Source organism: Streptomyces sp. NPDC096205, assembly GCF_044763135.1.
Lineage (GTDB): Bacteria > Actinomycetota > Actinomycetes > Streptomycetales > Streptomycetaceae > Streptomyces.
This window is the reverse complement of record NZ_JBIWFS010000012.1, coordinates 1-226,912: the sequence shown is the minus strand read 5'-3', so window position 1 is coordinate 226,912 and position 226,912 is coordinate 1. Positions and strand designations below refer to the sequence as shown.

Annotated in this window: 204 protein-coding genes, 5 tRNA genes, 1 pseudogene and 2 riboswitches (1 of these 212 cut by a window edge); of the genes and pseudogenes, 70 read left to right on the top strand and 140 right to left on the bottom strand. The window is 71.2% G+C overall.

The features are described 5' to 3' along the window. The 7 genes from ACIQ6Y_RS36760 to ACIQ6Y_RS36730 form a co-directional block, all read left to right on the top strand. Positions 1-346 carry the 3' portion of an Lrp/AsnC family transcriptional regulator gene (locus ACIQ6Y_RS36760; protein WP_404046464.1) on the top strand. Its footprint begins 173 nt before the window's first position, so the window shows 346 of its 519 coding nt (coding positions 174-519); its start codon lies beyond the left edge, outside the window; its stop codon occupies positions 344-346. Between the two features lie 2 nt (positions 347-348). Further along, positions 349-1,713 carry an aspartate aminotransferase family protein gene (locus tag ACIQ6Y_RS36755; protein ID WP_404046461.1) on the top strand — a complete coding sequence of 455 codons (1,365 nt, stop codon included), beginning with the start codon at positions 349-351 and terminating at the stop codon, positions 1,711-1,713. A 192-nt stretch (positions 1,714-1,905) separates the two neighbouring features. Further along, positions 1,906-2,646: an ABC transporter ATP-binding protein gene (locus ACIQ6Y_RS36750; RefSeq protein WP_404046459.1), complete on the top strand. Its 741-nt coding sequence runs from the start codon at positions 1,906-1,908 to the stop codon at positions 2,644-2,646. After that, positions 2,628-4,226, top strand: coding sequence for a hypothetical protein (locus tag ACIQ6Y_RS36745; RefSeq protein ID WP_404046456.1), 1,599 nt, complete (start codon positions 2,628-2,630; stop codon positions 4,224-4,226). Before ACIQ6Y_RS36750 ends, ACIQ6Y_RS36745 begins: the two co-directional genes overlap by 19 nt. Before the next feature lie 124 nt (positions 4,227-4,350). Next, positions 4,351-4,791: a VOC family protein gene (locus ACIQ6Y_RS36740; RefSeq protein ID WP_404046453.1), complete on the top strand. Its 441-nt coding sequence runs from the start codon at positions 4,351-4,353 to the stop codon at positions 4,789-4,791. Positions 4,792-4,828: 37 nt separating this feature from the next. Continuing rightward, positions 4,829-5,953 carry an LOG family protein gene (locus ACIQ6Y_RS36735; RefSeq protein WP_404046450.1) on the top strand — a complete coding sequence of 375 codons (1,125 nt, stop codon included), beginning with the start codon at positions 4,829-4,831 and terminating at the stop codon, positions 5,951-5,953. 147 nt (positions 5,954-6,100) lie between these two features. Continuing rightward, the gene (locus ACIQ6Y_RS36730) at positions 6,101-6,802 is read left to right on the top strand and encodes an LAETG motif-containing sortase-dependent surface protein (protein WP_404046447.1); all 702 of its coding nucleotides are present in this window, start codon (positions 6,101-6,103) and stop codon (positions 6,800-6,802) included. A gap of 61 nt (positions 6,803-6,863) precedes the next feature. Here ACIQ6Y_RS36730 and ACIQ6Y_RS36725 read toward each other — a convergent pair whose 3' ends face one another. The 10 genes from ACIQ6Y_RS36725 to rpsB all read right to left on the bottom strand — a co-directional run bounded on the left by ACIQ6Y_RS36725 (position 6,864) and on the right by rpsB (position 17,386). Beyond that, positions 6,864-7,910 carry an ABC transporter ATP-binding protein gene (locus ACIQ6Y_RS36725; protein ID WP_404046444.1) on the bottom strand — a complete coding sequence of 349 codons (1,047 nt, stop codon included), beginning with the start codon at positions 7,908-7,910 and terminating at the stop codon, positions 6,864-6,866. After that, positions 7,910-9,580: an ABC transporter permease gene (locus tag ACIQ6Y_RS36720; protein WP_404046442.1), complete on the bottom strand. Its 1,671-nt coding sequence runs from the start codon at positions 9,578-9,580 to the stop codon at positions 7,910-7,912. The genes ACIQ6Y_RS36725 and ACIQ6Y_RS36720 overlap by 1 nt, the downstream gene beginning before the upstream one ends. Continuing rightward, positions 9,556-10,638 carry a thiamine ABC transporter substrate binding subunit gene (locus tag ACIQ6Y_RS36715; protein ID WP_404046439.1) on the bottom strand — a complete coding sequence of 361 codons (1,083 nt, stop codon included), beginning with the start codon at positions 10,636-10,638 and terminating at the stop codon, positions 9,556-9,558. The genes ACIQ6Y_RS36720 and ACIQ6Y_RS36715 overlap by 25 nt, the downstream gene beginning before the upstream one ends. 81 nt (positions 10,639-10,719) lie before the next feature. Beyond that, positions 10,720-10,827, bottom strand: a riboswitch (TPP riboswitch). A 57-nt stretch (positions 10,828-10,884) separates the two neighbouring features. Further along, the gene (gene rlmN / locus ACIQ6Y_RS36710) at positions 10,885-11,991 is read right to left on the bottom strand and encodes a 23S rRNA (adenine(2503)-C(2))-methyltransferase RlmN (protein WP_404046436.1); all 1,107 of its coding nucleotides are present in this window, start codon (positions 11,989-11,991) and stop codon (positions 10,885-10,887) included. Positions 11,992-12,040: 49 nt separating this feature from the next. Continuing rightward, entirely contained in the window at positions 12,041-12,490 is a 450-nt protein-coding gene (locus ACIQ6Y_RS36705; protein ID WP_404046434.1) for an SRPBCC family protein, read from the bottom strand. A 125-nt stretch (positions 12,491-12,615) separates the two neighbouring features. Next, positions 12,616-13,794 (bottom strand): phosphatidate cytidylyltransferase, encoded by a 1,179-nt coding sequence (locus tag ACIQ6Y_RS36700; RefSeq protein WP_404046432.1) that lies wholly within the window; start codon positions 13,792-13,794, stop codon positions 12,616-12,618. Further along, the gene (frr, locus tag ACIQ6Y_RS36695) at positions 13,794-14,351 is read right to left on the bottom strand and encodes a ribosome recycling factor (protein ID WP_404046430.1); all 558 of its coding nucleotides are present in this window, start codon (positions 14,349-14,351) and stop codon (positions 13,794-13,796) included. Before frr ends, ACIQ6Y_RS36700 begins: the two co-directional genes overlap by 1 nt. A 166-nt stretch (positions 14,352-14,517) precedes the next feature. Beyond that, positions 14,518-15,276 carry a UMP kinase gene (gene pyrH, locus ACIQ6Y_RS36690; RefSeq protein ID WP_404046427.1) on the bottom strand — a complete coding sequence of 253 codons (759 nt, stop codon included), beginning with the start codon at positions 15,274-15,276 and terminating at the stop codon, positions 14,518-14,520. Positions 15,277-15,472: 196 nt separating this feature from the next. Next, positions 15,473-16,309, bottom strand: coding sequence for a translation elongation factor Ts (tsf, locus tag ACIQ6Y_RS36685; RefSeq protein ID WP_404046425.1), 837 nt, complete (start codon positions 16,307-16,309; stop codon positions 15,473-15,475). Between the two features lie 171 nt (positions 16,310-16,480). Beyond that, complete coding sequence (gene rpsB / locus ACIQ6Y_RS36680) at positions 16,481-17,386, bottom strand: 30S ribosomal protein S2 (protein ID WP_404046423.1); 906 nt, start codon at positions 17,384-17,386, stop codon at positions 16,481-16,483. Between the two features lie 271 nt (positions 17,387-17,657). On the opposite strand from rpsB, the gene ACIQ6Y_RS36675 reads away from it, so the two are divergent. After that, the gene (locus ACIQ6Y_RS36675; RefSeq protein WP_404046421.1) at positions 17,658-18,299 is read left to right on the top strand and encodes a M23 family metallopeptidase; all 642 of its coding nucleotides are present in this window, start codon (positions 17,658-17,660) and stop codon (positions 18,297-18,299) included. 306 nt (positions 18,300-18,605) lie between these two features. Here ACIQ6Y_RS36675 and ACIQ6Y_RS36670 read toward each other — a convergent pair whose 3' ends face one another. From ACIQ6Y_RS36670 to ACIQ6Y_RS36590, 17 genes are all read right to left on the bottom strand, one after another. Further along, entirely contained in the window at positions 18,606-19,163 is a 558-nt protein-coding gene (locus ACIQ6Y_RS36670; RefSeq protein WP_404046657.1) for a TetR/AcrR family transcriptional regulator, read from the bottom strand. Between the two features lie 94 nt (positions 19,164-19,257). Continuing rightward, positions 19,258-20,103: an RNA polymerase sigma factor WhiG gene (gene whiG, locus ACIQ6Y_RS36665; protein WP_404046418.1), complete on the bottom strand. Its 846-nt coding sequence runs from the start codon at positions 20,101-20,103 to the stop codon at positions 19,258-19,260. 282 nt (positions 20,104-20,385) lie between these two features. Continuing rightward, positions 20,386-21,540, bottom strand: a complete 1,155-nt coding sequence (gene dprA / locus ACIQ6Y_RS36660) for a DNA-processing protein DprA (RefSeq protein ID WP_404046415.1) — start codon at positions 21,538-21,540, stop codon at positions 20,386-20,388. Then, positions 21,537-23,162, bottom strand: coding sequence for a YifB family Mg chelatase-like AAA ATPase (locus ACIQ6Y_RS36655; protein ID WP_404046413.1), 1,626 nt, complete (start codon positions 23,160-23,162; stop codon positions 21,537-21,539). The genes dprA and ACIQ6Y_RS36655 overlap by 4 nt, the downstream gene beginning before the upstream one ends. 1 nt (position 23,163) lies before the next feature. After that, positions 23,164-23,526, bottom strand: coding sequence for a YraN family protein (locus ACIQ6Y_RS36650; protein WP_404046410.1), 363 nt, complete (start codon positions 23,524-23,526; stop codon positions 23,164-23,166). Positions 23,527-23,674: 148 nt separating this feature from the next. After that, complete coding sequence (locus tag ACIQ6Y_RS36645) at positions 23,675-23,983, bottom strand: DUF2469 domain-containing protein (RefSeq protein ID WP_005311352.1); 309 nt, start codon at positions 23,981-23,983, stop codon at positions 23,675-23,677. Between the two features lie 56 nt (positions 23,984-24,039). Then, positions 24,040-24,531, bottom strand: a complete 492-nt coding sequence (locus tag ACIQ6Y_RS36640) for an NUDIX hydrolase (RefSeq protein ID WP_404046654.1) — start codon at positions 24,529-24,531, stop codon at positions 24,040-24,042. 151 nt (positions 24,532-24,682) lie between these two features. After that, positions 24,683-25,429, bottom strand: coding sequence for a signal peptidase I (gene lepB / locus ACIQ6Y_RS36635; protein WP_404046408.1), 747 nt, complete (start codon positions 25,427-25,429; stop codon positions 24,683-24,685). Positions 25,430-25,522: 93 nt separating this feature from the next. Beyond that, on the bottom strand, positions 25,523-26,479 hold the full coding sequence (lepB, locus tag ACIQ6Y_RS36630) for a signal peptidase I (RefSeq protein ID WP_404046405.1): 957 nt from the start codon (positions 26,477-26,479) through the stop codon (positions 25,523-25,525). Continuing rightward, positions 26,367-27,479: a signal peptidase I gene (gene lepB / locus ACIQ6Y_RS36625; protein WP_404046403.1), complete on the bottom strand. Its 1,113-nt coding sequence runs from the start codon at positions 27,477-27,479 to the stop codon at positions 26,367-26,369. The genes lepB (ACIQ6Y_RS36630) and lepB (ACIQ6Y_RS36625) overlap by 113 nt, the downstream gene beginning before the upstream one ends. Continuing rightward, a complete protein-coding gene (lepB, locus tag ACIQ6Y_RS36620) occupies positions 27,472-28,188 on the bottom strand; it encodes a signal peptidase I (protein WP_404046401.1) in 717 nt (238 codons plus the stop codon). Before lepB (ACIQ6Y_RS36620) ends, lepB (ACIQ6Y_RS36625) begins: the two co-directional genes overlap by 8 nt. A 45-nt stretch (positions 28,189-28,233) precedes the next feature. Continuing rightward, positions 28,234-28,584, bottom strand: coding sequence for a 50S ribosomal protein L19 (gene rplS, locus ACIQ6Y_RS36615; protein WP_103781700.1), 351 nt, complete (start codon positions 28,582-28,584; stop codon positions 28,234-28,236). 139 nt (positions 28,585-28,723) lie between these two features. After that, a complete protein-coding gene (gene trmD / locus ACIQ6Y_RS36610; protein WP_404046398.1) occupies positions 28,724-29,557 on the bottom strand; it encodes a tRNA (guanosine(37)-N1)-methyltransferase TrmD in 834 nt (277 codons plus the stop codon). Then, positions 29,557-30,111: a ribosome maturation factor RimM gene (gene rimM / locus ACIQ6Y_RS36605; RefSeq protein ID WP_404046396.1), complete on the bottom strand. Its 555-nt coding sequence runs from the start codon at positions 30,109-30,111 to the stop codon at positions 29,557-29,559. The genes trmD and rimM overlap by 1 nt, the downstream gene beginning before the upstream one ends. Positions 30,112-30,194: 83 nt before the next feature. After that, positions 30,195-30,434 carry an RNA-binding protein gene (locus tag ACIQ6Y_RS36600; protein WP_029385578.1) on the bottom strand — a complete coding sequence of 80 codons (240 nt, stop codon included), beginning with the start codon at positions 30,432-30,434 and terminating at the stop codon, positions 30,195-30,197. A gap of 2 nt (positions 30,435-30,436) precedes the next feature. Beyond that, positions 30,437-30,859 carry a 30S ribosomal protein S16 gene (rpsP, locus tag ACIQ6Y_RS36595; RefSeq protein ID WP_404046392.1) on the bottom strand — a complete coding sequence of 141 codons (423 nt, stop codon included), beginning with the start codon at positions 30,857-30,859 and terminating at the stop codon, positions 30,437-30,439. 286 nt (positions 30,860-31,145) lie between these two features. Next, on the bottom strand, positions 31,146-31,742 hold the full coding sequence (locus ACIQ6Y_RS36590) for a hypothetical protein (protein ID WP_404046390.1): 597 nt from the start codon (positions 31,740-31,742) through the stop codon (positions 31,146-31,148). Between the two features lie 492 nt (positions 31,743-32,234). Between ACIQ6Y_RS36590 and ACIQ6Y_RS36585 the strand changes: the two genes are divergently transcribed. Beyond that, positions 32,235-33,092, top strand: a complete 858-nt coding sequence (locus tag ACIQ6Y_RS36585) for an SAM-dependent methyltransferase (protein ID WP_404046387.1) — start codon at positions 32,235-32,237, stop codon at positions 33,090-33,092. A gap of 47 nt (positions 33,093-33,139) precedes the next feature. On the opposite strand, the gene ftsH is transcribed toward ACIQ6Y_RS36585, so the two are convergent. The 6 genes from ftsH to ACIQ6Y_RS36555 form a co-directional block, all read right to left on the bottom strand. Next, a complete protein-coding gene (gene ftsH, locus ACIQ6Y_RS36580; protein ID WP_404046384.1) occupies positions 33,140-35,086 on the bottom strand; it encodes an ATP-dependent zinc metalloprotease FtsH in 1,947 nt (648 codons plus the stop codon). Positions 35,087-35,230: 144 nt separating this feature from the next. Then, positions 35,231-36,781 carry a signal recognition particle protein gene (gene ffh / locus ACIQ6Y_RS36575; RefSeq protein WP_404046382.1) on the bottom strand — a complete coding sequence of 517 codons (1,551 nt, stop codon included), beginning with the start codon at positions 36,779-36,781 and terminating at the stop codon, positions 35,231-35,233. Between the two features lie 85 nt (positions 36,782-36,866). Then, positions 36,867-39,311 carry a [protein-PII] uridylyltransferase gene (locus ACIQ6Y_RS36570; RefSeq protein ID WP_404046380.1) on the bottom strand — a complete coding sequence of 815 codons (2,445 nt, stop codon included), beginning with the start codon at positions 39,309-39,311 and terminating at the stop codon, positions 36,867-36,869. A gap of 24 nt (positions 39,312-39,335) precedes the next feature. Then, complete coding sequence (locus ACIQ6Y_RS36565) at positions 39,336-39,674, bottom strand: P-II family nitrogen regulator (protein ID WP_133046785.1); 339 nt, start codon at positions 39,672-39,674, stop codon at positions 39,336-39,338. Then, positions 39,671-41,011, bottom strand: a complete 1,341-nt coding sequence (locus ACIQ6Y_RS36560; protein ID WP_404046377.1) for an ammonium transporter — start codon at positions 41,009-41,011, stop codon at positions 39,671-39,673. Before ACIQ6Y_RS36560 ends, ACIQ6Y_RS36565 begins: the two co-directional genes overlap by 4 nt. 329 nt (positions 41,012-41,340) lie before the next feature. Next, the gene (locus ACIQ6Y_RS36555; protein ID WP_404046374.1) at positions 41,341-42,819 is read right to left on the bottom strand and encodes a hypothetical protein; all 1,479 of its coding nucleotides are present in this window, start codon (positions 42,817-42,819) and stop codon (positions 41,341-41,343) included. Positions 42,820-43,241: 422 nt separating this feature from the next. Here ACIQ6Y_RS36555 and ACIQ6Y_RS36550 point away from each other — a divergent pair, with 422 nt between their 5' ends. Next, complete coding sequence (locus ACIQ6Y_RS36550; RefSeq protein WP_404046371.1) at positions 43,242-43,904, top strand: bifunctional DNA primase/polymerase; 663 nt, start codon at positions 43,242-43,244, stop codon at positions 43,902-43,904. A gap of 108 nt (positions 43,905-44,012) precedes the next feature. Here ACIQ6Y_RS36550 and ftsY read toward each other — a convergent pair whose 3' ends face one another. Further along, the gene (gene ftsY / locus ACIQ6Y_RS36545; protein ID WP_404046368.1) at positions 44,013-45,221 is read right to left on the bottom strand and encodes a signal recognition particle-docking protein FtsY; all 1,209 of its coding nucleotides are present in this window, start codon (positions 45,219-45,221) and stop codon (positions 44,013-44,015) included. Positions 45,222-45,362: 141 nt separating this feature from the next. On the opposite strand from ftsY, the gene ACIQ6Y_RS36540 reads away from it, so the two are divergent. Together ACIQ6Y_RS36540 and ACIQ6Y_RS36535 are read left to right on the top strand one after the other, a co-directional pair. After that, complete coding sequence (locus ACIQ6Y_RS36540) at positions 45,363-46,334, top strand: LLM class flavin-dependent oxidoreductase (RefSeq protein WP_404046365.1); 972 nt, start codon at positions 45,363-45,365, stop codon at positions 46,332-46,334. 38 nt (positions 46,335-46,372) lie between these two features. Further along, complete coding sequence (locus tag ACIQ6Y_RS36535) at positions 46,373-46,534, top strand: hypothetical protein (protein WP_404046362.1); 162 nt, start codon at positions 46,373-46,375, stop codon at positions 46,532-46,534. A gap of 110 nt (positions 46,535-46,644) precedes the next feature. On the opposite strand, the gene ACIQ6Y_RS36530 is transcribed toward ACIQ6Y_RS36535, so the two are convergent. The 4 genes from ACIQ6Y_RS36530 to ACIQ6Y_RS36515 all read right to left on the bottom strand — a co-directional run bounded on the left by ACIQ6Y_RS36530 (position 46,645) and on the right by ACIQ6Y_RS36515 (position 52,899). Beyond that, complete coding sequence (locus tag ACIQ6Y_RS36530; RefSeq protein WP_404046359.1) at positions 46,645-48,060, bottom strand: sugar porter family MFS transporter; 1,416 nt, start codon at positions 48,058-48,060, stop codon at positions 46,645-46,647. 148 nt (positions 48,061-48,208) lie between these two features. Further along, positions 48,209-51,799, bottom strand: a complete 3,591-nt coding sequence (gene smc / locus ACIQ6Y_RS36525; protein WP_404046356.1) for a chromosome segregation protein SMC — start codon at positions 51,797-51,799, stop codon at positions 48,209-48,211. 236 nt (positions 51,800-52,035) lie between these two features. Then, positions 52,036-52,239, bottom strand: a complete 204-nt coding sequence (locus ACIQ6Y_RS36520) for a hypothetical protein (RefSeq protein ID WP_351837238.1) — start codon at positions 52,237-52,239, stop codon at positions 52,036-52,038. A gap of 378 nt (positions 52,240-52,617) precedes the next feature. Further along, entirely contained in the window at positions 52,618-52,899 is a 282-nt protein-coding gene (locus ACIQ6Y_RS36515) for an acylphosphatase (RefSeq protein WP_404046351.1), read from the bottom strand. Between the two features lie 170 nt (positions 52,900-53,069). On the opposite strand from ACIQ6Y_RS36515, the gene ACIQ6Y_RS36510 reads away from it, so the two are divergent. Next, positions 53,070-54,251 (top strand): CAP domain-containing protein, encoded by a 1,182-nt coding sequence (locus ACIQ6Y_RS36510; RefSeq protein ID WP_404046348.1) that lies wholly within the window; start codon positions 53,070-53,072, stop codon positions 54,249-54,251. Between the two features lie 20 nt (positions 54,252-54,271). On the opposite strand, the gene ACIQ6Y_RS36505 is transcribed toward ACIQ6Y_RS36510, so the two are convergent. From ACIQ6Y_RS36505 to ACIQ6Y_RS36490, 4 genes are read right to left on the bottom strand one after another with little or no spacing between them, the layout of a single operon-like run. After that, entirely contained in the window at positions 54,272-55,510 is a 1,239-nt protein-coding gene (locus ACIQ6Y_RS36505; protein ID WP_404046345.1) for a tyrosine-type recombinase/integrase, read from the bottom strand. Beyond that, complete coding sequence (locus tag ACIQ6Y_RS36500) at positions 55,510-55,704, bottom strand: helix-turn-helix transcriptional regulator (RefSeq protein ID WP_404046342.1); 195 nt, start codon at positions 55,702-55,704, stop codon at positions 55,510-55,512. The genes ACIQ6Y_RS36505 and ACIQ6Y_RS36500 overlap by 1 nt, the downstream gene beginning before the upstream one ends. Further along, positions 55,701-57,077 carry a replication initiator protein RepSA gene (repSA, locus tag ACIQ6Y_RS36495; RefSeq protein WP_404046651.1) on the bottom strand — a complete coding sequence of 459 codons (1,377 nt, stop codon included), beginning with the start codon at positions 57,075-57,077 and terminating at the stop codon, positions 55,701-55,703. The genes ACIQ6Y_RS36500 and repSA overlap by 4 nt, the downstream gene beginning before the upstream one ends. Positions 57,078-57,124: 47 nt before the next feature. Next, a complete protein-coding gene (locus ACIQ6Y_RS36490) occupies positions 57,125-57,652 on the bottom strand; it encodes a hypothetical protein (protein ID WP_404046339.1) in 528 nt (175 codons plus the stop codon). Positions 57,653-57,856: 204 nt separating this feature from the next. Between ACIQ6Y_RS36490 and ACIQ6Y_RS36485 the strand changes: the two genes are divergently transcribed. The 3 genes from ACIQ6Y_RS36485 (at position 57,857) to ACIQ6Y_RS36475 (ending at position 59,780) form a co-directional block, all read left to right on the top strand. Then, positions 57,857-58,615: a GntR family transcriptional regulator gene (locus ACIQ6Y_RS36485; protein ID WP_404046336.1), complete on the top strand. Its 759-nt coding sequence runs from the start codon at positions 57,857-57,859 to the stop codon at positions 58,613-58,615. Further along, on the top strand, positions 58,585-59,157 hold the full coding sequence (locus ACIQ6Y_RS36480) for an AAA family ATPase (protein WP_404046333.1): 573 nt from the start codon (positions 58,585-58,587) through the stop codon (positions 59,155-59,157). The genes ACIQ6Y_RS36485 and ACIQ6Y_RS36480 overlap by 31 nt, the downstream gene beginning before the upstream one ends. Positions 59,158-59,618: 461 nt before the next feature. Continuing rightward, positions 59,619-59,780 carry a hypothetical protein gene (locus ACIQ6Y_RS36475; RefSeq protein WP_181925304.1) on the top strand — a complete coding sequence of 54 codons (162 nt, stop codon included), beginning with the start codon at positions 59,619-59,621 and terminating at the stop codon, positions 59,778-59,780. Between the two features lie 203 nt (positions 59,781-59,983). Here the strand turns inward: ACIQ6Y_RS36475 and ACIQ6Y_RS36470 are convergent, their stop codons facing one another. Further along, positions 59,984-60,205: a hypothetical protein gene (locus ACIQ6Y_RS36470; RefSeq protein ID WP_404046330.1), complete on the bottom strand. Its 222-nt coding sequence runs from the start codon at positions 60,203-60,205 to the stop codon at positions 59,984-59,986. 724 nt (positions 60,206-60,929) lie between these two features. Between ACIQ6Y_RS36470 and ACIQ6Y_RS36465 the strand changes: the two genes are divergently transcribed. After that, the gene (locus tag ACIQ6Y_RS36465; protein WP_404046328.1) at positions 60,930-61,316 is read left to right on the top strand and encodes a winged helix-turn-helix transcriptional regulator; all 387 of its coding nucleotides are present in this window, start codon (positions 60,930-60,932) and stop codon (positions 61,314-61,316) included. Here the strand turns inward: ACIQ6Y_RS36465 and mutM are convergent. The 8 genes from mutM to recG form a co-directional block, all read right to left on the bottom strand. Beyond that, the gene (mutM, locus tag ACIQ6Y_RS36460) at positions 61,289-62,149 is read right to left on the bottom strand and encodes a bifunctional DNA-formamidopyrimidine glycosylase/DNA-(apurinic or apyrimidinic site) lyase (RefSeq protein ID WP_404046326.1); all 861 of its coding nucleotides are present in this window, start codon (positions 62,147-62,149) and stop codon (positions 61,289-61,291) included. The two genes, ACIQ6Y_RS36465 and mutM, sit on opposite strands and share 28 nt — an antisense overlap. A 68-nt stretch (positions 62,150-62,217) precedes the next feature. Beyond that, a complete protein-coding gene (rnc, locus tag ACIQ6Y_RS36455) occupies positions 62,218-63,015 on the bottom strand; it encodes a ribonuclease III (RefSeq protein WP_404046324.1) in 798 nt (265 codons plus the stop codon). Positions 63,016-63,023: 8 nt separating this feature from the next. Further along, complete coding sequence (gene rpmF, locus ACIQ6Y_RS36450; protein WP_086575354.1) at positions 63,024-63,197, bottom strand: 50S ribosomal protein L32; 174 nt, start codon at positions 63,195-63,197, stop codon at positions 63,024-63,026. A 2-nt stretch (positions 63,198-63,199) separates the two neighbouring features. Continuing rightward, positions 63,200-63,862 carry a YceD family protein gene (locus tag ACIQ6Y_RS36445; protein WP_404046321.1) on the bottom strand — a complete coding sequence of 221 codons (663 nt, stop codon included), beginning with the start codon at positions 63,860-63,862 and terminating at the stop codon, positions 63,200-63,202. 134 nt (positions 63,863-63,996) lie between these two features. Next, the gene (locus ACIQ6Y_RS36440; protein ID WP_404046319.1) at positions 63,997-65,037 is read right to left on the bottom strand and encodes an ATP synthase F0 subunit B; all 1,041 of its coding nucleotides are present in this window, start codon (positions 65,035-65,037) and stop codon (positions 63,997-63,999) included. Between the two features lie 67 nt (positions 65,038-65,104). Further along, positions 65,105-65,584: a pantetheine-phosphate adenylyltransferase gene (coaD, locus tag ACIQ6Y_RS36435; protein ID WP_404046648.1), complete on the bottom strand. Its 480-nt coding sequence runs from the start codon at positions 65,582-65,584 to the stop codon at positions 65,105-65,107. Between the two features lie 26 nt (positions 65,585-65,610). Next, positions 65,611-66,195: a 16S rRNA (guanine(966)-N(2))-methyltransferase RsmD gene (gene rsmD, locus ACIQ6Y_RS36430; RefSeq protein ID WP_404046316.1), complete on the bottom strand. Its 585-nt coding sequence runs from the start codon at positions 66,193-66,195 to the stop codon at positions 65,611-65,613. A gap of 79 nt (positions 66,196-66,274) precedes the next feature. Beyond that, the gene (gene recG / locus ACIQ6Y_RS36425) at positions 66,275-68,476 is read right to left on the bottom strand and encodes an ATP-dependent DNA helicase RecG (protein ID WP_404046313.1); all 2,202 of its coding nucleotides are present in this window, start codon (positions 68,474-68,476) and stop codon (positions 66,275-66,277) included. Between the two features lie 165 nt (positions 68,477-68,641). On the opposite strand from recG, the gene ACIQ6Y_RS36420 reads away from it, so the two are divergent. Beyond that, entirely contained in the window at positions 68,642-70,468 is a 1,827-nt protein-coding gene (locus tag ACIQ6Y_RS36420) for an HSP90 family protein (RefSeq protein ID WP_404046311.1), read from the top strand. Further along, entirely contained in the window at positions 70,468-73,458 is a 2,991-nt protein-coding gene (locus ACIQ6Y_RS36415; protein ID WP_404046309.1) for a tetratricopeptide repeat protein, read from the top strand. Before ACIQ6Y_RS36420 ends, ACIQ6Y_RS36415 begins: the two co-directional genes overlap by 1 nt. A gap of 20 nt (positions 73,459-73,478) precedes the next feature. Here ACIQ6Y_RS36415 and ACIQ6Y_RS36410 read toward each other — a convergent pair whose 3' ends face one another. Next, entirely contained in the window at positions 73,479-75,182 is a 1,704-nt protein-coding gene (locus tag ACIQ6Y_RS36410; protein WP_404046306.1) for a DAK2 domain-containing protein, read from the bottom strand. Positions 75,183-75,432: 250 nt separating this feature from the next. Here ACIQ6Y_RS36410 and rpmB point away from each other — a divergent pair, with 250 nt between their 5' ends. Continuing rightward, positions 75,433-75,618, top strand: coding sequence for a 50S ribosomal protein L28 (gene rpmB, locus ACIQ6Y_RS36405; RefSeq protein WP_003993230.1), 186 nt, complete (start codon positions 75,433-75,435; stop codon positions 75,616-75,618). Positions 75,619-75,783: 165 nt separating this feature from the next. Here the strand turns inward: rpmB and thiD are convergent, their stop codons facing one another. Both thiD and ACIQ6Y_RS36395 read right to left on the bottom strand, forming a co-directional pair. Further along, positions 75,784-76,569, bottom strand: a complete 786-nt coding sequence (thiD, locus tag ACIQ6Y_RS36400; protein WP_404046304.1) for a bifunctional hydroxymethylpyrimidine kinase/phosphomethylpyrimidine kinase — start codon at positions 76,567-76,569, stop codon at positions 75,784-75,786. Then, complete coding sequence (locus tag ACIQ6Y_RS36395; RefSeq protein WP_404046301.1) at positions 76,566-77,531, bottom strand: thiamine-phosphate kinase; 966 nt, start codon at positions 77,529-77,531, stop codon at positions 76,566-76,568. Before ACIQ6Y_RS36395 ends, thiD begins: the two co-directional genes overlap by 4 nt. A 229-nt stretch (positions 77,532-77,760) precedes the next feature. Between ACIQ6Y_RS36395 and ACIQ6Y_RS36390 the strand changes: the two genes are divergently transcribed. Both ACIQ6Y_RS36390 and ACIQ6Y_RS36385 read left to right on the top strand, forming a co-directional pair. Further along, positions 77,761-77,994 carry an Lrp/AsnC family transcriptional regulator gene (locus tag ACIQ6Y_RS36390; RefSeq protein WP_003997603.1) on the top strand — a complete coding sequence of 78 codons (234 nt, stop codon included), beginning with the start codon at positions 77,761-77,763 and terminating at the stop codon, positions 77,992-77,994. Between the two features lie 20 nt (positions 77,995-78,014). Further along, positions 78,015-78,536, top strand: coding sequence for a DUF3515 domain-containing protein (locus ACIQ6Y_RS36385; protein ID WP_404046299.1), 522 nt, complete (start codon positions 78,015-78,017; stop codon positions 78,534-78,536). A gap of 70 nt (positions 78,537-78,606) precedes the next feature. On the opposite strand, the gene ACIQ6Y_RS36380 is transcribed toward ACIQ6Y_RS36385, so the two are convergent. Genes ACIQ6Y_RS36380 through ACIQ6Y_RS36370 form a run of 3 tightly spaced genes read right to left on the bottom strand, consistent with a single transcriptional unit; the run spans position 78,607 to position 81,610 of the window. Further along, complete coding sequence (locus tag ACIQ6Y_RS36380; protein ID WP_404046297.1) at positions 78,607-79,764, bottom strand: D-alanine--D-alanine ligase family protein; 1,158 nt, start codon at positions 79,762-79,764, stop codon at positions 78,607-78,609. A 59-nt stretch (positions 79,765-79,823) separates the two neighbouring features. Next, a complete protein-coding gene (locus ACIQ6Y_RS36375) occupies positions 79,824-80,843 on the bottom strand; it encodes an NAD(P)H-dependent glycerol-3-phosphate dehydrogenase (protein WP_404046294.1) in 1,020 nt (339 codons plus the stop codon). Next, positions 80,840-81,610: a lysophospholipid acyltransferase family protein gene (locus ACIQ6Y_RS36370; RefSeq protein WP_404046291.1), complete on the bottom strand. Its 771-nt coding sequence runs from the start codon at positions 81,608-81,610 to the stop codon at positions 80,840-80,842. Before ACIQ6Y_RS36370 ends, ACIQ6Y_RS36375 begins: the two co-directional genes overlap by 4 nt. 166 nt (positions 81,611-81,776) lie before the next feature. Between ACIQ6Y_RS36370 and cofC the strand changes: the two genes are divergently transcribed. Beyond that, positions 81,777-82,415 carry a 2-phospho-L-lactate guanylyltransferase gene (gene cofC / locus ACIQ6Y_RS36365; protein ID WP_404046288.1) on the top strand — a complete coding sequence of 213 codons (639 nt, stop codon included), beginning with the start codon at positions 81,777-81,779 and terminating at the stop codon, positions 82,413-82,415. Positions 82,416-82,424: 9 nt separating this feature from the next. Next, positions 82,425-82,628: a hypothetical protein gene (locus ACIQ6Y_RS36360; protein ID WP_404046286.1), complete on the top strand. Its 204-nt coding sequence runs from the start codon at positions 82,425-82,427 to the stop codon at positions 82,626-82,628. Positions 82,629-82,755: 127 nt separating this feature from the next. On the opposite strand, the gene ACIQ6Y_RS36355 is transcribed toward ACIQ6Y_RS36360, so the two are convergent. The 4 genes from ACIQ6Y_RS36355 to leuC form a co-directional block, all read right to left on the bottom strand. Continuing rightward, positions 82,756-83,397 (bottom strand): HU family DNA-binding protein, encoded by a 642-nt coding sequence (locus tag ACIQ6Y_RS36355; protein WP_404046283.1) that lies wholly within the window; start codon positions 83,395-83,397, stop codon positions 82,756-82,758. A gap of 137 nt (positions 83,398-83,534) precedes the next feature. Then, positions 83,535-83,765 (bottom strand): hypothetical protein, encoded by a 231-nt coding sequence (locus tag ACIQ6Y_RS36350; protein ID WP_404046280.1) that lies wholly within the window; start codon positions 83,763-83,765, stop codon positions 83,535-83,537. Between the two features lie 265 nt (positions 83,766-84,030). Beyond that, positions 84,031-84,624: a 3-isopropylmalate dehydratase small subunit gene (leuD, locus tag ACIQ6Y_RS36345; protein ID WP_404046278.1), complete on the bottom strand. Its 594-nt coding sequence runs from the start codon at positions 84,622-84,624 to the stop codon at positions 84,031-84,033. Positions 84,625-84,630: 6 nt separating this feature from the next. Then, positions 84,631-86,061 carry a 3-isopropylmalate dehydratase large subunit gene (leuC, locus tag ACIQ6Y_RS36340; protein ID WP_404046276.1) on the bottom strand — a complete coding sequence of 477 codons (1,431 nt, stop codon included), beginning with the start codon at positions 86,059-86,061 and terminating at the stop codon, positions 84,631-84,633. A gap of 188 nt (positions 86,062-86,249) precedes the next feature. Here leuC and ndgR point away from each other — a divergent pair, with 188 nt between their 5' ends. Then, a complete protein-coding gene (gene ndgR / locus ACIQ6Y_RS36335; RefSeq protein ID WP_015036427.1) occupies positions 86,250-86,966 on the top strand; it encodes an IclR family transcriptional regulator NdgR in 717 nt (238 codons plus the stop codon). 182 nt (positions 86,967-87,148) lie between these two features. Here the strand turns inward: ndgR and ACIQ6Y_RS36330 are convergent, their stop codons facing one another. After that, positions 87,149-87,643: a DUF4188 domain-containing protein gene (locus ACIQ6Y_RS36330; protein ID WP_404046645.1), complete on the bottom strand. Its 495-nt coding sequence runs from the start codon at positions 87,641-87,643 to the stop codon at positions 87,149-87,151. A gap of 71 nt (positions 87,644-87,714) precedes the next feature. Here ACIQ6Y_RS36330 and ACIQ6Y_RS36325 point away from each other — a divergent pair, with 71 nt between their 5' ends. Then, positions 87,715-88,359 (top strand): MerR family transcriptional regulator, encoded by a 645-nt coding sequence (locus ACIQ6Y_RS36325; protein WP_404046274.1) that lies wholly within the window; start codon positions 87,715-87,717, stop codon positions 88,357-88,359. Between the two features lie 44 nt (positions 88,360-88,403). Here the strand turns inward: ACIQ6Y_RS36325 and ACIQ6Y_RS36320 are convergent. From ACIQ6Y_RS36320 to ACIQ6Y_RS36295, 6 genes are all read right to left on the bottom strand, one after another. Further along, positions 88,404-88,476: transfer RNA gene (locus ACIQ6Y_RS36320), tRNA-Glu, on the bottom strand. A gap of 28 nt (positions 88,477-88,504) precedes the next feature. Continuing rightward, a tRNA-Gln gene (locus tag ACIQ6Y_RS36315) sits at positions 88,505-88,576 on the bottom strand. A 20-nt stretch (positions 88,577-88,596) separates the two neighbouring features. Next, positions 88,597-88,669 (bottom strand) — tRNA-Glu (locus tag ACIQ6Y_RS36310). A gap of 63 nt (positions 88,670-88,732) precedes the next feature. Beyond that, positions 88,733-88,805 (bottom strand) — tRNA-Glu (locus ACIQ6Y_RS36305). Positions 88,806-88,826: 21 nt separating this feature from the next. Then, positions 88,827-88,898: transfer RNA gene (locus ACIQ6Y_RS36300), tRNA-Gln, on the bottom strand. Positions 88,899-88,988: 90 nt separating this feature from the next. Then, positions 88,989-89,720: an HAD family hydrolase gene (locus ACIQ6Y_RS36295; protein WP_404046271.1), complete on the bottom strand. Its 732-nt coding sequence runs from the start codon at positions 89,718-89,720 to the stop codon at positions 88,989-88,991. 75 nt (positions 89,721-89,795) lie between these two features. On the opposite strand from ACIQ6Y_RS36295, the gene ACIQ6Y_RS36290 reads away from it, so the two are divergent. Further along, positions 89,796-90,071, top strand: coding sequence for a hypothetical protein (locus ACIQ6Y_RS36290; protein ID WP_404046268.1), 276 nt, complete (start codon positions 89,796-89,798; stop codon positions 90,069-90,071). Positions 90,072-90,135: 64 nt separating this feature from the next. On the opposite strand, the gene gltX is transcribed toward ACIQ6Y_RS36290, so the two are convergent. The 3 genes from gltX to ACIQ6Y_RS36275 form a co-directional block, all read right to left on the bottom strand. Then, positions 90,136-91,620 (bottom strand): glutamate--tRNA ligase, encoded by a 1,485-nt coding sequence (gltX, locus tag ACIQ6Y_RS36285; RefSeq protein WP_404046265.1) that lies wholly within the window; start codon positions 91,618-91,620, stop codon positions 90,136-90,138. Beyond that, entirely contained in the window at positions 91,604-92,380 is a 777-nt protein-coding gene (locus ACIQ6Y_RS36280) for a fumarylacetoacetate hydrolase family protein (RefSeq protein ID WP_404046262.1), read from the bottom strand. The genes gltX and ACIQ6Y_RS36280 overlap by 17 nt, the downstream gene beginning before the upstream one ends. Before the next feature lie 183 nt (positions 92,381-92,563). Beyond that, on the bottom strand, positions 92,564-92,752 hold the full coding sequence (locus tag ACIQ6Y_RS36275; RefSeq protein ID WP_404046260.1) for a hypothetical protein: 189 nt from the start codon (positions 92,750-92,752) through the stop codon (positions 92,564-92,566). 886 nt (positions 92,753-93,638) lie between these two features. Between ACIQ6Y_RS36275 and ACIQ6Y_RS36270 the strand changes: the two are divergent. The 8 genes and pseudogenes from ACIQ6Y_RS36270 to ACIQ6Y_RS36235 all read left to right on the top strand — a co-directional run. Further along, a pseudogene (locus tag ACIQ6Y_RS36270) lies at positions 93,639-95,384 on the top strand (nitrate- and nitrite sensing domain-containing protein); the annotation flags it as partial. Between the two features lie 1,728 nt (positions 95,385-97,112). Next, a complete protein-coding gene (locus ACIQ6Y_RS36265) occupies positions 97,113-97,526 on the top strand; it encodes a roadblock/LC7 domain-containing protein (protein ID WP_003973453.1) in 414 nt (137 codons plus the stop codon). Between the two features lie 114 nt (positions 97,527-97,640). After that, positions 97,641-98,039, top strand: a complete 399-nt coding sequence (locus tag ACIQ6Y_RS36260; protein ID WP_399652334.1) for a DUF742 domain-containing protein — start codon at positions 97,641-97,643, stop codon at positions 98,037-98,039. Continuing rightward, positions 98,020-98,610, top strand: a complete 591-nt coding sequence (locus ACIQ6Y_RS36255) for a GTP-binding protein (protein ID WP_399652336.1) — start codon at positions 98,020-98,022, stop codon at positions 98,608-98,610. The genes ACIQ6Y_RS36260 and ACIQ6Y_RS36255 overlap by 20 nt, the downstream gene beginning before the upstream one ends. Positions 98,611-98,998: 388 nt before the next feature. Next, the gene (locus tag ACIQ6Y_RS36250) at positions 98,999-102,241 is read left to right on the top strand and encodes a nitrate- and nitrite sensing domain-containing protein (RefSeq protein WP_404046257.1); all 3,243 of its coding nucleotides are present in this window, start codon (positions 98,999-99,001) and stop codon (positions 102,239-102,241) included. 10 nt (positions 102,242-102,251) lie between these two features. Continuing rightward, positions 102,252-102,665, top strand: coding sequence for a roadblock/LC7 domain-containing protein (locus tag ACIQ6Y_RS36245; protein WP_004983065.1), 414 nt, complete (start codon positions 102,252-102,254; stop codon positions 102,663-102,665). A gap of 94 nt (positions 102,666-102,759) precedes the next feature. Continuing rightward, a complete protein-coding gene (locus ACIQ6Y_RS36240) occupies positions 102,760-103,329 on the top strand; it encodes a DUF742 domain-containing protein (RefSeq protein ID WP_404046256.1) in 570 nt (189 codons plus the stop codon). After that, positions 103,310-103,891, top strand: coding sequence for a GTP-binding protein (locus tag ACIQ6Y_RS36235; RefSeq protein ID WP_404046253.1), 582 nt, complete (start codon positions 103,310-103,312; stop codon positions 103,889-103,891). Before ACIQ6Y_RS36240 ends, ACIQ6Y_RS36235 begins: the two co-directional genes overlap by 20 nt. A gap of 150 nt (positions 103,892-104,041) precedes the next feature. On the opposite strand, the gene ACIQ6Y_RS36230 is transcribed toward ACIQ6Y_RS36235, so the two are convergent. Continuing rightward, positions 104,042-104,233, bottom strand: coding sequence for an acyl-CoA carboxylase subunit epsilon (locus tag ACIQ6Y_RS36230; protein WP_404046250.1), 192 nt, complete (start codon positions 104,231-104,233; stop codon positions 104,042-104,044). A 57-nt stretch (positions 104,234-104,290) separates the two neighbouring features. Further along, positions 104,291-105,874, bottom strand: a complete 1,584-nt coding sequence (locus ACIQ6Y_RS36225; protein WP_404046247.1) for an acyl-CoA carboxylase subunit beta — start codon at positions 105,872-105,874, stop codon at positions 104,291-104,293. 309 nt (positions 105,875-106,183) lie between these two features. Between ACIQ6Y_RS36225 and ACIQ6Y_RS36220 the strand changes: the two genes are divergently transcribed. Beyond that, complete coding sequence (locus ACIQ6Y_RS36220) at positions 106,184-106,789, top strand: YceI family protein (protein WP_404046244.1); 606 nt, start codon at positions 106,184-106,186, stop codon at positions 106,787-106,789. 64 nt (positions 106,790-106,853) lie between these two features. Here ACIQ6Y_RS36220 and ACIQ6Y_RS36215 read toward each other — a convergent pair whose 3' ends face one another. After that, positions 106,854-108,224, bottom strand: a complete 1,371-nt coding sequence (locus tag ACIQ6Y_RS36215; RefSeq protein ID WP_404046242.1) for a hypothetical protein — start codon at positions 108,222-108,224, stop codon at positions 106,854-106,856. Between the two features lie 59 nt (positions 108,225-108,283). Then, a complete protein-coding gene (locus tag ACIQ6Y_RS36210; RefSeq protein ID WP_404046239.1) occupies positions 108,284-111,307 on the bottom strand; it encodes a glycoside hydrolase family 3 protein in 3,024 nt (1,007 codons plus the stop codon). A 230-nt stretch (positions 111,308-111,537) separates the two neighbouring features. Between ACIQ6Y_RS36210 and ACIQ6Y_RS36205 the strand changes: the two genes are divergently transcribed. After that, complete coding sequence (locus ACIQ6Y_RS36205; RefSeq protein ID WP_404046237.1) at positions 111,538-113,391, top strand: ricin-type beta-trefoil lectin domain protein; 1,854 nt, start codon at positions 111,538-111,540, stop codon at positions 113,389-113,391. Between the two features lie 16 nt (positions 113,392-113,407). Here the strand turns inward: ACIQ6Y_RS36205 and cimA are convergent, their stop codons facing one another. From cimA to ureA, 6 genes are all read right to left on the bottom strand, one after another. Then, positions 113,408-115,030, bottom strand: coding sequence for a citramalate synthase (gene cimA, locus ACIQ6Y_RS36200; RefSeq protein WP_404046235.1), 1,623 nt, complete (start codon positions 115,028-115,030; stop codon positions 113,408-113,410). 300 nt (positions 115,031-115,330) lie between these two features. After that, entirely contained in the window at positions 115,331-115,876 is a 546-nt protein-coding gene (locus ACIQ6Y_RS36195; protein WP_404046642.1) for a TetR/AcrR family transcriptional regulator, read from the bottom strand. A 53-nt stretch (positions 115,877-115,929) separates the two neighbouring features. Next, positions 115,930-116,109: a hypothetical protein gene (locus tag ACIQ6Y_RS36190; RefSeq protein WP_404046232.1), complete on the bottom strand. Its 180-nt coding sequence runs from the start codon at positions 116,107-116,109 to the stop codon at positions 115,930-115,932. 23 nt (positions 116,110-116,132) lie between these two features. Then, positions 116,133-117,161 (bottom strand): agmatine/peptidylarginine deiminase, encoded by a 1,029-nt coding sequence (locus ACIQ6Y_RS36185; RefSeq protein WP_404046229.1) that lies wholly within the window; start codon positions 117,159-117,161, stop codon positions 116,133-116,135. Positions 117,162-117,173: 12 nt separating this feature from the next. Beyond that, positions 117,174-118,886, bottom strand: a complete 1,713-nt coding sequence (locus ACIQ6Y_RS36180) for an urease subunit alpha (protein ID WP_404046227.1) — start codon at positions 118,884-118,886, stop codon at positions 117,174-117,176. Continuing rightward, a complete protein-coding gene (ureA, locus tag ACIQ6Y_RS36175; protein ID WP_404046224.1) occupies positions 118,883-119,578 on the bottom strand; it encodes an urease subunit gamma in 696 nt (231 codons plus the stop codon). The genes ACIQ6Y_RS36180 and ureA overlap by 4 nt, the downstream gene beginning before the upstream one ends. Before the next feature lie 148 nt (positions 119,579-119,726). On the opposite strand from ureA, the gene ACIQ6Y_RS36170 reads away from it, so the two are divergent. Then, positions 119,727-121,163: a cytosine permease gene (locus ACIQ6Y_RS36170; RefSeq protein ID WP_404046221.1), complete on the top strand. Its 1,437-nt coding sequence runs from the start codon at positions 119,727-119,729 to the stop codon at positions 121,161-121,163. 139 nt (positions 121,164-121,302) lie between these two features. Here the strand turns inward: ACIQ6Y_RS36170 and ACIQ6Y_RS36165 are convergent, their stop codons facing one another. Then, the gene (locus tag ACIQ6Y_RS36165; RefSeq protein WP_404046218.1) at positions 121,303-122,391 is read right to left on the bottom strand and encodes a branched-chain amino acid aminotransferase; all 1,089 of its coding nucleotides are present in this window, start codon (positions 122,389-122,391) and stop codon (positions 121,303-121,305) included. 289 nt (positions 122,392-122,680) lie between these two features. Next, positions 122,681-123,733 carry a 3-isopropylmalate dehydrogenase gene (locus ACIQ6Y_RS36160; protein ID WP_404046215.1) on the bottom strand — a complete coding sequence of 351 codons (1,053 nt, stop codon included), beginning with the start codon at positions 123,731-123,733 and terminating at the stop codon, positions 122,681-122,683. 154 nt (positions 123,734-123,887) lie between these two features. On the opposite strand from ACIQ6Y_RS36160, the gene ACIQ6Y_RS36155 reads away from it, so the two are divergent. Beyond that, positions 123,888-125,462: a purple acid phosphatase family protein gene (locus tag ACIQ6Y_RS36155; protein WP_404046212.1), complete on the top strand. Its 1,575-nt coding sequence runs from the start codon at positions 123,888-123,890 to the stop codon at positions 125,460-125,462. Between the two features lie 147 nt (positions 125,463-125,609). Here ACIQ6Y_RS36155 and ACIQ6Y_RS36150 read toward each other — a convergent pair whose 3' ends face one another. Both ACIQ6Y_RS36150 and ACIQ6Y_RS36145 read right to left on the bottom strand, forming a co-directional pair. Then, positions 125,610-125,741 (bottom strand): hypothetical protein, encoded by a 132-nt coding sequence (locus ACIQ6Y_RS36150; RefSeq protein WP_404046209.1) that lies wholly within the window; start codon positions 125,739-125,741, stop codon positions 125,610-125,612. A gap of 183 nt (positions 125,742-125,924) precedes the next feature. After that, entirely contained in the window at positions 125,925-126,860 is a 936-nt protein-coding gene (locus ACIQ6Y_RS36145; RefSeq protein WP_404046206.1) for a LysR family transcriptional regulator, read from the bottom strand. Positions 126,861-126,963: 103 nt separating this feature from the next. Between ACIQ6Y_RS36145 and ACIQ6Y_RS36140 the strand changes: the two genes are divergently transcribed. Continuing rightward, positions 126,964-127,956, top strand: a complete 993-nt coding sequence (locus tag ACIQ6Y_RS36140) for an NADP-dependent oxidoreductase (RefSeq protein WP_404046203.1) — start codon at positions 126,964-126,966, stop codon at positions 127,954-127,956. Positions 127,957-128,086: 130 nt separating this feature from the next. Here ACIQ6Y_RS36140 and ACIQ6Y_RS36135 read toward each other — a convergent pair whose 3' ends face one another. Further along, the gene (locus ACIQ6Y_RS36135) at positions 128,087-128,611 is read right to left on the bottom strand and encodes a GNAT family N-acetyltransferase (RefSeq protein WP_404046200.1); all 525 of its coding nucleotides are present in this window, start codon (positions 128,609-128,611) and stop codon (positions 128,087-128,089) included. Between the two features lie 10 nt (positions 128,612-128,621). Next, on the bottom strand, positions 128,622-129,359 hold the full coding sequence (locus tag ACIQ6Y_RS36130; RefSeq protein WP_404046197.1) for a GNAT family N-acetyltransferase: 738 nt from the start codon (positions 129,357-129,359) through the stop codon (positions 128,622-128,624). A gap of 84 nt (positions 129,360-129,443) precedes the next feature. Here ACIQ6Y_RS36130 and ACIQ6Y_RS36125 point away from each other — a divergent pair, with 84 nt between their 5' ends. The 3 genes from ACIQ6Y_RS36125 to ACIQ6Y_RS36115 are packed head-to-tail and all read left to right on the top strand — an operon-like array spanning position 129,444 to position 131,120. Beyond that, the gene (locus ACIQ6Y_RS36125) at positions 129,444-130,340 is read left to right on the top strand and encodes an alpha/beta fold hydrolase (RefSeq protein WP_404046195.1); all 897 of its coding nucleotides are present in this window, start codon (positions 129,444-129,446) and stop codon (positions 130,338-130,340) included. A gap of 52 nt (positions 130,341-130,392) precedes the next feature. Then, entirely contained in the window at positions 130,393-130,599 is a 207-nt protein-coding gene (locus ACIQ6Y_RS36120) for a DUF5988 family protein (RefSeq protein ID WP_404046193.1), read from the top strand. 35 nt (positions 130,600-130,634) lie between these two features. Then, positions 130,635-131,120: a DUF1877 family protein gene (locus ACIQ6Y_RS36115; protein ID WP_404046191.1), complete on the top strand. Its 486-nt coding sequence runs from the start codon at positions 130,635-130,637 to the stop codon at positions 131,118-131,120. 32 nt (positions 131,121-131,152) lie between these two features. Here the strand turns inward: ACIQ6Y_RS36115 and pruA are convergent, their stop codons facing one another. Next, entirely contained in the window at positions 131,153-132,784 is a 1,632-nt protein-coding gene (gene pruA / locus ACIQ6Y_RS36110) for an L-glutamate gamma-semialdehyde dehydrogenase (RefSeq protein ID WP_404046189.1), read from the bottom strand. A gap of 39 nt (positions 132,785-132,823) precedes the next feature. Continuing rightward, positions 132,824-133,750: a proline dehydrogenase family protein gene (locus tag ACIQ6Y_RS36105; protein ID WP_404046186.1), complete on the bottom strand. Its 927-nt coding sequence runs from the start codon at positions 133,748-133,750 to the stop codon at positions 132,824-132,826. A 163-nt stretch (positions 133,751-133,913) separates the two neighbouring features. On the opposite strand from ACIQ6Y_RS36105, the gene ACIQ6Y_RS36100 reads away from it, so the two are divergent. The 5 genes from ACIQ6Y_RS36100 (at position 133,914) to ACIQ6Y_RS36080 (ending at position 140,131) form a co-directional block, all read left to right on the top strand. Further along, positions 133,914-135,110, top strand: coding sequence for a PucR family transcriptional regulator (locus ACIQ6Y_RS36100; protein WP_404046182.1), 1,197 nt, complete (start codon positions 133,914-133,916; stop codon positions 135,108-135,110). Between the two features lie 108 nt (positions 135,111-135,218). Continuing rightward, positions 135,219-136,694: an ABC transporter substrate-binding protein gene (locus tag ACIQ6Y_RS36095; RefSeq protein ID WP_404046179.1), complete on the top strand. Its 1,476-nt coding sequence runs from the start codon at positions 135,219-135,221 to the stop codon at positions 136,692-136,694. After that, entirely contained in the window at positions 136,691-138,493 is a 1,803-nt protein-coding gene (locus tag ACIQ6Y_RS36090; RefSeq protein WP_404046177.1) for an ABC transporter permease subunit, read from the top strand. The genes ACIQ6Y_RS36095 and ACIQ6Y_RS36090 overlap by 4 nt, the downstream gene beginning before the upstream one ends. Then, positions 138,483-139,454 carry an ABC transporter ATP-binding protein gene (locus ACIQ6Y_RS36085; RefSeq protein WP_404046174.1) on the top strand — a complete coding sequence of 324 codons (972 nt, stop codon included), beginning with the start codon at positions 138,483-138,485 and terminating at the stop codon, positions 139,452-139,454. Before ACIQ6Y_RS36090 ends, ACIQ6Y_RS36085 begins: the two co-directional genes overlap by 11 nt. Next, positions 139,451-140,131 carry an ATP-binding cassette domain-containing protein gene (locus ACIQ6Y_RS36080; RefSeq protein ID WP_404046172.1) on the top strand — a complete coding sequence of 227 codons (681 nt, stop codon included), beginning with the start codon at positions 139,451-139,453 and terminating at the stop codon, positions 140,129-140,131. The genes ACIQ6Y_RS36085 and ACIQ6Y_RS36080 overlap by 4 nt, the downstream gene beginning before the upstream one ends. On the opposite strand, the gene ACIQ6Y_RS36075 is transcribed toward ACIQ6Y_RS36080, so the two are convergent. Continuing rightward, positions 140,118-140,699, bottom strand: a complete 582-nt coding sequence (locus ACIQ6Y_RS36075; protein WP_404046169.1) for a TetR/AcrR family transcriptional regulator — start codon at positions 140,697-140,699, stop codon at positions 140,118-140,120. The two genes, ACIQ6Y_RS36080 and ACIQ6Y_RS36075, sit on opposite strands and share 14 nt — an antisense overlap. Positions 140,700-140,797: 98 nt before the next feature. Here ACIQ6Y_RS36075 and ACIQ6Y_RS36070 point away from each other — a divergent pair, with 98 nt between their 5' ends. Beyond that, entirely contained in the window at positions 140,798-142,327 is a 1,530-nt protein-coding gene (locus ACIQ6Y_RS36070) for an MFS transporter (RefSeq protein WP_404046167.1), read from the top strand. Positions 142,328-142,442: 115 nt separating this feature from the next. Here ACIQ6Y_RS36070 and serA read toward each other — a convergent pair whose 3' ends face one another. The 6 genes from serA to ACIQ6Y_RS36040 form a co-directional block, all read right to left on the bottom strand. Then, positions 142,443-144,032 (bottom strand): phosphoglycerate dehydrogenase, encoded by a 1,590-nt coding sequence (gene serA, locus ACIQ6Y_RS36065; RefSeq protein ID WP_404046164.1) that lies wholly within the window; start codon positions 144,030-144,032, stop codon positions 142,443-142,445. 235 nt (positions 144,033-144,267) lie between these two features. Continuing rightward, entirely contained in the window at positions 144,268-145,266 is a 999-nt protein-coding gene (ilvC, locus tag ACIQ6Y_RS36060) for a ketol-acid reductoisomerase (RefSeq protein ID WP_404046162.1), read from the bottom strand. A gap of 119 nt (positions 145,267-145,385) precedes the next feature. After that, the gene (gene ilvN / locus ACIQ6Y_RS36055) at positions 145,386-145,910 is read right to left on the bottom strand and encodes an acetolactate synthase small subunit (RefSeq protein ID WP_404046160.1); all 525 of its coding nucleotides are present in this window, start codon (positions 145,908-145,910) and stop codon (positions 145,386-145,388) included. 21 nt (positions 145,911-145,931) lie between these two features. Continuing rightward, on the bottom strand, positions 145,932-147,779 hold the full coding sequence (locus ACIQ6Y_RS36050) for an acetolactate synthase large subunit (RefSeq protein WP_404046158.1): 1,848 nt from the start codon (positions 147,777-147,779) through the stop codon (positions 145,932-145,934). A 241-nt stretch (positions 147,780-148,020) separates the two neighbouring features. Then, complete coding sequence (locus tag ACIQ6Y_RS36045) at positions 148,021-151,023, bottom strand: putative bifunctional diguanylate cyclase/phosphodiesterase (protein ID WP_404046156.1); 3,003 nt, start codon at positions 151,021-151,023, stop codon at positions 148,021-148,023. A gap of 413 nt (positions 151,024-151,436) precedes the next feature. Further along, positions 151,437-152,399 carry a 2-hydroxyacid dehydrogenase gene (locus ACIQ6Y_RS36040; protein WP_404046154.1) on the bottom strand — a complete coding sequence of 321 codons (963 nt, stop codon included), beginning with the start codon at positions 152,397-152,399 and terminating at the stop codon, positions 151,437-151,439. Positions 152,400-152,475: 76 nt separating this feature from the next. On the opposite strand from ACIQ6Y_RS36040, the gene ACIQ6Y_RS36035 reads away from it, so the two are divergent. Next, positions 152,476-153,474, top strand: a complete 999-nt coding sequence (locus ACIQ6Y_RS36035) for an aldo/keto reductase (protein WP_404046151.1) — start codon at positions 152,476-152,478, stop codon at positions 153,472-153,474. A 351-nt stretch (positions 153,475-153,825) separates the two neighbouring features. After that, positions 153,826-155,031, top strand: a complete 1,206-nt coding sequence (locus ACIQ6Y_RS36030) for a PQQ-dependent sugar dehydrogenase (protein WP_404046148.1) — start codon at positions 153,826-153,828, stop codon at positions 155,029-155,031. Here the strand turns inward: ACIQ6Y_RS36030 and ACIQ6Y_RS36025 are convergent. The 13 genes from ACIQ6Y_RS36025 to ACIQ6Y_RS35965 form a co-directional block, all read right to left on the bottom strand. Beyond that, positions 155,028-155,252 carry a DUF6191 domain-containing protein gene (locus tag ACIQ6Y_RS36025; RefSeq protein WP_404046146.1) on the bottom strand — a complete coding sequence of 75 codons (225 nt, stop codon included), beginning with the start codon at positions 155,250-155,252 and terminating at the stop codon, positions 155,028-155,030. The genes ACIQ6Y_RS36030 and ACIQ6Y_RS36025 overlap by 4 nt on opposite strands. A gap of 48 nt (positions 155,253-155,300) precedes the next feature. Further along, positions 155,301-158,564, bottom strand: coding sequence for an AAA family ATPase (locus ACIQ6Y_RS36020; protein ID WP_404046143.1), 3,264 nt, complete (start codon positions 158,562-158,564; stop codon positions 155,301-155,303). An 89-nt stretch (positions 158,565-158,653) separates the two neighbouring features. After that, positions 158,654-158,869, bottom strand: a complete 216-nt coding sequence (locus ACIQ6Y_RS36015) for a hypothetical protein (protein ID WP_404046140.1) — start codon at positions 158,867-158,869, stop codon at positions 158,654-158,656. Between the two features lie 180 nt (positions 158,870-159,049). Beyond that, the gene (locus tag ACIQ6Y_RS36010) at positions 159,050-159,607 is read right to left on the bottom strand and encodes a hypothetical protein (RefSeq protein ID WP_404046137.1); all 558 of its coding nucleotides are present in this window, start codon (positions 159,605-159,607) and stop codon (positions 159,050-159,052) included. Between the two features lie 35 nt (positions 159,608-159,642). Beyond that, the gene (locus ACIQ6Y_RS36005) at positions 159,643-160,209 is read right to left on the bottom strand and encodes a GNAT family N-acetyltransferase (protein ID WP_404046135.1); all 567 of its coding nucleotides are present in this window, start codon (positions 160,207-160,209) and stop codon (positions 159,643-159,645) included. Beyond that, complete coding sequence (locus ACIQ6Y_RS36000; RefSeq protein WP_404046132.1) at positions 160,187-162,415, bottom strand: MMPL family transporter; 2,229 nt, start codon at positions 162,413-162,415, stop codon at positions 160,187-160,189. Before ACIQ6Y_RS36000 ends, ACIQ6Y_RS36005 begins: the two co-directional genes overlap by 23 nt. Before the next feature lie 171 nt (positions 162,416-162,586). Next, positions 162,587-163,024 carry a hypothetical protein gene (locus ACIQ6Y_RS35995; RefSeq protein WP_404046129.1) on the bottom strand — a complete coding sequence of 146 codons (438 nt, stop codon included), beginning with the start codon at positions 163,022-163,024 and terminating at the stop codon, positions 162,587-162,589. Positions 163,025-163,127: 103 nt separating this feature from the next. Beyond that, positions 163,128-164,642 (bottom strand): Asp-tRNA(Asn)/Glu-tRNA(Gln) amidotransferase subunit GatB, encoded by a 1,515-nt coding sequence (gatB, locus tag ACIQ6Y_RS35990; protein WP_404046126.1) that lies wholly within the window; start codon positions 164,640-164,642, stop codon positions 163,128-163,130. Positions 164,643-164,657: 15 nt separating this feature from the next. Beyond that, positions 164,658-164,897, bottom strand: a complete 240-nt coding sequence (locus ACIQ6Y_RS35985; protein WP_404046124.1) for a hypothetical protein — start codon at positions 164,895-164,897, stop codon at positions 164,658-164,660. Continuing rightward, positions 164,894-166,387, bottom strand: a complete 1,494-nt coding sequence (gene gatA / locus ACIQ6Y_RS35980; protein WP_404046122.1) for an Asp-tRNA(Asn)/Glu-tRNA(Gln) amidotransferase subunit GatA — start codon at positions 166,385-166,387, stop codon at positions 164,894-164,896. Before gatA ends, ACIQ6Y_RS35985 begins: the two co-directional genes overlap by 4 nt. 6 nt (positions 166,388-166,393) lie before the next feature. Beyond that, a complete protein-coding gene (gene gatC, locus ACIQ6Y_RS35975) occupies positions 166,394-166,690 on the bottom strand; it encodes an Asp-tRNA(Asn)/Glu-tRNA(Gln) amidotransferase subunit GatC (RefSeq protein ID WP_351335407.1) in 297 nt (98 codons plus the stop codon). 96 nt (positions 166,691-166,786) lie between these two features. Then, on the bottom strand, positions 166,787-167,278 hold the full coding sequence (locus ACIQ6Y_RS35970; RefSeq protein ID WP_404046119.1) for a cupin domain-containing protein: 492 nt from the start codon (positions 167,276-167,278) through the stop codon (positions 166,787-166,789). 54 nt (positions 167,279-167,332) lie between these two features. Then, a complete protein-coding gene (locus ACIQ6Y_RS35965; protein ID WP_404046116.1) occupies positions 167,333-167,704 on the bottom strand; it encodes a DUF4267 domain-containing protein in 372 nt (123 codons plus the stop codon). 86 nt (positions 167,705-167,790) lie between these two features. Between ACIQ6Y_RS35965 and ACIQ6Y_RS35960 the strand changes: the two genes are divergently transcribed. After that, on the top strand, positions 167,791-168,375 hold the full coding sequence (locus tag ACIQ6Y_RS35960; protein ID WP_404046114.1) for a TetR/AcrR family transcriptional regulator: 585 nt from the start codon (positions 167,791-167,793) through the stop codon (positions 168,373-168,375). Positions 168,376-168,588: 213 nt separating this feature from the next. On the opposite strand, the gene ACIQ6Y_RS35955 is transcribed toward ACIQ6Y_RS35960, so the two are convergent. From ACIQ6Y_RS35955 to mnmA, 7 genes are all read right to left on the bottom strand, one after another. Further along, positions 168,589-170,826: a putative bifunctional diguanylate cyclase/phosphodiesterase gene (locus ACIQ6Y_RS35955; protein ID WP_404046112.1), complete on the bottom strand. Its 2,238-nt coding sequence runs from the start codon at positions 170,824-170,826 to the stop codon at positions 168,589-168,591. 260 nt (positions 170,827-171,086) lie between these two features. Beyond that, entirely contained in the window at positions 171,087-173,279 is a 2,193-nt protein-coding gene (ligA, locus tag ACIQ6Y_RS35950; protein ID WP_404046108.1) for an NAD-dependent DNA ligase LigA, read from the bottom strand. Positions 173,280-173,294: 15 nt separating this feature from the next. Beyond that, on the bottom strand, positions 173,295-174,296 hold the full coding sequence (locus ACIQ6Y_RS35945) for a methionine synthase (RefSeq protein WP_404046105.1): 1,002 nt from the start codon (positions 174,294-174,296) through the stop codon (positions 173,295-173,297). A gap of 59 nt (positions 174,297-174,355) precedes the next feature. Continuing rightward, positions 174,356-175,054 carry an SDR family oxidoreductase gene (locus ACIQ6Y_RS35940; RefSeq protein WP_404046102.1) on the bottom strand — a complete coding sequence of 233 codons (699 nt, stop codon included), beginning with the start codon at positions 175,052-175,054 and terminating at the stop codon, positions 174,356-174,358. 7 nt (positions 175,055-175,061) lie between these two features. Then, positions 175,062-175,601, bottom strand: coding sequence for a TIGR00730 family Rossman fold protein (locus ACIQ6Y_RS35935; protein WP_404046099.1), 540 nt, complete (start codon positions 175,599-175,601; stop codon positions 175,062-175,064). Between the two features lie 48 nt (positions 175,602-175,649). Next, positions 175,650-176,468, bottom strand: coding sequence for a hypothetical protein (locus ACIQ6Y_RS35930; RefSeq protein ID WP_404046098.1), 819 nt, complete (start codon positions 176,466-176,468; stop codon positions 175,650-175,652). A 68-nt stretch (positions 176,469-176,536) separates the two neighbouring features. Next, positions 176,537-177,670 carry a tRNA 2-thiouridine(34) synthase MnmA gene (gene mnmA, locus ACIQ6Y_RS35925; RefSeq protein WP_404046095.1) on the bottom strand — a complete coding sequence of 378 codons (1,134 nt, stop codon included), beginning with the start codon at positions 177,668-177,670 and terminating at the stop codon, positions 176,537-176,539. A gap of 60 nt (positions 177,671-177,730) precedes the next feature. Here mnmA and ACIQ6Y_RS35920 point away from each other — a divergent pair, with 60 nt between their 5' ends. Further along, positions 177,731-178,432 (top strand): N-acetylmuramoyl-L-alanine amidase, encoded by a 702-nt coding sequence (locus ACIQ6Y_RS35920; protein WP_404046092.1) that lies wholly within the window; start codon positions 177,731-177,733, stop codon positions 178,430-178,432. Positions 178,433-178,500: 68 nt separating this feature from the next. Here the strand turns inward: ACIQ6Y_RS35920 and ACIQ6Y_RS35915 are convergent, their stop codons facing one another. The 3 genes from ACIQ6Y_RS35915 to ACIQ6Y_RS35905 all read right to left on the bottom strand — a co-directional run bounded on the left by ACIQ6Y_RS35915 (position 178,501) and on the right by ACIQ6Y_RS35905 (position 180,218). Then, positions 178,501-179,670 carry a cysteine desulfurase family protein gene (locus ACIQ6Y_RS35915; RefSeq protein WP_404046090.1) on the bottom strand — a complete coding sequence of 390 codons (1,170 nt, stop codon included), beginning with the start codon at positions 179,668-179,670 and terminating at the stop codon, positions 178,501-178,503. Between the two features lie 88 nt (positions 179,671-179,758). Next, positions 179,759-180,031: a DUF4190 domain-containing protein gene (locus ACIQ6Y_RS35910; protein WP_404046088.1), complete on the bottom strand. Its 273-nt coding sequence runs from the start codon at positions 180,029-180,031 to the stop codon at positions 179,759-179,761. Between the two features lie 19 nt (positions 180,032-180,050). Beyond that, positions 180,051-180,218, bottom strand: a complete 168-nt coding sequence (locus ACIQ6Y_RS35905; protein ID WP_404046086.1) for a hypothetical protein — start codon at positions 180,216-180,218, stop codon at positions 180,051-180,053. Positions 180,219-180,364: 146 nt separating this feature from the next. Here ACIQ6Y_RS35905 and ACIQ6Y_RS35900 point away from each other — a divergent pair, with 146 nt between their 5' ends. Continuing rightward, positions 180,365-180,991, top strand: a complete 627-nt coding sequence (locus ACIQ6Y_RS35900; RefSeq protein WP_404046084.1) for a TetR family transcriptional regulator — start codon at positions 180,365-180,367, stop codon at positions 180,989-180,991. On the opposite strand, the gene ACIQ6Y_RS35895 is transcribed toward ACIQ6Y_RS35900, so the two are convergent. The 11 genes from ACIQ6Y_RS35895 to ACIQ6Y_RS35845 form a co-directional block, all read right to left on the bottom strand. Continuing rightward, positions 180,957-181,955 (bottom strand): helix-turn-helix transcriptional regulator, encoded by a 999-nt coding sequence (locus tag ACIQ6Y_RS35895; protein WP_404046081.1) that lies wholly within the window; start codon positions 181,953-181,955, stop codon positions 180,957-180,959. The two genes, ACIQ6Y_RS35900 and ACIQ6Y_RS35895, sit on opposite strands and share 35 nt — an antisense overlap. A gap of 119 nt (positions 181,956-182,074) precedes the next feature. After that, entirely contained in the window at positions 182,075-182,920 is an 846-nt protein-coding gene (locus ACIQ6Y_RS35890; RefSeq protein ID WP_404046078.1) for a thioesterase family protein, read from the bottom strand. 40 nt (positions 182,921-182,960) lie between these two features. Continuing rightward, positions 182,961-183,635, bottom strand: a complete 675-nt coding sequence (locus tag ACIQ6Y_RS35885; RefSeq protein WP_404046076.1) for a trimeric intracellular cation channel family protein — start codon at positions 183,633-183,635, stop codon at positions 182,961-182,963. Positions 183,636-183,698: 63 nt separating this feature from the next. Continuing rightward, positions 183,699-184,826: an ABC transporter ATP-binding protein gene (locus ACIQ6Y_RS35880; protein WP_404046074.1), complete on the bottom strand. Its 1,128-nt coding sequence runs from the start codon at positions 184,824-184,826 to the stop codon at positions 183,699-183,701. Next, positions 184,823-185,917 (bottom strand): ABC transporter ATP-binding protein, encoded by a 1,095-nt coding sequence (locus ACIQ6Y_RS35875; RefSeq protein WP_404046071.1) that lies wholly within the window; start codon positions 185,915-185,917, stop codon positions 184,823-184,825. Before ACIQ6Y_RS35875 ends, ACIQ6Y_RS35880 begins: the two co-directional genes overlap by 4 nt. Next, positions 185,914-186,912, bottom strand: coding sequence for an ABC transporter permease (locus tag ACIQ6Y_RS35870; RefSeq protein ID WP_404046068.1), 999 nt, complete (start codon positions 186,910-186,912; stop codon positions 185,914-185,916). Before ACIQ6Y_RS35870 ends, ACIQ6Y_RS35875 begins: the two co-directional genes overlap by 4 nt. Before the next feature lie 109 nt (positions 186,913-187,021). After that, complete coding sequence (locus tag ACIQ6Y_RS35865) at positions 187,022-188,818, bottom strand: ABC transporter substrate-binding protein (protein WP_404046067.1); 1,797 nt, start codon at positions 188,816-188,818, stop codon at positions 187,022-187,024. 70 nt (positions 188,819-188,888) lie between these two features. Then, positions 188,889-189,896, bottom strand: a complete 1,008-nt coding sequence (locus ACIQ6Y_RS35860) for an ABC transporter permease (RefSeq protein ID WP_404046064.1) — start codon at positions 189,894-189,896, stop codon at positions 188,889-188,891. 325 nt (positions 189,897-190,221) lie between these two features. Further along, positions 190,222-191,022: an enhanced serine sensitivity protein SseB C-terminal domain-containing protein gene (locus ACIQ6Y_RS35855; RefSeq protein WP_404046061.1), complete on the bottom strand. Its 801-nt coding sequence runs from the start codon at positions 191,020-191,022 to the stop codon at positions 190,222-190,224. 141 nt (positions 191,023-191,163) lie between these two features. Beyond that, on the bottom strand, positions 191,164-191,925 hold the full coding sequence (locus ACIQ6Y_RS35850) for an enhanced serine sensitivity protein SseB (RefSeq protein WP_404046058.1): 762 nt from the start codon (positions 191,923-191,925) through the stop codon (positions 191,164-191,166). A 68-nt stretch (positions 191,926-191,993) separates the two neighbouring features. Further along, a complete protein-coding gene (locus tag ACIQ6Y_RS35845) occupies positions 191,994-192,662 on the bottom strand; it encodes an AAA family ATPase (RefSeq protein WP_404046639.1) in 669 nt (222 codons plus the stop codon). A gap of 172 nt (positions 192,663-192,834) precedes the next feature. After that, positions 192,835-192,928, top strand: a riboswitch (glycine riboswitch). A 168-nt stretch (positions 192,929-193,096) separates the two neighbouring features. Between ACIQ6Y_RS35845 and gcvT the strand changes: the two genes are divergently transcribed. The 5 genes from gcvT to ACIQ6Y_RS35820 all read left to right on the top strand — a co-directional run bounded on the left by gcvT (position 193,097) and on the right by ACIQ6Y_RS35820 (position 197,971). Further along, the gene (gcvT, locus tag ACIQ6Y_RS35840) at positions 193,097-194,215 is read left to right on the top strand and encodes a glycine cleavage system aminomethyltransferase GcvT (protein ID WP_404046055.1); all 1,119 of its coding nucleotides are present in this window, start codon (positions 193,097-193,099) and stop codon (positions 194,213-194,215) included. A gap of 108 nt (positions 194,216-194,323) precedes the next feature. After that, complete coding sequence (gene gcvH, locus ACIQ6Y_RS35835; protein ID WP_404046053.1) at positions 194,324-194,701, top strand: glycine cleavage system protein GcvH; 378 nt, start codon at positions 194,324-194,326, stop codon at positions 194,699-194,701. Between the two features lie 8 nt (positions 194,702-194,709). Further along, positions 194,710-195,972 carry a serine hydroxymethyltransferase gene (gene glyA / locus ACIQ6Y_RS35830; RefSeq protein WP_404046051.1) on the top strand — a complete coding sequence of 421 codons (1,263 nt, stop codon included), beginning with the start codon at positions 194,710-194,712 and terminating at the stop codon, positions 195,970-195,972. A gap of 63 nt (positions 195,973-196,035) precedes the next feature. Then, a complete protein-coding gene (locus tag ACIQ6Y_RS35825) occupies positions 196,036-197,403 on the top strand; it encodes an L-serine ammonia-lyase (protein ID WP_404046048.1) in 1,368 nt (455 codons plus the stop codon). A 25-nt stretch (positions 197,404-197,428) separates the two neighbouring features. Then, entirely contained in the window at positions 197,429-197,971 is a 543-nt protein-coding gene (locus tag ACIQ6Y_RS35820) for an MOSC domain-containing protein (protein WP_404046045.1), read from the top strand. Position 197,972: 1 nt separating this feature from the next. Here the strand turns inward: ACIQ6Y_RS35820 and ACIQ6Y_RS35815 are convergent, their stop codons facing one another. Together ACIQ6Y_RS35815 and ACIQ6Y_RS35810 are read right to left on the bottom strand one after the other, a co-directional pair. Then, on the bottom strand, positions 197,973-198,635 hold the full coding sequence (locus ACIQ6Y_RS35815; protein ID WP_404046042.1) for an NADPH-dependent F420 reductase: 663 nt from the start codon (positions 198,633-198,635) through the stop codon (positions 197,973-197,975). A gap of 103 nt (positions 198,636-198,738) precedes the next feature. After that, positions 198,739-199,731: a zinc-dependent alcohol dehydrogenase family protein gene (locus tag ACIQ6Y_RS35810; RefSeq protein WP_404046039.1), complete on the bottom strand. Its 993-nt coding sequence runs from the start codon at positions 199,729-199,731 to the stop codon at positions 198,739-198,741. A gap of 113 nt (positions 199,732-199,844) precedes the next feature. Between ACIQ6Y_RS35810 and ACIQ6Y_RS35805 the strand changes: the two genes are divergently transcribed. Beyond that, positions 199,845-200,768, top strand: a complete 924-nt coding sequence (locus ACIQ6Y_RS35805; RefSeq protein WP_404046036.1) for an AraC family transcriptional regulator — start codon at positions 199,845-199,847, stop codon at positions 200,766-200,768. Between the two features lie 72 nt (positions 200,769-200,840). Here the strand turns inward: ACIQ6Y_RS35805 and ACIQ6Y_RS35800 are convergent, their stop codons facing one another. Then, complete coding sequence (locus ACIQ6Y_RS35800; protein ID WP_404046033.1) at positions 200,841-201,053, bottom strand: EF-hand domain-containing protein; 213 nt, start codon at positions 201,051-201,053, stop codon at positions 200,841-200,843. A 129-nt stretch (positions 201,054-201,182) separates the two neighbouring features. Here ACIQ6Y_RS35800 and ACIQ6Y_RS35795 point away from each other — a divergent pair, with 129 nt between their 5' ends. Continuing rightward, positions 201,183-201,818: a GNAT family N-acetyltransferase gene (locus ACIQ6Y_RS35795; protein ID WP_404046031.1), complete on the top strand. Its 636-nt coding sequence runs from the start codon at positions 201,183-201,185 to the stop codon at positions 201,816-201,818. Positions 201,819-201,824: 6 nt separating this feature from the next. On the opposite strand, the gene ACIQ6Y_RS35790 is transcribed toward ACIQ6Y_RS35795, so the two are convergent. The 6 genes from ACIQ6Y_RS35790 to ACIQ6Y_RS35765 form a co-directional block, all read right to left on the bottom strand. After that, positions 201,825-203,015: a hypothetical protein gene (locus ACIQ6Y_RS35790; RefSeq protein ID WP_404046028.1), complete on the bottom strand. Its 1,191-nt coding sequence runs from the start codon at positions 203,013-203,015 to the stop codon at positions 201,825-201,827. Next, the gene (locus ACIQ6Y_RS35785; protein WP_404046026.1) at positions 203,015-203,746 is read right to left on the bottom strand and encodes a polysaccharide deacetylase family protein; all 732 of its coding nucleotides are present in this window, start codon (positions 203,744-203,746) and stop codon (positions 203,015-203,017) included. Before ACIQ6Y_RS35785 ends, ACIQ6Y_RS35790 begins: the two co-directional genes overlap by 1 nt. A 132-nt stretch (positions 203,747-203,878) precedes the next feature. Further along, positions 203,879-204,382, bottom strand: a complete 504-nt coding sequence (locus ACIQ6Y_RS35780; RefSeq protein ID WP_404046023.1) for an ATP-binding protein — start codon at positions 204,380-204,382, stop codon at positions 203,879-203,881. 284 nt (positions 204,383-204,666) lie between these two features. Then, positions 204,667-205,434 carry an enoyl-CoA hydratase/isomerase family protein gene (locus ACIQ6Y_RS35775; RefSeq protein WP_404046020.1) on the bottom strand — a complete coding sequence of 256 codons (768 nt, stop codon included), beginning with the start codon at positions 205,432-205,434 and terminating at the stop codon, positions 204,667-204,669. Between the two features lie 78 nt (positions 205,435-205,512). Further along, a complete protein-coding gene (locus tag ACIQ6Y_RS35770; RefSeq protein WP_404046017.1) occupies positions 205,513-206,751 on the bottom strand; it encodes an Ig-like domain-containing protein in 1,239 nt (412 codons plus the stop codon). A 140-nt stretch (positions 206,752-206,891) separates the two neighbouring features. Continuing rightward, on the bottom strand, positions 206,892-208,130 hold the full coding sequence (locus ACIQ6Y_RS35765) for an Ig-like domain-containing protein (protein WP_404046014.1): 1,239 nt from the start codon (positions 208,128-208,130) through the stop codon (positions 206,892-206,894). Positions 208,131-208,284: 154 nt separating this feature from the next. Here ACIQ6Y_RS35765 and glgX point away from each other — a divergent pair, with 154 nt between their 5' ends. From glgX to ACIQ6Y_RS35725, 8 genes are all read left to right on the top strand, one after another. Then, complete coding sequence (gene glgX / locus ACIQ6Y_RS35760) at positions 208,285-210,531, top strand: glycogen debranching protein GlgX (protein WP_404046011.1); 2,247 nt, start codon at positions 208,285-208,287, stop codon at positions 210,529-210,531. A gap of 86 nt (positions 210,532-210,617) precedes the next feature. Beyond that, positions 210,618-212,483 carry an ABC transporter ATP-binding protein gene (locus ACIQ6Y_RS35755; RefSeq protein ID WP_404046009.1) on the top strand — a complete coding sequence of 622 codons (1,866 nt, stop codon included), beginning with the start codon at positions 210,618-210,620 and terminating at the stop codon, positions 212,481-212,483. Further along, entirely contained in the window at positions 212,480-214,336 is a 1,857-nt protein-coding gene (locus ACIQ6Y_RS35750; protein ID WP_404046007.1) for an ABC transporter ATP-binding protein, read from the top strand. Before ACIQ6Y_RS35755 ends, ACIQ6Y_RS35750 begins: the two co-directional genes overlap by 4 nt. After that, positions 214,315-216,021, top strand: coding sequence for an ABC transporter transmembrane domain-containing protein (locus tag ACIQ6Y_RS35745; protein ID WP_404046004.1), 1,707 nt, complete (start codon positions 214,315-214,317; stop codon positions 216,019-216,021). The genes ACIQ6Y_RS35750 and ACIQ6Y_RS35745 overlap by 22 nt, the downstream gene beginning before the upstream one ends. Next, positions 216,011-217,876 (top strand): ABC transporter ATP-binding protein, encoded by a 1,866-nt coding sequence (locus ACIQ6Y_RS35740; protein WP_404046002.1) that lies wholly within the window; start codon positions 216,011-216,013, stop codon positions 217,874-217,876. Before ACIQ6Y_RS35745 ends, ACIQ6Y_RS35740 begins: the two co-directional genes overlap by 11 nt. A 264-nt stretch (positions 217,877-218,140) precedes the next feature. Next, positions 218,141-220,186 (top strand): M4 family metallopeptidase, encoded by a 2,046-nt coding sequence (locus tag ACIQ6Y_RS35735; protein ID WP_404045999.1) that lies wholly within the window; start codon positions 218,141-218,143, stop codon positions 220,184-220,186. A 201-nt stretch (positions 220,187-220,387) separates the two neighbouring features. Beyond that, on the top strand, positions 220,388-222,049 hold the full coding sequence (locus ACIQ6Y_RS35730) for a M4 family metallopeptidase (protein WP_404045996.1): 1,662 nt from the start codon (positions 220,388-220,390) through the stop codon (positions 222,047-222,049). 22 nt (positions 222,050-222,071) lie between these two features. Continuing rightward, positions 222,072-222,584: a DUF1990 family protein gene (locus tag ACIQ6Y_RS35725; RefSeq protein WP_404045993.1), complete on the top strand. Its 513-nt coding sequence runs from the start codon at positions 222,072-222,074 to the stop codon at positions 222,582-222,584. Here ACIQ6Y_RS35725 and ACIQ6Y_RS35720 read toward each other — a convergent pair. Beyond that, positions 222,573-225,194, bottom strand: a complete 2,622-nt coding sequence (locus ACIQ6Y_RS35720; protein ID WP_404045990.1) for a glycosyltransferase family 1 protein — start codon at positions 225,192-225,194, stop codon at positions 222,573-222,575. The genes ACIQ6Y_RS35725 and ACIQ6Y_RS35720 overlap by 12 nt on opposite strands. Before the next feature lie 582 nt (positions 225,195-225,776). Between ACIQ6Y_RS35720 and ACIQ6Y_RS35715 the strand changes: the two genes are divergently transcribed. After that, positions 225,777-226,912 (top strand): maltotransferase domain-containing protein (locus ACIQ6Y_RS35715; protein WP_404045987.1); only part of this gene is annotated, 1,136 nt, incomplete at its 3' end.

The following is a 226,912-nucleotide window of genomic DNA, read 5'->3' as shown; positions in this document are numbered from 1 at the left end:
GGCCGTGCGCCAGCGCGTCCAGAAGCTGCTCGACCAGGGCGTCATGCAGATCGTCGCCGTCACGGACCCGCTCACCGTGGGCTTCCGGCGGCAGGCGATGGTCGGCATCAACGTCGAGGGCGATGTCGAGGCGATAGCGGACGCGCTGACGGCCATGTCGGAAGTCGAGTACGTGGTGATGACCGCGGGCTCGTTCGACATCCTCGCGGAGATCGTCTGCGAGGACGACGACCACCTGCTGGACGTCATCAACAAACGCATCCGGGCCCTGTCCGGCGTGCGCTCCACCGAGAGCTTCGTCTACCTGAAGCTGAAGAAGCAGACCTACATGTGGGGAACCCGATAACCGTGAGCACAAAGGACCTCAGCAAGTCCGCGTACGACCACCTGTGGATGCACTTCACCCGCATGTCCTCGTACGAGAACTCCCCCGTCCCGACGATCGTCCGGGGCGAGGGCACCTACATCTACGACGACAAGGGCAAGCGCTACCTCGACGGTCTCGCCGGCCTGTTCGTGGTCCAGGCCGGTCACGGCCGCACGGAACTCGCCGAGACCGCCGCCAAGCAGGCCCAGGAGCTCGCCTTCTTCCCGGTGTGGTCCTACGCCCACCCCAAGGCCGTCGAGCTGGCCGAGCGCCTCGCGAACGAGGCCCCGGGCGACCTGAACAAGGTCTTCTTCACCACCGGTGGCGGCGAGGCCGTCGAGACCGCCTGGAAGCTCGCCAAGCAGTACTTCAAGCTGCAGGGCAAGCCGACCAAGTACAAGGTCATCTCCCGCGCGGTCGCCTACCACGGCACCCCGCAGGGCGCCCTGTCCATCACCGGCCTGCCGGCTCTGAAGGCCCCCTTCGAGCCGCTGGTGCCGGGCGCGCACAAGGTGCCCAACACCAACATCTACCGCGCCCCGCTCTTCGGCGACGACCCCGAGGCCTTCGGCCGCTGGGCCGCCGACCAGATCGAGCAGCAGATCCTCTTCGAGGGCCCCGAGACCGTCGCCGCGGTCTTCCTGGAGCCGGTGCAGAACGCCGGTGGCTGCTTCCCGCCGCCGCCCGGCTACTTCCAGCGCGTGCGCGAGATCTGCGACCAGTACGACGTGCTGCTCGTCTCCGACGAGGTCATCTGCGCCTTCGGCCGCCTGGGCACCACCTTCGCGTGCGACAAGTTCGGCTACGTGCCGGACATGATCACCTGCGCCAAGGGCATGACCTCGGGCTACTCCCCGATCGGCGCGTGCATCATCTCCGACCGCCTCGCCGAGCCGTTCTACAAGGGTGACAACACCTTCCTGCACGGCTACACCTTCGGCGGCCACCCGGTCTCCGCCGCTGTCGGCATCGCCAACCTCGACCTGTTCGAGAAGGAGAAGCTGAACCAGCACGTCCTCGACAACGAGGGCAACTTCCTCTCCACGCTGCAGAAGCTGCACGACCTGCCGATCGTCGGCGACGTCCGCGGCAACGGCTTCTTCTACGGCATCGAGCTGGTGAAGGACAAGAACACCAAGGAGTCCTTCAACGACGAGGAGACCGAGCGCGTCCTGTACGGCTTCCTGTCGAAGGCGCTCTTCGACAACGGCCTGTACTGCCGTGCCGACGACCGTGGCGACCCGGTCATCCAGCTCGCCCCGCCGCTGATCTCCAACCAGGAGACCTTCGACGAGATCGAGCAGATCCTGCGCGCGACCCTGACCGAGGCCTGGACGAAGCTCTAGGCCCCCGCGGTTAGACCGATTTCCGGCCCGGGGTGCACCCGTTCGAGTGAGAACGGTGCACCCCGGGCCGCGTGCTGTCCGGCGTTCCGGATCCCGGTCCCTAGCGTGCCTGGTAACCGATCGGCCCTGTCTTCGTTCCCCCGGACGGGGGACGAGGCACGGAACTACGGATCTGAACGAAGGTGTACGCCCATGGAGGCCCCGCCGGACAACGACGTGCTCTGGGCACGGTCCCTGCACTACCAGCACAGCGACGGCTCGCCCGCGCTCAACGGTGTCTCCCTCGGCGTGCGCGAGGGCGAGATCCTGGCCGTCGGCGGCCCGCGCGGCAGCGGCAAGACCGCCCTGCTGGCCTGTCTGTCCGGCCTGGTGCCCGCGCGTCGCGGCGAGGTCTGGTTCAACAGCGTCCCCGTCCACACCATGGGTGCACTGGCCCGCGAGCGGCTGCGCCGCGACCGCTTCTGCTGGATCGACCCGGCGCCGGTGCTGGTGCCCGAGCTGACCGTGTGGGAGAACGCCGCCCTGCCGCTGATGCTGCGCGGCACGAGCCGGCGCCGCGCCAAGACCGCCGCGCTGGAGTGGCTGGAACGCCTGGACGTGGGCGAGCGGTCGAGGAAACGCCCGCACGAGCTGACCCACGCCGAACGCCAGCGCGTCTGCATCGCCCGCGCCCTGGCCCCGGCGCCCTCGGTGCTCTTCGCCGACGAGCCGACGGCCCCGCTGCACCGCGCCGACCGCGCGCATGTGCTGCGCACCCTGACGACGGCCGCCCGCTCGCACGGCATCACGGTGGTGCTGGCCACGCACGACGCGGAGACCGCGGCCCTGGCCGACCGCACGGTGTCCCTGCTCGACGGCCGCCAGGTGAAGACCGTCCACCTGCCGCCCATGGCCGAGTCGGAAGGCCGGGCCGCGTGCTCGCTCTCCGTCTGACCCGCGGCGCCCGTCCGGCCGTCCAGCTGCGCCGCCTGCTGGTGGCCGCTGCCTCGGCGGGTACGGGCTTCCTGCTGCTGTGTGCCCTCGGTCACGCCCTGTCCCACCCCGACGCGACCGGGTCCTCCCTGCTGCGGCTCGCCTGGTGCATGGTGCCGCTGGCCGCGACGGTCCACTTCGCGGTGGCGGTCGCCCGCACGGACCCTGGCACCAAGCCCCGCCAGGGCCTGTCCGCGATCGGTCTGGGACCGGCCCGTCAGATGGCCGTCTCGGCGACGACGACGGCCCTGTCGACCCTGCTCGGCTCCATGCTGGCCCTGCTGTTCTTCCTCCACCTGCGCGGCGACCTCACCGGCCTCCCCTTCGACGGCGACGCCGCCGACACCCTGGCCGCGGACCAGCCCCTGCCGCTTCCCGCGGCCCTGACCCTGCTGTCCCTCCTCCCGGTGATCGCCTCGCTGTCGGTGGCCGTCACCCTGCGCCCCCGCGAGCCGCGCCGCCCGGACGCTCCCCGCTTCTTCGGACGCTTCGGCGCCTACGGCAAGAGCGCCGCGGCGAGGGAGACCTTCGGGGCGTACGGCCGCTTCGGCGCGAGGTGGCCCGGGTCGAGGAGGCCCACTCGGCCTGCGGAGGGCCGGGCCGGCGGGGCGACGGCTGCCGCGCGGGACGGCGACACCTTGTCGGCGCGGGCCGGAGACACCGCGTCGGCGCGGCTCGGTGACATCCCGTCGGTGCAGACCGACGGCACCTCGTCGGCGCGGGCCGGAGACACCGCGTCTGCGCGCCTGGGCGACAGCCCATCGGTGCAGACCGACGCCACCTTGTCGGCGCGGGTCGCCGACACCCCGCCGGCGCAGGACGACGGCACCTCGTCGGCGCGGGTCGCCACCACCGCGTCTGCGCAGGCCGCCGACACCCACCCCACCCCCACCCCGGCGCACAGCCCCGACGCAGCCCGCCCCCCGGCACCGGGCTCCGCCCCCGCCGCTCTCCCCTGGGGTGTCGCCACGCTCGCCGCGGGCCTGGCCGTGGAGGCCTACGCGACCCGTGCCACGGCGAGCCCCGGCCTCGCCCTGCCCGGCGGCCTCGTCGGCAACTCCCTGGGCGTCCTGGTCGGCTGGACCCTCACCGCCGTAGGACTCGCCCTGGCGGGCCCGGGTCTCACGTACCTGTGCGGCAGGCTGCTGCAGGCGGTCCGCCCCGGTGCGCTGCGTCTGCTGGCAGGCCGCATCCTCATGGAGGAAGCCGTCCGCATCGGCCGCCCGCTGGGCGTGGTCTGCGCGGTGACCTCCGCCGCGTACGCCATGGGCACGCTGTACGACCCGGACGGCGCCACCATCGGCCCGCTCACCACGCTCGGCTCGCTCCTCGTGGCCGGCTGCACGCTGGCGACCCTGCTCACCGCTGCGGTGGAGGCCAAGCACGCCCGCGCCGACACCACGGCCGCCCTGCTCCGCCTCGGCGCCCCGTCGACGACCCTGCGCGCGGCCGCGGCCCTTCGCGCGGGCGCCCTGCTGGCACTGTTCGGCCCGCTCACTTTGATCGTCGCGGAACTCGCGGCCCAGCCGCTGACGCGCTGAGCCCCGTACGCGAAAAGACAGGGCGGAAAGATCGGCGGGGAGCGATGAGTTCCCGGGCGCGTCCCGGTCTACCCCCACGAAACAGCGCGACACCGTCGCGGAAGCCCGATGGGAGAGAGACCGCATGTACCAGCAGATGATCTTCGTGAACCTGCCCGTGAACGACCTGGACGCCGCCAAGGCGTTCTTCACCGGGCTCGGCTACACGATCAACCCCCAGTTCAGCGACGAGAACGCGGCCTCGGTCGTGATCAGCGACACCATCGTGGCGATGCTGCTCACCAAGCCGTTCTACGCGACCTTCACCGACAAGGAGATCGCGGACGCGACGAAGTCCAGCGAGGTGCTGGTGTGTCTGAGCGCGGAGAGCCGCGAGAAGGTCGACGAGCTGGTCGACAAGGCGATCGCCCTCGGCGGCACCGCGACCGGCAAGACGCAGGACATGGGCTTCATGTACGGCCGCGCCTTCGACGACCTCGACGGTCACACCTGGGAGATCATGTGGATGGACCCGGCCGCGGTGCAGGGCGAGGCCTCCGCCGGCGAGAGCTCCGCCCAGGGCTGAGGCCCGCCATGTCGAACACGGTGCCTAGCATGGGCGCGTGCAGACGATGCCCGCCCATGCGGCCCACCACAACGACCGCGAGATCGAGACGCTCGAGGAGTTCGACGCGACCGTCGCCGCGCGCGGCACACTCGCCGGATTCCGTGTCCAGGCCGTCGACCTGACGGACCGCACCCGCGAGCTGCTCACCACCGACACCTCCGGCGCCGTCTTCCTCGGCTGCCCGATGCGCGAGGACGCGGCCACCAAGGTCCGCGCGGACGGCGCACTGGTCTTCCCGCCGGTCCCGGACCTGCCGTTCGACCCGTACCGCGGCCAGGTCTACTCGCCCGACGAGCTGTTCGCCTCCCTCGCCGACGGCGGCTACGAGGCCACGCCCGACGCCCGCGCCTACGCGTGGTTCCAGCGTACGAAGGCCGACGGCGACATCTTCGCGTCCATGCTGCGTGCCGTCCACGACGACTCCGTCTCGGACGCGCTCGACGAACTGCTGTCCGGCGACCGGGTGGTGGGCGTCATGGGCGGCCACGCGATGGGCCGCGGCACACAGCAGTACGCCGGTGCCGCGCGGCTCGGCCGCGAGCTGGCCCGTGCCGGTTTCACGGTCGCCACCGGCGGCGGCCCGGGCGCGATGGAGGCGGCGAACCTGGGCGCGTACGCCGCCCCGTACGACGACGCCATGCTGACCGAGTCCCTCGACATCCTGGCCGGGGCGCCGAAGTTCACGCCGTCGGTCACCGCGTGGGCGGCGGCCGCCTTCGAGGTGCGCGCCCGCTGGCCCAAGGGCGGCGGCTCGGTCGGTATCCCCACCTGGTTCTACGGCCATGAGCCGCCGAACCCCTTCGCCGCGCACATCGCCAAGTACTTCGCCAACGCCACCCGCGAGGACGGCCTGCTCGCCCGCTCCAACGCGGGCGTGGTGTTCCTGCCCGGCGCCGCCGGCACCGTACAGGAGATCTTCGACAACGCGACCCCGAACTACTACGAGTCGCGCGGTGAGCCGACGCCCATGGTGCTGGTGGACCGGGCGCACTGGACGGAGAAGCTGCCGGCCTGGCCGCTGCTGCGGTCCTTGGCCCGTGAGCGGTCGATGGACGCGCGGATCGCGCTGGTCGACCGGATCGAGGAGGCGCCGGAGGCGTTGAGGCGGCTGGGTGGCTGAAATGTCCCGGCGTTGAAACCTGTCGGCGATTAATAAGCAGGTAAAGCCAAGTCCCCTTGGTACGCAGGTGCATTGACACTTCTTATGGGCCGCTTATAAACCAGTGAGCCTCAACCCCCCTCAATTGCACCTCACTTAAGGACAAACGTGTCCATAACCCCCCGTAACGCACGCCGTTCCGTGCGTGCCCTCGGTGTCGCCGCCGCTTCCGCCGCGCTCGCTCTCGGTGTCGCGGGCAACGCGCTGGCCTGCGACATCAGCGAGTTCTCGGCTGCCGCGGCGTGCGACGGCAGCAAGGGCGTCATCACCGTGACCGACAAGGACCCGTCCGGCGTCCTCGCCACGGTCTCGGTCTACCTGGAGAACAAGGGAGCCGACGAACGCCTCGTCGGCACCCAGGAGGTGAAGGGCTCCCGCGAGGGCACCACGATCACCTTCACCGAGGACTGGAAGCCGAACGCGGAGTACCGCATCCACGTCCTGGCGCCGGGCTATGTCGACGAGGACATCGAGCCGAACCTCGTGACGCCGTCCACCCCCTGCAAGAAGGACGAGCCCCCGAAGCCCAGCCCGACCCCGACGCCGTCGGAGACTCCCTCGGAGAGCGCCCCCGCCCCCTCCGAGTCGGCCACGCCCACGCCCTCGGCGCCTGAGAGCGAGAGCGCTCCGCCCGCGGAGACCGCTCCGGGCAACGCCCCCTCGCCCGCGGCCGGTGACTCCAACCTCGCCGAGACCGGCGCGAACTCCAACACCGGTCTGATCGCCGGCGTCGCGGCCGCCCTGGTCGTGGTCGGCGGTGGCGCGGTCTTCTTCGGCCTGCGCCGACGCGGCTCGAACAGCAGCCGCTGACGTCTCGGAGCGGGACGCCCTCGTCAGCAGCCGCTGACGCCTCGGAGCGGGACGCCCTCGATCAGCCCTCGGCTCGGTCGAGGGCGGTCCGCTCCAGCACCACGACCTCCTCCGCCTCGAACTCCACCCCCACCGCGGCCCCGACCTCCGGCGCGTCCCGCAGTGCGCAGGCCGCCTCGAGGCGGGGCGCGTCCTCCGGCTGGAGGTGGACCGCGACATGGGTGCCCTTGAAGGTGCGGGCGGTCACCGTGCAGCGCAGCCCGTCCGCCACGGGCACCAGCCGCACCCCGGCGGGCCGTACGAGCACGGGACGAGCGCCCTGCGGGGAGCCCTCCGGCACCGGCAGCTTGCCCCAGGGCGTGTCCGCGGCCCCTGCGGTCACGGTCGCCGCGACCACGTTGTCGAAGCCGAGGAAGCGGGCGACGAACTCGTCGGCCGGCCGCTGCCACACCTCAAGGGGCGTTCCGGACTGGGCGATACGCCCCTCCCGCATGACCACGACCCGGTCGGCCAGCGCGAAGGCCTCACCCTGGTCGTGGGTGACGGCGAGCACGGTCGTGCCCAACCGGCCGAACAGCTCCCGCAGTTCGACCACGAGCCGCTCGCGCAGCGACCGGTCGAGCTGGCCGAGCGGCTCGTCCAGCATCAGCAGCCGCGGCCTGGGCGCCAGGGCCCGGGCGAGCGCCACCCGCTGCTGCTCGCCGCCGGACAGCGCGGCCACGGCCCGCCGCGCGGCACCCGGCAGACCGACGAGGTCGAGCAACTCACCGACCCGCTCCTGCTGTTGCCGCTTCGACGCGCCGTGCATGCGCAGCCCGAAGGCGACATTGCCGCCGACGTCCCGCTGCGGGAAGAGCTGGTGGTCCTGGAACATCAGGCCCACGCCCCGCCGGTGCGCGGGCACGCCCGCCTGGTCGCGCCCGTCGAGCAGCACCCGTCCGGCGTCCAGCGGCTGCAAGCCCGCCACGGCCCGCAGCAGGGTCGACTTGCCGCTGCCGCTCGGCCCGAGCACACACACGATCTCGTGCTCGGCGACAGCGAGGTCGACGCCGTCGAGCACGGCCCGCCCGCCGAACCGTACGGTCGCGTCCTCCAGGCCCAGCAGCATCAGAACTCCCCCGTCCGGTCGGTCCGCAGCCGCTCCAGGATCAGCAGGGCCACCGCGCACACCAGCATCAGAATCGTCGACAGGGCCATCGCCTGCCCGTAGTTGAGGTCGCCGGGCCGGCCCAGCAGCTTGGCCACCGCGACCGGCAGGGTCGGGTTGTCCGCCCGCGCGATGAACACGGTCGCCCCGAACTCGCCCAGCGACACGGCGAAGGCGAACCCGGCGGCGACCAGCAGCGCCCGCCGCACCATCGGCAGGTCCACCTCGCGCCACACCCGCCAGGGCGACGCCCCGAGCACGGCAGCGGCCTCCCGCAGCCGCGCGTCCACCGCCCGCAGCACCGGCAGCATCGTCCGTACCACGAAGGGCACGCCGACCAGCGCCTGCGCGAGCGGCACCAGCAGCCAGGAGGCCCGCAGATCCAGCGGCGGCTCGTCGAGGGCGATCAGGAAGCCGAAGCCGACGGTCACCGCGGACACCCCGAGCGGCAGCATCAGCAGCGCGTCGAACCCGCGCACCAGCCGCCCCGCGTCCCGCCGGGTCAGCGCGGCGGCGGCCAGCCCGCCGATCAGGACGGCGAAGGCGGTGGCCGCGGCCGCGTACTCCAGCGAGTTCCCGATCGCCTCGATCGGCGGGACGAGGAACGCGCCCCCGTCCTCACGGGTCAGCGCCTTGTAGTAGCCGAAGTCCGGCGCGTCCAGCGACCGCTGCACCAGCACCGCCAGCGGCAGCACCAGCAGGACCGCGACCGTGACCAGCACCCCGGCGAGCAGCGCCCACTGCCCCGCCCCGCGCGGCCGCGCCGCGGTCACCGACGCGTCCACCAGCTTCAGAGCCGTCTCCCGCCGCCGTACGGTCCACGCGTGCACCGCGAGGATCGCGCCCACCGCGGCGAACTGGACCACGGTGAGCACGGCGGCCGTGGTCAGGTCGAAGATCTCGGTGGTCTGCCGGTAGATCTCGACCTCCAGCGTCGAGAACGTCGGCCCGCCGAGGATCTGGACCACGCCGAAGGACGTGAAGGTGAACAGGAACACCATCAGGGCCGCGGCCGCGACGGCCGGACCCAGCGCGGGCAGCGTGACCGTGCGCCACGCGGCGAGGCGGGACGCGCCGAGCATCCGCGCGGCCTCCTCCTGCCGCGGGTCGAGCTGGCCCCACAGCCCGCCGACGGTCCGTACGACGACCGCGTAGTTGAAGAAGACGTGCGCGAGCAGGATCGCCCACACGGTGGTGTCCAGCCGTACGCCCCACAGCTCGTCCAGCAGCCCGCCACGGCCTACGACGGCCAGGAACGCGGTGCCGACCACCACGGTCGGCAGCACGAAGGGCACGGTCACCACCGCGCGCAGCACCTGCTTGCCGGGGAAGTCGAAGCGGGCGAAGACGTAGGCGCCGGGCAGCGCGATCGCCAGGGTGAGCGCGGTCGAGGCGAGCGCCTGCCAGGTGGTGAACCACAGCACGTGCCGGATGCCGGGGTCGGCGAGCACCTCGCCGAGCCGCCCCAGCTGCCAGACCCCGTCGGCGTGCAGACCGCGCTCGACGATCGCGGCGACGGGGTAGGCGAAGAACAGCCCGAAGAACGCGACGGGCAGGGCCATCAGCCCGAGCCGCGCCGCGCTCCCGGTACGCCGCTTGCGGGCGGTTACTTCAGTACGAGCGAGGTCCACGACGTGACCCACTCATCCCGGTGCTCGGCGATCTTCGCCGGGTCCATGGTCTCGGGCGCCTTCGCGGCGGGGCCGTACCGGGTGAACTCGGCGGGCACCTTCGCGCCCTTGGTCACGGGGTAGACGAACATGTTCAGCGGCATGTCCTCCTGGAAGCGCTGCGAGACGAGGAAGTCGATCAGCGCCTTGCCGCCCTCGGAGTTCTTCGCGTTGCCGAGCAGCCCCGCGAACTCGATCTGCCGGAAGCAGGTGCCCTGCGCGACACCGGTGGGCGCGGTCTTCGGCTTCGGGTCGGCGAAGATCACCTCGGCGGGCGGGGAGGAGGCGTACGACACCACCAGCGGCCGGTCGGCCTTGGCCTTCTTGCCGCCGGCCGAGCCGGAGAACTCCTCGTTGTAGGCCTGCTCCCAGCCGTCGACGACCTTCACGCCGTTGGCCTTGAGCTTCTTCCAGTAGTCCGGCCAGCCGTCGTCGCCGTACTTCGCGGCCGTACCGAGCAGGAAGCCGAGGCCGGGCGAGGAGGTGGAGGCGTTCTCGGTGACGAGGAGGTTCTTGTACGCGGGCTCGACCAGGTCGTCCAGGGAGGCCGGCGGGGTCAGCTTGTGGTCCGCGAAGTACTGCTTGTCGTAGTTGACGCAGATGTCGCCGAAGTCGACGGGCGTGACCCGGTGCTCGTCCTTGTCGAGCTGGTACTCGGCGCCGACCTGGTCGAGCCCCTTGGCCTCGTACGGCTGGAACAGTCCGTTGTCGAGGGCCCGGGACAGCAGGGTGTTGTCGACGCCGAAGAAGACGTCGCCCTGCGGGTTGTCCTTGGTGAGGATGGCCTTGTTGACGGCCTGGCCGGCGTCGCCGTCCTCCAGGACCTTGACCTTGTAGCCGGACTGCTTCTCGAAGGCGGCGAGGACGTCCTCGGACACCGCCCACGAGCTGTGACTGACGAGGGTGACGGTCTTGGACCCCGGCCCTTCGCTCTTGGTGTCGGAGTCGGACGATCCGCACGCGGACAGCGTGATCAGGCCGAGGCCGACGGCCGCGGCGACGAACGTCTTGGTGTGCACTTGGTTTTCCTCCTGGGGCGGTCCAGGAAGAGACGCGGCCCTGCCCGGGACACCGGGGGTGCCCCGAGCAGGGCGCAACAGCTCGAGTGATGACCGAACTTCCTACCCAGAATGACCTGGGCGAGGTTCAGAGGGTCTGCGGCCCGATTGCCGCACTCTCAGCGCTGTGGCGCTCCCCTGTCGGAATATGAAGATGTTCGGGATATAAAGTTGTACGAGATATGAAGTTGTACTGACGGGGTCAGACTACCGCTCGGTCGCCGCGAGCTGACCACAGGCTCCGTCGATCTCCTGACCTCGGGTGTCCCGGATGGTCACGGCCACACCATGGGCGGCGATGGCCTCGACGAACGCCTTCTCGTCCTCGGGCCGCGAGGCGGTCCACTTCGAGCCCGGAGTGGGGTTCAGCGGGATCAGGTTCACATGGACCGGCTTGCCCTTGAGCAGCCGCCCGAGGCGGTCGCCGCGCCACGCCTGGTCGTTGATGTCGCGGATCAGCGCGTACTCGATGGACAGCCGGCGCCCGGACTTCTCGGTGTACTCGAACCCGGCGTCCAGGACCTCGCGCACCTTCCACCGCGTGTTCACGGGGACGAGCGTGTCGCGCAGCTCGTCGTCCGGGGCGTGCAGGGAGATCGCCAGCCGGCACTTGAAGCCCTCGTCGGCGAACCGGTGGATGGCGGGCACGAGGCCGACGGTCGACACGGTGATGCCGCGCTGCGACAGCCCGAGCCCGTCCGGCGCCGGGTCGGTCAGGGCGCGGATGGCACCGACGACCCGCTTGTAGTTGGCGAGGGGCTCGCCCATGCCCATGAAGACGATGTTGGACAGCCGCGCGGGCCCACCGGGCACCTCGCCGTCCCGCAGCGCCCGCATACCGTCGACGATCTGGTGCACGATCTCGGCCGTCGACAGGTTCCGGTCCAGCCCTGCCTGCCCGGTCGCGCAGAACGGGCAGTTCATCCCGCATCCGGCCTGCGAGCTGATGCACATGGTCACCCGGTCCGGGTAGCGCATCAGCACCGACTCGACGAGCGTGCCGTCGAACAGCCGCCACAGCGTCTTGCGCGTGGTCCCCTCGTCCGTCGACAGATGCCGTACGACGGTCATCAGCTCCGGGAACAGCGCCTCCCGCAGCTTCTCCCGCGACCCGGCCGGAATGTCGGTCCACTCCTGCGGGTCGTGCGCGTACCGCGCGAAGTAGTGCTGCGACAGCTGCTTGGCGCGAAACGGCTTCTCGCCGGCCTCGGCCACCGCCTCCTTGCGCTCGGCGGGCGAGAGATCGGCGAGATGCCGCGGCGGCAGCTTGGCTCCGCGCGGCGCGACAAAGGTGAGTTCTCCGGGCTTGGGCATGGTCCTACCAGTGTCGCAGATCGTTATGAGTGACCCACGACCCTGCCGTTCAGGGGCCGGTCTGCTCCAGCCGCTGCTTCAGCAGTGCCTCGTCGCGCGGCAGTTCCTTGCGGATCTGGGGGCGGACGACGAGGGGCACCAGGGCCTTGCCGAGGCCGTGGCCCTCGAAGTCGATCTCGATGGTCACGCGGGAGCGGCGTCCGTCGTCGAGCGGCTCGATCCGGCCGTGCGTGCGAGGACGTACGGGCCCCTCGATGCCGTGCAGATCCCAGCTGTACGGCGGGTCGAGCGCGTCGAACTCCACGGTCATCGGAATCTCGCGGGTGCCGATACGGCGGGTGACCCGGACCTGGGAGCCGGGGTGGAGGGGACCCGCTTCGAGCGGCTCGGCCGAGACCGCGCTCAGCTGCCATTCCGGCAGGTGGGAGGGGTCGGTGAGATAGGCGTAGGCGTCTGCGGGCGTGCAGTCGATGTCGATGGATTCGCGGATGGCGGACATGGGTGGACCCCCTTCGCGGGCGTACACCGAAATCCTCCCACCGGGCGCGGCCCTCGGCCACCGCCGGAGAAAGCACCGAGCCCCCGCCCGGCGACGGGCAGGGGCTCGACGACACGAACAACCGGTCAGCCGGAGCCGACGAACAGCACCATCAGCAGCCACACCACCGGCGCCGTCGGCAGCAGCGAGTCCAGCCGGTCCATGATGCCGCCGTGCCCCGGCAGCAAGGTGCCCATGTCCTTGATGCCCAGGTCCCGCTTGATCATGGACTCGCCGAGGTCGCCCAGCGTGGCGCTGGCGGCGACCGCGAGGCCCAGCAGCAGGCCCTGCCACCAGCGGCCGTCGTCCACCAGGAAGTGCATGCACAGCGCGCCGGCGACCATGGCGAAGCTCACCGCGCCGAACAGGCCCTCACGGGTCTTGCCGGGGCTGATCCGCGGAGCGAGCTTGTGCTTGCCGAAGCGCCAGCCGACCGCGTACGCCCCGGTGTCGCTGACCACGGTCAGGAGGAGGAACGTCAGCACCCGCCAGGGACCGTCGTCGGCGGTGAGCATCAGCGCGACGAACGTGGCCAGGAACGGCACGTAGAACGCCGCGAAGACCCCGGCGGTGACGTCTTTGAGGTAGCCCTCGGGCGGCTCGGTCATCCGCCAGACGAGCACGGCCAGCGCGGTGAGGGCCATCGCCACCCACGCGCCCTCGGCGCCGCGGGCGTACCCGGCGACGACCATCGCCGCGCCGCCCAGCGCCAGCGGCACGAGCGGCGCCTTGATCTGCTTGCGCTCCTGGAGCCGGCTGGTCAGTTCCCACAGACCGACGACCACGGCCACCGCGATCACACCGACGAACACGGCCTTGACGACGAACAGCGACGCGACGATCACCGCACCGAGCCCGACCCCGACGCCTATGGCCGCGCCCAGGTCTCGGCCCGCACTCTTCTTCTGCGGCGCGGGGGCCGGCTGCGGGGCGTCGTGCATGGGCTCCGGATTCTGCGGCACCGCCCCATAGGGCTGCGCCCGCGGCATGTCGTACGGCTGTGCCGGCGACGCGTCGTCGCGGAACAAGGGGCCGCTCAGCCGAGCGGCCCCCCGGTCGTCATCCTGGTCGCCGCCGTACGGGGGTACGGCGGATCCGTCGGGCACGATGGGCATGGGGCGAGTGTGCTGCGCCTCAGGCGCATCGTACGCGGGACCCGCCGGGGCAGCCCCATGGACATACCCCTGGCCAGGCCCCTGGCCGGACGGCTCCCAGTAGCCGGCTTGCCCGGCCCCGGGCGGCGCCCCCCAGGAAGAGTCGTTCATCAGACTTCGAGCAGCTCCGATTCCTTGTGCTTCAGGAGCTCGTCCACCTGGGCGACGTACTTCGCGGTGGTGTCGTCGAGCTCCTTCTCCGCACGACGGCCCTCGTCCTCGCCGACCTCGCCGTCCTTGATCAGCTTGTCGATGGCGTCCTTGGCCTTGCGGCGCACGGAGCGGATGGACACCTTGGCGTCCTCGCCCTTGCCCTTGGCGACCTTGATGTAGTCGCGGCGGCGCTCCTCGGTGAGCTCGGGGAACACCACACGGATGATGTTGCCGTCGTTGCTCGGGTTGACGCCCAGGTCGGAGTCGCGGATGGCCTGCTCGATGTTGCGCAGCGCGCTCTTGTCGAACGGGGTCACGACGGCCATGCGCGGCTCCGGCACGGAGAACGAGGCCAGCTGGTTGATCGGCGTCGGCGCACCGTAGTAGTCGGCCACGATCTTGTTGAACATCGCCGGGTGCGCACGGCCGGTGCGGATCGCGGCGAAGTCCTCCTTGGCGACCACGACGGCCTTCTCCATCTTCTCCTCGGCCTCGAGGAGGGTCTCTTCGATCACCACTTGCTCCTGCGTGTCTTGAGTAAGGCCCGGCTGCGGTTCCTTGTCGGGGCGGCGGCCGGCTGCGTCGCGTCTTCTTCCTGCACGGTTCCCGACCGGCAGAACATTGTCCATCCCCCGGCCAGGCTCCGGAGGATTGCCCGGTCGGGCTCCGGGTGAATCCCGGTCAGGCCCGGTTGCCCTGGTCATCCACCAGGGTGCCGATCTTCTCACCCTTGACGGCACGAGCGATATTGCCTTCGGCCAGAAGCTCGAAGACGAGGATCGGAAGCTTGTTGTCGCGGCACAGCGTGACGGCCGTGGCGTCGGCGACCTTCAGGTCGCGCGTGATGACCTCGCCGTAGCCGAGCGCGTCGAACTTCACGGCGTCCGGGTTGGTCTTCGGGTCGGAGTCGTAGACCCCGTCCACGCCGTTCTTGCCCATGAGCAGCGCCTCGGCGTCGATCTCCAGGGCGCGCTGGGCGGCGGTGGTGTCGGTGGAGAAGTACGGCATGCCCATACCGGCGCCGAAGATGACCACGCGGCCCTTCTCCAGATGGCGCACGGCGCGCAGCGGGATGTACGGCTCGGCGACCTGGCCCATGGTGATGGCGGTCTGCACGCGGGAGTCGATGCCTTCCTTCTCCAGGAAGTCCTGGAGGGCGAGGCAGTTCATCACGGTGCCGAGCATGCCCATGTAGTCCGAGCGGGCGCGGTCCATGCCTCGCTGCTGGAGCTCGGCGCCGCGGAAGAAGTTGCCGCCGCCGATGACGACCGCGATCTCGGCGCCGTCACGCACGACGGCGGCGATCTCACGGGCGATCTTGTGTACCACGTCGGGGTCCACGCCCAGGCCCCCACCGCCGGAGAACGCCTCTCCGGACAGCTTCAGCAGATACCGGCCGCGCACTTTGCCGTCGTCGCTCTTCTGGGCCTTGGTGGTCATGGAGATCCCGCCTCTTTCACGTGTTGCACATACGAAGAAGGCCACTGCCGGTGGGGTGTGCTTCCCATGCTCGGCAATGGCCTCCTCGTCAGATCTGCTGTCGTCCGTCACACGCGCGTGCGACGGCGTACGCGGACGACTGCGGTCGACCTCGGCGGGGTTCCGCCATCGGTCGCGCGTCGGTCCCGGTACGGACTCAGATGCCGACCTTGATGCGCGAGAAGCGCTTCAGGGTGACACCGGCCTCGTCCAGAACCTTCTGGACCGACTTCTTGTTGTCGAGCGCGTACGGCTGACCGAGCAGCGTAGCGTCCTTGAAGAAGCCGTTGACCCGACCCTCGACGATCTTGGCGATCGCGGCCTCGGGCTTGCCCTCGGCGCGGGTGGTCTCCTCGGCGATACGGCGCTCGGACTCGACGACCTCGGCCGGGACGTCCTCCTTGGAGAGGTACTTCGGCGCGAAGGCGGCGATGTGCTGGGCGATGCCCTTGGCGACCTCGGCGTTCGGCTTGTCCAGCTCGACGAGGACACCGATCTGCGGGGGCAGGTCGGGCATCGTGCGGTGCATGTAGGCGAGCACGAAGCCGTCGGAGTACTGCGCGAAGCGGTCGAGGACGATCTTCTCGCCGAGGTTGGCGTTGGCCTCGTCCACGAACGCCTGGACGGTCTTGCCGGGCTCGATCTCGGAGGCGAGCAGGGCCTCCAGGTCGGCCGGGGAGGTCGCCGCGACGTGCTCGGCGATCTTGTTGGCGACGGCCTGGAACTTGTCGCCCTTGGCGACGAAGTCCGTCTCGCACTTCAGCTCGACCAGGACACCGGTGGAGTTGTCGTCGGCGATGATCGAGACCACGGCGCCGTTCTCGGCGGAGCGGCCCTCGCGCTTGGCGACGCCCTTCTGGCCCTTGATGCGCAGCGCCTCGACGGCCTTCTCGACGTTGCCCTCGGCCTCGTCCAGCGCCTTCTTGCAGTCCATCATGCCGGCGCCGGTGAGCTCACGGAGCTTCTTGACGTCAGCGGCGGTGTAGTTCGCCATGAGTCTGTGAGTCTTTCTCGAAGTCTGGTTTAGATCCGCTCGGTCGCGACCCACATGTAGTCGCGGACCGCGTACCTCGTGCTGACCTACGGGTGAACGACGGGGGCGGACTTCTCCGCGCCGGAGGCGCTGCTGGATGCAGTACAACCCCCGTCGTCAGCGCTGACGGTGTCAGGCCTGCTCGCCCTCGGCGGCCGGAGCCTCGGCAGCGGGGGCCTCCTCGGCGGCCGGGGCCTCGGCGGCGGGAGCCTCAGCAGCGGGAGCCTCGGCGGCCTCCGCGGCGGGAGCCTCCTCGGCCTTCTTCTCGCCACCCTCGAGCAGGTCGCGCTCCCACTCGGCGAGCGGCTCGCCCGCGGCCTTCTCGCCCTTGTCACCGGTGGCGACGCGCGAGCGGGAGATGAGGCCCTCGGCGACGGCGTCGGCGATCACGCGGGTGAGCAGGGTGACGGAGCGGATCGCGTCGTCGTTGCCCGGGATCTTGTAGTCGACCTCGTCGGGGTCGCAGTTGGTGTCGAGGATGGCGACGACCGGGATGTTGAGCTTCCGGGCCTCGCCGACCGCGATGTGCTCCTTCTTGGTGTCCACGATCCAGACGGCGCTGGGCACCTTCTGCATCTCGCGGATACCACCGAGGGTCTTCTCCAGCTTGGCCTTCTCGCGCGAGAGGACCAGGAGCTCCTTCTTGGTGAGGCCGGAGGCGGCCACGTCCTCGAAGTCGATCTGCTCGAGCTCCTTCAGGCGCTGCAGACGCTTGTAGACGGTCGAGAAGTTGGTGAGCATGCCGCCCAGCCAGCGCTGGTTGACGTAGGGCATGCCGACGCGGGTGGCCTGCTCGGCGATGGCCTCCTGCGCCTGCTTCTTCGTGCCGACGAACATGACCGTGCCGCCGTGGGCGACGGTCTCCTTGACGAACTCGTAGGCGCGGTCGATGTACGACAGCGACTGGAGCAGGTCGATGATGTAGATGCCGTTGCGCTCGGTGAAGATGAAGCGCTTCATCTTCGGGTTCCAGCGACGGGTCTGGTGACCGAAGTGGACGCCGCTCTCCAGCAGCTCCCGCATCGTGACGACGGCCATGGCCGTTCTCCTCGTGTTTCTCGGTTGTGCCGCGAGTGCCGGACGGCACCCGCGCCTGACGCTCCCGATGCGCCTGCCGCGAAGGACCGAGTGGCGCGTGACACCGGTGGTTGACCCACCGGCGCCGGGGCGTGCGAAGTCGACCCGGTGGCCCGGGTCGCCACCAGAAGTGTACGGGACCGGAGAGGCAGCGGGTGACGCCGCTGTCCACAACCGGCCGTCGGTCCACAGGTCCGGGCCGGGTCGGGCGGCCGTGCGGGACGGTCGTGCCATGCGAACGAACCGATACGCACGCCTGAGCCGGGCCGTGCTCCTGGCCTTGGTCCTGACCGTCCTCACAGCCGCGACCGTCCTCACGCCGGCCGCGCAGGCCGACGCGCCGCTACCGACACCCGCGCGGAGGGTGGATCCCGCGCCGTCGGTGCATCCCGCGCCGTCTGCGGATCCCGCGCCGTCGGCGGATCCCGTCCCGCCCCTGGCCCGCGCCTGGCCGGTGGGGTTACGGCCCCGGGTCCTGCGCGGCTGGCAGCCCCCGGCGACGCCCTACGGCCCCGGCCACCGAGGCGTCGACCTGGCGGCAGCGCCCGGCGCCCCGGTACGGGCGGTGGCGGCGGGCCGGGTGTCCTTCGCGGGGCGGGTGGCCGGAAAGGGGGTGGTCTCGGTGGCCCTGCCGGGCGGCCTGCGCACGACATACGAACCGGTACGGGCGACCCTCCGCAAGGGCGCCGAGGTGACGCCCGGCCAGATCATCGGCACGGTGGAACCGACGGGCTCCCACTGCACAGCGCCCTGCCTCCACTGGGGCCTGAGGCGAGGGGACACGTACCTGAACCCCCTCGGCCTGCTGCCTCCATGGCTGCTGCGCGCCGGCCCGTCGAGACTGCTGCCTGTGTGGGGGGTGCCATTGCCGTGACGGCCGTCGTCCGTCCGCGGACCGTGACCGGCTGGTCGCGCAGTTCCCCGCGTCCTGGAGAGATACGCACGCACGCGCCGAGAGGTGCCGGCGCCCCCCTCCACGTAGCTGCGAGCAGAGGTGTCAGCGCCCCTCCACGTAGCTGCGAGCAGAGGTGTCAGCGCCCCTCCACGTAGCTGTGAGCAGAGGTGCCGGCGCCCCCTCCACGTAGCTGCGGGCAGTCGTGCCGCTGGGGCGGCACGGGTGGGCGCAGCGGCACCCGTCGGCGCGGTGAGCGGACACGCCCTGCCCCAGCCGCCAAGGACCTCAGCCCTGAACGCCCCTGAGCACCATCGCCACCGCGGCCTCCGCGATCACGCCGGGCTCCTCCGCCGCCCCCAGTTCGAGCCGCCGCACGGCCGCGTCCACGACGCCCTGGACGAGCATGGCCGCCAGGCGGGGCTCCGCGTGTCCCAGCTCCGCCAGCGCGGAGACGATCATCGCGACCAGGCTCCCGTGCGCGGCCCGGATCTTCTCCCGGGCGCCCGCGTCCAGCTCACTGGCCGAGATCGCCACGACGGCCCGGTGCCGCCGGTCCCCCACCAGTTCCAGCTGAGCGCGCACATACGCCTCGACCTTGTGCTGCGGGGACACCTCCCGCTCCATCGCGGCGGAAACCTCCGCCGCCCACACGGGGAAGTCGACCTCGCACAGCTCCTCGACAACGGCGGCCCGGGAGCGGAAGTACTCGTACACGGACGACCGCGCCAGCCCCGTGCGCTCGGCGAGGGCCGGGAAGGTCAGCGCCTCCGTGCCGCCCTCGGACAACAGGGAACGAGCCGCGTCCAGCAGGGCGGCTCGCTGCATCGACCGGTGCTCGGCCACGGAGGCCGCTCGAATCCTTGGCACGTCAACCACTGTACGGACGCGCCACCCGCAGCGGGAGTGACCAAGCCCGCCGGCTGTCTCACCTGCCGGGTCACCTGCCGAAGCTCGCCAGCTTCGCGCGCAGCTGGAGCACGGACTTGGTGTGGATCTGGCTGACCCGGCTCTCGGTCACGCCGAGCACGTTCCCGATCTCGGCCAGGGTGAGGCCCTCGTAGTAGTAGAGCGTGACGACCGTCTTCTCCCGGTCGGGCAACGTGTTGATCGCCCGTGCCAGGAAGCGTCTCAGCTCCCGGTCCTCGGCCACCTCCACGGGGTTGTCGGCGGCCGTGTCCTCCAGCGTGTCCATGAAGCTGAGCCCGTCGCCGTCCTCGCCGCCGACGTGCAGCAGCTCCTCCAGCGCGACCACGTTGGCCAGCGACAACTGGCTGAAAACCGCGTGGAGTTCGTCCACGGCGATGCCCAGCTCGGCGGCCACCTCGGTCTCCGACGGGGTGCGGCGCAGACGCGCCTCCAGGGTGGCGTAGGCGCGTTCCACATTGCGCGCCTTCTGCCGCACCGAGCGCGGGATCCAGTCCAGCGCCCGCAGCTCGTCGATCATCGCCCCGCGGATCCGGGTGATCGCGTACGTCTCGAACTTGATCTCCCGGCCGATGTCGAACTTCTCGATGGCATCGATGAGCCCGAAGACGCCGGAGGAGACGAAGTCGGCCTGTTCCACGTTCGGCGGCAGCCCCACGCTCACGCGTCCCGCCACGTATTTCACGAGCGGCGAGTAGTGCAGGATGAGCTGCTCGCGCAGCCGCTCGTCCCCGGTCGCCTTGTACGACCGCCACAGTTCGTCGAGCGTCGAGGGAGCGGGCGGCCGCACGCTGCCACCGTCGCGGGCGGCTGGGGGGACCGCCGCCGCCCGGTCGGACCCGGAGGTGTGCTGGGGCATTCGTCGCCTTGAGCCGTTCTGCCGTGAAGCTTGTGAAGTAGGGGTGCCTGGGTGAGCTGTCGGTTCGGTGTCGAGTTGCCGGTATGAGTCCCGGAACTTCGTGAGCGTAGCGTGACTGCAGTGTCGCGGTGCGCGAACAGTGGGCCATGACCCGTGCGCAGATACGTTCCGCTGACCGCCCTGCCGGGGTAGGGCCGCCACGGGCCGTGACGGCCGCGACACGTCAACTCCGTGATTTCCCAAGGGGAGTACGGCTTCCCCCGGACGGGCGAACACGCTCGGTCAGCTTCGTGGACGACCCCCGCGGACGGAGATCATCGCCTGGCGTGTCAACTTCCAGCCGTCGCCGTGTCGTTCGACGTAACCGAGTGCTCGGAGTTCGTACAGTCTCGCGATCGCGTCGTCCTCGGTCGTCTGTGCGCCGCGCGCGATCTCGTCCGGTGCGGCGGCCCGGCGGGCGGGCAGCGCGGCGAGGACACGCCGGGTGGCGGGGGCGAGCAGGTCGCGTGGCAGCACCGGGCCGCGCCGCTCCGGGGCGAGCTGGCCCATGGCGCCGACCAGCTCGACGACCTCGGCCGCGTCGGTGACGAGCACGGCCTCCCCGCGCAGGAGTTCGTGCACACCTGCCGAGAGGCCGCTGGTGGCCGGCCCGGGGACGCCCATCGTGTGCCGGCCGAGCCGCGCAGCGGCCCGCGCGGTGACCAGCGAGCCGCTGCGGTGGGCGGCCTCCACGACCACGGTTCCCCTGGTCAGGGCGGCGATGACACGGTTGCGCAGGACGAATCTGCTCGGCGTCGGATGCTCGCCCGGTGGCAACTCCCCCACCACCAGGCCCTGTTCCGCGATCCTGGTGATCAACTCGGTGTGTCCGCGCGGGTAGGTCTGGTCGACGCCGCAGGCCAGGACGGCGACGGTGGCGCCGCCCGCACCGAGGGCACCGCGGTGGGCGGCGCCGTCGACGCCGTAGGCACCGCCGGAGACGACGACCCAGCCGTGCTCGGCGAGGCCCGCGGCGAGGGAGACGGCCATGTGGGCGCCGTACTCGGTGCAGGCGCGGGCGCCGACGACGGCGACGGATCTCAGCGCCCACATCCGCAGACTGGGCCGCCCGCGCACCCACAGCCCGATCGGCCGGGCGTCGCCCAGGTCGTCCAGCTGCCCGGGCCACTCGGGTCCGCCCGGGCACACGAACCGCACCCCGGCCTCCCGCGCGACGGCGAGATCCCGCTCGGGCTCGGCCCGCCGCGCCCGCGCCAGCAGCCCTCCCCAGCGCGTGGCACTCACCCCCGGCAAGGCCTCCCCGCCGCTCCGTAACCGCTCCACCACCTCCGCCACGCCGACCTCCCGCAGCCACCGTCCGGCCACCTCGTCCCCCGGCTCGACGACCCGAGCGAGGAAGACCCGCTCGAGCAGCTCCTCGTCGGGCTCGTCGCTCATGCCGTCGCTCCGATGGCCATCGGCACACCCCGCGGGACCCCGGTGCGCAGTTGCAGGGCCAGCCCCACGTCCAGGGCGGTGGGCCGGTCATGTCCGACGAGGTCCGCGACGGTCCACGCCACGCGCAGCACCCGGTCGAGGCCGCGGGCGGTCAGCACGCCCCGCTCCAGACAGCGCTCGGCCTCGTCCATGGCCCCGCTCGCGGCGTACCAGCGGCTGCGCAGTTCGCGTCCGGGCACCTCGCCGTTGGTGCGCCACGGTGTGCCGGCGAGCCGGGCCGCGGCACGCTCACGGGCCTGCCGGACTCGCCCGGCGACCACGGCCGTGAGCTCACCGCGCGCCCCACGGTCGGTCAGCTCGGCCCGGGTGACGCGGTCGACCTCCACCCGGAGGTCCACCCGGTCGAGCAGCGGCCCGGAGAGCCGGGCCTGGTAGCGGCGGATCGCGGAGGGCGGGCATTCGCACAGGTCGTCCGTCTGGGAGAACCTCCCGCACGGGCAGGGGTTAGCGGCGAGCACCATCAGGAACCGGGCCGGAAAACGGACGACCCCGGCGCTGCGCGCGATGACGACATGGCCCGCCTCCAGCGGCTGGCGCAGCGCGTCGAGGACCTGGCTGCTGAACTCGGGTGTCTCGTCCAGGAACAGCACGCCCCGGTGCGACAGCGACACCGCGCCCGGCCTCGGGATGCCGGGGCCGCCGCCGACCAGGGACTGCATGGTCGCCGAGTGGTGCGGTGCGCAGTAGGGGGCGACGTCGACCAGCGGCTTGCCCGCCGGCAGCAGCCCGGCCACCGAGTGCACGGCCGTGACCTCCAGGGACTCCTGCCGGGTGAGCGGGGGCAGGATGCCGGGCAGCCGCTCGGCGAGCATGGTCTTCCCGGCTCCGGGCGGCCCCTCCAGGAACAGGTGGTGGCCTCCGGCGGCGGCGACCTCCACCGCCGTGCGGGCCGAGAGCTGGCCCACGACGTCGGCCAGGTCGTGCCCCGTGTCGTGCTGGGCCGCGCCCATGCTGTGCATGCCGGTGGCCGCGCCCGTGCCGGGCATCCGGAGTCCGGCGAGCAGCGGGTCGGGGCGTCCCAGCTCGTCGGGTTCCTCGTCGGGCACCGGCTCGTCCGCCAGGACCGCGATGAGCTGACGCAGGCTCCGGACGCCGAGCACCGACACCCCGGGCACCAGGGACGCCTCCGCGGCGGCGCACTCGGGCACCACCACCTGCTCGTAGCCGGCGTCGGCGGCTGCCAGCACGGCCGGCAGGATGCCCCGCACCGGCCGCACCCGACCGTCCAGGCCGAGCTCCCCGATCATCACGAGGTCGGCGAGGACGCGCGGGTCGATCCGTTCGGCGGCGCCCAGCACGGCACAGGCGACGGCCAGGTCGAAACCGCTACCGGCTTTGGGCACCGACGCCGGGCTCAACCCCACCGTCAGCTTCTTCTGCGGCCAGGCCGCGCCCGAGTTCACCACGGCCGCGCGGACGCGGTCCCGGCTCTCGGTGAGGCTCTTGTCGGGGAGCCCCACGAGGGTGAACGCCGCGACGCCGGGTTCGAGGTCGGCCTGGACCTCGACGACCACGCCCTCGACGCCGACGAGGGCCACCGAGCAGGTGCGTGCGAATCCCATGTCAGGCCACCCCCCGCGCGTGCTCGACGACGGGTGCGCCGCGCTGGGGCAGCAGGACGCCGACGAGGTCGATGCGGACGCCGCCCGGCGGTGCCCCTCCGTGCTGCTGGATCCAGCGCTCCGCGAGGTCCCGCAGGCGTTGCGCCTTCTCCGGGCTCACGCCGGCCATCGGATGCTCGAAGGTCCCGCCCCTGCGGGTCTTCACCTCGCACACGACCAGGACGTCCCCGTCCCGGGCCACGATGTCGATCTCCCCGGACCTGCCGCAGCGCCAGTTGCGCTCCAGGACCGCCATACCGGCGTCGGTCAGCCGCCGTGCGGCCAGGGTCTCGCCGTACTTGCCGAGTGCACTTCGTGCGTTCATGTCGGCACCACCTCCGGCACCGACGATCACGCAGCCCAGCCACCACTAGTTGATCTTGGTGGACAGTCGGGCGACTGTGGAAAACTCCGTCACCCGTTCGGGTCCAGCCGCCCGAAGAGCGACCAGCCACCCGAAGAGCGACCGACCCTCAGCTGCCCGGCAGCTCCAGATCGCTCTTGTTCAGCTCCTCGATGTTCACGTCCTTGAACGTGAGTACCCGCACCTGCTTCACGAACCGAGCCGGCCGATACATGTCCCACACCCAGGCATCCGCCATGGACACCTCGAAGAAGACCTCACCCTGGACCGAGTGCACCTGCATCTCGTAGTCGTTGGTCAGGTAGAAACGCCGCTCGGTCTCGATCACATACTTGAACAGACCGACGACGTCGCGGTACTCGCGATAGAGCTTGAGCTCCATCTCGGTCTCGTACTTCTCGAGGTCCTCGGCGCTCATGGCATGTTCCCCTTCAGCCGTGCGATCCACCCATTGTGCGCCAGTCCCGAGGGCCCCTAGACGATTTCCGTGTCAAGGGTGACGGGCCTGGCCGGGGGACCCTCGTCGAGCAGCTTGCGCAGCAGCCCGGCGAGCCTGGTCGGATACACCGTCTCATGCGTCCGAGTCAGTTCCTCGCACGCCCACCACCTGGCCCCGGCGACGCTCTGCCGCTCCAGCTCGGTCAGGGCCGCGGCCCGGGTCTCGGTCTGCGCCGTACGGGCCAGGTAGTACCACTCGTCCTGGTCCCAGCGGCGCCCCGCGAACGGGAACGAGCACCTGCGCCGCCACAGCACCGGTCCGAGTTCGACCTCGGTGATCCCGGTCTCCTCGGCGAGTTCCCGCAATGCGGCCTCTTCGCGCGTCTCGTCGCCCTCCACCCCGCCGCCGGGGGTGAACCACCAGTCGTCCGCCGGGTCGCCCGGCTCATGGCCGTGCAGCAGCAGAAGGCGGTCCTGCGGATCGAGCAGCACCACCCGGGCGACCTTCCGAAGCCCGCCCTCGTACACATCCCGCGGCCCGCCTTCGCGCGAAGGCCCCTGCTCACCCTCGTAGACGTAAGGCCCCTGCTCACCTCCGTACGCGTAAGGCGTCTGCTCACCCCCGTACGCGTAAGGCGCCTGCCCGCCCTCGTACACATCCCGCGGCGCGCCCGTCGCCTCAGCGGCCACGGCCGCCTCCCACGAGCTTGGCGATCGGCCCGTACGCCGCGCCGAGCAGCACCAGTACGGCCCCGCCGATGATCATGTAGACGATCAGCCGGTACGGCCCGGGCTCGGACAGCTCGGAGCCGAGCGCCTCGAAGCCCGTCGGACGCTCCAGCAGGCCGTTCATGGGCCAGACGACGGCGTCGACGCGCCCGCTGACCGCCGAGCGTGCGACCGAGCCGCTCGCCGCGTCCTGGAGGTGGGCGGTGGAGTCCAGGGAGCCGTGCCGCTCGTCGCCGAGCAGGAACAGCCGGCCCTCGGGGACGGTCACCGTCGGGAAGGCGATGCTCTCGGCGGGCTCACCCTCGGGCAGATACGGTTCGTCGATCTGCTTGCCGTTGACCGTGAGCTTGCCCTTGGTGCAGCACGCCACGGTGTCCCCGCCGACCGCGACGACCCGCTTGACCACGGGGGCGTTCGCCCAGTTGGGGTCCTTGAAGACGACGACGTCGCCGCGGCGTATCTCGTCGCCGTCGACGCGCTGGGCCAGCACCCGGTCGCCCGCGTTGATCGTCGGGGTCATGGAGCCGGTGGGCACGGTGTACGGCCGGTAGACCACCGCTCCCCAGCCGAAGCCGGCGAGGAACAGCACCAGGCCCAGCGCCACCGCCAGCCCGGACAGCGTCTGACCGGCCCGGCCGCCCGCCGGTCGGTTGTCTGTCCCGCGCTGCGGGGCCGTACGTGTCGCGCTCTCACCCATGGGTCCGCACCCTACCCGGCGGTACGGGAAGCGGTCAGCCCCTCCACCGCGACCGGGATCGCAGCGTGAGGGGCTGACGGGAGACCCGTGAGGTCAGCTCTTGCGCCGGCGTCGCCACACGGCGATCGGCAGCACGCCCGCGAGCGCGAGGGCCGGCGGCGCGCCCGTCAGGGCCGGGGCGGCCGACGCCTGGTCGTCCAGGCCGGGCTGGTCGAAGGTGTCCGGCACCGGCAGGGTGCCCCAGCGGTTGATCGGCCAGGCCTTGACGATGGCACGGCCGACGACCTTGTCCACGGGGACCATGCCCTTGTTGGCGTCCGCCTGGTTGTAGCGCGAGTCGCGGGAGTTCTGGCGGTGGTCGCCCATCACCCAGATGAAGCCCTCGGGCACCTTCACCTTGAACCGGCCGCCGGAGGTGTCGTCGCTGCACGGGGTGTTGCCCGGGTAGACGTACGGCTCGTTCAGCGCCTTGCCGTTGACCTTCAGCGGGCCGGTGCCGGTGCACTCGACGGTGTCGCCGCCGACGCCGATGACCCGCTTGATCAGGTCCTTCTCCTCCGAGGACGGCATCAGGCCGATCCAGCTGAGGACGGTCTGCAGCGCGTTCGGGTCGGGCGTGGGCTCGCCGGCCAGCCAGTTGTCCGGGTCGTGGAAGACGACGACCTCGCCGCGCTCGGGCTCGGAGCCGAACCAGGGGGTGAGCTTGTCGACCAGCACCCGGTCGCCCTGCTGGAGGGTGTTCTGCATCGAGTCGGACGGGATCGAGAACGCCTGCACCAGGAACGTCTTGATCAGCAGCGCCAGCACCAGCGCGATACCGATCAGGATCGGCAGCTCCTTCCAGAAGGAGCGCTGCTTCCTCGTCTGCGGCTCGCCGGGCTCGTCGCCCTGCTGAGCCTGCTCGCCCTTTGCCGCGCCGTCCTCGGTCGTACCGGCGTCACTCCCTGAGTTCACGATGCTGTCCGCGGCCGGATCGGCCGCTTCCACGGGGCGTCCGCGGTGCTCCTCGCCGTCGTGTCCGGACCGTGCGCCAACCGCCACATCCCCCACGCCAACTCCTTACTCTGTGCCGCCGCCTGCGCCGTACCCGGTGCAGGCCCACCACTCCCATAACGAGCGGGAGTTCCGCAGGGCTCGGGAGCTGGGTCATTGCGTTCGGATCGTTCGGATCGTAGGGGCCAACCCTATGCGACAGCCGGGGACCGGCGGTCGACCCGGAGGCCGAGTCGGGCACGGAGGCGAAGGTTTCCGGCTCCTCCAGGCCGGTCCAGTGGCCGACGGGCCAGCCGATGACGATGGCGCGTCCCACCACCTCGTCGACGGACACGGTGCCGCCGTAGTCGGTGTCCTGGTGCGAGCGCGAGTCCGCGGAGTTGTCGCGGTGGTCGCCCATCACCCACAGCCGACCCGGCGGCACGGTGATGTCGAACTTGGATTCGGAGGGGGCGTTTCCGGGATACAGGTACTCGGTCTCGTTCAGCGCCACGCCGTTGACGGTCACCCGCCCGCGCGCGTCGCAGCACACGACATGGTCGCCGCCGACCCCGACGACCCGCTTGATCAGGTCCTTCTCGTCGTCGGAGGGCAGCAGCCCGATGAAGGTCAGTGCCTCCTTGACCTGCTTGACGACGACGGGGTCGTCCTTCTTCTGCGTGGGCTGCTCGTCCTGGAGCCAGCCGCCGGGGTCCTTGAACACCACGACGTCCCCCCGCTCGGGCTCGGAGCCGAACCAGGGGGTGAGCTTGTCGACCAGCACCCGGTCGCCGATCCGGATCGTCTGCTCCATGGAGCCGGACGGGATCACGAAGGCCTGGACGAGGAACGTCTTCAGGACGAGGGCTATGAGCACCGCCACACCGATCAGGAGCGGTATCTCCTTGATCGCCGAGCGCCTGCGGCGCCGCTTGACCTTGCGCTGCAGCTTGCGCCGCTCGGCCCGGGTCCGCCCACCGGAGGCCCCGGTGGAGCCGGACGCGCGGCGGCTGCCGGTGGGCAGCAGCTCCTCGGCGGCGCTGCGGGGCGTCCCGCGCGGCTTTCCCCGGTTACCCATGCGCACCCCCGGACGCGGGCACACGCGCGTACGCGGCCGGACGCTGAAGTCGCGTGAGATGACCGACCGGCCATACGACGGACTCGGCGCGCCCGATCACCGCGGTGACGGGCACCATGCCGCCGCCCGGCGAGCCCAGATGGTCGCGGGAGTCGCTGGAGGCGCTGCGGTGGTCGCCCAGCAGGAACAGCCGGCCGCCGGGCACGACGACGTCGAAGGGCACCGTGGAGGGCCGGTCACCGGGATACAGGAAGGCCGACTCGTCGACCGGCCGGCCGTTCACCTCGATCCTGCCCTCCCTGTCACAGCAGACCACGTGGTCTCCCCCTACACCCACGACGCGTTTGATGTAGTCGGCGTCCCCGTAGTACCCGGTGCCGTCGAAGACCACGACGTCCCCCCGCTGCGGATCGGCCCCGAAACGGTACGCCAACTTATTTACGAGAACGCGGTCCCCGACCCTCAATCCCTGCTCCATCGAGCCGCTGGGGATCTGGAAGGGCTGCGCCACGAAGACGTTGACGAGCAGCAGGGACGACAGGCAGACCAGCAGGGCGAGGGTGAACCGGCCGCCGGGCAGCCAGGCGGTGATCCGCGACAGCAACGCGAAACGCGACCGGCCCTCCGGCCCCCCGGTGTCCGAGGTCTCCTCGGATCCGGCTGGGCGGGAGGAGCGGTCGCGCTCCGTGTGCTGTGCTTCGGTGTCCATCGGGGCCAGATGCTATCCGGCCCCCATGAGAGCCCCGACGCGAGATCAGCTCTCGCGCTTCTCCTTGATCTTCGCCGCCTTGCCGCGCAGGTCGCGCAGGTAGTACAGCTTGGCGCGGCGAACGTCACCACGGGTGACGAGCTCGATCTTCTCCACGATCGGGGTGTGCACCGGGAAGGTGCGCTCGACGCCGACGGAGAAGGAGACCTTGCGGACCGTGAAGGTCTCGCGCACGCCGGAACCCTGGCGACGAATCACCACGCCCTTGAACTGCTGCACACGGGAGCGGTTGCCCTCGATGACGCGGACGTGGACGTTGACGGTGTCACCCGGGCGGAAGGCCGGGACGTCGCTGCGCAGCGACGCGGCGTCGACGGAGTCGAGCAGGTGCGACATTTCGTCTGCTTTCTTCGCTGATGCCACAGGTCATCAACGGAACCTAGATTTTCTGGCGGGAACTGCCGTGCGGGTCGGGGCGGGCGTCGTGTCCCCCTGTGGCAGGTGGGGCGCACGCCGGACGACGCACAACAGCGACCTATTCTTCCACGTCCTCGACCCGCCGCCAAAATCGGCCGTACGGCTCACCCTCCGGGTCCGGGGCCCAGCCGAGGATGGACAGCATCTCCCGGTCCTTCTTGTCGAAGGCCTTGGGGTCGCAACGCTCGATCAGGTCGGGCCGGTTGGCCGTCGTACGCCGAAGGGCCTCGTCGCGGCGCCAGCGGGCGATCTTGCCGTGGTGGCCGCTGAGCAGCACCTCGGGGATGTCCCGGCCGCGCCACAGCGGCGGCTTGGTGTAGACGGGGCCTTCCAGGAGGCTGGCCATCGCGCCGGGGGCGAAGGAGTCGTCCCGGTGCGACTCGGCGTTGCCCAGCACGCCGGGCAGCAGCCGGGCCACGGCCTCCGTGATGACCAGCACGGCCGCCTCGCCGCCGGCCAGGACGTAGTCGCCGATGGACACCTCGTAGACCGGTATCCGGGTGGCGTACTCGTCGATGACGCGCCGGTCGATGCCCTCGTACCGCGCGGGCGTGAAGATCAGCCAGGGGCGCTCGGAGAGCTCCACGGCCAGCTCCTGGGTGAACGGGCGGCCGGAGGGCGTGGGCACGATCAGCGCGGGCGCGCCGGAGCCCGCCTCGTAGCCGTCGGCCAGGACGCTGTCCAGGGCGTCGCCCCACGGCTCGGTCTTCATGACCATGCCGGGACCCCCGCCATACGGCGTGTCGTCGACCGTGTTGTGCCGGTCGTAGGTCCAGGAGCGCAGGTCGTGCAGCTGGACGTCCAGTTGGCCACGCGCGCGTGCCTTGCCGACCAGGGAGACGTTCAGCGGCTCCAGGTACTCGGGGAAGATCGTGACGACGTCGAGCCGCATCAGGACTCGTCCTCCGCGGTGTCCCGGCTGGAGGCGATCTCCGCCCGCTCGTCGATCAGCCCGGGCGGCGGGTCGATGATGGCCCGCTGCTCCTCCAGGTCGATCTCGGTGACGATCTCCTGCACGAACGGGATCATCACCTCGCTGCCGTCCTCCCGCTCGACGATGAACAGGTCCTGGGAGGGCAGGTGCGAGATCTCGATGATCCGCCCCACCTCGACGCCGTCCTTCGTCACCACGTCCAGGTCCATCAGCTGGTGGTCGTAGTACTCGTCCTCTTCCTCGGGCAGCTCGTCCGGGTCGATCTCGGCGATCAGCACGATGTTGCGCAGCGCCTCGGCGCCCGTCCGGTCGGTGACGCCCTCGAAGCGCAGGAGCAGCCGGCCGCTGTGGACGCGGCCTGTTGCGATGGTGAGGGGCCCGGCGGAAGCCGGGTCGGTGGCAAGGACGGCGCCCGGCGCGAGCCGCAGCTCGGGCTCGTCGGTACGTACCTCGACGGTGACCTCGCCCTTGATGCCATGGGCGCGACCGATCCGCGCGACTACCAGCTGCACGTGTACAGATCTCCTGTCAGAAACGACTACGGGCCGGGGACGGCCCGGAGGCCTTCCCCGGCCCGAGCCGGATGCGGTAAGCGTCAGCGGACGTTGTCCACGTCGACGAGGTCGACACGGACACCGCGGCCACCGATGGCGCCCACGACGGTACGCAGAGCGCGTGCGGTGCGGCCGTTGCGGCCGATCACCTTGCCGAGGTCGTCCGGGTGGACCCGGACCTCGAGCACCCGTCCGCGGCGCAGGTTGCGCGAGGCGACCTGCACATCGTCAGGGTTGTCGACGATGCCCTTCACGAGGTGCTCGAGAGCCTCCTCGAGCATGCTCAGGCCTCGGCCGACTCGGAGGACTCGGCGGCAGCCTCGTCCTTCTTCTCCGCCTTCTTCTTCTGGGTGATGGCCTCACCCTTGCCCTCGTCGTCGCCACCGAGGGCCTCGAACGACGGGCGCGCCTTCTTGGGCTCGGCGACGAGCAGCGGAGCCGGGGCGGGCTCGCCCTTGAACTTCTGCCAGTCGCCGGTCTTCTTGAGGATGGCGAGAACCGGCTCGGTCGGCTGCGCGCCGACACCCAGCCAGTACGCCACACGCTCGGCGTCCACCTCCATGACCGACGGGTTGTAGGTCGGGTGGTACTTGCCGATCTCCTCGATCGCACGACCGTCACGACGGGTACGGGAGTCGGCGACGACGATGCGGTAGTGAGGCGAACGGATCTTGCCCAGACGCTTCAGCTTGATCTTGACTGCCACGGGAGTGGGTTCTCCTGGATTGACGTGGTTGGGCACGGCGAGACTGCCGCGTGGGGTTGCGGTACCCGAGTGCCCGACGGACGCGTCAGCCGGAGGAGAGAGGGGTCCTGTGCGGCTGTCGAGTACAGCTAGCCATTGTGCCACACCCGGCGGGCCGCCTCCGACCCGAGGACGGGGCGCGCACGCGGGCACGACTGAGGGGCACCCGGCGTGGAGGTGAGAAACGCCGGGTGCCCTGGACCTCGGCCGCACCGGCAGCCACGAGATGCCGGTGATCCTGGCCGTCTTACGCCGCTCCGACCACCTCGGGAATCCGGAACGGCTTCCCGCAGCCCCCGCACACGATCGGCGCCTGGGCGAGGACGGAGGGGACCACACGGACGTTGCGACCGCAGTCGCAGACGGCCTTGACGCGGACGCCGCCGCCCGAGGAGCCGTGGCGCGCGGCCGGGCCCCGGAAGGTGCGGGAGGTGTCGGCCGAGGTCGCGGCCGTGTGGGCCTTCAGGGCCCGCTGGAGGCGCTCGATGGTCGGGCGGTAGCGCCGCTTGGCCTCGGGGTTGAGCGAGACCAGCGAGAAGCCGCTGCTCGGGTGCGGCTCCTCGGGGTGGTCCAGGCCCAGCTCCTCGGCGATCGCGAGGAATCTGCGGTTGTGGTACCGGCCGGCCCGGGAGGTGTCGCGCACTCCCCGGGCGGCGGCGATGCCGTGGACTGCCTCATGAAGCAGCCGTTCGAAGGAGAGTTCGTGACCGCACGCGGACGACGACTCCCCGATCAGGGACTCGGGCGCGGCAAGGTCCGGCAGCTCGGGGTGGTACCGCTGAATGTCGGCCCACGCCTGTGCCAGCTCTGCGGCGAGAACAGGTGGTGTCTGTGTCGTGCTCACGTAATGACAACGAGCCAGGGTCCCGCTGTGTTCCTATTCCGGGGCATCCCAAATAATTTGCACGTACCCGTCAGTTGCCGCTGATGCGTCCCGACGAGGGCGGGTGCGCTGATCTGCGGAGAAGCCACGCAGCTCCTACCAAGCCGGTGCGTAGTAACCCCTACGACCCGGCGCGTAGGGCCGTCGCCGACGCGGGCCCGCGCATGCGCAAGAGGCGTTTCGGCCGCCTCCCGGTAACTGGCCCAGCGCACGCGGCCCCCGCGACGTTACCGGGCGCGCCCGTGGCCCCTGACACCACCCCGCCCCGGCCCCAGGTTGCGGGCGCGTGAATTCTCGCCACATGCCCGGCCGGCCCCCAAGCCGGGCCACACGACCACTGGACGCCACCGCGAGCCGGGAGTTACCTGGCATACGGGGGAACAGCGAGCGCACGGCACGCGGGCCACGACAACGGGCCCGGCAGAAGACTCTCGGCGGATTGGGGCGCTTTAGATGACACCTACGCTCGTGCGGCAGCACCAGCCTCATACGGGGGCGCGTTCCCGTGTGGACCTGCGTGCACGCGCGCGTGACTGGTCCGAGATCCAGGAGCGGATGCTGGTCCCGCTCTACGAGGCCGTCTACGAGCGACTCGACGTGGGGTCGCCGACCCGGCTGCTGGGCCTCGGCTGCGGCAGCGGCCTGGCCCTGCTGCTGGCGGCCTCGCGCGGCGCCGCAGTCACCGGTGTCGACGGCTCCTCCCCCGAACGGCTCGACCTGGCCCGGCAACGCCTGCTGCCCGGCGGCGGGTCCACGCACGCGCGCGTGGCCGCCCGGCTCGTCGAGGGCACGCCCGGGGACGCGGCCGACCCGCAGTCACCGCCGTACACGCTGGTGACCGCGTTCGAGCCGGTCGGCAGCCTGGCCGGCGACGCGGAGGGGCTCGGCGAGCTGCTCGCGGCGGCGGCTCCGCTGGCCGAGCGCGGGGCGCCCGTGGTGCTGACCGGCTGGGGTCCGCCCGAGCGGTGCGCCACCGCCGGGGTGCTGCGCGCGGTCCTCGGGCCGGCCGATCCCCCGCGCGGCACCGGCGGCTGGCGTCCCGCCCTGCGCGACGACCTGGAGGAGGTCGCCCAGCGGGCCGGGCTCAGGCCGGACGGCTCGGGCCGGGTCAGCTGCGCCTTCGGCTACGCCGACCTCGACAGCGCCGTACGCGGAATGCTGTCGACGGGCCTGTTCGACGCGGCCCTCACGGCGGCCGACCGGGAGCAGGTCGACAAGGAACTGGCCGAGGCTCTGCACGCCCACCGGCGGGTGGACGGCACGGTGTGGATGCCGAACGTCTTCCGGTATCTGATCGCCCGGGTGCCCTGAACCGGCCACGGACCTCCGACAGTCCAGGCGGAAATTCGACTGTCCGGCTAGATGCTTTCCTCGGTGTCCTTCGAGAGCCGTGTGACGCCCGCGATCCGGTACGCGTCGGCCTCCTCCAGCGTCTCCCGCTCCAGCAGCGCCTCCGCCAGGGCGTCCAGTTGCCCGCGGTGGTCGCGCAGCTTGCGGCAGGCCTCCTCGTAGCAGTCGTCGACGATCCGCCGCATCTCGCCGTCGATGACATCGAGGGTTCCCGGCGCGGCCGCGAGCCCGTACGCCTGCTGGGCGTCGTTCGGCAGGGCGGACAGCCGGCCCACGCGCTCGCTCATGCCCCAGCGGGCGACCATGCCCCGCGCGATGTTGGTGACCTGTTCCAGGTCGCTCTCGGCGCCGGTGGTGACGACCCCGAAGACGACCTGCTCGGCCGCCATGCCGCCGAGCGCGCCGATGATCCGGCCGCGCAGATACTCCTCCGTGTACGCGTACTTGTCCGATTCCGGCGTCGACAGCGTCACCCCGAGCGCCCTGCCGCGCGGCACGATGGTGATCTTGCGGACCGGGTCGGCGCCCGGCTGGAGCATCCCCAGCAGCGCGTGCCCGCTCTCGTGGTACGCCGTCCTGCGCCGCTCCTCCAGCGGCATGACCAGCGGCCGCTCGGCACCGAGCTGCACCTTCTCCAGCGCCTCCGACAGGTCGGACTGTGTCACCTGCTGCTGGCCGCGCTTGACGGCGAGCAGGGCCGCCTCGTTGGCGAGGTTGGCCAGCTCGGCGCCGGTCATGCCCGGGGTGGTGCGGGCGACCTGCGTGAGGTTCACGTCGTCGGCCAGCGGGATCTCGCGGGTGTGGATCTCCAGGATGGCCTCGCGGCCGCCCCGGTCCGGCGGCGAGACGTTGACGATCCGGTCGAAGCGGCCGGGCCGGGTCAGCGCCGGGTCGAGGACATCGGCACGGTTGGTGGCCGCGATGACGATGACACCCTCCGAGCCGGAGAAGCCGTCCATCTCGGTGAGGATCTGGTTCAGCGTCTGCTCGCGCTCGTCGTGCCCGCCCACGCTCCCCCCGCCGCCCCGCGCCCGCCCGATGGTGTCGATCTCGTCGATGAAGATGATCGACGGCGCCACCTTGCGGGCCTCGGCGAACAGCTCCCGCACCCGGGAGGCGCCCACGCCCACGATCATCTCGATGAACTCCGAGGCCGACGCCGAGAAGAACGGCACCCCCGCCTCCCCGGCGACCGCCCGCGCCAGCAGCGTCTTGCCGGTGCCGGGCGGCCCCGCGAGCAGCACACCGCGCGGCATCTTCGCGCCCATACGGCGGTAGGCGTCCGGGTTCTTCAGGAAGTCCACGACGTCGTTGAGCTCGCCCTCGACCTCGTCGATGCCGGCCACGTCCTCGAACGTGGTGCGCCTCTCCCCCGCCTCCAGCTCGACCGGCTTCGGCGGCGCCTTGCGCCCGAACATGCCGCCCGCACCGCCCATCCCCTGCCGCATCCGCCGCGCGATCACGATCCACACCACGATGATCAGCAGCATCGGCGCCAGCGAGATCAGCAGGTTGGCCAGAAAGCTGCGCTGCTGGACGACCGGCTCCGCCGTCACCGTGACCTTGTTCTTGCTCAGGTCCTCCCACAGCTGGTCGTCGGCGAAGGACGGGCGCTGTGTCTTGAACTTGGTGTAGCTGCCGTCGTGATCCGGCCTGTCCCGCTTCTCCTTGAGCTGCCCCTGGATCGCGTCGCCCTTGGAGTAGATCTTGCTGACGTTCCCGGCGTCGACCTGCTTGCTGAACTCCGTGTACGAGATCGTCGGCTCGTCCCCCTCGCCGAAGAACGACAGCACGAGGTTGGCGATCAGGAACACGATCAGCGCCGTGAGGGCCAGGCTCCACCAGCCGCCCCGCAGCCTGCGACCGCCCGGCGACGGCTTGGGCGGCTCCTCGGGCGTGCCCTCGGTGCGCCAGGGCTGTTCGGGGGACTTGCGCGGCGGCGCCGGGTTGGTCATATCCGGACGTTACGACAGGAAAGCCGCGGGGGCATGCGGATGTACGACGCCGGGGTGCGGCCTGCGCGAAGGGCGTCCTCGTAAACGCCCGGGGGCGCCCTCCATGGCAGAGGGCGCCCCCGGGGGACGTACAACCGGGCTCGGTCAGCCCATGAACTTCTTGAACTCGTCCGGCAGCTCGAAGTCCTGACCGGCCTGCTGGCCGGGCAGCCCGAAGGCACCGCCCTCGGCGGCGGCCGCGCGGCGGGCGGCCTCCTCCTGCTCCTGCTGCTTGCGCTTCATCGGGTTGCCGGAGCGCTGCTTGCCCTTGGCCTTCTTCGGCTGCTTCTTGGAACGGCCGGGGCCGCCGCCCATACCCGGGATGCCGGGCATACCGGGCATGCCGCCGCCCTGGGCCATGCGGGACATCATCTTGCGGGCCTCGAAGAACCGCTCGACCAGGTTCTTCACCGCGCTGACCTCGACACCCGAACCGCGGGCGATACGGGCGCGGCGCGAGCCGTTGATGATCGTCGGTTCCTGGCGCTCGGCCGGAGTCATCGACTTGATGATCGCGGCCGTGCGGTCCACGTCCCGCTCGTCGATGTTGTTGATCTGGTCCTTGATCTGCCCCATGCCGGGCAGCATGCCGAGCAGCTTGCTGATGCTGCCCATCTTCCTGACCTGCTCCATCTGGGCCAGGAAGTCGTCCAGGGTGAAGTCCTGGCCCTTCTTCGACGCCAGCTTGGAGGCCATCTTGGCGGCCTCTTCCTGGCTGAACGTCTTCTCCGCCTGCTCGATCAGGGTGAGCAGGTCACCCATGTCGAGGATGCGGGAGGCCATGCGGTCCGGGTGGAACGCGTCGAAGTCGTCGAGCTTCTCGCCGTTCGACGCGAACATGATCGGCTTGCCGGTGACCTCGCGGATCGACAGCGCGGCACCACCGCGGGCGTCGCCGTCGAGCTTGGAGAGGACCACGCCGTCGAAGCCGACGCCGTCACGGAAGGCCTCGGCGGTGTTGACCGCGTCCTGGCCGATCATCGCGTCGACGACGAAGAGGATCTCGTCGGGGCCGATGGCGTCGCGGATGTCCGCGGCCTGCTGCATCATCTCCTGGTCGATACCGAGGCGGCCCGCGGTGTCGACGATGACGATGTCGTGGACCTTGGACTTCGCGAAGTCGATGGAGTCCTTGGCGACCTTGACCGGGTCACCGACGCCGTTGCCCGGCTCGGGCGCGTAGACGGCGACACCGGCGCGCTCGGCGACGACGCTCAGCTGGTTCACGGCGTTCGGGCGCTGGAGGTCACACGCCACCAGCAGCGGCGAGTGGCCCTGCTCCTTCAGCCACCGGCCCAGCTTGCCCGCGAGCGTGGTCTTACCGGCACCCTGCAGACCGGCCAGCATGATCACGGTCGGCGGCTGCTTGGCGAACCTCAGCCGGCGGGTCTCGCCGCCGAGGATCCGGACCAGCTCCTCGTTGACGATCTTGAGGACCTGCTGGGCCGGGTTGAGCGCCCGCGACACGTCGGACCCGAGCGCACGCTCCTTGACGTTCTTGATGAACGTCCGGACGACAGGCAGGGCCACGTCCGCCTCGAGGAGCGCGATCCGGATCTCGCGCGCAGTGGCGTCGATGTCCGCCTCGGAGAGCCGTCCCTTGCCGCGCAGGTTCTTGAAAGTCGCTGAGAGGCGATCGGAGAGAGTATCGAACACGGCGCTCGCGGTCCTCGGGGTCGGTGGCTGCGGATGAATCGCCCTCCAGGGTATCCCGGCGGCACAGGTCGCCGGAGCCCCCCGGTCAGCCCCGCAGCATCTCCTCCAGCTTCCGCGCCACCGACACCGCCTCCTCACCGGGCAGGGGCACGCCCTGGGGGCCTGTGACGTAGAAGGCGTCGACGGCGTTCGCGCCCAGGGTGGAGACATGCGCACTGCGCACCCGCACCCCCGCGTCCTCCAGCGCTCGCCCGATGCGGAACAGCAGGCCGGGCGCGTCCTGGGCACGGACCTCGATCACCGTGGCCGAGTGGGACGCGGCGGAGTCGACCGTCACGCGCGGGGGCGGGGCGACGACGCCCCGGCGCCTCGGATAGGCCGCGTCCCGCTCCGCGAGGCGGCCCGCCACGTCCAGGGAGCCGTCCAGGGCGCGGACGAGGTCGGCGCGCAGCCGGGCGGCCTGGGGCAGGGAGCCGTACTCGGCGGCGACGCGCCAGTTCAGCAGCAGGACCGAGCCGTCGACGCCGTCGGGCAGGTCCAGGGCGCGCAGCTCGGCCGTGCGGACGGTCAGGCGGTGCATGGCGAGGACACCGGCCGCGGCGGGCAGCACGCCCCGCTGGTCGGGTACGGCGATCAGCAGCTCCACGCCCAGCGGCTCGGGCTCCCCCGACGGCTCCTCCCCCGGCGGCTCGGTCTGCGCGCGCAGCGCGAGCACCGGCCCGCCCGTGCGGAACGCCTCGACGGCGAGCCGCTCCTGCTCGGCGGTGGGCGCGGCCGCCTCGGGCTCCTCGGCGGCGTCCCCGGCGAGCACGGCGGCGACCCGTTTGACCAGGTCGGCGACCAGCGAGCCGCGCCAGGAGGACCAGGCGGCCGGGCCGGTGGCCAGGGCGTCCGCCTCGGTGAGCGCGTGCAGCAGCTCCAGCGTGCTCTGCGAGCCGACCGCGTCGGCGACGGCCCGCAGGGTCGCCGGGTCCTCCAGGTCACGCCGGGTGGCGGTCTCGATGAGCAGCAGGTGATGACGTACGAGGGTCGCCAGGACGGCGACGTCCGCGCGGTCGAAGCCGATGCGTGCGGCGACGTCCTTGGCGATGATCTCGCCAGCCACGGAGTGGTCGCCGGGCCAGCCCTTGCCGATGTCGTGCAGCAGGGCGCCGACCAGCAGCAGGTCGGGGCGGGACACGCGGCGGGTGAACTCGGAGGCGCGGACCGCGGTCTCGATGAGGTGGCGGTCGACGGTCCACACGTGCACGGCGTTGCGCTGTGGCCTGCACCGCACCCGCTCCCAGTCCGGCAGCAGCCTGCTGACCAGCCCCTCGGCCTCCAGCGCCTCCCACACCTCGACGGTGGGGCGGCCGGAACCGAGGAGGGTGACGAGCTGCTCGCGCGCCTCGGCGGGCCAGGGCGTCGGCAGGGGCCGTACCCCGGCGGCCATCCGGCGTACGGCGTGCAGGGAGAGCGGCAGGCCGGCCTGGGCGGCGGCGGCCGCGGCGCGCAGCGGGAGCACGGGGTCGCGGTCGGGGCGTGCGGCGCGGGCGAGCACCACCTCGCCGTCCTGCTCGACGACGCCCTCGGCCAGCGGCGACCGCTCGGCGACGGGCTTGCCGCCGCCGAGCATGGCGCGCAGCCGCGGCCGTACGGCACGGGAGCGCAGGACGCGGCCGACCTCGCGCCAGGTGACGTCACTGGCGTACGACACGACTCGGGCGGCCTCGTAGACCTGGCGCAGGAGGGTGTCGGCGTCGAGGAGGCCCAGTTCGGCGGCGACCTGGTCCTGCTCCTGGAGGGCGAGCCGGTCGGTGGCGCGGCCGGTGGCCAGGTGGAGGGCGTCGCGGACGTCGAGGAGGCGGCGCCGGGCGTCGTCGAGTCCTTCGCGCGGGGCGTCGGCGAGCCAGGAGGCGGCGACGGCGCGCAGGGCGGTGGCGTCGCGCAGCCCGCCGCGGGCCTCCTTCAGGTCCGGCTCCAGCAGGTACTGGAGCTCGCCCTGGCGTTCGGCGCGTTCGGCGCACAGTTCCTGGAGCTCGGGGAGGCGCCTGGGTGCCTGGTTGCGCCAGTCGGCGAGGACCGTCGTACGCAATCCGGCGGTGAGCCCGAGGTCTCCGGCGATGTGCCGGGCGTCGAGGAGGCCGAGCTGGACCTTCAGGTCCTCTCCGGCCGTCTTGCGTGCCTCGGCGGGGGTGCGTACGGAGTGGTCGAGGGCGAGTCCGAGGTCCCACACCGGGTACCAGACCCGGTCGGCGAGCGCGGCGACCGCGTCGGTGTCGGAGCCGTCGTGCAGCAGGAGCAGATCGAGGTCGCTGCGCGGGGACAGCTCGCCGCGGCCGTAGCCGCCGACGGCGACGAGGGAGACGCCCCGCAGGTCCTTGGCTCCGGCGGCGAACAGTCCGGCCAGCCACGCGTCGGTGAGCTCGGCCAGGGCGGCACGGCGCGGCGGCCCGGACCGCGCCTCCTCGGTGAGGAGGCGCAGCCGGGCCGCCGCGTAGCCGCTGGGTCCCGAACCTTCTTCTTCTGTACGGATGTCCGTGTTCGTCACCCAGCGACTCCTGTTCTCGAAGTGTCAGAGCGCGTCGGGGCCGCGCTCACCGGTCCGGACCCGTACGGCCGTCTCGACGGGGATCGACCAGACCTTGCCGTCACCGATCTTGCCGGTCCGGGCCGCCTTGACGACGACCTCGATCAGCTGCTCGGCGTCGTCGTCCTCGGCCAGCACCTCGATGCGGATCTTGGGGACGAGGTCGACGGTGTACTCGGCGCCCCGGTAGACCTCGGTGTGGCCGCGCTGCCGGCCGTAGCCGCTGGCCTCGGTGACGGTCAGGCCGTGGACCCCGAAGGCCTGGAGGGCTTCCTTGATCTCGTCGAGCCGGTGGGGCTTGACGACGGCGGTGATGAGCTTCATGCGTCCACCTTCTTGCTCGCGGCGGTCTCGGCCACGGGGGCCGGCACGGCGGTGCGGGCGGCACCGCCACCGGCGCCGCTGAAGTCGTATGCGGTCTCGGCGTGCTCGGCCTGGTCGATGCCGGCGATCTCGTCGTCCTCGGGGACCCGCATGCCGATGGTCTTGTCGAGGACGAAGGCGAGGATCGCGGAGACGACCAGGGAGTAGGCGAGGACGGCGAAGACACCGGCGCACTGCTTCCAGAACTGCTCCAGGCCACCGCCGTAGAACAGGCCCTCGACGTCGGACTGGCCCTTTCCGCTGGCGAAGAGGCCGACGAGCAGGGAGCCGACGATGCCGCCGACCAGGTGGACGCCGACGACGTCGAGCGAGTCGTCGTAGCCGAGCTTGTACTTCAGGCCGACGGCCATGGCGCACAGCAGACCGGCGATCGCGCCGACGGCGATGGCGCCGACCGGGGAGACGGCACCACCGGACGGGGTGATGGCGACGAGGCCCGCGACCGCGCCGGAGGCGGCGCCCAGCGTGGTGAACGCGCCGTGGCGGATCTTCTCGTAGGCGAGCCAGGCGAGCATGGCGGCGGCGGTGGCGACCTGGGTGTTGACGAACATCAGGGAGCCGGTGCCGTCGTCGTTGCCGAGCCAGGAGCCGGCGTTGAAGCCGAACCAGCCGAACCACAGCAGACCGGCACCGAGCATGACCAGCGGGAGGCTGTGCGGGCGCATCGGGTCCTTCTTGAATCCGACGCGCTTGCCGATGACGAGGATGACGCCGAGCGCCGCGGCACCCGCGTTGATGTGGACCGCCGTACCGCCCGCGAAGTCGATCACGCCCATGTCGAAGGCCCAGCCGCCCTCGCCCCACACCCAGTGGGCGACGGGGAAGTAGACAATGGTCGCCCACAGCGTGATGAACAGCGCCCACGCGGTGAACTTCACGCGGTCGGCGAGCGCACCGCTGATCAGGGCGGGGGTGATGATCGCGAACATCAGCTGGAAGACCATGAACACGAGAAGCGGGATGTTGTACGAACCCCACAGCTCGTTCTTGTCGACGCCGCTGAGGCCGACCCAGTCGGCGTTCCAGCCGATGAGGCTGCCGGAGTCGGTGCCGAAGGCGAGGGAGAAGCCGTAGAGCACCCACAGGATGGTGACTATCCCGAGGCTGATGAAGCTCATCATCAGCATGTTCAGGGTGCTCTTGACGCGGACCATGCCTCCGTAGAAGAAGGCCAGCGCCGGCGTCATGAGCATCACCAGGGCGGAGCAGATGAGCATGAAACCTGTGTTGGCAGCAGAGAGCTCCGTCTCTGCGGCAAGCGTGATGGCTGGTGCCATCGGCGTCTCCTCGTCTTTGGTACGGCCCCGTGCGGGCGAAGCCTGAGCGGATTGAGGGGTGGGCCGGTTATGCGCCACGACATTGGCGCAGCGCGGTTTCGGTGGAAGCCCCTCGTTGTTTCGCGGCGGTGACGAAGGCGCCGTGCGTGTTACGCGTCGGTGAATCGGCAGATCTCGGCGCGCGCGATCGTTATCGTGGCGCAACCTTCTGCGGACCCGTCCGCAAGGAGAGAACCGGCCGCGGTCGGCCTTCCGGATGACTGGCATGGGGGAGCCGAGTCGGGCAGTTCGGGAAGGCCGGCCGCGGCCGGGGTCTTTGCGGTGGTGGGTCAGACCGCTTCCGCGGTCTCCGGCAGCTCGATGGCGAGCCGGTCGGTGAGGTCGACGACCTCGGCGAGATCACCGAAGTCGCGTACGGCGGTGTCGACGGTCTTTCGGATACGGGTGTTCACCCGCTCGGAACGCACCTTCTTGGCGACCTGCATGGCCTGCGCCGCCAGCACGGTGGCCTGCTCGGGCTCGCGCTGGAGCAGATGCACGGTGGCCATGCCGATGAGGTTGAGCGCATACGACCGCTGGTGCTCGCCGTCCTTCGCGAACAGGTCCACAGCCCGCTGCATCAGCGGCTCGGCGAGGGAGGCGTAGGTGGGGCTGCGGCCGGCGACATAGGCGAGGTCGCGGAAGGAGTGGCTGTTCTCGCCGTGCAGCTCGGCCTCGGAGAAGAAGCGGATCCAGTCGGGGTCCGGGTCGTCCCATTCGTCGGCCTCGGCGAAGGTGTCTTCGGCCATCCGCACGGCCCGCTTGGTCTTGCCGGGCTGGCCCATGTTGGCGTACGCGCGGGCCTCCATCGCATACAGCATCGCCTGGGTGCGCGGGCTCGCGCAGTCCCGGCTGCCGTACTGCGCGAGGTGGATCAGCTCCAGCGCGTCCTCGGGCCGCCCGAGGTGGATCATCTGACGGCTCATGCTGGACAGGACGTACGAGCCGAGCGGCCGGTCACCGGCCTCCTTGGCGGCGTGCAGCGCGAGCACGAAGTACTTCTGGGCGGTGGGCTGGAGACCGATGTCGTACGACATCCAGCCCGCCAGTTCGGCGAGTTCGGCGGCGACCTTGAACAGCCGGCGGGTCGTCGCCTCGGGCTGCGCCTCCTGGAGCAGGTCGGTGACCTCGTGCAGCTGGCCGACGACGGCCTTGCGGCGCAGGCCCCCGCCGCACTGGGCGTCCCACTGCCGGAACATCACGGTGGTGGACTCCAGCAGGTCCAGCTCGGGCCGGGACAGCTCACCGCGCGCGCGGGTGGCGGGCGTCGACGGCTCGGCCTGCTGTGCGGCGGCCGCGGCGACGGGCACCAGCCAGCGCTGCATGGGCTCGATGAGGGCGGGGCCCGCGGACAGGGCGAGCGAGGTGCCGAGGAAGCCGCGCCGGGCGAGCATCAGGTCGCTGCGCGAGAACTCGCTGAGCAGCGCGACCGTCTGGGGGCCGGTCCAGGGCAGGTCGACGCCGACCGCGGAGGGTGACGGACGGGCCGCGCGCAGCCCGAGGTCCTCGACGGAGACGACACAGCCGAACCGCTCGGAGAACAGCTCGGACAGGATCCGCGGGATCGGCTCACGGGGGTTCTCGCCGTCGAGCCAGCGGCGTACGCGGGAGGTGTCGGTGGAGATGTGGTTGGCGCCCAACTGGCGGGCGCGGCGGTTCACTTGGCGGGCCAGCTCGCCCTTCGACCAGCCGCTGCGCACGAACCACGAACCGAGCAGCTCGTTGGGGCGCTTGTCAGCGTGTCCGCCGCTTCCGCCGTTGCCGCCCACTGGAACGCCCCCATCCCTGAAGACCGCTTGCCGCCTCTTTGCGTCAAGCCCTATCAGAATGCCCTTGGTTCGGGCTTCCCGTCCGGGAGTTCTCACCCTTCGAACGGGGAAGCGAGTTGCCTCCGGCATACCCACGAGCGCATGTGCCGCAGGGCTCGTGTACTCAAAGTAATCCTACGATCACCGGTCCAGCCATGGCGATCCCGGAATCGCCACCATTCGCCACCCCTTCGAATGAACTCACGGTGGCCTTCACAGGATTCACTTGACATAGGACAGCCGGGAATGAGCGGAGCGATGCACACGGGGGCGCGCACCGCCGGGCGCACCACCCGGTGCACCCGAAGGCGCCACTTGCATCACGGCTCATGAGTGTCCGGCGGTCTCGTAACCACCGGTGCGTCGGACCCGTTGGAGGGGGCATGGGCTTCACGATCGGCAGCAGTCGGGGCATCCGCGACATCCGGTCCGGCACGCGTCGCCGCGGACGCTCGTCGGAGGGCACCGCCGTGGCCGAGTACACCGGACTGTGGGGCTGGGCCGTCGTCCCCGGCGCCCGGGCCTCCGCGGGGGCCTGCTCCTGCGGCCGCGACGACTGCCCCGCCCCCGGCGCGCATCCGCTGGACTTCGCCCCCGAGGTGCGGGCGGGGGCCACGCTGGACGAGGCGACCGAGGCGTGGGCGGAGTTCCCGGGTGCCGCGGTGATGCTGCCGGTCGGCCGGACGTTCGACGTCATCGAGGTCGCCGAGGCGGCCGGGCGCCGGGCCCTGGTCCGGCTGGAGCGCATGGGCCTGCCCCTCGGCCCGGTCACCGCCACCCCCGACGGCCGCGCCCACTTCCTGGTCGCCCCCGGCGCCGCGGCCGAGCTGCCCGCGCTGCTGTACCGCATGGGCTGGGACGACCCCGGCCTCGACCTGCGCGGCCTCGGCGCCGGCGACTTCATCACCGCACCGCCCTCCGACCGCGCCGGCCTCGGCCCGGTCAGCTGGCTGCGCGCCCCCGACCTCGACTCGGCGACCCGGCCGCCGCAGGCGCGGCTGCTGCTGGGCACACTGGCGTACGTGGCGCACCGCTCACGGGCGTGAGCAGGCCCTCGAAAGAGGTCGCCTCCATGACGAAGCGCCCACTCCCCGACTGCACCTCGGGGGGCGGGCGCTTCTCCATGCGCATGGTCATGAGCAGGGGCTGTCGGGTCACTCCCCGATGAGGGCGTCGACGAACGCCTCCGGCTCGAAGGGCGCCAGGTCGTCCGGACCCTCGCCGAGCCCGATGAGCTTCACGGGGACGCCCAGCTCGCGCTGGACGGCCACGACGATGCCGCCCTTGGCGGTGCCGTCGAGCTTGGTGAGGACGATGCCGGTGATGTCGACGACCTCGGCGAAGACACGGGCCTGCACGAGGCCGTTCTGCCCGGTGGTGGCGTCCAGGACCAGCAGCACCTCGTCCAGCGGGGCGTGCTTCTCGACGACGCGCTTGACCTTGCCGAGCTCGTCCATGAGGCCGGTCTTGGTGTGCAGACGCCCTGCGGTGTCGATGAGGACCACGTCGACCCCCATCTCCTTGCCCTCCTTCACCGCGTCGAAGGCGACGGAGGCGGGGTCGCCCTCCTCGGGCCCGCGCACGGTGTAGGCGCCGACGCGCTCGCCCCAGGTCTGGAGCTGGTCGGCGGCGGCGGCCCGGAAGGTGTCGGCGGCGCCGAGCACGACCGTACGGCCGTCGGCGACGAGAACGCGGGCGAGCTTGCCGGTGGTGGTGGTCTTGCCGGTGCCGTTGACGCCGACGACCATCACGATGCCGGGCTTGCGGTCCTCCGGCTCGGTCTTCACGCTGCGGTCGACATCGGTGCCGACCAGCTTGAGCAGTTCCTCGCGCAGCAGGGCGCGCAGCTCGTCGGGCGTGCGGGTGCCGAGCACCTTCACGCGCTCGCGCAGCTGCTCGACCAGCTCCTGGGTGGGCTGCACGCCGACGTCGGCGGTGAGCAGGATGTCCTCGATCTCCTCCCAGGTGTCGTCGTCGAGGTGCTCGCGCGAGAGCAGCGTGAGCAGCCCCTTGCCGAGGGCGTTCTGGGAGCGGGACAGACGGGCGCGCAGGCGCACCAGGCGCCCCGCGGTGGGCTCCGGGACCTCGATCTCGGTCGGCGGGAGCTCTTCGACGACGGGGGGTTCCTCGACGGCGGTCGCGCCGCCGCCGGGGAGGTCCACCTCCTCGATGGTGCGGCGCGGTTCCTCCCGCGGCGTCTCGGCCTCGTCGCCGACGTGCGGCTCGGCCGGGGGGGCGGTGATGTCGGGGGCGGCGGGCGGGGGCGGGGGCAGCGACTTCTTCCGTCGGCTGCCGACGACGAGCCCGCCGAGCGCGCCGAGCACGACCACGGCGATGACTACAGCAAGGATGACGATGTCCATAACGCGTCCAGTATCGGCCATGGGTCCTGATCGGACCCTCTTGTGCGTTCCTCCAACGGGTGAGCCTGCACACCCCTGGCCATCTGACACCCCGTCAGCTACGGTCCCCCTGCCGAGCCGCCGTCCGCCGAAGGGGGCCCCATGCCCGTCACGGTCGTACGCCTCAACCTGGTCGAACCGGGCGCCACCCCCGCCTCTCTCGCCGCTCGCTACCGGGCCGCCCTGGAGATGGCGGCGTACGCCGACGAGCGTGGGATCGCCACCGTGCAGACGGAGGAGCACCACGGCGTGGCGGACAACTGGCTGCCCTCGCCGTTCGCCTTCGCGGGCGCGGTCCTCGGCGCGACCCGGCGGATCGCTGTCACGGTGTCGGCGATGATCGGCCCGCTGCACGACCCGCTGCGGCTGGCCGAGGACATCGCCGTACTCGACCTGATCGGCGGCGGCCGTCTGGTGACGGTCGCCGGGATCGGCTACCGGCCCGAGGAGTACGCGATGTTCGGCGTGGACTACACCCGCCGCGGCAAGCTCCAGGACGAGCTGCTGGAGACCCTGCTGAACGCCTGGACCGGCGAGGAGTTCCGGTACCGGGGCCGTACCGTACGGGTCACCCCGCGCCCCGTGACGCGGCCGCACCCCCTGCTGCTGGTCGGCGGCTCCTCGAAGGCGGCGGCCCGCCGGGCGGCTCGCCTGGGCCTGCCGTTCTTCCCCAGCGCGCACCTGCCGGAGCTGGAGGCGTACTACAAGGAGCGGCTCACCGAGTACGGCACCGAGGGCTGGACCATGATGCCCGCCGCCGAGACCCCTCTCCTGCACCTCTCCGAGGACCCCGACCGCACCTGGGCCGAGCACGGGAGCCGCTTCCTGCACGAGGCCCGCACCTACGCCTCCTGGCAGTCGGCCGACATCCGCTCGGCGGTCCGGTCGGCGGCCGCGACGGTGGAGGAACTGCGCGCGGAGGGCGTCTACCGGGTGCTCACGCCGGACGAGTGCGTGACGCTGGGCCACGACACCTACGTACTGCATCCGCTGGTGGGCGGGATGCCGGTGGAGGAGGGGTGGCGCAGTCTGCGGCTGTTCGCGGAGGAGGTGCTGCCGGCGCTGGCGGGCTGAGCGGCCCCGCATATTCGCTGGTCCGGGCCGGACGCCCGGTGATCGCCCTTCTGCTCGCTCATCTCGACGCGATCGCTCACGGCACCGAGCGTCCTCGGACGGTCGAGGAACACCGGGGCCAGATCGAGGAGCGTCTGCGGAACCTCGCGGACAGCGCCCACGAGGCCGTGGAGATCGGTGGTGGCGTCCTCGTCCGGTGACCGGCGTGCACGACACCGCCGCCCCCGGTCCGGCATGGAGCGGGGGCGGCGGAAGGTACGAGGAGAGGGGCAGCGGGGACTTGGCCCTTCTCCCCGAGATCGGGGGCCGGTCAGCCCATCTCCTCCAGGGACTTGCCCTTCGTCTCCTTGACGAACCTCAGGACGAACGGGATGGAGAGCGCGGCCGAGACGGTGTAGATCACGTAGGTCGCGGACAGGTTCCAGTCGGCCAGGGACGGGAAGCTCGCTGTGATGGCCCAGTTGGCGATCCACTGCGCGGAGGCGGCGACACCGAGTGCGGCGGCGCGGATCCGGTTCGGGAACATCTCGCCGAGCATGACCCAGACGACCACACCCCAGGACAGGGCGAAGAAGAGGACGAAGACGTGGGCGGCGATCAGGGCGGTCCAGCCCTGGGCGGCCGGGAGCTTGCCGTCGACCAGGTCGTAGGAGAAGGCCCAGGCCTCCAGGGCGAGGCCGATCACCATGCCGACCGAGCCGATGATGGCGAGCGGCCTGCGGCCGACGCGGTCGACGAAGATCATGGCGATCACGGTGCCGACGATGTTGATGATCGACGTCGTGAAGGAGTAGAAGAACGACTCCGTCGGGTCGACGCCCACCGACTGCCACAGCGTCGAGGAGTAGTAGAAGGCGACGTTGATGCCGACGAACTGCTGGAAGACCGACAGGCCGATACCGACCCAGACGATCGGCTTGAAGAAGAAGGAGCCGCCGAGCAGGTCCTTGAAGGAGGACTTGTGCTCGCTCTTCATGGCGTGCTCGATCTCGGCGACCCGGGCGTCCAGGTCGATGTCGCCCTCCACCTCGGCGAGGATCTCGCGGGCGCGCTCGCGCTTGCCGACGGAGAGCAGGAAGCGGGGCGACTCGGGGATGGCGAAGGACAGCAGGCCGTAGAGGACCGCCGGGACGATCATGACGCCGAGCATGACCTGCCAGGCCTCCAGGCCCATCAGGCTGCCGCGCTGGTCACCGTCGGCGGCGTTGAGCAGACCCCAGTTGACCAGCTGCGACACCGCGATGCCGATGACGATGGCGGCCTGCTGGAAGGAGCCGAGACGGCCGCGGTAGGCCGGCGGGGCGACCTCGGCGATGTAGGCGGGGCCGATGACGGAGGCCATGCCGATGGCGAAGCCGCCGACGACGCGCCAGAAGGCGAAGTCCCACAGCGAGAAGGGCAGCGCCGAGCCGATGGCGCTGACCATGAACAGCACGGAGGCGATCTGCATGACCCGGATGCGGCCGATGCGGTCGGCGATGCGGCCGGCGGTCGCGGCGCCGATGGCGCAGCCGATCAGGGCGATGGCGATGACCTGGGCCAGCCCGGCGGAGCCGATGTCGTAGCGGTCCCGGATGGCCTCGACGGCGCCGTTGATCACGGAGCTGTCGTAACCGAAGAGGAAACCGCCCATCGCGGCGGCGGCCGCGATGAAGATGACGTGCCCGAGATGATCGGGATGAGCCGTTCCGGCTCCTGACTTGGATGCCTGCGCTGTGCTGGTCACGTTCAACTCCTCGGGCCATCGGCAGCGCTGCCGAAGGTAAAAACAACGTTGCCGAGACTATGCCTTCAAGTGTCGAAGTCAAGAGGTGTTGACTGTGACGTTTCAGGGCATGCGTGAGGGCCATGTGTTCAAGTCTTGAAGATGATCTTCAGCGGAGTCGTTGACTGATGACCTTCGACACGCCGTCGCCCTGCATGGAGACGCCGTACAGCGCGTCGGCGACCTCCATCGTGCGCTTCTGGTGGGTGATCACGATCAGCTGCGAGGCCTCCTGCAGCTCCTGCATGATCCGGATCAGCCGCTGGAGGTTGGTGTCGTCCAGCGCCGCCTCGACCTCGTCCATGACATAGAACGGGCTGGGCCGCGCCTTGAAGATCGACACCAGCAGCGCGACGGCCGTCAGCGACCGCTCACCGCCGGACAGCAGACTGAGCCGCTTGACCTTCTTGCCCGGCGGACGCGCCTCCACATCCACACCGGTGGTCAGCATGTTGTCGGGATCGGTCAGCACCAGCCGGCCCTCACCGCCGGGGAACAGCCGGCTGAAGACGCCCTCGAACTCCCGGGCAGTGTCCCGGTAGGCCTCGGTGAAGACCTGCTCGACGCGCTCGTCGACCTCCTTGACGACCTGGAGCAGATCCGCGCGGGTCTTCTTCAGGTCCTCCAGCTGCTCGCTGAGGAACTTGTGCCGTTCCTCCAGCGCCGCGAACTCCTCCAGCGCGAGCGGGTTCACCTTCCCCAGCTGCTGGTACGCCCGCTCGGCCGCCCTGAGCCGCTTCTCCTGCTCCGCGCGGACGAAGGGGCGGGGCTGGTTGCGCGGGTCCTCCGGGTCGTCGGGCAGCATCTCGCCCTCGGCGGGCGGGGAGGGCGGCACGAGCTGATGCGGGCCGTACTCGGAGACGAGCCCGGCCGGCTCCACACCCAGCTCCTCCAGCGCCTTGGTCTCCAACTGCTCGATCCGCAGCCGCTTCTCCGCGCCCAGCACCTCGCCCCGGTGCACCGAGTCCGTCAGCTTGTCCAGCTCGCCCTTGAGGTCACGGCCCTCGGCCCGCGCCGCGGTCAGCTCCTGCTCGCCCCGCGCCTTGGCGGCCTCGGCGGCGGCGCGCTCCCGCTCGGCACGGCCGAGGGACACCTCGACATGCGCCAGCAGGGTGCGCGCGCCCTGGGCGACCGCCCCCGCGACGGCCGCCTCGTGGCGCAGCCGGGCCTGCCGCTGCTCGGCACGCGCGCGTGCGTCGCGCTCCGCCCGTGCGGCGCGGTCCAGGGAGTCGGCCCGGCCGGCCAGTCCCTTCACCCGCTCCTCGTGCGTACGGACCTGGAGGCGGGCCTCCATCTCGGTCTGGCGCGCGTTGGCGCCGTCCGCGGCGAGACGGTCCCGTACCGACGTGTCGGGCTCCTCCTCGAACGGCATCTCCTCCGCGACCGCCAGCCGCTCTGCGAGTTCCTCGACCTCCTGGAGGGCCTTTTCGAGGGCGTCCTGCGCCCGTGCGGCGGCAGCGCTGCTGCGCTCGGCCTCTCCGGCGGCGCCCCTCGCCTGTCCGGCGAGCCGGCCGAGCTGCTGGGCCACCGCCGACTTCTCGCGGTCGGCGGCCCTGCGCCGCTCGCCGAGTTCCTCCACGAGGGTGCTTGCTTCTCTACGTCGCTCAGTCGCTGTTTGCTGCTGTTGCTGGAGGGCCTCGCAGCGGGACTCCAGCTCCTCCAGCTCGGCGGCGGCCTCGTCGACGGAGGCCTGGACCTCCAGCAGGCTCGGTGCGCCTGCGGAACCGCCGTGGGCGAAGTGGGCGCCGAGGAGGTCGCCTTCGGCGGTGACCGCGGTGAGGTGGGGGTGGGCGTGGATCAGGTCTTCGGCGGCGTCGAGGGTGTCGACCACGACGATGCCCTGGAGCAGGCGGCGTACCGCGGGCATGAGTTCGGCGGGGCCGCGGACGAAGCGCGCCGCGGGTGGGGCCGGTTCGTTGTCGTCTGCGGGCTCGTTGTGGCCGGTCGCGCAGTTCCCCGCGCCCCTTGGGGACGCGTCCCCAGCGTTGGCCAAGAGCAGAGCCGCCTTCCCGCCGTCCTGCTTGCGCAGGAGGCGGATCGCCTCGGCCGCCCGGGCCGGGGTCGTCACCGCGATGGCGTCCGCTGCCGTGCCGAGGGCCGCTGCCAGCGGGACCTCGTAGCCGGGGGTGATCGTCAGCAGCTCTGCCGCGGGGCCCAGGATTCCGGTGAGGCGGTCCTGCGCGCCGAGGAGTATTCCGGTGCCGTCCTTGCGGCGCAGGCCGAGCGACAACGCGTCCCGGCGGGCCTGGGTGGCCGCCCGCTGGCGTTCCGCCGCCGTGGCGGCCTCCCTCGCGGAGGTCAGTGCCGCCTCGGCCTCGGCCAGTCGCCGCTTGGCGTCCTCGTGTTGTTCGGCCAGTTCCTCATCGCCCGCGTCGAGGGCGTCGACCTCGGCCTGGAGGGCCTCGTACTCCTCCTGGGCGGCGACGGCACGTTCCCGCGCCTCGTCGCGGGCGGCGGCGAGGCGGTCGATCTCGGCCTGGGCGGAGGCGGCGCGGGAGCGGGCGGCGCTGACCTGGCCGGCGAGGCGGGCGAGGCCTTCGCGGCGGTCGGCGATGGCACGGGCCGCGTCCTTCAGGCGCCGCTCCTCGACGGCCAGTTCGCGCTCCAGCTCGGCGCGGTGGGCGACGGTGTCGTCCAGGGCGTGCTGGGCCGCATCCAGGGCTGCCTCGAGCTCGGCCTCCTGTTCCCGGATGCGGGCGGCCTCGCGCTCCATGTCCTCGGGGTCGCGCCCGCGCCGCTCCTCGGGGGGCGCCGAGGTGGCGCTCTTGACCCGGGCGTCGGCCAGCGAGATCGTGCCGCGCACCCGCTCGGCGAGCTGGGAGAGCTCGTACCAGGTCTGCTGGGCCCGCTGGAGGCGCGGCGTGAGGCGGCGCACCTCGTCCTCCAGGAGCGCCTCGCGCTGGAGGGCCTTCTTCAGCTCCTGCTCGGCTGCTTCCTTGCGTTCCTTCAGCGCGGCCTCGTCGGCGACCTCGGCCTGGAGCGCCTGCTGCAGCCGTACGAGGTCGTCGGCGAGGAGGCGCAGGCGGGCGTCGCGCAGGTCGGCCTGGATGACGGCGGCGCGCCGGGCGACGGCGGCCTGGCGGCCGAGGGGCTTGAGCTGCCTTCTGAGCTCGTCCGTCAGGTCCTGCACGCGCGCGAGGTTGGCCTGCATCGCGTCCAGCTTGCGCAGCGCCTTCTCCTTGCGCTTGCGGTGCTTCAGCACGCCCGCGGCCTCTTCGATGAAGGCCCGGCGGCCCATCGGGTCCGCGTGCAGGACGGAGTCGAGCTGGCCCTGGCCGACGATGACGTGCATCTCGCGGCCGATGCCGGAGTCGGAGAGGAGTTCCTGGATGTCGAGGAGCCGACAGGTGTCGCCGTTGATCTGGTACTCGCTGCCGCCGTTGCGGAACATGATCCGCGTGATGGTGACCTCGGCGTACTCGATGGGCAGCGCACCGTCGGAGTTGTCGATGGTCAGCGACACCTCGGCCCGGCCCAGCGGCGGGCGGCCGGTGGTGCCGGCAAAGATGACGTCCTCCATCTTGCCGCCGCGCAGCGACTTGGCGCCCTGCTCCCCCATGACCCAGCTGAGGGCGTCGACGACATTGGACTTGCCCGACCCGTTCGGCCCGACCACGCAGGTGATGCCCGGTTCGAACCGGAGCGTGGTCGCCGAGGCGAACGACTTGAACCCCCGGAGGGTCAGGGCCTTGAGGTGCACGCCGCTGGACTCTACCTTCCGGTCCCTGTCTCACTCCATGAACGCGCGGTTTCGCGGGTGAACGCCGGGGGCACACCAGACGTTGAAGAGGCTGAAAGGCTGCGCGGGGGAAAGAAAACAAGAGGCGGGGGAAAGAAAGAAGGGACGCCGGAGGCGTCCCTTGCAAACTCTGACAACTTGAGCGGTTGGATACGGGCAGCCCAACCACCGCTTGTCGATGTGCTGCGATGCAGTGATCAGGTGAGCGCAGGCTCCGCCTGGTGTGCGTCGATGCTCTCCATGATCTCGTGGTGAGAAGCGGCAGCCGTCAGCGCGTCGTTCTCCGCCTGGATCCGTACGAGCTCCGATTCCAGGTCCTGTACACGCTGCTGGAGCCGTCGCATCTCGGCGAGGAGTCGAGGGTCGGAGCCGCCGACGTAACCGAGAAGCGCCTTTGCCATGATGGATGGTCCTCCACACTGAGTGACCGACCGATGCGGTTGGGTCGTGAGGGATTCGCACCCGCGGTGCTTGGCAGGATCAAGTGCTGCTCTGCCGTTGTTCCATGCCAAACAGCTAAGGTGCGCGGGGCTTTCAGCGTCTCACCAAAAAGTTTGACGGTCAACACGATCACGCCCCGTATTGGGGGCAACCCGGGGTCTGCGGCCGGAAAACGGCGGCGTCGCGACTCCTGCGGGGCCCTGGGGGCGTGGCGATCATCTTTCCGTGCGGAGCCTGCCAGGGCAAGGGGTTCTTGGCAACAACCAGGCGCTTTTCCCTTCGGGCGGCCTGTGGCGGAATGCCCCGGCGCGGTCTCAGAGGCCCTTTCGCGCCCGTGCTCAGCGAATGGCGAAGCCGTCGTAGCCGCCGCGCGGTGTGTCCCAGATCTCGGTGACACCGTCCACGCGCCCGGGCGTGTCGTCGCCGCGGAGCCAGTCGAGGAGCCCCTCGCAGCCCGTGCGCGCGCCCTCTGCGACGACCTGGACCCGGCCGTCGTCCAAATTGAGAGCAAAACCACTCAGGCCGCCGATCTCGAGCGCCTTGGCCCGCGTGAACCAGCGGAAACCCACACCTTGGACGCGTCCACGCACCCAGGCGACCAGCCGTACATCCTCGCTCATGGGTGCAACCTAACCGGCCGATGTCTCTCGGCACACTTCAGCCTCTTGCGCCATGCGGTACCGTCCCCACCCAATGCATCTCATATGAAACTCACCCGATCGGGTGAGCTGTGTCGACCGTTGGGGGACGGCTCGACGGCAAAGATCGCAAGGACGAGGAAGGCCAGAACATGGGACGCCACCGACGCTCCGCCGCCGGCCGCGCCGCCAAGGGCCGTGCCACGGGGGTCACGCCGACGGGGAATTCCGTCGCGGGAGGCCGCGACCCGCAGCACTCGTACGGGCACACCCCCACCGCGCCGGGCACCGCGCCCTATCTGAACCCCGAGGCGTACGCGGAGGTGTACGCCAAGAGCAACGCGTACCTCTTCGCGACCGACGACCCGGGGTCCGCGGCCGGAGCCGGAGCCGGGGGCAAGGACGGGCACGGGGACGGCACCGGGTTCACGCCGGACGACGGCTCGCGCCGCACCGGTGCCCCGCACTCCGCCACCGCCCACCGCCGCCGGAAGCGGGTGACGCCGGTGAAGACCGGCCTGCTCGGTGTGTCCGCCGCGGTCGCGCTGGGCGCGGTGGCGGTCGCCACCGGTGTCCTGCCCGGCGGCGACACCTACCGGCTCGGCGGCAGCGGCTCCGACAAGGTGCAGTCCGCCGAGAGCCCCGGCAACGTCGAGACGCAGCAGGGCGGCACGTCCGGCGCCGCGACCGAGGAGGAGCCCAGCGCTCCCGGCACGACCGGCACGACCAGCAGCAGCGGCAGCCGGCGCTCGGCCTCCCCCAGCGCGTCCCCGTCCCCCTCCCCCTCTGCGTCCACCTCCGCCTCGCCCTCCAGGTCGGCGACGCCGAGCAAGGCGCCGCAGCGGGAGCAGACGCAGCAGCCGAGGGCCACCCCCTCCCAGAAGCCGAGGGCGACGCCGTCCGAGGAGCCCACCAAGGCCCCCGTCGAGCCGACCACCCCGGCGACGGTGTCCGCGGAGGCCGCCGCCGAGGCCGAGGTGCTCCGCCTGGTCAACGTCGAGCGCATCCAGGCCGGCTGCACTCCGCTCGCCGCCAACAGCGGGCTCAGCCAGCTGGCCCGTGCCTTCAGCGACGACATGGCGGAGCGCGGCTTCTTCGACCACACCGACCCCGACGGCGCGACCCCCTGGGACCGCGCGGAGAAGGCCGGTATCACCGACCTCGGCGGCGAGAACATAGCCCGCGGCCAGGCCGACGCCGCAGCCGTCATGCAGGCCTGGATGAACAGCCCCGGCCACCGCGCCAACATCCTCAACTGCGACTTCAAGACCCTGGGCGTCGGCGTGCACTACGGCGACGGCGGCCCCTGGTGGACGCAGGACTTCGGGTACTGAGAATTCCGCAGGTCAGCGACCTATGAGGTTGCTTGGGCCGTCTCGGGGCCGTCATCCGTAGCCGCGTCGTCCCCGAAGACCGCATCAACGGCGGCCCGAGTCCGGGTCGCGCTGGTCGGCATCAGGTGGGTGTAGGTCCGCAGGGTGAAGCCAGGATCGTGGTGCCCCAGGTACTCACTCAGGGCCTTGATGCTCTCCCCCGCGTCCAGGAGGACGGACGCGTAGAAGTGCCGTAGCGCGTGCATGCCGTTGTCCCGGCCTGAAGCCACACCGGCCGCGCGGAGAGCCGGACGCCACTGCCGATCATTGAAGCGATTGCGGTTGAGGGGCAGTCCCTCAGCGCTCCGAAAGATCAGGGTCGCCGTGACAAGCGGACCGTCCAGCGTCTTCCAGGGCAGGGTCACCTCAGCAGCCGGGAAGCGCGTCAGGTGGCCGGCCAACGCGAAGCCGATGGACTCGGGCAACGGCACGTCCCGCTCCTTGCCTCCCTTCGGTGGTGCGAAGACCGGCCGGTTTCGAAGGAGCTTGACCTGGCGGACGACGTGGAGGACCCCGCCAAGGAAGTCGACGTCTTCAACGGCCAGGCCGAACGCCTCCCCCTGTCGGAGCCCGCAACCTGCAGCACAGTCCACGAGCGCCCGATACTGCTCGGGGAGTTCGGTCCGTACGGCCTTCACGCGCTCAGCGGTCCAGGGCTTCACCTTCCGAGGGTCGAGCCGTGGAGCCTTGACCGATCGAGCGCTGCACGGGTTTGTTCGGATGACCCGGTCTTCCACAGCCGCCGTGAACACTGTGGAGACGTGCGCGAAGATGCCCCGACGATAGGCCGCCGACAGCCCCGAGTCCTCCAGGGTGCGCATCCAGAGCCGCAGGTGCGAGGGGTTGAAGGAAGCCATGGGCCGCTTGCCGATGTGCGGGATCGCATGTACCCGGAGCCGCATCTCGACGGATTCCCGCGTTGCCGGGTCTGTCATCTGCGTGCGCATCCACTTGGTGGCGTACTGCTCGAACGTGACCTTGCCAGCCTCCGGAGCGATGTAGTCACCGCGAGACATGTCGGCCTCGATGTTGGCCAGCCACGTCTCGGCCTTCCGCTTCTGCTTGTCCGGGAAGCTCTTGGACTTCTCCGCGCCGTCCGGGCCGATGTAGCGGGCGCGGTAGCGCAGGCCGGTTCCGTGACGGTCGGTCTTGACCTTCACAGGCTTGCCGTCCGGGTCGGTCTCGACCTTGTACCAGCGGTCTTGGATGTGCCCGGCCATCAGGCAGCCTCTTCCATCAGGTTGTTGACCCAGGTCCGTACGTCCTCAGGGTCGAAGCGGAGATGCCGGCCGACACGGAAGCCGCGAGGCCCGGTGCCTTTGCGGCGCCACTGGTAAACGGTCTCGACGGGGACGCCCAGGAGGTCAGCGAGGTCCACCGGCGTCAGGTAGCGATCAGGCAGCGTGCGCTTCACGCCGACACCTCCCACTCGTCCAGATCAGGCACTTCGGCGAGCGCTTCGCGTGCTGTCTCTCGATTCAGTCGAATCTCATTGACGATCGTGGCCGCGAGCCAGGACTCGCCGGGGGTGTGGCCTTGTCCGGCGTAGGTCCAGTGGGCGAGGACGAGGGTGGATCCCTCCATGTCGTCGAGGTCTTCGGAGAGTCCGCGTTCGCGGCGTTCCTGTCGGGCGCGGTAGTCGGCGCGGACCTGGCGCAGGGCGGTGAGGGTGGTGGAGTAGCGGCGGGACTTGGTGGAGAAGTGGCCGCGGAAGCCGAGCATGTGAGCCCACCGGGCTAACAGCCGTTCGGGGTAGGCGTCGTCCAGGTCCCAGCACGCCTCGATCAGGCGCCGGGTGTGGGCGGGAACGGGCAGCTTGTCGAGTTCCGTAAGCTCCCCGATGCGGTGGTCAACGGTGCCGGTGGTCTCGGCCGCCTTGGTGGCGTACTTGGCGACGTAGGAGGCCACGGCCTGTTCGGTCAGTTCCTCGTGTCCGAGGCCACCGATCGGCTGCACGTCGACCTGCGAGCCCCACCGCAGGATGCGTTCGGCGAAAGCGCCGGCGGGCGACACGGTCACCGTGACTCGAGCAGCAGCGGCACGGATCGCATCGTCCAGGAGCACGACGGTGGCCCAGGCCGGGGGCGTCGTGTCGGGGCCTTCGGGGCCGTCGAGGCGGACCACGGCGTGGAAGTGCACGGAGCCGCGCTTTTGGAATTCGGCGACCTTGCCGAAGGAGACCCGGCACACCTCCTTCAACTCCGCTTGGGTCAGGCCCGCCCGTGCGGCGATCTCGCGGCGCAGGTAGATGGTGAAGCGGCGCCACAGGTCCCCGGCGAAGTTGTTCCACAGCACCGCGCCCGCGTAGTCGTAGCGCTCAGGGTCCAGGGCCGTGCCCAGGGCCGGGTCATCCTCGGTGTGGGAGCTCCCGCAGCGGCAGCGGCCGGAGTCGGGCCGGTTGTGGACCGGGCCGAACGACGGGGCGGTGAGCGTGGCGAAGACACGGGGATGCTCCCGCACGACCGGCGAGACGCCCTTGTTCACATCACCCGTGATCCCGGCGCGGATCAGGTGGTAGGTGTCCCCGGCGTAGGTCCATGCGCAGGCCGGGCAGCGCGAGGCACGGCGGTTGCCGCAGGCCACCCGGAGCATGCCGCCCGGCTCATGCTCGGTGCTGTAGGAGTAGAGGACATCACCGGTCTTGGCATCGCGAGTGACGGTCTGGCCCTGGAGTCGGATCGGGTTGGCGCAGCCGCCGGTACGGCGGACCTGCTCCTGCCAGCGATCGAAGCCCGGCGAGCTGGCGACCCTCAGCAGGTCCGCCAGGGTGATGGGGTCGGTGCCCATGGAGGCCGCAGCACCAGCTACGGCCTCCGGGGCGACGGGGAACACCGTCACGCGGCACCCCCGCACAGCGAGCACGGGCCGTAGCCCTCCTCGTACCAGTCCGCATCCGCATCCACGGCCCACAGCGCCCACACCTGCCGGGTGTCACCGCACTCGGGGCACGGACCATCCAGCAGGAACCGGCCTCCCCGCTCCCGGGCCTCATCGGTCATGGAGGCGAAGTGCGTGACGAGTGCCGCCAGCTCCCCGGCCCGCCGGTCCCGCTTGGCGTCGGGGAACCGCTCAGCGTGGGCCCGCTTCTGTTCGGCCGTGGCCTTGTTCCGCGCGCAAAGGCGCCGGTATCCGGCCTCCAGCGCGGCCAGGTGGCGGAGCCGATCCAGGCCCAGCCGGTCGGCGCCCTGGAGAATCCAGGCGACGAGCAGAGCGTCGTCCCCGCGCTTGTAGCGGTAGCCGTCCGGCAGATCCGAGGCGTACAGCGCCACGGTCCGCTCACCGTTCGATAAGTCCGAGACCGAGACCGTCTGTACCGACGGCAGGACCGGAGCGGGGTGCGAGAGGGTCAACGTCGCAGGCATGATGGAGGCTCCCTTAGTTGGGAGCCGGGGCAGCGGTTCTTCCTGGCAGTTGAGCGCTGCCCCGGCGTGGATCAGCACCCCTGGCGGGGCGCGACCTCACCGACCGGTTAGATCAGCGAGCACATCCCTAAGGTGCCCTAGGGCACCTTAGGGTGCCAAGGGGTACAGTAGGGAACTGACCTACTGAGCAAGGGAGCTGACGAGATGTCGGATCAGGCCGACAATCGAGCGCCGTACGAACAGATCGCCGCCCACTATGCGGATCTGATCACGTCCGGCGAGATGCAGCCGGGCACACTGCTGCCGAGCATCAAGAGCCTTTCGCGCGATTGGAAGGTCAGCGCCGCGACTGCCGAAAAGGCGATTCGCAAGCTGCGCGGCGAAGGTCTTGTCAGAGGGATTCACGGCATCGGCACGGAGGTGCTTGACCGTCCCGCCCCTATGTCTTCTGGATCTCAGCGCCTGGACCGTGGCCGCCGAACGGGGTCGAGCTGGGGATCAGGCGAAAGGTCTGACTCCCATCAGGCCGCAGTGGTGCCGGCGCCCGCAGACGTGGCCGAGGCCCTCGATATCGCACCCGGTTCCGAGGTGATCAGGCGGCGGCGCGTGTACCGGGACCGGCACGGCATCGTCGCGCACTCCACCTCCTGGATCCCCGCGCGATACGGGAAGCTGATCCCTCAGCTCACGAGGAGCGAACGTCTGACTGGGGGAACCTCACTTCAACTCATCGCTCAGGCCACCGGTCGACCCATCACTCACCGAGTCGACACAGCGTCGGCCCGCCTACTGACGCCGGAGGACGCGGAGCTCTTGGAGCTCGATCCCGCGCGACCGCTCACCGACCCCGTGGTCGTGATGACTGCGAAGTTCGTCGACAGCGATGGCGAAGTTGTGGAGTACGGCGTCGACCTCGGGAGCCCTGGTCGCACGTGGCGAACAGAATCGGAAGTCGCCCAGTGACGGCTACAGAGGACACACGCCGACCGTTCTGTGTCTTGATGGTTGGGCTTCCGGGCTCGGGTAAGACGACGCTTTCACGCGTGCTGACAGACCGAGGCTTTGTCAGGCTTTGCCCGGACGAAGAGATGTACCGCCGACACGGTGTGTACGGGGTCGACTTTCCCCGAGGAACGTTCCCTGTCCTCGAACGGCCCGTACTCGAAGAGATCTCGGTCGAGCTCCAGCATCAGCTCAGGGCCGGGCGCGACGTCGTCGTCGATCATGGCTTCTGGACCCCGGACGATCGCGCTCACTGGCGATCACTCGCGACCGATGCGGGCGCCAGCGTAGTGCTGGTGTACCTGGAGGCGAGCCACGAAGAGCTCTGGTCGCGCGTGAGCAAGCGGAACGCTCAGCATGAGGCAGACCCGAACTCGATCTACTTCGCCGAAAGCGACCTACTCCGCTACCGCACCCGGTTCGTGCCCCCTGAGCCAGACGAGCCGCACATCGTCTACAACGGCGACCCGGAATCCGTCCTGAAGGCTCTGGAAGCCGACTGACCCGTGCCCAGCAGAATCCAGTTACAGGTTTCTCTACCTCATCAAGCCCCGGCTGCGCTCCGCTCCGCCGGGCGCGCTCCCGGCTCCGCTCCGCGCGACGCTCCTGCCTTCGGCCCGCTCCGCGCGGGCTGCGCCGACGCACGCCCTGGTGAGGGTTGGCCGGGTGGCATGGGGTCAGAACACGTCGCGGCTGGGGCGGTCGGCTCCACGACTTTAGCCAGCCACTTTGGCGCGAGCCTCGAAGATCATGGCCCCAACGTCGTGCTTTAGCGGGCAGGTCCACAGACTGCCCGACGCGCCGGAAGCTTACGGGGCCATGATCACTCGCGCCAAAGCAGCTCCCGGCCAAAGTCGCTACACCGACCGCGTGAGCCCCCGCGCGCTGCATTAGCGCCCCCACACACCACCAGACCGCCACCCGGGGTAGCCTTCCCGTCCATTTGAAGGTCCTGGAGGCTCCCTTGCACACGACTGTTTTCCTGCTGCGGAGCGCGCTGGGCCTCGGTGGCGGTCTGGTGTTCATGTGGGAGCTGAACCGCCAGGCTTCGGGACCAGGCTGGAGGAAGCTGCGGGTCTTCTCTGCGGCGGGGGCTGTGGTGCTCGCTGGGCTGCTCGCCGTCTAAGGGTCGCCAGTCAACGTGCCCCTCCCGTGCCCGTTCGGTCGGGAAACAGCGGGGAACCGCGGTCGCTGGCGGAGAACGCGCACGAGAACGGCCCCTGACTGATTTACCTGGTCAGGGGCCGTTCACCTGCGGAGGCGGTGGGATTTGAACCCACGGTGACATCGCTGCCACGACGGTTTCAAGATCAGTGCAGCCGCCGACCCTCAGGCGAAGGGAGAGAGTCCAGCAGCCTCAAGGTGATCAAGCAAGTCTTGAAGGCATGCATCCGGCGAGGGCTGGTCTGTACGAAAGACCGAATCCTTACCCAAGACACCGCCAGAGACGATCACCATCCATCGTGTCCCCGGGGTGCGCTCGCCGTCAGCTTTGAAGACTGCACAGCACCCCTGCTCGCTCAGCCAATCCATGACTTCCAGGATGTCCACGCCCACCCCTCCCGTGTAGATCTTGCCAGCACCACCAAGCGTCAGGTGACCGGTGGGGCCGTCCCTGGGCCGTGCGAGGGCGGCCAGGGGTATACAACGATGACAACTGCTGACCGGTCCCCCGCAGATCAGGGGAGTGATCAGTAGTTGGCCCGCAGGTCAGAGAGCCGGGGCGTCACTTCTTCGGGTACTGAGCACGGCTTCGGGCACCAAGGACGCGGAAAGCGGAAAAAGGAAGCAGCGGGTCGCGAAGACCCGCTGCCGCGGAGGGTGCTCCCCTCCTCTCGTCCTGTGGTGTCAGTTCTGTCCGGGCGGAGCGTGACCGGACGGGTTCTGGTTCTCGGTCTCCTGCGTGAGCCCCGCACCTGTACAGCTCGGCTGCTGGCCGCCGGGCTGGTGGCCGCCCTCGTTGGTGCACTGGGTGTCGACCGGCTGGATCTTGGCGTCAGCGATGCTCGCGCCACCGATACTCAGTGCGAATGCTGCGGCGACCCCGGCGAAGACAGCTCCTAGCCGCCTGGCTGTCAGTCTGCTCGGCATCTCGACCGCCCTTCCACGGGATTTTCAGCTGTCATATGTCCCCGGCAACGCTCGTGGCGCATATGCGGCATGTCAAGCGTTGGGCCGCACAGTGGACACAACATCTCATTTCGGCTGACGGCTTCCACCCGAGCCGCCGTCGCACCAGGCCACTAACCGACGGTTAGTGTCGTACGCTCGACATATGACCACCACGCCCGAGAACCTGCCCTACGACGTCTTCGCCCGGGCCTGCCCCTCGCGGGGCACGCTGGAGCACGTCACGGGACGCTGGGGCGCGCTCACCCTGGGCGCGCTGTACGAGGGCTCGCTGCGCTTCAACGAGCTGCGACGCCGGGTGGACGGCGTCAGCGAGAAGATGCTGTCGCAGACTTTGCACGCGCTGGAGCGCGACGGCCTGGTGCACCGCGAGGCCCAGCCGACGAACCCGCCGCGGGTGGACTACGAGCTGACCCCGCTCGGCCGCGAGGTCGCCGAGCGGCTGCTGGGCCTGATCCACTTCGTGGAGGGCCGCATGGACGACGTGCTGGCCGCCCGCGAGCGCTACGACGCCACGCGCGGGGCCCGCTGACACTTCGGGCAGAAGTAGCTGGACCGGTTCATCCACGGCCGCCTGCGCATCGGCGTACCGCACCGCTTGCAGGGCAGCCCCTCACGGCCGTACGCGTCCAGCGACCGGTCGAAGTAGCCCGACTCTCCGTTGACGTTGACGTAGAGGCTGTCGAAGCTGGTGCCGCCGACGGCGAGGGCCGCGTTCATCACATCCCTTACGTGGCCCAGGAGTTCGAGGGTGCGCGGGCGGGTGAAGCCGGCCGTGGGGCGTTCGTAGTGGATGCGGGCGCGCCAAAGGGCCTCGTCCGCGTAGATGTTGCCGACGCCGCTGATCAACGACTGGTCCAGCAGGGCCCGTTTGATGGTGGTCCGCTTGCGCCGCAGGGCCAGATGGAAGGCCTCTTCGTCGAACAGCGGGTCGAGGGGGTCACGGGCGATGTGCGCGATGACGTCGGGGAGGCCGTCCTCGCCGGTGTCGTGCAACGACAGTCCGCCGAAGGTGCGTTGGTCGACGAAGCGGAGTTCCGTGCCGAGGCCGTCGGCGAAGCGGACCCGGATCCGCAGGTGCTTCTCGTCCGGCGCCTCCTGCGGCTGCACCAGCAGCTGCCCGCTCATCCCGAGGTGCGCGAGCACCGCCTGCCCGGTGTCCTCCAGCGGCAGCCACAGATACTTCCCACGGCGCCTCGCCACGCCGATGCGGTGGCCCTTGAGGCGGTGGGCGAAGTCGTCGGGCCCGGCCAGGTGCCGGCGCACGGCCCGTGGGTGCAGCACCTCGGCCTCGGCGACGGCCCGGTGGGCGACCCACCGCTCCAGGCCCCGGCGTACGACCTCGACCTCGGGCAACTCGGGCATGGCTCCCCTTGGAGAGAAGCGAGCGCCCGCACCCTTTCCGGGTACGGGCGCTCGGTGTTCGGTGTCGGTCAGGCGGAGGCGGACGCCTCGTCGGCGTTCGGGGCGGCAGCGTTCGCGGCTGCCTTGGCGCGTTCGTCCGCGTCGGCGCGGATGGCGCGCCATGCGGATTCTGCGGCCTGCTGCTCCGCCTCCTTCTTGCTGCGGCCGGTGCCGGTGCCGTACGAGACGCCTCCGACGCGGGCGGCAGCAGTGAAGGTCTTCTCGTGGTCCGGGCCGGTCTCCGTGACCAGGTACTCGGGGACGCCGAGGCCTTCGGTCGCGGTGAGCTCCTGGAGGGACGTCTTCCAGTCCAGACCGGCTCCGAGGTTGGAGGACTTCTCGATCAGCGGGTCGAACAGGCGGTGCACCAGCTCCGCCGCCGAGTCCAGGCCCTGATCGAGATAGACCGCGCCGATCACCGCTTCGAGGGTGTCGGCGAGGATGGACGCCTTGTCCCGGCCCCCCGTGCCCTCTTCACCGCGGCCGAGCCGGATGAAGGAGCCGAGGTCGAGCGTGCGGCCCACGTCCGCCAGTGCGCGCGAGTTGACCACCGCGGCCCGCAGCTTGGCCAGCTGGCCTTCGGGCAGGTCGGGGTGGGTGCGGTACAGCGTGTCCGTGACGACGAGGCCGAGGACGGAGTCCCCGAGGAACTCCAGCCGCTCGTTCGTCGGCAGACCGCCGTTCTCGTACGCGTAGGAACGGTGGGTCAGTGCTCGCACCAGAAGGGCGGACTCGACCTTGTAGCCGAGCCGCCCTTCCAGAAGCGTGTGGGACGAGGCTGTGTTGTCCGATGCGTTCTTCTTCGGCGTGGACACAGTGCCTCTCACCAGCCCGCTCAGACCGCGAGGACCTGGCGCTTGTTGTAGGTGCCGCAAGACGGGCACGCGATGTGCTGCTGCTTGGGCTCGTGGCAGCGCTCGCACGCAACCAGGGGGGTGACCGCAGCCTTCCACTGCGACCGGCGGTGGCGCGTGTTGCTGCGCGACATCTTCCGCTTCGGAACAGCCACGGCTACTTCTCCTGCTTCTCGTCGGCGCGTGCTGACTGAGGCGCGCCGCCGCTCATCTCGTCCTTATCGCCGTCTTCGATTGAATCGGCGAATCCCTGCAGTGCCGCCCAACGGATGTCGACGGCGTCGTGGTGGTGGTCCGGGTTGTCGTTCAGGCTGATTCCGCATTCGGAACACAGACCCGCACAGTCCTCCCGGCACACCGGCTGCATCGGCAGTGCGAGCACCACCGCATCACGCAGCACGGGTTCGAGGTCGAAGAGTCCGTCCTCGATGAAGAGCCTGTCCTCGTTTTCTGCGGATCCCTCGGCGTCGTCGGTCGGTTCCGCCTTGTGGCGGCCCCGATCGTCGGCGTCAGGGTACGAGAACATCTCCTGGAAGTCCGCTTCGAGATCCATCTGAAGCGACTCCAGACACCTTACGCACTCCCCCTCGGCCTGTGCACGGGCGGTGCCTGTGACAAGCACCCCTTCCATGACCGACTCGAGCCGGAGTACGAGCTCCACCGGGGCGCCTTCCGGCACTCCGATGACTCCCGCGATACCGAGGTCGTTGGGAGCGTCGATCGTGCGGGTGAGCCGCTGCAGCGCACCTGGACGCCGCCCCAGCTCGTGCGTGTCGAACACGAGGGGGTTGCGATGGTCGAGGCGAGCGTTGGAGGCCATTCCTGCTTTCGATCTTCTAGCTCAGAGGGACGCAGCCCTTCGGTGTTCCCGGGCAGCGCTGATCACGGACGTACTCGCGACCGAAGAGCCAGGATACTGGACCTTTCGCTCTCGGCCCAATCCGGTGGTCGGGGCTACTGGCCGCCCCGCTCCTGTTCGTACGCCCTGAGCTGCTCGGCGCTGATCATGCTGGTGTCGAAGAGGCTGGTCTCGTCGAGCGCGTAGCCCGGCTGCTGGGCCTGCTGGGCCTGCTGGGGCTCGTAGGCGGGCTGCGGAGGGGTCGCGTAGCCCTGGTAGGCGTACGGGTCCGCCTGGGCCGTCTGCTGGTAGCCGTACGGGTCCTGCTGCGGGTAGCCGCCGTAGGGGTCGGCCTGCTGCTGGTAGCCGTACACCGGCTGGGGCTGCGGCTCCGGGACGTACTCGGGGCGCCGGGCCTGCTCCGCAGGGGCGTCCTGCTCGGCGAGGGCCGCGAGGTCGGCGAGGTAGTCGGCGTCGCTGGAGTGCTGGAGGGTGCTGGTGTCGTCGGCGAGGGCGCCGAGGTCGTCGGTGGCGATCCTGCCGTGCAGCTTCTGCCGGCCGCGGCCGACGGCCTCCAGGGTCTTGGCGAGGACCGCCTCGAAGGCGCCCAGCTTGACGTCGACATAGGCGTCGGCGTTGCGGCGCAGGGTCTCCGGGTCGTGGCTGCGCTCGGGGGCGTCCTCGTCCTCGTAGCCCTGCTCGTCCAGGCCCGGGCCGGTGCCCAGCAGCTTCTCGCGGCCGCGGCCGACCGAGCCGAGGGTCTTGGTGAGGACGACCTCGAAGTTGGCGAGCTTGGAGTCGACGTAGTCGTCGGCCTCCGCGCGGATCTCCTCGGCCTCCTGGCGGGCCTCGGTGAGGATGCGGTCGGCCTCGGCCTGGGAGCGGCGGGCGACCTCGGTGTCGGAGATCAGCGAGCCGCGCTCGGCGTGCGCCTGCTCGATGATCCGCTCGGCCTCCTGGCGGGCCCGCTCGACCATGTGCTCGCGGTCGCCGATCAGCTCCCGCGCCTGGGCGAGGGAGTCGGGCAGGGCCGCCCGTACCTCTTCGAGCATCGAGAGCAGGTCGGCGCGGTTGACCACGCACGAGGCCGACATGGGCATCGACCGGGCACTGGAGACCGCGGCGACGATCTCGTCGAGCTTCTTCTGCACGTCCACCGTGTGCTCGCCACTCTCTACAGCTGTGATGGAGACGGACGGGACGACTGTAGTCCCCTGCGTCCCATCAGGCGTCGCGCAGGCGCTCGTTGAGGGCTTCCAGGACGATCGGCGGCACCAGGTGGGAGACGTCTCCGCCCCAGGTCGCGACCTCCTTGACGAGCGAGGAGGACAGGAAGCTGTAGGTGGGGTTGGTCGGCACGAACAGGGTCTCGACGCCCGAGAGGCCGTTGTTCATCTGGGCCATCTGCAGCTCGTAGTCGAAGTCGCTGACGGCGCGCAGGCCCTTGACGATGGCGGGGATGTCCCGCTCCTTGCAGTAGTCGACGAGGAGGCCGTGGAAGGCCTCGACCCGGACGTTCCCGTATTCGGCGGTGACCCGGCGGATCAGGTCGATCCGCTCCTCGATCTCGAACAGGCCCTTCTTGGCCTTGTTGATCATCACCGCGACATACACCTCGTCGTAGAGGCGGGAGGCGCGGGAGATGATGTCGAGGTGTCCGTTGGTGATGGGGTCGAACGACCCGGGACAGACGGCGCGGCGCACTTGAGATCCCTCGCTCTCCGGTCCGGTCATCGTGCGTCTTCGCACGTAGAGGCGGCGCGACCGTACCAAAACGTTCCCTCGCCGTAACGACGGGCCCTCAGCGGCTCGAAGCCGTCGGGCCAGTGGAATTCGCCGCCTCTGGTGCTGCGCTCCACGGTGACGAGCGCTTGCTTATCGAGCCAGCCTTCCGAGCGGAGTGTGAGGAGGATCTCGCGAAGATCGTCGTCTGTGACCGCATATGGGGGGTCCAGGAACACGAGGTCGTACGGCTGTGAGGGCGCCGCCTTGATGATCTGCTCGGCCTTGCCGTGGCGCACCTCGGCGCCGGGCAGGCCGAGGCTCTTCACGTTCTCCCGGATGACGCGGGCCGCCCGGGCGTCGGCCTCGACCAGGAGGGTGTGGCCCGCGCCCCGGGAGAGGGCCTCCAGGCCGACCGCGCCGGAGCCGGCGTAGAGGTCGAGGACGCGGTCGCCGTCCAGGGGGCCGCCCAGGAGGGACTGCCAGGTGGAGAAGAGGCCTTCGCGTGCGCGGTCGGAGGTGGGGCGGGTTCCCGTACCGGGGGGTACGGAGAGTCGACGTCCGCCGGCTGCGCCGGCGATCACGCGGGTCATCTTCGGTCCTTGGTAGTGGTCGTCTTCAGGTATCAGTGTGGCTGGTCGCGCAGTTCCCCGCGCCCCTGGGTCCGCATACTCAGCCCTTTTCCAAGTACTGCTCCCTCTCCTCGTCCAACAGGGCGTCCAGGGCCGTCCTCAGGCCTGGAAGGTTCGTCAGCTCCGGGTCCGCCTCCACCAGGGTCGCCGCCTCCTCCCGCGCCTCGGCGATGATCTCCTCGTCCTCGATCACGGCGAGGACCCGCAGGGACGACCTCGCCCCCGACTGGGCCTGTCCCAGGACGTCTCCCTCCCTGCGCTGCTCCAGGTCGATGCGGGAGAGCTCGAAGCCGTCGAGGGTGGCGGCGACCGCGCCCAGGCGCTGGCGGGCGGGGCTCGCCTCGGGCATCTCGGTGACCAGCAGACACAGGCCCGGCGCGGAGCCCCGGCCGACGCGGCCGCGGAGCTGGTGGAGCTGGGAGACGCCGAAGCGGTCGGCGTCCATGATCACCATGGCGGTGGCGTTGGGGACGTTGACGCCGACCTCGATGACGGTCGTGGCCACCAGGACGTCGGTGTCGCCCGCGGCGAAGCGGCGCATGACGGCGTCCTTGTCGTCGGGGGCCATACGGCCGTGCAGGACCTCGACACGCAGGCCTTGCAGGGGGCCCTTGGCGAGCTGGTCGGCGACGTCGAGGACGGCCAGCGGGGGCCGCTTCTCCGCGTCGTCCTCGGCGGACTTCTTCGCCTTCTTGGGGTCGTCCTGCTCGTCCCCGATACGCGGGCAGACGACATACGCCTGATGGCCGTTGCCCACCTCCTCGCGGACCCGCTCCCAGGCGCGGGCCAGGAAGTGGGGCTTGTCGGCGGCGGGGACGACATGGCTGGCGATGGGTGAGCGGCCGGCCGGGAGCTGGTCGAGGACGGAGGTCTCCAGGTCGCCGAAGACGGTCATCGCGACCGTGCGCGGGATCGGCGTGGCCGTCATGACGAGCAGGTGCGGGGGCTGCTTGCCCTTGCCGCGCAGGGCGTCCCGCTGCTCCACGCCGAACCGGTGCTGTTCGTCGACCACGACCAGGCCCAGGTCGTGGAACTGCACCTTGTCCTCGATCAGCGCATGCGTGCCGATCACGATCCCGGCCTCACCGGTCACGAGGTCGAGCAGCGCCTGCCGCCGGGCAGCCGTCCCCATGGACCCGGTCAGCAGCACCACCTTGGTCGCCTGCTCGGCCCCGCCCAGCATGCCGCCCTCGGCCAGCTCGCCCATCATCTCCACGACGGACCGGTGGTGCTGCTGGGCGAGCACCTCGGTGGGCGCGAGCATGGCGGCCTGGCCGCCCGCGTCCACGACGGCCAGCATGGCCCGCAGCGCCACCATGGTTTTCCCGCTGCCGACTTCGCCCTGGAGCAGCCGGTGCATCGGGTGTTCCGTGGCCAGGTCGTCGAAGATCTCCTTGGAGACCTTCTGCTGGCCGTCGGTGAGGGTGAAGGGGAGGCGGGCGTCGAAGGCGGTGAGGAGGCCGTCCGGCCTGGCTTTGCGGGCCACCGCGGGGAGTTGGGCGTCGGCGTGACGGCGGCGGGCGAGGGCCACCTGGAGGACGAAGGCCTCGTCCCACTTCAGGCGGGAGCGGGCGTCCTCGATGTCGGCCTTGGTGTGGGGGCGGTGGATCTTGAGGAGGGCCTCGGGGAGGGTCGGCAGGCCCCGGCCCTCGCGGAGGGACTCGGGCAGCGGGTCCACGGCCTCCTGGGCGCTGGGCAAGACCGTCTGGACGGCCTTGCCGATCTTCCAGGACTCCAGCTTGGCCGTGGCGGGGTAGATCGGGATGAGGGAGCCGGCCCAGGTCTCGACCGCCTCCTCGCTGTCGCCGCGCAGCAGTTCGTAGGCGGGGTGGGCGAGTTGGAGGCGGCGGTTGAAGACGGAGACCTTGCCGGCGAACATCGCGCGGGTGCCCGGCAGGAGTTCCTTGTGGGGCTTGTGCACGCCATTGCCGAAGAACACCAGTTGGAGCCGGCCGCTGCCGTCGGTGATCGTCACCTCCAGGCGCTGGCCCTTGCCGCGGGGCGCCTTGGCGGAGGCGAAGGTGTGCAGGCGGGCGTCGGCGACCTGGGCGACCACCGTGACGTGCTCGTCCATCGGCAGGTCGGCGAGGTGCGTGAGCTGCCCGCGCTCCTCGTATCTGCGCGGGTAGTGGTGCAGCAGATCGCCGACGGTGTGCAGGCCGAGGTGCTCGGCCATCACCTTCGCGGTGGCGGGGCCGAGCACCTTCTTCAGTGGTTCGTCCAGTGCGGGCACGAGATCCATTGCACACCACGCCACTGACAATGCCCCAAACGTGGCGGGAAACCCCTGGTCAGACGGCTCGGTGGGGCCCTAGGATGGCGCGCCCGGCCATCCCCCCGCGGTAGCCGCCTCACCGGTGCCGCCCGACCCCGCGCCGACGCCCCTCCCCCCTCCGGCGCTGCGACGATGGACTCCCAGAGCTCACAGTCATCCCAGGCATCCCACTCACCTCATACGTTCCAGGTCGACCTGCGCGGTCTGGTGGACCTGCTGTCCCACCACCTCTACTCCAGCCCGAAGGTCTACCTGCGCGAACTGCTGCAGAACGCCGTGGACGCCGTCACCGCCCGGCGCGCCGAACAGCCCGACGCCCCGGCGCGGGTGCGCATCCACACCGCCGACGGCTGTCTGCGCGTGGAGGACACCGGCGTCGGGCTCACCGAGGCCGATGTGCACACGCTGCTCGCCACCATCGGCCGCAGCTCCAAGCGGGCCGACGGCATCCAGGCGGCCCGCTCCGACTTCCTCGGCCAGTTCGGCATCGGCCTGCTGGCCTGTTTCCTCGTCGCCGAGCGGATCCGCGTGGTCAGCCGCAGTGCCCGTACGCCTCAGGCCCCTCCGGTGGAGTGGACGGCGTGCGACGACGGCTCGTACACCGTGCGCACCCTGCCGCAGGAGGAGCACCGCGAACCCGGCACCACCGTGCATCTGGTGGCCCGGCCGGGCGCCGCCGAGTGGCTGGCCCCGCACAAGGTGCTCGAACTGGCACGGGACTTCGGCTCGCTGCTGCCGTACGACGTGACGGTGGACGGCGAGGCCGTCGCCGAGCTGCCGGCGCCCTGGGACCGGGAGCACCCCTCCCCCGCCGCCCGCCGGGTGGCGCTGGGCCGGCACTGCCACGGGCTGTTCGGGTTCACTCCGCTGGACACGATCGACCTGTCGGTGCCGCTGGCCGGGCTGCGCGGGGTGGCGTACGTGCTGCCGACCGCGGTGAGCCCGGCGCAGCGAGCACGGCACCGCGTCCACCTCAAGGGCATGCTGCTGACCGAGCGGGCCGAACAGCTGCTGCCCGACTGGGCGTTCTTCGTGCGCTGTGTGCTCGACACGGACAGCCTGCGGCCCACCGCCTCGCGCGAGGCGCTGTACGAGGACGAGACCCTGGCCGCCGTACGCGAGGCGCTCGGTGAGCGGATCCGGGCGTGGCTGCGGGACCTCGCGGCGGGTGATCCCGAGCGGCTGCAGGCGTTCCTGCGGGTGCACCACCTCGGGGTGCGGTCGCTGGCGCGGCACGACGGCGAGATGCTGCGGACGATGCTGCCGTGGCTGCCGTTCGAGACGACGGACGGGGAACTGTCGCTGGAGGAGTTCGCGCAGCGGCACCCGGTGGTGCACTTCACGCGGTCGGTCGAGGAGTTCCGGCAGGTCGCCCCGATCGCCGCCGCGCAGGGCATCGGAGTGGTCAACGGCGGCTACACGTACGACTGCGAGCTGGTGGAGGCGCTGCCGTCGGTGCGTCCCGGCACGGTGGTCGCCGAGCTGGACGCCGACACGGTGACCGCGCACCTGGACTCGGTGGACCCGGTCGAGGAGCTGGCGCTGTCGGACTTCCTGGCGGCCGCGCGCGCGGTGCTCGACCCGCTGGACTGCGATGTCGCGCTGCGGGCCTTCCACCCGGTGTCGGTGCCCGCGCTGCACTTCGACGACCGGGCCGCCCAGCACGAGCGGGAGCGGGCCGAGGCCGAGGCGCAGGCGGACGAGCTGTGGGCCGGGATCCTCGGCTCGCTGCGCGGCGGCGCGCCCCGCGCGCGTCTGGTGCTCAACCATCTCAACCCGCTGGTGCGGCGCATCGGTTCGCTGAAAGAGGCGGGTCTGATCGGCACCGCCGTCCAGTCCCTGTACGGCCAGGCGCTGCTGATGGCGCAGCGCCCGCTCAGGCCCGCCGACTCGGCGCTGCTGAACCAGGCGTTCATCGGCCTGCTGGAGTGGGCCACCCACGAGGAAGGCGGCCGGTGATGACCGACGTCACGGACTTCGGTTCCCTGCGGCTGGCGATGGCGGAGAACGCCGGTCAGCCGGAGGGTCCGGCCCGCAACCGGCGGGCGGAGCAACTGGTGCGGGACGCCGAGCGGCTGGGCATACCGGCCGCGCTGGTCGAGGCGCTCGTGCACCACGTGCGCGTGGGCAACTACAGCTCCGAGAAGGACCGGCTGTTCGTGCCGTTCACCCGGCTGCTGGGCCTGTGGGACGAGCATCCGGAGCACTTCGGCGAGGAGGAGATCCACGCCCTGCACTGGTTCTTCAAGTGGATGTCGTCCGGGATGCTCGACCAGCCGCAGATCCCGCTCGCGTCGATGGAGAAGTGGCTCGGCGAGATGGAGCGCCGCTACCGCCTGGCCGGGTACTCCGACCGCGCGGTGCGCGGTGCCGAGCTGTGGGTGGCCGCGCATGTCGGGGACACCGGGCGGGCGGAGCGGGCGTTCGCGGCGTGGCTCGCCGCCGACCGCGACGAGATGGCCGACTGCCACGCCTGCGAGCTGAACGGGCAGGGCTGGTGGCATGCGCAGCGGGGCCGGGACGAGGAGGCGCTCGAGCTGTGGCGGCCGGTCCTGGAGGGCGAGTTCGCCTGTGCGCACGAGCCGCACAGCGTGCTCGCGTCCTCACTGCTGCCGCTGCTGCGGCTGGGCCGGGCCGAGGAGGCGCGGGCGAACCATCTGCGCGGGATCAGGCTGGTGCGGCCGATGGAGAGCATGCGGGCCTCGTACGCCGACCATGTGGAGTTCTGCGCGCTGACCGGCAACGAGGCACGCGGCCTGGAACTGCTGGCGGAGCGCCCGGGGCACTTCCTGGGCGCCGGGAATCCCAGCAGCAGGATGGAGTACCTGGGCGTGGTCGCCCTGCTGATGGACCGGCTGACCGCGCTCGGCCTGGGCGAGCGCGCGGTGCCCGGGCCGCCCGGCCGGGAGTGGACGGCGCGCGAACTCGGCGGGCACGCGCGCGAGGAGGCACTGTCCCTGGCGGCACGTTTCGACGAGCGCAACGGCACCTCGTACGTCGGTGAGCGCCTGCGCGCGCGGATGGACCGGGAGCCGCTGCTGGACCGTCTGCCCCTCGGTGTGCGGACGACGCCCTCCGCGCCCACGCGCGCGGCGCCGACGACGCCGCCCGCACCCGATGCCGATCCGGCCTCGCTGCTGGCCAGGGCCCGGCGGCTGTCGGAGACGCTCCAGCCGAACGCCGTGGAGGCGTGGGCGGCTGCCGCGCGGGCCGCGCGGGGGCTGGAGCTGACGGTCCGCGACCGCGCGGAGATCGCCGACCACGAGGCGATGGGGCTCGGCCCCGAGGGCGCGGCGCTGTTCGAGCAGGCGGCCGAGCTGTACGCCGAGGCGGGCGACAGGGGCGAGTCCCTCGCGGCACGCACGCGTGCGGCGTACGTCCGCGCCCTGGGCGGCGACGTCGAGGGAGCCCTGGCCGCCGTGGCCGACCCCTACGAGCAGGTGCTCGCCCTCTACGCCGAGGACGGGACCGGCGTACGGCAGACGGCCTCGGTCGTGATGGGCCGGGCCCGCGTCCTGATGCGCCGGGTCCAGGAGGCCGTGGAGCGCGGCGAGGCCGCGTCGGAGGCTCTCGGTGCGGCCCGTGACGCCGTGCGGGAGGTGCTCGCGCTGGTCGACGGGCACGACGGCGGCGACGTACGGCTGGCGGCGCGGGCGGCCGAGGCGCGGGCGATGCTGGCGGACCTGGCGGCGCACGCCGGTGAGCCGCGCGAGGCGGTCGCGCTGTTCGGGCGGGCCGCGGCGGAGTTCGTGGCGGCGGGGCTGCCGTGGTTCGCGGTGGAGTACGAGGCCCGGCTGGCCATGCTGGCCCATCACCTGGGGGACATCGAGGAGACCGAGCGGGCTCTGCGGGCGGCCCTGGAGCACGGCGGGCCTTATCTGGAGCCGCCGGGGCGGGCTCAGCTGCACCTGCAGCTCGCGGAGGTGCTGGGCGGGCGGGACGAGCCCGGCGAGGCCGCCGAGCAGGCCCTGGAGGCCGTCCACTGGGCCGACGCGGCGGGTGACGCGGCGTTCGCCGCCTGGGCGCGGCAGATGCTCGGCGGGTTCCTGCTGCGGCAGGCGCGCTGGGCGGAGGCGGCCGAGGTGCTGGAGTCGGCGCTGGCCGACCTGTCGGCGGACACCCACGGCGACGGCGCGGTCGTCCAGACCCAGTGGTGGCTCGGCGACGCCCTGAGTGAACTGGGCGAGCACCGGGCGGCCGCGGAGCTGCGGCTGAAGGCGGCCGAGATCGCCCGGCACTGGCCCGAGCAGCAGGACCACGCCACGCTCGCCCATCTGGCCGGTGAGGCGCTCGGCGCCGCGGACCTGCCCGCCGAGGCCGACCGGGCCTACGCCCGCGCGGGCGACCTCTGGCGCGAGCTGGGCGACCCGCACGGCCTGGTCCGCTCCCTGCGCGCCCGCGCGTGGCTGGCGCTGCGCGCGGAGGACGGGGCGGACCGGGCGGCCGAGCTGATGGAGGCGGCCGTACAGGAGTGCGCGACGGCTCTCGACGCGGCGGCCGGTGAGGAGGACCGGGCGCTGCTGGCCGCGGAACTGGGGCACACGCACCACCAGTTCGGGGGCCTGCTGGCGCGCATCGCCGAAGAGCAGGGAGAGCAGCAGGAGGAGGAGCAAGGAGAGCAGCAGGGGGAGCAAGGGGAAGACGGGGAGCAGCAGGAGGGGCAGCCGGGGCAGGACACCGGGGCCGGTTTCGAGGCGGCCCTGGCGCGGCTCCTGGAGGCCGTCGCGGTCTTCTCCGCGCTGGGCGAGGACGCCGTACACGCGCGTACGGACGCCGAACTCGCCGCCGGCCGGCTCGCGCTCGACCTCGGCCGCCCCGCGCAGGCGGAGGCACACGCGGGTGCCGTGCTGGCCGCGTACGCCGAGCTGACCGACGGCTCCGAGGACGTGGCGCGGGCGCGGGTCGTGGAGGCCGGCCGGCTCCTGCGGCTCGCGCGGGAGCGGGCCTGAGCCACTCCGCGCCGCCTGAGCTACTCCACGCCGATGAGCAGCAGCGCGCCTTGCCGTCCGCCCCGGTACACCACCGTGTCGACGGCGAGGTACGACTCCCGCACCCGCGCCTCCAGGCGCTCGGCGATGTCGCCGGGCGCCTCGTCGCCGAGGACGAGGGTGACCAGCTCGCCGCCGGCCGACAGCATCCGGTCCAGGACGGTCCGCGCGGTCTCGGTCACCTCGGAGCCGATCACCGCCACGTCGCCGTCGATCAGCCCGAGCACGTCCCCGGCCTGGCAGATCCCGGCGCTGGTCCAGGACCGGTGCTCGGCGACGGTGACCTCGGCGTAACGGGTCGCGCCCGCGGCGGACGTCATGGCCACGACGTCCTCGTCGAAGCGGCGGTCCGGCTCGTGCACGGCCAGCGCGGCGATGCCCTGCACCGCCGAGCGGGTCGGGATCAGCGCCACCCGCACGCCCTCCGCGCGGGCCTGCTCGGCCGCGGCCGCGGCGGTGTGCCGCAGCTCGGCGTCGTTGGGCAGCAGCACGACCTCGCGCGCGTGGGCCCGCCGTACGGCCTGCACGAGCTCTCCGCTCGCGGGCGGCTCCCCGGGGCGCGCGAGCACGGCGGTCGCGCCGGCCTCGGTGTACAGGCCGGCCAGGCCCTCGCCGGGGACGACGGCCACCACGGCACGCTGGGCGCGCTCCGCGGGAGGGCGCTCGCCGCGCGTGGTGTGGACGTCGCCGAGCCCGAAGTGGGTGATCCGGATCCGGTACGGCCGTCCGGCCTCGACACCCGCCTCGACGGCGGCACCGGCGTCGTCCACATGCACATGGACGTTCCACAGCCCGTCACCGCCGACCACCACCAGGGAGTCCCCCAGCGCGTCCAGCCGGTCCCGTAGCCGCGCCACGGCCTCGTCGCCGGCCTCCAGCAGGTAGATCACCTCGAAGGCGGGGCCGCCGTCCTGCGGCCCGTCGTGGCACGCCACAGCCTCGCCGGCCGCCACACGCGTGTGCTCTCCCTCCGACGGAGGAGCCTCCACGCGCGTGTGCGTGTTCAGGGGCGCGCTTCCCTGCGTCTCCCCCGTGAACGTCTCCAGCAGCGCGCCGAGGACCGCCACCAGCCCGCGCCCTCCGGCGTCCACCACTCCGGCCCGCCCGAGCACGGCGAGCTGTCCCGGGGTGGCGGCGAGGGCCGCCCGCGCGCCCTCGTAGGCGGCCCGGGCCACCTTCCCGCAGTCGCCCTCCGCCCCGGCGGCCGCGTCGGCGGCGGCGGAGGCGACGGTCAGGATCGTGCCCTCGACGGGGTGGGCGACGGCCTGGCGGGCGGAGTCGGCGGCCTGGCGCAGAGCGAGGCCGAGACCGGGTCCGTCGGTGTGAGGCGTGCCACCGTCGGCGGCGAGCACCTGGGCCATGCCGCGCAGCAGCTGGGCGAGGATCGTGCCGGAGTTCCCGCGGGCCCCGATGAGCGCGCCGTGGGCCATCGCGCCGAGGGCGTCCGCGAGCGAGGGACCGGCCGGGCCGCCGTGGCCCGCCGCGTGGCCGTCGAAGACCGCCTCGACCGCCGCGGCTGCGGACTCGACGGTCAGATAGAGGTTGGTGCCGGTGTCGCCGTCCGCCACGGGATAGACATTGATCGCGTCGATCTCCTCGCGCGCCTGCCCGAGCGCCCGCAGCGCGCGTCCGCACCAGGTGCGTACCGCGAGAGCATCGAAGAATGTCTGCGGCACCTGCGCCACCTGCGCCTCCTTGGACTGCTGACGTGGACGCAGCGTAGACCCCGGGCCGGTGCCGGACGGCAGAGGGCCGGGAGCGGGGTGCTGAGCAGCCATGGTAGTTTCGTTGAGCGGGAGCAGCCGTTGTATGCTGCTCCGGTTGCCCGATCCACATCGGGCTATTCCCCCTGGCAGCGCCACTCCAGATCCTGTGATCTTGATCCCGGCATGCCGGGATCAACCGTAAGTGCATCTGAAGTCTTTGGAGTGACCCGTGGCTGCCAACTGCGACGTCTGCGGCAAGGGGCCGGGCTTCGGCAACAACATCTCGCACTCGCACCGCCGTACGTCCCGCCGCTGGAACCCGAACATCCAGCGTGTGCGTACCGTGGTCGGCGGGACGCCGAAGCGCGTGAACGCCTGCACCTCGTGCATCAAGGCCGGCAAGGTCTCGCGCTGACGCTCAGCTGAGCGCGCGGCCACCCCGGTTCGCTGCACAGAGCCGGTCCACCTCCGGGTGGGCCGGCTTTTTGCCGTACCCGGAAACCACATGCTGTACCTGGAAACCACGGCCGTACCCGAAGAGCATGGCCGTACAGGCGAACCCCGGCGGCCGGGGCTGGGCTCAGCCCCTGAACCGCCAGCCGTGATCCACCGGCCCGATCCCGCCGCCCAGCGCGAACCCGGCGGCGATGGCCCCCGTGACGTACTCCTTGGCCGCCGCCACCGCCTCCGGCACGGTCAGCCCCTTGGCGAGCCCGGAGGCGATCGCGGAGGCGAGGGTGCAGCCTGTGCCGTGGGTGTGCCGGTTGTCGTGCCGGGGCGCCCGCAGCCAGTGCTCGGCGGACCCGTCCGTGAGGAGATCGACCGCATCCCCGGACAGATGCCCGCCCTTGATCAGCACCCAGCGCGGCCCGTACTCCAGCACGGCCGCCGCGGCCCGGCGCAGATCGTCCTCGGACTCGACATGGACGCCTGTGAGTTGGGCCACCTCGTCGAGGTTCGGGGTCGCCACGGTCGCGGCCGGGAGCAGCTTGGTGCGGACCGACTCCAGCGCGGAGGCGGCCAGCAGCGCGTCCCCGTGCTTGGAGACGCCGACCGGGTCGACCACGGCCGGCGCGTCCGTGCCGGAGATCAACTCGGCGACCGCCTCGACCAGTTCGGCCGAGGCGAGCATGCCGGTCTTCACGGCGTCCACGCCGATGTCGTCCACGACACTGCGGTACTGCGCCCGTACGGCCGCCACGGGCAGCTCCCAGGCCCCCTGCACGCCCAGGGAGTTCTGCGCGGTCACGGCGGTGATCACGCTCATGCCGTGCACACCGTGGGCGAGCATCGTCTTCAGGTCGGCCTGGATGCCCGCGCCTCCGCCGGAGTCCGAGCCCGCCACCGTCAGCACGCGGGGGATCATGACTCCAGGTCCCCGAAGTGGTCCCAGCCACCCTTGCTCGTCCACGGCGCCCCGTCGACGGTCACCTGGGGCAGCGCGGACGGGTTGAGCACCTCGCCGATGACCTTCCAGCGGGCGGGCAGCTTCACGTCCGGCGGGAAGGTCGCCACGATCGCGTGGTCCTCTCCCCCGGCCAGCACCCACTGCATCGGGTCCACGCCCACGGCCTGCCCGATGTCGTTCATCTGCGAGGGCACGTCGATCGCGCCGGAGCGGATGTCGATACGGACCTTGCTGGCCTCGGCGATGTGCCCGAGGTCGGCGATCAGCCCGTCGCTCACGTCGCACATGGCGGTCGCGCCGAGCCCGGCCGCGGCGGGGCCCGCGTGGTACGGAGGCTCCGGGCGGCGGTGGGCCTCCACGAAGGCGCGCGGCGAGCGGAAGCCCCGGGAGAGCACGGCGTAGCCGGCCGCGGACCAGCCGAGCCAGCCGGTCACCGCGACGAGGTCGCCGGGCTGGGCGCCGGCCCGGGTGACGGGCTCCTGGTTGCGCAGATCGCCGAGCGCGGTGATCGACACCATGATCGTGTCGCCGCGTACGACATCACCGCCGACCACGGCGGCGCCCGCGACCTGGCACTCGTCGCGCAGGCCGTCCATCAGCTCGCTCGGCCAGGTGACCGGGAGTTCGGCGGGTACGACGAGGCCGAGCAGCAGGGCCGTCGGTACGGCGCCCATGGCGGCGATGTCCGCGAGGTTCTGCGCGGCGGCCTTGCGGCCGACGTCGTAGGCCGTGGACCAGTCGCGGCGGAAGTGCCGGCCCTCCAGCAGGATGTCGGTGCTGGCCACGACCCTGCGGTCGGGCGCGGCCACCACCGCGGCGTCGTCGCCGGGACCGACCCGGACCGCCGGGGTGGTGGTGAGACGGGAGGTGAGCTCCCTGATGAGCCCGAACTCCCCGAGCTCACCAACAGTGCCCTTCATCGGCCTTTCGCCCCTTCTGTCCCTGTCCGTGCCCGGTCGCGAGCCGTCTGCGTCCTCGATACGGTCATGCTGACCGTGCTCGATACAGTCATGACGACGTCAACTTCTGTCGTGCCTGCACCCCGGCGCGCGAGCTCCGGTTCCCGCAGGTCTCCCCGCGGCGAGCGGCGACGCGATACCGTGGCGTTCCTTTTCCCCACATGATCCTCGTGGCCGCCCTGGAGGTTCCGTGGTACAGGCGTACATCCTGATCCAGACGGAGGTCGGCAAGGCGTCGACCGTCGCCGAGACGATCAGCAAGATCCCTGGTGTGATCCAGGCCGAGGACGTGACAGGCCCCTACGACGTCATCGTGCGCGCCCAGGCCGACACCGTCGACGACCTGGGCCGCATGGTGGTCGCCAAGGTCCAGCAAGTGGACGGCATCACCCGCACCCTGACCTGCCCGGTCGTCCATCTGTAGCCCCCGTCTACCCTTGGCCGGTGCACTCTTTCCGTCACCGGCACCGCTCTGTCGTCGGGCTGCCCGCACTCGCCCTGCTGTTCGCCGCCGTGGGCTGCTCCTCAGGGGACGACAGCGCGTCCACGGCGGTTCCCAGCCCTGGCCCTGCGGTCGCTGAGCTGTGTCGGAAGCTGGATGCTGCGCTGCCCGACGAGGTCGGCGGTGTGGGCCGGGAGGATCCCTCGCCGGCGTCTGCGCTGACCGCGGGCTGGGGTGACGACCCGGCGATCATACTGCGGTGCGGGGTGGCTCAGCCGCCGAAGATGGTTTCACCCGAGGTGGCCGAGGGGCGTGACCCCGATGCCGTTCCCGGTGGGGTGGAGGGTGTCGACTGGCTGATGGAGAAGCGGGACGGGGGTGCGTACCGCTTCACCACGGCGAATCGAGAGGCGTATGTGGAGGTTGTCGTGCCGCAGGGTGTCGACAGTTCCGCGGTGTTGATCGACCTGGCTTCCGCCATCAAGAAGACCGTGCCTTGGAAAGAAGGCTACGAAGCGCCGTAGGGGTGCGGGTTGTGCGCGGCTGACCGTCGTCCGTGGTTGCTCGCGCAGTTTCCCGCGCCCCTGGGTACCTTCAGCGAAGCCCGGTCGACCTGCGCAGTGCCGCCTGGATCAGGTTGTCCACCAGCTCCGGGTACGAGATCCCGCTCGCCTGCCACATCTGCGGGTACATCGAGATGGGCGTGAAGCCCGGCATCGTGTTGATCTCGTTGATCACGAACTCGCCGTCCTCGGTGAGGAAGAAGTCCGCGCGGACCAGGCCCTCGCAGGAAGCGGCGTCGAAGGCCTCCACCGCGAGGCGCTGGACCTCGGCGGTCTCCTCCGGAGTCAGCGGCGCCGGGACGATGCCCGGGGTGGAGTCGATGTACTTGGCGTCGAAGTCGTAGTAGGCGTGGGCGTCCGGCGGGGGGATCTCGGCCGGTGCGGAGGCGCGCGGGCCGTCCTCGAACTCCAGGACGCCGCACTCGATCTCCCGGCCGCGCAGGGCCGCCTCGACGAGGATCTTGGGGTCGTGGCGCTGGGCCTCGGCGATGGCCTCGTCCAGGCCGGAGAGGTCGTCGACCTTGGTGATGCCGATGGAGGAGCCGGCGCGGGCGGGCTTCACGAACAGGGGCCAGCCGTGCTCGCCGGCGAAGTCGACGATCTTCTTGCGGGCGGCCGACTCGTCCTGCTGCCACTCGCGGGGGCGGATCACCACGTACGGGCCGACCTTGAGCCCGAAGGAGGTGAACACCCGCTTCATGTACTCCTTGTCCTGGCCGACGGCCGAGGCGAGCACGCCCGAGCCGACGTAGGGGACGCCGGAGAGCTCCAGGAGGCCCTGGAGGGTGCCGTCCTCGCCGTAGGGGCCGTGCAGGACGGGGAAGACCACGTCGACCTCGCCGAGGGCCTTGGGCACCGAGCCGGGCTCGCTGTAGACGACCTCACGGTTCGCGGGGTCGACGGGGAGCACCACACCGCCCTCCCCGGACTCGGCCAGCTCCTCGACGCTGGGCGTACGGCGGTCGGTGATCGCCATGCGCTCCGGCGCGTCGGCGGTCAGCGCCCAGCGGCCGTCCCGGGTGATGCCGATCGGCAGGACCTCGTACTTCGTCCGGTCGACTGCCTTCAGGACGGCGCCGGCCGTGACCACGGAGATCCCGTGTTCGGAGCTGCGGCCGCCGAACACGACGGCGACCCGCGGCTTGCGGGACGACTGCTCAGGGTTCTGGGGGAGGTTCTCGGTGCTCATAACGCGATGAGCGTACCCGCCCGTAGGGGTCGAGTCAGCGTCCGGCGCCTCCCCTTCGCTCAGCGTCGTTCCGGCTTCGCGCTGCGCGACATCAGCTCCTTCAGGGCGACCACCGGAGGCTTGCCCTCGTGGACGATGCCGACGACCGTCTCGGTGATGGGCATGTCGACGCCGTGCCTGCGGGCCAGATCCAGCACGGACTGGCAGGACTTGACGCCCTCGGCGGTCTGCTTGGTGACGGCGATGGTCTCCTGCAGGGTCATGCCCTTGCCGAGGTTGGTGCCGAAGGTGTGGTTGCGGGACAGCGGCGAGGAGCAGGTGGCCACCAGGTCGCCGAGGCCCGCGAGTCCGGAGAAGGTGAGCGGGTCGGCGCCCATCGCCAGGCCCAGCCGGGTCGTCTCGGCGAGACCGCGGGTGATGAGCGAGCCCTTGGCGTTGTCGCCGAGGCCCATGCCGTCGGCGATGCCCACCGCGAGGCCGATGACGTTCTTCACGGCGCCGCCCAGCTCACAGCCGACGACGTCGGTGTTGGTGTACGGGCGGAAGTACGGGGTGTGGCAGGCGGCCTGGAGCCGCTGCGCGACGGACTCGTCGGTGCAGGCGACCACGGAGGCGGCCGGCATACGGGCGACGATCTCCCGGGCGAGGTTGGGTCCGGTGACCACGGCGATCCGGTCGGCGCCGACCTTGGCGACGTCGTCGATCACCTCGCTCATCCGCATGGCGGAGCCGAGTTCGACGCCCTTCATCAGGGAGACCAGGACCGTGTCCGGGGCGAGCAGCGGGGTCCACTCGGCGAGGTTGCCGCGCAGGGTCTGCGACGGCACGGAAAGGACCGTGAAGTCGGCGCCCGCGGCGGCCTCGGCGGGGTCGGTGGTGGCCCGCAGGTTCGCCGGGAGTTCGACGCCCGGGAAGTAGTCCGGGTTGACCCGGGTGGAGTTGATCGCGTCGGCGACCTCGGGGCGGCGCGCCCACAGGGTGACCTCGCAGCCCGCGTCGGCGAGCACCATGCCGAACGCCGTGCCCCATGAACCGGCGCTGAAGACAGCCGCCTTGACCGGCTTGACCGGGTTGCTCACGTGCCCTGCCCCTCTGCCTGCCTGCCCTGGTTCTGCGCCTGGGTGCGACGCCGCTGCTCGATCCGCTCGCGGCGTGGGTCGTAGGGCGTCTCGGGCGCCTTCTCGCCGCGGATCTCCTCCAGCTGGCGGGTGATCGCGGCCATGATGACCTCGGTGGCCTCCTTGAGGACGTCCGCGGTCATCTCGCGGTCGTAGAAGGGCGTGAGGTCCACCGGCGGGCCCGCGAGGACGCGGTGCGTCTTGCGCGGCAGGAGGCTGGGCTTCTTCGCGTACGGCGGCAGCAGTTCGTTGCAGCCCCACTGGGCCACCGGGATCACCGGGCACTTGGTCTGCAGGGCGACGCGGGCGGCGCCGGTCTTGCCGGTCATGGGCCAGCCGTCGGGGTCGCGGGTGAGGGTGCCCTCGGGGTAGAAGGCGACGCATTCGCCGCGGTCCACGGCGTCGATCGCGGCGCGGAAGGCGCTCAGCGCGTCGGTGCTCTCCCGGTAGACGGGGATCTGCCCGGTGCCGCGCATCGCGGCGCCGACGAATCCCTTCTTGAAAAGGCCGCTCTTCGCCAGGAATCGCGGAACCCGTCCGGTGTTGTACTGGTAGTGCGCGTATCCGAAGGGGTCGACGTGCGAATTGTGGTTCACGACGGTGATAAATCCGCCCTCGGCCGGAATGTTCTCCATTCCACGCCAGTCCCGCTTGAGCAGAACCACCAGCGGTGGTTTGCAGATCACCGCGGCGAAGCGGTACCAGAAGCCGATTCTGCGGCGGGGCACGCGAGCACCTTCCTCTAGGGCCTGGGGGGCCGCACAAGTGTCGCCCCAGGCCGCCGGTCTGTCGAGAACACCGTACGCCCCGCCGCCGGAACCGCCAGATGGGACCGGGGGAACAGCCGTGCGGGCCCAGGGGAGAATGTCCCCGACTAGGGAGGGACGGAAGCGCGTGCTGTGGACGTTGGTCATTCCCCTGAAACCCCTGACGCTGGCCAAGAGCAGGCTCGCGGACACCGCCGGCGCCGGGGTGCGGCCGGGGCTGGCGCTCGCGTTCGCACAGGACACCGTGGCAGCCGCGCTGGCCTGCGTCGCCGTGCGGGATGTGGCGGTCGTCACGGACGACGCGCTGGCCGCGCGGGAGCTGGCGGCGCTGGGCGCGCGCATCGTCCCCGACGAGCCGCGCGCGGGCCTGAACGCCGCGCTGGCGCACGGCGAGGAGGTCGTCCGCAGTTCGCGCCCCCAAAGCCCGCTGGCGGCCCTCAACGCCGATCTTCCGGCTCTTCGCCCGGAGGAATTGGCGCGGGTGCTGAACGCGGCGACGCAATTCCCGCGCGCTTTTCTCCCGGACGCCGCCGAAATCGGCACGACCCTCCTCGCGGCCACCCCGGGCCGGGACCTGCTGCCCGCATTCGGCCCGGATTCCCGGGCCCGCCATCGCGCGTCCGGCGCCACGGAACTCACGCCGCCCGCGGTGGATTCCGTACGACAGGACGTGGACACCGGTGACGATCTGCGCGCGGCGCTCGCGCTGGGCGTCGGTCCCCGTACGGCGGCGGCGGCCGAGCGGCTGACGTCGCTCGGGCAGTAGGCTGCGGGCATGCACGCGACCGCATACACGTACGACGCCGAGACGCGCAGCGGACAGGTGCTGCTCGACGACGGCACGCCCGTTCCGTTCGACACGGCCGCGTTCGACGCGGGCGGGCTGCGACTGCTGCGCCCGGGGCAGCGGGTGCGGATCGAGACCGAGGGCGAGGGCACGGCCCGCAAGATCACCCTGGTGACGCTGCAGACGTTCTGAACAGGCTTTACGGCGTTCTGAACCCGGCCTTATGACGTTCTGAACAGGCCTTATGGGGCTGCGGACACGCCGCGGGCCGGGCTCCCGAGGGAGTCCGGCCCGGCGCGTGAGTGCCCTGTGCCGTCGCTTACTTGCGCGTGGCGGTCTTCTTGGCGGTGGTCTTGCGCGCCGTCGACTTCTTGGCGGGCGCCTTCTTGGCGGTGACCTTCTTCGCCGGGGCCTTCTTGGCCGTCGCCTTCTTGGCGGTGGTCTTCTTGGCCGCGGTGGTCTTCGCGGTCGTGGTGGTCTTCTTGGCGGGGGCCTTCTTCGCCGTGGTCTTCTTCGCGGCCGCCGTGGTCTTCTTGGCGGTCGTCTTCTTCGCCGTGGTCTTCTTGGCGGCGGCGGTCTTGGTGGTCGCCTTCTTCGCGGCGGCCTTCTTCACGGTCGCGGAAGCTCCGCCGGTCAGGCTGCCCTTGGGGGCCTTCTTGACGGCGACGTCGTTCTTCGGGAGCTTCTTCGAGCCGCTGACCAGGTCCTTGAAGCCCTGTCCGGCGCGGAAGCGCGGGACCGACGTCTTCTTGACCCGAACCCGCTCGCCGGTCTGGGGGTTGCGGGCGTAGCGGGCCGGACGCTCGACCTTCTCGAACGAACCGAAGCCGGTGACCGAGACCCGGTCACCCGCGACCGTGGCACGGACGATGGCGTCCAGGACCGCGTCGACAGCGTCGGCGGCCTGCTGGCGGCCGCCCAGCTTGTCGGCAATCGCTTCTACGAGCTGCGCCTTGTTCACGTCTTCCCCTTCGGAGACATCGCCAGAACGAAAGTGTTCAAGCTTTTTCGCACGTTAGGCAGATATATACCGCAAATCAAACACGAAACGGGCTTATCACCCTTGTGCCGCAACGGACTCGACCGCACCGGGGTTGTTCAGCGGTCCTCTTCGGGCAGACGCCCCGCATCGAGGTCCGCGGTGAACCGCTCCAGACGCCTTGTCGCATCGGCGAGATCGTGCTTGGCCGCGGCCGTAATGACCAGCAGCTTCCGGGCCAGCGCCATCCGTACGCCCTCCGGGACTTGCAGTGCGCGCACTCTTGCGTGCGCTTCCTTGAGTTGGTTCGCGACCGCCGCATAGAGCTCGAGTTGGCCGTCGTGTTCCATGCACAGATTGTGCCATCTGGGGCGAGTTGTCGCCTGCCCGGGGGGCAACTGCCACGCCGAAAGGCTGTCCGAACTCCCGCCGCCGTCACGGTCCGACGGCTCGCCTACCCCGGCAATCAGCCTTGTAACCAGGGAAGTTGGCCCGCCGGGCGACGACAGGCACGGCTGTACGAACGCGAAAACAGCTGTACCCCCGATCGGGGCGATCGGGGGTACAGCGGGGGTTGTGGGTGGCCGGAATTCGACCCCCGTCAGGGGGTGCGGCTCAGATCTGGAGCGTCCGCGGCTTGTACGCGGGGCGCTCCGCCTCGTACGTGGCGATGTCCGCCTCGTTCTGCAGGGTGATGGAGATGTCGTCCAGGCCGTTCAGCAGCCGCCAGCGCGCGTTCTCGTCCAGCTCGAAGGGGGCCGTGATGCCCTCGGCGCGCACCTCACGGGCCTCAAGGTCCACGGTGACCTCAGCGGTGGGGTCCTTCTCCACCAGCTCCTGCAGCGCGTCCACGATCTTCTGCTCCAGAACCACCGTGAGCAGGCCGTTCTTCAGCGAGTTGCCGCGGAAGATGTCGGCGAAGCGCGAGGAGATCACGGCCTTGAAGCCGTAGTTCTGCAGCGCCCAGACGGCGTGCTCGCGGGAGGAGCCGGTGCCGAAGTCGGGGCCGGCGACCAGCACGGTCGCGCCCTGCCGCTCGGGCCGGTTGAGCACGAACTCCGGGTCCTTGCGCCAGGCCTCGAACAGACCGTCCTCGAAACCGTCCCGGGTCACCTTCTTGAGCCAGTGAGCAGGGATGATCTGGTCGGTGTCGACGTTGGAGCGGCGCAGCGGGACGGCCCGGCCGGTGTGCGTGGTGAATGCTTCCATGGCTGATCAGACTCCAGCGGGCGTACGGGTCTCGGCGTCGGACAGGTCGGCCGGGGAGGCCAGGTGGCCCAGGACGGCCGTGGCGGCCGCGACCTGCGGCGACACCAGGTGGGTACGCCCGCCCTTGCCCTGCCGGCCCTCGAAGTTGCGGTTGGAGGTGGACGCGGAGCGCTCACCGGGGGCCAGCTGGTCGGGGTTCATGCCCAGGCACATCGAGCAGCCCGCGTGCCGCCACTCGGCGCCGGCCTCCTTGAAGACCACGTCCAGACCCTCGGAGACGGCCTGCAGACCGACCCGCGCGGAGCCGGGGACCACCAGCATCCGTACGCCGTCGGCGACTTTGCGGCCCTTGAGCAGATCGGCCGCGGCCCGCAGGTCCTCGATGCGGCCGTTGGTGCAGGAGCCTACGAAGACGGTGTCCACCTTGATGGAGCGCAGCGGCTGACCGGCCTCCAACCCCATGTACTCCAGGGCCTTTTCGGCGGCGAGGCGCTCCGATGCGTCTTCGTACGAAGCCGGGTCGGGGACGTCCGCCGAAAGCGGCGAGCCCTGCCCGGGGTTGGTGCCCCAGGTGACGAACGGCGACAGCTCGGCAGCCTCGATGACCACCTCGGCGTCGAACTCGGCGTCGTCGTCGGTGCGCAGCGTCTTCCAGTACTCGACGGCCGCGTCCCAGTCGGCGCCCTCGGGGGCGTGCGGGCGGCCCTTGAGGTAGGCGAAGGTGGTCTCGTCGGGGGCGATCATGCCCGCGCGGGCGCCGGCCTCGATCGACATGTTGCAGATGGTCATCCGGGCTTCCATCGAGAGCTTCTCGATGGCCTCGCCGCGGTATTCCAGGATGTAGCCTTGGCCGCCGCCCGTGCCGATCTTCGCGATGATCGCCAGGATCAGGTCCTTGGCGGTGACGCCGTCGGGCAGCTCGCCGTTGACCGTGATCGCCATGGTCTTCGGGCGGGCCAGCGGCAGCGTCTGGGTGGCCAGCACGTGCTCGACCTGCGAGGTGCCGATACCGAAGGCCAGCGCGCCGAAGGCGCCGTGCGTGGAGGTGTGCGAGTCACCGCAGACGACCGTGGTGCCGGGCTGGGTCAGGCCCAGCTGCGGGCCCACGACGTGGACGACGCCCTGCTCGACGTCGCCCAGCGGGTGCAGGCGCACCCCGAACTCGGCGCAGTTCTTGCGCAGCGTCTCCAGCTGGGCGCGGGAGACCGGGTCCGCGATGGGCTTGTCGATGTCGAGGGTCGGGGTGTTGTGGTCCTCGGTGGCGATGGTCAGGTCGAGGCGGCGCACCGCGCGGCCGCTCTTGCGGAGGCCGTCGAAGGCCTGCGGGCTGGTCACCTCGTGCAGCAGGTGCAGATCGATGTAGAGGAGGTCGGGCTCGCCCTCGGCGCGCCGGACGACATGGTCGTCCCAGACCTTCTCCGCGAGTGTCCTACCCATCGCTTTCCCTCCGGCCGGCAAAGGTGCGCCGGCCCAACTAGAGATCTTTGAGGAGACGGCGCCCGCACCCCTGATCCGGGCACTCGCCGCCAGGCCCGTTGGTCTGCGGGCCGCTGTGCATCCAAGGGTCGCGCGTTCCGGAGAAAATTGAACTTGCGTTTCACAGAGTGAGACGCGAGTATCGTTGCATGGACAACAGTAGCGGCGTCGGCGTTCTGGACAAGGCGGCCCTCGTCCTGAGCGCTCTGGAGTCCGGTCCGGCCACCCTCGCGGGTCTGGTCGCGGCCACCGGACTGGCACGACCCACAGCTCACCGCCTGGCTGTGGCTCTGGAACACCACCGCATGGTGGCACGCGACATGCAGGGCCGGTTCATCCTCGGCCCGCGCCTGGCAGAACTGGCCGCGGCGGCCGGCGAGGACCGTCTCCTCGCGACGGCCGGCCCGGTGCTCACCCACCTACGTGACGTCACGGGCGAGAGCGCGCAGCTCTACCGCCGGCAGGGCGACATGCGCATCTGCGTCGCCGCGGCGGAGCGCCTGTCCGGACTGCGGGACACCGTCCCGGTCGGCTCGACGCTCACGATGAAGGCCGGTTCCTCGGCGCAGATCCTCATGGCCTGGGAGGAGCCCGAGCGCCTGCACCGCGGTCTGCAGGGCGCCCGCTTCACGGCGACGGCCCTGTCGGGCGTGCGCCGCCGCGGCTGGGCCCAGTCGATCGGCGAGCGCGAACCGGGCGTGGCCTCGGTCTCCGCGCCCGTGCGAGGCCCCTCCAACCGCGTCGTGGCCGCGGTCTCCGTCTCGGGCCCCATCGAGCGCCTGACCCGCCACCCGGGCCGTATGCACGCCCAGGCCGTCATCGACGCGGCAGCCCGCCTCTCGGAGGCCCTGCGCCGCACGGGCTGACAGCGACAAGAAAGCGCCGCAGGGACGAGGCGGCCTCAACGCCGCGGCGGCTTCGTCCCTTCGAACTCCCTCAGGGGCACGTCCTCAGGGGCGCGGGGCTGTATCAATGTGCGGCTCCGCCGCGTGGGCGCGACCAGCCACAACCGGCCCGCAGCCGCCCGCGAACAGCCGCCGTACGGCGCTTACGCGGCCTTCTCGCCCCCCGACCGATGAGCGAACCGATCCTTCGCGTACCGCCCCCGCGTCTGCAGCGGCACCTGCCCGTGCGCATCCGCCAGCCCGAACGCCGGCATGTCCCCGTAGATCGCCTCGTAGGACCCCTCGGGCACGACGTACGCCTCGTGCCAGATCCCGACGTGCCCCCGCACCTTCCCCTTGCGGTCCATGCCGTTGACCCGCGTCCAGACCCTGCGGTGAAACGCGTCCGGTGCGCTCGCGTACTCGTACAGCTTCGCCTTCGACTCCCAGTACTGCACGACGTAGTACGTCCGCGGCGAAGCCGTCAGCAGCACCCGCGACAGCAGCCCCCGCCCCGGCTCCTTCTTCAGCTCCGCCAGCATCCGGAACATCGCGAGCATCACCGGGAGCCAGTGGTGCACCGCCCAGAACCTGTTGATCCGCATCCCTATCAGCAGGACGATCACGTCCCCCCGAGCATCCGCGGTCGTCAGCCGCATAGCGCGGCCCGTCGCCTTCCCCGTGTCCGCCATGCTTGGATAGTGCCGCTACCCAATGAAAGGCGCAAGACATGCGGCTCGCCGAATTGAGCAACCGCAGCGGTGTCGCCACCGCGACGATCAAGTACTACCTGCGCGAGGGCCTGTTGCCGCCCGGCCGCCAGATCAACGCGACGACGGCGGAGTACGACGAGACGCACCTGCGCCGGCTGCGGCTGGTGCGGGCGCTGATCCAGGTCGGCAAGGTCCCGGTGGCCAACGCCCGGGAGGTGCTCAAGCACATCGACGACGACTCCCTGGGCCGCACGATCCGGCTGGGCGCGGCCCTGTGGGAGCTTCCGCAGGAGCCGGAGCCGGACGCGGAGGACGAGTTCGTCCGCGCCGCGCAGCAGGAGGTCGCCGCGCTCCTGGACCGGCTCGGCTGGGACAACGCCAAGCAGCTCTCGAGCATCTCCCCCGCGTACCGCTCGCTGGTGACGGGGGTGGCCGCGTTCCGTCGGCTCGGCTACAACTGGGGGGCCGAACAGCTCGCGCCGTACGCCGAGTTGATGCACCGGACGGCCGTGCTGGACATGGACAACATGGAGACGTACCCGTCGGACGCGGAGCGGGTGGAGTTCGCCGTCCTGGGGGCGATCCTCAACGAGCCGGTGCTGCAGGCGCTGCACCGGCTGGCGCAGGAGGAGGAGTCGACGCGGCGGTACGGCTTCGAGTGAACGCCGAAGGGGCCCCCGCCGAAGCGGAGGCCCCTTGGGACTCGTACCCCCGACCGGATTCGAACCGGCGCTACCGCCTTGAGAGGGCGGCGTGCTAGGCCGCTACACAACGGGGGCGTGGACACTGCGTTTCCGCAGGCCCGAGCTGGTCTACCTGGACTCGAACCAAGACTAACTGAACCAGAATCAGTCGTGCTGCCAATTACACCATAGACCAATGTGGTTTAGACCAGTCAGTACCCCCGACCGGATTCGAACCGGCGCTACCGCCTTGAGAGGGCGGCGTGCTAGGCCGCTACACAACGGGGGCCCTAGCGATCCTGACATCGAGATCAGCGGGAGCTACCCTGACTGTCCTCGCGGGAAGGATCTGTACCCCCGACCGGATTCGAACCGGCGCTACTGCCTTGAGAGGGCAGCGTGCTAGGCCGCTACACAACGGGGGCTTTGCAGATGAGCTCTGCGAGCTGGCCTACCTGGACTCGAACCAAGACTAACTGAACCAGAATCAGTCGTGCTGCCAATTACACCATAGGCCACTGGAACTCAAGCCCCTGAGGGGATCTCGTTCTAGTTCGCTCCTCGGGGCTTCGGCCTCTCGGCCCGCGCCCCTCGGCGCAGAAAGAACATTACCCGAAGGTGTCCGGGGCTCCAAAACGGGTATCGGCGCCGAGGAGCGCGGGGAGTTCGGACAGGGTCCCGATCCGGTGCCCGCCACGGGGTGCGGAGGCGGTCACGGCCCCGCCCTCCCGGTCGATCCAGACGGACAGCAGCCCCGCCTCGGCGGCCCCGCGCCCGTCGATCTCCGGGTGGTCACCGACGTACGCAACCTCGTGCGGAGGCAACGCCAGGGCCTCGCAGGCGGCGAGGAACGCGGCGGCCTCCGGCTTGGAGACGCCCAGCTCGGCGGCGCACAGGATCGACTCGAAGCGGCCGTGGAGGCCGAGCACGCGCAGCTTGCGGTCCTGGACGGTCAGGCTGGAGTTGGACAGCACACCGTGCCGGTAGCCGGCGGCGAGGGCGTCCAGGACCGGAACCACGTCCGGGAACACGGCCCAGGCCGCCTCGTAGTGGCGGAGGTACCGCTCGAACCAGGCGTCCGCCTCCGCGTCGCTCAGCTCCTCCCCCAGGAACACCCGCACCCGGTCCCTGCGCTGTCCCAGGAAACTCGTCTCCCCGGCCGCGTAGCGCGCCCACTGGGCGTCCGTGATCTCCCGCCACCGCACCAGCGCCTGCTCGGGGCTCCCGTACCCGGCCAGCAGGCCCTCGGCGGCCAGATGCGCCCGCATGCCCTCGCGGTCCGCGGTGGAGTAGTCGAAGAGGGTGTCGTCCACGTCCCAGACCACGGCTCGGATGCTCATGGAGCGACCGTAACGCGGGGGACCTGTTCGCGGGGCGGATACGGGGAAGGGGGCCGGCCGGCACACTGCGGGGGCATGAGCGAACGCCGCGTCCAGTTCACCGTCGAGGCCCGTGCGACGTACGACACACTGCCCGCCGCGGGCCGGGCCCAGCTCGACCGGGCGGTGCGGGTCCTGGCCCGCGACCCGTTCCGCAGGGCAGCCTCCGCGCCCATCGGCCCGGACGAGCACCTGCGCCGGGCCTACGTGGGGCCGGGCCTGAAGGTGGAGTACGCGGTGGCCGGGGCGGTCCTGGCGGTCGTCGCGGTGGAGGCCTTCGAGGAGAGCGCCTACCTGATCGACTCGGACTGAGGCGGAAACGCCCGAGGGGCGGCGCCCGGGTTTCCGGGCGCCGCCCCTCGCAGGTGCGTCAGCGTTACGCGGCCAGCTTCGCCAGCGCCGCGTCGATGCGGGTCAGCGTCGTGTCCTTGCCCAGGATCTCCAGGGACTCGAAGAGGGGCAGGCCGACCGTGCGGCCGGTGACGGCGACGCGGACGGGGGCCTGGGCCTTGCCGAGCTTGAGGCCGTGGGCCTCGCCGGCGGCCAGGACGGCCTCCTTGAGGGACTCGGGCGACGTCCAGTCCGCCGCTTCCAGCTTCTCCCTCGCCGTGCGCAGCAGGGCGTCCGAGCCCTCCTTCATCGCCTTGGTCCACGAAGCCTCGTCGAAGACCGGCTCGGGCAGGAACAGGAAGTCGACGTTGTCGGTGATCTCCGACAGGACCTTCAGGCGGGTCTGCGCGTGCGGGGCGATGGCCTGCCACTTGGCCTCGTCGAAGGCCTCCGGCGCCCAGGGGGCGAAGGGGGCCTTCAGCCAGGGGGCGCAGCGCTCGGTGAAGTCCTTCACATCGAGCATGCGGATGTGGTCGCCGTTGATCGCCTCGCACTTCTTCAGGTCGAAGCGCGCCGGGTTGGGGTTCACGTCCTTGATGTCGAAGGCCGCGACCATCTCCTCGATCGAGAAGACGTCCCGGTCGGCGGAGAGCGACCAGCCGAGCAGGGAGAGGTAGTTGAGCAGGCCCTCGGGCAGGAAGCCCTGCTCGCGGTAGAGGTTCAGGGACGCCTGCGGGTCGCGCTTGGAGAGCTTCTTGTTGCCCTCGCCCATCACGTACGGCAGGTGACCGAAGGACGGGATCTCCTTGGCGATGCCCAGCTCGATCAGCGCCTTGTACAGGGCGATCTGGCGCGGGGTGGAGGAGAGCAGGTCCTCGCCGCGCAGGACGTGGGTGATCTCCATCAGCGCGTCGTCGACCGGGTTCACGAGCGTGTAGAGCGGGGCTCCGTTGGCTCGTACGATCCCGTAGTCCGGGACGTTCTCCGGAGTGAAGGTGAGCTCGCCACGGACCAGGTCGGTGAAGGTGATCGTCTCGTCGGGCATGCGGAAGCGGACGATCGGCGCGCGGCCCTCGGCCCGGTACTGCTCGACCTGCTCGGCGGTCAGCTCGCGGCAGTGGCCGTCGTAGCCGGACGGCTTGCCGGCGGCGCGGGCGGCCTCGCGGCGGGTGTCCAGCTCCTCCTGGGAGCAGTAGCAGTGGTAGGCGTGGCCGCCGTCCAGGAGCTTCTGGGCGACGTCCTTGTAGAGGTCCATGCGCTGCGACTGGCGGTAGGGCGCGTGCGGGCCGCCCACCTCGGGGCCCTCGTCCCAGTCGAAGCCCAGCCAGCGCATCGCGTCGAGCAGCTGGTTGTAGGACTCCTCGGAGTCGCGGGCCGCGTCGGTGTCCTCGATGCGGAAGACCAGAGTGCCCTGGTGGTGGCGCGCGAAGGCCCAGTTGAACAGGGCGGTGCGGACCAGGCCCACATGCGGGTTACCGGTGGGCGAAGGACAGAAACGGACGCGTACGGGTGCGCTAGCCACGCTTGACAACCTTGTTGGTGAGAGTGCCGATGCCTTCGATGGTGACGGCGACCTCGTCGCCGACAGCCAGGGGGCCGACCCCCGCGGGGGTGCCCGTGAGGATGACGTCGCCGGGCAGCAGCGTCATGGCCTCGGTGATGTTGACGATCAGGTCCTCGACCGAGTGGATCATCTCGCTCGTCCGGCCGAGCTGGCGCTGGTCGCCGTTGACCGTGAGCTGGATGGTGAGGTCGCTCGGGTCGAGGTCGGTCTCCACCCAGGGACCGAGCGGGCAGGAGGTGTCGAAGCCCTTGGCCCGGGCCCACTGCTTCTCGCGCTTCTGGACGTCACGGGCGGTGACGTCGTTGGCGCAGGTGTAGCCGAAGATCACGTCCTTGACGCGTTCGCGCGGGACCTCGCGGCACATACGGCCGATGACGACGGCCAGCTCGGCCTCGTGGTGGAGGTCCTCGGAGAAGGTCGGGTACTGGATCGCGTCGCCCGAGCCGATCACGGACGTGGCGGGCTTGAAGAAGGCGAACGGGTCCTCGGGCACCTCGTTGCCCAGCTCGCGCGCGTGCTCGGCGTAGTTGCGGCCGAAGGCCACGACCTTGTTGGGGAGCACCGGCGGCAGCAGCCGGACCTTGCTCAGCGGCACCTTCGTACCGGAGAGCTCGAAGTCCGCGAACGGGATGCCCTTGATGATGTCGAGGACGAGCTCGTCCTGCTTCTCACCCTCGACCGCGCCGAAGGCGACGTTCCCGTCGATGGAGAACCTGGCGATGCGCACGGGTTGCTTGGCCCCTTGACTGAGAGCGGCTGGATCTGACGCTCCAGGCTAACGCGGCAGGCGGCGGCTGCCGCGCCCATATACGCCCGAGGGCGCCGCGGACCGGGTGGTCCGCGGCGCCCTCGGCTCTACAGGGGTGCTCGAGCCGTGCTCGACCCGAACGGCCGGCCTGCGCCGTGCGTATTACTCTGCGGAGGCGCCGGCCGTGGCCGGGAGCTCCATCAGGATCGTCCGCCGGGGGTTGGCGGTCTGCGCGGGGAGTTCGACGGAGTGCTCCAGGCGCTCCGGGGTCTGCAGTTCGTCGGCGTCCGTCAGGTGCGCCAGCGTGGTGCGCCGCGGGTTGGCGAGGCGGAACAGCGTCGTCGTCTTCACGGTTGTCCGGATCCTGTCGTGTGGCTGGTTGTCAGAGCGTTACCTGTTGTAAAGCGTCAGGCTAAACATCGGATTCCCTGCTGAACGCGTGAAGAGCCCATGATCCCCGTGTGAGTTTGCTCACGAATCGACACTCAAACCGGTCAATTCAGGCCCGCAACTCATGCCCACGAAACGGACATTGCACCCCTGAAGCTGCCATTCCGCTCCTGATCATGGCGACTGGGACACGGGGACCCCCTCGGCCAATCGCCCGCATATGTCCGTTATATGGGAGGCGTCGGTGTACGGCTCGTGACCCGACCCTCACAGCCCGTCACGGAAGTCGCGGCCTGGCCTACGGGCCTTGTTGGAGATCCTGCACTGTGCTGGAATTCCTCGGACCGCCGCGGGATCGAACCGGCGCGCAGGGGCGCACACAGCGCCGAGTGGCGGTGAGAAGGGGGAAGCCAGCGCCGGTCACTCACGACCATCCGGGGACGTATTCAGGGCGTCCCCGACGACGCCGACACCGTTCTTCCGTTCACTCGGAAGGGCGCCTGGTCCAGAGGTTGCGACGCTAGTGCAGGGACGTTTCAAGAGGGATGGCAGCGCTTCGGCGGAGCCGGAGCCGCATGGCGGGACGGGCCCCAAGGCCGTCGGCTCCTCGCCCCAGCACGCCCAGAACCAGGGCCCGACGTCGTCCGACGCAGACCGCTCGGGGCGTCCCGGCGGGTCCGCACCGTCGGCCACGCCCACCCCGTCCGTGAAGCCGCCGACGGGGCCGACCGGCCCCGGCCCCCGAATAGCGCTGCGCAACTGGCGCATCTCCACCCGACTGGTCTCGCTGCTCGCGCTCCCCGTGGTCGCCGCGACCACCCTCGGTGCCCTGCGCATCAACCAGTCCATGGACGACATGCAGCAGCTCGACAACATGCGGCTGCTGACGGACATGACCAAGCAGGCCACCGAGCTCGCCGCCGCCCTCCAGGAGGAGCGCGACAGGTCGGCCGGCCCGCTGGCGCACGACTCCACGGCCAACGACCTGACGATCAAGGGCTACCGGACCAAGACGGACCGGGCCATGGACAACTTCGTCAACGCCTCCGAGGAGATCGACGCCGCCGCCAAGGACGGCAACCTCCAGGGCGTGCGCGACACCCTCGTGGGTCTCGTCGGCGAACTCGGCAACGTCGCCAAGATCCGCTCCAAGGCCTACGAGTCCGAGCGCAACTCCACCCAGACGGTGGAGGCCTACCACCGCCTGATCACCCACCTGCTCGACCTCTCCCAGGACATGGCGGAGGCCACCAGCAACCCGGAGATGATCAAGCGGACGCGTACGCTGGCGGCCTTCTCCTCCGCCAAGGAGTACGCGTCGATCCAGCGCGCCGTCCTGGCCGCCGCCCTCCCGGCGAACAACAAGAGCGACGGCGACCTCTCCGAGAACGACCGCCTCTACGGCCAGTCGGCCCTGGAGAGCGAGGAGTCCGAGCTCGCGAGCTTCCGCAGCATCTACGGCACCGAGGACGCCGCGGAGACGCTCAAGCCCATCGAAGAGGGCAACGCGACCATCAAGGACGCCGACCTCTACGCCGACCGCGCCTTCGGCCGGATCGACGGCATCGACGGCCTGGGCCGCCGCTCCTACCTGGACTGGGTGGACGACAGCTCGGCGAAGATCGAGCAGATGCGCAAGATCGAGACCCAGCTCCTGGACGACATGGAGCAGAAGGCCCGTGAGCTGCGCAGCGAGTCCGAGCAGGAAGCGATCATCTCGGGTGCGCTGATCCTGCTCGTGCTCGGCGTGTCCCTCGTCGGCGCCTTCGTCGTGGCCCGCTCCATGATCCGTTCGCTGCGCCGGCTGCAGGAGACCGCCACCAAGGTCGCCCAGGACCGGCTGCCCGAGCTGGTCAAGCAGCTGTCCGAGTCCGACCCGCAGGACGTCGACACGTCCGTGGAGTCGGTCGGTGTGCACTCCCGTGACGAGATCGGCCAGGTGGCCGCGGCCTTCGACGACGTGCACCGCGAGGCGGTCCGCCTCGCCGCCGAGCAGGCCCTGCTGCGGGGCAACGTCAACGCGATGTTCACCAACCTCTCGCGCCGCTCCCAGGGTCTGATCCAGCGCCAGCTGTCGCTGATCTCCGAGCTGGAGTCCCGCGAGGCCGACCCCGACCAGCTGGCCTCGCTGTTCAAGCTGGACCACCTCGCCACCCGTATGCGCCGTAACGGCGAGAACCTCCTCGTCCTCGCGGGTGAGGAGCCCGGCCGGCGCTGGACCCGCCCGGTCCCGCTGGTCGACGTGCTCCGCGCCGCCGCGTCCGAGGTGGAGCAGTACGAGCGCATCGAGCTGGCCTCCGTGCCGACCACGCAGGTCGCCGGCCGGGTCGTCAACGACCTCGTGCACCTGCTCGCCGAGCTGCTCGAGAACGCGACCTCGTTCTCCTCGCCGCAGACCAAGGTCAAGGTCACCGGTCACGCGCTGCCCGACGGCCGCGTGCTGATCGAGATCCACGACACCGGTATCGGCCTGTCCCCCGAGGACCTCGCCGCGATCAACGAGCGGCTCGCGCAGCCGCCGACCGTGGACGTCTCCGTCTCCCGCCGCATGGGTCTGTTCGTGGTCGGCCGTCTGTCGCAGCGCCACGGCATCCGTATCCAGCTGCGCCCGTCCGACTCCGGTGGCACGACCGCGCTGGTCATGCTGCCCGTCGATGTCGCCCAGGGCGGCAAGAAGCCTCAGCCCAAGGCCGGTCAGGGCCCGGGTGTCGGCGGTCCGGCCGCGGCTCAGGCCGCCGCCGGCGCGGCCGCGGCCCGGCGCCAGAACGGCGGCGCGCTCGGTGGCGGTGCCCCCGCCGCCGGTGGCGGGCTGCTCGGCGGCGGCCAGGGTCCGCGCGCCGCCCTGCCGGGTACGCCCGGTGGTGCGCGTGGCCCGCAGGGTCCGAACGCCCCGCAGGGTCCCGGCAACCAGCAGGCTCCGGCCGGTCAGCAGCTGCCCGGTCAGCAGGCCCCCGGTGGCCGGCAGGGCCGTCCGGCTCCGGCGCAGGCCGGCTTCGGTCAGGCGCCCGCGGGCGGCCAGGGCCGACCGCAGCAGGGCGGCCAGGACGCCTTCGGCGGTGCGCGCGGTCAGCAGGGCCAGGACGCCTTCGGTGGCCCGCGCGGCCAGCAGGGTCAGAACCAGAACCCGGGCCAGGGCCAGGGCCAGGGTCAGGACGCCTTCGGCGGTCCCCGTGGCGGGGCGACCCCGCAGCACGGCGACGCGGGCGCCGAGCAGGGCGGCTCGCGCCGCCGCCGGCCCCAGCTGCCGCCGCAGGGCGGTGCCCGGCCCGAGCTGCCCGGCGGTTCCGCGCCGCAGCAGCGGCCGGCCTGGAGCGACGACAACGCGCAGCCGCCGGTCTCCCGCGCCTCGCTGGACGCCCCGCGCGGCCACGAGGAGTCCGACCTCGACCGCACGGGCCGTATGCCCCGGGTCGACGATCTTCAGGGTCCCGGGTCCACCGCGGAGATGCCGGCGATTCCGCGGGCCGACGAGCGTCAGGGTCTGCCGGCCGGTTCCGCCGACTACGGCCGCCCGGGTGCGAACTCTCCCCAGGACACCGGCCAGTTCCAGGCGCCGCAGGGCTACCAGAACGGCTCCACCGGCCAGTTCCCGGCCCCGCAGAACCCGGCCGCGACGGGCCAGTACCCGGCCCAGCAGGGCTACGACAACGGCTCCACCGGCCAGTTCGCCGCTCCGCAGGGCTACCAGAACGGCTCCACGGGCCAGTTCCCGGCCCCGCAGGGGTACGACGGCAACTCCACGGGCCAGTTCGAGCGTCCCCAGCAGGGCGGTGCCGAGGCCCGGCGCCCGGCCGCCCCGCAGCGTCCGCAGCAGCAGCGGCCCGCCGCGCGCCCGGAGCCGGAGGCCCTGCCGCCGGCGCCGAGCCCGGGTGACGGCCGTACGCCGCTGTACGACACGCTGGAGACCAACTGGTTCCGCCAGGAGCGCCAGGGCGAGCAGGGCGCGGCTCCGGCCGCCCCGCAGCAGCCGCAGGCCGCCGCTCCGGCGCCGGCCCCCCAGCGTCCCGCCGCCACCGCCTGGCGCAGCTCGCCGAACGACGACCTCGTCCGGCAGGCCGAGCGCGTCCGGCAGCCGGCCGCGGGCGGCATCACGACGTCCGGCCTTCCGCGCCGGGTACCCCGGGCGAACCTCGTCCCGGGTACGGCTCAGCAGCAACAGCACCAAGCCGGTCCGCAGGTCTCGCGTGCGCCTGACGACGTGCGCGGGCGGCTGACCAATCTCCGCAGGGGCATCGCTCAGGGTCGCCAGGCCGGTACCGGTACCGGCCAGACCGGCAGCTTCCCCAGCCCCTCTCACCAGCAGGAGCGTTAGTTGAGCCCGATGAGCCAGGCGGCACAGAACCTCAACTGGTTGATCACCAACTTCGTGGACAACACCCCCGGGGTGTCCCACACGGTCGTGGTGTCCGCCGACGGCCTGCTGCTGGCCATGTCGGAGGGGTTCCCGCGGGACCGCGCCGACCAGCTGGCGGCCGTCGCGTCGGGACTCACCTCGCTGACGGCCGGGGCCTCCCGGATCTTCGAGGGCGGCAACGTGGCGCAGACGGTCGTCGAGATGGAGCGAGGGTTCCTCTTCCTCATGTCCGTCTCGGACGGCTCGTCGCTCGCCGTGCTCGCGCACCCCGAGTGCGACATCGGCCTGGTGGGCTACGAGATGGCGCTCCTCGTCGATCGCGCGGGAGCGGTCCTCACGCCCGACCTGCGCGCCGAGCTCCAAGGCAGTCTGCTTCACTGATCACCCCGAGATCCACCTGCCTCACCAAATCACCGTTCGGCCGACACAATCCCCCCACCGGCCCTGCTCAGACGGCACGACCGACCGAGACTTGCTGTCCCGCCCGGAGGATTCATGACCCCGCCCACCGCCTCTCATGATCCGTACGCAGACGATCCGTACGGTGACGAGGGCGACCAGCCGCTGGTTAGGCCGTACGCGATGACCGGCGGCCGGACCCGGCCGCGCTACCAGCTCGCCATCGAGGCGCTGATCAGCACCACGGCCGACCCGGCAGCGCTCATGGGGCTCCTGCCGGAGCACCAGCGCATCTGCCATCTGTGCCGTGAGGTGAAGTCGGTCGCGGAGGTCTCGGCACTGCTGTCCATGCCGCTCGGTGTGGCCCGGATCCTCGTGGCCGACCTCGCCGAGGCAGGCCTGGTCGCCATCCACCAGCCGGGTGGCGACGAAACCACCGGTGCGCCGGACGTGACACTGCTCGAAAGGGTGCTCAGTGGACTTCGCAAGCTCTAGCGGCGGTCCGGTCTCCACCGGACGGTCCACCACCTCCGCGAAGATCGTGGTGGCGGGTGGCTTCGGCGTGGGCAAGACCACGTTCGTCGGCGCCGTCTCGGAGATCAACCCGCTGCGCACAGAGGCCGTCATGACGTCCGCGTCGGCCGGCATCGACGACCTCACCCACACCGGGGACAAGACGACCACCACGGTCGCCATGGACTTCGGCCGCATCACCCTCGACCAGGACCTGATCCTGTACCTGTTCGGTACGCCCGGCCAGGACCGGTTCTGGTTCATGTGGGACGACCTGGTGCGCGGCGCGATCGGCGCTGTCGTCCTGGTCGACACCCGGCGCCTGGCGGACTGCTTCCCGGCGGTGGACTACTTCGAGAACAGCGGGCTGCCGTTCGTGGTGGCGCTCAACGGGTTCGACGGCCACCAGCCGTACCACCCGGAGGAGGTCCGCGAGGCCCTGCAGATCGGCCCGGACACCCCGATCATCACGACCGACGCCCGGCACCGCGCGGATGCGAAGTCCGCGCTGATCACGCTGGTGGAGCACGCTCTGATGGCCCGCCTGCGGTAGGAGCCAAATCTGCCGTGCCGCACGGCAGTTGTCCAACGGTTGTCGTAGACGCTCCGGAGCCGGCTGTGGCCTTTGACACGGCCGGCTCCGGTGTTCATAACGTTTCGGCAGAGGAATCGGCATACGCCACCACGCGTCGCGGTCGGCCGGTCTCGCTGCGCTCACGAAAGCCCCGTCTTTTGACGGGGCTCGTTCTTTATGACCGTTTTATCTGGCCCTTACAAGATCCCGATCCGGTGCTTCCCCATGTTTGGAACTGCACTGGTTGACGTGCTGGAATGCCTGAACTGCCCATTAGTCAAAGACGTACTCCGTGGTCGATGACGAACCGGGCTCTGAGACACTGCGGCACGACGTAGGTGCCCGCCGCCGAGAGGTTGTTGGTCGAGTGAGGCGAAGCAAGAACGGTCCCGAGCCGCCCGCGCGGGGCAACTTCACCCCGCCGCCGCGCGGTGCGGCGCCCGCCCCCGTGCCCGGCTCGGAGCCCGCGGCCGCCCCCGTCGAGAGCGGCGGCCGGCTGTCCCCGCGCAACTGGCGGGTGCCGACCCGGCTGAACGCGATCCTGCTCATACCCGTGCTGGTCGGCCTCGTCATGGGCGGCTTCCAGGTGAAGAGCTCGATCGACACCTGGCAGCAGGCCGAGGACGCCGAGAAGGTGGCGCTCCTCGTGCGCGCCGCCGACGAGTACGGCCAGGCTCTCCTCGACGAGCGTGACCTGAGCGCGCCCGACCTGCTCGCCGGCAAGGGCGTCACCGACGACGTCGAGAAGCTGCGGGCCGCCACCGACGCGGCCAAGCAGAACTTCGACGAGGCGGCCCAGGACCTTCCGCAGACGGCCTCGCTCAAGCGCCGTATGGAGCTGTTCGAGTCCAACGAGAGCAAGCTCGACGCGCTGCGCAAGGCCGCCTACACCGAAGCCATGGACCCGGTGAAGACCGAGGAGGGCTACGTCGCCGTCCAGCACGGTCTGATGGAGTTCGCCAACGAGCTGAACCTCGGCACCGGCAACATCACCAGCTACGGCCGTACCGTGTACGCCGTCTCGCTCGCCAAGGCCGCCGCCTCGCTGCAGCGCTCGATCGGCACGCACCTGCTGCTGCGCCCGAGCGACAAGCCCGAGGTGGCCACCCAGCAGCGCGTCTCGCTGGTCTCCTACCGCTACCTCGAGGGCATCGCGGTCAACGAGTTCGTCTCCGGCGCCACCCAGGGTGACGTCGACCGGCTCGACGAGGTCATGGCCGAGCAGCGCAAGGCCGTCGGTGACAAGGGCACCGCGGTCGACGCCGGCCAGACCTCCTCCACGCAGGGCGGCGCCTACTCCGCCATGCCCGCCGCCGACCGCATGGTCCAGGGCATCGCCTCCGGCGCCTTCAGCGCCGACCAGCTGGCGGAGAAGGGCGTCACCGTCCAGACCTGGATGGGTGCCTCCACCGCGAAGTTCGAGGGCTACAACACGGTCGAGACCGAGCTCGTGGACAAGGCCGTGGACGAGGCCCAGGTCATCGCCGACGACGCCAAGCAGGACGCCTTCGTCACCGGTGGCATCGTCGTCGTGGCCCTGCTCGCCGCGTTCATCCTGGCCGGCATGGTCGCCCGCCAGATGAGCCGTGCGATGCGCCAGCTGCGCAACGCCGCCTTCGGTATCGCCGAGCAGCGTCTGCCGATGCTGGTCGACCAGCTCTCGCGCACCGACCCCGGCCGCGTCGACACCCGGGTCGCGCCCATTCCGATCACGACCACGGACGAGATCGGCGAGGTCGCCCGCGCCTTCGACCAGGTCCACCGCGAAGCGGTCCGCCTCGCCGCCGAGCAGGCCCTGCTGCGGGGCAACATCAACGCGATCTTCACCAACCTGTCGCGCCGCAACCAGTCGCTGATCGAGGGCCAGCTGACCCTGATCACCGACCTGGAGAACAACGAGGCCGACCCGGACCAGCTGGAGAACCTCTTCCGGCTGGACCACCTCGCGACCCGTATGCGCCGCAACGGCGAGAACCTCCTGGTCCTCGCCGGCGAGGAGCCCGGCCGCCGCTGGGACCAGCCGGTCCCGCTGGTGGACGTGCTGCGCGCCGCCTCCTCCGAGGTGGAGCAGTACGAGCGCATCGAGCTGTCCGGCGTCCCCGAGGCCGACATCCACGGCCGCGCGGTCACCGACCTCGTGCACCTGCTCGCCGAGCTGCTGGAGAACGCGACGACGTTCTCCTCGCCGCAGACCAAGGTCCGCGTCACCGCGACCCGTCTGCCGGACGGCCGTGTGATGGTCGAGATCCACGACAAGGGCATCGGCCTCACGGCCGAGGACTTCGCGGACATCAACCACAAGCTGGCGAACCCGCCGACCGTGGACGCCGCGATCTCCCAGCGCATGGGCCTGTTCGTGGTCGGCCGGCTGTCCGACCGGCACGGCATCCGGGTCCAGCTGCGCCCCTCGGGCGAGCAGGCCGGTACGACGTCGCTGGTCATGCTGCCGGACGCGATCACCCACGGTGGTGGTGGCGAGCAGGCGATGGAGCGCGACGAGTTCACCGTCTCGCAGATCATCCCGGAGCAGCAGTTCCGCGGCGAGGACTTCGGCGGGCAGCAGGCCCAGCCGATGCGCACGGCCGCCGAGCTCGGCTTCGACGACAGCCGCTACACCGAGGTCCCCGACGACATCCGTGAGCTGGACCCGGTGGGCCGCTCCCTGATGCGCGAGGAGCGCCGCGCGGCCCTGGAGGCCCAGACGCACGGCCAGCAGCCGTCGCAGGACTCCGACGAGTCGTCGTCGTACGACGAGTTCACGGGTCACGGCTACGCGGGCGGCCAGAACGGCTACCCGGAGGAGTCCGGTGCGTACGGCCGCCAGACGTCGTACGAGGAGCAGCAGCAGCCCGCGTACGAAGAGCAGTACTACGCGCCCAACGGCGGTCTGCCGCAGGGGGACGGTTTCTCGTCCTCCGGCGGCTACCCCGAGCCGGGCTATGCGGAGGGCGGCCAGGAGCAGCACGCGACGGTGCCCACCGCCGGCCAGGACACCTTCTCCGGCTACCAGGAGCAGTCCTACCAGGCGGACTGGCAGCAGCAGGACGGCTACCAGAACGGCTACCCGGACCAGTACGCTCCGCAAGCGGAATCCACGCAGGCCGCTGACGCGAGTGAGCGGGACCGCGTAGGCTTCGACCGTCCGGATGCGGCTTCCTCCACCGGGCACGCGCTGACCGACGCCGGACTTCCGCGCCGCGGGTCCCCCGGCTCCACCGACGCCGGGCTCCCCCGTCGCGGGGCCACGGGCGGCAGCGCGAACGGCGCTCGGCCCGCGGACCGGGAAGCTCCGGCCTCCGCGCCGGAGGGCAACGGCGACACCTGGCGCTCGGCGAACGACGAGCGCTGGCAGCAGGCCGCGCAGCTGAGGAAGCCCAAGGCGGGCGGGGTCACCTCCTCCGGCCTGCCGAGGCGGGTGCCCAAGGCCAATCTGGTCGAAGGCACCGCGGAATCGACCCCGCAGGGCGGCCCACAGGTCTCCCGCGCCCCCGAGGACGTCCGGGGCAGGCTGAGCAACCTGCGCCGGGGTGTCCAGCGGGGACGCAGCGCAGGAAGTGAAACGAACGGCCAGGGCTTCGGTCCTGACAGCACCTACAACCAGGAGCGTTAGTGTGAGCCCGATGAGCCAGGCGGCACAGAACCTGAACTGGTTGATCACCAACTTCGTGGACAACACCCCTGGGGTGTCCCACACCGTGGTGGTCTCCGCCGACGGACTCCTTCTGGCGATGTCCGAAGGCTTCCCCCGCGACCGCGCCGACCAGCTCGCGGCCGTCGCCTCCGGTCTGACCTCGCTGACCGCCGGTGCCTCGCGCATCTTCGAGGGCGGCAGCGTGAACCAGACGGTTGTGGAGATGGAGCGGGGATTCCTCTTCATCATGTCCATTTCCGATGGTTCCTCGCTCGCGGTGCTGGCCCACCCGGAAGCGGACATCGGCCTCATTGGGTACGAGATGGCCCTTCTGGTGGACCGCGCGGGCACCGTACTGACCCCGGACCTGCGGGCGGAGCTCCAGGGGAGCCTGCTCAACTGACAGACGGACGGTGCGTTTTCGCCTCCCGAGACCGTAAGGTTTCGGGACGCGGCTCCACAGGTATGGGTGCCCGGCACAGTCGGAGGAGGAAGAAGTGGCAACACCCCCAGGCGGTTCATCGGGTAACTGGTCGTACGACCCTGCCCAGGGTCACGGCGACGGTTCCCAGAACCGGTACGACTTCCCCTCCACCCCGGGCCACCGGCAGCCGTACGTCCCGCAGGGCCCCGGTCCTTCGCCGTACGACCAGCCGCAGGCACCGCGCATCCAGCCCGTGCAGCCGCAGCGACGTGCCCCTGAGCCGGCGCCCGCCGGGGCGTCGCACAACCCCCTGGTGCGTCCGTACGCCATGACGGGCGGCCGCACCAGGCCGCGGTACCAGCTCGCCATCGAGGCGCTGGTGCACACCACCGCGGCTCCGCACCAGATGCAGGGCCAGCTGCCCGAGCATCAGCGGATCTGCAATCTGTGCCGGGAGATCAAGTCGGTGGCCGAGATCTCGGCCCTGCTCACGATCCCCCTCGGCGTGGCCAGGATCCTCGTCGCCGACTTGGCGGAGGCGGGCCTGGTCGCCATCCATCAGCCAGGCGGCGCCGAGAACGCCGGCGGCCAGCCAGACGTGACACTGCTCGAAAGGGTGCTCAGTGGACTTCGCAAGCTCTAGCGGCGGTCCTTCCCGCTCCACCACCTCCGCGAAGATCGTGGTGGCGGGCGGCTTCGGCGTGGGCAAGACCACGTTCGTCGGCGCCGTCTCGGAGATCAACCCGCTGCGCACAGAGGCCGTCATGACGTCCGCGTCGGCCGGCATCGACGACCTCACCCACACCGGGGACAAGACGACCACCACGGTCGCCATGGACTTCGGCCGTATCACCCTCGACCAGGACCTGATCCTGTACCTGTTCGGTACGCCCGGCCAGGACCGGTTCTGGTTCATGTGGGACGACCTGGTGCGCGGTGCGATCGGTGCGGTGGTGCTCGTGGACACCCGGCGCCTCGCCGACTGCTTCCCGGCCGTCGACTACTTCGAGAACAGCGGGCTGCCGTTCGTCATCGCCCTCAACGGCTTCGACGGGAACCAGCCGTACCAGCCGGAGGAGGTCCGCGAGGCCCTCCAGATCGGGCCGGACACCCCGATCATCACGACCGACGCGCGGCACCGTGCGGATGCCAAGTCGGCGCTGATCACGCTGGTGGAGCATGCGCTGATGGCGCGCCTGCGTTAAGAGAGTTGCCGGCTACTGAGCTGCCGCAGACTGTTGTTCGCCGTCTGCGGCGGCTCTTTGGTTTCTCGCGCAGTTCCCCGCGCCCCCAAAACCGAAGAAGCAGGGCCCCTCTCTTGCGAGAGGGGCCCTGCTTCTTCGTACGGCGTCGGGTCAGCGCCAGCTGTGCGGGGCACGGAAGCCCGGCTCGCGTTCCAGGCGGCGCCAGCCTGCTTTGGCGCGGCCGCGGTGGGCCGGGGCGGGGGTCGGCTGGGCGGCGGCGCGGGCGAGGAGGATGGCCGTCAGGGCGGCCACTTCCTCGGGCTCGGCGTGGCCCTTCTCGACGCGGATGTCAGGGAGGTTCATGGGTGTCAGTCTCCGTGGATGAGGTTTCCGCAGCGGGACGGCGGATGGTCGGCCGGGTTACTGCGGGGGGTTGCCGTGCTTGCGGGACGGCAGGTCGGCGTGCTTCGTGTGGAGCATCGCCAGGGACCGGATGAGCACCTCGCGGGTCTCGGCCGGGTCGATGACGTCGTCCACGAGGCCGCGCTCGGCCGCGTAGTACGGGTGCATCAGCTCGGCCTTGTACTCCTTGACCATCTTCTGCCGCATGGCCTCGGGGTCCTCGGCGTCGGCGATCTGCCGCCGGAAGATGACGTTGGCGGCACCCTCGGCGCCCATCACGGCAATCTCGTTCGTGGGCCACGCGTAGGTGAGGTCGGCACCGATGGACTGGCTGTCCATGACGATGTACGCACCTCCGTACGCCTTGCGCAGGATCAGGGAGATCCTCGGCACGGTGGCGTTGCAGTAGGCGTAGAGGAGCTTGGCGCCGTGCCGGATGATCCCACCGTGCTCCTGGTCCACACCAGGGAGAAAGCCGGGCACGTCCAGAAGAGTGACGATCGGGATGTTGAAGGCGTCGCACATCTGCACGAAGCGCGCGGCCTTTTCCGACGCCTCGATGTCCAGGACACCGGCGAGGCTCTGCGGCTGGTTGGCGACGATGCCGACGACCTGGCCGTCGAGCCGGGCCAGGGCACAGATGATGTTGCGGGCCCAGCGCTCGTGGACCTCCAGGTACTCGCCGTCGTCGACGATCTCCTCGATGACCTTGGTCATGTCGTACGGCCGGTTGCCGTCGGCCGGGACGAGGTCGAGCAGGACGTCCGAGCGGCGGTCCGGCGCGTCCGCGGACTCCGCGCGCGGCGGGTTCTCGCGGTTGTTCTGCGGCAGGAGCGAGAGGAGGTAGCGCACCTCGGCGATGCACGTCTCCTCGTCGTCGTAGGCGAAGTGGCAGACGCCGGAGGTCTCGGCGTGGACGTCGGCGCCGCCGAGGCCGTTCTGGGTGATCTCCTCGCCGGTCACCGCCTTGACCACGTCGGGGCCGGTGATGAACATCTGCGAGGTCTCGCGGACCATGAACACGAAGTCCGTCAGGGCCGGCGAGTACGCCGCGCCGCCCGCGCACGGGCCGAGCATCACCGAGATCTGCGGGATGACACCGCTGGCCCGGGTGTTGCGCTGGAAGATGCCGCCGTAGCCGGCGAGGGCGCTGACGCCCTCCTGGATGCGGGCGCCCGCGCCGTCGTTGAGCGACACGAGCGGGGCGCCGGCCGCGATGGCCATGTCCATGATCTTGTGGATCTTCGTGGCGTGGGCCTCGCCCAGCGCTCCGCCGAAGATCCGGAAGTCGTGCGCGTACACGAAGACCGTCCGGCCCTCGACCGTGCCCCAGCCGGTGATGACACCGTCGGTGTACGGCTTCTTCGCCTCCAGGCCGAAGCCCTGGGCGCGGTGCCGGCGCAGCTGCTCGACCTCCCGGAAGGAGCCGGGGTCCAGGAGCAGCTCGATGCGCTCCCGCGCGGTCAGCTTGCCCTTGGCATGCTGTGCCGCTGTCGCCTTCTCGCTCGGTCCGGCCACCGCCTGCGCACGGATCTCGTGCAGCTCGGCGACCCGCCCGCGCGCGTCGGTGGGCTCACCCGTCGTCTCTTCCAAAACGGTCATGTAGTGACCTTACGAAGCCCACCAAGGATTGCGAGCCGTCGACTCTGTACAGTCTCCGGCCCGTTTTCCTGGTGCGACTGAACAGAACCGTAGGTCCATGCAGGCGTTTCGACTGCTCAGAGGGCATAGGGGCTGTAGGGGTCCGACAAAAACAGTTAGGGGTGTCGCCGATCACCACGGTAGGCCATCCGCAGGACGCCCCGGATCGACCCTGCCGAAGATGTTGAACTTTGAACGGAATAGGTCTACCGTCGTTCTCGTTGAGCTCGTTGAACATTCAACAGCTTCCGTCCCCTCAAGGAGCACACCATGGGCATCTTCGGCCGCAAGGACAGCGACAGCACCACGACCGCCACCGCCCCGGTGAACCCGGACCTGGCCGCGCTGACCGGCGACTACACCATCGACGCCGCGCACACCACGCTCGGCTTCGTCGCCCGGCACGCGATGGTGACCAACGTCAAGGGCAAGTTCCTCGACTTCTCCGGCTCGCTGCACCTCGACGGCACCGACCCGGCCCGGTCCTCCGCCTCGCTCGACGTCAAGATGGACAGCATCGACACCGGCAACGCCGACCGCGACGGTCACCTGAAGAGCGCCGACTTCTTCAAGACCGACGAGTTCCCGACGATGACCTTCCGCTCCACCAAGGCCGAGGCCCTCGGCGGGGACGACTACCGCATCACCGGCGACCTCTCGATCCTCGGTGTCACCCGGCCGCTCACCATCGACCTGGAGTTCAACGGCGCCGCGAAGGACCCGTTCGGCAACGAGCGCGTCGGCTTCGAGGGCAAGGCCGAGATCCTGCGCTCCGAGTGGGGCCTGACCTGGAACGCGGCGCTGGAGACGGGTGGCGTCCTCGTCTCCGACAAGATCAAGCTGAACTTCGACATCTCGGCGATCAAGAACGCCTGACGCCCGACCGCACTGAGCGCGCCCGCCCTCATCCCCTCACCGGGGAGGGCGGGCGCTCGGCGTTTCAGAACCCGCCCCCGAAGTCCCCTCCCCCACCGAAGTCCCCGCCCCCGCCTCCGCCGAAGTCGCCTCCCCCGAAGCCGCCGCCGAAGTCACCGGCGTCGAAGTCACCGCCGGAGACGTCGCCGCCCTCGTAACCGCCGCCGCCGAAGTCGCCGTAGCCGGAGCCGTAGTCGGTGGCGTACGCCGGGGTGGCCATGGCGCTGCCGAGCATGGTGCCGATGAGCAGGCCGGGCAGGAGGCCGCCGCCGAAGTAGCCGCCGGCCCAGGGGCCGTAGGCGGGACCGGCGTCCCAGTAGGGGCGGCGGCCGGAGACGGTGTCCACCTCACGGACGAGGGGATCGCGGCCGTCGGCGAGTCGGGCCTGGTCGGCGGCGCAGACCGGGACCTGCCGGGTCGCGCCGGCCTGGGGCGTCCACTCCACGTCCGCCACCGAGGGGCCGTGCCGCGGATCGAAGAAGCAGGGCGGCCGGCGCTCGGGCAGCGGCCTGCCCTCGCGGCGGGCCGCGAGCCGGGCGAGCGAGAAGCGGCCGTCCTCCAGCGCCTGCGTCACCGCGCGCACGTCCTCCGGCCTGCGGGCCTGTTCCATCAGCCGTTTCGCCTGCTCGTAGGAGTCCAGGGCATGGGAGTAGTCCTCGCGCATGGCGTCGTCGGCGCCGGGTTCGGCCGGCTGGAAGTCGAGGCGGTCCAGTTCCTCGCCGTACGCGGTGATGTCCTCGTCGACGACGACCCGCAGCTTCTCCAGCGCCTCGCGCTGGGCCTGTTCGTGCCGGCGCCGGTTGCGGCGGACCAGGGTGTAGGCGCCCGCGCCGCCCGCCGCGAGGACCGCGCCGAGGGTGACGAGCGTGCCGGTCGAGGCCCCGCCCCGGTCACCGGAGTCCCAGCTCGACGGCGCCGAGCCGCCCATGTTGGCCACAGCCCGGTCGGTGAAGTCGCTCAGCTGGGTGGCGGGATCGTCCACGCCCTGGACGCTCTGGACGAGATTGGCCACGGCGCCGCGCGGCAGGACGGAGGAGTCGGCGCGGGCGTCGAAGCGGTCGCCGACGCGGATCGCGTACAGGCCGGTGATCCCGGTGGCGGCCCGCAGATCCCGGAACAGGGTCCCGGTGGGCTGGTCGGCGGGCAGGACCGCGACGAACACGGGCTTGTCGGCACCCTCGATCCTCTTGACCAGGGCCTCCGCGTCGGAGTCGGAGAGCTGGTCCTGGGCCCCGGGGGCGACGTACACCGGGCTCTCGCGGAGAGCCTCGGCGATGGTCGACACAGCGGTGGCCGCAGCGGCGGGCGGGGCGCCCGCCGTCAGCAGAGTCAGGACGGCGAACGCCAGCGCGATCAGCAGACCGGCGGGCCCTCGGGCCGTGGGCACGACCTTCATACCATCGAAGCTACCCGAAGTTACCCGAAGAGACCCTAACCGGTCATACTTCCCTGCGGTCAGGCCGCCCGGTAGGCAGCCGCCAGCTTCGTCACGGCCGCGCCGTAGCGCCCGGTGAGCGCCAGGTGCTCCGCCTCCGCGAAGGGCTTCGCGAGCGCGGCCGTGATGTGCTGTCCGGCCTTGGCCTGCACGATCAGCCGGGCCTTCGCGACCAGCGCGCGGCCGGCCTCGTCCGCCCCGGCCCGCTCGGCCGCGGCCGCCGCCACCCCGAGGGCCTTCAGGGTCACGGCTCCGCCGCCGGGCGCCTTGCTGCCGGTGGTCAGGCCCCACCCGTAGGGGTACTGCGGGTCGTACGCCGCGTCCCCGACGTTGATCGGCAGCTGTGCCTCGGACTTCGGCCAGGTGACGGGCAGCTGCCCGGTGAACGGCCGCCGCCCGTACAGCACGTCCGCGACTCCGGCGCCCTCGGTGCCCGGCAGCCAGGACGCCACCAGCGCGTCGATGCCGCCCAGCCGGTCGCCGACCAGCTGCGGGCGCCCGGACACGATCAGCACCGCGCACTTCATCGCCGCGCACACCTTGTCGACCGCGGCCCGGTCGGCGGCGGACAGCTCCAGGTCGTGGCCGTTGCCGACATCGCCCATGCCCTCGGCGTACGGGGTCTCCCCCACGACGACCACACCGACGTCGTGGCCGGTGGTCGGGGCCGAGGCGTCCTTGGACCAGGTGACATCCCCTCCGGCCTCGCGCAGCCCCTCCAGTACGGTCGTGCCCGGGGTGATGTCTCCGGACGCGCCCTGCCAGGTGATGGTCCAGCCGCCGGTCTGGTTGCCGATGTCGTCGGCGTCGGACCCGGCGACGTACACCTTCTGGCTCTTCTTCAGCGGCAGCAGCCCCCCGTCGTTCTTCAGCAGCACCTGCGACTTCGCCGCCGCCTCCCGGGCGACCGCCCGGTGCGCGGCCGAGCCGATGGCCGCGGCGCCGGACGTGTCGGCGTACGGCTTCTCGAACAGCCCCAGCCGGAACTTCTGCGTGAGGATGCGGGCCACGGCGTCGTCGATGCGCGACTCGGCGATCCGTCCGGCGCGGACCTCGGCGACCAGCGTCGTACGGAAGTCCTTGTAGGCGTACGGCACCATGATCATGTCGAGGCCGGCGTTGACGGACGTCCGCACGTCCGAGGCGAGGTCGCCGGGGATCTGGTCGATGGCGGCCCAGTCGCTGATGACGAAGCCCTCGAAGCCCATACGGTCCTTCAGGACGCCGTTGATCATGTCGGCGCGGGCGTGCATCTTGACCGGTCCGCGGCCGTCGCCGATCAGGTCGAGGGAGGAGTAGGAGGGCATGACCGAGCCGACTCCGCGGTCGACCGCGCCCTGGTACGGGGCCAGGTGCACGGCCTCCAGTTCCTCGCGGGTGACCTTGGTGACGCCCTGGTCGATGGTGTAGCTGCCGGTGGTGGAGGAGCCGTAGGCGGTGCCGCCGTCGCCGACGAAGTGCTTGGCGGTGGCCAGTACCTTGTCGTCCCGGTCCAGGTCCTTGCCGTTCGCGCGGCCCTGCAGGCCCTGGATCACCGTCTCCATCGACTCGACGAGCGCGGGGTCCTCGCCGAAGGACTCGTACGACCGGCCCCACCGCTCGTCGCGGGTGACGCACAGACAGGGCGCGAAGTCCCAGGGCACGCCGGTGGCACGGACTTCGGCGGCGGTCACCGCGCCCGTGCGGCGGGCGAGTTCGGGGTCACGGGCCGCGCCGATGCCGATGTTGTGCGGCATGACGGTGGCGCCGACCAGGTTGTTGTGGCCGTGCACCGCGTCCACGCCGTAGATGAGGGGGATCTGGAACCGGGTGGCCTGCGCCCGCAGCTGGAACCCGTCGATCATCCTGGCCCATGCCTCGGCCGTGTTGGGCGTCGGCGTGGAGCCGCCGCCGGAGAGCAGCGAGCCGAGTGCCTGCGCGGCGATGTCCCCCGGGTCGGCGGCGACCGCGCCGCGCTCGGCCTGGGTCATCTGACCGGCCTTCTCCTCCAGGGACATCCGGGAGAGCAGATCGGCGACGCGCCGCTTCACCGGGAGCTTCGGGTCGAGGTACGGCAGCCCGTGCGCGTCGATGACGACCTGCGGGTTCTCGGCGGGAGCCTTGGCGCCGGTGACGGTGAGCGCGACCGGGACGGTCTCGGCGTGCTCGGCGGAGTCGTCGTGGAGGGTGGAGACGCGCAGGGTGCGGGTGGTGCCGGAGGGGGTGCCGGCGGGGAAGGTGACGGTGCCGGAGGCCGCCGTGAAGTCCTTGCCGGGCTCGGCGGTGCCGTTCGGGCCGGTCTCGTAGGCGACGGTCACCGGCTCGTCGATGGGGGCGCCCCCGATGGTGCCGAGGGTGAGCCCGATGGTGGCGGTGCCGCCCTCCTCGACGGGGTGCACGGCGGTGTCGGTGGTGACGGACACCCGCCTCGACTGGTCGGCGCGGCCGTAGAGCTCGACGCCGTCGAGGGCGAACTCGCCCTTCAGGCCCACCGGGAGGGTGAGGGCGTAGCCCCAGGTCTGGTCAAGGCCGAGGATCTGGTCGATGCCGCCGACGGGCTGGTAGTCCGTGCGGTACGTGAACGCGGTGAAGGGCAGCTCGATCTGCTTCCAGCCGGTGAAGTCGTCGGCGAAGGACGTCGTCCACAGCTCGGAGGCCTCGCCGTTCGCGCCGCCGTCCTTCAGCTCGAAGGCGATGCTCCGGCCCGTTCCGTGTCCCTCCCACCACAGGCGTACGCCCTTGTGGGCGGACCAGTCGTGGGCGGGCTCGGCGAAGGCGAAGTCGTGGGTGAAGCCGCCCCAGCCGCTGATGTCGTACGTCCCGGAGAGCACCTTGTCGCCCTCGGGGGCGTCGGGGCGGGCCCGGAGGGTGAGGGCGGGGTGGTCGTCGGTGTCGCTGCCCCAGGTGAAGAGGCCGCCGACGGGGGGATCGGCGAAGGGGACCTCGCCCTCGAAGCGGTCGACGGGCACGGGGGCGGGGTCGTCGGCGGCCTGGGCGGCGCCGGCCACCGCAGGGAGCAGACCGGTGAGCAGGGTGGCGCAGGCGAGCAGGGCGGTTCTTCGCATGAAGCGGTCCCTCGACTCTCGTCACGGCTTAGATCACGGCGTGAGTTAACTGGTGAACCCTGGCACCGTCAAGACTTCACGTCAGAACTGATACGCGCGTAACCAGCGGCCGGATCTGGGGTGTTGTCGTTTCGAGTAATGAACGCGTGAGCCCTTGACGGGCTGGCGGAGCCGTCATTTACTCACGGCTCGCACGCCTCCCCACCCCACTTCCAGAAGGGCGGCGCACCATGAGGAGATCCATCGGGCTGCTGCTGGCCGGGCTGCTGACGACGGCCGGTCTCACGGCGGTGACCCCCGCGCAGGCCGCGGGCGAGCAGGTCAGCGTATGGCTGACGACCACGGACGACTCCGGCGGACGGCATGTGGTCCGCGGGCTCCAGCCGCAGACGCCGTTCGCCTTCCAGGCCGGCGCGGGCGGGGCCGGCGAGAACATCACCGTCGACGAGAACACCCGCTACCAGACCTTCACCGGCGGCGGCGCCTCCTTCACCGACACCGCCGCCTGGCTGATGGACGGCAGCGGGGCCCTGTCGCAGGCGACCCGGGACGACACCATGCGCAAGCTGTTCTCGCCGACGGAGGGCATCGGGCTGTCGTTCCTGCGCAACCCCATGGGCGCCTCCGACCTCGCGCGCTTCGGCTACACCTACGACGACGTCCCCGCGGGCCAGACGGACCCCGACCTGTCGGAGTTCACCCTCGCCCATGACCTTCAGGACGTCGTCCCGCTGACCCGGCAGGCCCGGCAGCTCAACCCCGCGCTGACGGTGATGGCCTCGCCGTGGACCGCGCCGGCCTGGATGAAGGACAGCGGGCAGCTCAACGGGGGCTGGCTGAAGGCGGAGTACTACGGGGCCTACGCGGACTACTTCGTGAAGTACGTCCAGGGCTACCGGGACCAGGGCATCCCGATCTCCTACGTGACCGCGCAGAACGAGCCGACCTGCTGCTCCGGCTACCCGTCGATGAGCTGGAACGCCTCGGGGCTGGCCTACTTCACGAAGAACGAGCTGCTCCCGAAGCTCGCCGCGGCAGGGCTGTCCACCAAAGTCCTGGCCCACGACTGGAACTGGTCCGACTACGACGCCTACGCCGCCCAGACGGTGAACGACCCGGCAGTCCGCTCCCACCCGAACTTCGGCGGCATCGCCTGGCACGGCTACGGCGGTGACGTCGCCGAGCAGAGCGCCGTGCACGACCAGTACCCACAGCTGGACGCCTTCGGCACCGAGCACTCGGGCGGCACCTGGATCGCCCACCAGCAGCGCGAGGACATGATGAACATCATCGACTACACCCGCAACTGGGCGAAGTCGGTGACGAAGTGGTCCCTGGCCGTGGACCAGAACATGGGCCCGCACAACGGCGGTTGCGGCGTCTGCACGGGCCTGGTGACGGTCCACAACGGCGACGCGCGGCACGGCCAGGTCGACCTCACCGTCGAGTACTACACGATGGGCCACCTCACGAAGTTCGTCCGCCCGGGCGCCCAGCGGATCGCCTCGACGGCGTCCTCCGCGGTCCCGAACGTGGCCTGGCGCAACCCGGACGGCTCCAAGGCGCTGATCGCGTACAACGACTCGACGTCGGCCCGCACGGTGACGGTCAACTGGGGTGGGCAGCACGCCACTTACTCGCTGCCCGGCCGCACCTCCGCGACCTTCACCTGGACGGGCACCCAGTCCGGGGGCGGCGACACGACCGGGTCCTTCGTCGGCCTGGCGGGCAAGTGCCTGGACGTGGCCGGCGGTTCCACCGCCAACGGCACGGCCGTGCAGCTGTACGACTGCAACGGCACGTCGGCCCAGCGCTGGACGGTCCGCGCGGACGGTTCCGTCCAGGCCCTCGGCAAGTGCCTGGACGTCACGGGCGGCTCCGTGTCCGACGGGGCGAAGGTCCAGCTCTACGACTGCAACGGCACGGGAGCCCAGCGCTGGTCCTACAACCCCTCGACGGGAGACGTGGTGAACCTCGCCGCGAACAAGTGCCTCGACGTCACGGACAACTCCCCGGCGAACGGGGCGCGGGCCCAGATCTGGTCCTGCACGGGGGCAGCCAACCAGAAGTGGGCCCTGCGCTAGAGGGGGACAGCCGGCGTCACTGCGCCGGCTGTACTCCCGCCCGCAGCAGGCCGTACGTGTAGGCGTCCTCCAGGGCCTGCCAGGAGGCCGCGATGACGTTGGCGGCCACGCCCACGGTGGACCACTCGCCGGTGCCGTCGCTGGTGGAGATGAGGACCCTCGTCGTGGACTGGGTGCCGTGGACGCCCTCCAGGATGCGGACCTTGTAGTCCACGAGCTCCAGCTTGGCGAGCTGCGGGTAGATCTTCTCCAGGGCGACCCTGAGGGCGCGGTCGAGGGCGTTGACGGGGCCGTTGCCCTCGGCCGTGGAGACGAGGCGTTCGCCCTTGGCCCAGAGTTTGACGGTGGCCTCGTTGGCGTGGGTGCCGTCGGGGCGGTCCTCGACGATGGCGCGCCAGGACTCCACCTCGAAGTAGCGCAGGGGCCGGCCGCCCTGCACCTCGGTGCGCAGCAGGAGTTCGAAGCTGGCGTCGGCCGCCTCGTAGGTGTAGCCCTTGAGTTCGCGCTCCTTGACCCGCTCGACGACGCGGGCCACCAGCTCACGGTCGCCGCCCAGGTCGATGCCCAGTTCCTTGCCCTTGAGCTCCACGGACGCGCGGCCGGCCATGTCGGAGACCAGCATGCGCATGGTGTTGCCGACCTGCTCGGGGTCGATGTGCTGGTAAAGGTCCGGGTCGACCTTGATGGCGGAGGCGTGCAGGCCGGCCTTGTGGGCGAAGGCCGAGACGCCGACGTAGGGCTGGTGCGTGGAGGGGGTGAGGTTGACGACCTCCGCGATGGCGTGCGAGATCCGCGTCATCTCCCGCAGCCGGCCCTCCGGCAGCACCTTCTTGCCGTACTTCAGTTCCAGGGCGGCGACGACCGGGAAGAGGTTGGCGTTGCCGACGCGCTCGCCGTAGCCGTTGGCCGTGCACTGGACGTGGGTCGCGCCCGCGTCCACCGCGGCCAGGGTGTTCGCCACGGCGCAGCCCGTGTCGTCCTGGGCGTGGATGCCGAGACGGGCGCCGGTGTCGGCGAGGACCGTCGAGACGACGGCCTGGATCTGGGCGGGGAGCATGCCGCCGTTGGTGTCGCACAGGACGACCACGTCGGCGCCCGCCTCCGAGGCCGTGCGGACGACCGACTTGGCGTACTCGGGGTTCGCGCGGTAGCCGTCGAAGAAGTGCTCGCAGTCGACGAAGACCCGGCGGCCCTGCTCCTTCAGGTACGACACCGTGTCGCGGACCATGTCCAGGTTCTCGTCCAGGGTCGTGCGCAGGGCCAGTTCCACATGGCGGTCGTGGGACTTGGCGACCAGGGTGATCACCGGGGCGCCGGAGTCGAGGAGGGCCCTGACCTGCGGGTCCTCGGCGGCGGTGGTGCCCGCGCGGCGCGTCGAGCCGAAGGCGACCAGCTGGGCGTGCTGGAAGTCGATCTCCTGCTGGGCGCGGGCGAAGAACTCGGTGTCGCGCGGGTTCGCCCCCGGCCAGCCGCCCTCGATGAAGCCCACGCCGAACTCGTCCAGGTGCCGTGCGATGGCCAGCTTGTCGGCGACGGTGAGGTTGATGCCCTCCCGCTGGGCGCCGTCGCGCAGGGTGGTGTCGAAGACGTGGAACGAGTCGTCGAGTTCGCTGGTTGCCGAATCGGTCGTCGCGGTCATGGTCTCAAGGCTCCTGTTGTGGATCTTCGGTCTTACCGGAATGACCGGCTCCACCATCCCCCCATGGTCCCTCGCGCTGGTGCTCCCCGGCTGCGGGTGGGCCAGAAAAGCGAAAAACCCCTCGCGGGTGCGAGAGGTCTGCGCGCGGGTCGAGGACGACGGTGTCCGCCCGTACCTGGTCGTACGAAGGCGGTCACTGCGGACCGGCGCGCCTGCTGCCAATAATCATGGCGAACGAGAGCACGGGGGCAGTCTGGCACAGACCGCCCCCGTGTACCGGGGGTGTCTCAATATGCGAGCTCAGGCGTCCACCAGCAGCACCTCGGCCAGGAACTCCCGCACATGGCCGAGGATCAGGTCCCGGTCCGTGCCGCGCAGGCCGATGGCCACATGGATGGCGAAGCCGTCGAGCAGGGCGCGCAGCCGGGCCGCGAAGCGGTCGGGGTCCAGGGGGCGGAACTCGCCGCGCGAGATGCCCTCGGCGACCAGCGCCACCAGGTCGCGGTGCCAGACGCCCTCGATCTCCGACTGGCGGTCGCGCGCGGCCTCCTCGGCGTTCTGCGAGCGGTTCCACACCTCCAGCCACAGCGTCCAGTGCGGGTCGCGGTGGCCGTCGGGGACATAGAGGTCGACGTAGGCGTCGAGGCGTTCGCGGGCGCTCGCCGGGCGGGCGAGCAGGCGGCGGCGCTCGTCGCCGAGGCGGCTCTCGCTCCACTCCAGGGTCTGCAGCAGCAGTTCGTCCTTGGAGTGGAAGTAGTAGAGGAGATGGCCGCTGCTCATGCCGACCTCGCGGCCGAGCGCCGCCATGGTGAGCTTCTCCAGACCGCGCTCGGCGATCATCTCCATGGCGGCGGCCAGCACCTCCTCGCGGGGCGGGGCCGGGGTACGGCGGCGGGAGGTCACGCGGCGGCCTCCGCACGGACGGCGTCCGGGACGGAGCGGGTCCGGTGGCCTTCGCCGGACCGCCGTCCGGCCGGGGCGGACAGGCCGTCCCGGCCGGGGTACCCGGGCATCTCGTCGAGCCACCGGTCGGGCTCGGTCGGCCGTCGGCCACCGGCCGCGCAGAGAGGTACGTTCACCCGTATGTTCTACCTGACGCGTGCTACCCGGCGGTCACCTTGGGCTGCTGCTGCGTGATGCAGTGGATGCCGCCGCCGCCCGCGAAGATCGCCCGGGCGTCGACCAGGGTCACCGTCCGCTCGGGGAACAGCCGGCGGAAGATGCCGGCCGCGATCTCGTCGTTCGGGTCGTCGAAGCCGCACAGCACGACGCCGCCGTTGCACAGGTAGTGGTTGATGTAGGAGTAGTCGACCCAGTCGCCCTCCTCGTCGCGCAGGACGGTGGGCGCGGGGATCTCGACGACCTCCAGGGTGCGGCCCCGGGCGTCGGTCTGGCCGCGCAGGATGTCGACGTAGAGCTGGGAGCGGGCGTGGTCGGGGTGCGCGGGGTTCTTCTGGCTGTGCACGACGACCGTGCCGGGCTTCGCGAAGGCCGCGACGATGTCGACGTGGCCCTGCGTGCCGTACATGCCGTAGTCGCCGGCGAGGCCGTGCGGAAGCCAGATGGCCTTGGTGGTGCCTAGCTTGGCGTGGATCTCCGCCTCGACCTGCTCACGGGTCCAGTCGGGGTTGCGGCCGGAGCCGAGCTGCACGGTGTCGGTCAGCAGGACGGTGCCCTCGCCGTCGACGTGGATGGCGCCGCCCTCGTTGACCAGCGGCGACGGCAGTACGGGGACCCCGGTGAGGTCCGCGACATGCCGGGCGATCTTGGAGTCGTGCTCCCAGCGGGCCCAGTCCTGGCCGCCCCAGCCGTTGAACACCCAGTCCACGGCGGCCAGCCGGCCCTCGGCGTCCTTCACGAAGGTGGGGCCGATGTCGCGCATCCAGGCGTCGTCGAGCTCGCGCTCCACCAGGTCGATGTCCGGGCCGAGCAGTTCGCGGGCGGAGTCGCCCTGGCCGGGGCCGTGCACCACCGTCACGGGCTCGAAGCGGCGTACCGCGCGGGCCACGGACGCCCAGGCCGCGCGGGCCTCGGCCAGTTCCCCGGCGTTGGTGAAGGTCGGGTTGGGGCCCGGCCAGGCCATCCAGGTGCGCTCGTGCGGATCCCACTCGGCGGGCATGCGGTAGGTCATGAGCAGTCCTAATCAGAGGAAGTAGAGGCGGTTGAGGGAGACGGAGTCGGCCGGTTCCGAGCGCAGAGGCTCCCCGTCCAGTGTCACGAGGCCCGTGCGCTGGTCGACGTCCACTTGCCCGGTACGGGAGTTCAGCCGCAGGTCGGCCGGGCCGATGCCGCGCGTGCCGCGTACGGCGACCCGGCGGCGGCGGGTCGGCATGGTGTCGTGGCCCTGGTCGAGGGCGGCCTGGGCGACGAACGCGACCGAGATGTCGGCGGGCGTGGCACCGAAAGCGCCGAACTGCGGGCCCAGTACCAGGGGTTCGCAGGTGTCGGTGGCCGCGTTGGGGTCGCCGACGACGCCGTACGCGGGGAAGCCGGACTTCAGCACCAGTTGCGGCTTGGCGCCGAAGTACTCCGGGCGCCACAGCACGATGTCGGCGAGCTTGCCGGCCTCGATGGAGCCGACCTCGTGGGCGAGGCCGTGGGCGATGGCCGGGTTGATGGTCAGCTTGGCCATGTAGCGCAGCACGCGCTCGTTGTCGTGGCCGACGCCGGGGTCGCCGAGCTCGGCCTTCATCTTGCCGGCCATGGCGAACGTACGGCGGACGGTCTCGCCGGCGCGGCCCATGCCCTGCGCGTCGGAGGAGGTGATGCCGATCGCGCCCAGGTCGTGCAGGACGTCCTCGGCGCCCATGGTCCCGGCGCGGATGCGGTCGCGGGCCATGGCGGCGTCGCCGGGCAGGTCGGTCTTCAGGTCGTGGACCGAGACGATCATGCCGTAGTGCTCGGCGACCGCGTCCCGGCCGAAGGGCAGGGTGGGGTTGGTGGAGGAGCCGATGACGTTCGGGACGCCCGCCATCTTCAGGACGTTCGGGACGTGTCCGCCGCCGCAGCCCTCGATGTGGAAGGCGTGGATGGTCCGGCCTTCGAGCACCTTCAGCGTGTCCTCGACCGAGAGGCACTCGTTCAAGCCGTCGCTGTGCAGGGCCACTTGGACGTCGTGCTCCTCGGCGACGCGCAGGGCGGTGTCCAACGCCCTGGTGTGGGCGCCCATGTCCTCGTGCACCTTGAAGCCGGACGCGCCGCCCTCGGCGAGGGCCTCGATCAGGGGCGCCTCGTGGGAGGACGAACCCCGGCCCAGAAAGCCGATGTTGACGGGCCAGGCGTCGAAGGCGTTGAAGGCGTGCTTCAGCGCCCAGGGGGAGTTGACGCCGACGCCCCACACCGGGCCGAACTCCTGGCCGATGACCGTGGTGACGCCGGAGGCGAGCGAGGCCTCCATGATGCGCGGCGACAGCAGGTGGACATGGGTGTCGACGGCTCCGGCGGTGGCGATGAGCCCTTCACCGGAGACGATGGAGGTGCCGGTGCCGACGACGACGTCGACGCCGTCCAGGGTGTCGGGGTTGCCGGCCCGGCCGATGGAGCAGATGCGGCCCTCGCGGATGCCGATGGAGACCTTGCGGATGCCCTGAGCGGCGTCGATGACGACGACGTTGCTGATGACGACGTCACAGGTCTCGCGGACGGCGGCGGCCTTGAGGTGCAGTCCGTCGCGGGCGGTCTTGCCGAAGCCGGCCAGGAACTCGTCGCCGTACCTCTGGGCGTCGGACTCGACCTTCACGGTCAGGCCGGAGTCGCCGAGGCGGATGCGGTCGCCGGCGCGGGGGCCGTGCGTGGCGGCGTACTCGTACGGGGTGAGACGACGGGCTTCGGCGGGGTGCCCTCCGGGGCGGCTCATCGGTTGACCTCCTCGACTGGAACTCCCAGATATCCGCAGGCGGCTGCCCGGCGCAGCGCCTCCTCGCGCGCTCCCGGCGCGTCCAGCGGTCCGTCGACGAGCCCGGCGAAGCCGATCGCGATCCGGTCGCCGCCGATCGGCAGGAGACCCACCTCGGCGCTCTCGCCGGGCCCGAAGCGCACGGACGATCCGGCGGGCACGGCGAGCCGCATGCCGTAGGCCTGCTCGCGGACGAAGTCCAGGCGCGGGTTGGCCTCGAAGAAGTGGAAGTGCGAGGTGACCGAGACGGGCACGCGCGCGGTGTTGGTGACGGTGAGCCGGACGACCGGCTCGGGGTCGGCGTGCTCGGGGCCCGGCAGCAGCGCGCCGGGGGCCTCGGCGCCGAGGCCGCCGCCGATCGGGTCGGTGACCACCGCGAGCCGGGAGCCGTCGTCGAAGACGGCCTCGACGTGCACCTCGGTGACGACGTCGGCGACGCCGGGCAGCACGTCGTCGGGGCCGAGCACCGAGCGGGCGGCCTCGATGGCCTCGGCCAGCCGCCTGCCGTCGCGGGCGGCCTCGCAGACGGTGTCCGCGATGAGGGCGGTCGCCTCCGGGACGTTCAGCCGCAGGCCACGGGCCCTGCGGGCGCGGGCCAGCTCGGCGGCTCCGAAGAGCAGCAGCCGGTCACGTTCCGTGGGGGTGAGTCTCATGACGCGGGCACCTCCTTGCCTTCCACAGGTTAGAGCACCACTCTAAACACGAGATTCCCACGACGGAAACATTGACGTAGGACCTTCGAGAACGTCACATTGAACGCCGCTCAAAACTACAAGGTGGCTGATCAAAGGAGACCCGCCCATGCCGATGGAACAGCACGGAGTGGACACCATCCCCGACGAGGAACGCACCAGCGGTCCGCGTGACCTCGTATCGATCCTGCTCGGGTCGAATCTCTGTCTCGGAGTGATCGTCTTCGGCTGGCTCCCGCCGTCCTTCGGGCTCGGCTGGTGGGCTTCGGTCAGCTCCATCGTGGTCGGCACGCTGGTCGGCACGGCCTTCACCGCGCCGCTCGCGCTGATCTCGCTGCGCACGGCCACCAACCTCTCGACGTCCTCCGGCGCCCAGTTCGGGGTGCGCGGCCGGCTGGTCGGCTCGGTGGTCGGGCTGCTGCTGGCCCTCGGCTACACCGCGCTGACGGTGTGGATCGGCGGCGACGTGACCGTCACCGTGCTCGGCAGGCTGATCGGCCTGCCCGCGAACGACCTGTCGTACGTCCTGGTCTACGGCCTGCTCGCCGCGGCCACCGTCGCGGGCGCGGTCTACGGCTACAAGGTCCTGCTGGCGATGTCCCGCATCCTCGCCGTGGGCATGACGGCCCTGCTGATCCTCGGCGTGATCGCGTACGCCCCGGACTTCTCGACGGGCGCGCTGCCGGAGGCCGGCGGCTATCTGCTGGGCGGGTTCTGGCCGACCTGGCTGCTGGCCGCGGTCGCCGCGGGCCTGTCGGGCCCGGTCGCCTTCATCACCCTGCTCGGCGACTACACCCGCTACATCTCCCCCGCCCGCCACTCCTCGCGCAAGGTGCTGCACGCGACCTGGCTCGGGCTGATCCTCGGCCTGCTGGTGCCGCAGCTCTTCGGCACCTTTACGTCGTACGCCGCCAAGGCCGCCCTCGACTACGCCGGCCCGCTCGCCGCGACCGCCCCGGCCTGGTACCTGCTCCCGCTGCTGATCGCCGCCTCGGCCGGGTCGGTCGGCAACGCGGGCCTGATGCTCTACTCGATGGGCCTCGACCTCGACGCGATCCTGCCCCGGCTGTCGCGGGCCAAGGCCACCTGTGTGGTCGCGGTGGTCGCCACCGTCTCCGTGTTCCTCGGCCACTACTTCTCCGACACGCAGTCCGCGATGACCTCCTTCGTGCTGCTGCTCACCGCGATCGGCACGCCGTGGGCGGTCATCACCCTCATCGGCTTCGTCCGCTGCGGCGGCCAGTACGACGCCGACGCCCTGCAGGTCTTCAACCGCCGCGCGAAGGGCGGGATCTACTGGTACCGCGGCGGCTGGAACCTCGCCGCGACCGTGTCCTGGGCCCTGGGCGCCGCGGTCGGTTGTCTCGCCGTGGCGCTGCCGTCGTACGAGGGTCCGCTGCTGGCACTGACCGGCGGGGTGGACTGCAGCTTCCTGCTGTCGGGGGCCGTGGGCGGTCTGGCCTACCTGCTGCTGACGTGGTCGGCGCCGGTGAGCCGCCCGGCGGTCGCGGACGAGGCGGAGCCGCAGCGCGCGCCCGCGATATGAGCAGCCGCGGCCCGGGGCGACTCATCCGGGCCGCAGGCTCACTCTCCCGTACGGCTTCCCGTACGCCTTCCTGTACGACGGCGAGGGCCGGACCCGGCGTTCTCGCCAGGTCCGGCCCTCGTCGGGGTGGTGGTGGGGATCAGGCCAGCTGGTGCATCCAGCCGTGCTTGTCCTCGGCCGTGCCGCGCTGGATGTCGAGCAGCGCCTGACGCAGCCTCAGGGTGACCTCGCCGGGCTCGCCGCCGGACTGCTGCCACTCGGCGCCGTCGGTCTTGACCGTGCCGACCGGCGTGATGACGGCGGCCGTGCCGCAGGCGAAGACCTCGGTGAGGGTGCCGTTCTCGGAGTCGCGGCGCCACTGGTCGAGGGAGACGCGGCCCTCCTCGGCCTGGTAGCCCAGGTCGCGGGCGACGGTGAGGAGGGAGTCGCGGGTGACGCCCTCCAGGATGGAGCCGGTGAGGGACGGGGTGACGATCTTGTCGCCGTACACGAAGTACAGGTTCATGCCGCCGAGCTCCTCGACCCACTGGTGCTCGACCGCGTCGAGGTAGCAGACCTGGTCGCAGCCCTGGGCGGCGGCCTCGGCCTGGGCGAGCAGGGACGCGGCGTAGTTGCCGCCGGTCTTGGCGTCGCCCATGCCGCCGGGGACGGCGCGGACGCGGTCCTGCGAGACCCAGATGGAGACCGGCTTCACACCGCCGGGGAAGTACGCGCCGGCCGGGGAGGCGATGACCAGGAAGAGGTACTCGTTGGCGGGCTTCACGCCCAGGCCGACCTCGGTCGCGATCATGAAGGGGCGCAGGTAGAGGGACTCCTCGCCGCCGTGCGCCGGGACCCAGGCCCGGTCCTGGCGGACGAGGACGTCACAGGCCTCGATGAAGGTCTCCACGGGCAGCTCGGGCATGCCGAGGCGGCGGGCGGAGGACTGGAAGCGCTGCGCGTTCTTCTCGGGGCGGAAGGTGGCGACGGACCCGTCGGGGCGGCGGTAGGCCTTGAGGCCCTCGAAGATCTCCTGGGCGTAGTGCAGGACGGTCGTGGCCGGGTCGAGCGAGAGCGGCGCGTACGGCACGAGCTGACCGTCGTGCCAGCCGCGGCCTTCCGTCCACTTGATGGTCACCATGTGGTCGGTGAAGTGGCGGCCGAACCCGGGGTTGGCCAGGATGGCCTCCCGCTCCGCGCTGGAGAGCGGGTGGGCGGAGGGCTTCAGCTCGATCGTGGGCGTCGTCATGAGTGGTTGTCCTTCACCGGTTGTAGTGACGGGCCGCGCTCCCGCCCGAACGGCCGTTTCCGGCCTGCGCAAGGACCGTTTCCGGCCAGTGCTAGGACGTCCGAGCTTTCCCTCATTCCGCGGCTCCGCGTTCGATTATCGCGCGCGGGGTGCTGCGGGAGAAAACGGCGTGGGTGCGGCCCAGGCCTGATGGTGTCACCCGGCGGGGGGCATGCGGAAGCCGCCGGGTGCGGATGCGACCCGGCGGCTTCGACTTGTGCTTCGACTTCTGCGAGCGTCGAGTCCGGGGTCAGCCGGCTACTCGTACGGCGAGCGCGTCGCCGATCTCGGTGGTGGAGCGGGCCGGCTTGCCGACGCGCTCGGCCAGGTCGGCGGCGACGGCCTCCTCGATGCGGGCGGCCTCGGCGTCGTGGCCGAGGTGGCGCAGCAGGAGGGCGACGGACAGGACGGTGGCCGTGGGGTCGGCCTTGCCCTGGCCCGCGATGTCCGGGGCCGAGCCGTGGACCGGCTCGAACATCGACGGGAACTCGCCGGAGGGGTTGATGTTGCCGGAGGCCGCCACGCCGATGCCGCCGGAGACGGCCGCGGCGAGGTCGGTGATGATGTCGCCGAACAGGTTGTCGGTGACGATGACGTCGAACCGCTCCGGCTGGGTGACCAGGTAGATGGTCGCGGCGTCGACGTGCATGTACTCGGTGGTGACCTCGGGGAACTCCTCGGCCACCTTGTTGAAGATGTTGGTCCACAGGTGACCGGCGAAGGTCAGCACGTTGTTCTTGTGGATCAGCGCGAGTTTCTTGCGCGGGCGGGCCTGGGCACGGGCGAAGGCGTCCCGGACGACACGCTCCACACCGAAGGCCGTGTTCACCGACACCTCGGTGGCGACCTCGTGGGGCGTGCCCTTGCGGATGGTGCCGCCGTTGCCGGTGTACGGGCCCTCGGTGCCCTCGCGGACGACGACGAAGTCGATCTCCGGCTGGCCGGCCAGCGGCGTGGCCACGCCGGGCAGCAGCTTGGAGGGCCGGAGGTTGACGTGGTGGTCGAAGGCGAAGCGGAGCTTGAGCAGGAAGCCGCGCTCCAGGACGCCGGACGGCACCGACGGGTCGCCGATCGCGCCGAGCAGGATCGCGTCGTGCTGCTTGAGGGCGTCGAGGTCGGCGTCGGTGAGGGTCTCACCGGTGGCGTGGTAGCGCCGGGCGCCGAAGTCGTAGTCCTTGGTCTCCAGCTTCACGTCCTCCGGGAGGACGGCGGAGAGGACCTTCAGACCTTCGGCCACTACCTCCTGGCCGATGCCGTCACCGGGGATCACTGCGAGATCGAGGATGCGAGAACTTGCCGACATGGAGGTGACCCTACTCTTCGTCCCATGCAATGACACACGCTGTCCGGCATCTGGACATTCGCACGAGAGCCGAACGGGCGACAACGTCATCTCGTCGTACTACGTTCACCCGTGTGTCGCAGCACTGTGGGGGTCCGCTGGGAAGTTCTTCGTCATGGAGACACCGGACTTCGGCATCCCGGAGCGACTGGCCCGCCGGATGAGCATGGCGGAGCAGCACGAGTATCTGCGCACCAAGCTGACGCGGCGTCGGACGCTGGTGACCGCGGGGGCGGTGGCGAGCGGCCTGCTGACCGGCTGCGCGGGCACGCAGGACCGGCCCGCGGGCACGGTGGCGACACCGACCCGCCCGGCCACGACCGCCGCCGCGGCACCGGGCGCCGCGCTCGTGCCGTTCGGCCGCCATCTGGCCCTCGGAGCGGACCCGCGCACCCAGATGCGGATCTCCTGGCAGGTCCCGGCCGCGGTGCGCAAACCGTACGTCCGGATCGGGGCGCGGCCCGACGCGCTGGGGCCGCGCATCGAGGCGGAGCTGCGGCATCTGCACACGCCGGCGATGGGCGACGTACGGCCCGAGGTCGAGCAGTACTACGTGCACGCCGCGCTGGACCACCTGCTGCCGGGCACGACGTACTACTACGGCGTCGGGCACGAGGGCCTCGACCCGGCCGACCCGCGTCTGCGGGCCGCTGTGGCCTCCTTCCGTACGGCGCCGGTGCGCCCTCGGTCCTTCGTCTTCACCGCCTTCGGCGACCAGGGGGTCGGTGAGGGGGCGGCGGCCCTCGACCGGCAGCTGGTGGGCGTGCGGCCGGCCTTCCATCTGCATGCGGGCGACATCTGCTACGCCGACGCCAACGGCAGGGGGACCGTGGCGGACCGCTACGACGCGGCGTTCTGGGACCGGTTCTTCCAGCAGAACGAACCGGTCGCGCGCTCGGTTCCCTGGATGGTGACGACCGGCAACCACGACATGGAGGCCTGGTACTCGCCGGAGGGCTACGGCGGTCAGCTCGCCCGGTTCTCCCTGCCGGACAGCGGCTTCGACCCGCGCCTTGCGCCGGGCGTGTACACGTTCACCTACGGCAACGTCGGCGTGGTGGCGCTCGACGCGAACGAGGTGTCGTACGAGATACCGGCCAACTTCGGTTACAGCGGGGGCCGGCAGACGGCCTGGCTGGACCGCACGCTGCGCAGGCTGCGGGCGTCCGACGAGGTGGACTTCGTCGTCGTCTACTTCCACCACTGCGCCTACTCGACCTCCGCGCACGCCTCCGACGGCGGGGTGCGCGCGGCGTGGCTGCCGCTGTTCGCGCGGCACCGGGTGGACCTGGTGATCAACGGCCACAACCACGTCTACGAGCGCACCGACGCCATCCGGGACGGCGAGGTCGGCCGGCGCGTGCCGGTCGGCGGCTCGACGGACCCGGAGCGGGACGGGATCGTCTATGTGACCGCCGGTGGCGGCGGGCGCGACCCCTACGGTTTCCCGGCGGGCGCGCAGGTCAGCTACGAGGGGCATGTGCACGACGCGGAGTCCGTGGAGACCTTCCGGTGGACCCGGTCACGGCAGCGCGACCCGGAGACCGTGGAGTGGTCCCGCGTGCGCTACCGGGGGTTCTCCTACCTCTCGGTGGAGGCGGAGAGCGGCCCGGCACCGCGGCTGAAGGTGTCGGCGCGGACGCACACGGGTGAGCGGATCGACCATTTCGAGGTGCGGCGCGGACGCTAGGCCCGTCCGTGGGCCTGGGCGCTCGCGCCGCACCTCGCGCGGGTGCGGCTCCCGGCGTCTTGGTGGTGCGATCGGCTCGACGGCCGGCTCAGGGGCCGGCCCGGCGGTCGCTCAGTGATCGGCTCAGTAGCCGGCCCTGCGGTCGCCTCAGTGGCCGGTCGCGCCGCCGTTGTCGCGGCGGTCGAGGGCGCGCTGGAGGGCGGCGGCGGCCTGCTGGCGGTCGGTCTCGTTCGGACGGGAGACGTGGCGGACTCGGCGGCGGACGGTCGTCTCGGCCATGGGAAATCGACTCCTTCGGAAGACCGGAGTGCATGAGGGGGTTACGAGACGCCGGAAGGGGCGGGGAGCACCGGCCGCAGGGGTTGCCTGCACGGGGCCCGGCTCACGACCGCCATTCGCTTGATCGAGCGAGACGTTCGGCTTCTACAAAGCTAAGGGAGGAGCTCGCTCGTGTCTCCACAATTACTCGGACTTCCTACTATCTGAGACGGCGACCCTCGGATGCAGCGCGCGCAGCTCGCGGACAAGGGCCCGAACGGCTGCCGTGGCGGCCAGCTCGGGGGTGGTGACGTAGCCGACCTGACGGGTGGGGCGCCGCGGACCGAGATCGGTGATCTGAAGGGTGAGCGGTGCTCCGGTGAGGGAGAGTGCGGGCATGACGGCCATGCCGAGACCACTGCTCACCATTGAGAGCACCGCTCCGTCGTCCTCGGCGCGCACGGTCGCCGGCGGCAGCCACTCCTGGGCGGCCCACCACTCACGCGTGTAGGAAGTGCAGTTCTCCGTCCAGTCGACCAGCGGCAGCGACCGCGGGTCGGGGTGCCCCGCCGGGTGCACCAGGGAGTACGGCTCCTCCAGCAGCACATCACCGACCAGCTCCGGCGGGATCGGTGAGCTGGTGCCGATCGTGGCGATCCCGATGTCGGCCCTCCCCCCGGCCACCTCCCCCGCCGTGCCCGGCCCGACCTCCCGTACGACGGTCACGCTCGCCTCGATGCCGGGGTGCCGCGCGGTCAGCCGCTCCAGCGCGGGCGGCAGCAGATGCAGGGCCGCGCTGCGGAACGCGGCGATGCGCAGCGGGCCCGCCGGCGGCCCGGAGTCCCCGGCACCGGCCCCGCGCGTCTCGGCGACCAGCACCTGGAGCATCCGCAGCACCCGGCGCCCGTGCGCCACGGCCCGCTCCCCCGCGGCGGTGGGCCGCGCCCCGTGCCGGCCCCGCTCGAACAGCACGACACCCAGCTTGCGTTCCATGCCGCGCACCGCATGCGACACCGCGGACTGGGTGGACCCGAGGCGTACGGCCGCGGCGGAGAAGCCGCCCTCCTCGGCGACGGCCACGAGGGTGCGCAGCTCCTGGGGTGCGAGGTCGACGGTGCGTGCGAGGTCGACGGTGTTCACGCGGGTGCTCCCACCTGCTGCTATGAGGGCGATTCATGGACCGGCCGGTCCCATGAGCGCAACCCCCTGCCCCCAGTCGGCATTCCTTCCTACGGTCCCTGTCATGAACGACATCGCGCTCACCGTCCAGCAGACCGCCCGTCCGACGGGCTTTCCCACCACGGACCACTTCCGGTTCGTCGAGTCGCCGGTCCCCGAGCCCCGGCCGGGCACGGCCGTGGTGGAGAACCTGCTGTGGTCGGTCGACCCGTACCACCGCGAGATGATGGACGGCGACTTCGCGCTCGACGCGCCGCTGGAGGGCCGCACGCTCGGCCGGGTCGTCGCCTCGCGCGAACCGTCCCTGCGCGAGGGCGAGATCGTCTTCCACCGGCAGGGCTGGCGCACCCACGCCGTGGTCACGCCCGACGAGGTCCGGCGCATCCCGCTGCACGAGGGCGTCCCGCTGACGGCGTACCTGAGCGTGCTCGGCGGTACGGGCCTGACGGCGTACATCGGGCTCACCCGGATCGCCGAACTGCGCGAGGGGCAGGACGTCTTCGTGTCCGGCGCGGCCGGCGGGGTCGGCACGGCCACCGGCCGCTTCGCCCGGCTGCTGGGCGCGGGCCGGCTGATCGGCAGCGCGGGCACGCCGGAGAAGGTCCGCCATCTGACCGAACAGGTCGGCTACGACGCGGCGTTCGACTACCACGACGGCCCGGTCGCCGACCTGCTGGCGAAGGCCGCCCCCGGCGGGATCGACGTCTTCGTGGACAACGTCGGCGGCGAGCACCTCGGCGCCGCGATCGGCGCGCTGCGCGAGCGCGGGCGGGTGGTGCGGGTGGGCACGATCAGCCAGTACAACACCCCGGCCGCCCCGCCGGTGCTCTTCAACCACGCCGATGTGGTGGAGAAGCGCCTGCGCATCGAGGGCTTCCTGGTGAGCGACTACCGGGAGCAGCAGGAGGAGCTGTACGCGTTCGCCGTACCGCATCTGCGCAGTGGGGCGCTCGCGCTCGACGAGACGGTCGTGGACGGGTTCGAGCGGATCGTGGAGGCGTTCCTGCTGATGCTGCGGGGCGGGAACACGGGGAAGATGCTGGTCAGGGCCGCCTGAGCGGCATCCTCAGGGGGCCTGAGCGGCACCTCAGGAGGCACGAGCGGCCCTCAGCGGCCTGACCGGCACCTCAGCGGGCTGACCGGCACCTCAGCGGGCTGAGCTGCGCATCAGCGGCCTGAGCGGCACCTCACAGCACGTCGCCGTCGCGCCAGTCGAAGAGCAGCTCGGTGTGCGGCCCCGCGGGGGCGGGCCAGACGTAGGTGGACCCCTCCTCCTCGGGCAGCCGGACCGGTCCGTCCGGCCCCAGCGCGCCGACCGGGCCGGACCAGGCGCACCAGCCGCGGGCCTCGTACAGCAGGGCGCCCTCGTCGCTCGCGGAGAGGGCGCCCAGGTCGTAGGCGCGGGTGAGGACGCCCTCCAGCGCGTCCATCACCCGGCCGCCGAGTCCGGTGCGCCGCACGTCCCGGCGTACGGCGACTCCCTCGACGTAGCCGATGCGCAGCCAGCGTCCGCCGAGCCGGGCCCGGCGCATGACCACCGCCCCGTGCGCGGCGATTCCCCGCTCGTCGTAGGCGAGGGCGTGCATGCCGCCGAGGGTGTGGTCCCAGTCCTCGGCGGAGAAGTCGCCGTCGAAGGAGTCGTACAACAGGGCGCGGACGGCGAGGAGTTCGCTGGGGGCGAGCTGGGCCGTGTGGGCGATGCGCAGGGTCATAGGAGCATTGTCAGGCGTGCCGCATCCATACGTGGGGCTCGCGGTACACCCCGTGGTCGGCGGCCTTGTCGAGCCGCAGCACGCTCAGCCCGCCGGGTATCACGTACTCGGCGGTCAGCGGCAGGTCGAGGCCGGTCCACTCCTTCCATTCCGCGACCGTGCCGGTCATGATCTGCGACTCCGGTGCGGGGGCGAGGAGTTGGGCGCCGAGGCGTTCGTGCGTGCGGATCCAGGGGTCGACGTGGGTGTCGTCGGTGCGGCGCCAGCGCATGAAGTCCTCGATGGGCATGAGCGGGAACTGCTCCTTCGACGTGGGGCGGACGGGCGCCACGACCTTGCCGAGCCCGGCCTCGCGCGCGGTGCGGCGCAGCGCCATGAGTGTCTCGCCGGCCAGCCCGCGCCCCCGCAGAGACGGGTGGACGACGGCCCCGCAGATCACCAACGTGTCCGGCTCCAGGCCCTGTTCGCGCCCTTCGACCGCCCGGACGAGAGCGTCGGTGTAGCCGCCGGGCAGTCCGTCGACGGTGCCGTCCCAGCGCAGCGGCACGCCCCATCCGGCGGCCACGGGCATGTCGCGCTCGTCGACGAGGATCAGCTCGAACTCGGCGAAGTACTCCCTGACCCGGCCTATGTAGCGCTTCACCACCCGGTCGGCCGTGATGAACGCCGGGAAGCCCTCGCTGAACAGCTCCGCGAGCTGCTCTTCCTGCCACTCGCGCGCGTCGGCGCGCTCGACCTTGAGTGTCACGGGCTGTTCTTAGCACACACCACCGGCAGCCTAACCACTAAAAGACTCTTGACCAGTTAGGTACGCGCGCACCATGATGCCGTCATGACCACTCACCGGGTTCACCACCGCACCGCGACCGTCCGCGGCCACGAGGTGTACTACCGCGAGGCCGGCCCCGAGGACGCGCCGGTGCTGCTGCTCCTGCACGGCTTCCCCAGCAGCTCGCACATGTTCCGGGACCTGATTCCGCTGCTCGCCGGCCGCTATCGCGTGATCGCGCCGGACCACATCGGGTTCGGGCGTTCGGCGCGGCCGGACGCGTCGGAGTTCTCGTACACGTTCGCCGAACTGGCTCGGGTCACCGCCGAGTTCACCGAGCAGCTCGGGCTGAAGCGGTTCGCGCTGTACGTCCAGGACTACGGCGCCCCGATCGGACTGCGGCTCGCGCTCGCGCATCCGGACCGGGTGAGCGCGATCGTCACGCAGAACGGCAACGCCTACGAGGAGGGGCTCGGCGCCGAGGCCTGGGCGCCGGTGAAGGCGCTGATCGCGGAGCGCACGCCCGAGACGGAGGCGCCGGTGCGGGAGATCTACTCCCTGGACGGCATCAAGTGGCAGTACCTGCACGGCGTTCCGGAGCGACTGAGGGAGCTGGTCAGCCCGGACGCCTACGAGCGGGACGCGGCCGACATCGCCCGCCCGGGCCAGACGGAGATCCAGCTCGACCTGATCTCCGACTACGGCTCCAACTTCGCCCTCTACCCGGCCTTCCAGGAGTACTTCCGCACCAGCCGGGTGCCCCTGCTGGCGGTCTGGGGCGGCCACGACGAGATCTTCGTCCCGGCGGGCACCCTCGCCTTCCAGCGGGACCTGCCGGAGGCCGAGGTGCATCTGCTGCCCACCGGCCACTTCGCCCTGGAGACGCACGCGGACCAGATCGCGGGCCTGATCGACGACTTCCTCGGCAGGACCCTGCCGGCGGCTCGCCCACACGACTGATCCTCCCCGCGGCGCCGGACATGCGGCCGCCGCGAGGGGAACAGGTGACGTCATGAACGACACGGAGAAGGTGTTTCTCGAAGGCGGCCCGGACGATCTTCCCGAGCGGATCGTGCCCGTCCCCAGCCCCGGCCCGGACGTGAAGATCGAGCTGCGCAACGGCTACGAACACTTCCGGCCCACGTCCCGCGAGGCCGACACGCCGGAGGGCAGCCTGCCAGTGTACGAGTGGTGGGAGCGGACCGAGATGGCCGGCTGAGGGGCGTTGTCAGTGGTGGGCCCTACGGTGATCGCATGGGCTACCACCTGCATCTGATCGCGGTCCCCGAGGCCGAGCTGCGCGAGGACGGCGTCTGGCTCGCCGAGCTGTTCGAGGCGTCCTGGGACAGCGAGGAGAAGTCGCCGGACGCCGTCGAGATGGTGATCCACAAGGACTTCTTCACCCTGGACCACCTCCTCTGCGGGGCCGAGAAGCACGACATCGGCCCCTGGCTGCCCGCCTCGCTGCTCATATTCGGCGGACGGCCCGTGTACCACCCGACGTATCCGGACCCCTATGTGCTGCTCACGCCCGAGGACGTGCGCCTGGGCGCGGAGTTCCTCAAGGCCACGGCCTTCGAGGACCTGTGGGCCGTGAGCGGCGCCGAGCTGGCGGGGTCCTGGGGGTGGCCCGAGGAGAAGGTCGCGGAGATGCTCGCCCAGTACTACGTGGATCTGCGCGACACGTATGTGCGGGCAGCGGCCGAGGGCCGGGCCATGGCGAAGAACTTCGCCTTCTGACCCGGCCCTCGAAAGGGGGTGCCGCTGGGGCGTCAGCCCATGTGCGGGTAGGTGTAGTCGGTCGGCGGGACCAGCGTCTCCTTGATGGCGCGGGTCAGCGTCCAGCGCATCAGGTTCTGCGGGGCGCCGGCCTTGTCGTTGGTGCCGGAGGCGCGGCCGCCGCCGAAGGGCTGCTGGCCGACGACGGCACCGGTGGACTTGTCGTTGATGTAGAAGTTGCCGGCCGCGTAGCGCAGCTTGTCCATCGTGTACGCGGTGGCCGCGCGGTCGCTGGAGATGACCGAGCCGGTGAGGGCGTAGTCGGAGGCGGACTCCATCTGGGTCAGCATCTCGTCGTACTTGTCGTCCTCGTAGACGTGCACGGCGAGGATCGGGCCGAAGTACTCGGTCGTGAAGACCTCGTTCTCCGGGTCGCTGCACTCGATGACGGTCGGGCGGACGAAGTAGCCGACCGAGTCGTCGTAGGAGCCGCCCGCGACGATCGTGCAGGCCGGGTCCTGCTTGGCACGGTCGATGGCGGCCTTGTTCTTGGCGAAGGCACGCTCGTCGATGACGGCGCCGATGAAGTTCGACAGGTCGGTGACGTCACCCATGGTGAGGTAGTCGACCTCGGCGGCGAACTCCTCCTTGAAGCCGGAGTTCCAGATGGAGGCCGGGACGTAGGCGCGGGAGGTCGCGGAGCACTTCTGGCCCTGGTATTCGAAGGCGCCACGGGTCAGGGCGGTCTTCAGGATCGCGCGGTCGGCGCTCGGGTGGGCGACGACGAAGTCCTTGCCGCCGGTCTCGCCGACCAGGCGCGGGTAGGAGCGGTACTTCTCGATGTTGGTGCCGACCGTCTTCCACAGGTACTGGAAGGTCTTGGTCGAGCCGGTGAAGTGGATGCCGGCGAGGTCGCGGTGCTCGAGGGCGACCTTGGAGACCTCGATGCCGTCGCCGGTGACGAGGTTGATGACGCCCTTGGGCAGACCGGCCTCCTCCAGCAGCTGCATCAGCAGCACGGCGGCGTGGGTCTGCGTCGGGGACGGCTTCCACACGACCACGTTGCCCATCAGGGCCGGGGCGGTCGGCAGGTTGCCCGCGATGGCCGTGAAGTTGAACGGCGTGATCGCGTAGACGAAGCCCTCCAGCGGGCGGTGGTCCAGGCGGTTCCACACGCCCGGGGAGTTCGCCGGGGGCTGCTCGGCCAGGATCTGGCGGGCGTAGGCGACGTTGAAGCGCCAGAAGTCCACCAGCTCGCAGGGGGTGTCGATCTCGGCCTGCTGGGCGGTCTTGGACTGGCCCAGCATGGTGGAGGCGGCCAGCGTCTCGCGCCACGGGCCGGCCAGCAGCTCGGCCGCGCGCAGGATGATCGCCGCGCGGTCGTCGAAGGACATCGCGCGCCAGGCCGGGGCGGCCGCGAGGGCGGCGTCGATCGCGTCCTGCGCGTCCGCCTGCGTGGCGTTGCGGTAGGTGCCGATGACGGCCTTGTGGTTGTGCGGCTGGACGACCTGGAAGACCTCTCCGCCGCCCATCCGCTTCTCACCGCCGATGGTGCAGGGCAGGTCGATCGGGTTCTCGGCCAGCTCCTTGAGCTTGACCTCCAGCCGGGCGCGCTCGGGCGAGCCGGGGGCGTAGCCGTGCACCGGCTCGTTGACGGGGGTGGGGACCTGGGTCACAGCGTCCATGAGATCCGTAACTCCTTGTACGTGAGCGGGTGTTCGGGTTCAGCCCTTGGAGAGCATGCTGCGGACGAAGAACCGCAGGTTGGCCGGCTTCTCGGCCAGGCGTCGCATGAAGTAGCCGTACCAGTCGGTGCCGTAGGCGGTGTAGACGCGCATGCGGTGGCCCTCGGCGGCCAGGCGCAGGTGCTCGTCGCCGCGGATGCCGTACAGCATCTGGAACTCGTACTCGTCGAGCTTGCGGCCGGCCTTGCGGGCGAGTTCCTGGCCGATGGAGATCAGGCGCGGGTCGTGGGACCCGATCATCGGGTAGCCCTCGCCCTCCATCAGCGTCCGCAGGATGCGCACATACGCCTTGTCGATCTCGTGCTTCTGCTGGTAGGCGACCTCGGCGGGCTCCTTGTAGGCGCCCTTCACGAGGCGGACGCGGCTGCCGTTCGCGGCGAGGCGGCGGGCGTCGGCCTCGGTGCGGAAGAGGTAGGCCTGGATGACGCAGCCGGTCTGCGGGAAGTCCTTCCGCAGCTCGTCGTGGATGGCGAACATCGAGTCGAGGGTGGTGTGGTCCTCGGCGTCCAGGGTGACGGTGGTGCCGATCGCGGCGGCGGCCTCGACGACCGGGCGGACATTGGCGAGGGCCAGTTCGTGGCCGCCGTCCAGCGCCTGGCCGAACATCGACAGCTTGACGGACATCTCCACACGCTCGCCCAGCCCCAGGTCCTTGAGGTGGTCGATCAGCGCCAGATAGGCGTCCCGGGCGGCACCGGCCTGCTCCGGGGTGGTGATGTCCTCGCCGACGACGTCCATCGTCAGCTCCAGGCCCTTGGCCGTGAGGTCCTCGATGATCGGGACGATGTCGTCCACGGTCTCACCGGGGATGAACCGGTCGACGACCTGCTTGGTGACCGGGGCCGCCGAGATCAGGCGTCGCATCCGGTCGCTGCGCGACGCGGCGAGAATCACGGGACCCAGCACGGGGAACCTCCACAAACCAGCAGAAACAGGCCGTAGCCCTACGAGTCGGGTACGGCACGGAGAACCACCGTGAAACCTAAGGATTGCTCCGATCCTCTGCCATCGACAGCTGTCACGCATCCGTGCCGCAGATCTCAGACAGATGTATGAAGGCCTCGCGGATATGGGGCAGAATGCCCGGGTGACGCCGGAAGCTGGATCCTTCAGAAACGTGGCGGACTACCAAGAGCTGGTCGACGAGATCTCCGAGCTCCTGGGCGTTCCGGCGACCCTGGAGAACCGCGACTTCGAGCTGATCGCCTTCGGCGCGTACGACGACGAGGGTGACCTCGACCCGTCCGCGCTGGACCCGGTCCGCACCCGCTCGATCCTGACCCGGCGCTCCACGGCGGCGGTGCGGGAGTGGTTCGAGGGCTTCGGCATCACCCGGGCGACCGCCCCGGTGCGTATCCCGCCGACGCCCGAGGCGGGCGTCTACCGCGGGCGGATCTGCCTCCCGGTACGCCACCGGGGTGTCGTCCTCGGCTACGTCTGGCTGCTGGACGACGATCCCGGCCCCACGGACGCCCAGCTCGGCGCGGCGATGGAGGTGGCCGCGCGGATCGGCGCGCTGCTCGCGGACGAGGCGCAGCACGGCGCCGACCTGACCCGGGAGTTCCGCGCGGTGCTGACCGCCGAAGGGGGCTGGCAGCAGGACATGGCGGTGGCCGCACTGCGGACGGCCCTGGGGCCGCGCGGAGAGGGCCCGCACACCGTGGTCTGCGTCGCGCCCTGGCCGTCGGCCGACCCCGACGACGCGCCCTCGGCCCGCACGGTGCCGCATGCGACGGCCCTGTGCACGGTGCCGTGGGGTACGACAGGGCAGTGCCTGGCGCTGCTGGTGCGGCTGCGCTCGGCGGATGTGCACGTCCCGGCGCTGACGGCGGCCTCGCGGTTGCTGCGGGAGGGGGCCCGCGCGGCCGGGGTCGGCGAGATCCGCACCGGGCTGGCCGAGCTGGGCACGTCCTGGCAGGAGGCGTCGGCCGCGGCCCGGGCCGCGGTCGCCGAGCCCCGGCTCGGCCCGGTCGCCGAGTGGTCCCGGATCGGCTCCTACCGGCTGCTGACCTCGCTGCCCGCGGGCTCGGCACACGACCCCGCGGTCGCCCCGCTGCTCTCCCCCGCCCAGCGGGAACTCGCCCGCACCGCCGAGGTCTACCTCGACCACGCGGGCCAGGCCGGCCGCACGGCCGCCGCGCTGGGCATCCACCGGCAGACCCTCTACTACCGCCTGTCCCGGGTGGAGCAGCTGACGGGGCTGGATCTGGACGACGGGGAGCACCGGCTGCTGCTGCACATGGCGTTGAAGGCGGCGCGGCTGTAGCGCGGCTGTTGAGCCCCGGCACCCCGCGGGAATTTGTTGAAAACGATTGTCATCATGCTACGGTCAGCGCACTTCCTCTCTTGACCACCCCTTTACCCGGAGGGTTCCGTGCGCCTGCCCGCCCGCCGACTGCTTCTCCTCGCCGGCGTCTCCGCCCTGCTCACCGGCTGCTTCTCCGGCTCGCCGGCGACGGACGGGGACGGCAGGCGCATCCGCGTCGCGATGATGCAGCCCCCGCGCTCGGGGCTCTCCCCGCTCACCGACGACGCGTTCAAGCTGTCGCGCTGGTCGACCGCCGAGACCCTGGTGAGGCTGGACGCGGACGGCGACGCCCGGCCCGCGCTGGCCACCAAGTGGCGTCAGCAGGGCCGCAGTTGGATCTTCGACATACGCCAGGGCGTCACCTTCCACGACGGTACGAAGCTGGACGCCGAGGCCGTCGTCCGGTCCCTCACCCGGGCCGCGACCGCCTCCCCCAAGCCGCGCATCCTCGACGGTGTCGAGCTGACGGCTCACGGGAACGGACACACCGTCACCGTCACCACCGCAGAGCAGGACCCCCTCGTCCCGCAGCGGCTCAGCTCCCCGCAGCTGTCGATCCTCGCCGCGAAGGCCTACCGCGGGAAGACGGTGGACCCGGTCGGCGCTGGCACCGGCCCGTTCGAGCTGACCGAGGTGAACGGCACCTCCTCCGCGTCCCTCGACCGCTACGCCGGCTACTGGGGCGCCAAGGCGAAGGCCCCCGGCATCGATGTACGGTTCGTCCCCGACGGCACCGCCCGCGCGGCCGCCCTGCGCAGCGGCGAGGCCGACATCGTCGAGGCCGTGCCCGTGTCGCAGGCGGCGCTGGTGGACGAGGACCTGATCACCGAGGTGCCGATGCCGCGCACCAACACGCTGTACCTCAACACCTCCGACGGCCCCTTCGCCGACCCCGCGGTCCGGGCCGCCGCCCGCGAGGCGATCGACGCCGAGTCCATCGTGCGGGGCGTGTACGAGGGCCGCGCCGATGCCGCCGAGGGGCTGCTGGGCCCGGCGCTGCCCTGGGCGGACGATCTGCGTACGCCGGTGAAGCGGGCCAAGTCCCGTGCCGTGCAGGGCGCTTCGATCACGCTCGGCACCTTCACCGACCGCGCCGAGCTGCCCGAGGTCGCCGCCGCGCTGCAACAGCAGCTCCAGAAGGCCGGTTTCCGGGTGAAGCTGGACGTGCGGGAGTACGCCAACATCGAGTCCGACGCGCTGGCGGGCGCGTTCGACGCCTTCGTCCTGTCCCGGGCGACCGTCCTGGACTCCGGCGACCCGGCCGCCTACCTCTACAGCGACTTCGCCTCCGACGGCTCCTTCAACATCTCCCAGCTCGCGGACCGTTCGGTGGACGCCGCGCTGCGCAAGGCCGGCGCCACGGCCACCGGCGACGCCCGGCGCGCGGCCGTCATCGCCGCCGAGGCCGCGGTGCTGGCCACCGACGCGGCCGTGCCGATGCTGCACGAGCGGGTCGTCCAGGGCGACGCGGCCGGGGTCGTCGACGCCGCCCACGACCCGCGCGAGCGGGAGCTGGTCACCGCCGCCACCTACGTCAGGTGAGGCCGACCGCCGCCGGGACGACCCGGCTGCTGTGTCTCGCCGCGGTCGTCACCGCCGTAGGGCTGCTGCCCTGGCTGTCCGGGCGGGACCCGGCGCTGACCGTGCTGCGCGCCCGCTCCGCCGAGCAGGAGCCGACGCGCGAGGCTCTGGACGCCGTACGACGTGATCTCGGGCTGGGTGCCGGGCCGTTGCACCTGCTCGGGGACTGGGCGGGCGGGCTGCTGCGCGGGGACCTGGGGACCTCGTGGGTGTCGCACACCGAGGTGGGGCCGTCGGTGACGGCCGGGCTGCAGGTGTCGCTGGGGCTGATGGGCGCGGCGCTCGCGGTGGCGGTGCTGCCGGCGGCGGCCCTGGTCGTGCCGGTGCTGGTGCGGGGGCGCGGCTCGGCCGGGGCGGGGGCCGCGATGCTGGCGGCCGTGCCCGAGTTCCTGCTGGCCACGGTCGCGCTGCTGGTGTGCGGGGTGTGGCTGGGGTGGCTGCCGACGTCCGGCTGGCAGGGGCCGGAGCATCTGGTGCTGCCCGCGGTCGCGCTGGGCGTTCCCGCGGGCGGTCTGCTGGGGCGGCTGGTCGCGGACGCGCTGCCCGCCGTGCTCGACGAGCGGTGGGTGGAGCTGTGGCGGGGCGCGGGCGTGAGCCGGGCGCGGATCGCGTCGGCCGCGCTGCGGCGGGTGGTGCCGCCGCTGGTGCCGCAGTTCGGGATGGCGGCCGTGGGACTGACCGGGGGCGCGGTCGCGGTGGAGACGGTGTTCGCCGTGCCGGGCATCGGACGTACGGCGCTGGGGGCGGCCAAGTCGCAGGATCTGCCGCTGCTCCAGGGGTCGGTGCTGGCGCTGTTGCTGCTCGGGCTGGTCGCGGGCGTGGCGGCGGCGTTCACACGGCGGTTGCTGCTGGGGTCCGCGCTGCGTGACGCCTCCCTCACACTGCCGACGGCCCGCCCGGTCCGTACACACCCGGCGATCCCGTTGACCCTGTTCACACTGCTCGCCGTGACGATCGGCTGGGGCCTGCTGCGCGACCCGTACGCCGTGCACACCACCGCCCGGCTCGCCGCGCCCTCCTGGGCGCACCCTCTGGGCACCGACGGACTCGGCCGCGATGTGCTGGCCCGGCTCGGGCACGGCGCCGCGTCGACCGTCGGCACGGCGACCGCGGTGTGCCTGCTCAGCCTGCTGGTCGCGCTCGCGCTCGGTTTCCTGCCCGGTGTCGCGGCGGGCGCGGCGGACATCGCCAACGCGCTGCCGCCGGTGATCGTCGGCATCCTGGTCGCGGCCGCCGCCGGGCCCGGCACCGGCGGGGCCGCCCTCGCCGTCGCCCTGATCTCGTGGCCTCCCCTCGCCGCGCACGCGGCGGCGCTGGTGCAGGAGGTGCGGTCGTCGGGGTTCCTCACGGCCCAACGCGCCCTCGGTGCACCGCCGTCATGGATCCTGACCCGGCATGTGCTGCCGTCCGTCGCGGCGCCCGTCGCCCGGCACGCCCTGCTGCGGCTGCCCGGCATCGCGCTCGCCCTGGCCTCCCTCGGCTTCCTGGGCCTGGGCGCCCAGCCGCCCGCGCCGGAGTGGGGGCTGCTGCTCGACGAGTCCCGCGCCTATGTCGAACGCGCCCCATGGGCGGCCCTCGCCCCGGCGGTCGCACTCGCGCTGCTGGCGGGGCTGGCGGTGTCGGGGGCGGCGTACGCGCAGGGGCGGGCGGTGTCGGGGGCGGCGTACACCCAGGGGCGGGCGGTGTCGGGAGCGGCGCACGCGCAGGGGCGGCGCACGGTCGCGTCCGCCGTCCGGAAGGAGGCCCCCGGTGGAGTCTGAGTCCAAGTCTGAGTCCCCTCGGCCCGAGCCGCTGCTCTCGGTGCGCGGGCTGCGGATCGCCTTCGCCGGGGTGGAGGTCGTACGCGGCCTCTCCTTCGACGTACACCCCCGCGAAGTCCTCGCGCTGGTGGGCGAGTCGGGCGCGGGCAAGTCGCTGACCGCCCGCGCGCTGCTCGGGATGCTGCCGCCCGGGGCGGCCATGACCGGGAGCGTGCTGCCGGACCTGTCCGCCGCACGGGGCCGCCGTATCGCGCTCGTGCCGCAGGACGCGCTGTCCGCCCTCTCCCCCGTGCACCCCGTCGGCGATCAACTCGCCGCCGCCGTACGGTCCGTGCGCCGCGTGTCGCGCCGACAGGCGCGAGCCGTCGCGGTGGCCGCGCTCGACCGGGTCGGCATCCCGGACGCGGCCCGCCGGGCGCGTGCGTATCCGCACGAGTACTCCGGCGGCATGCGGCAGCGGGCGGTCATCGCCATGGCGACCGTGAACGAGCCGGACGTCCTTGTCGCCGACGAGCCCACCACCGCCCTGGACGCCGACCGTCGGGAGCTGGTGCTGAGGGTGCTGGCCGAGCAGCGGGAGGCCGTGGGGGCGTCGCTGGTGCTGGTCACGCACGACATGGAGGCGGTGCGCGGGCACGCCGACCGGATGCTGGTGATGTACGCGGGCCGGGCCGCCGAACTCGGCCCCGCAGGTGAGGTGTTGGAGCGGCCCCTGGCCCCCTACACGGCCGGTCTGCTGGCCTCGCTGCCGCGCCCGGACGGGCCCCGGCTGCGCCGCCTGCCCACCCTGCCGGGCACCCCGCCCGCGCCGGGCGCCCTCCCGCCGGGCTGCGCCTTCGCGCCGCGCTGCGCCCTGGCCGACGACCGCTGCCGGGCCGAGGAACCGGAGCCGCGGGAGGCGGCGGGCCGGCAGGTCGCCTGCCACCGCCTGGCCGACGTACCTCAGGAGCACCCCGTATGAGCCACGCCCTGCTCGACGTCCGCGACCTCGTCGTGCGCTACGGCCCCGTCACCGCCGTGGACGGCGTCTCCTTCCGCCTGGAGGCGGGCGAGACCCTGGCCCTGGACGGTCCCTCCGGCTGCGGCAAGTCCTCCACCGCGCTCGCGGCGCTGCTGCTGCGCCGCCCCGACTCCGGCGAAGTGCGCTTCGAGGGCCGGGAGTTGACGGCGCTCACCGAGCGCGAGCTGCGCCCGCTGCGGCGGCGTATGCAACCGGTCTTCCAGGACCCGTACGGCTCACTGAACCCGCGGCGCCCGGTCCGCGAGGCGATCGCGGAGCCGCTGCGGCTGCACGGCGGCTGGACGGCGGCGAGCGGCCCCGCCCGGGTGGCCGAGCTGCTCGACCGGGTCGGCCTGGACCCGGCGTACGGCGACCGGCGGCCGCACGAGCTGTCCGGCGGGCAGTGCCAGCGCGTCGGCATCGCCCGTGCGCTTGCCTGTGAGCCGCGGCTGCTGGTGCTCGACGAGCCGGTGTCGGCGCTGGACCCGTCCGTGCGGGCCGGGGTGCTCAACCTGCTCGCCGACCTGCGCGACGACCTCGGCCTCGGCTACCTGTTCATCTGCCACGACCCGGCGGTCGTACGGCACTTCGCGGACCGGGTGCTGACGATGCGGGAGGGGCGGCTCAGCCCTTCGTAGCCGCGGCGATCATCTGGCGCAGCCCCTCGGCGAGCTGTTCGCCGCTGGGCGCGGTCTTCGGGTCGAAGGTCCACTGGGCGATGAGGCCGGTCATGAGGGTCACATAGAACATGCCGAGGGTGTCGGCGGTCTCGTCCGAGACGTCCTCCTCGCTGCCGCCCATGAGCATCGGGACGAAGCCGCGTCCGGCCTCGCGCTGGGCGCGCGCCAACTGGTCGCGCACCTCGGGAAGCGTGTCGCCCATGACCACGATCTCCATGCTGAGGCGCCAGATGGATCCGGGCTCCCGCATGGTGGCGATGACGTTCGACCACACCTCCTGGAACCGCTCGACGGACCCGGGCCGCGAGCTCATGACGGCACCGCCGCCCTGGAAGGCGTCGCCCATCCCCTCGACCAGCGACACATACGCCTGCGCGAGCAGCGCGTCCTTCGAGCCGTAGTGGTAGCCGATCGAGGCCAGATTGGTCCCCGACTCCTTGACGATGTCGCGCGCCGTCGTGCGCGCGAACCCCTTCTGCAACAGGCAGCGCTTGGCGCCTTCGAGCAGATCCTCACGGTGTCCCATGCAGGTCAGCTTAGCCCCCGATCCATACAACCGTCCCATACGCATGACTTATACATTCGTTCTAGACAGCCGTTTATGACGCATGTACATTGCTTCGCATGACGAACCCGATGAACACGTCTCCTCTCAACTCCCGTGCCGGGCGGCGCGAATGGACCGCCCTGGCCGTGCTGATGCTCCCGCTGCTGCTGGTCTCGATGGACGTCTCCGTCCTCTACTTCGCGATCCCGGCGATCGGCGCGGACCTGGAGCCCACCGCCACCCAGCAGCTGTGGATCTTCGACATCTACGGGTTCGTCCTGGCCGGCCTGCTGATGACGATGGGCTCGCTCGGTGACCGCATCGGCCGCCGCCGGCTGCTCCTGATGGGCGCGGCCGCCTTCGGCACGGCCTCCCTGGTGGCGGCGTACTCCAACAGCGCCGAGACGCTGATCGCGGCCCGCGCGGTCCTCGGCATCGGCGGCGCGACCCTGATGCCGTCGACGATGGCCCTGCTGCGCACGATGTTCACCGACCCCGGCCAGCGCGCCAAGGCCATCGGGGTGTGGTCCGGCGTGATGACCGGCGGCATCGCCCTCGGCTCGGTGATGAGCGGCGTGCTGGTGGAGTACTTCTGGTGGGGCTCGGTGTTCCTGGTCAACCTGCCCGCGATGGTGCTGCTGCTGATCCTCGGCCCGGTCCTGCTGCCGGAGTCCAAGGACCCCGCGCCCGGCCGCTTCGACTGGCTGAGCATCCCGCTGTCCATGGCCGCGGTGCTGCCCGTGATCTACGGCCTGAAGGAGATCGCGGCCGAGGGCTGGTCCGTCCGCTACGTCGTCTCGATCACGGTCGGCCTGCTGTTCGCCGCGCTCTTCGTCCACCGGCTGCGCACCACGGCCTCACCCATGATCGACCTGGCCCTCTTCCGCAACCGCGGCTTCGCGCCGTCCGTCGTCCTGAACCTGCTGTCCACGTTCGCGATGATGGGCTCGGCGTTCTTCACCACGCAGTACCTGCAGTCGGTGCTCGACAAGAGCGCGCTGGAGGCGGCCCTGTGGGCGCTGCTGCCGTCGGTGCCGATCGGCGCGGCCGCACCCGTGGCCACCATGCTGGTGCAGAAGGGCGTCGATCGCGCCTACGTGGTGACGGCGGGCTTCGCGATCGGCGCGGGCGGCTACGGGCTGCTGACCTTCGCCGGCACGGACTCGATGCCGCTGGTGCTCACGGCGTGCGGGGTGCTCGCCGTCGGGATCGTCACCGTGATGGCCCAGATCACCGACCTCGCCCTGGGCGCGGCCCCGGTGGAGCGGGCGGGTGCCGCCTCCTCGCTGATGGAGACGGGCGCGGAGTTCGGCGGCGCCCTCGGTATGGCGGTGCTCGGTTCCGTCGGCACCGCGGTCTACCGCTCCGAGATGCCCGACTCGGCACCGGACGTCGCCCGCGAGACCCTGGGCGGGGCGCTGGCCGTCGCCGACCGGGTCCCGGGGCTGGCGACCGCCGCCCGGGAGGCCTTCACCAGCGGGATGCAGGCCGCGTCGATCGCGGCGGTGGTACTGCTGATCGCCGCCGCGGGGCTGGCGGCGGTGTCGCTGCGCGGGATCTCCGTGCGGGAGGCTCCGGCGGAGGACCGCGAGACGGTCACGGTCTGAGACACGAAAACGCCGGTCGGGCTGAGAGAGACTCTCAGCCCGACCGGCGTTCTGCGCTCACCTCTTGGCCGACTTTCGGGGGGCCGGGGGTCTGGGGGCGGAGCCCCCAGTGCCGTCAGACCAGGTTGACCGAGCGGGCCGACGTGGCGCCGATCTCCGTGGCCAGCTCCGCCAGCACCCCGGAGGGCACCGTGTCGTCGACGGTCAGCACGGCGAGGGCCTCGCCGCCGACGGCCGCGCGGGCGACCTGCATGCCGGCGATGTTGATGCCCGCCTCACCGAGGATGCGGCCGACGGTGCCGACGACACCGGGACGGTCCTCGTAGCGCAGGACGACCATGTGGTCGGCGAGCGCCAGGTCCACGTCGTAGTCGCCGACGGCGACGATCTTCTGCAGGTGCTTCGGGCCGGCCAGCGTGCCGGACACCGACACCTCCTCGCCGGTGCCGAGGGTGCCGCGCACGGTGACGACGTTGCGGTGGTCCGGGGACTCCGAGCTGGTCGTCAGGCGCACCTCGACACCGCGCTCCTGCGCGAACAGCGGGGCGTTGACGTAGGAGACCGTCTCGTCGACGACGTCCTCGAAGACGCCCTTGAGCGCGGACAGCTCCAGCACCTTCACGTCGTACTGCGTGATCTCGCCGTAGACCTCGACGTCGAGGCGGACGGCCACCTCGCCCGCGAGGGCGGTGAAGATACGGCCGAGGCGCTCGGCGAGCGGCAGGCCCGGCTTGACGTCCTCGGCGATGACACCGCCCTGGACGTTCACCGCGTCCGGGACCAGCTCACCGGCGAGCGCGAGACGCACCGAGCGGGCGACGGCGATGCCGGCCTTCTCCTGCGCCTCGTCGGTGGAGGCACCGAGGTGCGGGGTGCAGACGACCTGGTCGAGCTCGAAGAGCGGGGAGTCCGTGCAGGGCTCCTTCGCGTACACGTCGAGGCCGGCACCGGCGACCCGGCCCTCCTTCAGCGCCGAGAACAGCGCCGCCTCGTCGACGATCCCACCGCGCGCGGCGTTGACGATCCGCACGCTCGGCTTGACCTTGTGCAGCGCCTCGTCACCGATGAGACCGAGGGTCTCGGGGGTCTTGGGCAGGTGGACGGTGATGAAGTCCGAGACCTCGAGCAGCTCGTCGAGGGAGAGGACCTTCACGCCCATCTGCGCGGCGCGCGCAGGCTGCACGTACGGGTCGTAGGCGACGACCTTCATACCGAACGCCGACATGCGCTGGGCGACCAGCGCGCCGATGCGGCCGAGGCCGACGACACCCAGGGTCTTCTCGGCGAGCTCGACGCCCGTGTACTTGCTGCGCTTCCACTCGCCGTTCTTCAGCGCGGTGTTGGCCTGCGGGATGTGGCGCGCGGTGGCCAGCAGCAGACCGCAGGCCAGCTCGGCGGCGGTGACGATGTTGGAGGTCGGGGCGTTGACGACCATCACGCCGGCCTTGGTGGCGGCGGAGACGTCGACGTTGTCCAGGCCGACACCGGCTCGTGCGACGACCTTCAGCTTGTTCGCGGCGGCGATCGCCTCGGCGTCGACCTTGGTGGCCGAGCGGATCAGGATCGCGTCGACATCGGCGATGGCGGGCAGCAGCTCGGCGCGGTCGGCGCCGTTGCAGTGCCGGATCTCGAAGTCGGGTCCGAGTGCGTCGACGGTCGCGGGCGACAGCTCTTCAGCGATGAGTACGACAGGTTTCGAGCTCACGTGAGTCCTCACAAGTCCAATGCATGCGGACGGCCGTCCCGACGGCCGCAGGCGGTGGAGGGGCTAGCCGCGTGGAAGACGCACGACGCTGTGGGCCTGAACGCGTATGTTCCTCAGAAGTGTAGTGGCGCCACGCCGTGCGTTCTTCGCCTCTACGGAAGGATCACCCGTCCGTGGCTGGACGGGTTGGACAACGGGGCCGGAGCGACTGCTCCGGCCCCGCCGTCAGGAGGCTTTAGGCCTCCTCGTTCACCCAGCTCATCAGCTTGCGCAGCTGCTTGCCGGTGGTCTCCAGCAGGTGCTCGGAGTCCTGGTCCTTGTACTCGTTGTACTTCTTCAGACCGCCGTGGTACTCGTCCATCCAGTTCTGGGCGAACGTGCCGTCCTGGATCTCGGCGAGGACCTGCTTCATCTCGGCCTTGGTGGCGTCGGTGATGATGCGCGGGCCGGTGACGTAGTCGCCCCACTCGGCCGTCTCGGAGACGGACCAGCGCATCTTCTCCAGGCCGCCCTCGTACATGAGGTCGACGATCAGCTTCAGCTCGTGCAGGCACTCGAAGTAGGCGATCTCCGGCTGGTAGCCCGCCTCGACCAGGGTCTCGAAGCCGGCCTTGACCAGGGCGGAGGTGCCGCCGCACAGCACGGCCTGCTCACCGAACAGGTCGGTCTCGGTCTCCTCGGTGAAGGTCGTCTTGATGACACCGGCACGGGTGCCGCCGATGGCCTTGGCGTACGACAGGGCCAGCGCGAAGGCGTTGCCGGTGGCGTCCTGCTCCACCGCGGCGATCGCGGGGACGCCGCGGCCCTCCTCGTACTGGCGGCGGACCAGGTGGCCCGGGCCCTTCGGGGCGACCAGGGCGACGTCCACGCCGGCCGGGGGCTTGATGAAGCCGAAGCGGATGTTGAAGCCGTGGGCGAAGAACAGCGCCTTGCCGTCCTTCAGGTTCGGGGCGATGGACTCCTCGTACACCTGGGCCTGGATCGGGTCCGGGATGAGGATCATGATGACGTCGGCCTCGGCGGCGGCCTCGGCGGGGGTCACCACGCGCAGGCCCTGCTCCTCGGCCTTGGCCTTGGACTTGGAGCCCTCGTGCAGACCGACCCGCACGTCGACACCGGAGTCGCGCAGCGACAGGGCGTGGGCGTGGCCCTGGGAGCCGTACCCGATGACCGCGACCTTGCGGCCCTGGATGATGGACAGGTCGGCGTCGGCGTCGTAGAACAGCTCGGCCACTTTGGGTTCTCTCCTTGGGTGCAGGTGTTGCGTCCCACCGTATGACGGCGAGGGGAAGGGAAGTTTCGGGGTCTCGGTATACGGGCGGCCGCGTGTCGCCGGCCGCCCGGTTCCGTTGCTTACGCCGACCGGTCGAGTGCGCGCAGCGACCGGTCCGTGATCGAGCGGGAGCCGCGGCCGATCGCGATCGTGCCGGACTGGACCAGCTCCTTGATGCCGAAGGGCTCCAGCATCTTCAGCATGGCGGACAGCTTGTCGCTGGACCCGGTGGCCTCGATGGTGACGGCCTCCGGGGCGACGTCGACGGTCTTGGCGCGGAACAGCTGGACGATCTCGACGATCTGCGAGCGCGTCTCGTTGTCGGCGCGCACCTTCACCAGAACGAGTTCGCGCTGAACGGCCTGCGCGGGCTCGAGTTCAACGATCTTCAGCACGTTGACGAGCTTGTTGAGCTGCTTGGTCACCTGTTCGAGCGGCAGGTCCTCGACGTTCACCACGATGGTGATGCGGGAGATGTCGGGGTGCTCGGTGACGCCGACCGCGAGGGAGTCGATGTTGAAGCCGCGGCGGGAGAACAGGGCGGCGATCCTGGCCAGGATGCCTGGGGTGTTCTCCACCAGCACGGAGAGCGTGTGCTTGGACATGATCTTTTACGTCTCTCTCGCTCAGTCGTCTTCGTTGTCGCCGAAGTCGGGGCGAACGTCCCGGGCGGCCATGATCTCGTCGTTGGAGGTTCCGGCGGCGACCATCGGCCACACCATGGCGTCCTCGTGGACGATGAAGTCGATGACGACCGGGCGGTCGTTGATCGAGTTCGCCTCCTCGATGACCTTGTCCAGGTCCTCCGGGCGCTCGCAGCGGATCGCGTAGCAGCCCATGGCCTCCGACAGCTTCACGAAGTCGGGGACGCGGGTGCCGCGGGCGTCGGGGTTGACGTCCTCCGGGCCGGAGTGCAGGACGGTGTTGGAGTAGCGCTGGTTGTAGAACAGCGTCTGCCACTGGCGGACCATCCCGAGGGCGCCGTTGTTGATGACGGCGACCTTGATCGGGATGTTGTTCAGGGCGCAGGTGGTGAGCTCCTGATTGGTCATCTGGAAGCAGCCGTCGCCGTCGATCGCCCAGACGGTCTGCTCCGGCGCGCCAGCCTTGGCGCCCATGGCGGCCGGGACGGCGTAGCCCATCGTCCCGGCGCCGCCGGAGTTGAGCCAGGTGGCGGGCTTGTCGTACTGGATGAAGTGCGCGGCCCACATCTGGTGCTGGCCGACGCCCGCCGCGAAGATCGTGCCCTCCGGGGCGAGTTGGCCGATCCGCTCGATGACCGCTTGCGGCGACAGCGAGCCGTCGTCGGGCTGGTCGTAGCCGAGCGGGTAGGTGTCGCGCCAGCGGGAGAGGTCCTTCCACCAGGCGCTGTAGTCGCCCTTGTTGCCGTCGCTGTGCTCCTTCTGCACGGCCTGGATCAGGTCGGCGATGACCTCGCGGGCGTCACCGACGATCGGCACGTCGGCGGCGCGGTTCTTGCCGATCTCCGCCGGGTCGATGTCGGCGTGGACGATCTTGGCGTACGGGGCGAAGCTGTCCAGCTTGCCGGTGACGCGGTCGTCGAAGCGGGCTCCGAGGGCGACGATCAGGTCGGCCTTCTGCAGCGCGGTGACGGCGGTGACCGCACCGTGCATGCCCGGCATTCCCACGTGCAGCGGGTGGCTGTCGGGGAATGCGCCGAGCGCCATCAGGGTGGTGGTGACGGGCGCTCCGGTGAGTTCGGCGAGGACCTTCAGCTCGGCGGTGGCCTGCGCCTTGAGGACGCCGCCGCCGACGTAGAGGACGGGCCGCTTGGCGGCGGTGATCAGCTTGGCGGCCTCGCGGATCTGCTTGGCGTGCGGCTTGGTCACCGGGCGGTAGCCGGGCAGGTCCATGGTGGGCGGCCAGGAGAAGGTGGTCTTCGCCTGGAGGGCGTCCTTGGCGATGTCGACCAGGACCGGGCCGGGGCGGCCGGTGGAGGCGATGTGGAAGGCCTGCGCGATGATCCGCGGGATGTCCTCGGCCTTGGTGACCAGGAAGTTGTGCTTGGTGATCGGCATGGTGATGCCGACGATGTCCGCCTCCTGGAAGGCGTCCGTGCCGATCGCCTTGGAGGCCACCTGCCCGGTGATCGCCACGAGCGGCACCGAGTCCATGTGGGCGTCCGCGATCGGGGTGACCAGGTTGGTCGCGCCGGGGCCCGAGGTGGCCATGCAGACACCGACCTTGCCGGTGGCCTGCGCGTAGCCGGTGGCCGCGTGGCCGGCGCCCTGCTCGTGACGGACCAGGACGTGGCGCACCCGGGTCGAGTCCATCAGCGGGTCGTACGCGGGAAGGATCGCACCGCCGGGAATGCCGAATACCGTGTCGGCGCCGACCTCCTCGAGAGAGCGGATGAGGGACTGCGCACCCGTGACGTGCTCGGGGGCGGACTGCTGTCCTCCGGATCGGGGCCGCGGCTGCGGATGGTGGGCCCCGGTGGCCTGCTCGGTCATCGGCATTCTCTTCTCGATGCTGAGGGTTTTTGCGAGGTTCGTGCGACTTGCGGCTGTTGTACAGGGCGTCCTGTGCAACAAAAAACCCCTCGTGCCATAAGGCAAGCGAGGGGAGCGCGCCGGGTGGGTCTGCCGGGAGTCCGGGTCGGTCCGGACGTCACCAGCTTCAGCCGACGCGCTTTCCAAGTACGAGAATTCGGGTGCGCATGGCACTGACCCTCCCCCCGGCGCGCACCTACTGTCAAGTGGGTGGGACGGGAGTCTCATTATGTGAGCGCAGGGCCGTCCCGCCACCGAAGATGGTGGTCACGCCCGAGGTCACTCCCGAGCTCACGCCGGTGGTCACGCCCTCGTAGCCGCGGCCGACCCCGCCCGCGAACACGGGTTCGGCCGGGCCGTGCGGCACCGGGTAATGGCCGGAAGTGAGCGCCCGGCGCAGCCGGTACTCGTCCAGCGCCCCGGAGAAGGCCATGCCCTGTCCGTGCGTACAGCCCATCGCGCGCAGGGCGACGACCTGTTCCGGCAGGTCCACCCCGTCGGCGACCGACTGAAGCCCGAGATCACCCGCGATGCGCAGCAGCCCGCCGGTGATCTTGTGCAGCCGCGCGGACTCGACGACACCCTCGACGAGACTGCGGTCCAGCTTCAGTATGTCGACGGGCAGCCGCCGAAGGGCGGTGATCGCCGCGAATCCATTGCTGAACCCGTCGAGCGCGACCCGCACACCGAGCCGTCTGAGGGCGCTCAGGCGCCGCTCCAGCTCGTCCAGGGCGACTCTGGGGTCGGGGTCGGACAGTTCGATCACCAGCGCGCCCGAGGGCAGCCCGTGCCGGGTCAGCAGCGCCTCGACCGAGCCGAGCGGCAGGGAGCGGTCCAGCAGCCGGCGGGCGCTCATCCGGACGACGACCGGCACGGCGAGGCCGGTCGCGGCGCGCTCGGCGGCCTGCTCGACGGCCTCCTGGAGCACCCACCGGCCCAGCTCGGCGGTCTTCTCGCTGTCCTCGGCCACCCGCAGGAACTCCGCGGGCGTGAACAGCACCCCTTGCGAGGACCGCCAGCGCGCCTGCGCCGCGACCGAGGTGATCCGGCCGTCCTCCAGGCACACCACCGGCTGGTGCAGCAGGGTGAACTCGCCGTCGTGCAGCGCGGACCGCAGTCTCGTCGCCAGTTCCGCCTTGCGTACGACGTCCTGCTGCATCTGCGGCTTGTACAGCTCGACCCGGCCCTTGCCGGCCGATTTGGCCCGGTACATCGCGAGGTCGGCGTTGCGCAGCAGCTCGCCCGCGCCGAGGCCGGGCTCGGCGAAGGAGACCCCGATGGAGGCGGCCACACGGACATCGTTGCCGTCGATCGTGTACGGCTGCGACAGCGTGAGCCTGAGGCGGTCGGCGAGCTCCAGGATGTGCCGTTCGCGGGCCACCCGGTCGCGGCCGCCGTCCCCGACGATCAGGGCCGCGAACTCGTCGCCGCCCAGCCGCGCCGCGGTGTCGGACTGGCGGACCGCCTCCTGGAGGCGGCGCGCGGCCTGGACGAGGAGTTCGTCGCCGGCCTGGTGCCCGATGGTGTCGTTGACCGCCTTGAAGCCGTCGAGGTCGATGAACAGCACGGCCGTACCGCGGTCGGTGGAGCGGCGGCCGGACAGGGCCTGCTGCACGCGCCGGGTGAACAGGGCGCGGTTGGGCAGGTCGGTGAGCGGGTCGTGCTCGGCGTTGTGCTGGAGCTGCGCCTGCAGGCGCACTCTTTCGGTCACGTCCCGGCTGTTGAAGATCAGTCCGCCGTGGTGGCGGTTGACCGTGGACTCCACGTTCAGCCAGCCGCCGTCGCCGGACCTGAAGCGGCACTCGATGCGGGTGGTGGGTTCGTCGGCCGGGCTGGCGGCGAGGAAGCGGCGCACCTCGTGCACCACGCAGCCCAGGTCCTCCGGGTGGATCAGCTCCGCCAGTTCGCTGCCCACCAGGTCCTCGGCGGGGCGTCCGTAGACCCCGGCCGCGGCCGGGGAGACGTACCGCAGGACGCCGTTGGGCGCGGCGATCATGATGACGTCGCTGGAGCCCTGCACCAGGGAGCGGAAGTGGTTCTCCTTCTGCGCCAGCTCCTGGGTGAGGGTGATGTTGTCGAGCAGCATGATGCCCTGGCGCACCACGAGGGCGAGCACGACGGTGCCCGCGGTGAGCAGCACGAAGCGGTCGACGCTGCGGCCGTGCAGGACGTTGTAGAGGATGCCGAGGGTGCACACGGCCGCGGCGAGATACGGGGTCAGGGCCGCCAGTGAGCCGGTGATGGGCCGGGCCGCGACGTAGCGGCCGGGTTCGTGCGGGGTGCGGTGGTGATGGTGGGTGCCGCCGCGCTGTCCGGGCAGGTGCTCGTGGACCACGCGCGTGTGCGGCTCCTCGTCGGGCAGTCCCGGCCGGGACGCGGCCCAGGGGGCGTACGCCAGCAGCAGGGAGCCCGCGAACCAGCCCGCGTCCAGCAGCTGGCCGGAGCGGTAGTTGTTGTGCAGCAGCGGTGAGGTGAACAGCGCGTCGCACATCACGGTCAGGGCGAGGGCGCCGATCGCGGTGTTGATCGCGGAGCGGTGCGCGCCGGAGCGCCGGAAGTGCAGCGCGAGCACCATGCTCACCAGCGCGATGTCGAGCAGCGGGTAGGCGAGCGAGAGCGCGGTGTGCGGCACGCTGGTGTCGTCGGCCCTCGCCGTCTGCGCGAGCGCCAGGCTCCACGACAGGGTGAGCAGCGAGCCGGCGATCAGCCACGCGTCCAGCGCCAGACAGATCCAACCGGCCTTCGTGACCGGCCGTTTGGCGAGCACCAGCAGGCCGACGATGGCCGGGGGCGCGAAGCACAGGAAGAACAGGTCGGCGTAGCTCGGGCTGGGCACGGGGCGGGCCAGGACGACCTCGTACCAGCCCCAGATCAGGTTGCCCAGGGACGCCATCGCCGAGGAGAGGGCGAACAGCAGCCAGGCGGGCCGAAAGCGGACCCGCTGGCTACGGGCGTAGAGGAAACAGGAGACGGCCGCGGTGCCCGCCGCGGCGCTCAACCCGAAGTCGCCCATCACCAGGGCGGCTTGTTCGGATCCCCAGCCGAGCGCGGAACCGACGGCGTATCCCGCGCACACCAGGGCCAGGCCGAGCTGGCGGCCGGGGCGCACCCCGCCGCCGACCGGCGGCCGTTGGGGCGCCGACGCCGGTGCCGGCCGGCCACGCAGCGCTCCGTCGAGGGTGGTCGTGGGGGGCGGCGAACTCACCGGTCGCTCCCGGTCCGTGCCGCCCCCGCGCCCCTCGGCGTCCGGTGCGCGGAATGCGTCTGCCTCCTGCGGCCGCTGTGCCTGCGGTGGCTGTTTCCGCTGCCGTGACCGCTGTTGCTGCTGTGGTGGCCGTGACTGCCGTGGCAGCCGCGTTCGTGCGCGGCCGCACGCCAGGGTCGCCGCCGGCGGCCTCGCCGCGTCGGATCGCTTGTCCATAGGCCGTGCATCGCCCGTCGCCCCCCTCACAGTCTGAAATGTCCGTCCCCGGCGCCGATCGTGCGCGGCGCAGCCCCTGTCGGGACGATACACCAGTCTCGTCACTCAGGGACATAGCTTCTCTACGCTCTGTGACGACCAGGGGTAACGCGAGCACCGCCCGCATCCGCAGGACTGCGGAGGGTGCCCGAACCGGATCACACGCCGGTCGCACTCGTCGTAAGGATCACGTTCGCCAGCGGCTCCCGGTTCACAAAACGGCGCAACTGCCCTACCAGGAGCCGCTTGGCGCGCGGCAGGAACGCGGACGTGGGACCGCCGACGTGCGGGCTGATGAGCACCCCGGGCGCACGCCACAGCGGGTGGCCCGGCGGCAGCGGCTCGGGGTCGACGACGTCCAGGGCGGCGGTGATACGGCCGCTCTCCAGTTCGGCGAGGAGGGCGCCGGTGTCCACGACGGCCCCGCGCGCGACGTTCACCAGCAGGGCACCGTCCTTCATCCGGGCCAGGAAGTCCTTGTCCACCAGGCCGCGCGTGCTGTCGTTCAGCGGTGTGGACAGGATGACGACGTCCGCCTCGGGCAGCAGGGCGGGCAGATCGGCGATCGGGTGCACGGGGCCGCGCTCCGTGGTGCGCGCCGAGCGTGCGACCCGCGCGACCCGCGCGAGCTCGAAGGGCACGAGCCGGTCCTCGATGGCCGAGCCGATCGCCCCGTAGCCGACGATCAGCACGCTCTTGTCGGCGAGCGACGGGTGGAACGTGCCCTGCCAGTGCTCGCGTTCCTGCGCGCGCACGAAGGAGGGGATGCCGCGCAGGGACGCCAGGGTGAGGGTGAGCGCCAGCTCGGCGGTGCTCGCCTCGTGCACCCCGCGCGCGTTGCAGAGCTGTACGCCCGGGGCGAGAACGTCCAGGCGGGACAGGACGTCGTCCACGCCCGCGGTCAACGTCTGCACCAGACGGAGGTTCGGCATCTGCGCGAGCGGCCGCACCTTCACCGGGTACCGCTTCATGTACGGCACGACGTAGACGGCACAGTCCGCGGGGTCGGCGGGGAACTCCTGGTCCCCGTCCTCGCCGCCGTCCCAGAAGCGGTAGGTCAGGCCCTCGGGAAGGCCCTCGATCTCGTCCGGCGGGATCGGCAGCCACACATCGGAAGTCATGGTCAGGAGGCTATGCCAGGGATCCTCGGGCGCAGAGGTTAGGTTGGGGTGCCAAGAAAGGGAGGGTCACGACCACGTGGAGCGCAGGACGATCGGCGCGGGGGCACTCTCGGTGGGGGCCGTCGGGCTCGGGTGCATGCCGATGAGCTGGGCCTACAGCACGTCACGGCAGCGGGGCGAGGAGTCTGTCAGGGCGGTGCACAGCGCGCTCGACACCGGCTCGACGCTGCTGGACACCGCCGACATGTACGGGCCGTTCACCAACGAGCTGCTCCTGGGGCGGGTGTTGAAGGAGCGGCGTGCGGACGCCTTCGTGTCGACCAAGGTCGGGCTGCTGGTCGGCGAACAGCACATCGTCGCCAACGGCCGCCCCGGCTATGTGAAGCGGGCCTGCGACGCGTCGCTGCGACGCCTCCAGACGGACGTCATCGACCTCTACCAACTGCACCGCGCCGACCCCGAGGTGCCGGTGGAGGAGACCTGGGGTGCGATGGCGGAGCTCGTTCAGGCGGGCAAGGTGAGGGCGTTGGGGCTGTGCGCGGTCGGCGTGCGGGGCAGCCGCCGCTCGGGGGCCCGCCTGTACGACGCGACGATCCGGCAACTTCAGCGCGTCCAGCAGGTCTTCCCGGTGAGCGCCGTGCAGGCGGAGCTGTCCCTGTGGTCGCCGGAGGCGCTGCGCACCCTGCTGCCCTGGTGCGTGGCCCGCGGCGTCGGCTTCCTCGCGGCGATGCCCCTCGGCAACGGCTTCCTCACCGGCAGACTCACCCCTGGCCAGGGTTTCGAGCCGGACGACATGCGGGCCCGGCACCCCCGCTTCACCGCCGAGATGATGGCCGCCAACCAGCCGATCGTCGCCGGTCTGCGCCGGGTCGCGTCCCGGCATGGCGAGGGGGTGACGCCCGCGCAGGTGGCCCTCGCCTGGGTGCTGGCCCAGGGCCCGCACGTGGTGCCGGTGCCCGGGGCCAAGCAGGAGCGCTGGGTCGTGGAGAACGCGGGGGCGGCGGGGCTACGGCTGACGGAGGGGGACCTGGCCGAACTGGCGGGGGTGCCTCAGGCGCGGGGATCCTGGGACTGACGGGATCGGGCGCCATGGGTCCGGGGTCCGGGACTGGCGGGATCGCGCGCCATGGGTCCGGGGTCTGGGACTGACGGGATTCGCGCGGCACGGGCCTGGGATCCGGGACGGATGAGATCGCGTGCCACGGGCCGAGGATCTTGGGGCTGACGGGATCGCGTGCCACGGGCCGGGAATCCTGGGGCTGACGGGACCGCGCGCCACGAGCCGGGAATCCTGGGGCTGACGGGACCGCGTGCCACAGGCCGGGATTCCTGGGGCTGACGGGACCGCGCGCCCCCGGCCGACGGGTCATGGCTCGCCGGCGAAGCCGATCGCGCGGATCGGGAACCTGCGGGGCGCGAGCGGTGTATGAGAAGTAGTAGCCGCCGCGTCGAAGGGACCAAGATCGTGCAACGTCGAGTCGGGACGGCCGTGCTGGCCGCGGCCGCGCTTCTGCTGACGGCCGGCTGCTCCTCGGACGGCGGCGGAGGGTCTCCGCCGGGCGGGCCGAGCAGCGCGGCGTCCGGGGGTACGACGTCCGGGGCGCCCTCCTCCGGGACGGCCGAGGAGGCCCCGCCCGCGAAGGGCTCGGTGAAGGTCGTCCGTACGGTGGCCGAGGGCCTGGACTCCCCCTGGGGCCTGGCCCCGCTGCCGGACGGCGATCTGCTGGTCTCCTCGCGCGACGAGGGCACCATCCTGCGGGTCGACGTGGAGACCGGCCGCAAGACCGAGCTGGGCGAGGTACCGGGGGTGTCCCCGGAGGGCGAGGGCGGCCTGCTGGGCATCGCCCTGTCGCCGGACTACGCCTCGGACCACATGGTCTACGCGTACTTCACCTCCGCGTCGGACAACCGCATCGTGCGGATGCTGTACGACACGGACAAGCCGTCGGGCGAGCAACTGGGCGCTCCCGACACGGTGTTCAAGGGCATCCCCAAGGGTTTCATCCACAACGGCGGCCGGATCGCCTTCGGCCCGGACGGCATGCTGCACGTCGGCACGGGCGAGAGCGGCAACACCGGCCTGTCCCAGGACAAGGACTCCCTGGGCGGCAAGATCCTCCGGCTGACCCCTGAGGGCGAGCCGGCGCCGGGCAACCCCTTCCCCGACTCCCCGGTGTACTCCTTCGGCCACCGCAATGTGCAGGGCCTGGCCTGGGACGCCAAGCAGCGGCTGTTCGCCTCGGAATTCGGCCAGGACACCTGGGACGAGCTGAACGCGATCTCCCCGGGCGGCAACTACGGCTGGCCCGACGCCGAAGGCCGCTCCGACGAGGGCGACTTCATCGACCCGATAGCCCAGTGGCGCACCTCCGAGGCCTCCCCCAGCGGCATCGCCTACGCCAAGGGCTCCATCTGGATGGCGGGCCTGCGCGGCGAGCGGCTGTGGCGCATCCCGCTGAAGGGCACGGCGGCTTCGGCCGATCCGCAGGCCTTCCTGGAGGGCGAGTACGGCCGGCTGCGCACGGTGGTCTCCGCGGGCGGGGGCAAGCTGTGGCTGGTGACGAGCGAGACGGACGGCCGGGGCTCCCCGGAGGAGGGAGACGACCGGATTCTGGAACTGGAGGTGACCTAAACCTGCTCCGGCGGCCTCTCGGAGCGCTCCTCACCCGACCGGCCAGGGTCCTCTTCCGCCTGCTGAGGCGCCCGGACGACCACCTTCCCGGACGCCAGGTCTATCGGCCCACGCCCGGGGTCGTTGTCCCCCACGTCCTCGCGGCTCAGCTCCAGCCGCTTCTGCTCGTCACGGGTGTGCTTGCGGCCCGGAGCGAAGAGTTCCTCAAAGGCGTTGAACATCGTTCTCCCTTTCCGGGGCCGGGTGGCGGGGTGGCTCACCTCGTTCCATCATCGCGCGGGCGGGGAATCCACGGCTCCTGGAGCGAACAGTCCCAGCCGATGAGCCAGTGCCGCCGCTTCACCCCGGCCGGAGACGCCGAGCTTGGCGAGGATGTTGGAGACGTGGACGCTGGCCGTCTTCGGGGAAATGAAGAGTTCCTCGGCTATCTGGCGGTTGGTGCGCCCGGCCGCGACCAGGCGGAGCACATCGCGCTCCCGGCTGGTCAGCCCGAGCGCCTCGGCTGGGTCGGCCGGAGTGAGCGCCGCCGGTGCGGTGCGGTCGAGGGTGAGGCGGGCACGCCGGGCGAGGCGGGTGACGCGGTCCGCCAGCGGGCGGGCACCGAGGTGGCGGGCGGCGGCGAGGGAGAGACGCAGCAGCTCGGTGGCGCGGGCTCGGGCGTCGTCGGTGGCGCGGGCGGGGATGGCGTCGGTGGCGCTGTCGTGGGTGTCGTCGGCGGGGCGGGGGCTGGTGTCGGTGGTGCGGGCGCGGGTGCCGTCGCCGGTGGTGTGGCGGGCCGGGTCGGTCGGCGCGTGGCCGGCCCGGTCGGTCGGCGTGCGGCTGGCGTCGTCGGTCGGCGTGTGGCCGGCCTGGTACGTCGGCGTGTGGCGGGATTCGTCCGTGGGGGCCGTCCCCGCTGTGAGGAGGGCCTCGGCGAGGCGGTGGCGGACGCGGGCGAGGTCGTAGGGGCGTTCCAGGCGCTCGAAGGCGGTGACCACGGCCGTCCAGGTGTCGGGGGTGTCCTCGCCCTGGGCGTGGGCGAGTTCGGCGCGGAGCCAGGCGTCGTGGGCGTGCCAGACGGGTGCGCCGGTGGTGAGTGTCCTGGTGGCCTCGCGGATGCGGGCGAGGGCCTCGGTGCGGCCGTCCTGGGCGGTGGGCAGGGTTCGGGCGTCGGCCTCGGCGACGGCGGCGTCCAGGAACAGGGGCCAGGCGTAGCGGTGGGTGCCCGGGGGGATGCCGGCGTCCAGGGCACGGGCGAGTTCGGCGCGGGCGTCCGGGAGCCGGCCCTCCGCGGCGGCGACGCCGACGGCGATACGGGCCAGGGGCAGCCACTGCTGCGGCATCCGGTCGTGGGAGCCGAAGTAGCGCTGGGCCGAGGACAGTTGGCTCGCGGCCTCGGACAGGTCGCCGCGGTCCAGGGAGATCTGGGCGAGGCACATGGCGGCCGCGCCGAGGGGCTTGGAGCCGAGGTCTCGTCGGGCCGCCTTCTGTGCAGCCTCGACGGCCTCGTCCCAGCGGCCGACGGAGTACAGGGTGTCGGAGAGGTTGGCCCAGGTCCACGCCTCGGCGACCAGCAGGCCGTAGCGCTGGGTGTAGCGGATGCCCTCCTCCAGCAGCGGGGCGGCCTCGCGGGAGCGGCCGACGGATTCGAGGGCGTGGGACAGGTTGGAGTAGGCGCGGCCGGCGACGTAGGGGACGTCTTCCTGGAGGGCCTGTTCCCTGACGCGGTCCATCTCGTCGAGGCCGGTGTCGACGTGGCCGGCGTCGACCAGGAGTCCGCCGTGGGTGACGCGGGCGTTCAGTTCGATCTCGCGGGCGCCGACCATCCGAGCGTACTCCACGGCGCGTTCGGCGGCGGCGAGGGCCTCGGGGCCGGGCTCGTGGAGCATCGCCCAGCCGGCGACGCTGCCGAGCACCTCGGCGTGGACCTCGGACGGGGGCAGTCCGCGCAGGAGTTCCTGGGCGGTGGTCAGTTCGTGGTGTCCGTCGCCGCGACCCAGGGACTGCACGAGCGTGGAGCGCTGGGTCCAGAACCAGGCGGCGCGCAGGGCGTCGTCGCGGTCACCGTCGAGCAGGTTCAGCGCCCGCTTGGTGATCTTCAGGGCGCGTTCGCGTTCCCCGCACAGGCGCCCGGCGACAGCGGCCTCGGCCAGCAGGTCGAGGTAGCGCAGGGTGGCGGTGGCGGGATCGCAGCCGCAGTAGGCCTCGGTGTAGTCGGCGAGCCGCAGGACTGCGCGGGTGTCCTCGGGGGCGCTGTCCCACAGCTCCATGGCGCGTTCCAGGAGCCGCAGTTGTTCGGCGTAGGCGTGGCGGCGGCGGGCGGAGGCGGAGGCGTCGAGGACGGCGGGCAGGGCCTTGGCGGCATCGTGCGCGTGGTACCAGTAGCTGGCCAGACGGGTGACGCGTTCGCCGGCGGGGACGAGCGTGGGGTCTGCCTCCAGGGCCTCGGCGTAGCGGCGGTTGAGGCGGGCGCGTTCGCCGGGCAGCAGATCGTCGGCGACGGCCTCGCGGACCAGGGAGTGGCGGAAGCGGTAGCCGTCCCCGTCCGGGGCGGGGGTGAGGATGCCGGCGTTCACGGCGGCGCGCAGGGCGGTGATGAGGTCGTCCTCGGGGAGCCGGGCGACCGCCGCGAGGAGCCGGTGCTCGACGGTGGAGCCGCCCTCGGCGACGATCCGGGCGACCTGCTGGGCGGCGTCGGGCAGGCTCTCGACGCGGACCAGCAGCAGGTCGCGCAGGGAGTCGGTGAGGCCGGTGGAGCAGCCGTCCTGGGCGGCGACGGCGAGTTCCTCGACGAAGAAGGCGTTGCCGTCGGAGCGTTCGAAGATCGCCTCGACCTGCGCAGGGTCGGGTTCGGCGGCGAGGATGCCGGCGATCTGACGGCCGACCTCCTCGCGGCTGAAACGGCTGAGTTCCAGGCGGCGTACGGTGCGCAGCCGGTCGAGTTCGGCGAGCAGGGGGCGCAGCGGATGGCGGCGGTGGATGTCGTCGGAGCGGTAGGTGGCCAGGACGACGAGCCGGCCGGTGCGCAGGGTGCGGAAGAGGTAGGCGAGGAGATGGCGGGTGGAGGTGTCGGCCCAGTGCAGGTCCTCCAGGGCGACGACGACCGTGCGGTCGGCGGATGCGCGTTCCAGCAGGCGGGCGGTGAGTTCGAAGAGGCGGGCCGTGCCCTCCTCGTCGTGCCGGCCGACTCCGGTGTCGCCCAACTCGGGCAGGAGCCGGGCGAGTTCGTCCTCCTGGCCGGCGGCCGCGGCGGCGAGTTCGTCCGGCAGGGCGCGGCGCAGGGCGCGCAGGGCGGTGGAGAACGGGGCGAAGGGCAGTCCGTCGGCGCCGATCTCCACACAGCCGCCGAGCGCGACGACGGCCCCCGCGCGGGCGGCGGCGTCGGTGAACTCCTCCACCAGGCGGGTCTTTCCGACCCCGGCCTCGCCGCCGAGGACAAACGCCTGTGGCTCGCCCGCGGCGGCGCGGGCGAGCGCATCGTTCAGCGTGTCCAACTCCTGGGCGCGGCCGATGAACACGGGACTGACGGACCTGGTCTCCACGAGGGTGAGCATCGCACGGTGATCGAAGTGCGGTGCACCCATTTCATGGAGGGCCGGGGCCGGCAGGTCCCGTGTCCGGACGGCAGGCCCGCCGGCCGTGCTCACGCGGTGCGCGGTGAACGCAGCCGGCGCGGGCGGCGGCTATGCGACTCCGCCTCGTCGAGGCGTACGCCGGCCGGTCCTGCACCGGCCGCGCGGCGCTCGGCCTCGGTGCGGGCGGCACGGCCCTGGCGGACCGCCTCCCGGGCCAGGCGCTCATGGTCGGCCCGGCGGATCAGCTCGGCGGAACGCAGCTGCTGGATCTCGTACTCGAACATCTCGTCTCCCTGGTGAAGGCCCGGTCTCCGGTGTTTCCGGAGCCCGGTTCGGCATCGCTCTGTGCGATGACTCAACCTTCGTCTCCCAGGGGGGTCCGCCACATCGGGAGAGTTCCGCATCTTCCGAGGTGGGAGGGGCCTTAGACAGGTCTGAGGGGCCTCAGGCCGCGTCTAAGGCACTTATGCGGCGGGCAGGCCCAGCAGGACGTCCGTGTACTTCAGCACGGCCAGCAGCAGGCCGATGACGCCGAGGGAGAGGCCCGCCCAGGAGACCGACTTGATCCAGGGCGCCTGCGGCCTGCCGGGGGCACCGAAGGCGGGGCGGGCGAGCACGACCACGCCGGTGATCAGCGCGGCGAGCGCGAACAGGCCGGCCCACAGGGCGCTGGCCTGCCAGGCGTCGCCGTAGCCCTCCTTGACCATGGTGGCGACGCTGGAGGACGACGAGGTCTCCAGCTGGCCGATGAGCGACTCGCGCGCGGAGGCGACGGTGCCGATCCAGCCGCCGGTGAGGGAGACCAGGCCGAGGGCGGCGGAGACGACGGCCCCGGCGCCCTGGCCGACCCCGGAGGGACCCTCCTCCGCCTTCTCGTCGGCGGAATCCTCCACGGCCTCGGCTTCGGCGTCCTCCGCGGCCTCTTCAGCTGAGGCATCGTGCGCCTCGGTGTCCGCCACGGTCTCGGTGGTCTCAGTGGTCTCGGCCGTCTCGGCCGTCTCGTCCTCAGTCTTCGTTCCCATGCCCCGCACCGTACGGACGGAGTCTGAGAGGGGCCTTAATGATCGGCGAGGGCCTCACGGGCCGTCCGCCACTCGGGGGCGAGGAGCGACCAGACCTCCATGTCCAACCGTACGCCGCGATGCGGATAGCTCTCGCGCTGCACGCCCTCCCGGGTCATGCCCAGGCGGCGGGCGACGTTGATGCTGGCGGTGTTGCCGGTGGCGGCGATCCACTCGACGCGGTGGATGCCTCGGTCGAGGACGACATGGTCGAGCAGCACCCGCATCGCGCGGGTGACCAGGCCGCGCCCGGTCGCGGCGGGCTCCAGCCAGCAGCCGACCTCGCAGTTGCCCTGCGCCTCGTCGAAGTTGAGGTAGAGCACACCGCCGACGAGCTTGCCGTCGAGCCAGATGCCGTGCAGGGACGTAGTGCCGGCCGCGCGCCAGTCGGCGTAGCGCTGGAGCGCCTCGCGGGCCGAGGTGACGTCCGTGGCGCGTGAGCCGAAGGGCACGTACCGGTTGATGAACTCCCGGCCCCGCTCCAGGTGGGTGAGGAACTCCTCGGCGTGCCAGGGCTCCAGCGGGCGCAGTTCGGCCCCGTCACCCAGCGATATCGCGTACATCCCGTTTCCGCTCCTCTTCGAACTCGGCCGCAACTTCGGCGAGCTTCTCATGGGCGGCACGACACTCGGGCGGTTCGATGCTGATGCGGGGCAGCCGCCGGTCGAGCCAGCGGGGCAGCCACCAGTTGGCGCCGCCGAGCAGATGCATCAGGGCGGGGACCAGCAGCGTACGCAGGACGAAGGCGTCGAGGGCGACGGCGGCGGCGAGCGCGATGCCGAACATCGCGATCACCCGGTCGCCGCTGAGGACGAACGCGAGGAACACGGAGATCATGATGACCGCCGCGGAGTTGATCACCCGGCTGGTCTCGGCGAGGCCGACGCGGACCGCGCGCCGGTTGTCGCCGGTCTCCAGCCACTCCTCGTACATCCGGCTGACCAGGAAGACCTGGTAGTCCATGGAGAGCCCGAACAGGACCGACACCATGATCACGGGCAGGAAGGGTTCGATGGGTCCGGCCCGGCCGAGGCCGAGCAGTTCGCTGCCCCAGCCCCACTGGAAGATCGTGACGACGACACCGAAGGCGGCGGCGACGGCGGCGACGTTCATGACGGCGGCCTTCAGCGGGATGCCGATCGAACGGAAGGCCAGCAGGAGCAGTACGCAGCCCAGGCCGATGACGACGCCGACGAACAGCGGCAGCTTGCCGACGATCACGTCCGCGAAGTCGTCGTAGCCGGCCGTGACCCCGCCGACGTGCAGGTCGAGCGAGGTGCCGGACTCGGCGCGCGGCAGCACCTCGGTGCGCAGCCGGTCGACGAGTTCGCTGGTCTGCGGGGACTGCGGCGAGGACTCGGGTACGACGGTGAGGTACGCGGTGTCGCCGCCGCTGTTGTAGCTCACCGGGGTCACCGCGGCGACGCCGTCGGTGGAGCGCAGGGTGGCGTCGAGGTTGTCCAGGGCGAGCCTGTCGTCGGCGCCGTGCACCTTCCCGACCAGGGTGAGCGGGCCGTTGACGCCGGGGCCGAAGCCGTCGGCGAGGAGGTCGTAGGCCTGCCGGGTCGTGGAGGGCTCGGGGTTGTTGCCCTGGTCGGAGGTGCCCAGGCGCAGGGAGAGCGCGGGCAGGGCGAGCAGGGTCATGACGACGAGGGCGAGGGCGCCGAGCTTCTTGGGGTGGCGTTCGACGAAGGCCGACCAGCGTGCGGCGAACCCGGTGGGGATCTCGGGCTCGGGCCCGTGCTCGGCGAGGCGGCGCCGCTCGCGACGGCTGAGCGCCCGCATGCCGATCAGCTTCAGCAGCGCGGGCAGCAGGGTCACGGAGGCGGCGACGGTGAGGACGACGGTGAGCGAGGCGGCGATGGCCACGCCGTTGAGGAAGCTCAGACGCAGTATCAGCATGCCGAGCAGGGCGATGCACACGGTGGCGCCCGCGAAGACGACCGCACGTCCGGTCGTGGCGACCGCGGTGGTGGCGGCCTCGGTGACACTCAGACCGCGTTTGAGGCCGCGGCGGTGCCGGGTGACGACGAACAGGGCGTAGTCGATGCCGACGCCGAGTCCGATCAGCATGCCGAGCATGGGCGCGAAGTCGGCGACGGTCATGGCGTGCCCGAGCAGCGCTATCCCGGCGTAGGCGGTGCCGACGCCGATCAGCGCGGTGGCGATGGGCAGCAGCGAGGCGGCGAGCGAGCCGAAGGCGAGGAACAGCACGGCCGCGGCAACGACCACCCCGACGATCTCGGCGAGATGCCCGCCGGAGGACTCGGTGAGGGCGATGGCGTTGCCGCCGAGCTCCACCTGAAGCCCGTCGGTCTCGGCGCCCTTCGCCGTCTCGACCACGGCCTTCACCTGGGCGGCGTCGAGGTTCTCGGTCGACTGCTCGAAGGTGACGGTGGCGTAGGCGGTGTGCCCGTCCTCGCTGATCCGGTCCGCGCCGTGGCCGCCGTAGGGGCTGGTCACGGAGGCGACGCCCGGCAGCTCCCCCAGCTGGTTGAGGGTGCGGGTCATGGTCTGCTCGACGTCGGCGGCGCGGACGCTGCCGGATTCGGTGTGCCAGACGACGGTGTCGCTGTCCCCGCCCAGCCCCTGGAAGCCGTCCCCCAGCAACTGGGTGGCGCGGCCCGACTCGGTGCCGGGGACCTCGTAGTTGTTCGAGTACGCCGTTCCGGCGACGGTGGCCGCGGCGGACACTCCGCCGAAGGCGAGGAGCCACAGCAGAACGGTGACGAGGCGGTGCCGGACACACCAGCGTGCAAGGGCTGCCACGAACCTGCTCCCAGAGACGACCGTTTGTGAATCTTTGACCGGGAACAGTCGTTCATGAACCGAACAGCCCGCAAAGAACGTATGAGCAATGCCTAGTCACTCTTACAGGCGGAAATGATCCTTTGGTCCGTTCGTGGGGTTATTCACAGGAGTGGGAGCCAACTCACAGCCCTAGTCGAACTGGTCGCCGAGCGCCATCACCGTCACCCCGGCGATCAGCAGCCACAGCGCCCGCCGGGTGCGGCCCCGGGAGCCGATGAGCGCGGCGGTCGCGCAGACCGCGGCGCCAAGGGCGTAGGCGGCGGGGACCAGCGCGGGGACGGTGCCGCCGGTCGCTCGCAGGGCGGCCGCCGCGCCGCCGGCGAGGGTCAGCAGGGCGCCGGTTCCGGTCGCGGTCCAGCGCGCCCGCCGCGCCTCCTGGGCGGGGTGCTCATCGGCCGTCTCGATTGTCGCCGCCGTCTCGGTTGGCTCCACCGTCTCGGTTATCGGCGCCGTCTCGGCTGTCGCCACCGTCTTGGTTGTCGCCGTCGTCTCGGCTGTCGCCACCGTCTTGGTTGTCGCCGTCGTCTCGGCTGTCGCCACCGTCTCGGAATCAGCACGTCCGTTCATGGCGCGGGAGCGTAGCGCCTGGCCGCCGCGGGCATGCCACAGGCCCTGGGAAACGGGTCCCCAGGGCCTGTACGCGATGACGTTGCCGCCCTCGCCGGCGGCCTCAGCCCTCGCTGACGCCGAGCTTCTCCAGGATCAGCTCCTTGACGCGGGCCGCGTCGGCCTGGCCGCGGGTGGCCTTCATGACCGCGCCGACCAGGGCGCCGGCCGCGGCCACCTTGCCGCCGCGGATCTTGTCCGCGATGGCCGGGTTGCCCGCGATGGCCTCCTCGACGGCGGTGGTCAGGGCGCCCTCGTCGGAGACGACCTTCAGACCGCGCTTGTCGACGACCTCGTCCGGGGTGCCCTCGCCCGCGAGGACACCCTCGATGACCTGACGGGCCAGCTTGTCGTTCAGGTCGCCCTTCGCGACGAGCTCGGTGACGCGGGCCACCTGCGCCGGGGCGATCGCCAGCTCGTCGAGCGCCTTACCGGATTCGTTGGCGCTGCGGGCCAGCTCACCCATCCACCACTTACGGGCGGAGGCGGCGTCGGCACCGGCCTCGATCGTCGCGACGATCAGGTCCAGCGCACCGGCGTTCAGGATCGACTGCATGTCGGTGGCGGAGATGCCCCACTCGGCGAGCAGCCGGGTGCGGCGGGCCAGCGGCATCTCCGGGAGGGCCGCGCGGATCTCCTCGACCCACTCACGGGACGGGGCGACCGGGACGAGGTCGGGCTCCGGGAAGTACCGGTAGTCCTCGGCCTCCTCCTTGACCCGGCCCGAGGTGGTGGAGCCGGTGTCCTCGTGGAAGTGGCGGGTCTCCTGGATGATCGTGCCGCCGGACGAGAGCACGGCCGCGTGGCGCATGATCTCGAACCGCGCCGCACGCTCCACCGAGCGCAGGGAGTTGACGTTCTTCGTCTCCGAGCGCGTGCCGAACTTCTCGGTGCCGTTCGGACGCAGCGACAGGTTCACGTCGCAGCGCATCTGGCCCATCTCCATCCGGGCCTCGGACACGCCTAGCGCGCGGATGACCTCGCGCAGCTCACGGACGTACGCCCGCGCGACCTCCGGCGCACGCTCCCCCGCACCCTCGATCGGCTTGGTGACGATCTCGATGAGGGGGATGCCCGCGCGGTTGTAGTCGAGGAGGGAGTGCGAGGCGCCGTGGATACGGCCCGTCGCGCCGCCGACGTGGGTCGACTTGCCGGTGTCCTCCTCCATGTGGGCGCGCTCGATCTCCACGCGGAAGGTCTCGCCGTCCTCCAGCTGTACGTCGAGGTAGCCGTTGAAGGCGATCGGCTCGTCGTACTGGGAGGTCTGGAAGTTCTTCGGCATGTCCGGATAGAAGTAGTTCTTCCGGGCGAAGCGGCACCACTCGGCGATCTCGCAGTTCAGCGCGAGGCCGATCTTGATCGCGGACTCGACGCCGGTCGCGTTGACGACCGGGAGCGCGCCGGGCAGGCCGAGGCAGACCGGGCAGGTCTGGGTGTTGGCGTCCTGGCCGAGGGCGGTCGAACAGCCGCAGAACATCTTGGTCTTGGTGCCGAGTTCGACATGGACCTCGAGGCCCATGACGGGGTCGTACGACGCGAGTGCGTCCTCGTACGACACCAGGTCGGTCGTGGTGGTCACGGTGAAACTTCCCTCTCAGCCCAGCAGGACGTCGTCGTCGCCCAGCCGCTTCAGCTCGCGGTAGAGGATGGCGAGGCCGGTGACGATCGCGGCGGCGGACACGGCGGCATCGACCAGACGGAGCGTGTCGCTCTCGGAGCGGGCGAGCTTCGCCTGCTTCGCGACGCTGAACGCACCGAACGCGGTGGTGGCCATGGACAGGTACAGGCCGTTCTTGGACTTCTTGAAGCCCTTGGCCTTCGACAGCTTGCTCACAGCGACGGAGCCTCCTCCAGCAGCGGGTGGCCCCACTTTTCCACGAAGGCGGCCTCGACGGCGGCGCCGACCTTGTACAGACGCTCGTCCTTCAGCGCCGGCGCGATGATCTGCAGACCGACCGGGAGGTTGTCCTCCGGGGCGAGACCGCAGGGCAGCGACATGGCGGCGTTGCCGGCGAGGTTCGTCGGGATGGTGCACAGGTCCGCGAGGTACATCGCCATCGGGTCGTCGGCGCGCTCGCCGATCGGGAAGGCGGTCGTCGGCGTGGTCGGCGAGACGATGACGTCGACCTGCTCGAAGGCCTTCTCGAAGTCGCGCGTGATGAGCGTGCGGACCTTCTGGGCGCTGCCGTAGTACGCGTCGTAGTAGCCGGAGCTGAGCGCGTACGTGCCGAGCATGATGCGGCGCTTGACCTCGGGGCCGAAGCCCGCCTCACGGGTGAGGGAGGTGACCTCCTCGGCGGAGTGCGTGCCGTCGTCGCCGGTCCGCAGGCCGTAGCGCAGGCCGTCGAAGCGGGCGAGGTTGGAGGAGCACTCGGAGGGCGCGATCAGGTAGTACGCCGACAGGGCGAGGTCGAAGGACGGGCAGTCCAGCTCGACGATCTCGGCGCCCAGCTCCTTGAGCAGCTCGACCGACTCGTCGAACCGCTGGATGACGCCGGCCTGGTAGCCCTCGCCGCGGAACTGCTTGACCACGCCCACGCGCATGCCCTGCACGCTGCCGTTGCGCGCGGCCTCGACGACCGGCGGGACCGGGGCGTCGATGGAGGTCGAGTCGAGCGGGTCGTGCCCGGCGATGACCTCGTGCAGCAGGGCCGCGTCCAGGACCGTGCGGGCGCAGGGGCCGCCCTGGTCGAGGGAGGAGGAGAAGGCGACCATGCCGTAGCGGGAGACCGCGCCGTAGGTCGGCTTCACGCCGACGGTGCCGGTGACGGCGGCCGGCTGGCGGATGGAGCCGCCGGTGTCGGTGCCGATGGCGAGCGGGGCCTCGAAGGAGGCGAGCGCGGCGGAGGAACCGCCGCCGGAACCGCCGGGGATGCGGGTGAGGTCCCAGGGGTTGCCGGTCGGGCCGTAGGCGCTGTTCTCGGTGGAGGACCCCATGGCGAACTCGTCCATGTTGGTCTTGCCGAGGATGACGACGTCGGCGGCCTTCAGCTTCTTGGTGAGAGTCGCGTCGTACGGCGGGATCCAGCCCTCGAGGATCTTGGAGCCGACGGTCGTCGGGATGCCCTCGGTGGTGAAGATGTCCTTCAGCGCGAGCGGGACGCCGGCCAGCGGGCCGAGCTTCTCGCCGCGGGCACGCTTCTCATCGACGGCGCGGGCCTGCGCGAGCGCACCCTCGCGGTCGACGTGCAGGAAGGCGTGCACCTTCTCGTCGACGGCGTCGATCCGGGCCAGGTGGGCCTCGGTGACCTCGACGGCCGTGAGCTCGCCGGAGGCGATCTTCTCGGCGATCTCGGCGGCGGTGAGCTTGATGATGTCCGTCATGGCTTCTTAGTCCTCCCCCAGGATCTGCGGCACCTTGAAACGCTGCTGCTCCTGGGCCGGGGCGCCGGAGAGCGCCTGCTCGGGGGTGAGCGACGGACGCACCTCGTCCTGACGCATGACGTTCGTCAGCGGCAGCGGGTGCGAGGTCGGCGGTACGTCTTGGTCGGCGACCTCGCTGACGCGGGCGACCGCGCCGATGATGTCGTCCAGCTGGCCGGCGAAGTGATCAAGCTCTTCGGGCTTCAGCTCCAGACGCGCCAGCCGGGCGAGGTGGGCGACCTCCTCGCGCGTGATGCCAGGCATGCAGCGATCCTCTGGGGTGAGTGTGTGTGGTTTGGGGCCAATCCTAGGGGGCGGGGGCCTGTACCCGTTAAACGGTTTACCTAAGGCGGGGCCTCCTCACCGGCGGCCTTCCCAGGCGGGGCTGCGCAGGAAGTGGTTGTCGTACAGCTCCTGGACCTCCAGCAGGCTCTCCGGGCCGACCTCGCCGAGGCGTATGCGCTGCAGGTGGCGGAAGTAGTCGAAGCGCTCCACGCCGGGTGTGATGACGATGAGCAGGTCGGCGGTACTGCCGGGGGCGGCGGCGAAGGCGTGCGGCCGGCCCGGCGGGACGATCACCAGGTCACCGCGCTCGGCGGTGACCACGTCGTCCCCGGACAGCAGCTCGGCCTCGCCGTCCAGCAGGAAGAACATCTCCGCGGAATTGCGGTGCAGATGCGGCTTGGCGCCGTCGGCGCCCTCTCCCAGCGTGACCCGCACGGTGGACAGCGCTCCACCGGACGCACTGCTGTCGGCCAGCAGCTTCACGGCGAACGGGCCCTCGCCGAGCGTCTCGGCGTCGGCGTCCCGGACCAGCACGGTCTCGTCGAACTCGGGCACGAAGAGCGACATGTGACTTCCCCCTTGATGCGTGTGGTGGCTCAGACCCCTGATGCGTGTGGTGGCTCAGACCGCGAACAGCAGTCCGGCACTGATGATCACAACGACCGCGGTGGCGAAATGAATCCCGTAGGCGACCGCCTTCGTGCCGCCGTGACGCAGCACTATCAGCGTGTCGAACAGCGGGATGATCGCGACGCAGAGCATGAACCAGGCCTCGGCCCGCGCCCCGGCGAACGCGAGCAGCGCCAGGCCCAACACTCCGAAGGTCGCGTCCCGCAGGCCCTTGATCGCGAGGTAGGCGGACGCGTCGCCGCCGGGGTCGGCGGGGACGCCGTAGCCGACGGCGGACGGGCGGGGCTGCAGCAGGAAGCGCAGGCCGATGAAGAGCACGAACAGGTCGAGTACGGCGGCGAGGGTGTACGCGGTGACGGTCATGCGAGCTCCTTGCTAGCAGCGCTAGGGACGAGAGCGAAGCTAGCACAAGCGGCGGCAGCATTGCTAGCGCTGCTAGAATTCCTGGCATGTCGATCCAGAAGCGCCGGGAGCGCGAACGAGCGGAGCGGGAGCGGCTGATCGTGTCGGCCGCCCGGGAACTGGCCGAGGCCGAGGGCTGGGACGCGGTCACCACGCGCCGGCTGGCGGCCGAGATCGAGTACAGCCAGCCCGTCCTGTACAGCCACTTCAAGGGCAAGGACGCGATCATGGCCGCGGTGGCCGTGGAGGGGTTCGCGGAGCTGGCCCTGCAACTGCGGTCGGCCCGCGTCAGGGCCGAGGGCGCGAGGGCCGCGCTGGCGGCTGTGGGCGCCGCCTACACGGCCTTCGCCCGGCGGCAGCCCGCGCTGTACGACGCGATGTTCACGCACCGGGTGGACCTGGCGTTCGCCACGCCCGAGGCACCGGCCGCCCTGCGGGAGGGTTTCGGCGAGCTGCTGCTGGCCGTGGGACCGATCGCGGCCGGCCGCGAGGACCCGCGCCTGCTCACCGAGACCTTCTGGGCGGGCCTGCACGGCCTGGTGACCCTGATGCGCAGCGGCCGGCTCCCCGAGGAGGCCCACGACCAGCGGCTCGCCCTGCTGATCAGCCACTTCACGGCGGCAGCCGGCTAGGGCCTGTCTTCCGGATCAGGTCGACCGAAAGGGACTGCGCTCCTCGGCCGAGTCGAGCGGGGGCGATGGGGGTCCCCCCGCGAGCGAGACTCGGGGCCTGCCGTTCGGATCAGGCCGGCTGCGAGGGGCTTCCGCGTCTCGGCCGGGCCGGGCGAGGTCTGCTGCGCGCGGCTGCAAGGCCGAACGGCACGCCCTGGCTGCCGTCCCGCGCGGTCACTCCGCCGCGGGAAGCGCCGCCTTCGGCCGCTGCCAGCCGCGGGCGCCACGGGCGCGCAGCCAGGCCGTGGTCTCCTCGGGCGGCATCGCGGCGGCGACGAGCCAGCCCTGTACGGCGTCGCAGCCCAGGTCGCGCAGGCGTTCCCAGGTCTCGTCGTCCTCGACGCCCTCGGCGACGACGAGGAGGCCGAGGGAATGGGCGAGGTCGACGGTGCAGCGGACGATCTCGGCGTCCTCGTTGTCGACGGCGAGGCGGGCCACGAAGGACCGGTCGATCTTGAGCTCGCTGACCGGCAGGCGGCGCAGGTGGACGAGGGAGGAGTAGCCGGTGCCGAAGTCGTCCAGGGACATCTTCACGCCGTGGCCGGTGAGCCCGGCGAGGGTGTCGGCGGCGCGCTGCGGGTCCTCCAGGAGGACATGCTCGGTGATCTCCAGCTGGAGCGACCCGGCCGGGACGCCGTGCCGGGCCAGGCGGGCGGCGACGGAGCCGGCGAAGCCGGGGGTGTGCACGTCGCGCGGGGAGACGTTGACCGCGACGGGCACGAACAGGCCCTGGGAGCGCCACTTGGCGACCTGGCCGAGGGCGGTCTCCAGGACGTACTCGGTGAGGTGCGGCATGAGCCCGGAGGACTCGGCGATCGCTATGAACTCGTCCGGCGGCACCTTGCCCCGCTCCGGGTGCACCCAGCGGACCAGGGCCTCCAGGCCCGCCACCTGGCCGTCGAAGCGGACCTTGGGCTGGTAGTGCAGCTGCACCTCGTGCGCGTCCAGCGCCCGGCGCAGGTCGGCCAGGAGTCCGAGGCGGTCGGGGGTGTTGGAGTCGCGCTTGGACTCGTACACCTCGACGCCGGTGCGGTCCCGCTTGGCCTGGTACATCGCCACGTCGGCGCGGCGGAGCATGCCCTCCGCGTCCAGGGCGTGGTCGGGGAAGACGGCGACTCCGGCGCTGGCCTCCAGGACGAGCGTGAGCCCGTCGAGGTCGAGCGGGGAGCTGAGGGCGGCGACGATGCCGCGGGCGATACGGGTCGCGGACGTGGTGGAGTCGGCGACCGGCAGTAACACGGCGAACTCGTCGCCGCCGAGCCGCGCCACCTCCGCGCCGCGCGGCAGGGCGAGGCGCAGCCGGTCGGCGGTCTGCAGCAGCAGCCGGTCACCGGCGAGATGGCCGAGTGTGTCATTGACCGATCGGAAACGGTCGAGGTCGATCAGCATCAGGGCGGCCCGGGCGCCGATGCGCTCGGCGTCGTCCAGGGCGGTCCAGATGCGCTCCAGGAGCCACTGCCGGTTGGGCAGCCCGGTCAGCGGGTCGCGCAGTTGCTCCTCGGCGCGGGCGCGGGCTATCCACAGGGTGGAGTCGAGGGCGACGAGCGGAATCGCGAACAGCGGCAGCAGGATCGGCTCGGCCATGGCGACGACGCACACCAGCGGGGCTATGCCGAGCAGTGCGACCGCCACCAGGCCCTGTCTGACCAGGGCGGTACGGGCGACGGTGGGCAGTCCGCCGGAGCGGGGCGCGTGCAGGTACCACAACAGGGCGCGGGTGACGACGAGGTACGCGACGGCGGCCATCACCACCTGGGGGGCGGTGTAGAAGGTCCAGGTGTCCGGGTACCAGGGGTGCTCCACGGACGGCACCCGGCCGAAGCCGGCCAGCACCAGGGCGCCCGCGCCGATGCCGAGGATGTCCACCCCGCCGTGCAGCACGCCCTGCCGCCAGCGGTGGCGCCGGGCTATGCCGACCAGCACGACGACGGTGAGGCTGACCATCCCGGCCGGCACCCAGCCGTACAGCAGCAGCACGGCGAGGGTGAGGGCGGCGCCCGAGCCGGTGCCGCCCCACCAGCGGGCGCGGCCCAGCATGACCAGATGGCCGACGATCAGGCCGGTCAGCACGGCCAGCGACCAGCCGGCCGTGCCGGACGGGAAGAGGGCGTGGCCGCCGGTGAAGGCCCGGTAGAACCCGGCGCCCAGGGTGAACCCGGCGGCCGCGACGACCGCGGTGGGCAGCGGGGGCCAGGAGGCGTGCCGTTCGGCCTCGGCGCCGGGCAGTCCGTGGACCTGCCCGGCCGTGAGCCGGGCGGTGCCGAGGGGCACGGTGCCGAGGCGGCCCGTGCCCGTACGGTCGGTGGCGTGCTCGCGTGCGTCGGCGCTGCGGGGGGCTCCCCAGCCCTCGCGCCACACGCCGGCCAGTCGCCGCAGCCATGAGTGCGGGGCGGCGCTCTCGGTCGGTTCCATTCCCGTCCCTCTCACAGCCGGCGGTGCCCACGCCACGCGGCCCGATGCCCGACATCCTTCAACGGCACCGCGTCGGAAATCCCTTTCCCTCTGCCCTCCAGGAGCAGAGCGATGCCCCGACCGCAGCGGGGCACGGCAGGCGCATATCTCAACAGTAGGCCGCTGAAGGCTTCCTCGGGCAGCGGTCGCCGACGGTTGCCCGAATGCGCCCTGGCCACCCGTATGCATCTGATATGCGCCGATCGGGTGGCCTTCAACCGCTACTCCTCGGTCGGAAGTGCGACTTCTGCGGCTGCTTCCGGCCCTTCTTCGAGCAGGACGTCGAAACCGTCCTCGTTCAGGACGGGAACCTTCAGCTGCATCGCCTTGTCGTACTTCGATCCGGGGCTGTCACCCACAACGACGAACGAGGTCTTCTTCGACACCGAACCGGTCACCTTCGCGCCCCGGCTCTGCAGGGCGTCCTTGGCCGCGTCCCGGGTGAAGCGCTCCAGGGTGCCGGTGACGACGACGGTGAGGCCCTCCAGCGGGCGCGGGCCCTCGTCCTCGCCGGAACCTTCCTCCTCCAGCCGGACGCCGGCGGCCTTCCACTTGCGCAGGATCTCCTGGTGCCAGTCCTCGGCGAACCACTCCTTGAGGGCCTTGGCGACGATCCCGCCCACGCCGTCGACCGCGGTGAGCTCCGCCTCGTCGGCCTGCTGGATGCGGTCGATCGAGCGGAACTCGCGCGCGAGCGCCTCCGCGGCGACCGGGCCGACGTGCCGGATGGACAGTCCGGTCAGCAGCCGGGCCAGCGGGCGTTCCTTGGCGGCCGCGATGTTCTCCAGCATCGCAAGCGCGTTCTTCTTCGCCTCGCCCTGCTGGTTGGCGAAGACCGTGGCGATCTTCTCCTCGCCGGTCTTCGGGTCCCGCTTGGGCAGCCCGCTGTCCTGGTCCAGGACGTACGCCTTGATGGGCAGCAGCTGCTCCACCGTCAGGTCGAACAGGTCGCCCTCGTCCTTCAGCGGCGGGTCGGACGGCTCCAGGGGCTTGGTGAGCGCGGCCGCGGCCACATAGCCGAAGTGCTCGATGTCCAGCGCCCTGCGGCCCGCGAGGTAGAACAGGCGCTCGCGCAGCTGGGCCGGGCAGGTGCGGGCGTTCGGGCAACGCAGGTCGACGTCACCCTCCTTCATCGGCCTGAGCGGGGTGCCGCACTCGGGACACTCCGCCGGCATCACGAACTCCCGCTCGGTGCCGTCCCGCAGGTCCACCACCGGGCCGAGGATCTCCGGGATGACGTCACCGGCCTTGCGCAGCACCACGGTGTCGCCGATCAGCACCCCCTTGGCCTTGACCACGTCCTGGTTGTGCAGCGTCGCGAACTCGACCTCCGAGCCCGCCACCGTCACCGGCTCGACCTGCGCGTACGGCGTGACCCGGCCCGTACGGCCCACGCCCACGCGGATGTTGATCAGCTTGGTGTTGACCTCCTCCGGCGCGTACTTGTACGCGATCGCCCAGCGCGGGGCGCGTGCCGTGGAGCCCAGGCGGCCCTGGAGGCGGATCTCGTCGAGCTTGACGACCACGCCGTCGATCTCGTGCTCCACGGAGTGGCGGTTCTCGCCGTAGTAGGCGATGAACTGCCGTACGCCGTCGAGGTCGCCGACCACCTTGTTGTGCGTGGAGGTGGGCAGGCCCCAGGACTTGAGCAGGTCATAGGCCTCGGAGAGGCGGGTCATGCCGTCGTAGCCCTCGAGGGCGCCGATGCCGTGGACGACCATGTGCAGCGGGCGGGAGGCGGTGACGCGCGGGTCCTTCTGGCGCAGTGAACCGGCCGCCGCGTTGCGCGGGTTGGCGAAGGGCTTGTCGCCGGCCTCCACCAGACGGGCATTGAGCTCTTCGAACTTCTCCATCGGGAAGTAGACCTCGCCGCGGATCTCCACCAGGTCCGGGACGCTGTCGCCCTTCAGGCGGTCGGGGATCTCGGCGATCGTACGGACGTTGGGCGTGATGTCCTCGCCGGTGCGGCCGTCGCCACGGGTGGCCGCGCGGGTGAGGCGGCCGTGCTCGTACGTGAGGTTGACGGCGAGGCCGTCGACCTTCAGCTCGCACAGGAAGTGGTACGCGGAGGTGCCGACGTCCTTGTGGACGCGCTCGGCCCAGGCGGCCAGCTCCAGGTCGTCGAAGGCGTTGTCCAGCGACAGCATGCGCTGGGCGTGCTGGACAGCCGAGAACTCCGTTTCATAGGCGCCCGCGACCTTCTGCGTGGGCGAGTCCGGCGTCCGCAGCTCCGGGTACTCCTCCTCCAGCGCCTCCAGGGAGCGCAGGAGCTTGTCGAAGTCCGCGTCGCTGATGACGGGAGCGTCCTTCACGTAGTACCGGAAGCGGTGCTCCTCGATCTGCTCAGCGAGCTTCGCGTGCTGCTCCCGCGCTTGTGCGGGCACCGTCGTCTCCGCTTGCTTGTCGCCGGCCACCGTGTCGTCCTCCCGTTACTCAGGGTTGTCCGCGAGTGATCTCGCCGCCCGGGCGCAGTGGGCGAGGGCCCGGCGGGCGTACTCGGGGGACGCGCCCGCGAGTCCGCATGCCGGGGTGACCGTGACCGCCTCCGGGAGAAGACCCGGTTGCAGCCCCAGCCTGCGCCACAGCGTCCTGACACCCATGACGCTACCGGCAGGGTCTGACAATGGGCCGTCCGTCCCCGGTACGACACCGGTGAAGAGCCGGGTGCCCGCCTCCACGGCCTCCCCGATCGCGTCGTCGTCACGCTCGGTGAGGAGCGAGAAGTCGAAGGAGATCCCGGCCGCGCCCGCCCGGCGCAGCAGGGCGAACGGGACGTCCGGCGCGCACGAGTGGACCACGGTGCGGCCCTCCTCGTGCACCCCGATCACGTCCCGGAGCGTGGGCTCGACGACCTGCCGGTCGACGGCGCGGTGGGTGCGGTAGCCACTGGCGGTCCTCACCTGCCCGCGCAGTACGGAGGTCAGGGACGGCTCGTCGAGCTGGAGGACGAGCTGGGCGCCGGGGATGCGGCGCCGCACCTCGGCGAGGTGCTGGCGCAGGCCCTCGGTGAGGGAGGCGGCGAGGTCGCGGCAGGCACCGGGGTCGGACAGCGCGGCCTCGCCGTTGCGCAGCTCCAGGCTCGCGGCGAGGGTCCACGGACCGACCGCCTGCACCTTCAGCGGGCCCTGATAGTCCTGGGTGAACTCCTCCAGCGCGTCCAGGTCCTCCCCCAGCCAGGAGCGGGCCCGCTTGGTGTCCCGGCCGGGCCGGTCCCCGATGCGCCAGCCGCTGGGCTCCACGCGCGCGTAGAGCTCGACGAGCATCCCCGCGGTCCGCCCGATCATGTCCGCGCCCGGACCGCGCGCGGGCAGCTCGGCGAGATACGGGAAGTCCTCGAAGGACCCGGTGACGGTCTTGGCGGCCTCCCGGGCGTCACCACCGGGCATGGAGCCGATGCCGGTGGCGGGGGCGAAGCTGAAGTGTTGGTTCACGCCAGGAAGCCTACGTAGTGGTCCAGGGGGTAAGCCCCCTGGGCGTGAGCAGCAGGCCGTCAGCGGCCCGGCCGTACCGTCAGGTCGTTGATCTCCGCGTCCCTCGGCAGGTCGATCGCCGTCAGGATCGTCGTCGCGACGGACTCGGGGTCGATCCACTTGGAGGCGTCGTACTCCTTGCCCTCCTGCTGGTGGACCTTGGCCTGCATGGGGCTGGCGGTGCGGCCGGGATAGACGGAGGTGACGCGGACGCCGTTCGCGTGCTCCTCGTGGCGCAGGGAGTCGGCGAGGGCCTTCAGGCCGTGCTTGGAGGCGGCGTAGGCGGACCAGTCGGCGTGGGCGTTCAGGCCCGCGCCTGAGTTGACGAAGACCACGTGCCCGCGCGTGGCGCGCAGTTGGGGCAGGAAGTGGCGGGTCAGCTCGGCCGGGGAGATCAGGTTGACGTTGAGCTGGTGGCGCCAGGCCTTCGGGGTCAGGTCACCGACCGGGCCGAGGTCGACGACGCCGGCGATGTGCAGCAGGGTGTCGACCTGGTCCGGCAGCGTCTGGTGGGAGAAGGCCCAGCTGAGCTTGTCGGGGTCGGCCAGGTCGCCGACGAGGGTCCTGGCGCCGGGGAACTCGGCCGCCAGCTCCTTGGCGCGGCCCGCGTCGCGCGCGTGGAGCACGAGTTCGTCCCCGCGCGCGTGCAGACGGCGGGCGACGGCCGCGCCGATGCCGGAGCCGGCCCCGGTGATCACATGTGTAGCCATGCCCGCCATGCTCGCACTACCGCACGCCCTGGCTCTCCTCGAGGTAGGCCAGCGCGCCCACCGGCTCCTCGGCGAAGAACACCAGGTCGGTGAGCGGCCGGGGCAGGAAGCCCTCGGTGTCCATGCGGCGGAACTGCTCCTTGAGGCCGTCGTAGAAGCCGGCGGTGTTGAGCAGCACGACCGGCTTGTCGGTGTGGCCGTGCTTCTTCAGCTCCAGGATCTCGGTCGCCTCGTCGAGCGTGCCGGTGCCACCCACCATGATCACCACGGCGTCGGCCTTCTCCAGGAGCAGCTTCTTGCGCTCGGCGAGGTCGCGGGCGATCACCATCTCGTCGGCGCCCGCGCGGGCCTTCGCGGACAGGAAGCCCACCGAGACGCCGACCAGCCGGCCGCCCGCCTCCTGCACACCGTCCGCCACGACCTTCATCAGGCCGACGTCCGAACCGCCCCACACGAGCGTGTGCCCGCCCTTGCCCATCAGCTCGGCGAACTCACGGGCGGGGCGGGTGTAGCGGTCGTCGAGGTCGGCGGCGGAGAGGAAGACGCAGATGTTCATGCAGAACACCGTACGGGGCCCGCTCGGCCGCCCGGCCGGGGCGCCTCGTTACCGGACGTCCACGTAGTCGCCGGTGGTCGCCTTGGCGCCCGTGACGGAGTTGCCGGCGTAGTACCAGCGCCACGTGCCGTCCTTGGCGGCGGTGACGGTGGTCTTCAGGGCGCCCGTGGTGGAGGTCGTGACCGTCTTGACGTAGGTCCACGCCGTCGTGCCCGCCGCCTTGAACTGCAGGACGGCCTTCTGCCCGCCGTAGACGTCGTAGCGGTGCGTGTTCCAGTTGGCGCGCTTGAGCGTGCCCTTGATCGTGATCGGCTTGCCCTTGGTGACCGGCTCGGGGCCCGCGTCGGCGCCCTCGATGACGGAGGCGCGCTTGAGGCGGGTGGTGTAGGAGAGCAGGTCGTCGTCGTAGCCGCCGCCGACCTTGATCCCGAGGCCGGCGGTCTTCCAGACGGTGGCGTCGCTGTTGACGAGCTTCCGGCCGCCGGGGAGCATGTCGGGGTCGACCTGGAGCGACTCGTCGCAGTCGTAGAAGGTGTAGCCGCCCGCGCTGGACTGGCTGCAATTCCACCGGATCGTTCCGATGGCCAGGTGATACGAGTTCTGGCCGTAGGTGCCTCTGTACGCCGACACCTGCCAGCTGTCCAGCCTGACCTTGGTCTTCAGCGTGTAGGTCATCGGCACCTCGATCTCGGCGCCGGTACCGAGGACGATCGGCTTGCCCTTGTTGATCACCACGTCCGAGAACGTGATGTCGCTGTCGGCCGCGTGCGCGCCGGGCGCCATGAGCAATGTGCTGGCGAGCGCCGTACCGGCGGCCGTGAGCACGGTCGCCGCGCGCGAGAGTCTGCGCTGCTTCCGCAGTGTCATGTCCCACCCCTGTTGTATGCCTGTGAGCACCGGGCGGACGATCTTCCGCCCGGTGCAGGCACTCTAGGTCAGGAGTGCGGCAGTGCTGCCACGCGCGTGGTCGAGGCGATCGTCGCCGAGCCCACCACGCGCGTGCCGTCGTACAGGACGATCGCCTGGCCGGGGGCGACGCCGCGCACGGGCTCTCGGAACGTCACCTGCAACGAGCCGTCCACCAGTTCCGCGGTGACCTCGGTCTCGCCGCCGTGGGCGCGCAGCTGGGCGGTGTAGGTGCCGGGGCCGGTGGGGGCGGCGCCGCACCAGCGGGGCTTGATGGCGCGCAGCTCGCTGACGTCCAGGGACTCGGCCGGGCCGACCGTCACCGTGTTGTTCACCGGGGAGATGTCGAGGACGTAGCGCGGCTTGCCGTCGGCGGCCGGGGTGCCGATGCGCAGGCCCTTGCGCTGGCCGATGGTGAAGCCGTAGGCGCCCTCGTGGGTGCCGAGCCTGGTGCCGGACTCGTCGACGATGTCGCCCTCCGCCTTGCCGAGCCGCTTCGCCAGGAACCCCTGGGTGTCGCCGTCGGCGATGAAGCAGATGTCGTGCGAGTCGGGCTTCTTCGCCACGGCCAGGCCCCGGCGCTCGGCCTCCGCGCGGATCTCTTCCTTCGTCGTCAGCGTGTCGCCGAGCGGGAACATCGCGTGGGCGAGCTGCTGGTCGTCCAGGACACCGAGGACGTACGACTGGTCCTTGGCCATGTCGGAGGCGCGGTGCAGCTCGCGGGTGCCGTCCTCGCCGACGATCACCTTGGCGTAGTGACCGGTGCAGACCGCGTCGAAGCCGAGCGCGAGCGCCTTGTCCAGCAGCGCCGCGAACTTGATCTTCTCGTTGCAGCGCAGGCACGGGTTGGGCGTACGGCCGGCCTCGTACTCGGCGATGAAGTCCTCGACGACGTCCTCGCGGAAGCGGTCGGCGAGGTCCCAGACGTAGAACGGGATGCCGATGACGTCCGCGGCGCGGCGGGCGTCGCGGGAGTCCTCGATGGTGCAGCAGCCGCGGGCGCCCGTGCGGAAGGACTGCGGGTTCGCGGAGAGTGCGAGGTGGACGCCGGTCACGTCGTGGCCCGCCTCGGCCGCGCGGGCGGCGGCGACGGCGGAGTCGACGCCTCCGGACATGGCGGCGAGGACGCGGAGGGGACGGGAGCGCTGCGGGGTGTCAGTCATAACCCTTCCAGGGTACGGGGACGTGGGAACCGCAGCCGCCGAGTATGCGTTGGGGATCACATGGAGCGGACTACGGGCGACACGGACCGGCAGATCAGGCGGCGCGCGCTGATCGCCGGCGGCATGGCGGCCGCGGCCGGCGTCGCGGTGCTCGCCCGCGACGAGCTGCGCAGACTGTGGTGGCGGGCGCCGGGCGTGGAGAAGCCGCGCGTGGAGGGCGCGGTCGACTTCGAGGGTGCCCGCTGGACGGCGGCGTCCGACGCCAACTTCCGCTGGGCGGACCGGCCCGACGACTACGGCATCGACCTGGTGGTCATCCATGTCACCCAGGGCAGCTTCGCGAGCGCGGTGCAGGTGTTCCAGGACCCGGGGCACAAAGCGGCGGCGCACTACATCGTCGGCCAGGACGGCCGGATCACCCAGATGATCCGCGAGCTGGACGTGGCGTACCACGCGGGGAACCGGGAGTACAACGAGCGCAGTGTGGGCATCGAGCACGCCGGATTCGTGGACCGCCCGCAGGACTTCACGGACGCGATGTACGCGGCCTCGGCGCGTCTGACGGCCCGGATATGCGCGCGCTACGACATCCCCGTCGACCGCGAGCACATCATCGGCCATGTGGAGGTGCCGGGCACGGACCACACCGACCCGGGGCCGCACTGGGACTGGGACCGCTATCTGAAGCTCGTACGACGGGCTCGTACGGCACCGGCGACGACACCGGCCCCGTCATCGTCCCCGACACCGGCCCGGGCGTAGCGGCTCAGCTCAGCCCCGGCACCGGCTCCCGCCCAGCTCAGCCCTGTCACCGGCCCCCGCCCAGCGACTCAGCTCAGCCCCGCCGCACGCGCCCGCTCCACCGCCGGCCCGATGGCCTTGGCGACGGCCTCGACGTCGGCCTCGGTGGAGGTGTGGCCGAGGGAGAAGCGCAGGGTGCCGCGGGCCAGGTCCGGGTCGGTTCCGGTGGCGAGCAGCACATGGCTGGGCTGGGCGACTCCGGCGGTGCAGGCGGAGCCGGTGGAGCACTCGATGCCCTGCGCGTCGAGCAGCAGGAGCAGCGAGTCGCCCTCGCAGCCGGGGAAGGTGAAGTGGGCGTTGGCGGGCAGGCGGCCCTCGGGCGCCGGGTCGCCGCCGAGGATCGCGTCGGGCACGGCCGCGCGGACCGCGGTCACCAGCTCGTCGCGCAGGGCGCCGATCTCGCGGGCGAACCACTCGCGCTGCTCGGCGGCGAGGCGTCCGGCCACGGCGAAGGAGGCGATGGCGGGCACGTCGAGGGTGCCGGAGCGCACATGCCGCTCCTGGCCGCCGCCGTGCAGCACAGGCACGGGGGTGTACTCCCGGCCGAGGAGCAGCGCGCCGATGCCGTACGGCCCGCCGATCTTGTGGCCGGAGACGGTCATGGCGGCGAGTCCCGAGGCGGCGAAGTCGACCGGAATCTGACCGAAGGCCTGGACCGCGTCGGCGTGCAGCGGAACCCCGAACTCGCCCGCCGCGTCGGCCAGTTCACGGACCGGCAGGACGGTGCCGATCTCGTTGTTGGCCCACATGACGGTGGCGAGGGCGACGTCGTCGGGGTTGCGGGCGATGGCCTCGCGCAGGGCGTCGGGGTGGACGCGGCCGTAGCTGTCGACGGGGAGGTACTCGACGGTGGCGCCCTCGTGTTCGCCGAGCCAGTGCACGGCGTCGAGCACGGCGTGGTGCTCGACGGGGCTGGCGAGGACCCGGGTGCGGGCCGGGTCGGCGTCACGGCGGGCCCAGTACAGGCCCTTCACCGCGAGGTTGTCGGCCTCGGTGCCGCCCGAGGTGAAGACGACCTCGCTGGGGCGGGCGCCGAGCGCCTCGCCGAGGGCTTCGCGGGCTTCCTCGACCGTACGGCGAGCCCGGCGGCCCGACGCGTGGAGGGACGAGGCGTTTCCGGTGACGCCCAGGTGGGCGGTCAGGGCCTCTGCCGCCTCCGGAAGCATCGGGGTCGTCGCGGCGTGGTCGAGGTATGCCATGGTGACGCCGATTCTACGGGGCGTTCATGGCGGGGCCGCGTGCGGTGCCCGCGGAGCGAGGCCGGAAACCGACTCAGCGGTCGCGGACTCAGAAGCTCCAGGAGAGCGCGTTGTCCGCCTGCATGAACGCGACGAGCACGACGAGGTCGGCGACGCCGAGGCCGAGCCCGAGCAGGGCGCGGCCGCGCCGGCCGGTGTCGCGCCACAGCGCGACGCCCGCCAGGACGATCGCGGTCGGGCCGAGGAAGAGGTTGAAGACGAGCAGGCCCAGCAGGCCGAGGACGAAGGACGCGACGGCCATGCCGTCGGCGTCGCGGGCGGTGGTGGTGGTCCGGCCGGTGGCCGGGGCGGTCAGCTGCATGACGATCGGCTCCCGATGGTCAGCGGGTGGGTGTGTGGTGGCGGCGGCCGTGCCGCTCGCGCAGGGCGAAGACGCCGAGCCAGACGGCGATCACGGCGGCCGCGACGAGACTGACGGAGAGCGGTGCGTGGGCGACGGCGCCCAGGACCACACCGAGCAGCAGGAGTGCGGCGACGAGAAACAGCATGGGATGGAATCCCCCTCCGGAACGCCTCAGGGGTGCGTCCCCCTGAAGCTTCGGTGAACGTTTGTAGTTACACTTGTTCACTGACTCTTGAGTCTAGCGCACAGGACGACTTCCCAATTCCGGAGAACAGTTGTTAACTGTATGGCATGAGTCACATCCTCGGCGTCCGGCAGGCCCAGAAGCAGAAGACCCGTCAGGCCCTCCTGGACGCGGCCCTGGAGCTGCTGGAGCACCAGAGCCTGAGCAGCCTGGGCCTGCGTGAGGTCACCCGTGCCGTCGGGGTCGCGCCGACCGCGTTCTACCGGCACTTCCGCTCCACCGCGGACCTCGGTGTCGCGCTGGTCGAGGAGGCGCTCGGCAGCCTGCACCCGATGATCCGGACCACGGTGTCCACCACCGGCGACAGCGACCGGCGCATCGCCCGCGCCATCGAGCTGATCAGCGGCCATGTGGACACCCACCCCGCCCACGTGAGGTTCATCGCCCGCGAACGGCACGGCGGGGTGCAGCCCGTGCGCGAGGCCATCCGCGACCAACTCGCCCGCTTCACCGAGGAGGTGAAGACGGAGCTGGCCAAGGACCCGGAGGCCGAGGGCTGGAGCGACGACGACCTGCTGATGCTGGCCGGCCTCTACGTCGACCAGATGCTGATGACCGCCTCCCTGCTCCTGGAGGCCCAGGAGGCCACCGAGGAACAGCGGGAGCGCGTCACCCGGGTCGCCGCCCGCCAGCTGCGCCTCATCGGCGTAGGCCGCGCGCACTGGCTGGACTGACCCCGCCGCCGTACAGCTCCGCGACGGCCCGCGCCGCCCGGGCCAGCTCCTCGCGCACCTCGGCCGGCTCCAGGACCTCCACGCGATCGCCGAACTGCAGCAGTTGACGCACCTCGCCGAGGACCTCGTACGCCAGTCGTACGGTGATCCAGTCGCCGTCGGTGTCCTCCTCGGCCGGACGGCCGGTCAGCCAGGGGGCGTTCAGGCGCAGGAAGAGGCCGAGGCGGTCGCGGCGGACCCTGGCGGTGACCTCCAGGCTCCCGCGGCGCTCCTCCACCTCGCGGCGCAGCACCTCCCAGACGTCGGCGAGTTCGACGCCGGGGCGGCGGTGGACCGCGTCGGGCAGGACCGTGGCCTGGTGGACGCGGTCGGCGCGGAACAGGCGGGGGGTCCCCCGACGGTCGGCCACCAGGTACCAGACGCCGGCCTTCGCCACGAGGCCGTACGGGTCGACCGTGTACGTGCGGGGCTCGGCGGCACCGCTGTGCCGGTAGCTCAGCCTCAGGCGCCTGTCGGTGAAGACGGCGTCCTGCAGTGTTCCGAGATCGGCGGGGTCGGCGGCTTCGCCGCGCCAGCGGGTGGCGTCCACGAGGATGCGGCGGGACGTCGCCTCCGCGGCCGGGCGGTGGGGGGCGGGGAGCGCGGCCATCACCTTGCGCAGGGCCTGGCCGAGGGCCGTGTCCAGACCCAGGGCCTGGTGGGCGCCCTGGGCCGCGAGGACGAACAACGCCCTCGACTCGTCGGCCGTCAGGCCGGTGACGTCCGTACGGAAGCCGTCGAGGAGTTGGATGCCGCCGGTTCGCCCGCGCTCGGCGTAGACGGGGATGCCTGCGCCGGAGAGGGCCTCTACGTCTCGGTAGATCGTCCTTACGGACACCTCCAGACGGTCTGCCAGTTCCGGGGCGGAGACGCGGCCGCGGGTTTGCAGCAGTAGGAGGATCGACAGCAGGCGGTCCGACTTCACGGGGTCAGGCTACGGCGCCTACCGAGGTGCCTCTGTTGTGCGTCTGCGCTTTCTGTCGTCCCTGGCTGGTCGCGCCCACGCGGCGGAGCCGCAGATCGATACAGCCCCGCGCCCCTGGGTCAGGCCAGCCGGACCCTTGCCAATTGGCGGGACTGGGCCACCAAGCGGTCCTCGGCGTCCCAGATCTCCGCGTCCTCCTCCAGGAAGCCGCCGGCCAGGTTGCGGGTCGTGATCGAGACCCTCACCGGCCCCGGGGCCGGGCGGCAGCGGACGTGGACGGTGAGTTCGACGGTCGGGACCCAGCCCTTGATGCCCAGCTCGAAGGCCGTGGGCGGCAGGGCGTCCACCGCGAGGAGGAGGGAGAGGGGGTCCATGTCGCGGCCGTCGGCGAGGCCGAACCAGGCGCGCATCTCGCCCTTGCCGGAGGGCTGTCCGAGGGCCCAGCCGAGGGTGGCGGGGTCGAGCTTGAGCATCAGGCGGTCGGCGATGGCGGAGCTGCCGTCGACCGGGGCGGGTCCGTCCTCGGGGCCGAAGCACTGGGCCATCGGCGGGATCGCGGGCGGCGTCGCCGTGGTGCGGACGTCGTCCGGCAGGGAGTCCAGGTCGCCGTAGGAGGCGAGGACCCGGATGCGCTCGACCTCGGCGCCCTGGTCGTCGTACTGGAAGAGGGAGGCCTGGCCGGTGGAAAGCGTGCGGCCGGTGCGGACGACGTCCGTGCGGACGACGGCCGGGCCCGGCTGGGACGCCGTCAGATAGTGCGCGGAGATCGTGAACGGGTGCGGGTGCGGCAGGGCGTCCGCGAGGGCGCGGCCCAATACCGCCAGCAGGTAGCCGCCGTTCACGGCGCTGATGATGGTCCAGCCCGCGGAGAGGTCGATGTCGTAGACGCCATCGCAGCGGCGGGTGAGCGCGGTGTCTCGGTCGAACTCGCTGTCGCCGATGATCGCCTGGGATGCCTGAGCCATGGCGGTACCGTACAACAGGAAACTACTAAGCGGTAGCTTTTTAGATCTGCCGGCTCTCGTCCGCCTCCCTCGCCGTCGACCTCCGGTTCCAGGCCCGCGGCGCCCGCCAGTGGTAGTGCATGGCCAGCAGCCGCAGCACGAAGGACGTGACGACGGCGAGACCCGAGGTGAAGGTCGTCAGCGCGTCGAAGCGGATGCAGAGGACCACCATGCCCGCGCCGACCATCGCCGGCACCGCATACAGGTCACGGTCCCAGCGCAGCAGGGAGGGCACCTCGTTCGCGAGGACGTCCCGCAGGACACCGCCGCCGACCGCTGTGGCGAGGCCGAGCGCGGCGGACGCCGTCAGGTTCAGGCCGTACTCGTACGCCTTCGTCGTCCCCGCGACGGCGAACAGGCCGAGGCCCGCCGCGTCGAAGACGTTCACGCCGAACTGGATGCGCTCGACCTCCGGGTGCAGGAAGAAGACCAGCAGCGCGGCCAGCAGGGGCGTCAGGAAGTAGCCGAGGTCCGTGAACGCCGCCGGGGGCACGGCCCCGATGATCAGGTCCCGGAAGAGCCCGCCGCCGAGCGCGGTGACCTCGGCGAGGACGGCGATGCCGAAGACGTCGAAGTTCTTGCGCACGGCCAGCAGGGCGCCGGAGATGGCGAAGACGAAGATGCCGACCAGATCGAGCGTGTGCTGGACGGACGGGCTGAAGAGTTGCTCAAGCACCCCTAATTCTTACCTATGAGCGAGCCACCGCCTTACATTGCAAGGCGGGGGCTCGTTCAGGGGTCACTTCTCTTTGGCGACCTCGGCTTCGGGGACGTCCTCGGCCGCGGCCTCGGCCGACTTCAGCAGCTTGGTGTCCTGCGGCTGCTGGTCCTCGAAGTTCTCCGGGTGGTGGCAGGCGACCTGCTGGCCGGGGCGCAGCTCGATGAGCGGCGGCTCGGTCGTCTTGCAGATCTCCGTGGCCTTCCAGCACCGGGTGTGGAAGCGGCAGCCGCTCGGCGGCGAAATCGGCGAGGGCACATCGCCCTTGAGCAGGATCCGGTCGCTCTTGGCGGCCTTGCGCCTCGGGTCCGGGATCGGCACCGCCGACATCAGCGCCTTGGTGTACGGGTGCATCGGCGTCTTGTAGAGCAGGTCCCGGTCGGCCAGCTCCACGATCTTGCCGAGGTACATCACCGCGATCCGGTCCGAGACGTGCCGGACGACCGAGAGGTCGTGCGCGATGATCACGTACGTCAGGCCCAGTTCCTGCTGGAGGTCGTCCAGCAGGTTCACGACCTGCGCCTGGATCGACACGTCCAGGGCCGAGACCGGCTCGTCGGCCACGACGAGCTTCGGGTTCAGCGCGAGCGCGCGGGCGATGCCGATGCGCTGGCGCTGGCCGCCGGAGAACTCGTGCGGGTAGCGGTTGTAGTGCTCGGGGTTGAGCCCGACCACCGACAGCAGCCGCTGCACCTCCTTCTTGATGCCGCCCTCGGGCTCGACGCCCTGGAGCTTGAAGGGGGCGCCGACGATCGTGCCGATGGTGTGGCGCGGGTTCAGCGAGGAGTACGGGTCCTGGAAGATCATCTGCACGTCGCGGCGCAGCGGGCGCATGCCCGACACCCCGAGGTGCGTGATGTCCTTGCCCTCGAACTCGACGGTGCCGCCGGTCGGTTCGAGCAGCCGGGTGATCAGCCGGCCCATCGTGGACTTGCCGCAGCCGGACTCGCCGACGACGCCCAGGGTCTCGCCGGAGCGGACCTCGAAGTCGATGCCGTCGACCGCGTGCACCGCGCCGACCTGCCGCTTGAGCAGGCCCTTCTTGATCGGGAAGTGCTTCTGCAGGCCGGTGACCTTCAGCAGCACCTCCCGTTCGGCACGGGGGCTCTCGCTCTTGGCGGCGGTCGTCACCGCTTTCTCGTCACTCACAGCTTCGGCGCAATCTCTTCGGTCCAGATACGCTCCCGCTGCTCCTGCGTCATGTGGCAGGCGGCCCAGTGCTCGCTGCCGACCTCGGTCAGCTCGGGGCGGACCGTGCGGGTGACGTTGTCCTTCGGCAGATCCGCGTACGGGCAGCGCGGGTTGAAGGCGCAGCCGGACGGGATGTTGATGAGGGAGGGCGGGGAGCCCTTGACCGGGATCAGCCGCTCCTGCTGGTCGCGGTCCAGGCGCGGCATCGAGCCGAGCAGACCCCAGGTGTAGGGGTGCCGGGGCTCGTAGAACACCTTTTCCGCGGGCCCGCGCTCGACGCACCGGCCGCCGTACATCACCAGCAGGTCGTCGGCGAGCTCGGCGACGACGCCCAGGTCGTGGGTGATGATGATGACCGCCGAGCCGAACTCGGTCTGCAGATCGCGGATCAGGTCCAGGATCTGCGCCTGGACGGTGACGTCCAGGGCGGTGGTCGGCTCGTCCGCGATGAGCAGCTCGGGGTTGTTGACCAGCGACATCGCGATCATCGCGCGCTGGCGCATACCGCCGGAGAACTCGTGCGGGTAGTTGTCGACGCGCTTGTCGGGCTGCGGGATGCCCACCCGGTCGAGCATCTCCACCGCACGGCGCTTGGCGGTCTTCTTGTCGACGTCGTGGTGGATCCGGTACGCCTCCACGATCTGCTGGCCGATCGTGTAGTACGGGTGCAGCGCGGACAGCGGATCCTGGAAGATCATCGCCATCTCGCGGCCGCGCATCTTGCGGACCTTGTCGGGGTCGGCCGACAGCAGCTCGGTGCCGTTCAGCCAGATCTCGCCGGAGATCTGCGCCTTGCGCTTGCCGTACTGGCCGGCGGTGTGCAGGCCCATGATGCCGAGGCTGGTCACCGACTTGCCGGAGCCCGACTCGCCGACGATGCCGAGGGTCTTGCCCTTCTCCAGCTGGAAGCTGAGCCCGTCGACGGACTTGACCAGGCCGTCGTCGGTCGGGAAGTGCACCTTCAGGTCCCGCACTTCGAGGAAGGCGGAGGGGGCGTTGCCGGTGGTGGGCTCGCCGACGGCGGCACCGGTCTTGCTGAGTTCGGTCATGTGAGCCTCACTCGGGGGTCGATCACGGCGTACATAACGTCCACCACGAGGTTGGCGAGGAGCACCGCGAGGGAGGTGATCAGGGTGACGCCCAGGATGATGGGCAGGTCCTGGGTGCGGATGCCGTTGAGCACCGCCTGGCCCAGGCCGGGCAGGCTGAACGCGGTCTCGGTGAGGATCGCGCCGCCGATGAGGGCACCGAGGTCCATGCCGAGCATGGTCAGGATCGGGGTCATCGTGGAGCGCATGGCGTGCTTGGAGATGACGACCTTCTCGGTGAGGCCCTTGGCGCGCGCGGTGCGGATGTAGTCCTCGCCGAGGATCTCCATCATGGTGGCGCGCGTGATGCGGGCGTACATCGCGGCGTAGAGGAAGGCCAGCGTGACCCAGGGCAGCAGCATGCTCTGGAACCAGCCGCTGAAGCTGTCCTCCAACGGTACGTACTCACCGTCGACCCAGCCGAGGCCGTAGTCGAAGATCGCCAGCGAGAGCATCGCGGTGAAGTAGATCGGCAGCGAGACACCGCCGAGGGCGACGATCATCGCGCCGCGGTCCCACAGGCTGCCCCGCTTGAGCGCGGAGAGCACACCCGCCGAGACACCGAGCAGCAGCCACAGCACGGCGGCGCCGAGCGCCAGGCCCAGGGTCACCGGGAGGCGGTCGGTGAGCACCGGCCAGATGGCCTGCTCGCTGCGGAAGGAGTAGCCGAAGCAGGGCGCGGCGCACTCGGTGACGTCCCCGCCGCCCGAGTAGGTGCGGCCGGTGAAGATGCCCTTGAAGAACTCCCAGACCTGGGCGTAGATCGGGTCGGCCAGACCCAGCTTCGCCCGTACGGCCTCGACGGCCGCAGGGTCGGCCTGCTTGCCCACGAAGCTCGAGGCGATGTCGACGCCCGCCCACTTCGGGACGAGGAAGAAGATGCCGAAGACCACCATGACGATGACCACGAGCATCACTGCGGCGGCGAACAACCGCCTGATGAGGTAAGTGAGCACAGCTCTCGGCCCGCGGCGGGACCGCGGGCCACCGGAGGTCTTCCGGTGGCCCGCGGCTCACGCCTCGCCGGCCTTCACCTGCCTTTCGTGCGTTCGGCGGGTGTGCCGGTTACTTCGCGGACTTCAGGCCGAGGTTGACGAAGTCGTACATGCCGCTGTAGCCGTCCGTGGTGTAGACGTTCGCCAGCCGGCTGCCGCGCCAGTTGATGAACTTCTCGAAGACGAAGGGCAGGTAGTAGCCGCCTTCCATGACCTTGTGGTTGATCTGCGTGGAGATCTTGGCCTTCTCGGCGTCGTCCAGCGTGTTGACGTAGTCGTCGAACAGGCCGTCGATCGCCTTGTCCTTGATGAGGGCGTAGTTGTTGTTGCCCGACTCGAGGATGTACTTGCTGTGCCACAGCGGCAGACCGAAGCCCTGGACGGACGGGAAGTCCGGACCCCAGCCCATGATGATGATGCCGAAGCCCTTCTTCTTCACGTTCGAGGGGCTGCCGATGATGCCGGAGGTCTGCGAGCCGTCGTACTGCTCGATGTCGGCGGTGACGCCGATCTTCTTCAGCGACGCCTGCAGGGACTCGGCGGTGGCCACCTCGACCGGCTTGTTGTTGCGCACGGCGATGGTGGTCTTGAAGCCGTTCGGCTTGCCACAGGCCTTGAGCAGCTTCTTGGCCTCGGCCACGTTGCCGCTCTTGTTCTTGCCGGCCAGCTCGAACGGGTCGTAGGACTGACCCTCGGAGCCCGGGATCGACGGCGGCAGCATGTTGGTGCCGATGTCACCGCCGGCGATCGGGCCGCCACGGGCGTTCTGCAGCGACACGTGGTCGGCGCCCAGGATCACGGCCTTGCGGCAGTTCTCGTTGTCGAACGGCTTCACGCTCTGCGGGAAGACCGCGTAGCGGATGTAGCCGGAGACCGGGTTGTCCAGGTTCTCCTTGTGCTGCTTCAGGGCGGTGGTGCGGCCCTGCGGCGACATGCCGGTCTGGTTGATGTCCAGGTCGTAGTCGCCCGCGATCAGGCGCTGGTCCATGTCGTTGGCGTTGGAGAAGATGTTGAGCGTGATCGCGTCCGGGTACGCCTTGCGGACCGGGTCCGAGGACTGCTTCCAGTTCTCGTTGCGGACCAGCTTCAGCGACTTGCCCGGGTCGTACGACTCGAACTTGTACGGGCCGGAGGAGAACGGCTTCAGGCCGTACTTGGACTTGGTGTCCTTGTCCTGGCGGACCGGGGAGGCGGAGATCAGCGCCAGCATCTCCTCGAAGTCCGAGTTGGCCTTCGGAAGCTTGAAGACGATGGTCTTGTCGTCCGGCGTCTCGATCGCCTTCAGGCCGAGCTTGTCCGCGGACTTGTCCTTGTACGGGCCCTGGTACGTGCCCGTGGGGTCGAGGACCTCCTTCAGGTACGTCGGGCCGCCGGCCAGGACGTCCTGGGCCCAGACGCGCTCGATGCCGTACTTGATGTCCTTGGACGTGATCGGCTTGCCGTCCTCCCAGGTGACGTCGTCACGCAGGGTGTACGTGTAGGTCTTGCCGTCGTCCGTGACCTTCGCGAGGCCCGTGGCGAGGTCGGGGGTGAGCTCGGCGCCCGCCTTGCCCGGCTCGGTCTTGTTCGTGACGAGCTGGCGGCTGTAGTAGCGCGCGAAGTTCCACATGAAGCCGTAGTAACCGCGGGTGGTGTCCCACGAGTCGGCGTCCTGGGCTCCGGCGAACTTCAGCGTGCCGCCCTTCTTGGCCAGCGAGGCCTGGGCGACCTTGTTGTTGGCGGCGTCGAAGCCGGCAGCGCCGGTCTTGGAGCCGCCGTCGCCGTCGCCGTCGCCGCCGCCGCACGCCGCCGTGGTCAGCAGCGCGGCGACCACCGCGGCAGCGGCCATGGCCTGCTTGCGCCGCCCTGAGGTGCGTTGGGTAGTCACGATCTCGGACCCTCCGGTTGTGATGAGAGATCCCGTGTGGTGTGCCACGGGTCGCTTGAGGTACGGCAGTTCAGCGGGAGCCCTTCGGGTCGAGCGCGTCACGCACGCCGTCGCCGAAGAGGTTGAAGGCAAGAACCGTGATGAAGATCGCTACACCCGGGACGACCATGTACATGGGGTCCGACTCGTAGTAGTCGATCGCGTTCGACAGCATCTGACCCCACGAGGCCGTGGGCGGCTTGACGCCGACGCCCAGGAAGCTGAGTGCCGCTTCGGTGAGGATGTTGGTGGGGATCATCATCGTCGTGTACACGACGATCGGGGCGACCAGGTTGGGCAGCAGCTCCTTGAACAGGATGTAGAAGCGCCCGGCGCCCAGCGATCGGGCGGCCTCGACGTACTCCCGCTCACGCAGGGAGAGGGTCTGGCCGCGCACCACGCGTCCGATGTAGGGCCACCCGAAGAAGCCGATGACCAGGATCATCACGAACAGGCGGACGTTCGTGCCCTCCAGGCCCAGCATCTCGCTCGGCATGACGGAGACCAGCGCGATGATGAAGAGCAGCTGCGGGAAGGCCAGCAGACCGTCCATCACCCGGCTGATCAGGGAGTCGACCCAGCCGCCGAAGAAGCCCGCGAGGATACCGAGGACGGTGCCGATGACGACGGCGACGACCGCCGACAGGAAGCCGACGAGCAGCGAGATCCGCGCGCCGTAGACGATGCGCGCGAAGATGTCGCGGCCGCTGACCGGCTCGACGCCCAGCAGGTGATCGCCGCTCATGCCGCCCAGGGACCCCGTGGGCGTGCCGAACAGCGGGTCGATGAGGTCCTCGTGGTGGGACTCGGGGTCCTGGCCGACGAGGTTGCTGATCACAGGGGCGAGCACGGCGACCAGGATGAGCAGCAGCACCAGGGCGCCACCCGCCAGAGCGAGCTTGTCGCGCTTGAGGCGCTCCCAGGCGATCCGGCCCAGGGAGCGGCCCTGTACGGCCTTCGCGCCACCGCTGACTGCCGCGGCTTCCTCGGCCGCGCTCGGGGCCGCTTCCGCGGTCGGCTCGTGCAATGGTGCCGTCATCTGGCAGGGACCCCTCTCAACCGGCGGTAGCCGGCCCGCACTTGCCGCTGTAGCGGCGTTGTCAGTCCGTCGTACTGGGGCGAACACCCGGGCGAACACCCCTGGTGCGGGAGTCTTCAACGCTTTGGCGATCTGTTGCCAGACTTGGCGGTGAATGGATGCGTAAACGTGATGCTGTCCTGGGGAATCCGTTATCCGGACAGCAGGTAACGGCGGTCGGACGAGGAGAACTTGGGGCGTGTGGGACAGATGGGTCGATACCGACCGCATCTACGCGCGCAGAAAGCCCTCTTGCGATCCGGGGGGCCTGAAGGGTGAGACGGCTCTAGTACGCGCCGCGCACCGGCGGATAACCGTAGCCCGGGGCGGGTGCCGGCGCGGCCACGGCGCCGTGCGCCTCACGGTCGTAGAAGGGGCGGGCATGGGCCCGCATCCACATCGCGACCGGGCAGTACTCGTCGGACATCGCCACCGTCGACACGGGCAGTCCGTCCGGTACGGCGCCGATGGACTGGTGCATCATCGCGCGTACGGAGTCCACGGCCGGCGGCGAGGTGTCGTACACGTCCAGACCGATGGCGAGGTACGGCTCCCCGAGCGCGGGCTGCACCCAGGCGCGGCGCAGGGTGCGTACGGCGGGGGTGCGGTGGGCGTTCTGCGCGAGCAGGGCGTAGAACTGCGGGATCTCGATGCCGGGTTCGGCCAGCCGCAGCGGGCCGGCCGGCTGGCGGTCCAGGCCCGTCGCGATCCGGCGCAGGTCGAGCCACGGGATGCCCACGCCGCCGTTGGAGGCGTGCGGGTTGAGCCAGAGGCCGTAGTGGTCGGGGTAGAGCGTGCGGGCGACGTCGATGCCCTCGACCACTTCGTAACTGCGGTTCCAGCCGCTGGCCGCGAGTTCCTGCGCGGACGTGACGCAGGGGGCGTACGCGTGGCCCTCGACCTCCATCGTGCCGTACTGGGCGTCGGGCGAGCCGGCCTGGCCGTGCCACAGCAGCATCCAGATCTGGCCGGAGGTGGGTGTCGCGAGGGCACGCAGGAGCGCCTCGTAGGCGTCGTAACGCCCCGGGGTGACCTGGCGCAGCGTGTGCTCGACCGTGCCGGTCGCGGCGGTGCCGCTCGCGCTCACTGTGTTACGCCCCTTCTTTCTTCGACTGGGTAATGAAACCAGGTTATGTCGTCCGGGGGGAGGATCGGAGGGGGCTCGGGGGCGATCCGGTCCGGTACTTCCGGAAGAAGGGTGCGCTACTTCCGGAAGAAGGGACGGACCCTACTTCTGGAAGAACGGGCGGACCTTGTGCTTCATCCAGTCCCCCACCGGGTCCTGGGCCACGTCCAGCAGGACCAGGTTCACCGGCCAGCGCACCGGGACCCTGCCGAGGGCACGGCCCAGGGCCTCCGTCGGGATCGTGCGCAGGTCGCCCTCCCACTGGGAGAGTTCGACGCCGACGAAGAGGACCGGGTCGGCGGTCTCGATCGCGGCGAGGCAGCGGCGGGCGGTGAGGACGATGCCGGTGGCGTCGAACTCGGCGGCGGCCGCGGAGAGGAAGTCGACCGGGTCGTCCTGCCAGTCGGGCTCGAAGAGGCGGACCCGGCCGCCGCTCGCGGGCCCGTCCAGCGGGGTGCGCCCGGCCCGGCAGAGCTCGGCGACGGCCTCGGGCGGCAGCGGGACGCCGACCACGCCGCCGGGGTTCAGCACGATGCCCGCCTGCGGGGGCAGACCGCGGGCGAACTCGACGGCGGGCGCGATGGCGTACGACATCGTCGGCCCGGCGCCCAGGCGGAACTGTTCCTCGGAGCTGAAGACGGGCACGAACGCCTGGCCGTCGATCTCCAGGGTGGGCAGGTCCAGGGGGCCGCTGTCCGGGCCGCCGCCGTTGGGCAGGGGTACCCACACGAAGCTGCGTCCCAGGACCTCGACTATGCGGGGGCCGGCCGACGGCACGCCGAGGGAGGCGGAGAGCACCTCCTCGAGTTCGTTGCCGGGCCAACCGCCGTGCGGATGGGGGTGCGCCTGCGCCGGGAAGTCCATGTGCCGCCTACCGCCTGCCGAGAACCTGCTGAGGCTGAAAAGGCTAACCCGTGCGGGTGGCCGCCTTCTCAGCCCGTGAAGCCGATGCGCCGCAGCGTGTCCGCCGCGTCCCGGTCGAGCAGGACCGCCGAGCCGCAGCCGCGAGGCAGGGCGCCGCGCTCCGCCCGGCGCAGCAGCCGGGAGGCGGCGTGGCGGTGGCGGCGGAAGGCGTAGCGGGAGACACCGCGGCCGCGCTCGCGCTGCCCGGCCAGGGCCTGCTCGGGCGTGACGTCCAGGAGCAGCAGGTGGAGCATGCCGCCCCGGCGGCGGGCCGCACGGGCCAGCCAGCCGCGCACCCAGGCCTGCGTGCCGCAGTCGTGCACGACGACGCCCTCGCCGGTGCGCAGGGCACGGCGCAGCCCGGCGTAGTGCGCGAGCCGGACCAGGGGCCGGTAGACGGCGTACGGCAGGAGCCGGGGCGTGGCCGCGTCGAAGCGGTCGCGGGTGTCCTGGGAGTCGATGCGTATGCCCGGCACCGCGCGCCGCATGAGCGTGGACTTGCCGCTGCCGGGCAGGCCGGTGATCACGACGAGGTCGCGGGGACCGAAGAGCAGGGCGTGCGGACTGTGGCCACCGCGGTCGCGCAGGTCGCGGACGACAGGGGCGGAGGGGACCTCGCGGGCCGGGGCCGCGGCCTGCCCGGGCAGCGCGAGGGCGGGGGTCGTGGTGGCGTACGACGTGGTCCTGTTCACCGTGATCGTCCTCCCCTGGGGCGGGTCGTAGGACCCATGCCCATCGTGTGTAAAGAGACGGTAATGCGGTGCGGCCGGTGATTTCGTGTGCGTACTGCCACAGGCCGGTCACAGATGCGGCCTGCCGTGCCGGGCGGATGCGTGCAATGATGGCCCCGCCAACTGCATACCGGCCGTTTGAATCCGCGCGGGAGAGTCCCCAGCCTCGCTGGGGCGCCGAAGGAGCAAGTCCCTCCCTTGAATCTCTCAGGCCCCGTTACCGCGCGGGCGAGGCACATCTGAAAAGCGGACCGCTGATCTGCAGTGGTCCCACCCAAGGTGCAAGCCATGTCCCTTCCTGTACACCCGTTGTACGGGCGGTCATGGCGAACCTCTCAGGTTCCGATGACAGATGGGGAGGAATGACCTCGCCTGTCGTGTACTTGGGAGACGACCGACCGATGAGCAGTACCGAACTCCGCCGTACCGCGCTCGATGCGCTGCATCGTTCGCTGGGCGCGACGATGACCGACTTCGCTGGCTGGGACATGCCGCTGCGCTACGCCTCCGAGCGCGACGAGCACAACGCCGTGCGCACCAGGGCCGGGCTCTTCGACCTCTCGCACATGGGCGAGATCACCGTCACCGGCGCACAGGCCGCGGACTTCCTGAACTTCGCGCTCGTCGGCAACATCGCCGCCGTCGGCGTGGGCCGCGCCCGCTACACCATGATCTGCCAGGCCGACGGCGGCATCCTGGACGACCTGATCGTCTACCGCCTCGCCGAGACCGAGTACATGGTCGTCGCGAACGCCTCCAACGCCCAGGTGGTGCTGGACGCGCTGACCGAGCGCGCCGCCGGTTTCGACGCCGAGGTCCGCGACGACCGTGACGCGTACGCGCTGATCGCGGTCCAGGGGCCCGAGTCCCCGGGCATCCTGAAGTCGCTGACGGACGCCGACCTGGACAATCTGAAGTACTACGCCGGTCTGCCCGGCACGGTCGCGGGTGTCCCGGCGCTGATCGCGCGCACCGGCTACACCGGCGAGGACGGCTTCGAGCTGTTCGTGAAGCCGGAGCACGCCGTGGAGCTGTGGCAGGCCCTGACGAAGGCGGGCGAGGGCGTCGGCCTGATCCCGTGCGGTCTGTCCTGCCGGGACACGCTGCGCCTGGAGGCGGGCATGCCGCTGTACGGGCACGAGCTGACGGCGGAGCTGACGCCGTTCGACGCCGGTCTCGGCCGGGTCGTGAAGTTCGACAAGGACGGCGACTTCGTGGGCCGCGAGGCGCTCACCGAGGCCGCCGCACGGGCCGAGCAGAACCCGCCGCGGGTGCTCGTCGGCCTGGTCGCCGAGGGCCGTCGCGTCCCGCGCGCGGGCTACTCCGTGGTCGCGGGCGGCGAGGTGATCGGCGAGGTCACCTCCGGCGCCCCCTCCCCCACCCTGGGCGAGCCGATCGCCATGGCCTACGTCGACGCCGCGCACGCCGCGCCCGGCACCGAGGGCGTGGGCGTGGACATCCGGGGCACGCACGAGCCGTACACGGTCGTGGCGCTGCCCTTCTACAAGCGCCAGAAGTAGTCACTGCGGGCGTTCCGTGCGTGACTCTGCGCACATTGCGCTGCTCACGCACGTTCCCGGCAGTCCCCCCGTCATCAGCACATCCGCGCGTACAGGAGAATTCAGGCCATGAGCAACCCCCAGCAGCTGCGCTACAGCAAGGAGCACGAGTGGCTGTCGGCCGCCGAGGACGGTGTGTCGACGATCGGCATCACCGAGTTCGCGGCCAACGCGCTCGGCGATGTCGTCTACGCCGACCTGCCGGCCGTCGGCACCGAGGTCACCGCGGGTGAGACCTGTGGTGAGCTGGAGTCGACGAAGTCGGTGTCCGAGCTCTACTCCCCGGTGACCGGTGAGGTCACCGAGATCAACGAGGACGTCGTCAACGACCCGTCGCTGGTGAACTCGGCCCCCTTCGAGGGCGGCTGGCTGTTCAAGGTGCGCGTCTCGGGCGAGCAGGACGACCTGCTCGACGCCGACGCGTACGACGCCCACACCGCCGGCTGAGGAGACCCATGTCCGTCCTGAACACGCCCCTGCACGAGCTCGACCCGGAGGTCGCCGCGGCGGTCGACGCCGAGCTCGTCCGGCAGCAGTCCACGCTCGAGATGATCGCCTCGGAGAACTTCGCTCCGCTCGCCGTCATGGAGGCGCAGGGCTCGGTCCTGACGAACAAGTACGCCGAGGGCTACCCGGGCCGCCGCTACTACGGCGGCTGTGAGCACGTCGACGTCACCGAGCAGATCGCGATCGACCGGATCAAGGAGCTGTTCGGCGCCGAGTACGCCAACGTCCAGCCCCACTCCGGTGCCTCCGCGAACCAGGCCGCGCTGTTCGCGCTGGCCCAGCCCGGGGACACGATCCTCGGTCTGGACCTGGCGCACGGCGGTCACCTGACCCACGGCATGCGGCTGAACTTCTCCGGCAAGCAGTTCAACGTGGTCGCCTACCACGTGGACGACGCCGGTCTCGTGGACATGGCCGAGGTGGAGCGGCTCGCCAAGGAGCACCGCCCGAAGGTGATCATCGCCGGCTGGTCGGCGTACCCGCGCGAGCTGGACTTCGCGGAGTTCCGCCGGATCGCCGACGAGGTCGAGGCGTACCTGTGGGTCGACATGGCGCACTTCGCGGGCCTGGTCGCGGCCGGTCTGCACGCCAACCCGGTCGAGCACGCGGACGTGGTGACCTCCACCACGCACAAGACGCTCGGCGGCCCGCGCGGCGGCATCATCCTGGCGAAGAAGGAGTTCGCGAAGAAGCTGAACTCCTCGGTGTTCCCGGGCTTCCAGGGCGGTCCCCTGGAGCACGTGATCGCGGCCAAGGCGGTCTCCTTCAAGGTCGCCGCCTCGGAGGACTTCAAGGAGCGCCAGCGGCGTACCGTGGAGGGTGCCCGCATCCTCGCCGAGCGGCTCACCGCGCCCGACGCCCGTGAGGCCGGGGTGAACGTGCTGTCCGGTGGTACGGACGTGCACCTGATCCTGGTCGACCTGCGCGAGTCGGAGCTCGACGGCCAGCAGGCCGAGGACCGGCTCCACGAGGTCGGCATCACGGTCAACCGCAACGCCGTCCCCAACGACCCGCGTCCGCCGATGGTGACCTCCGGTCTGCGCATCGGTACGCCGGCCCTGGCGACCCGCGGCTTCACGGCCGAGGACTTCGCCGAGGTCGCGGACGTGATCGCGCAGGCGCTGAAGCCGTCGTACGACGCGGAGTCCCTCAAGGCCCGCGTCAAGGCCCTGGCGGACAAGCACCCGCTGTACCCCGGCCTGAACAGTTAAGTCCCTGGTGGGGGCGCCCGGCGATCCTGGGCGCCCCACCGCCCCCCGTACTGAGGAGTGACCGTGGCCATCTCGGTCTTCGACCTGTTCTCGATCGGCATCGGCCCGTCCAGCTCCCACACGGTGGGCCCGATGCGCGCGGCGCGCATGTTCGCCCGCCGGCTGCGCAACGAGGGCCTGCTGCCCTCCGTCGCCGCGGTGCGCTGCGAGCTGTACGGCTCGCTGGGCGCGACCGGCCACGGCCACGGCACCCCGAAGGCGGTGCTGCTCGGCCTGGAGGGCGACTCGCCGCGCACGGTCGACGTGGAGTCCGCCGACGAGCGCGTGGAGTCCATCAAGGCGCAGGGCCGTATCCGGCTCCTCGGCGAGCACGAGATCCCCTTCTCCTTCGACGACGACCTGATCCTGCACCGCCGCAAGGCGCTGCCGTACCACGCGAACGGCATGACGATCTGGGCGTACGACGCCGAGGGCACGGAAGTCCTCTCGAAGACGTACTACTCGGTGGGCGGCGGCTTCGTCGTCGACGAGGACGCGGTCGGCGAGGACCGCATCAAGCTGGACGACACGGTCCTGAAGTACCCCTTCCGCACGGGCGACGAGCTGCTGCGCCTGACGCAGGAGACCGGCCTGTCGATCTCCGCGCTGATGCTGGAGAACGAGCGCGCCTGGCGCACCGAGGAGGAGATCCGCGAGGGTCTGCTCGACATCTGGCGGGTGATGCAGGCGTGTGTGGCGCGCGGCATGTCCCGTGAAGGCATCCTGCCGGGCGGCCTGAAGGTGAAGCGCCGGGCCGCGACGACGGCCCGCAAGCTGCGCTCCGAGGGCGATGCGCAGGCGCTCGCGATGGAGTGGATCACCCTCTACGCGATGGCGGTGAACGAGGAGAACGCGGCCGGCGGCCGGGTGGTCACCGCCCCGACGAACGGCGCGGCCGGCATCATCCCCGCCGTCCTGCACTACTACATCAACTTCGTGCCCGGCGCGGACGAGGACGGCGTGGTGCGCTTCCTGCTCGCCGCGGGCGCGATCGGCATGCTCTTCAAGGAGAACGCCTCCATCTCCGGCGCCGAGGTCGGCTGCCAGGGCGAGGTCGGCTCGGCCTGCTCGATGGCCGCGGGCGCCCTGGCGGAGGTGCTGGGCGGATCGCCGGAGCAGGTGGAGAACGCCGCCGAGATCGGCATGGAGCACAACCTCGGCCTCACCTGCGACCCCGTGGGCGGCCTCGTCCAGATCCCCTGCATCGAGCGCAACGGCATGGCCGCGGTCAAGGCCGTCACCGCCGCCCGCATGGCCATGCGCGGCGACGGCTCGCACAAGGTGTCCCTGGACAAGGTCATCAAGACCATGAAGGAGACCGGCGCCGACATGTCGGTCAAGTACAAGGAGACGGCCCGGGGCGGGCTGGCGGTCAACATCATCGAGTGCTGAGCTCGGACATCGGGGGACGCGTTTCATGAGCGGCACCATCGCTGCGGTCAGCAGCAACGGCACCTACTCCTTCACCAAGCCGAACCGGGAGAGCATCACGCTGATCGCCGGCCACGGCGTGGAGGGCGACGTGCACGCCGGTACGACGGTGAAGCACCGGTTCCGGATGGCGAAGGACCCCTCCCAGCCGAATCTCCGGCAGGTGCACCTCATCCATGAGGAGCTGCTCGCCGAGGTCGCCGAGGCCGGTTTCCAGGTGGCGGCCGGCCAGCTCGGGGAGAACGTCACCACCCGCGGCGTCGACCTGCTCGGCCTGCCGGCCGGGACCCGGCTGCACCTCGGGGACGAGGCCGTCGTCGAGGTGACCGGGCTGCGCAATCCGTGCGCCCAGATCGACGGCTTCCAGAAGGGCCTGATGAAGCAGGTCGTCGGCCGGGACGACGACGGTGCCGTGCGCTTCAGGGCCGGGATCATGAGCGTCGTCGTGACGGGTGGCGTGGTGCGGCCCGGCGATCCGGTGAAGGTGGAACTACCGGAGGGGCCGCACCGGCCTCTGGAGATCGTCTGAGTCAGCCGCGGTACTCCGGCTTGCGCTGCGGGGACGCCGCCGCCAGGGCCTCGGTGACGGCCTCCACGCCGGCGCGCAGGCCGTAGACGGGGGTGTCGGGCTCCTGGCGCCAGGAGTCGGCGAGGCCGCCCGCGTCGACGGTGTCGAAGCCGAGTTCGTCGACCAGGGCGCGGACCTTCGCCTTGGCGGCCTCGTCGTCGCCGGCGACGGGGACGGCGAGGCGGTCGGGGTCGCCGGCCGGGCGGTGGCGGTCGAGGAGGTCCTGGGCGTAGGTGCCGTTGAAGACCTTGACGACCGGGTGGCCGATCTCGCGGGCGGTCCAGGCGCTCTCGGTCAGGCCCTCGTCCTCGATGCCGGCGATGCGGCCGTCGCGCTGCTGGGGGTAGTAGTTGCCGGTGTCGATGACGGCGACGCCCTCGGCGGCGTCGTCCAGCAGGCCCTTCGGCAGGTCCGGGACCGCCTTCACGGGGATGGTGATCACGACGACCTCGGCGCCCTTGGCCGCCTGCTCGACGGGGACGGGCGTCGCGCCCGTCTCCTCCGCGAGGGCGGTGAGGGTCTGCGGGCCGCGGGAGTTGGCCACGGAGACGTCGTGGCCGAGCGCGGTGAGCCGCCGGGTGAGGTTGCCGCCGATGTTGCCCGCGCCGATGATGCCGATCTTCATGACAGACCCTTCCGGGGTTGATGCACTTGCATGTAATCGTGTGGGCATCAACCCCGGTCCGGTGCGGCCTATTCCGGGGATACGACCGATCGGGTGACGGATCTCAGACCCGTACGACGATCTTGCCCGTGTGCGCGTTCGAGTCCATCAGCCGGTGGGCGTCCCGGATGCGGTCCAGGCCGTCGAAGACCTCGGCCACGACCGGGCGCAGTGTGCCGTCGGTGAGGCCGGAGCCGATGTAGTGGGCGGCGCGGCGGCGGCCCTCGGGGGAGCCGACGAGGGCGAAGTTGTTGTAGCCGAGCACGGTCAGCGGCCACTGCATCGGCAGCAGGATGGGCTGCTGGTTCAGCCAGCCGTAGCTGATCAGCGTGCCGTCCTCGACGGCCGCCGCGCCCAGGGCTGCGAACTCGGCGCCGCCGATGGCGTCCAGGACGATCTCGGCGCCCCGCCCGCCGGTGAGCCGCTTCGTCTCCTCGACGACGTCGGCGTCGTCCGTGACGATGACGTGCTCCGCGCCCAGCTCCAGCAGCCGCTGCCGCTTGGCCTCGGTGCGGGTGGTGACGACCGGCACGGCACCGGCCCGGCGGGCCACCTGGATCGCGGCGGTGCCGACCCCGCTGGAGGCGCCGGTGATCAGCACATGGTCGCCCGCCCGCATCCCGGCCCGTTCCACCAGCGCGCCGTACGCCGTCGAGTACGTCACCCACACCGCGGCCGCGGTCTGCGCGTCCACCCCCGCGGGGCGCGGGACCAGGGCCGTCTCGGGCAGCAGGATCAGATCGCCGTAGACCCCGTGGTCGCTCAGCTCGCGGTTGGCGGCCGACAGCACCAGGTCGCCCGGCGCGAAGGCGGTCACGTCCGCGCCGACCGCCTCCACCACGCCCGCGGCCTCGTAGCCGTTGCGGGAACCGGGCAGGGTGGGCTGATAGAAGTAGCCGCCGGAGCGGAAGAGCGCCTCGGCGCGGTTGAGGGCGAGCGCCTCGACACGGACGAGGACCTCGCCGGGGCCGGGAGCGGGCAGCTCGACTTCCTCGACACCGAGGACGTCCGGGCCGCCGATCTCATGAAAGAGCACTGCACGTGCGGTGATTGCCATGCCGTCAACGCTAGGCAGCACCCCGGAGACGAACCATGCCCGCCGGTCTCGGTTTCCTGTCCGATCGTCTTCACCCAGGGACGCAGCTGTGTGCGCCCGCTAGCGTTGCGGGCATGGACGTGCTCAGTGACGCGGTCGCCGCGATGCGTACCGGACGGCCGCACTCGGGACTGCGGGACAAGTACGCGCCCTGGGGGCTGCGGTTCGAGGCCGCGAGCGGCGCCGGGTTCCATGTGGTGCTGCGTGGGTCGGCCTGGCTGATGCCGGCCGAGGGGGAACCGATCGCGCTGGGGCCGGGGGACGTGGTGTTCCTCGCGCACGGGCGCGGCCACGCCATCGCGGGCTCGCTCGACGCGCCGCTGGAGGACGTGGGCCTGGACGCCGAGGGCCGTTGGCCGGCGCTGCCCACGCCGCCGAAGGGCTCGGTGCCCGACACGGTGATGCTGTGCGGCGCCTATCTGCTGGACCGCAGCCGCGCGCACCCGCTGCTGACCGAGCTGCCCGAGGTGGTGCACCTGCCCGCGCGGGTGGGGGCGTACGGCTCGCTGCGGGCGGCGGTGGAGCTGCTGGGCCGGGAACTCACCGATCCGCAGCCCGGCTCGGACACGATCGTCACCAACCTCCTCGACACCCTGCTGCTGTACATCCTGCGCGCCTGGTGGCAGCGCGAGGGCCAGGAGGACACCGGCCACCCCACGGGCTGGGCGGCCGCCCTCGCCGACCCCGGCATCGCGGCGGCCCTGCGCGCGATCCACGAGGACCCCGCCCACCCCTGGACGGTCGGCGAACTCGGCCTGCGCGCCGGTCTGTCCCGCGCGGCCTTCGCCCGCCGCTTCACGGCCCTGGTGGGCCAGCCCCCGCTGACCTACCTCACCTGGTGGCGCATGACCACCGCGGGCCGCCTCCTGCGCGAGGCCGACACCCCCCTCCGGGTCGTCGCCCAACACGCGGGCTACACCTCGGAGTTCGCCTTCGCCAAGGCCTTCAAGCGGGAGTTCGGGGTGGCCCCGGGGCAATACCGGCGCAGGGCGTCCTGAGCTGGTCGAACCAGACAAAAGGGCACCCGACCAGGCCTTTTCAGCCCGGCCGAGCGCCCCTTCGCTCGCGTGTCACTTGTTCAGGTGGGCCCAGAACTCGTCGAAGGACAGCACCTTGTCGCCGTCCAGGTCGCGGGTGGCGATGATCGCCTCGGCGACCGACTCGGTGACGTTCCAGTCGCCGCCCTGAGCGAGCGCGGACTTGAACTCGGCAGCCGTGATCTGGCCGTCACCGTCCGTGTCGATGCGGTCGAACTGCTTGCGTGCTTCTTCGATGTCGGCCACCGATCCGCCCCTTTTCGTCATACCTTGCCGTGGTGCCTGTCGTACGAGTCGTACCGGCGCAGGTCAGACTAACGGCCCGCCCGGGAGCGCAGTGCGGCGGAGGGGCGGGACGACCGTCGAGGAGGGGCAGTGGGACAGACCTTGCGGGACATTCTCGACGCGGCGGCGCACGGTGTCTTCCCGCCGCCGGACGGGCGTACGACCGTCGTCCCGCAGCCGTCCCCGCGGGACGCCGGGGTCATGTCCTTCACGGCCCACTCCGTCGTCTTCACCGACGAGGACCCGGAGTGGGTGTACGCCACCCTGCGCGGCCTGGACTGCGATCCGCTCGCCGCGACGATGAACCCGCGCTTCCTGGCGGCCCTGCTGGAGCGGACGGGCCGGACGACGGAGTGCGTGGACGCCGTGCTGGTCGGCGCACCCCTGCCCGGTGAGCCCGCGCTGCCGCTGAAGGAGATCGCCGACCCGGGCCATCCGCGCATCGCCTACGCCCGCGAGCGGCGTGACGACGTACGGGCCTGGACGGCGGCGGGCGGCGTGCTGGTGACGGGCCGCGGGGTCGCGGGGCGCCTTGAGGTGTCGGTGGAGGTCGACGAGGACGCGCGGCACGCCGGGCTCGGGCGGGAGCTGGTCACGGCCGCCCGGCAGCTCGCCGGAGAGCCGCTGTGGGCGCAGGTGGCGCCGGGGAACGCCCGCAGCGTACGGGCGTTCCAGGCGGCCGGCTACCGGCCGGTGGGCGCGGAGGCCCTGCTGCGCCCCCGGTAGGGGCTCTCAGCGGAAGATGCCGGTGTGGCCCAGGGAGTAGCGGCCCGGCTGCGGGTACACGGCGAGGCCGTGCGGGCCGCTGCCGACCTTGATGCGGGCGAGCTGGGTGCCGGTGCGGGTGTCGATGGCGTACACCTCGGCGTTGTAGCGCCCGGACAGCCACAGCACCTTGCCGTCGGCGGAGACGCCGCCCATGTCGGGGCTGCCGCCGTCGGGCAGGTGCCACTTCTTCGTGAGCTTGTTCTGCTGGAAGTCGAAGACGGAGACGGTGCCCTCGCCGCGGTTGGAGACGTACATCTCGCGCGAGTCGCGGCTGACGTACAGCCCGTGGGTGCCCTTGCCGGTGTGCAGGAGCTTCAGCGTGCCGAACGTGTCGCCGTCCAGCACCCACATGCCGTCGGCCATCATGTCGGCGACGTAGAACCTCTTGCCGTCCGGGGACACCTTCACGTCCTGCGGCATGGCGCCTTCGAAGGGCAGCTTCTGCTGTCCGATCACCTTCATCTTCTCGGTGTCGACCTTCAGCAGCTCGCCGCTGAACTCGCAGGAGACGATGAAGTACCTGCCGTCCATGGAGAAGTCGGCGTGGTTGACGCCGTAGCAGCTGACCGGCTCGGTCTTGACGACCTTCATGGTGTGCGGGTCGCGGAAGACCAGCTCGCGGTCGAGGGACGCCATCACCACCGCGTACTTGCCGTTCGGCGTGAAGTAGAGGTTGTACGGGTCGTGCACCTCCACCGGCTCGCCCGCCTCACCCGTCCTCGGGTCGATGGGCGTGAGCGTGTGGCCGCGGTTGTTGTTGACCCACAGCGTCTTCATGTCCCAGGACGGCACGACGTGCTGCGGCTGCCGCCCCACCCGGATCGTGTCGACGATCTCGTACGTCTTGGGGTCGATCACCGACACGGTGTCCGACTCGGTGTTGGGGACGTACACCCGCGACGGGAAGTTCTTCACCACCGGCGAGAGCCGGTTCGGCCGGTCGGCGGCGTACACGTCCTGCGGGTCGAGCACCGGCGGCATCCCGGGCAGGCCGTGGATCTGCTCCTTCTTCGGCGGCGCCGGGACGACCGCCGCCCGGGTGGTGGGCGCGTCGGCGCCCCGGTGCCCGGCCCCGGTGCCGCAGGCGGCGACGGCGGCGAGCCCGAGGAGGCCGACGGTGGCGAGGAGGGTGCGGGTCATCGGTTGGTGGCGCATCAGCTGAGCAGCTCCGTGGTGGTGACGGCGCGCAGGCCGCGGCGGTCGAGTTCTTCCAGTACGGCGGGCAGGGCGGCGACCGTGTCGGCGTAGCCGAAGTGCAGGCTCACCACGGAGCCGGCCCGGACCTCGCCGAGGACGGTCCGGGCCACGGCGAGGGCGCCCGGACCGGTGAAGTCGAGCGAGTCGACGTCGTACGACAGCACGTGCGGGTAGCCCGCGCGGCGGGCCAGCGTCTCGACGAGCGGGGAGGCGCGGGTGGCCCGGGAGGGCCGGAACCAGGTGCCGATGGAGCCGGTGAGCCGCCTCAGCCGGTCGGCGCACTCGGCGATCTCCCGGCGTGCCTCCTCCTCGGGCATCGCGTTGATGTCGAGGTGGTTCTGGGTGTGGTTGCCGAGGTCGTGTCCGCCGTCGAGGATGCGGGTGGCTACCGCCGGGTTTTCGTCCAGCCATGTTCCGACTGCCAGGACGGTGACGCGGGCGTTGTGCCGCTCGGCCTCTTCCAGCAGGGCCCTTGCTGTGGTGGGGTCACCGCTGCCGTGGAAGGTGAGGGCCACCTGGGGTTTGTTGCGGGGGCCGTGGGTGATCTGGGTGGGGAGGTGGCTTGTCGGGGGTGGGGTTTTGGGGGCCTGGGGTGTTGTGGAGGAGCAGCCTGCTGTGAGGGCTGTCAGTACTCCGGCGGCGGCGGTGCGGAGGGTTGAGCGGCGGTCGGTGGGGGGCACGTTGACCATTTAAGGCGTATTTGGGCTCAATCCCGCCGATTGACCCGTCCAGTGGCCTGGCTGCGGGCCGTTTGTGGTTGCTCGCGCCCACGCGGCGGAGCCGCACATCGATACAGCCCCGCGCCCCTGAAGACAGCTACCTCACCTGTCGCCCACCCGCATCTCGAACCACGTCGTCTTGCCCCGTGGCAGCAGGTCCACTCCCCACCTGTCCGCCAGCTTGTCCACCAGGAACAGGCCCCGGCCGCTGATGTCCAGCTCGTGCACGGGCATCAGGCACGGCAACCCCCGGGACGGGTCGCGGACCTCCACCCTGATCCAGCCCCGGCGCCGGTGCATCCGCAGGCCGAACACCCGGGCCCCCGTGTGCCGTACGGCGTTCCCCACGAGCTCGGACACGAGTAAGACGGCGTCCTCGGTGAGCTTGGGGGTGAGGCCCCAGTGGCGCAGGACCACGACCTGGGCGAGGCGGCGGGCCGTTGCGGCCGACTCCGGGCGGGACGGCAGCGGAACCTCCGCCTCCGTCGGGTTGCCGAACAACTCCAGCGCTTTGAGCGCTCGTTCGTCCTCCACCGCAGGCGACCAGCGCGCCGCCGTCGCACGGCCGTGTCCCCGCGGCTGTTCGATGCCCTCCAGCCCCGCCATGCCCCCATCATGGCCGCCCAGCGCCCTCCGCGTGGCCGTTCCTGAGGAATACGCCCCCCGGAAGCGCTCATTCCGCGAGATCCGGTCGGCATATGCCGAAGGCACTTCGGAGGTCTTCGCACCCTCTGTGACCTGCGAAGACGGCTCACCAAGAGGCAATGGACGGGCTCCCTCGACAAGGCGGACCTGAGGCGGCCTCAAGGCTTTCACGAACCGCCCCATCGAGGGACCCGGATCAGACACCTCGTCAATTGCAAGGGCCTGCGACGGGATTCACACCGCCGTCAGAGGAACTTCGCCTTGCCCGGCCCCTCCTCCACGAAGCTGCGCATCCCGCGCTCGCGGTCCTCGGTCGCGAACAGCCCCGCGAACCAGTTGCGTTCCACCGCGAGGCCCGTGTCGATGTCGGACTCCAGGCCGACGTCGATCGACTCCTTCGCGGCGCGCAGCGCGATCGCCGGTCCCTGCGCGAGCCTCGCGGCCCAGGCGTGCGCCTCGGTGTAGACGTCCGCCGCGGGCACCACACGGTCCACCAGGCCCAGCGTCAGGGCCTCGTCGGCCTTGACCATCCGGCCGGTGAAGATGAGGTCCTTGGCCTTGGAGGGGCCGATCAGCCGGGACAGGCGCTGGGTGCCGCCGGCGCCCGGGATCAGGCCGAGCAGGATCTCCGGCTGGCCGAGCTTGGCGTTGTCGGCGGCGATACGGAAGTCCGCGCACAGGGCCAGCTCGCAGCCGCCGCCGAGCGCGTACCCGGTGACGGCGGCGACGACCGGCTTGGGGATGCGGGCCACCGCGGTGAAGGAGTCCTGCAGGGCGCGGGCGCGCAGGACCATCGCGGTGTGGTCCATGGCCTGCATCTCCTTGATGTCCGCGCCCGCCGCGAACACCTTCTCGCCGCCGTAGATGACCACGGCGCGCACGTCGTCGCGGCGCGTGGCCTCCTCGGCGAGTTCCTTCAGCCGGTCCTGCGTGGCGATGTCCAGCGCGTTCATGGGCGGACGGTCCAGGCGGAGGGTGCCGACGCCCTCGGCCACTTCGAGATTCACGGTCATGCAGGCAGGTTAACGAGTATTAACGACAGCGGACCCGGTGCCGTAGGTCACAGCACCGGGTCCGTCGGCGGCGAAGTCCTACTTCGTCCACTCCGCCCAGGACAGGTTCCAGCCGTTGAGGCCGTTGGACGGGTCGACCACCGGGTCGGTGGAGTTCTTCACGTCGACCACGTCACCGACGATCGAGTTCTCGAAGAACCAGGCCGCCTCGACGTCCTTGTCCCAGCCGCCGCGCACGTCGCGCAGGCCGATGCAGCCGTGGCTGGCGTTGTAGTTGCCGAAGGCGTCGCCGCCCCAGTAGTTGCCGTGCACGAAGGTGCCCGAGTCGGTCAGGCGCATGGCGTGCGGCACGTCCTTGATGTCGTACTCGCCGTCGTAGCCCACCGTGTCGCCGTTCATCCGGGTCACGGTGAACTTCTCGCTGATGACCATCTTGCCGTTCCAGGTGGCGTAGCCGGGCTTGCCGGTGGTCACCGGGACCGTCTTGAAGAGCTTGCCGTCCCGCATGACCTTCATGGTGTGCTTCTCGGCGTCGACGATCGTCACCTGCGAGCGGCCGATGGTGAAGGACACGGTCTTGGACTGCTCGCCGTAGACGCCGTCGCGGCCCTCGACGCCGTCGAGGTTGAGCTCGACGGTGACCTTGGTGCCGGCCTTCCAGTACTGCTCGGGCCGGAAGTCGAGCCGGTCGTTGCCGAACCAGTGGCCCTGGACGTCCACGGCCGGCTCGGTCTTGATCTTGATGGCCTTCTCGACGTCGTCCGGGTGGGTGATGCCCCGGGTGAAGCGGACCGAGAAGGGCATGCCCACGCCGACGGTGGAGCCGTCCTCGGGCGTGAAGGTGCCGACGAAGGTGTTCTCCGGGGTCAGCGTGGTGAAGCTGGAGTCCTCGGCGGCGGTGCGCCCCTCGGAGTCCTTGGCGACGGCGTGCACCTGGTACTTGGTGGCCGCCGCCAGATGTGTCTTCGGCGTCCAGCCGCTGCCGTCGGCGGATATGGAGCCGTCTATCTTCCTGCCCTTGTCGTCCTTGACGACGACCTCGGTCAGCTTGCCCTTCGCGGCGGCGACCTTCAGCTCACCGCTCGTGTCCACGTCGCCGGCGCCGTTCTTCGGCGCGATGGTGACGACGGCCTCGGACTGACCGGTCGCGGCCACCGAGCCGCCGTCCTTGCCCTTGCCGTCCCCGGGGTCCTTCCCGGAGTCCGATCCCCCACCACCGCAGGCGGTCACGGCCAGCAGCAGCGCACCGGCGATCACGGCCCCCAGCCGCCGCCCGCGTGCGTCAACCGACGCCCCCGGTATCGGTCGCACGTTCAAGTTGTTCTCCCCTCCCCGGGCCTGGTCGGGCCCGCGAACAGCGCGTCCCGCGCGCGCATTGGCGCATATTAACCGTCCGTTCAGGAGCACCAAGGTCGCGCGATTGTCACCGTTCGGTCCCAACCGGTCCGGTCCGGGGGCTATCCGAGCGCGCTGCCCGCTTTCCACTCCTTCCAGCCCAGATTCCAGCCGCCGAGGCCGTTGTCGGGCGCGACCTTCTTGTCCTTGCTGTGGACGACCTCGACGACGTCCCCGACGATGCTGCGGTCGAAGAACCAGCCCGCCGGGGTGTCGGAGCCGCCGCCCTTGGCGTCGCGCAGTCCGACGCAGCCATGGCTGACGTTGGTGGTGCCGAAGACGGAGGCGGGCGCCCAGTAGTTGCCGTGCAGGAAGGTGCCGGAGTCGGTCAGGCGCATGGCGTGCGGTACGTCCTTGATGTCGTACTCGCCCTTGCCGTTCTTCTTCTTGAAGCCGACCGTGGCGCCGTTCATCCGGGTCACCTCGTACATCTCGGTGACGACCATCTTGCCGTTGTACGTCGTCGTCTTCGGGGCGCCCGCCGTGACGGGCACGGTGGCCAGCAGCTCGCCGTCGCGCCGCACCTCCATGGTGTGCCGGGCGGCGTCCACGAGGGAGACCTGGCTGCGGCCGACCGTGAAGGTGAACGTCTTGTCCTGCAGCCCGTACACCCCGGGCGCGCCCTCCACGTCCCGCAGGCCGAGGTCGACGGTGACCTCGGTGCCGGGCTTCCAGTAGTGCTCGGGCCTGAAGTCGAGGCGGGCCGTGCCGAACCAGTGGGGCCGGATCTCGACGGCGGGCTTCGCGGTGACCCGTACGGCACGCTCCACGGCCGCGCGGTCGGCGATCTCGCGGTTGAACTCCAGGGAGACGATCATCCCGGTGCCGACGACGGCCCGGTCCTCCGGGGTGACGTAGCCGATGAACCGCTCCTCGGGCACATACGTCGTGAAGGTCGTGTGCCGGGCCGAGCGGCGGCCGTGGCCGTCGAGGGCGACCACGTCGACCGTGTACCTGGCGGCCAGCGCCAGCCGCTCCTCGGCGGGCCGCCAGCTCAGCCCGTCCTCGGAGATCCGGCCGGGCACCTCCGTCTCCTGTGCGTCCTGCGACCTGCTGACCTTCACCGACTCCAGCCGCCCGTCGGGCACCCGCACCAGGAGCGGCTCCTGCGGCCGCACGGCCCTGCTGCCGTCGTCCGGCGAGATACGGATGACGTCGTCGGACGCCGGCGGTCCGCCGAGCATGCGGTCCGTACCGCCGCCGTCCGTGCAGCCGGCCGCGCCGGCCAGCAGTCCTGCCCATGTCACTACGGCGGCCAGTGCGGCCCTCGCGCGCCGAGCGCGCCCATGTACGTGCCTCACATGGGTGCCCAACGACGGGCCCGCCCTGGGGAAACGTGAGTGCGACCCCACCTCTGGGCAGAACAGGGGGAAGGGACGACACGAGCCGAGGGAAGGGCACGTGCCATGACGCGCTCTTTCCGTGCCGTGCCGACGAGCCGCGGGAGGCCGACAGGTGTCGAGCGCAGCCGAACAGGAGACGGTGGCCGTCGGGGACGGGCGTACGGCCGCCGTCGTCGAGGGAGCGCGGCGCGGGGCGCCGGCCCTGCCCGTGCCCGTGTGGCCGGGCGCGCCGACCCCGCTGGGCGCCCGGTTCCGGGTGGGCCCGGACGGGGTGGCCGGCACGAACTTCGCGCTGTGGGCGGGCGGGGCGGAGGCCGTGGAGCTGTGTCTGTTCGACGAGGAGGGCCGTGAGACGCGGGCCCGGCTGAGCGAGCTGACGCACGAGATCTGGCACGGCTTCGTGCCGGGCGTGCTGCCGGGCCAGCGTTACGGCTACCGGGTGCACGGCCGCTGGGACCCGTGGACCGGCGCCCGCTGGAACCCGGCGAAGCTGCTGCTCGACCCGTACGCGCGTGCGGTGGACGGCGACTACGCGGCCTCCGGGCTGGCGCCGGAGCTGTACGGGCACGTCCGGGACTGGCCCGAGCAGCAGGTCGCCGACACCGTGCGCGACGACCGGGACTCGGCGCCGTTCGTGCCCAAGGGCGTGGTCGTCCATGACGACGACGACTGGTCCGACGACCGCCGGCCCAAGACGCCCTGGGCGGACTCGGTGATCTACGAGCTGCATGTGCGCGGCTTCACCAAGCGGCACCCCGGCATCCCCGAGGAGCTGCGCGGCACGTACGCGGGCCTCGCGCACCCGGCCGCGATCGAGCATCTGGTGAAGCTGGGCGTCACGGCGGTGGAGCTGCTGCCGGTGCACCAGTTCGCGCACGAGGACCACCTGCTCAGAAGGGGCCTGCGCAACTACTGGGGCTACAACTCCATCGGCTACTTCGCGCCGCACGCCGCCTACGCCGCCTCCGGTACGACCGGTCAGCAGGTCGGCGAGTTCAAGCGGATGGTGCGCGCGCTGCACGCGGCCGGGATCGAGGTCGTCCTCGACGTGGTCTACAACCACACGGCGGAAGCGGGCGAGTTCGGGCCCACGCTGTCGCTGAAGGGCATCGACAACCGCGGCTACTACCGGCTCCAGCCGGACGCGCGCCGGTACGCCGACTACACGGGCTGCGGCAACACCCTGCACGTGGTGCAGCCGCATGTGCTCCGGCTCATCACCGACTCGCTGCGCTACTGGGTGACGGAGATGGGCGTGGACGGCTTCCGCTTCGACCTCGCGGCCGCGCTGGCCCGCTCGATGCACGACGTCGACATGCTGTCCCCGTTCCTCGCGGTCATCGCCCAGGACCCCGTGCTGCGGCGGGTGAAGCTGATCGCCGAGCCGTGGGACGTCGGCTCGGGCGGCTACCAGGTGGGGGCGTTCCCGCCGCTGTGGACGGAGTGGAACGACCGCTACCGGGGCGCCGTACGGGACTTCTGGCGCGGCGCGCTGCCCGATGTGCGCGACCTCGGCTACCGGCTGTCGGGCTCCAGCGACCTGTACGCGTGGGGCGGGCGGCGGCCGTACGCCTCGGTCAACTTCGTCACCGCGCACGACGGTTTCACGCTGCGCGACCTGGTGTCGTACGAGTACAAGCACAACGACGCCAACGGCGAGGGCAACCGGGACGGCACCGACGACAACCGCTCCTGGAACTGCGGCGCCGAGGGCGACACCGACGACGAGCGGGTGCTGGCGCTGCGCCGCCGCCAGCTGCGCAACCTGATGACGACGCTGCTGCTGTCCACAGGCGTGCCGATGCTGGTGGCCGGGGACGAGCTGGGGCGCACCCAGCGCGGCAACAACAACGCCTACTGCCAGGACGACGAGACCAGCTGGCTCGACTGGGGCCTGCTGGAGGACCCCGGCTGGAAGGCGCTGCACGAGCTGACGTCCCGGCTGATCGCCCTGCGCCACCGGCACCCGGTGCTGCGCCGGCGGGCGTTCTTCTCCGGCCGGGCGCACTCCGCGGACGGGCTGCGGGACCTGGCCTGGTTCACCGCGCGGGGCTCCGAGATGACCGAGGGCGACTGGTACGCGCCCGCCGCCACGCTCGGCATGTATCTGTCCGGCCGGGACATCCCCGGCCGGGACGGGCGCGGCGCCCCGATCCTCGACGAGAGCTTCCTCGCCGTGCTGCACGCCGGGGAGCGGCCGGTGGACTTCGTGCTGCCGGGCCCGCCCTGGGCCGAGGCGTACGAACTGGTCGTCGACACCTCCCGCGAGGACCAGGCCGAGCCGCCGGGCACCGTGCACCGGGCGGGCACCCGGCTCACCGTGCCGGGCCGGGCGGTGCTGCTGCTGAAAGTGGGCTGAACGGCAGGTCGTAGGACCTTTGGCTCAGGCCGGCCCGGCCGAAACTCGGTGGGCAGTGTCAGTGGCGAACCGTAGGCTCGCTGCTGATGCCCACGACACGTGCAACCACCGAGGACCGTTCCGCCGTTCGCAGCCTGCTGCGCCTGTGGCCGTATGTACGGCCGGTGCGCGTACGGCTGTTCGGCGCCGCTCTCGTGGCGGTCGTGGCCTCCTGTGTGGGGCTGGTGATCCCGCTCGTGCTGAAGTGGGTGGTGGACGGTCCGGTGGCCGACGGCGACCCGGCGGGTGTCTGGCTGGGCGCGCTGTATCTGCTGCTCCTCGGGTTCGCCGAGGCTCTGCTGTTCGGGTTCCGGCGCTGGCTGGTGGCCCGGCCGCTGTCGGGCGTGGAGGCGGCGATGCGGGCCGACCTCTACCGGCATCTGCAGCGTCTGCCGGTGTCCTTCCACGACCGCTGGGCCTCCGGCCAGTTGCTGTCGCGCGGCACCACCGACCTGATGCTGCTGCGCATGTTCCTGGCCTTCCCGCTGACCTTCCTGCTGGTCAACGGGGTGACGATCCTGGCCGGCGTGACCATCATGCTCCTCCAGGACCTCACCCTCGGGCTGGTGATCCTGCTGCCGGCCGTGCCGGTGATGGTCACCTGTGTGGTCTTCGAGAAGCGGTACGCGGACGTGGCCCGGCTCGCCCAGGACCAGGTCGGCGATCTGACGACGGTCGTCGAGGAGAGCGTCCTCGGCATCCGCATCATCAAGGGCTTCGGCCGGCATCGCAGCCAGGCACGGGCGTTCCGGGAGCTGTCCGGCACCCTGCGCGGCACGGAGCTGCACAAGGCGCGGCTGCTGGCGGCTATCTGGGCCGTCATCGTGACGCTGCCGGAGGTGGCCATCGGGGCCGCGCTGGTCCTGGGCACCGTCCAGGTGGCCGACGGCGACCTGTCGGCGGGCACGCTGGTGGCGTTCCTGTCGACCGCCCTCGCACTGCGGTGGCCCGTCGACTCGATCGGCTTCCTGCTGGCGATGAGCCAGGAGGCGGCGACGGCGACCGAGCGGTACTTCGAGGTGATGGACGCGAGCCCGGAGGAGACGGGTGCGGGTGCGGGTGCCGCAACCAGTGCCGGCGCCGCTACCGCCACCGCCACCGCTGTGGGCAGTCGTTCCGCAGGGCGGAACGGGTGGGCACAGCCGACAGCGCCCGGCACCGCTGGAAGAGGGCTCCGCTTCGAGGACGTCACCTTCCGCTACCCGGACGCCCCGCCCGACGCGCCGCCCGTCCTCGACGGCATCGACCTCCACATCCGCCCCGGCGAGTCCATGGCCCTCGTAGGAGCCACCGGCAGCGGGAAGACCACGCTCACCGCGCTGGTCCCCCGCCTCCACGAGGTGACGTCCGGGAAGATCACCCTGGACGGCGTCGACATCACCGCGATGCCCCGCGAGGAACTGCGCTCCCTCATCTCCGTCGCGTTCGAGGAGCCCACCCTCTTCTCGGCGAGCGTCGGCGAGAACGTCCTCATGGGGGCCGGCGACGACCCCGGCCCCGAGGACCTGGACCGCGCGCTCGACATCGCGCAGGCCGGCTTCGTGCACGCCCTCCCGCAGGGCGCCGGCACCCAGGTCGGCGAGCAGGGCCTGAGCCTGTCCGGCGGCCAGCGCCAGCGCCTCGCGCTCGCCCGGGCGGTCGTGGGCCGGCCGAGGTTCCTCGTGCTGGACGACCCGCTGTCGGCGCTGGACGTGCACACCGAGGCGGCCGTGGAGGCCGCGCTGCGCCACGTCCTGGCCGGCACCACGGCCCTGATCGTCGCGCACCGGCCCTCCACCGTGCTGCTCGCCGACCGGGTCGCCCTGCTGTCCGAAGGCCGGATCGCCGCCGTCGGCACCCACCACGAACTGCTGCGCAGCAACGCCGAGTACGCGCACCTGATGTCCGGAGCGGACGAGGAGGCCCACCGATGACGGCGACCGCCGCGAGCGCCCCCACGAAGGACGCGCCTCAGGACGAGGAACCCGACCGCACCGGCGACCCCTTCGACCGCGACACCCTGCCCACCCCGCCGGGCGCGGTCACCGCCCTGCTGCGCTCCCTGCTCGCTCCCATGAAGGCCAGGGTCGCCGTCACCACGCTCCTGCTGCTGCTCCAGCAGGCCGCGGTGCAGGCGGGCCCGCTGCTGGTGGCGTACGCCATCGACAGGGCCGTCCCGGCCTTCCGCGCCGACGACCGCGGGCCGCTGCTCGCGGTGGCCGCCGGCTATCTGCTGTGCGCGCTCACCGCGGGGGCGCTGCAGTACGCGTTCATCGTGCTGTCCGCCCGCGTCAACCAGGACGTGCTGCTCGACCTGCGCGGCCGTATCTTCCGGCACGCGCAGGCGCTCAGCGTCGACTTCCACGAGCGGTACACGAGCGGCCGCCTGATCTCCCGCTCCACCACGGACGTGGAGTCGCTGCGCGAGCTGCTGAACGAGGGCCTGCAGGAACTCGTGACGGTGGTGCTGTCCTTCGTCTACATCTCGGCGCTGCTGCTCTGGCTGGATCTCGGCCTCGGCGCCGTCGCGGTCGCGTCGTTCGTGCCGCTGTACGGGCTGGTGCGGCTGTACCAGCGGCGGGCGGCGCGGGTGTACGAGGAGCGGTCGACGGCGATCGCGGCGGTGATCGTGAAGTTCGTGGAGACGATGAACGGCATCCGCCCGGTGCGCGCGTTCCGCCGCGAGGCGGTCAACGACGCCGAGTTCCGGGTCCTCAACCGCCGCCACGAGCGCACCAACGGCGACGCGCTGCTGGAGATGATGCGCTATGTGGTCGGCTCCCGGCTGGTCGCCAACACGGCCGTCGCGCTGATCGTGCTGTGGGGCGCCCACCGGGTCGCCGACGGCGGGCTGGCCCTCGGTGTCCTCGCCGCCTCGGTGCTGTACCTGCGGCGGCTGTACGACCCGATCGACCGGCTCGGCATGTTCCTGAACTCCTACCAGTCGGCGGCCGCCTCGCTGGCGAAGATCGCCGGTCTGCTGGCCCAGACGCCCTCGGTGCCGGAGCCGGCCGAAGCGCGCCCCCTGCCCGAGCGCCGCTCGGAGCTGCCCGGCCGCGAGGTCGTCTTCGACGGCGTCCGGTTCGCCTACCGCACCGGCGGCGAGGTGCTGCCCCGCTTCGACCTGACCCTGCCGGCCGGGCAGACGGTCGCCGTGGTCGGCACCACCGGCGCGGGCAAGTCGACGCTCGCCAAGCTGCTCGCCCGCTTCTACGACCCCACCGACGGGCGGGTCCTGCTCGACGGGGTGGACCTGCGCGAGCTGGCGGTGCCCGAGCTGCGGCGCGGGGTGGTCATGGTGACGCAGGAGGCGTTCCTGTTCTCCGGCACGGTCGCCGAGAACATCGCCATCGGCCGCCCCGACGCCACCCGCGAGGACATCGAGCAGGCCGCGAAGGCCATCGGCGCCCATGACTTCATCAGCGCCCTGCCCGACGGCTACGACACCGACGTCCGCAAGCGCGGCGGCCGCATCTCGGCCGGACAGCGCCAACTCGTCGCTTTCGCACGAGCGTTGCTCGCCGATCCGGCGGTGCTGATCCTGGACGAGGCGACCAGCTCGCTGGACATCCCCGGTGAACAGGCGGTGCAGCGGGCGATGGCGACGGTCCTGAAGGGCCGTACGGCCGTCGTCATCGCGCACCGGTTGTCCACGGTCGAGATCGCCGACCGGGTGCTGGTGATGGAGAAGGGCCGGATCGTCGAGGACGGCAGCCCGGCCGAACTCGTCGCCGGTACCGGCCGCTTCGCGGATCTGCACCGCGCATGGCGGGACAGCCTGGCGTGAAGCGGCGGCAGGCGATCGACGCGTACGCCGACCCCGGCACACCGGACACCCGAAGCGCCGGGCGCTATCTGTGGTGGCTGGTGATGCGGCAGCCCGGACGTTCGGTGACGGGGGCGGTGCTGTCCAGCGTATGGATGATGCTGCTGGCGCTGACGCCGTACGTCATGGCGCGGGCCATCGACGACGGGCTGGAGAGGCGCGACTTCCCGGCGCTGGCCGGGTGGTGCGCGGCGCTGGTGGGGGTGGGCGCGGTCACCGCATGGGTGAGCATCCTGCGGCACCGCACGATGACCCGGGTGCGGATGGACGCCAACTTCCGCACGGTGAAGGTGCTCGTGGACCACTCCGTGCGGCTGGGCGCGGCCCTGTCCCGGCAGGCCGGGGCCGGGGAGGTCGTCACGATCGGCGTGGGCGACGTCCAGACGATCGCCGGCTCGCTGACGGCGGTGGGCCCGGGCCTCGGCGCGCTCGTCGCCTTCGTGGCCGTCGCGGCCCTGCTGCTGTCGGTGTCGCTGCCGCTCGCCGTCGTGCTGCTGGTCGGCGTGCCGGTGCTGGGCCTGGTGATGGGCCCGCTGATGAAGCGGCTGCAGGGCCGGGAGGCGGAGTACCGCGAGCGCCAGGGCGCGCTGACCGAGAGGATCGCCGACCTCGCGGGCGGGCTGCGGGTCCTCAACGGCCTCGGCGGCAAGAGCCTGTTCACCGACGCCTTCCGCCGCGACTCCCGGCACCTGCGCGACCAGGGCTACCGCGTGGGCGCGGTGACCAGCTGGATGGAGGCCCTCGGGATCGGCCTGCCGGTGCTGTTCCTCGCGGTGGTGACCTGGCTCGGGGCCAGGCTGGCCGCCCAGGGTGACATCACCGTCGGCGAACTGGTCTCGGTGTACGGCTATGTGGCGGCCCTGATGTGGCCGGTGTCCTTCCTCGTCGAGTGCAGTGCCCAGATCAGCCGCGCCCTGGTGGCCGCCGGCCGGGTCGTCCGGTTCCTGCGCCTGGAGGCGGAGCCGGCGACCGGCACGGCCGACGCCCCCGCCGAGCCGTCGCTCCTGCGCGACCCCGACTCGGGTGTGTCCGTGCGCCCCGGCTCGCTGACCGCCCTGGCGGCCGCGCGCCCCACGGACGCCGCCGAGATCGTCGAACGCCTGGGCCGCTACGCCCCCTCGGCCGTCACCTGGGGCGACGTCCCCCTGGCCGACGTCCCGCTCCCGCAGGTCCGCTCGCGCATCCTGGTCGCCGATCACGAGGCCGACCTGTTCGCGGGGCCGCTGCGGGAGGTGCTGGGGGGCGACGACCCCCGCGTCCTGCACGCGGCGGTGGCCGAGGACATCGTCCAGAGCCTCCCCGACGGCCTCGACTCCCCCCTCGACGCCCAGGCCCGCAACCTCTCCGGCGGCCAGCGCCAGCGCGTCCGCCTCGCCCGGGCCCTCCTGACCGACCCCGAGATCCTCCTGGCCGTCGAACCCACCTCGGCCCTGGACGCCCACACCGAGGCGAAGGCGGCCGAACGCCTGAAGGCCGTACGCCAGGGCCGTACGACAGTGGTGACCACCACCTCCCCCCTGGTCCTGGCCCAGGCGGACGTCGTCCACTACGTGGTGGACGGCAAGACGGCGGCCACGGGAACGCACCAAACCTTGCTGCAAACGGACCCGGGCTACAGGAAGTTGGTGGCCAGAGATGCGGAATGAGACGCCCCAAGGGTCGCGCCCTGAGGGGCGCGGGGAACTGCGCGAGAAACCACAACGAACCGCAACTCGGCAAACCACAGAAGCGACCCTCCCAGTAGCCGCCCCACCCCAGGTAAGACGCGCCGCACTCAACCTCGTCCAGGCGGACAAACGCGCCTTCGTCACCGCCCTCGCCCTCAACTCCGCCGCAGCAGCGGCCGGCGCAGCCACCCCTTGGCTCCTCGGCCGCATCATCGACGAGGTACGGGCCGGCACGAGCGTCACCACGGTCGACAAGCTGGCCCTGGCCATCCTCCTGTGCGCCCTGGCCCAACTCCTCCTCGCCCGCCAGGCCCGCTACACGGCCCACCGCTTCGGCGAGAGAACCCTCGCCCGGGTCCGTGAACAGTTCGTCGACCGCGCCCTGAATCTCCCCGCCTCAACCGTGGAACGCGCCGGGACCGGCGACCTCACCGCCCGCGGCACCGCGGACATCGCCGCGGTCGGCGCCACCCTGCGCGACGTCGGCCCCGACCTGCTCATCAGCACCGTGCAGGCGCTGTTCCTGCTGGGCACCCTGTTCGTCGTCGACCCCCTGCTGGGCGCTGCCGGACTGCTGTGTCTGATGCCGATCCACTGGGCCCTGCGCTGGTATCTGCGCCGCGCCCGCGCCGGCTACCTCGCCGAGGGCGCGGCCACCTCCAAGGTCGCCGAGATCCTCGCGGCGACCGCGTCGGGCGCGCGCACGGTGGAGGCGTTCGGGCTCGGCCGAAAACGCGTCGCGGCGAGCCGGGACGCGCTGGAGGAGTCCCGCCGCACCCGTGAGTACACGCTGTTCCTGCGCTCGGTGTTCTTCCCGTCGGTGGAGGTGTCGTACGTCGTGCCCGTGGCGGGCGTCCTGCTGCTCGGCGGTGTGCTGCACGCGCACGGCACGGTGAGTCTCGGCTCGGTCGTGGCGGCGGCCCTGTGCATGCACCGGTTCGCCGAGCCGCTGGACCAGATTCTGATGCGGGTGGAGCAACTCCAGTCCAGCGGCGCCTCGTTCGCGCGGGTGGAGGGCCTGGCGCAGGCGCCCCGCCCGGACCGGGGCCCCTCCCGCAGTCCGGTCGGCGACCGGATCGACGCCTGCGGCGTGCGCTACGCCTACGACCGCGGGGGCGAGGTCCTGCGCGGCGTGGACCTGACGGTCCGTCCCGGGGAGCGGCTCGCGGTGGTCGGGCCCTCGGGCGCGGGCAAGACCACTCTGAGCCGGCTGCTGGCGGGCGTGGACGCGCCCACCGAGGGCGCGGTGACGGTCGGCGGGGTGGAGGTGGCCGCGCTGGACCCGGAGCAACTGCGCCGCCAAGTGGTGCTGGTGACCCAGGAGCACCACGTCTTCCTCGGCACGGTCCGCGACAATCTGCGTATCGCCGCGCCGGACGCCGGGGACGCGGCGCTGTGGGCCGCGCTGGGCACGGTCGGCGCCGAGGAGTGGGTGCGGGAGCTGCCGGAGGGCCTGGACACCGAGCTGGGCGCCGGCCGCCTGGACGGCTCGCAGGCCCAGCAGCTCGCCCTGGCCCGGGTGGTGCTGGCGGACCCGCACACGCTGGTCCTGGACGAGGCGACGGCCCTGCTGGACCCGGCGACCGCCCGGCACGCCGAGCGCGCCCTGGCGGCCGTACTGCACGGCCGTACGGTCATCGCAGTAGCGCACCGGCTGCACACCGCGCACGACGCGGACCGGGTGGCGGTGATGGAGGACGGCCGGCTCGCCGAACTCGGCACGCACGAGGAGCTGGTGGCGGCGGGCGGGGCGTACGCGCGGCTGTGGCGGACCTGGCACGGGGAGCCTTCCGGAGCGCCGGTCGGACCGGCCGCTTCCGTGACGAGCGAATAGTTCGTTTATCGAACGTGAACTCCCGGTCAACGGACGATTTCCAGCCAATCTATTGACGCGCTCCTGACAGACAGCGCGATCTGCTGCCACTCTTCCCACGGCCACCCCACAGCAACCCCACAGTCCGACCACCCGCTGTGGGCCGGGTCATCGCTCTGACGCACGTGGTTGTCACGTACCACCCCGTTCTGCCCGGAACGCCCCACCTCGGCGCTCCGGTCTCCCCCGGCCGCGCAACCCCGCGGCCCGCAGAAGGAGTCAGTGTTGAGAAGCAGTTCCTCCCACAGACGCACCTCCCACACCCTGCACCGCAAGGCCGCGGCCGTCGCCCTGGTGGGCGTCTCCGCGCTTCTGGCCGCCGCCGTCCAGGCGGGCTCGGCCACCGCAGCCCCCGACCAGGCACCCGTGGCCGCGGGCAAGGCGGACCCCGGCGCGCTGCCGGCCAAGCTCAGCCCCGCCCAGCGCGCGGCGCTGCTGAAGGACGCGCAGTCCGCCAGTGCCGACACCGCGAAGGACCTGGGCCTCGGCGCCCAGGAGAAGCTCGTCGTCCGTGACGTCGTCCAGGACCGCGACGGCACCGTGCACACCCGCTACGAGCGCACCTACGCCGGCCTCCCGGTGCTCGGCGGCGACCTGGTCGTCTCCACCACCAAGGACGGCGCGCGCGAGGGTGTGGTCAAGGCGACCCGGGCCACCGTCAAGGTCGCCTCGCTGAAGCCCTCCGTCGCGGCGAGCCGCGCCGAGCAGCAGGCGCTGGGCGCCGCCCGGGCCGAGCACGCCAAGGACGCGGACGTCAACCGCGCCCCGCGCAAGGTGATCTGGGCGGCCACCGGCAAGCCGACCCTCGCCTACGAGACGGTCGTCGGCGGCCTCCAGCACGACGGCACCCCGCAGGAACTGCACGTCGTCACCGACGCCACCACGGGCGCGAAGCTGTTCGAGTGGGAGGCGATCGAGACCGGCACCGGCAACACGGTCTACAGCGGCACCGTCGCGCTGACCACCACCCAGTCGGGCTCGACGTACAACCTCACCGACGGGGCGCGCGGCGGCCACAAGACGTACAACCTCAACCGGGGCACCTCCGGCACCGGCACGCTGTTCTCCGGCTCCGACGACGTCTGGGGCAACGGCAGCCCGTCCAACCTGGAGTCGGCCGCCGCCGACGCCCACTACGGCGCGGCGCTGACCTGGGACTACTACAAGAACGTGCACGGCCGCAGCGGCATCCGCGGCGACGGCGTCGGCGCGTACTCCCGGGTCCACTACGGCAACAACTACGTCAACGCCTTCTGGTCGGACAGCTGCTTCTGCATGACCTACGGCGACGGCTCGGGCAACACCAACCCGCTGACGTCGATCGACGTGGCCGCGCACGAGATGAGCCACGGTCTGACCGCGGCGACCGCGAAGCTGGTCTACAGCGGCGAGTCCGGCGGCCTGAACGAGGCCACCTCGGACATCTTCGGCACGACCGTGGAGTTCTACGCCAACAACTCCTCCGACGTCGGTGACTACCTCATCGGCGAGGAGATCAACATCAACGGCGACGGCACGCCGCTGCGCTACATGGACAAGCCGAGCAAGGACGGCGCGTCCAAGGACAGCTGGTACTCCGGCATCGGCTCGGTCGACGTGCACTACTCCTCGGGCCCGGCGAACCACTTCTTCTACCTGCTCAGCGAGGGCAGCGGCGCCAAGGTCATCAACGGCGTCAGCTACAACTCGCCGACCTCGGACGGCCTTCCGGTGACCGGTATAGGCCGCGCCAAGGCCGAGCAGATCTGGTTCAAGGCGCTCACCACCAAGTTCACCTCGAACACCAACTACGCGGGCGCCCGCACCGGCACCCTCGCGGTCGCCGGTGAGCTGTACGGCACCACCAGCGCCGAGTACAAGGCGGTGCAGGACGCGTGGGCGGCCGTCGCGGTCGGCTCCCGCTCCGGCGGCGGTGGCGGCGGCACGACGTTCGAGAGCACCACGGACGTGTCCATCCCGGACCAGGGCGCCGCGGTGACCTCGCCGATCACCGTCACCGGCCGCTCCGGCAACGCGCCGAGCAACCTCCAGGTGGGCGTGGACATCGTGCACACCTACATCGGTGACCTCCAGGTCCAGCTGGTCGCCCCCGACGGCACGGCCTACACGCTGAAGGCGTACGGCACCGGCGGCAGCGCGGACAACATCAACACCACGTACACGGTGAACGCCTCCTCCGAGGTCGCCAACGGCACGTGGCTGCTGAGGGTCCAGGACAACGCGGCCATCGACACCGGCTACATCAATGGCTGGAAACTGACCTTCCCGTAAAACTCACAGGAACGGTCACCCGACGCCGCCCCGGGGCTTCAGCTCCGGGGCGGCGCCCTGCGTTTACCTGCCTGAAACGTTCACCGACCAGTCGGTATCCGGTCAACATCACTTGATGGTCATGACATGTACGCACCATGGATGCCAGGCTTCCCCCACCGCCGCACAAGCACCAACACCCCCACGAACCAAGGAGCCTGTGTGTCCTCCCGCTACGCGCGTCACCAGCGCGCCACCCTGGCCATCGCCACCGCGGTGGCGTCCGGGGCGCTGCTCACCACCGCCCTGACCACCGGATCGGCCTCCGCGCAGACCCCCGCCGACACCGGTCGCACCTCCGCCGCCGCCACGCCGCTCGCCCTCTCCCCGGCGAGCCGCACCGCGCTGATCGCGCGGGCCGACGCGGCCAAGGCGCGGACCGCCGAGGAGATAGGCCTCGGCGCCCAGGAGAAGCTCGTCGTCCGGGACGTCGTCAAGGACGCCGACGGCACCGTGCACACCCGCTACGAGCGCACCTACGCCGGACTCCCCGTCCTCGGCGGCGACCTGGTCGTCCACCAGAGCCCGTCCGGGCGGACCGAGGGCGTCACCAGAGCGACCAAGGCCGCGCTGAAGGTCGCCGACCTCACCCCGGAGGTCACCGCGACGGCCGCCGAGAAGCAGGCGGTCGGCCGCGCCAGGTCCCTCGGCGCCACCGCCCCCGAGGCAGGCCAGGCCCCCCGCAAGGTCGTCTGGGCCGCCACCGGCAAGCCGGTCCTCGCCTACGAGACCGTCGTCGGCGGCCTCCAGGAGGACGGCACCCCCAACGAGCTGCACGTCATCACCGACGCGGCCACCGGGAAGAAGCTCTACGAGTACCAGGGCATCGAGACCGGCAGCGGCAAGAGCCAGTATTCCGGCACCGTCACCCTCGGCACCTACCTGTCGGGCTCGACGTACCAGCTGAACGACACCGGGCGCGGCGGCCACAAGACGTACAACAAGGCCCGCTCCACGACCTCCTCGGCCGGCACGCTGTTCACCGACACCGACGACGTCTGGGGCACCGGCACCGCCTCCAGCTCCTCCACCAGCCAGACCGCGGCCGTCGACGCCGCCTACGGCGCCCAGGTGACCTGGGACTTCTACAAGAACACCTTCGGCCGCAACGGCATCAAGAACAACGGCGTCGCCGCCTACTCCCGTGTCCACTACGGCAACGCCTACGTCAACGCCTTCTGGTCCGACACCTGCTTCTGCATGACGTACGGCGACGGCGAGGGCAACGTCAAGCCCCTGACCTCGCTGGACGTGGCCGGGCACGAGATGACCCACGGCGTCACCGCCAACACGGCCGGCCTCAACTACAGCGGGGAGTCCGGCGGCCTGAACGAGGCCACCTCGGACATCTTCGGCACGGCGGTGGAGTTCTACGCGGGCAACGCCTCCGACCCCGGTGACTACCTCATCGGCGAGAAGATCGACATCAACGGCGACGGCACCCCGCTGCGCTACATGGACAAGCCGAGCAAGGACGGCGCGTCCGCCGACTCCTGGTCGTCGTCGCTGGGCGGCCTGGACGTGCACTACTCCTCCGGCCCGGCCAACCACTTCTTCTACCTGCTCAGCGAGGGCAGCGGGGCGAAGACGCTCAACGGGGTGAGCTACAACTCGCCCACGTCCAACGGCTCCACGGTCACCGGCATCGGCCGCACCAAGGCCGCCGCGATCTGGTACAAGGCGCTGACCGAGTACATGACGTCGACCACCAACTACAAGGGCGCCCGTACGGCGACCCTGAGCGCGGCGTCGGCGCTGTACGGCTCGACCAGCACGGAGTACAAGGCCGTGGCGGCCGCCTGGGCGGCGGTCAACGTCAACTGACGGCCTTCTAGGCTTGGGCGGCATGTCCTTCACCTATGAAGAGGTCGGCGCGACGCGTCGTGCCGGCCACTGCCCGCCCGGCTTCCACCCGCTGCACGTCCGTACCCGGATCGGGGAGGGCGAGGCGGTGTTCGAGCGGGCCGCGGAGGCGGTCCGTACCTGGGAGATGCACAAGGCGCTCGGCGTCGGCGTGGAGGCCGAGGCCGAGCGCGCCGCCGAGGGTGTCGGGGTCACCGTCACCCTCGCGGGCGTCATCAAGGCGCCGTGCAGGATCGTGTGGACGGTCGACGAGCCCCGCCGGGCGGGATGGGCCTACGGGACGCTGGACGGTCACCCCGAGTGCGGGGAAGAGGCGTTCGTCGTCGACCGGACGGGAGACGGCACGGTGTGGCTGACCGTCTCCGCGTTCAGCAAGCCCGCCAAGTGGTACGCACGCGCCGGAGGCCCGGCCACCCGGGGCCTCCAGCATGCGTACGCCCGGCGGTGCGGGAAGGTGCTGCGGGACCTGTGCGCCGAGGCCGACTCACCTCAGTAGCACCCCAGCCGCCTCCACCACCTCCTCCGACGGTGTCGACATCAGGCCCAGCTCCGCGCCGGAGGCCAGCAGGCGGTGGCAGGGCAGGACGCGGACCGTGTAGCCGTAGGGGCCGGTGCGGTCCAGGGACAGCGGGCCCTCGTAGGACCAGCGGCCCTCCAGGTCGGGGCCGCCGCCGACCGGCTTGAGGGGGGCCGCCGTGGCGTCGGTGATGCGGTCGTCGGCGTCGACACGGCCCGAGACCGCCTGGATCTCGACGTCGTCCGGGCCGAGGTCGCCGAGGCGGACCCGGACCCGCAGGGTGAGGGTCGTGCCGAGTTCGGCGGTGGCCGTCGCCGCGGAGGTCTCCACATGGTCCACCCGCACCGCCTGCCAGGACCTGCGCACCCGGTCCTTCCAGACGGCCAGTTCACGGGCCGCGCCGGTGTCCATGGCCCGATGGGCATGGGCGGCCGGCGTGTAGAGCCGCTCGACGTACTCGCGGACCATCCGGCCCGCCAGCACCTTCGGGCCGAGCAGCGTCAGCGTCTGCCGGACCATCTCGATCCACCGCTCGGGCAGACCGCCCCGGCCGCGGTCGTAGAAGCGCGGGGTGATCCGCTGCTCCAGCAGGTCGTACAGGGCCGCGGCCTCGATGTCGTCGCGGTGGTCCGCGTCCGTCCCGGCGCCGTCCGCGGTGGGGATCGCCCAGCCGAAGTCCGGCTGGAACCATTCGTCCCACCAGCCGTCCAGCACCGACAGGTTGAGGCAGCCGTTGAGAGCGGCCTTCATGCCGGAGGTGCCGCAGGCCTCCAGCGGACGCAGCGGGTTGTTCAGCCAGATGTCGCAGCCCGGGTAGAGCTTCTGTGCCATCGCCATGCCGTAGTCGGGCAGGAAGACGATCCGGTGGCGCACCCGCGGGTCGTCGGCGAACTTCACCAGCTCCTGGATCAGCCGCTTGCCGCCGTCGTCCGCCGGATGCGCCTTGCCCGCGACGACGATCTGCACCGGCCGCTCGGGATGCAGCAGCAGCTCCATCAGCCGGTCGCGGTCCCGCAGCATCAGGGTCAGGCGCTTGTACGACGGGACGCGGCGGGCGAACCCGATGGTGAGGACGTCCGGGTCGAGGACCCCGTCGATCCAGCCCATCTCCGCCGTGCCCGCACCGCGCTGCCGCCAGGAGGCCCGCAGCCGGGACCGCACCTCGGTGACGAGCTGCTCGCGCAGGTCCCGGCGCAGGTCCCAGATCTCCTGGTCGGGGATGTCGGCGACGGCGTCCCAGCGGTCCGAGCCGCCGACGGTCAGCGCGTCCTCGGTGCGCTGCGCCCCGACCTGGCGGGCGCCGAGCCGCAGCACCTGCGGGGCGACCCAGGTCGGCGCGTGCACACCGTTGGTGACGGACGTGATCGGCACCTCGTCCGGGTCGAAGCCGGGCCACAGGCCCGAGAACATCTCGCGGCTGACATGGCCGTGCAGCAGGGACACGCCGTTGGCGCGCTGGGCGAGGCGCAGGCCCATCACGGCCATGTTGAACAGATTGGGCTCACCGCCCGGATAGGTCTCCATGCCCAGCCGGAGGATGCGCTCGACCTCGATGCCCGGCAGTTCCGCGCCGGGGCCGAAGTGCCGCGCGACCAGCTCGCGGTCGAAACGGTCGATGCCGGCGGGCACGGGCGTGTGCGTGGTGAACACCGTGCCGGCCCGCACCGCCTCCAGACCGGAGTCGAAGTCCAGCCCGTCCTCGACCAGTTCGGCGATGCGCTCCAGACCGAGGAACCCGGCGTGCCCCTCGTTGGTGTGGAACACCTCCGGCGCCGGGTGCCCGGTCAGCCGGCAGTACGTGCGCACCGCCCGGACGCCTCCTATGCCCAGCAGCATCTCCTGCAGCAGCCGGTGCTCGCTGCCGCCGCCGTAGAGCCGGTCGGTGACGCCGCGTTCGCCGAGGGCGTTCTCCTCGACGTCCGAGTCGAGCAGCAGCAGCGGGATCCGGCCTACTTGCGCGACCCAGATCCTGGCGTGCAGCGCCCTGCCGCCCGGCAGCGCGAGGGACACCTGGGCGGGGCTGCCGCCGGGCTCCTCCAGGAGGGCCAGCGGCAGCTCGTTGGGGTCGAGGACGGGGTAGTGCTCCTGCTGCCAGCCGTCCCGGGACAGGGTCTGGCGGAAGTAGCCGTGCCGGTAGAGCAGGCCGACCCCGATCAGCGGCACCCCGAGATCGCTGGCCGCCTTCAGATGGTCGCCGGCCAGGATGCCCAGGCCGCCGGAGTACTGCGGCAGCGCGGCGGTGATACCGAACTCTGGCGAGAAGTAGGCGATCGCGGCGGGCAGCCCGGCGGGCTGCGCCTGGTACCAGCGGTCGCCGTGGACATAGTCGTTCAGGTCGTCGACGGCCGTGGTCAGCCGGCGCAGGAACCTGCGGTCCTCGGCGAGTTCGGCCAGCCGTCGCGGCGGCACACCGCCCAGAAGCCGTACGGGATCACCGTCCGACGCGGCCCAGCGCTCGGGGTCCACCGACTGGAAGAGGTCACGGGTCTCTGCGTGCCAGGACCAGCGCAGATTACGGGCGAGATCGCCCAGCGGGCGAAGGGGTTCGGGGAGAACGGGACGGACGGTGAATCGACGGATCGCCTTCACATTCCACCTCGGCGCGATTGTGGATGAGACCGCACGGCGGTGTGCGGCTCAACGTCACCCCCGACGTTACCGGCGCCGGTACCGGGCTCGCTGGACCTCTCACCCGCGCGTGCGGGGGAGATCTGTTCGCCTCGGCGTGTCGATCACGTCCGCGGTGTGCACCGACGAGACTGTGCACGTGACTTTCTCCGGCACTCCGACGACTGTCTCGAACGCAGCAACGTTTCTTTCCGGACATCCGAAAGCCTCACCCGCTTCGGTCGCCAGGCCTTTGGCCGAGGCACCGGCATCCGGCAAAGTGTCCGGAAGGGGCCTCGGCTCGCCGGACGAACTTCTGCGAGTGCCGCGCCAGTAACGGCGGACGGATGGGACCGGCCCCGTTCACCCGGAACGGGGCCGAACTTGTGCGCAGATGTACGCGTGAGTAGTTAACAAAGTGCCGGATTGCCCACCCGAATAGGGTGGGAAGGCTCCTGCGGTACACGCCACCGGTCTCCCGTCACAGGGACACCGAAGGTTCACCCGCAGGACCCATTCCCCACAGCCATCCGCCCACCCACGTTGACGCGGACAGGAGCGGTGATGCCCGCCACGCACCAGACGTCGGCAGTCCCGACGCCCAGCACCGAGCAGACCCCCGTACGACGCGCCCCGCGCGCCAAGACCAGCACCAAGCGCACTCCCGCGAAGACCGCGGCGAAGACCGCGGCGAAGGCCCCGGCGAAAGCCGCGGCCAAGACCACGGCGAAGACCGCGAAGAAGACCGCGGCGAAGCCCTCCACGGCTGTGGGGCGTATTCCCGTGCTCGATGTCCAGCCGGCCGTGCAGCACGGGCGGCGGCCCGCGAAGGCCGTCACCGGCGAGGCCTTCGAGGTCTCAGCGACCGTTTTCCGGGAGGGACATGACGCCGTTTCGGCCAATGTGGTCCTCACCGGCCCCGACGGAAAGTCCGGTCCCTTCACCCCCATGAGGGAGCTGGCCCCGGGCACCGACCGCTGGGGCGCCACCGTCGCCCCCGACCGCCCGGGCCTGTGGACCTTCACCGTCGAGGCGTGGAGCGACCCCATCGCCACCTGGCGGCACCACGCGCGGATCAAGGTCCCGGCCGGCATCGACACCGGCCTCGTCCTGGAGGAGGGCGCCCGCCTCCATGAACGGGCGGCCGTGGACACCCCCGAGGCCGACGGCATGCGCGCGACGCTGCTCGCCGCGGCGGACGCCCTGCGCGACGAGAACCGCCCGGCGGCTGTCCGTCTGGCCGCCGCTCTGATGCCCGAGGTGGACGAGGTCCTGGCCCGCCATCCGCTGCGGGACCTGGTGACGGCCTCGGAGCCGTTGCCGTTGCTGGTGGAGCGTGAACGGGCCCTGTACGGCGCGTGGTACGAGTTCTTCCCGCGCTCGGAGGGCACGCCCGAGAACCCGCACGGCACGTTCCGCACCGCCGCCCGCCGGCTCCCCGCGATCGCGGCGATGGGCTTCGACGTGGTCTACCTGCCGCCGATCCACCCGATCGGCACCACCCACCGCAAGGGCCGCAACAACACCCTCGACGCCCTCCCCGACGATGTGGGTGTGCCGTGGGCGATCGGCTCGCCGGAAGGCGGCCACGACGCCATCCACCCCGCACTGGGCACGGCGGAGGACTTCGCCTGGTTCGTCAGCCAGGCGGAGGCCAACGGCCTGGAGATCGCCCTGGACTTCGCGCTGCAGTGCTCCCC

Excerpts from the sequence above, each read along its gene's own strand:
- ACIQ6Y_RS36180 (WP_404046227.1), bottom strand. The coding sequence starts at position 118,886 with ATGAGCCGCCCCGGAGGGCACCCCGCCGAAGCCCGTCGTCTCACCCCG.
- ACIQ6Y_RS36505 (WP_404046345.1), bottom strand. The coding sequence starts at position 55,510 with ATGGCCGGGCACATCCAAGACCGCTGGTACAAGGTCGAGACCGACCCG.
- ACIQ6Y_RS35815 (WP_404046042.1), bottom strand. The coding sequence starts at position 198,635 with ATGAAGATCGGCATCATCGGCGCGGGCAACATCGGCGGCAACCTCACC.
- ACIQ6Y_RS36170 (WP_404046221.1), top strand. The coding sequence starts at position 119,727 with ATGCCGATGGAACAGCACGGAGTGGACACCATCCCCGACGAGGAACGC.
- ACIQ6Y_RS36165 (WP_404046218.1), bottom strand. The coding sequence starts at position 122,391 with ATGACGACGCCCACGATCGAGCTGAAGCCCTCCGCCCACCCGCTCTCC.
- ilvN (WP_404046160.1), bottom strand. The coding sequence starts at position 145,910 with ATGTCCAAGCACACGCTCTCCGTGCTGGTGGAGAACACCCCAGGCATC.
- ACIQ6Y_RS36290 (WP_404046268.1), top strand. The coding sequence starts at position 89,796 with ATGAGCGAACGCCGCGTCCAGTTCACCGTCGAGGCCCGTGCGACGTAC.
- ureA (WP_404046224.1), bottom strand. The coding sequence starts at position 119,578 with ATGAGACTCACCCCCACGGAACGTGACCGGCTGCTGCTCTTCGGAGCC.
- ACIQ6Y_RS35755 (WP_404046009.1), top strand. The coding sequence starts at position 210,618 with ATGCCCACGACACGTGCAACCACCGAGGACCGTTCCGCCGTTCGCAGC.
- ndgR (WP_015036427.1), top strand. The coding sequence starts at position 86,250 with ATGGACAACAGTAGCGGCGTCGGCGTTCTGGACAAGGCGGCCCTCGTC.
- ACIQ6Y_RS36725 (WP_404046444.1), bottom strand. The coding sequence starts at position 7,910 with ATGCTGCTGGGCCTGGAGGACGCGACCGTACGGTTCGGCGGGCGGGCC.
- ACIQ6Y_RS36330 (WP_404046645.1), bottom strand. The coding sequence starts at position 87,643 with ATGCGGCTGACGACCGCGGATGCTCGGGGGGACGTGATCGTCCTGCTG.
- ACIQ6Y_RS36560 (WP_404046377.1), bottom strand. The coding sequence starts at position 41,011 with ATGGCACCAGCCATCACGCTTGCCGCAGAGACGGAGCTCTCTGCTGCC.
- ACIQ6Y_RS36210 (WP_404046239.1), bottom strand. The coding sequence starts at position 111,307 with ATGCGAAGAACCGCCCTGCTCGCCTGCGCCACCCTGCTCACCGGTCTG.
- recG (WP_404046313.1), bottom strand. The coding sequence starts at position 68,476 with ATGGATCTCGTGCCCGCACTGGACGAACCACTGAAGAAGGTGCTCGGC.
- ACIQ6Y_RS36040 (WP_404046154.1), bottom strand. The coding sequence starts at position 152,399 with ATGACTTCCGATGTGTGGCTGCCGATCCCGCCGGACGAGATCGAGGGC.
- ACIQ6Y_RS35940 (WP_404046102.1), bottom strand. The coding sequence starts at position 175,054 with ATGGCGGGCATGGCTACACATGTGATCACCGGGGCCGGCTCCGGCATC.
- ACIQ6Y_RS35745 (WP_404046004.1), top strand. The coding sequence starts at position 214,315 with ATGGCGGGACAGCCTGGCGTGAAGCGGCGGCAGGCGATCGACGCGTAC.
- ACIQ6Y_RS36485 (WP_404046336.1), top strand. The coding sequence starts at position 57,857 with ATGTCGGATCAGGCCGACAATCGAGCGCCGTACGAACAGATCGCCGCC.
- lepB (WP_404046401.1), bottom strand. The coding sequence starts at position 28,188 with ATGGACACCGAAGCACAGCACACGGAGCGCGACCGCTCCTCCCGCCCA.
- ACIQ6Y_RS36420 (WP_404046311.1), top strand. The coding sequence starts at position 68,642 with ATGGACTCCCAGAGCTCACAGTCATCCCAGGCATCCCACTCACCTCAT.
- cimA (WP_404046235.1), bottom strand. The coding sequence starts at position 115,030 with ATGACCGCGACGACCGATTCGGCAACCAGCGAACTCGACGACTCGTTC.
- ACIQ6Y_RS36540 (WP_404046365.1), top strand. The coding sequence starts at position 45,363 with ATGCCCGTCACGGTCGTACGCCTCAACCTGGTCGAACCGGGCGCCACC.
- ACIQ6Y_RS35890 (WP_404046078.1), bottom strand. The coding sequence starts at position 182,920 with ATGGCTCAGGCATCCCAGGCGATCATCGGCGACAGCGAGTTCGACCGA.
- ACIQ6Y_RS36350 (WP_404046280.1), bottom strand. The coding sequence starts at position 83,765 with ATGGAACACGACGGCCAACTCGAGCTCTATGCGGCGGTCGCGAACCAA.
- gatA (WP_404046122.1), bottom strand. The coding sequence starts at position 166,387 with ATGACGGACATCATCAAGCTCACCGCCGCCGAGATCGCCGAGAAGATC.
- ACIQ6Y_RS36020 (WP_404046143.1), bottom strand. The coding sequence starts at position 158,564 with ATGCTCACCCTCGTGGAGACCAGGTCCGTCAGTCCCGTGTTCATCGGC.
- trmD (WP_404046398.1), bottom strand. The coding sequence starts at position 29,557 with ATGCGGCTCGACGTCGTCACGATCTTCCCCGAGTACCTGGAGCCGCTG.
- rpsB (WP_404046423.1), bottom strand. The coding sequence starts at position 17,386 with ATGGCCGTCGTCACGATGCGGGAGCTGCTGGAGAGCGGCGTCCACTTC.
- dprA (WP_404046415.1), bottom strand. The coding sequence starts at position 21,540 with ATGAGCGACGAGCCCGACGAGGAGCTGCTCGAGCGGGTCTTCCTCGCT.
- ACIQ6Y_RS36465 (WP_404046328.1), top strand. The coding sequence starts at position 60,930 with ATGACCACCACGCCCGAGAACCTGCCCTACGACGTCTTCGCCCGGGCC.
- ACIQ6Y_RS35995 (WP_404046129.1), bottom strand. The coding sequence starts at position 163,024 with ATGAACGGACGTGCTGATTCCGAGACGGTGGCGACAGCCGAGACGACG.
- rsmD (WP_404046316.1), bottom strand. The coding sequence starts at position 66,195 with ATGACCCGCGTGATCGCCGGCGCAGCCGGCGGACGTCGACTCTCCGTA.
- ACIQ6Y_RS36750 (WP_404046459.1), top strand. The coding sequence starts at position 1,906 with ATGGAGGCCCCGCCGGACAACGACGTGCTCTGGGCACGGTCCCTGCAC.
- ACIQ6Y_RS36655 (WP_404046413.1), bottom strand. The coding sequence starts at position 23,162 with ATGGGATTCGCACGCACCTGCTCGGTGGCCCTCGTCGGCGTCGAGGGC.
- ACIQ6Y_RS36100 (WP_404046182.1), top strand. The coding sequence starts at position 133,914 with ATGGGGCAGAATGCCCGGGTGACGCCGGAAGCTGGATCCTTCAGAAAC.
- leuC (WP_404046276.1), bottom strand. The coding sequence starts at position 86,061 with ATGGGTAGGACACTCGCGGAGAAGGTCTGGGACGACCATGTCGTCCGG.
- ACIQ6Y_RS36115 (WP_404046191.1), top strand. The coding sequence starts at position 130,635 with ATGGGCTACCACCTGCATCTGATCGCGGTCCCCGAGGCCGAGCTGCGC.
- ACIQ6Y_RS36650 (WP_404046410.1), bottom strand. The coding sequence starts at position 23,526 with ATGAACGCACGAAGTGCACTCGGCAAGTACGGCGAGACCCTGGCCGCA.
- ACIQ6Y_RS36150 (WP_404046209.1), bottom strand. The coding sequence starts at position 125,741 with ATGGCCGAGACGACCGTCCGCCGCCGAGTCCGCCACGTCTCCCGTCCG.
- ACIQ6Y_RS35820 (WP_404046045.1), top strand. The coding sequence starts at position 197,429 with ATGAGCGGCACCATCGCTGCGGTCAGCAGCAACGGCACCTACTCCTTC.
- ACIQ6Y_RS36245 (WP_004983065.1), top strand. The coding sequence starts at position 102,252 with ATGAGCCAGGCGGCACAGAACCTGAACTGGTTGATCACCAACTTCGTG.
- gatC (WP_351335407.1), bottom strand. The coding sequence starts at position 166,690 with ATGCCTGGCATCACGCGCGAGGAGGTCGCCCACCTCGCCCGGCTGGCG.
- rlmN (WP_404046436.1), bottom strand. The coding sequence starts at position 11,991 with ATGCCCAAGCCCGGAGAACTCACCTTTGTCGCGCCGCGCGGAGCCAAG.
- ACIQ6Y_RS36585 (WP_404046387.1), top strand. The coding sequence starts at position 32,235 with ATGACACCTACGCTCGTGCGGCAGCACCAGCCTCATACGGGGGCGCGT.
- ACIQ6Y_RS36510 (WP_404046348.1), top strand. The coding sequence starts at position 53,070 with ATGGGACGCCACCGACGCTCCGCCGCCGGCCGCGCCGCCAAGGGCCGT.
- mutM (WP_404046326.1), bottom strand. The coding sequence starts at position 62,149 with ATGCCCGAGTTGCCCGAGGTCGAGGTCGTACGCCGGGGCCTGGAGCGG.
- pruA (WP_404046189.1), bottom strand. The coding sequence starts at position 132,784 with ATGGACGCTGTGACCCAGGTCCCCACCCCCGTCAACGAGCCGGTGCAC.
- ACIQ6Y_RS36215 (WP_404046242.1), bottom strand. The coding sequence starts at position 108,224 with ATGAAGGTCGTGCCCACGGCCCGAGGGCCCGCCGGTCTGCTGATCGCG.
- ACIQ6Y_RS36015 (WP_404046140.1), bottom strand. The coding sequence starts at position 158,869 with ATGTTCGAGTACGAGATCCAGCAGCTGCGTTCCGCCGAGCTGATCCGC.
- ACIQ6Y_RS36135 (WP_404046200.1), bottom strand. The coding sequence starts at position 128,611 with ATGACCCTGCGCATCGCCCACACGGCCCAGCTCGCCCCCAGCGAACTC.
- gcvT (WP_404046055.1), top strand. The coding sequence starts at position 193,097 with ATGAGCAGTACCGAACTCCGCCGTACCGCGCTCGATGCGCTGCATCGT.
- ACIQ6Y_RS36600 (WP_029385578.1), bottom strand. The coding sequence starts at position 30,434 with ATGCTCGAGGAGGCTCTCGAGCACCTCGTGAAGGGCATCGTCGACAAC.
- ACIQ6Y_RS36360 (WP_404046286.1), top strand. The coding sequence starts at position 82,425 with ATGCACGCGACCGCATACACGTACGACGCCGAGACGCGCAGCGGACAG.
- ACIQ6Y_RS35875 (WP_404046071.1), bottom strand. The coding sequence starts at position 185,917 with ATGACCGAACTCAGCAAGACCGGTGCCGCCGTCGGCGAGCCCACCACC.
- ACIQ6Y_RS36155 (WP_404046212.1), top strand. The coding sequence starts at position 123,888 with ATGGAGACACCGGACTTCGGCATCCCGGAGCGACTGGCCCGCCGGATG.
- ACIQ6Y_RS35900 (WP_404046084.1), top strand. The coding sequence starts at position 180,365 with ATGAGTCACATCCTCGGCGTCCGGCAGGCCCAGAAGCAGAAGACCCGT.
- ACIQ6Y_RS36030 (WP_404046148.1), top strand. The coding sequence starts at position 153,826 with ATGAGAAGTAGTAGCCGCCGCGTCGAAGGGACCAAGATCGTGCAACGT.
- ACIQ6Y_RS36675 (WP_404046421.1), top strand. The coding sequence starts at position 17,658 with ATGCGAACGAACCGATACGCACGCCTGAGCCGGGCCGTGCTCCTGGCC.
- lepB (WP_404046408.1), bottom strand. The coding sequence starts at position 25,429 with ATGGGTGAGAGCGCGACACGTACGGCCCCGCAGCGCGGGACAGACAAC.
- ACIQ6Y_RS36265 (WP_003973453.1), top strand. The coding sequence starts at position 97,113 with ATGAGCCAGGCGGCACAGAACCTCAACTGGTTGATCACCAACTTCGTG.
- ACIQ6Y_RS35850 (WP_404046058.1), bottom strand. The coding sequence starts at position 191,925 with ATGGACTTCCCGGCGCAGGCGCACCCCCATCCGCACGGCGGTTGGCCC.
- ACIQ6Y_RS36700 (WP_404046432.1), bottom strand. The coding sequence starts at position 13,794 with ATGAACGACTCTTCCTGGGGGGCGCCGCCCGGGGCCGGGCAAGCCGGC.
- ACIQ6Y_RS36205 (WP_404046237.1), top strand. The coding sequence starts at position 111,538 with ATGAGGAGATCCATCGGGCTGCTGCTGGCCGGGCTGCTGACGACGGCC.
- ACIQ6Y_RS36140 (WP_404046203.1), top strand. The coding sequence starts at position 126,964 with ATGAACGACATCGCGCTCACCGTCCAGCAGACCGCCCGTCCGACGGGC.
- ACIQ6Y_RS35970 (WP_404046119.1), bottom strand. The coding sequence starts at position 167,278 with ATGTCGCTCTTCGTGCCCGAGTTCGACGAGACCGTGCTGGTCCGGGAC.
- ACIQ6Y_RS35860 (WP_404046064.1), bottom strand. The coding sequence starts at position 189,896 with ATGACGGCACCATTGCACGAGCCGACCGCGGAAGCGGCCCCGAGCGCG.
- ACIQ6Y_RS36515 (WP_404046351.1), bottom strand. The coding sequence starts at position 52,899 with ATGAGCGAGGATGTACGGCTGGTCGCCTGGGTGCGTGGACGCGTCCAA.
- ACIQ6Y_RS35740 (WP_404046002.1), top strand. The coding sequence starts at position 216,011 with ATGCGGAATGAGACGCCCCAAGGGTCGCGCCCTGAGGGGCGCGGGGAA.
- ACIQ6Y_RS36195 (WP_404046642.1), bottom strand. The coding sequence starts at position 115,876 with ATGGAGATGATCGCCGAGCGCGGTCTGGAGAAGCTCACCATGGCGGCG.
- tsf (WP_404046425.1), bottom strand. The coding sequence starts at position 16,309 with ATGGCGAACTACACCGCCGCTGACGTCAAGAAGCTCCGTGAGCTCACC.
- ACIQ6Y_RS36010 (WP_404046137.1), bottom strand. The coding sequence starts at position 159,607 with ATGGGAACGAAGACTGAGGACGAGACGGCCGAGACGGCCGAGACCACT.
- ftsY (WP_404046368.1), bottom strand. The coding sequence starts at position 45,221 with ATGGACATCGTCATCCTTGCTGTAGTCATCGCCGTGGTCGTGCTCGGC.
- ACIQ6Y_RS35910 (WP_404046088.1), bottom strand. The coding sequence starts at position 180,031 with ATGCAGCTGACCGCCCCGGCCACCGGCCGGACCACCACCACCGCCCGC.
- ACIQ6Y_RS36550 (WP_404046371.1), top strand. The coding sequence starts at position 43,242 with ATGGGCTTCACGATCGGCAGCAGTCGGGGCATCCGCGACATCCGGTCC.
- ACIQ6Y_RS35915 (WP_404046090.1), bottom strand. The coding sequence starts at position 179,670 with ATGGCATACCTCGACCACGCCGCGACGACCCCGATGCTTCCGGAGGCG.
- ACIQ6Y_RS36120 (WP_404046193.1), top strand. The coding sequence starts at position 130,393 with ATGAACGACACGGAGAAGGTGTTTCTCGAAGGCGGCCCGGACGATCTT.
- ACIQ6Y_RS36380 (WP_404046297.1), bottom strand. The coding sequence starts at position 79,764 with ATGAGCACCGAGAACCTCCCCCAGAACCCTGAGCAGTCGTCCCGCAAG.
- ACIQ6Y_RS36260 (WP_399652334.1), top strand. The coding sequence starts at position 97,641 with ATGACCCCGCCCACCGCCTCTCATGATCCGTACGCAGACGATCCGTAC.
- ACIQ6Y_RS35775 (WP_404046020.1), bottom strand. The coding sequence starts at position 205,434 with ATGACCGTGAATCTCGAAGTGGCCGAGGGCGTCGGCACCCTCCGCCTG.
- ACIQ6Y_RS36075 (WP_404046169.1), bottom strand. The coding sequence starts at position 140,699 with ATGGGACACCGTGAGGATCTGCTCGAAGGCGCCAAGCGCTGCCTGTTG.
- ACIQ6Y_RS35935 (WP_404046099.1), bottom strand. The coding sequence starts at position 175,601 with ATGAACATCTGCGTCTTCCTCTCCGCCGCCGACCTCGACGACCGCTAC.
- ACIQ6Y_RS36395 (WP_404046301.1), bottom strand. The coding sequence starts at position 77,531 with ATGAAGGGCACTGTTGGTGAGCTCGGGGAGTTCGGGCTCATCAGGGAG.
- ACIQ6Y_RS36230 (WP_404046250.1), bottom strand. The coding sequence starts at position 104,233 with ATGAACCTCCCTGACATCCGCGTCGAGAAGGGCCACGCCGAGCCCGAG.
- mnmA (WP_404046095.1), bottom strand. The coding sequence starts at position 177,670 with ATGACTGACACCCCGCAGCGCTCCCGTCCCCTCCGCGTCCTCGCCGCC.
- ACIQ6Y_RS36050 (WP_404046158.1), bottom strand. The coding sequence starts at position 147,779 with ATGACCGAGCAGGCCACCGGGGCCCACCATCCGCAGCCGCGGCCCCGA.
- pyrH (WP_404046427.1), bottom strand. The coding sequence starts at position 15,276 with ATGACCACCAAGGCCCAGAAGAGCGACGACGGCAAAGTGCGCGGCCGG.
- ACIQ6Y_RS36185 (WP_404046229.1), bottom strand. The coding sequence starts at position 117,161 with ATGACCTACCGCATGCCCGCCGAGTGGGATCCGCACGAGCGCACCTGG.
- ACIQ6Y_RS36645 (WP_005311352.1), bottom strand. The coding sequence starts at position 23,983 with ATGAGCGCCGAGGACCTCGAGAAGTACGAGACCGAGATGGAGCTCAAG.
- ACIQ6Y_RS36025 (WP_404046146.1), bottom strand. The coding sequence starts at position 155,252 with ATGTTCAACGCCTTTGAGGAACTCTTCGCTCCGGGCCGCAAGCACACC.
- lepB (WP_404046403.1), bottom strand. The coding sequence starts at position 27,479 with ATGGGTAACCGGGGAAAGCCGCGCGGGACGCCCCGCAGCGCCGCCGAG.
- ACIQ6Y_RS35960 (WP_404046114.1), top strand. The coding sequence starts at position 167,791 with ATGTCGATCCAGAAGCGCCGGGAGCGCGAACGAGCGGAGCGGGAGCGG.
- ACIQ6Y_RS35780 (WP_404046023.1), bottom strand. The coding sequence starts at position 204,382 with ATGGCGGGGCTGGAGGGCATCGAACAGCCGCGGGGACACGGCCGTGCG.
- ACIQ6Y_RS36415 (WP_404046309.1), top strand. The coding sequence starts at position 70,468 with ATGACCGACGTCACGGACTTCGGTTCCCTGCGGCTGGCGATGGCGGAG.
- ACIQ6Y_RS36225 (WP_404046247.1), bottom strand. The coding sequence starts at position 105,874 with ATGACCGTTTTGGAAGAGACGACGGGTGAGCCCACCGACGCGCGCGGG.
- ACIQ6Y_RS35805 (WP_404046036.1), top strand. The coding sequence starts at position 199,845 with ATGGACGTGCTCAGTGACGCGGTCGCCGCGATGCGTACCGGACGGCCG.
- ACIQ6Y_RS35750 (WP_404046007.1), top strand. The coding sequence starts at position 212,480 with ATGACGGCGACCGCCGCGAGCGCCCCCACGAAGGACGCGCCTCAGGAC.
- ACIQ6Y_RS35725 (WP_404045993.1), top strand. The coding sequence starts at position 222,072 with ATGTCCTTCACCTATGAAGAGGTCGGCGCGACGCGTCGTGCCGGCCAC.
- glyA (WP_404046051.1), top strand. The coding sequence starts at position 194,710 with ATGTCCGTCCTGAACACGCCCCTGCACGAGCTCGACCCGGAGGTCGCC.
- ACIQ6Y_RS36490 (WP_404046339.1), bottom strand. The coding sequence starts at position 57,652 with ATGCCTGCGACGTTGACCCTCTCGCACCCCGCTCCGGTCCTGCCGTCG.
- ACIQ6Y_RS36325 (WP_404046274.1), top strand. The coding sequence starts at position 87,715 with ATGCGGCTCGCCGAATTGAGCAACCGCAGCGGTGTCGCCACCGCGACG.
- leuD (WP_404046278.1), bottom strand. The coding sequence starts at position 84,624 with ATGGAAGCATTCACCACGCACACCGGCCGGGCCGTCCCGCTGCGCCGC.
- ACIQ6Y_RS35965 (WP_404046116.1), bottom strand. The coding sequence starts at position 167,704 with ATGACCGTCACCGCGTACACCCTCGCCGCCGTACTCGACCTGTTCGTG.
- rplS (WP_103781700.1), bottom strand. The coding sequence starts at position 28,584 with ATGTCGCACCTGCTCGACTCCGTCGACGCCGCGTCGCTGCGCAGCGAC.
- ACIQ6Y_RS35790 (WP_404046028.1), bottom strand. The coding sequence starts at position 203,015 with ATGCGCCACCAACCGATGACCCGCACCCTCCTCGCCACCGTCGGCCTC.
- ACIQ6Y_RS36005 (WP_404046135.1), bottom strand. The coding sequence starts at position 160,209 with ATGTACGCGATATCGCTGGGTGACGGGGCCGAACTGCGCCCGCTGGAG.
- ACIQ6Y_RS36295 (WP_404046271.1), bottom strand. The coding sequence starts at position 89,720 with ATGAGCATCCGAGCCGTGGTCTGGGACGTGGACGACACCCTCTTCGAC.
- ACIQ6Y_RS36445 (WP_404046321.1), bottom strand. The coding sequence starts at position 63,862 with ATGGCCTCCAACGCTCGCCTCGACCATCGCAACCCCCTCGTGTTCGAC.
- whiG (WP_404046418.1), bottom strand. The coding sequence starts at position 20,103 with ATGCCCCAGCACACCTCCGGGTCCGACCGGGCGGCGGCGGTCCCCCCA.
- ACIQ6Y_RS35785 (WP_404046026.1), bottom strand. The coding sequence starts at position 203,746 with ATGGTCAACGTGCCCCCCACCGACCGCCGCTCAACCCTCCGCACCGCC.
- ACIQ6Y_RS36705 (WP_404046434.1), bottom strand. The coding sequence starts at position 12,490 with ATGTCCGCCATCCGCGAATCCATCGACATCGACTGCACGCCCGCAGAC.
- ACIQ6Y_RS35955 (WP_404046112.1), bottom strand. The coding sequence starts at position 170,826 with ATGGAACCGACCGAGAGCGCCGCCCCGCACTCATGGCTGCGGCGACTG.
- ACIQ6Y_RS36160 (WP_404046215.1), bottom strand. The coding sequence starts at position 123,733 with ATGTCGGCAAGTTCTCGCATCCTCGATCTCGCAGTGATCCCCGGTGAC.
- ACIQ6Y_RS35905 (WP_404046086.1), bottom strand. The coding sequence starts at position 180,218 with ATGCTGTTTCTCGTCGCCGCACTCCTGCTGCTCGGTGTGGTCCTGGGC.
- ACIQ6Y_RS36220 (WP_404046244.1), top strand. The coding sequence starts at position 106,184 with ATGGGCATCTTCGGCCGCAAGGACAGCGACAGCACCACGACCGCCACC.
- ftsH (WP_404046384.1), bottom strand. The coding sequence starts at position 35,086 with ATGACCAACCCGGCGCCGCCGCGCAAGTCCCCCGAACAGCCCTGGCGC.
- gcvH (WP_404046053.1), top strand. The coding sequence starts at position 194,324 with ATGAGCAACCCCCAGCAGCTGCGCTACAGCAAGGAGCACGAGTGGCTG.
- ACIQ6Y_RS36080 (WP_404046172.1), top strand. The coding sequence starts at position 139,451 with ATGAGCCACGCCCTGCTCGACGTCCGCGACCTCGTCGTGCGCTACGGC.
- ACIQ6Y_RS36565 (WP_133046785.1), bottom strand. The coding sequence starts at position 39,674 with ATGAAGCTCATCACCGCCGTCGTCAAGCCCCACCGGCTCGACGAGATC.
- ACIQ6Y_RS36520 (WP_351837238.1), bottom strand. The coding sequence starts at position 52,239 with ATGGCAAAGGCGCTTCTCGGTTACGTCGGCGGCTCCGACCCTCGACTC.
- ACIQ6Y_RS36740 (WP_404046453.1), top strand. The coding sequence starts at position 4,351 with ATGTACCAGCAGATGATCTTCGTGAACCTGCCCGTGAACGACCTGGAC.
- ACIQ6Y_RS35810 (WP_404046039.1), bottom strand. The coding sequence starts at position 199,731 with ATGGCAATCACCGCACGTGCAGTGCTCTTTCATGAGATCGGCGGCCCG.
- thiD (WP_404046304.1), bottom strand. The coding sequence starts at position 76,569 with ATGATCCCCCGCGTGCTGACGGTGGCGGGCTCGGACTCCGGCGGAGGC.
- ACIQ6Y_RS35920 (WP_404046092.1), top strand. The coding sequence starts at position 177,731 with ATGGAGCGGACTACGGGCGACACGGACCGGCAGATCAGGCGGCGCGCG.
- ACIQ6Y_RS36125 (WP_404046195.1), top strand. The coding sequence starts at position 129,444 with ATGACCACTCACCGGGTTCACCACCGCACCGCGACCGTCCGCGGCCAC.
- ACIQ6Y_RS36070 (WP_404046167.1), top strand. The coding sequence starts at position 140,798 with ATGACGAACCCGATGAACACGTCTCCTCTCAACTCCCGTGCCGGGCGG.
- ACIQ6Y_RS35930 (WP_404046098.1), bottom strand. The coding sequence starts at position 176,468 with ATGACACTGCGGAAGCAGCGCAGACTCTCGCGCGCGGCGACCGTGCTC.
- repSA (WP_404046651.1), bottom strand. The coding sequence starts at position 57,077 with ATGGGCACCGACCCCATCACCCTGGCGGACCTGCTGAGGGTCGCCAGC.